This is a genomic window from Novosphingobium sp. BL-A-28-Hi1-0D, from assembly GCF_055521755.1.
Genome location: NZ_CM145502.1, coordinates 392,486 through 615,025, shown reverse-complemented (window position 1 = coordinate 615,025; position 222,540 = coordinate 392,486). Strand labels below are relative to the sequence as shown.

At 64.1% G+C, this 222,540-nt stretch carries 223 protein-coding genes and 2 tRNA genes (2 of these 225 only partly in view); 136 read left to right on the top strand and 89 right to left on the bottom strand.

The window, feature by feature from the left end; translation table 11 throughout:
* A protein-coding gene (locus tag ACZ1JW_RS03080) for a TonB-dependent receptor (RefSeq protein WP_465141906.1) crosses the window boundary here: on the top strand, nt 1–1,723 show its 3' portion. Its footprint begins 953 nt before the window's first position; only the last 1,723 of its 2,676 coding nucleotides appear in the window; its start codon lies off the left edge, out of view; the stop codon is at nt 1,721–1,723.
* Between the two features lie 225 nt (nt 1,724–1,948).
* Here ACZ1JW_RS03080 and ACZ1JW_RS03075 read toward each other — a convergent pair whose 3' ends face one another.
* The 9 genes from ACZ1JW_RS03075 to peaA form a co-directional block, all read right to left on the bottom strand.
* Complete coding sequence (locus tag ACZ1JW_RS03075; protein ID WP_465141905.1) at nt 1,949–3,976, bottom strand: tetratricopeptide repeat-containing sulfotransferase family protein; 2,028 nt, start codon at nt 3,974–3,976, stop codon at nt 1,949–1,951.
* 10 nt (nt 3,977–3,986) lie between these two features.
* Nucleotides 3,987–4,463, bottom strand: a complete 477-nt coding sequence (locus tag ACZ1JW_RS03070; RefSeq protein WP_465141904.1) for a S8/S53 family peptidase — start codon at nt 4,461–4,463, stop codon at nt 3,987–3,989.
* 36 nt (nt 4,464–4,499) lie between these two features.
* Complete coding sequence (locus ACZ1JW_RS03065; RefSeq protein ID WP_465141903.1) at nt 4,500–4,670, bottom strand: hypothetical protein; 171 nt, start codon at nt 4,668–4,670, stop codon at nt 4,500–4,502.
* Nucleotides 4,663–6,360 (bottom strand): ABC transporter ATP-binding protein, encoded by a 1,698-nt coding sequence (locus ACZ1JW_RS03060; RefSeq protein WP_465141902.1) that lies wholly within the window; start codon nt 6,358–6,360, stop codon nt 4,663–4,665. Before ACZ1JW_RS03060 ends, ACZ1JW_RS03065 begins: the two co-directional genes overlap by 8 nt.
* Nucleotides 6,357–7,010 (bottom strand): hypothetical protein, encoded by a 654-nt coding sequence (locus ACZ1JW_RS03055; RefSeq protein WP_465141901.1) that lies wholly within the window; start codon nt 7,008–7,010, stop codon nt 6,357–6,359. The genes ACZ1JW_RS03060 and ACZ1JW_RS03055 overlap by 4 nt, the downstream gene beginning before the upstream one ends.
* A gap of 356 nt (nt 7,011–7,366) precedes the next feature.
* Complete coding sequence (locus ACZ1JW_RS03050) at nt 7,367–8,455, bottom strand: YncE family protein (RefSeq protein WP_465141900.1); 1,089 nt, start codon at nt 8,453–8,455, stop codon at nt 7,367–7,369.
* A 59-nt stretch (nt 8,456–8,514) separates the two neighbouring features.
* Nucleotides 8,515–8,841, bottom strand: a complete 327-nt coding sequence (qhpC, locus tag ACZ1JW_RS03045; protein ID WP_144902617.1) for a quinohemoprotein amine dehydrogenase subunit gamma — start codon at nt 8,839–8,841, stop codon at nt 8,515–8,517.
* The gene (gene peaB / locus ACZ1JW_RS03040) at nt 8,838–10,292 is read right to left on the bottom strand and encodes a quinohemoprotein amine dehydrogenase maturation protein (protein WP_465141899.1); all 1,455 of its coding nucleotides are present in this window, start codon (nt 10,290–10,292) and stop codon (nt 8,838–8,840) included. The genes qhpC and peaB overlap by 4 nt, the downstream gene beginning before the upstream one ends.
* A complete protein-coding gene (peaA, locus tag ACZ1JW_RS03035; protein WP_465141898.1) occupies nt 10,289–12,085 on the bottom strand; it encodes a quinohemoprotein amine dehydrogenase subunit alpha in 1,797 nt (598 codons plus the stop codon). The genes peaB and peaA overlap by 4 nt, the downstream gene beginning before the upstream one ends.
* Before the next feature lie 295 nt (nt 12,086–12,380).
* Here peaA and ACZ1JW_RS03030 point away from each other — a divergent pair.
* Nucleotides 12,381–12,454, top strand: a tRNA-Gly gene (locus tag ACZ1JW_RS03030).
* 218 nt (nt 12,455–12,672) lie between these two features.
* On the opposite strand, the gene ACZ1JW_RS03025 is transcribed toward ACZ1JW_RS03030, so the two are convergent.
* Entirely contained in the window at nt 12,673–13,710 is a 1,038-nt protein-coding gene (locus ACZ1JW_RS03025) for a LacI family DNA-binding transcriptional regulator (protein WP_465124932.1), read from the bottom strand.
* 327 nt (nt 13,711–14,037) lie between these two features.
* Between ACZ1JW_RS03025 and ACZ1JW_RS03020 the strand changes: the two genes are divergently transcribed.
* Both ACZ1JW_RS03020 and ACZ1JW_RS03015 read left to right on the top strand, forming a co-directional pair.
* On the top strand, nt 14,038–16,206 hold the full coding sequence (locus ACZ1JW_RS03020; RefSeq protein ID WP_465141897.1) for a beta-glucosidase: 2,169 nt from the start codon (nt 14,038–14,040) through the stop codon (nt 16,204–16,206).
* Between the two features lie 4 nt (nt 16,207–16,210).
* Nucleotides 16,211–17,734, top strand: a complete 1,524-nt coding sequence (locus ACZ1JW_RS03015) for a carboxylesterase/lipase family protein (protein ID WP_465141896.1) — start codon at nt 16,211–16,213, stop codon at nt 17,732–17,734.
* Between the two features lie 55 nt (nt 17,735–17,789).
* On the opposite strand, the gene ACZ1JW_RS03010 is transcribed toward ACZ1JW_RS03015, so the two are convergent.
* Nucleotides 17,790–18,758, bottom strand: coding sequence for a sugar phosphate isomerase/epimerase family protein (locus tag ACZ1JW_RS03010; protein WP_465141895.1), 969 nt, complete (start codon nt 18,756–18,758; stop codon nt 17,790–17,792).
* A complete protein-coding gene (locus ACZ1JW_RS03005; protein ID WP_465141894.1) occupies nt 18,755–19,939 on the bottom strand; it encodes an MFS transporter in 1,185 nt (394 codons plus the stop codon). The genes ACZ1JW_RS03010 and ACZ1JW_RS03005 overlap by 4 nt, the downstream gene beginning before the upstream one ends.
* Nucleotides 19,940–20,078: 139 nt before the next feature.
* Here ACZ1JW_RS03005 and ACZ1JW_RS03000 point away from each other — a divergent pair, with 139 nt between their 5' ends.
* Nucleotides 20,079–20,606 carry a gluconate 2-dehydrogenase subunit 3 family protein gene (locus ACZ1JW_RS03000; protein ID WP_465141893.1) on the top strand — a complete coding sequence of 176 codons (528 nt, stop codon included), beginning with the start codon at nt 20,079–20,081 and terminating at the stop codon, nt 20,604–20,606.
* 13 nt (nt 20,607–20,619) lie between these two features.
* Nucleotides 20,620–22,311: a GMC family oxidoreductase gene (locus ACZ1JW_RS02995; RefSeq protein ID WP_465141892.1), complete on the top strand. Its 1,692-nt coding sequence runs from the start codon at nt 20,620–20,622 to the stop codon at nt 22,309–22,311.
* A 51-nt stretch (nt 22,312–22,362) separates the two neighbouring features.
* On the opposite strand, the gene ACZ1JW_RS02990 is transcribed toward ACZ1JW_RS02995, so the two are convergent.
* Genes ACZ1JW_RS02990 through ACZ1JW_RS02975 form a run of 4 tightly spaced genes read right to left on the bottom strand, consistent with a single transcriptional unit; the run spans nt 22,363 to nt 25,567 of the window.
* Nucleotides 22,363–24,261, bottom strand: coding sequence for an outer membrane protein assembly factor BamB family protein (locus tag ACZ1JW_RS02990; protein WP_465141891.1), 1,899 nt, complete (start codon nt 24,259–24,261; stop codon nt 22,363–22,365).
* Nucleotides 24,262–24,278: 17 nt separating this feature from the next.
* The gene (locus tag ACZ1JW_RS02985) at nt 24,279–24,575 is read right to left on the bottom strand and encodes a putative quinol monooxygenase (protein WP_465124942.1); all 297 of its coding nucleotides are present in this window, start codon (nt 24,573–24,575) and stop codon (nt 24,279–24,281) included.
* A gap of 2 nt (nt 24,576–24,577) precedes the next feature.
* Entirely contained in the window at nt 24,578–24,880 is a 303-nt protein-coding gene (locus ACZ1JW_RS02980) for a putative quinol monooxygenase (protein ID WP_465124943.1), read from the bottom strand.
* Between the two features lie 33 nt (nt 24,881–24,913).
* A complete protein-coding gene (locus tag ACZ1JW_RS02975) occupies nt 24,914–25,567 on the bottom strand; it encodes a nuclear transport factor 2 family protein (RefSeq protein WP_465124944.1) in 654 nt (217 codons plus the stop codon).
* 200 nt (nt 25,568–25,767) lie between these two features.
* On the opposite strand from ACZ1JW_RS02975, the gene ACZ1JW_RS02970 reads away from it, so the two are divergent.
* Both ACZ1JW_RS02970 and ACZ1JW_RS02965 read left to right on the top strand, forming a co-directional pair.
* Entirely contained in the window at nt 25,768–28,278 is a 2,511-nt protein-coding gene (locus tag ACZ1JW_RS02970) for a TonB-dependent receptor (protein WP_465141890.1), read from the top strand.
* Nucleotides 28,279–28,354: 76 nt separating this feature from the next.
* Complete coding sequence (locus tag ACZ1JW_RS02965; protein ID WP_465142822.1) at nt 28,355–29,701, top strand: aromatic ring-hydroxylating oxygenase subunit alpha; 1,347 nt, start codon at nt 28,355–28,357, stop codon at nt 29,699–29,701.
* Between the two features lie 78 nt (nt 29,702–29,779).
* Here ACZ1JW_RS02965 and ACZ1JW_RS02960 read toward each other — a convergent pair whose 3' ends face one another.
* From ACZ1JW_RS02960 to ACZ1JW_RS02950, 3 genes are all read right to left on the bottom strand, one after another.
* Nucleotides 29,780–30,538 carry an SDR family oxidoreductase gene (locus tag ACZ1JW_RS02960; RefSeq protein ID WP_465141889.1) on the bottom strand — a complete coding sequence of 253 codons (759 nt, stop codon included), beginning with the start codon at nt 30,536–30,538 and terminating at the stop codon, nt 29,780–29,782.
* Between the two features lie 38 nt (nt 30,539–30,576).
* Entirely contained in the window at nt 30,577–31,497 is a 921-nt protein-coding gene (locus ACZ1JW_RS02955; RefSeq protein WP_465124947.1) for an SDR family oxidoreductase, read from the bottom strand.
* A 266-nt stretch (nt 31,498–31,763) separates the two neighbouring features.
* The gene (locus ACZ1JW_RS02950) at nt 31,764–32,423 is read right to left on the bottom strand and encodes a TetR/AcrR family transcriptional regulator (protein ID WP_465124948.1); all 660 of its coding nucleotides are present in this window, start codon (nt 32,421–32,423) and stop codon (nt 31,764–31,766) included.
* Between the two features lie 235 nt (nt 32,424–32,658).
* Between ACZ1JW_RS02950 and ACZ1JW_RS02945 the strand changes: the two genes are divergently transcribed.
* A complete protein-coding gene (locus ACZ1JW_RS02945; protein WP_465124949.1) occupies nt 32,659–34,296 on the top strand; it encodes a class I adenylate-forming enzyme family protein in 1,638 nt (545 codons plus the stop codon).
* A 21-nt stretch (nt 34,297–34,317) separates the two neighbouring features.
* On the opposite strand, the gene ACZ1JW_RS02940 is transcribed toward ACZ1JW_RS02945, so the two are convergent.
* Genes ACZ1JW_RS02940 through ACZ1JW_RS02920 form a run of 5 tightly spaced genes read right to left on the bottom strand, consistent with a single transcriptional unit; the run spans nt 34,318 to nt 37,843 of the window.
* Nucleotides 34,318–35,469, bottom strand: coding sequence for a thiolase (locus tag ACZ1JW_RS02940; RefSeq protein ID WP_465124950.1), 1,152 nt, complete (start codon nt 35,467–35,469; stop codon nt 34,318–34,320).
* Nucleotides 35,469–35,831 (bottom strand): Zn-ribbon domain-containing OB-fold protein, encoded by a 363-nt coding sequence (locus tag ACZ1JW_RS02935; RefSeq protein WP_465124951.1) that lies wholly within the window; start codon nt 35,829–35,831, stop codon nt 35,469–35,471. Before ACZ1JW_RS02935 ends, ACZ1JW_RS02940 begins: the two co-directional genes overlap by 1 nt.
* Entirely contained in the window at nt 35,828–37,042 is a 1,215-nt protein-coding gene (locus ACZ1JW_RS02930) for a CaiB/BaiF CoA transferase family protein (protein ID WP_465124952.1), read from the bottom strand. The genes ACZ1JW_RS02935 and ACZ1JW_RS02930 overlap by 4 nt, the downstream gene beginning before the upstream one ends.
* The gene (locus tag ACZ1JW_RS02925) at nt 37,039–37,716 is read right to left on the bottom strand and encodes a TetR/AcrR family transcriptional regulator (RefSeq protein ID WP_465124953.1); all 678 of its coding nucleotides are present in this window, start codon (nt 37,714–37,716) and stop codon (nt 37,039–37,041) included. The genes ACZ1JW_RS02930 and ACZ1JW_RS02925 overlap by 4 nt, the downstream gene beginning before the upstream one ends.
* On the bottom strand, nt 37,685–37,843 hold the full coding sequence (locus tag ACZ1JW_RS02920) for a hypothetical protein (RefSeq protein ID WP_465141888.1): 159 nt from the start codon (nt 37,841–37,843) through the stop codon (nt 37,685–37,687). The genes ACZ1JW_RS02925 and ACZ1JW_RS02920 overlap by 32 nt, the downstream gene beginning before the upstream one ends.
* 187 nt (nt 37,844–38,030) lie before the next feature.
* Here ACZ1JW_RS02920 and ACZ1JW_RS02915 point away from each other — a divergent pair, with 187 nt between their 5' ends.
* From ACZ1JW_RS02915 to ACZ1JW_RS02885, 7 genes are read left to right on the top strand one after another with little or no spacing between them, the layout of a single operon-like run.
* Entirely contained in the window at nt 38,031–38,792 is a 762-nt protein-coding gene (locus tag ACZ1JW_RS02915; protein WP_465124954.1) for an SDR family NAD(P)-dependent oxidoreductase, read from the top strand.
* Nucleotides 38,792–40,141 (top strand): aromatic ring-hydroxylating oxygenase subunit alpha, encoded by a 1,350-nt coding sequence (locus ACZ1JW_RS02910; protein ID WP_465141887.1) that lies wholly within the window; start codon nt 38,792–38,794, stop codon nt 40,139–40,141. Before ACZ1JW_RS02915 ends, ACZ1JW_RS02910 begins: the two co-directional genes overlap by 1 nt.
* 14 nt (nt 40,142–40,155) lie before the next feature.
* Nucleotides 40,156–41,130: a thiamine pyrophosphate-dependent dehydrogenase E1 component subunit alpha gene (locus ACZ1JW_RS02905; RefSeq protein ID WP_465142821.1), complete on the top strand. Its 975-nt coding sequence runs from the start codon at nt 40,156–40,158 to the stop codon at nt 41,128–41,130.
* A 12-nt stretch (nt 41,131–41,142) separates the two neighbouring features.
* Complete coding sequence (locus tag ACZ1JW_RS02900; RefSeq protein WP_465124956.1) at nt 41,143–42,153, top strand: alpha-ketoacid dehydrogenase subunit beta; 1,011 nt, start codon at nt 41,143–41,145, stop codon at nt 42,151–42,153.
* A 14-nt stretch (nt 42,154–42,167) separates the two neighbouring features.
* Nucleotides 42,168–43,562 carry a 2-oxo acid dehydrogenase subunit E2 gene (locus ACZ1JW_RS02895; RefSeq protein WP_465141886.1) on the top strand — a complete coding sequence of 465 codons (1,395 nt, stop codon included), beginning with the start codon at nt 42,168–42,170 and terminating at the stop codon, nt 43,560–43,562.
* Between the two features lie 13 nt (nt 43,563–43,575).
* Nucleotides 43,576–44,736, top strand: coding sequence for an acyl-CoA dehydrogenase family protein (locus tag ACZ1JW_RS02890; protein WP_465141885.1), 1,161 nt, complete (start codon nt 43,576–43,578; stop codon nt 44,734–44,736).
* Between the two features lie 13 nt (nt 44,737–44,749).
* Nucleotides 44,750–45,379 carry an FMN-dependent NADH-azoreductase gene (locus ACZ1JW_RS02885; RefSeq protein ID WP_465141884.1) on the top strand — a complete coding sequence of 210 codons (630 nt, stop codon included), beginning with the start codon at nt 44,750–44,752 and terminating at the stop codon, nt 45,377–45,379.
* Here the strand turns inward: ACZ1JW_RS02885 and ACZ1JW_RS02880 are convergent.
* From ACZ1JW_RS02880 to ACZ1JW_RS02870, 3 genes are read right to left on the bottom strand one after another with little or no spacing between them, the layout of a single operon-like run.
* Entirely contained in the window at nt 45,325–45,837 is a 513-nt protein-coding gene (locus ACZ1JW_RS02880) for a MaoC/PaaZ C-terminal domain-containing protein (RefSeq protein WP_465141883.1), read from the bottom strand. The two genes, ACZ1JW_RS02885 and ACZ1JW_RS02880, sit on opposite strands and share 55 nt — an antisense overlap.
* Nucleotides 45,834–46,634, bottom strand: coding sequence for an SDR family oxidoreductase (locus tag ACZ1JW_RS02875; RefSeq protein WP_465141882.1), 801 nt, complete (start codon nt 46,632–46,634; stop codon nt 45,834–45,836). The genes ACZ1JW_RS02880 and ACZ1JW_RS02875 overlap by 4 nt, the downstream gene beginning before the upstream one ends.
* Before the next feature lie 2 nt (nt 46,635–46,636).
* Nucleotides 46,637–47,863, bottom strand: a complete 1,227-nt coding sequence (locus ACZ1JW_RS02870; RefSeq protein WP_465141881.1) for an aromatic ring-hydroxylating oxygenase subunit alpha — start codon at nt 47,861–47,863, stop codon at nt 46,637–46,639.
* Nucleotides 47,864–48,083: 220 nt separating this feature from the next.
* Between ACZ1JW_RS02870 and ACZ1JW_RS02865 the strand changes: the two genes are divergently transcribed.
* On the top strand, nt 48,084–48,542 hold the full coding sequence (locus ACZ1JW_RS02865; RefSeq protein WP_465141880.1) for a VOC family protein: 459 nt from the start codon (nt 48,084–48,086) through the stop codon (nt 48,540–48,542).
* Between the two features lie 6 nt (nt 48,543–48,548).
* On the opposite strand, the gene ACZ1JW_RS02860 is transcribed toward ACZ1JW_RS02865, so the two are convergent.
* Nucleotides 48,549–49,268 (bottom strand): SDR family NAD(P)-dependent oxidoreductase, encoded by a 720-nt coding sequence (locus ACZ1JW_RS02860; protein WP_465142820.1) that lies wholly within the window; start codon nt 49,266–49,268, stop codon nt 48,549–48,551.
* Between the two features lie 154 nt (nt 49,269–49,422).
* Here ACZ1JW_RS02860 and ACZ1JW_RS02855 point away from each other — a divergent pair, with 154 nt between their 5' ends.
* The 3 genes from ACZ1JW_RS02855 to ACZ1JW_RS02845 are packed head-to-tail and all read left to right on the top strand — an operon-like array spanning nt 49,423 to nt 51,692.
* Entirely contained in the window at nt 49,423–50,634 is a 1,212-nt protein-coding gene (locus ACZ1JW_RS02855) for a toxic anion resistance protein (RefSeq protein ID WP_465124965.1), read from the top strand.
* A gap of 7 nt (nt 50,635–50,641) precedes the next feature.
* Nucleotides 50,642–51,397 carry a hypothetical protein gene (locus ACZ1JW_RS02850; RefSeq protein WP_465124966.1) on the top strand — a complete coding sequence of 252 codons (756 nt, stop codon included), beginning with the start codon at nt 50,642–50,644 and terminating at the stop codon, nt 51,395–51,397.
* A gap of 1 nt (nt 51,398) precedes the next feature.
* The gene (locus tag ACZ1JW_RS02845) at nt 51,399–51,692 is read left to right on the top strand and encodes a polyhydroxyalkanoic acid system family protein (protein WP_465141879.1); all 294 of its coding nucleotides are present in this window, start codon (nt 51,399–51,401) and stop codon (nt 51,690–51,692) included.
* Between the two features lie 6 nt (nt 51,693–51,698).
* Here ACZ1JW_RS02845 and ACZ1JW_RS02840 read toward each other — a convergent pair whose 3' ends face one another.
* Nucleotides 51,699–52,160 carry a DUF2721 domain-containing protein gene (locus ACZ1JW_RS02840; protein WP_465141878.1) on the bottom strand — a complete coding sequence of 154 codons (462 nt, stop codon included), beginning with the start codon at nt 52,158–52,160 and terminating at the stop codon, nt 51,699–51,701.
* Nucleotides 52,161–52,369: 209 nt separating this feature from the next.
* Here ACZ1JW_RS02840 and ACZ1JW_RS02835 point away from each other — a divergent pair, with 209 nt between their 5' ends.
* From ACZ1JW_RS02835 to ACZ1JW_RS02765, 15 genes are all read left to right on the top strand, one after another.
* The gene (locus tag ACZ1JW_RS02835; protein ID WP_465141877.1) at nt 52,370–53,122 is read left to right on the top strand and encodes a DUF4198 domain-containing protein; all 753 of its coding nucleotides are present in this window, start codon (nt 52,370–52,372) and stop codon (nt 53,120–53,122) included.
* 24 nt (nt 53,123–53,146) lie between these two features.
* Nucleotides 53,147–53,521, top strand: a complete 375-nt coding sequence (locus ACZ1JW_RS02830; protein WP_465141876.1) for a hypothetical protein — start codon at nt 53,147–53,149, stop codon at nt 53,519–53,521.
* Nucleotides 53,522–53,545: 24 nt separating this feature from the next.
* Nucleotides 53,546–54,757 carry an acetyltransferase domain-containing protein gene (locus tag ACZ1JW_RS02825; RefSeq protein ID WP_465141875.1) on the top strand — a complete coding sequence of 404 codons (1,212 nt, stop codon included), beginning with the start codon at nt 53,546–53,548 and terminating at the stop codon, nt 54,755–54,757.
* A 306-nt stretch (nt 54,758–55,063) separates the two neighbouring features.
* The gene (locus tag ACZ1JW_RS02820) at nt 55,064–57,211 is read left to right on the top strand and encodes a TonB-dependent siderophore receptor (protein WP_465141874.1); all 2,148 of its coding nucleotides are present in this window, start codon (nt 55,064–55,066) and stop codon (nt 57,209–57,211) included.
* Between the two features lie 63 nt (nt 57,212–57,274).
* Entirely contained in the window at nt 57,275–58,285 is a 1,011-nt protein-coding gene (locus ACZ1JW_RS02815; protein WP_465141873.1) for a PepSY-associated TM helix domain-containing protein, read from the top strand.
* Entirely contained in the window at nt 58,258–59,211 is a 954-nt protein-coding gene (locus ACZ1JW_RS02810) for a 2-hydroxyacid dehydrogenase (RefSeq protein ID WP_465141872.1), read from the top strand. Before ACZ1JW_RS02815 ends, ACZ1JW_RS02810 begins: the two co-directional genes overlap by 28 nt.
* Before the next feature lie 163 nt (nt 59,212–59,374).
* Entirely contained in the window at nt 59,375–60,049 is a 675-nt protein-coding gene (locus ACZ1JW_RS02805) for a haloacid dehalogenase type II (RefSeq protein ID WP_465124975.1), read from the top strand.
* A gap of 3 nt (nt 60,050–60,052) precedes the next feature.
* The gene (locus ACZ1JW_RS02800; RefSeq protein WP_465141871.1) at nt 60,053–61,336 is read left to right on the top strand and encodes an NAD(P)/FAD-dependent oxidoreductase; all 1,284 of its coding nucleotides are present in this window, start codon (nt 60,053–60,055) and stop codon (nt 61,334–61,336) included.
* Nucleotides 61,306–62,865 (top strand): ABC transporter substrate-binding protein, encoded by a 1,560-nt coding sequence (locus ACZ1JW_RS02795; RefSeq protein WP_465141870.1) that lies wholly within the window; start codon nt 61,306–61,308, stop codon nt 62,863–62,865. The genes ACZ1JW_RS02800 and ACZ1JW_RS02795 overlap by 31 nt, the downstream gene beginning before the upstream one ends.
* Complete coding sequence (locus tag ACZ1JW_RS02790; RefSeq protein ID WP_465141869.1) at nt 62,865–63,845, top strand: ABC transporter permease; 981 nt, start codon at nt 62,865–62,867, stop codon at nt 63,843–63,845. Before ACZ1JW_RS02795 ends, ACZ1JW_RS02790 begins: the two co-directional genes overlap by 1 nt.
* Nucleotides 63,842–64,666, top strand: coding sequence for an ABC transporter permease (locus ACZ1JW_RS02785; protein ID WP_465141868.1), 825 nt, complete (start codon nt 63,842–63,844; stop codon nt 64,664–64,666). The genes ACZ1JW_RS02790 and ACZ1JW_RS02785 overlap by 4 nt, the downstream gene beginning before the upstream one ends.
* Entirely contained in the window at nt 64,663–66,411 is a 1,749-nt protein-coding gene (locus ACZ1JW_RS02780; protein ID WP_465141867.1) for an ABC transporter ATP-binding protein, read from the top strand. The genes ACZ1JW_RS02785 and ACZ1JW_RS02780 overlap by 4 nt, the downstream gene beginning before the upstream one ends.
* On the top strand, nt 66,408–66,716 hold the full coding sequence (locus ACZ1JW_RS02775) for a (2Fe-2S)-binding protein (RefSeq protein ID WP_465124981.1): 309 nt from the start codon (nt 66,408–66,410) through the stop codon (nt 66,714–66,716). The genes ACZ1JW_RS02780 and ACZ1JW_RS02775 overlap by 4 nt, the downstream gene beginning before the upstream one ends.
* Nucleotides 66,713–68,086 (top strand): FAD/NAD(P)-dependent oxidoreductase, encoded by a 1,374-nt coding sequence (locus tag ACZ1JW_RS02770; RefSeq protein WP_465141866.1) that lies wholly within the window; start codon nt 66,713–66,715, stop codon nt 68,084–68,086. The genes ACZ1JW_RS02775 and ACZ1JW_RS02770 overlap by 4 nt, the downstream gene beginning before the upstream one ends.
* The gene (locus tag ACZ1JW_RS02765; RefSeq protein ID WP_465141865.1) at nt 68,083–69,219 is read left to right on the top strand and encodes an NAD(P)/FAD-dependent oxidoreductase; all 1,137 of its coding nucleotides are present in this window, start codon (nt 68,083–68,085) and stop codon (nt 69,217–69,219) included. The genes ACZ1JW_RS02770 and ACZ1JW_RS02765 overlap by 4 nt, the downstream gene beginning before the upstream one ends.
* A gap of 21 nt (nt 69,220–69,240) precedes the next feature.
* Here the strand turns inward: ACZ1JW_RS02765 and ACZ1JW_RS02760 are convergent, their stop codons facing one another.
* Complete coding sequence (locus tag ACZ1JW_RS02760; protein WP_465124984.1) at nt 69,241–70,713, bottom strand: aldehyde dehydrogenase family protein; 1,473 nt, start codon at nt 70,711–70,713, stop codon at nt 69,241–69,243.
* Nucleotides 70,714–70,915: 202 nt separating this feature from the next.
* Here ACZ1JW_RS02760 and ACZ1JW_RS02755 point away from each other — a divergent pair, with 202 nt between their 5' ends.
* The 6 genes from ACZ1JW_RS02755 (at nt 70,916) to ACZ1JW_RS02730 (ending at nt 77,546) form a co-directional block, all read left to right on the top strand.
* Nucleotides 70,916–71,773: a GNAT family N-acetyltransferase gene (locus tag ACZ1JW_RS02755; RefSeq protein ID WP_465124985.1), complete on the top strand. Its 858-nt coding sequence runs from the start codon at nt 70,916–70,918 to the stop codon at nt 71,771–71,773.
* A 2-nt stretch (nt 71,774–71,775) separates the two neighbouring features.
* Nucleotides 71,776–73,230 (top strand): NAD-dependent succinate-semialdehyde dehydrogenase, encoded by a 1,455-nt coding sequence (locus ACZ1JW_RS02750; protein ID WP_465141864.1) that lies wholly within the window; start codon nt 71,776–71,778, stop codon nt 73,228–73,230.
* Nucleotides 73,231–73,245: 15 nt separating this feature from the next.
* On the top strand, nt 73,246–74,325 hold the full coding sequence (locus ACZ1JW_RS02745; protein ID WP_465124987.1) for a tartrate dehydrogenase: 1,080 nt from the start codon (nt 73,246–73,248) through the stop codon (nt 74,323–74,325).
* A 125-nt stretch (nt 74,326–74,450) separates the two neighbouring features.
* A complete protein-coding gene (locus ACZ1JW_RS02740) occupies nt 74,451–75,878 on the top strand; it encodes an aminotransferase class III-fold pyridoxal phosphate-dependent enzyme (RefSeq protein WP_465141863.1) in 1,428 nt (475 codons plus the stop codon).
* Nucleotides 75,879–75,892: 14 nt separating this feature from the next.
* Nucleotides 75,893–76,390, top strand: a complete 498-nt coding sequence (locus ACZ1JW_RS02735) for an Lrp/AsnC family transcriptional regulator (protein WP_011446572.1) — start codon at nt 75,893–75,895, stop codon at nt 76,388–76,390.
* A complete protein-coding gene (locus ACZ1JW_RS02730) occupies nt 76,383–77,546 on the top strand; it encodes a M20 aminoacylase family protein (protein ID WP_465141862.1) in 1,164 nt (387 codons plus the stop codon). Before ACZ1JW_RS02735 ends, ACZ1JW_RS02730 begins: the two co-directional genes overlap by 8 nt.
* Here the strand turns inward: ACZ1JW_RS02730 and ACZ1JW_RS02725 are convergent.
* From ACZ1JW_RS02725 to ACZ1JW_RS02700, 6 genes are all read right to left on the bottom strand, one after another.
* A complete protein-coding gene (locus ACZ1JW_RS02725; RefSeq protein ID WP_465141861.1) occupies nt 77,543–78,208 on the bottom strand; it encodes a copper resistance protein B in 666 nt (221 codons plus the stop codon). The two genes, ACZ1JW_RS02730 and ACZ1JW_RS02725, sit on opposite strands and share 4 nt — an antisense overlap.
* 132 nt (nt 78,209–78,340) lie before the next feature.
* On the bottom strand, nt 78,341–79,348 hold the full coding sequence (locus ACZ1JW_RS02720; protein WP_465141860.1) for a copper resistance protein B: 1,008 nt from the start codon (nt 79,346–79,348) through the stop codon (nt 78,341–78,343).
* A complete protein-coding gene (locus ACZ1JW_RS02715) occupies nt 79,345–81,114 on the bottom strand; it encodes a copper resistance system multicopper oxidase (RefSeq protein ID WP_465141859.1) in 1,770 nt (589 codons plus the stop codon). The genes ACZ1JW_RS02720 and ACZ1JW_RS02715 overlap by 4 nt, the downstream gene beginning before the upstream one ends.
* A gap of 27 nt (nt 81,115–81,141) precedes the next feature.
* Nucleotides 81,142–81,708: an RNA polymerase sigma factor gene (locus tag ACZ1JW_RS02710; RefSeq protein ID WP_465141858.1), complete on the bottom strand. Its 567-nt coding sequence runs from the start codon at nt 81,706–81,708 to the stop codon at nt 81,142–81,144.
* Between the two features lie 4 nt (nt 81,709–81,712).
* A complete protein-coding gene (locus ACZ1JW_RS02705) occupies nt 81,713–82,150 on the bottom strand; it encodes a Spy/CpxP family protein refolding chaperone (RefSeq protein WP_465141857.1) in 438 nt (145 codons plus the stop codon).
* The gene (locus ACZ1JW_RS02700) at nt 82,150–82,407 is read right to left on the bottom strand and encodes a hypothetical protein (protein ID WP_465141856.1); all 258 of its coding nucleotides are present in this window, start codon (nt 82,405–82,407) and stop codon (nt 82,150–82,152) included. Before ACZ1JW_RS02700 ends, ACZ1JW_RS02705 begins: the two co-directional genes overlap by 1 nt.
* A gap of 143 nt (nt 82,408–82,550) precedes the next feature.
* On the opposite strand from ACZ1JW_RS02700, the gene copC reads away from it, so the two are divergent.
* From copC to fghA, 4 genes are all read left to right on the top strand, one after another.
* Nucleotides 82,551–82,928 (top strand): copper homeostasis periplasmic binding protein CopC, encoded by a 378-nt coding sequence (copC, locus tag ACZ1JW_RS02695; RefSeq protein WP_465141855.1) that lies wholly within the window; start codon nt 82,551–82,553, stop codon nt 82,926–82,928.
* A gap of 16 nt (nt 82,929–82,944) precedes the next feature.
* The gene (gene copD, locus ACZ1JW_RS02690) at nt 82,945–83,790 is read left to right on the top strand and encodes a copper homeostasis membrane protein CopD (protein WP_465141854.1); all 846 of its coding nucleotides are present in this window, start codon (nt 82,945–82,947) and stop codon (nt 83,788–83,790) included.
* A gap of 98 nt (nt 83,791–83,888) precedes the next feature.
* Complete coding sequence (locus ACZ1JW_RS02685; RefSeq protein WP_465124997.1) at nt 83,889–84,260, top strand: VOC family protein; 372 nt, start codon at nt 83,889–83,891, stop codon at nt 84,258–84,260.
* Nucleotides 84,260–85,105 carry an S-formylglutathione hydrolase gene (gene fghA, locus ACZ1JW_RS02680; protein ID WP_465141853.1) on the top strand — a complete coding sequence of 282 codons (846 nt, stop codon included), beginning with the start codon at nt 84,260–84,262 and terminating at the stop codon, nt 85,103–85,105. The genes ACZ1JW_RS02685 and fghA overlap by 1 nt, the downstream gene beginning before the upstream one ends.
* Nucleotides 85,106–85,258: 153 nt before the next feature.
* On the opposite strand, the gene nusB is transcribed toward fghA, so the two are convergent.
* The 3 genes from nusB to hisG are packed head-to-tail and all read right to left on the bottom strand — an operon-like array spanning nt 85,259 to nt 87,662.
* Complete coding sequence (gene nusB, locus ACZ1JW_RS02675; RefSeq protein ID WP_465141852.1) at nt 85,259–85,705, bottom strand: transcription antitermination factor NusB; 447 nt, start codon at nt 85,703–85,705, stop codon at nt 85,259–85,261.
* A complete protein-coding gene (gene hisD, locus ACZ1JW_RS02670; protein WP_465141851.1) occupies nt 85,702–86,991 on the bottom strand; it encodes a histidinol dehydrogenase in 1,290 nt (429 codons plus the stop codon). Before hisD ends, nusB begins: the two co-directional genes overlap by 4 nt.
* Entirely contained in the window at nt 86,991–87,662 is a 672-nt protein-coding gene (gene hisG / locus ACZ1JW_RS02665) for an ATP phosphoribosyltransferase (protein WP_465125001.1), read from the bottom strand. Before hisG ends, hisD begins: the two co-directional genes overlap by 1 nt.
* A gap of 42 nt (nt 87,663–87,704) precedes the next feature.
* On the opposite strand from hisG, the gene ACZ1JW_RS02660 reads away from it, so the two are divergent.
* A complete protein-coding gene (locus tag ACZ1JW_RS02660) occupies nt 87,705–88,763 on the top strand; it encodes a DUF2332 domain-containing protein (RefSeq protein WP_465141850.1) in 1,059 nt (352 codons plus the stop codon).
* On the opposite strand, the gene ACZ1JW_RS02655 is transcribed toward ACZ1JW_RS02660, so the two are convergent.
* From ACZ1JW_RS02655 to ACZ1JW_RS02635, 5 genes are all read right to left on the bottom strand, one after another.
* Nucleotides 88,760–89,647: an alpha/beta fold hydrolase gene (locus tag ACZ1JW_RS02655; protein ID WP_465141849.1), complete on the bottom strand. Its 888-nt coding sequence runs from the start codon at nt 89,645–89,647 to the stop codon at nt 88,760–88,762. The genes ACZ1JW_RS02660 and ACZ1JW_RS02655 overlap by 4 nt on opposite strands.
* Nucleotides 89,644–90,462, bottom strand: coding sequence for an SDR family NAD(P)-dependent oxidoreductase (locus ACZ1JW_RS02650; protein WP_465141848.1), 819 nt, complete (start codon nt 90,460–90,462; stop codon nt 89,644–89,646). The genes ACZ1JW_RS02655 and ACZ1JW_RS02650 overlap by 4 nt, the downstream gene beginning before the upstream one ends.
* Before the next feature lie 164 nt (nt 90,463–90,626).
* Nucleotides 90,627–91,517, bottom strand: coding sequence for a pirin family protein (locus tag ACZ1JW_RS02645; protein WP_465141847.1), 891 nt, complete (start codon nt 91,515–91,517; stop codon nt 90,627–90,629).
* Nucleotides 91,514–91,963 carry an NUDIX hydrolase gene (locus tag ACZ1JW_RS02640; RefSeq protein WP_465141846.1) on the bottom strand — a complete coding sequence of 150 codons (450 nt, stop codon included), beginning with the start codon at nt 91,961–91,963 and terminating at the stop codon, nt 91,514–91,516. Before ACZ1JW_RS02640 ends, ACZ1JW_RS02645 begins: the two co-directional genes overlap by 4 nt.
* Nucleotides 91,956–92,228 carry a BolA family protein gene (locus tag ACZ1JW_RS02635; protein WP_465125007.1) on the bottom strand — a complete coding sequence of 91 codons (273 nt, stop codon included), beginning with the start codon at nt 92,226–92,228 and terminating at the stop codon, nt 91,956–91,958. The genes ACZ1JW_RS02640 and ACZ1JW_RS02635 overlap by 8 nt, the downstream gene beginning before the upstream one ends.
* A 40-nt stretch (nt 92,229–92,268) precedes the next feature.
* Between ACZ1JW_RS02635 and ACZ1JW_RS02630 the strand changes: the two genes are divergently transcribed.
* On the top strand, nt 92,269–92,859 hold the full coding sequence (locus ACZ1JW_RS02630; protein WP_465125008.1) for a J domain-containing protein: 591 nt from the start codon (nt 92,269–92,271) through the stop codon (nt 92,857–92,859).
* 91 nt (nt 92,860–92,950) lie between these two features.
* The gene (locus tag ACZ1JW_RS02625; protein WP_465125009.1) at nt 92,951–93,793 is read left to right on the top strand and encodes an N-acetylmuramoyl-L-alanine amidase; all 843 of its coding nucleotides are present in this window, start codon (nt 92,951–92,953) and stop codon (nt 93,791–93,793) included.
* Nucleotides 93,794–93,863: 70 nt separating this feature from the next.
* Here the strand turns inward: ACZ1JW_RS02625 and ACZ1JW_RS02620 are convergent, their stop codons facing one another.
* Nucleotides 93,864–95,468: a phosphoenolpyruvate carboxykinase gene (locus ACZ1JW_RS02620; protein ID WP_465125010.1), complete on the bottom strand. Its 1,605-nt coding sequence runs from the start codon at nt 95,466–95,468 to the stop codon at nt 93,864–93,866.
* 243 nt (nt 95,469–95,711) lie between these two features.
* On the opposite strand from ACZ1JW_RS02620, the gene ACZ1JW_RS02615 reads away from it, so the two are divergent.
* The 8 genes from ACZ1JW_RS02615 to ACZ1JW_RS02580 all read left to right on the top strand — a co-directional run bounded on the left by ACZ1JW_RS02615 (nt 95,712) and on the right by ACZ1JW_RS02580 (nt 101,633).
* Complete coding sequence (locus ACZ1JW_RS02615; protein WP_465126328.1) at nt 95,712–96,467, top strand: response regulator transcription factor; 756 nt, start codon at nt 95,712–95,714, stop codon at nt 96,465–96,467.
* Nucleotides 96,454–98,058 (top strand): sensor histidine kinase, encoded by a 1,605-nt coding sequence (locus tag ACZ1JW_RS02610; RefSeq protein ID WP_465142819.1) that lies wholly within the window; start codon nt 96,454–96,456, stop codon nt 98,056–98,058. The genes ACZ1JW_RS02615 and ACZ1JW_RS02610 overlap by 14 nt, the downstream gene beginning before the upstream one ends.
* On the top strand, nt 98,055–98,480 hold the full coding sequence (locus tag ACZ1JW_RS02605) for an HPr kinase/phosphorylase (RefSeq protein WP_465125011.1): 426 nt from the start codon (nt 98,055–98,057) through the stop codon (nt 98,478–98,480). The genes ACZ1JW_RS02610 and ACZ1JW_RS02605 overlap by 4 nt, the downstream gene beginning before the upstream one ends.
* A gap of 63 nt (nt 98,481–98,543) precedes the next feature.
* A complete protein-coding gene (gene rapZ / locus ACZ1JW_RS02600) occupies nt 98,544–99,476 on the top strand; it encodes an RNase adapter RapZ (protein ID WP_465125012.1) in 933 nt (310 codons plus the stop codon).
* A 151-nt stretch (nt 99,477–99,627) separates the two neighbouring features.
* Entirely contained in the window at nt 99,628–100,032 is a 405-nt protein-coding gene (locus ACZ1JW_RS02595; protein ID WP_465125013.1) for a PTS sugar transporter subunit IIA, read from the top strand.
* A gap of 1 nt (nt 100,033) precedes the next feature.
* Nucleotides 100,034–100,330: an HPr family phosphocarrier protein gene (locus ACZ1JW_RS02590; RefSeq protein ID WP_144902396.1), complete on the top strand. Its 297-nt coding sequence runs from the start codon at nt 100,034–100,036 to the stop codon at nt 100,328–100,330.
* Nucleotides 100,331–100,370: 40 nt separating this feature from the next.
* Entirely contained in the window at nt 100,371–101,177 is an 807-nt protein-coding gene (locus tag ACZ1JW_RS02585; protein WP_465125014.1) for a TrmH family RNA methyltransferase, read from the top strand.
* A 51-nt stretch (nt 101,178–101,228) separates the two neighbouring features.
* Nucleotides 101,229–101,633 (top strand): META domain-containing protein, encoded by a 405-nt coding sequence (locus ACZ1JW_RS02580; RefSeq protein ID WP_465141845.1) that lies wholly within the window; start codon nt 101,229–101,231, stop codon nt 101,631–101,633.
* On the opposite strand, the gene ACZ1JW_RS02575 is transcribed toward ACZ1JW_RS02580, so the two are convergent.
* From ACZ1JW_RS02575 to recR, 4 genes are all read right to left on the bottom strand, one after another.
* Nucleotides 101,634–102,401, bottom strand: a complete 768-nt coding sequence (locus ACZ1JW_RS02575; protein WP_465141844.1) for a hypothetical protein — start codon at nt 102,399–102,401, stop codon at nt 101,634–101,636.
* The gene (locus ACZ1JW_RS02570; RefSeq protein WP_465141843.1) at nt 102,398–103,909 is read right to left on the bottom strand and encodes a DNA recombination protein RmuC; all 1,512 of its coding nucleotides are present in this window, start codon (nt 103,907–103,909) and stop codon (nt 102,398–102,400) included. Before ACZ1JW_RS02570 ends, ACZ1JW_RS02575 begins: the two co-directional genes overlap by 4 nt.
* Nucleotides 103,910–104,361: 452 nt before the next feature.
* Entirely contained in the window at nt 104,362–104,928 is a 567-nt protein-coding gene (gene def, locus ACZ1JW_RS02565) for a peptide deformylase (protein ID WP_465141842.1), read from the bottom strand.
* Nucleotides 104,929–105,048: 120 nt separating this feature from the next.
* The gene (gene recR, locus ACZ1JW_RS02560; protein ID WP_465125019.1) at nt 105,049–105,645 is read right to left on the bottom strand and encodes a recombination mediator RecR; all 597 of its coding nucleotides are present in this window, start codon (nt 105,643–105,645) and stop codon (nt 105,049–105,051) included.
* A 52-nt stretch (nt 105,646–105,697) separates the two neighbouring features.
* Here recR and fmt point away from each other — a divergent pair, with 52 nt between their 5' ends.
* Genes fmt through ACZ1JW_RS02545 form a run of 3 tightly spaced genes read left to right on the top strand, consistent with a single transcriptional unit; the run spans nt 105,698 to nt 108,471 of the window.
* Nucleotides 105,698–106,603 (top strand): methionyl-tRNA formyltransferase, encoded by a 906-nt coding sequence (gene fmt, locus ACZ1JW_RS02555; RefSeq protein ID WP_465141841.1) that lies wholly within the window; start codon nt 105,698–105,700, stop codon nt 106,601–106,603.
* A complete protein-coding gene (truA, locus tag ACZ1JW_RS02550) occupies nt 106,600–107,352 on the top strand; it encodes a tRNA pseudouridine(38-40) synthase TruA (RefSeq protein ID WP_465126330.1) in 753 nt (250 codons plus the stop codon). The genes fmt and truA overlap by 4 nt, the downstream gene beginning before the upstream one ends.
* Nucleotides 107,353–107,355: 3 nt before the next feature.
* Entirely contained in the window at nt 107,356–108,471 is a 1,116-nt protein-coding gene (locus tag ACZ1JW_RS02545; RefSeq protein ID WP_465141840.1) for a zinc-binding dehydrogenase, read from the top strand.
* A 59-nt stretch (nt 108,472–108,530) separates the two neighbouring features.
* On the opposite strand, the gene cobS is transcribed toward ACZ1JW_RS02545, so the two are convergent.
* A complete protein-coding gene (gene cobS / locus ACZ1JW_RS02540) occupies nt 108,531–109,511 on the bottom strand; it encodes a cobaltochelatase subunit CobS (RefSeq protein ID WP_465125022.1) in 981 nt (326 codons plus the stop codon).
* Nucleotides 109,512–109,590: 79 nt separating this feature from the next.
* Between cobS and ACZ1JW_RS02535 the strand changes: the two genes are divergently transcribed.
* The 8 genes from ACZ1JW_RS02535 to ACZ1JW_RS02500 all read left to right on the top strand — a co-directional run bounded on the left by ACZ1JW_RS02535 (nt 109,591) and on the right by ACZ1JW_RS02500 (nt 114,538).
* Entirely contained in the window at nt 109,591–110,238 is a 648-nt protein-coding gene (locus ACZ1JW_RS02535; protein ID WP_465141839.1) for a glutathione S-transferase family protein, read from the top strand.
* A 166-nt stretch (nt 110,239–110,404) separates the two neighbouring features.
* Nucleotides 110,405–110,893, top strand: coding sequence for a VOC family protein (locus tag ACZ1JW_RS02530; RefSeq protein WP_465141838.1), 489 nt, complete (start codon nt 110,405–110,407; stop codon nt 110,891–110,893).
* The gene (locus ACZ1JW_RS02525) at nt 110,893–111,549 is read left to right on the top strand and encodes a glutathione S-transferase family protein (RefSeq protein ID WP_465141837.1); all 657 of its coding nucleotides are present in this window, start codon (nt 110,893–110,895) and stop codon (nt 111,547–111,549) included. Before ACZ1JW_RS02530 ends, ACZ1JW_RS02525 begins: the two co-directional genes overlap by 1 nt.
* 18 nt (nt 111,550–111,567) lie before the next feature.
* The gene (locus ACZ1JW_RS02520; RefSeq protein ID WP_465141836.1) at nt 111,568–112,008 is read left to right on the top strand and encodes an SRPBCC family protein; all 441 of its coding nucleotides are present in this window, start codon (nt 111,568–111,570) and stop codon (nt 112,006–112,008) included.
* Nucleotides 112,009–112,039: 31 nt separating this feature from the next.
* Nucleotides 112,040–113,002 carry a Crp/Fnr family transcriptional regulator gene (locus tag ACZ1JW_RS02515; RefSeq protein WP_465141835.1) on the top strand — a complete coding sequence of 321 codons (963 nt, stop codon included), beginning with the start codon at nt 112,040–112,042 and terminating at the stop codon, nt 113,000–113,002.
* A complete protein-coding gene (locus ACZ1JW_RS02510; RefSeq protein ID WP_465141834.1) occupies nt 113,002–113,916 on the top strand; it encodes a class II glutamine amidotransferase in 915 nt (304 codons plus the stop codon). Before ACZ1JW_RS02515 ends, ACZ1JW_RS02510 begins: the two co-directional genes overlap by 1 nt.
* A 43-nt stretch (nt 113,917–113,959) precedes the next feature.
* On the top strand, nt 113,960–114,319 hold the full coding sequence (locus ACZ1JW_RS02505) for a hypothetical protein (protein ID WP_465141833.1): 360 nt from the start codon (nt 113,960–113,962) through the stop codon (nt 114,317–114,319).
* A gap of 9 nt (nt 114,320–114,328) precedes the next feature.
* Nucleotides 114,329–114,538: a hypothetical protein gene (locus ACZ1JW_RS02500; protein ID WP_465141832.1), complete on the top strand. Its 210-nt coding sequence runs from the start codon at nt 114,329–114,331 to the stop codon at nt 114,536–114,538.
* On the opposite strand, the gene ACZ1JW_RS02495 is transcribed toward ACZ1JW_RS02500, so the two are convergent.
* The 3 genes from ACZ1JW_RS02495 to ACZ1JW_RS02485 form a co-directional block, all read right to left on the bottom strand.
* Nucleotides 114,539–115,279, bottom strand: coding sequence for an SDR family oxidoreductase (locus ACZ1JW_RS02495; protein WP_465141831.1), 741 nt, complete (start codon nt 115,277–115,279; stop codon nt 114,539–114,541).
* A gap of 121 nt (nt 115,280–115,400) precedes the next feature.
* Nucleotides 115,401–115,853: a nuclear transport factor 2 family protein gene (locus ACZ1JW_RS02490; protein ID WP_465141830.1), complete on the bottom strand. Its 453-nt coding sequence runs from the start codon at nt 115,851–115,853 to the stop codon at nt 115,401–115,403.
* A 13-nt stretch (nt 115,854–115,866) separates the two neighbouring features.
* Nucleotides 115,867–116,256 (bottom strand): nuclear transport factor 2 family protein, encoded by a 390-nt coding sequence (locus tag ACZ1JW_RS02485; RefSeq protein WP_465141829.1) that lies wholly within the window; start codon nt 116,254–116,256, stop codon nt 115,867–115,869.
* Between the two features lie 88 nt (nt 116,257–116,344).
* Between ACZ1JW_RS02485 and ACZ1JW_RS02480 the strand changes: the two genes are divergently transcribed.
* The 16 genes from ACZ1JW_RS02480 to ACZ1JW_RS02405 all read left to right on the top strand — a co-directional run bounded on the left by ACZ1JW_RS02480 (nt 116,345) and on the right by ACZ1JW_RS02405 (nt 133,178).
* The gene (locus ACZ1JW_RS02480; RefSeq protein ID WP_465141828.1) at nt 116,345–117,202 is read left to right on the top strand and encodes a DUF8021 domain-containing protein; all 858 of its coding nucleotides are present in this window, start codon (nt 116,345–116,347) and stop codon (nt 117,200–117,202) included.
* Between the two features lie 83 nt (nt 117,203–117,285).
* Nucleotides 117,286–119,469, top strand: a complete 2,184-nt coding sequence (locus ACZ1JW_RS02475) for a PQQ-dependent dehydrogenase, methanol/ethanol family (protein ID WP_465141827.1) — start codon at nt 117,286–117,288, stop codon at nt 119,467–119,469.
* Nucleotides 119,470–119,476: 7 nt separating this feature from the next.
* Nucleotides 119,477–119,974, top strand: coding sequence for a DUF3237 domain-containing protein (locus tag ACZ1JW_RS02470; RefSeq protein WP_465125036.1), 498 nt, complete (start codon nt 119,477–119,479; stop codon nt 119,972–119,974).
* A 125-nt stretch (nt 119,975–120,099) separates the two neighbouring features.
* Nucleotides 120,100–121,629 carry an FAD-binding oxidoreductase gene (locus ACZ1JW_RS02465; RefSeq protein ID WP_465141826.1) on the top strand — a complete coding sequence of 510 codons (1,530 nt, stop codon included), beginning with the start codon at nt 120,100–120,102 and terminating at the stop codon, nt 121,627–121,629.
* The gene (locus ACZ1JW_RS02460) at nt 121,626–122,036 is read left to right on the top strand and encodes a c-type cytochrome (protein WP_465125038.1); all 411 of its coding nucleotides are present in this window, start codon (nt 121,626–121,628) and stop codon (nt 122,034–122,036) included. Before ACZ1JW_RS02465 ends, ACZ1JW_RS02460 begins: the two co-directional genes overlap by 4 nt.
* Nucleotides 122,036–122,404 carry a twin-arginine translocation signal domain-containing protein gene (locus ACZ1JW_RS02455; RefSeq protein ID WP_465141825.1) on the top strand — a complete coding sequence of 123 codons (369 nt, stop codon included), beginning with the start codon at nt 122,036–122,038 and terminating at the stop codon, nt 122,402–122,404. The genes ACZ1JW_RS02460 and ACZ1JW_RS02455 overlap by 1 nt, the downstream gene beginning before the upstream one ends.
* Nucleotides 122,405–122,668: 264 nt before the next feature.
* A complete protein-coding gene (locus ACZ1JW_RS02450; RefSeq protein WP_465141824.1) occupies nt 122,669–123,439 on the top strand; it encodes a glutathione S-transferase family protein in 771 nt (256 codons plus the stop codon).
* The gene (locus ACZ1JW_RS02445) at nt 123,436–124,221 is read left to right on the top strand and encodes a glutathione S-transferase family protein (RefSeq protein ID WP_465141823.1); all 786 of its coding nucleotides are present in this window, start codon (nt 123,436–123,438) and stop codon (nt 124,219–124,221) included. Before ACZ1JW_RS02450 ends, ACZ1JW_RS02445 begins: the two co-directional genes overlap by 4 nt.
* Nucleotides 124,222–124,224: 3 nt before the next feature.
* The gene (locus ACZ1JW_RS02440; RefSeq protein ID WP_465125042.1) at nt 124,225–125,790 is read left to right on the top strand and encodes an AMP-binding protein; all 1,566 of its coding nucleotides are present in this window, start codon (nt 124,225–124,227) and stop codon (nt 125,788–125,790) included.
* A 57-nt stretch (nt 125,791–125,847) separates the two neighbouring features.
* Nucleotides 125,848–127,932: a PQQ-dependent dehydrogenase, methanol/ethanol family gene (locus ACZ1JW_RS02435; protein ID WP_465141822.1), complete on the top strand. Its 2,085-nt coding sequence runs from the start codon at nt 125,848–125,850 to the stop codon at nt 127,930–127,932.
* A gap of 46 nt (nt 127,933–127,978) precedes the next feature.
* Nucleotides 127,979–129,403 carry an aldehyde dehydrogenase family protein gene (locus ACZ1JW_RS02430; RefSeq protein WP_465141821.1) on the top strand — a complete coding sequence of 475 codons (1,425 nt, stop codon included), beginning with the start codon at nt 127,979–127,981 and terminating at the stop codon, nt 129,401–129,403.
* A gap of 141 nt (nt 129,404–129,544) precedes the next feature.
* Complete coding sequence (locus tag ACZ1JW_RS02425) at nt 129,545–130,417, top strand: amidohydrolase family protein (protein ID WP_465141820.1); 873 nt, start codon at nt 129,545–129,547, stop codon at nt 130,415–130,417.
* A 35-nt stretch (nt 130,418–130,452) separates the two neighbouring features.
* On the top strand, nt 130,453–130,914 hold the full coding sequence (locus tag ACZ1JW_RS02420; protein ID WP_465125046.1) for a protein tyrosine phosphatase family protein: 462 nt from the start codon (nt 130,453–130,455) through the stop codon (nt 130,912–130,914).
* Entirely contained in the window at nt 130,911–131,660 is a 750-nt protein-coding gene (locus tag ACZ1JW_RS02415; RefSeq protein ID WP_465141819.1) for an SDR family NAD(P)-dependent oxidoreductase, read from the top strand. The genes ACZ1JW_RS02420 and ACZ1JW_RS02415 overlap by 4 nt, the downstream gene beginning before the upstream one ends.
* Before the next feature lie 4 nt (nt 131,661–131,664).
* Nucleotides 131,665–132,441: a glutathione S-transferase family protein gene (locus ACZ1JW_RS02410; protein WP_465125048.1), complete on the top strand. Its 777-nt coding sequence runs from the start codon at nt 131,665–131,667 to the stop codon at nt 132,439–132,441.
* A complete protein-coding gene (locus ACZ1JW_RS02405) occupies nt 132,441–133,178 on the top strand; it encodes an alpha/beta fold hydrolase (RefSeq protein WP_465141818.1) in 738 nt (245 codons plus the stop codon). Before ACZ1JW_RS02410 ends, ACZ1JW_RS02405 begins: the two co-directional genes overlap by 1 nt.
* Here ACZ1JW_RS02405 and ACZ1JW_RS02400 read toward each other — a convergent pair.
* Together ACZ1JW_RS02400 and purU are read right to left on the bottom strand one after the other, a co-directional pair.
* Complete coding sequence (locus ACZ1JW_RS02400) at nt 133,175–133,576, bottom strand: VOC family protein (protein WP_465125050.1); 402 nt, start codon at nt 133,574–133,576, stop codon at nt 133,175–133,177. The two genes, ACZ1JW_RS02405 and ACZ1JW_RS02400, sit on opposite strands and share 4 nt — an antisense overlap.
* A 75-nt stretch (nt 133,577–133,651) precedes the next feature.
* Nucleotides 133,652–134,506, bottom strand: coding sequence for a formyltetrahydrofolate deformylase (gene purU / locus ACZ1JW_RS02395; RefSeq protein WP_465125051.1), 855 nt, complete (start codon nt 134,504–134,506; stop codon nt 133,652–133,654).
* A gap of 137 nt (nt 134,507–134,643) precedes the next feature.
* Between purU and ligM the strand changes: the two genes are divergently transcribed.
* From ligM to ACZ1JW_RS02380, 3 genes are all read left to right on the top strand, one after another.
* On the top strand, nt 134,644–136,041 hold the full coding sequence (gene ligM / locus ACZ1JW_RS02390; protein ID WP_465141817.1) for a vanillate/3-O-methylgallate O-demethylase: 1,398 nt from the start codon (nt 134,644–134,646) through the stop codon (nt 136,039–136,041).
* Between the two features lie 74 nt (nt 136,042–136,115).
* A complete protein-coding gene (locus ACZ1JW_RS02385; protein WP_465125053.1) occupies nt 136,116–137,000 on the top strand; it encodes a methylenetetrahydrofolate reductase in 885 nt (294 codons plus the stop codon).
* Complete coding sequence (locus ACZ1JW_RS02380; RefSeq protein ID WP_465125054.1) at nt 136,997–137,665, top strand: alpha/beta fold hydrolase; 669 nt, start codon at nt 136,997–136,999, stop codon at nt 137,663–137,665. Before ACZ1JW_RS02385 ends, ACZ1JW_RS02380 begins: the two co-directional genes overlap by 4 nt.
* A 129-nt stretch (nt 137,666–137,794) precedes the next feature.
* Here the strand turns inward: ACZ1JW_RS02380 and ACZ1JW_RS02375 are convergent, their stop codons facing one another.
* The 6 genes from ACZ1JW_RS02375 to ACZ1JW_RS02350 are packed head-to-tail and all read right to left on the bottom strand — an operon-like array spanning nt 137,795 to nt 141,745.
* A complete protein-coding gene (locus ACZ1JW_RS02375; protein WP_465141816.1) occupies nt 137,795–138,418 on the bottom strand; it encodes a riboflavin synthase in 624 nt (207 codons plus the stop codon).
* 12 nt (nt 138,419–138,430) lie between these two features.
* Nucleotides 138,431–139,402, bottom strand: coding sequence for a bifunctional diaminohydroxyphosphoribosylaminopyrimidine deaminase/5-amino-6-(5-phosphoribosylamino)uracil reductase RibD (gene ribD, locus ACZ1JW_RS02370; protein WP_465141815.1), 972 nt, complete (start codon nt 139,400–139,402; stop codon nt 138,431–138,433).
* A complete protein-coding gene (locus ACZ1JW_RS02365; protein ID WP_465125057.1) occupies nt 139,399–139,890 on the bottom strand; it encodes a hypothetical protein in 492 nt (163 codons plus the stop codon). Before ACZ1JW_RS02365 ends, ribD begins: the two co-directional genes overlap by 4 nt.
* 40 nt (nt 139,891–139,930) lie before the next feature.
* Complete coding sequence (locus ACZ1JW_RS02360) at nt 139,931–140,689, bottom strand: M48 family metallopeptidase (RefSeq protein WP_465142818.1); 759 nt, start codon at nt 140,687–140,689, stop codon at nt 139,931–139,933.
* A 4-nt stretch (nt 140,690–140,693) separates the two neighbouring features.
* Nucleotides 140,694–141,137, bottom strand: a complete 444-nt coding sequence (locus ACZ1JW_RS02355) for a YcgN family cysteine cluster protein (protein ID WP_465141814.1) — start codon at nt 141,135–141,137, stop codon at nt 140,694–140,696.
* Complete coding sequence (locus ACZ1JW_RS02350) at nt 141,134–141,745, bottom strand: SCO family protein (RefSeq protein WP_465125059.1); 612 nt, start codon at nt 141,743–141,745, stop codon at nt 141,134–141,136. Before ACZ1JW_RS02350 ends, ACZ1JW_RS02355 begins: the two co-directional genes overlap by 4 nt.
* Nucleotides 141,746–141,822: 77 nt before the next feature.
* Here ACZ1JW_RS02350 and ACZ1JW_RS02345 point away from each other — a divergent pair, with 77 nt between their 5' ends.
* From ACZ1JW_RS02345 to ssb, 5 genes are all read left to right on the top strand, one after another.
* On the top strand, nt 141,823–142,437 hold the full coding sequence (locus tag ACZ1JW_RS02345) for an ankyrin repeat domain-containing protein (protein WP_465125060.1): 615 nt from the start codon (nt 141,823–141,825) through the stop codon (nt 142,435–142,437).
* Nucleotides 142,438–142,453: 16 nt separating this feature from the next.
* Nucleotides 142,454–143,107, top strand: coding sequence for a COQ9 family protein (locus ACZ1JW_RS02340; protein ID WP_465141813.1), 654 nt, complete (start codon nt 142,454–142,456; stop codon nt 143,105–143,107).
* A 224-nt stretch (nt 143,108–143,331) separates the two neighbouring features.
* Entirely contained in the window at nt 143,332–143,586 is a 255-nt protein-coding gene (locus ACZ1JW_RS02335) for a FeoA family protein (protein ID WP_465125062.1), read from the top strand.
* Nucleotides 143,583–145,442, top strand: a complete 1,860-nt coding sequence (feoB, locus tag ACZ1JW_RS02330; RefSeq protein WP_465141812.1) for a ferrous iron transporter B — start codon at nt 143,583–143,585, stop codon at nt 145,440–145,442. The genes ACZ1JW_RS02335 and feoB overlap by 4 nt, the downstream gene beginning before the upstream one ends.
* 271 nt (nt 145,443–145,713) lie before the next feature.
* Entirely contained in the window at nt 145,714–146,277 is a 564-nt protein-coding gene (gene ssb, locus ACZ1JW_RS02325) for a single-stranded DNA-binding protein (RefSeq protein WP_465125064.1), read from the top strand.
* A gap of 123 nt (nt 146,278–146,400) precedes the next feature.
* Here ssb and ACZ1JW_RS02320 read toward each other — a convergent pair whose 3' ends face one another.
* Both ACZ1JW_RS02320 and ACZ1JW_RS02315 read right to left on the bottom strand, forming a co-directional pair.
* A complete protein-coding gene (locus ACZ1JW_RS02320) occupies nt 146,401–147,147 on the bottom strand; it encodes a 7-carboxy-7-deazaguanine synthase QueE (RefSeq protein WP_465141811.1) in 747 nt (248 codons plus the stop codon).
* Between the two features lie 180 nt (nt 147,148–147,327).
* On the bottom strand, nt 147,328–150,042 hold the full coding sequence (locus ACZ1JW_RS02315) for a valine--tRNA ligase (RefSeq protein WP_465141810.1): 2,715 nt from the start codon (nt 150,040–150,042) through the stop codon (nt 147,328–147,330).
* 128 nt (nt 150,043–150,170) lie between these two features.
* Between ACZ1JW_RS02315 and ACZ1JW_RS02310 the strand changes: the two genes are divergently transcribed.
* Genes ACZ1JW_RS02310 through ACZ1JW_RS02290 form a run of 5 tightly spaced genes read left to right on the top strand, consistent with a single transcriptional unit; the run spans nt 150,171 to nt 154,312 of the window.
* On the top strand, nt 150,171–151,289 hold the full coding sequence (locus ACZ1JW_RS02310; RefSeq protein ID WP_465141809.1) for an ABC transporter permease: 1,119 nt from the start codon (nt 150,171–150,173) through the stop codon (nt 151,287–151,289).
* Nucleotides 151,289–152,176, top strand: coding sequence for an ABC transporter ATP-binding protein (locus ACZ1JW_RS02305; protein ID WP_465125068.1), 888 nt, complete (start codon nt 151,289–151,291; stop codon nt 152,174–152,176). The genes ACZ1JW_RS02310 and ACZ1JW_RS02305 overlap by 1 nt, the downstream gene beginning before the upstream one ends.
* Nucleotides 152,177–152,185: 9 nt before the next feature.
* Entirely contained in the window at nt 152,186–153,145 is a 960-nt protein-coding gene (locus ACZ1JW_RS02300) for an MlaD family protein (RefSeq protein WP_465141808.1), read from the top strand.
* A gap of 13 nt (nt 153,146–153,158) precedes the next feature.
* The gene (locus ACZ1JW_RS02295) at nt 153,159–153,731 is read left to right on the top strand and encodes an ABC-type transport auxiliary lipoprotein family protein (RefSeq protein ID WP_465141807.1); all 573 of its coding nucleotides are present in this window, start codon (nt 153,159–153,161) and stop codon (nt 153,729–153,731) included.
* Nucleotides 153,728–154,312 (top strand): hypothetical protein, encoded by a 585-nt coding sequence (locus ACZ1JW_RS02290; protein WP_465141806.1) that lies wholly within the window; start codon nt 153,728–153,730, stop codon nt 154,310–154,312. Before ACZ1JW_RS02295 ends, ACZ1JW_RS02290 begins: the two co-directional genes overlap by 4 nt.
* Before the next feature lie 10 nt (nt 154,313–154,322).
* Here the strand turns inward: ACZ1JW_RS02290 and ACZ1JW_RS02285 are convergent, their stop codons facing one another.
* The 6 genes from ACZ1JW_RS02285 to crcB are packed head-to-tail and all read right to left on the bottom strand — an operon-like array spanning nt 154,323 to nt 158,278.
* A complete protein-coding gene (locus tag ACZ1JW_RS02285; protein WP_465141805.1) occupies nt 154,323–155,018 on the bottom strand; it encodes an ATP12 family chaperone protein in 696 nt (231 codons plus the stop codon).
* A 3-nt stretch (nt 155,019–155,021) separates the two neighbouring features.
* Nucleotides 155,022–155,240, bottom strand: coding sequence for a hypothetical protein (locus tag ACZ1JW_RS02280; protein ID WP_465125072.1), 219 nt, complete (start codon nt 155,238–155,240; stop codon nt 155,022–155,024).
* Nucleotides 155,237–155,893, bottom strand: a complete 657-nt coding sequence (locus ACZ1JW_RS02275; RefSeq protein ID WP_465141804.1) for an HAD-IA family hydrolase — start codon at nt 155,891–155,893, stop codon at nt 155,237–155,239. Before ACZ1JW_RS02275 ends, ACZ1JW_RS02280 begins: the two co-directional genes overlap by 4 nt.
* On the bottom strand, nt 155,890–156,492 hold the full coding sequence (locus ACZ1JW_RS02270) for an FMN-binding negative transcriptional regulator (protein WP_465141803.1): 603 nt from the start codon (nt 156,490–156,492) through the stop codon (nt 155,890–155,892). The genes ACZ1JW_RS02275 and ACZ1JW_RS02270 overlap by 4 nt, the downstream gene beginning before the upstream one ends.
* On the bottom strand, nt 156,492–157,883 hold the full coding sequence (locus tag ACZ1JW_RS02265) for an RluA family pseudouridine synthase (RefSeq protein ID WP_465141802.1): 1,392 nt from the start codon (nt 157,881–157,883) through the stop codon (nt 156,492–156,494). Before ACZ1JW_RS02265 ends, ACZ1JW_RS02270 begins: the two co-directional genes overlap by 1 nt.
* The gene (gene crcB / locus ACZ1JW_RS02260) at nt 157,880–158,278 is read right to left on the bottom strand and encodes a fluoride efflux transporter CrcB (RefSeq protein ID WP_465125076.1); all 399 of its coding nucleotides are present in this window, start codon (nt 158,276–158,278) and stop codon (nt 157,880–157,882) included. The genes ACZ1JW_RS02265 and crcB overlap by 4 nt, the downstream gene beginning before the upstream one ends.
* Before the next feature lie 185 nt (nt 158,279–158,463).
* Here crcB and rpsU point away from each other — a divergent pair, with 185 nt between their 5' ends.
* The 6 genes from rpsU to gatB all read left to right on the top strand — a co-directional run bounded on the left by rpsU (nt 158,464) and on the right by gatB (nt 164,502).
* Nucleotides 158,464–158,670, top strand: coding sequence for a 30S ribosomal protein S21 (gene rpsU / locus ACZ1JW_RS02255; RefSeq protein WP_144902223.1), 207 nt, complete (start codon nt 158,464–158,466; stop codon nt 158,668–158,670).
* 157 nt (nt 158,671–158,827) lie between these two features.
* Nucleotides 158,828–159,397: an FKBP-type peptidyl-prolyl cis-trans isomerase gene (locus ACZ1JW_RS02250; protein ID WP_465141801.1), complete on the top strand. Its 570-nt coding sequence runs from the start codon at nt 158,828–158,830 to the stop codon at nt 159,395–159,397.
* A gap of 106 nt (nt 159,398–159,503) precedes the next feature.
* The gene (gene gatC, locus ACZ1JW_RS02245; protein ID WP_465141800.1) at nt 159,504–159,806 is read left to right on the top strand and encodes an Asp-tRNA(Asn)/Glu-tRNA(Gln) amidotransferase subunit GatC; all 303 of its coding nucleotides are present in this window, start codon (nt 159,504–159,506) and stop codon (nt 159,804–159,806) included.
* Between the two features lie 115 nt (nt 159,807–159,921).
* The gene (gene gatA, locus ACZ1JW_RS02240; RefSeq protein WP_465141799.1) at nt 159,922–161,406 is read left to right on the top strand and encodes an Asp-tRNA(Asn)/Glu-tRNA(Gln) amidotransferase subunit GatA; all 1,485 of its coding nucleotides are present in this window, start codon (nt 159,922–159,924) and stop codon (nt 161,404–161,406) included.
* Between the two features lie 410 nt (nt 161,407–161,816).
* Nucleotides 161,817–162,968, top strand: a complete 1,152-nt coding sequence (locus ACZ1JW_RS02235) for an acyltransferase family protein (protein ID WP_465141798.1) — start codon at nt 161,817–161,819, stop codon at nt 162,966–162,968.
* 40 nt (nt 162,969–163,008) lie between these two features.
* The gene (gene gatB, locus ACZ1JW_RS02230; protein ID WP_465141797.1) at nt 163,009–164,502 is read left to right on the top strand and encodes an Asp-tRNA(Asn)/Glu-tRNA(Gln) amidotransferase subunit GatB; all 1,494 of its coding nucleotides are present in this window, start codon (nt 163,009–163,011) and stop codon (nt 164,500–164,502) included.
* A 45-nt stretch (nt 164,503–164,547) separates the two neighbouring features.
* On the opposite strand, the gene ACZ1JW_RS02225 is transcribed toward gatB, so the two are convergent.
* From ACZ1JW_RS02225 to ACZ1JW_RS02215, 3 genes are all read right to left on the bottom strand, one after another.
* The gene (locus ACZ1JW_RS02225; protein WP_465141796.1) at nt 164,548–165,336 is read right to left on the bottom strand and encodes a hypothetical protein; all 789 of its coding nucleotides are present in this window, start codon (nt 165,334–165,336) and stop codon (nt 164,548–164,550) included.
* Nucleotides 165,337–165,522: 186 nt separating this feature from the next.
* The gene (locus tag ACZ1JW_RS02220; protein WP_465141795.1) at nt 165,523–165,819 is read right to left on the bottom strand and encodes a hypothetical protein; all 297 of its coding nucleotides are present in this window, start codon (nt 165,817–165,819) and stop codon (nt 165,523–165,525) included.
* 152 nt (nt 165,820–165,971) lie between these two features.
* Nucleotides 165,972–168,830: a M16 family metallopeptidase gene (locus ACZ1JW_RS02215; protein WP_465141794.1), complete on the bottom strand. Its 2,859-nt coding sequence runs from the start codon at nt 168,828–168,830 to the stop codon at nt 165,972–165,974.
* A gap of 212 nt (nt 168,831–169,042) precedes the next feature.
* Here ACZ1JW_RS02215 and ACZ1JW_RS02210 point away from each other — a divergent pair, with 212 nt between their 5' ends.
* The 5 genes from ACZ1JW_RS02210 to ACZ1JW_RS02190 all read left to right on the top strand — a co-directional run bounded on the left by ACZ1JW_RS02210 (nt 169,043) and on the right by ACZ1JW_RS02190 (nt 177,568).
* Nucleotides 169,043–170,662 carry a M28 family metallopeptidase gene (locus tag ACZ1JW_RS02210; RefSeq protein ID WP_465141793.1) on the top strand — a complete coding sequence of 540 codons (1,620 nt, stop codon included), beginning with the start codon at nt 169,043–169,045 and terminating at the stop codon, nt 170,660–170,662.
* Between the two features lie 281 nt (nt 170,663–170,943).
* Nucleotides 170,944–173,577 (top strand): ATP-dependent chaperone ClpB, encoded by a 2,634-nt coding sequence (gene clpB / locus ACZ1JW_RS02205; protein WP_465141792.1) that lies wholly within the window; start codon nt 170,944–170,946, stop codon nt 173,575–173,577.
* A gap of 495 nt (nt 173,578–174,072) precedes the next feature.
* Nucleotides 174,073–175,155, top strand: a complete 1,083-nt coding sequence (locus tag ACZ1JW_RS02200) for a YjgN family protein (protein WP_465141791.1) — start codon at nt 174,073–174,075, stop codon at nt 175,153–175,155.
* A gap of 341 nt (nt 175,156–175,496) precedes the next feature.
* The gene (locus tag ACZ1JW_RS02195) at nt 175,497–176,255 is read left to right on the top strand and encodes a M48 family metallopeptidase (RefSeq protein WP_465141790.1); all 759 of its coding nucleotides are present in this window, start codon (nt 175,497–175,499) and stop codon (nt 176,253–176,255) included.
* A gap of 44 nt (nt 176,256–176,299) precedes the next feature.
* Nucleotides 176,300–177,568, top strand: a complete 1,269-nt coding sequence (locus tag ACZ1JW_RS02190; RefSeq protein WP_465141789.1) for a Xaa-Pro dipeptidase — start codon at nt 176,300–176,302, stop codon at nt 177,566–177,568.
* Between the two features lie 147 nt (nt 177,569–177,715).
* Here the strand turns inward: ACZ1JW_RS02190 and ACZ1JW_RS02185 are convergent, their stop codons facing one another.
* The 6 genes from ACZ1JW_RS02185 to ligK all read right to left on the bottom strand — a co-directional run bounded on the left by ACZ1JW_RS02185 (nt 177,716) and on the right by ligK (nt 183,528).
* Nucleotides 177,716–178,066 carry a TonB family protein gene (locus ACZ1JW_RS02185; RefSeq protein ID WP_465125088.1) on the bottom strand — a complete coding sequence of 117 codons (351 nt, stop codon included), beginning with the start codon at nt 178,064–178,066 and terminating at the stop codon, nt 177,716–177,718.
* A gap of 54 nt (nt 178,067–178,120) precedes the next feature.
* Nucleotides 178,121–180,019, bottom strand: a complete 1,899-nt coding sequence (locus tag ACZ1JW_RS02180; RefSeq protein ID WP_465141788.1) for a methyl-accepting chemotaxis protein — start codon at nt 180,017–180,019, stop codon at nt 178,121–178,123.
* Nucleotides 180,020–180,216: 197 nt separating this feature from the next.
* A complete protein-coding gene (locus ACZ1JW_RS02175; RefSeq protein WP_465141787.1) occupies nt 180,217–180,639 on the bottom strand; it encodes a secondary thiamine-phosphate synthase enzyme YjbQ in 423 nt (140 codons plus the stop codon).
* 20 nt (nt 180,640–180,659) lie between these two features.
* The gene (locus ACZ1JW_RS02170) at nt 180,660–181,556 is read right to left on the bottom strand and encodes an amidohydrolase family protein (RefSeq protein WP_465141786.1); all 897 of its coding nucleotides are present in this window, start codon (nt 181,554–181,556) and stop codon (nt 180,660–180,662) included.
* Nucleotides 181,557–181,668: 112 nt separating this feature from the next.
* Nucleotides 181,669–182,730 (bottom strand): 4-oxalomesaconate tautomerase, encoded by a 1,062-nt coding sequence (locus ACZ1JW_RS02165; protein WP_465141785.1) that lies wholly within the window; start codon nt 182,728–182,730, stop codon nt 181,669–181,671.
* A 123-nt stretch (nt 182,731–182,853) separates the two neighbouring features.
* The gene (gene ligK / locus ACZ1JW_RS02160; RefSeq protein ID WP_465141784.1) at nt 182,854–183,528 is read right to left on the bottom strand and encodes a 4-carboxy-4-hydroxy-2-oxoadipate aldolase/oxaloacetate decarboxylase; all 675 of its coding nucleotides are present in this window, start codon (nt 183,526–183,528) and stop codon (nt 182,854–182,856) included.
* 106 nt (nt 183,529–183,634) lie between these two features.
* Here ligK and ligR point away from each other — a divergent pair, with 106 nt between their 5' ends.
* From ligR to ACZ1JW_RS02115, 9 genes are all read left to right on the top strand, one after another.
* Nucleotides 183,635–184,786, top strand: a complete 1,152-nt coding sequence (ligR, locus tag ACZ1JW_RS02155) for an aromatic metabolism transcription factor LigR (RefSeq protein WP_465141783.1) — start codon at nt 183,635–183,637, stop codon at nt 184,784–184,786.
* Nucleotides 184,787–184,849: 63 nt separating this feature from the next.
* Nucleotides 184,850–185,671 (top strand): NAD(P)-dependent oxidoreductase, encoded by an 822-nt coding sequence (locus ACZ1JW_RS02150; RefSeq protein WP_465141782.1) that lies wholly within the window; start codon nt 184,850–184,852, stop codon nt 185,669–185,671.
* Nucleotides 185,668–186,693 (top strand): amidohydrolase family protein, encoded by a 1,026-nt coding sequence (locus ACZ1JW_RS02145; RefSeq protein WP_465141781.1) that lies wholly within the window; start codon nt 185,668–185,670, stop codon nt 186,691–186,693. The genes ACZ1JW_RS02150 and ACZ1JW_RS02145 overlap by 4 nt, the downstream gene beginning before the upstream one ends.
* Nucleotides 186,690–187,109, top strand: coding sequence for a protocatechuate 4,5-dioxygenase subunit alpha (gene ligA / locus ACZ1JW_RS02140; protein ID WP_465125097.1), 420 nt, complete (start codon nt 186,690–186,692; stop codon nt 187,107–187,109). The genes ACZ1JW_RS02145 and ligA overlap by 4 nt, the downstream gene beginning before the upstream one ends.
* Nucleotide 187,110: 1 nt before the next feature.
* Nucleotides 187,111–187,953, top strand: coding sequence for a class III extradiol dioxygenase subunit beta (locus tag ACZ1JW_RS02135; protein ID WP_465125098.1), 843 nt, complete (start codon nt 187,111–187,113; stop codon nt 187,951–187,953).
* 70 nt (nt 187,954–188,023) lie between these two features.
* On the top strand, nt 188,024–188,968 hold the full coding sequence (locus ACZ1JW_RS02130) for a Gfo/Idh/MocA family oxidoreductase (protein ID WP_465141780.1): 945 nt from the start codon (nt 188,024–188,026) through the stop codon (nt 188,966–188,968).
* A gap of 298 nt (nt 188,969–189,266) precedes the next feature.
* Complete coding sequence (locus ACZ1JW_RS02125) at nt 189,267–190,115, top strand: CmcJ/NvfI family oxidoreductase (protein WP_465141779.1); 849 nt, start codon at nt 189,267–189,269, stop codon at nt 190,113–190,115.
* 56 nt (nt 190,116–190,171) lie between these two features.
* Nucleotides 190,172–191,653: a carotenoid oxygenase family protein gene (locus tag ACZ1JW_RS02120; protein ID WP_465141778.1), complete on the top strand. Its 1,482-nt coding sequence runs from the start codon at nt 190,172–190,174 to the stop codon at nt 191,651–191,653.
* Nucleotides 191,650–192,582 (top strand): SDR family oxidoreductase, encoded by a 933-nt coding sequence (locus tag ACZ1JW_RS02115; RefSeq protein ID WP_465141777.1) that lies wholly within the window; start codon nt 191,650–191,652, stop codon nt 192,580–192,582. Before ACZ1JW_RS02120 ends, ACZ1JW_RS02115 begins: the two co-directional genes overlap by 4 nt.
* Nucleotides 192,583–192,770: 188 nt before the next feature.
* On the opposite strand, the gene ACZ1JW_RS02110 is transcribed toward ACZ1JW_RS02115, so the two are convergent.
* Both ACZ1JW_RS02110 and ACZ1JW_RS02105 read right to left on the bottom strand, forming a co-directional pair.
* Nucleotides 192,771–193,412, bottom strand: a complete 642-nt coding sequence (locus ACZ1JW_RS02110) for a hypothetical protein (RefSeq protein WP_465125103.1) — start codon at nt 193,410–193,412, stop codon at nt 192,771–192,773.
* Between the two features lie 72 nt (nt 193,413–193,484).
* Entirely contained in the window at nt 193,485–194,348 is an 864-nt protein-coding gene (locus ACZ1JW_RS02105; RefSeq protein ID WP_465141776.1) for a dienelactone hydrolase family protein, read from the bottom strand.
* 145 nt (nt 194,349–194,493) lie between these two features.
* Between ACZ1JW_RS02105 and ACZ1JW_RS02100 the strand changes: the two genes are divergently transcribed.
* Nucleotides 194,494–195,213, top strand: coding sequence for a nuclear transport factor 2 family protein (locus ACZ1JW_RS02100; RefSeq protein ID WP_465141775.1), 720 nt, complete (start codon nt 194,494–194,496; stop codon nt 195,211–195,213).
* Nucleotides 195,214–195,536: 323 nt separating this feature from the next.
* Here ACZ1JW_RS02100 and ACZ1JW_RS02095 read toward each other — a convergent pair whose 3' ends face one another.
* Nucleotides 195,537–196,025 (bottom strand): MarR family winged helix-turn-helix transcriptional regulator, encoded by a 489-nt coding sequence (locus ACZ1JW_RS02095; protein ID WP_465125106.1) that lies wholly within the window; start codon nt 196,023–196,025, stop codon nt 195,537–195,539.
* 174 nt (nt 196,026–196,199) lie between these two features.
* Here ACZ1JW_RS02095 and ACZ1JW_RS02090 point away from each other — a divergent pair, with 174 nt between their 5' ends.
* From ACZ1JW_RS02090 to ACZ1JW_RS02080, 3 genes are all read left to right on the top strand, one after another.
* Nucleotides 196,200–198,581 (top strand): TonB-dependent receptor, encoded by a 2,382-nt coding sequence (locus tag ACZ1JW_RS02090; protein WP_465125107.1) that lies wholly within the window; start codon nt 196,200–196,202, stop codon nt 198,579–198,581.
* 90 nt (nt 198,582–198,671) lie between these two features.
* Nucleotides 198,672–199,115 (top strand): nuclear transport factor 2-like protein, encoded by a 444-nt coding sequence (locus ACZ1JW_RS02085; RefSeq protein WP_465141774.1) that lies wholly within the window; start codon nt 198,672–198,674, stop codon nt 199,113–199,115.
* Between the two features lie 13 nt (nt 199,116–199,128).
* Nucleotides 199,129–200,598, top strand: a complete 1,470-nt coding sequence (locus ACZ1JW_RS02080; RefSeq protein WP_465141773.1) for an aldehyde dehydrogenase — start codon at nt 199,129–199,131, stop codon at nt 200,596–200,598.
* Between the two features lie 260 nt (nt 200,599–200,858).
* On the opposite strand, the gene ACZ1JW_RS02075 is transcribed toward ACZ1JW_RS02080, so the two are convergent.
* On the bottom strand, nt 200,859–201,515 hold the full coding sequence (locus tag ACZ1JW_RS02075) for an alpha/beta hydrolase (protein WP_144902140.1): 657 nt from the start codon (nt 201,513–201,515) through the stop codon (nt 200,859–200,861).
* 127 nt (nt 201,516–201,642) lie between these two features.
* Between ACZ1JW_RS02075 and ACZ1JW_RS02070 the strand changes: the two genes are divergently transcribed.
* The 5 genes from ACZ1JW_RS02070 to ACZ1JW_RS02050 all read left to right on the top strand — a co-directional run bounded on the left by ACZ1JW_RS02070 (nt 201,643) and on the right by ACZ1JW_RS02050 (nt 207,883).
* Nucleotides 201,643–202,698: a cysteine desulfurase family protein gene (locus ACZ1JW_RS02070; protein ID WP_465141772.1), complete on the top strand. Its 1,056-nt coding sequence runs from the start codon at nt 201,643–201,645 to the stop codon at nt 202,696–202,698.
* Nucleotides 202,695–203,777, top strand: coding sequence for a cysteine desulfurase family protein (locus ACZ1JW_RS02065; protein ID WP_465141771.1), 1,083 nt, complete (start codon nt 202,695–202,697; stop codon nt 203,775–203,777). Before ACZ1JW_RS02070 ends, ACZ1JW_RS02065 begins: the two co-directional genes overlap by 4 nt.
* A 2-nt stretch (nt 203,778–203,779) precedes the next feature.
* Nucleotides 203,780–204,112 (top strand): 2Fe-2S iron-sulfur cluster-binding protein, encoded by a 333-nt coding sequence (locus tag ACZ1JW_RS02060; RefSeq protein WP_465125112.1) that lies wholly within the window; start codon nt 203,780–203,782, stop codon nt 204,110–204,112.
* Nucleotides 204,113–204,459: 347 nt separating this feature from the next.
* A complete protein-coding gene (locus tag ACZ1JW_RS02055; RefSeq protein ID WP_465141770.1) occupies nt 204,460–205,617 on the top strand; it encodes an iron-containing alcohol dehydrogenase in 1,158 nt (385 codons plus the stop codon).
* A gap of 136 nt (nt 205,618–205,753) precedes the next feature.
* The gene (locus tag ACZ1JW_RS02050; protein ID WP_465141769.1) at nt 205,754–207,883 is read left to right on the top strand and encodes a malate synthase G; all 2,130 of its coding nucleotides are present in this window, start codon (nt 205,754–205,756) and stop codon (nt 207,881–207,883) included.
* A gap of 30 nt (nt 207,884–207,913) precedes the next feature.
* On the opposite strand, the gene rsmA is transcribed toward ACZ1JW_RS02050, so the two are convergent.
* Genes rsmA through ACZ1JW_RS02035 form a run of 3 tightly spaced genes read right to left on the bottom strand, consistent with a single transcriptional unit; the run spans nt 207,914 to nt 210,433 of the window.
* Nucleotides 207,914–208,735 (bottom strand): 16S rRNA (adenine(1518)-N(6)/adenine(1519)-N(6))-dimethyltransferase RsmA, encoded by an 822-nt coding sequence (gene rsmA / locus ACZ1JW_RS02045; RefSeq protein WP_465141768.1) that lies wholly within the window; start codon nt 208,733–208,735, stop codon nt 207,914–207,916.
* Nucleotides 208,732–209,733: a 4-hydroxythreonine-4-phosphate dehydrogenase PdxA gene (pdxA, locus tag ACZ1JW_RS02040; RefSeq protein ID WP_465141767.1), complete on the bottom strand. Its 1,002-nt coding sequence runs from the start codon at nt 209,731–209,733 to the stop codon at nt 208,732–208,734. The genes rsmA and pdxA overlap by 4 nt, the downstream gene beginning before the upstream one ends.
* 10 nt (nt 209,734–209,743) lie before the next feature.
* Nucleotides 209,744–210,433, bottom strand: coding sequence for an HAD-IA family hydrolase (locus tag ACZ1JW_RS02035; RefSeq protein ID WP_465141766.1), 690 nt, complete (start codon nt 210,431–210,433; stop codon nt 209,744–209,746).
* A 61-nt stretch (nt 210,434–210,494) separates the two neighbouring features.
* Here ACZ1JW_RS02035 and glmU point away from each other — a divergent pair, with 61 nt between their 5' ends.
* Together glmU and ACZ1JW_RS02025 are read left to right on the top strand one after the other, a co-directional pair.
* Nucleotides 210,495–211,856, top strand: coding sequence for a bifunctional UDP-N-acetylglucosamine diphosphorylase/glucosamine-1-phosphate N-acetyltransferase GlmU (gene glmU, locus ACZ1JW_RS02030; protein WP_465141765.1), 1,362 nt, complete (start codon nt 210,495–210,497; stop codon nt 211,854–211,856).
* 5 nt (nt 211,857–211,861) lie between these two features.
* Nucleotides 211,862–212,314: a DUF3291 domain-containing protein gene (locus ACZ1JW_RS02025; protein ID WP_465141764.1), complete on the top strand. Its 453-nt coding sequence runs from the start codon at nt 211,862–211,864 to the stop codon at nt 212,312–212,314.
* A gap of 66 nt (nt 212,315–212,380) precedes the next feature.
* On the opposite strand, the gene ACZ1JW_RS02020 is transcribed toward ACZ1JW_RS02025, so the two are convergent.
* Complete coding sequence (locus ACZ1JW_RS02020; RefSeq protein WP_465141763.1) at nt 212,381–213,109, bottom strand: glutathione S-transferase family protein; 729 nt, start codon at nt 213,107–213,109, stop codon at nt 212,381–212,383.
* Between the two features lie 128 nt (nt 213,110–213,237).
* Between ACZ1JW_RS02020 and ACZ1JW_RS02015 the strand changes: the two genes are divergently transcribed.
* The 5 genes from ACZ1JW_RS02015 (at nt 213,238) to ACZ1JW_RS01995 (ending at nt 218,631) form a co-directional block, all read left to right on the top strand.
* Entirely contained in the window at nt 213,238–213,495 is a 258-nt protein-coding gene (locus ACZ1JW_RS02015) for a CopG family transcriptional regulator (protein WP_465125119.1), read from the top strand.
* 3 nt (nt 213,496–213,498) lie between these two features.
* Entirely contained in the window at nt 213,499–213,864 is a 366-nt protein-coding gene (locus ACZ1JW_RS02010; RefSeq protein WP_196276403.1) for a type II toxin-antitoxin system VapC family toxin, read from the top strand.
* Between the two features lie 18 nt (nt 213,865–213,882).
* Nucleotides 213,883–215,706 (top strand): glutamine--fructose-6-phosphate transaminase (isomerizing), encoded by a 1,824-nt coding sequence (gene glmS, locus ACZ1JW_RS02005; protein WP_465141762.1) that lies wholly within the window; start codon nt 213,883–213,885, stop codon nt 215,704–215,706.
* Nucleotides 215,707–215,824: 118 nt separating this feature from the next.
* Nucleotides 215,825–217,339: an N-acyl-D-amino-acid deacylase family protein gene (locus tag ACZ1JW_RS02000; RefSeq protein ID WP_465141761.1), complete on the top strand. Its 1,515-nt coding sequence runs from the start codon at nt 215,825–215,827 to the stop codon at nt 217,337–217,339.
* Nucleotides 217,340–217,341: 2 nt separating this feature from the next.
* Nucleotides 217,342–218,631, top strand: a complete 1,290-nt coding sequence (locus tag ACZ1JW_RS01995; protein ID WP_465125122.1) for an alanine racemase — start codon at nt 217,342–217,344, stop codon at nt 218,629–218,631.
* A gap of 12 nt (nt 218,632–218,643) precedes the next feature.
* Here ACZ1JW_RS01995 and ACZ1JW_RS01990 read toward each other — a convergent pair.
* Nucleotides 218,644–218,720, bottom strand: a tRNA-Pro gene (locus ACZ1JW_RS01990).
* Nucleotides 218,721–218,835: 115 nt separating this feature from the next.
* Here ACZ1JW_RS01990 and ACZ1JW_RS01985 point away from each other — a divergent pair.
* Nucleotides 218,836–219,120, top strand: coding sequence for a hypothetical protein (locus tag ACZ1JW_RS01985; protein ID WP_465141760.1), 285 nt, complete (start codon nt 218,836–218,838; stop codon nt 219,118–219,120).
* Here the strand turns inward: ACZ1JW_RS01985 and ACZ1JW_RS01980 are convergent.
* Together ACZ1JW_RS01980 and ACZ1JW_RS01975 are read right to left on the bottom strand one after the other, a co-directional pair.
* Entirely contained in the window at nt 219,117–219,890 is a 774-nt protein-coding gene (locus ACZ1JW_RS01980) for a sulfite exporter TauE/SafE family protein (RefSeq protein WP_465141759.1), read from the bottom strand. The genes ACZ1JW_RS01985 and ACZ1JW_RS01980 overlap by 4 nt on opposite strands.
* A gap of 8 nt (nt 219,891–219,898) precedes the next feature.
* A complete protein-coding gene (locus ACZ1JW_RS01975; protein WP_465141758.1) occupies nt 219,899–220,822 on the bottom strand; it encodes an MBL fold metallo-hydrolase in 924 nt (307 codons plus the stop codon).
* A 112-nt stretch (nt 220,823–220,934) separates the two neighbouring features.
* On the opposite strand from ACZ1JW_RS01975, the gene ACZ1JW_RS01970 reads away from it, so the two are divergent.
* The 3 genes from ACZ1JW_RS01970 to ACZ1JW_RS01960 form a co-directional block, all read left to right on the top strand.
* On the top strand, nt 220,935–221,249 hold the full coding sequence (locus tag ACZ1JW_RS01970) for an ArsR/SmtB family transcription factor (protein WP_465125126.1): 315 nt from the start codon (nt 220,935–220,937) through the stop codon (nt 221,247–221,249).
* 133 nt (nt 221,250–221,382) lie between these two features.
* Nucleotides 221,383–222,009 (top strand): gluconate 2-dehydrogenase subunit 3 family protein, encoded by a 627-nt coding sequence (locus ACZ1JW_RS01965; protein ID WP_465141757.1) that lies wholly within the window; start codon nt 221,383–221,385, stop codon nt 222,007–222,009.
* Between the two features lie 19 nt (nt 222,010–222,028).
* On the top strand, nt 222,029–222,540 hold the 5' end (the start) of the coding sequence (locus ACZ1JW_RS01960) for a GMC oxidoreductase (RefSeq protein ID WP_465141756.1). The gene runs 1,168 nt beyond the window's last position; the window shows 512 of its 1,680 coding nt (coding positions 1–512); its start codon is at nt 222,029–222,031; its stop codon lies off the right edge, out of view.

The window sequence follows — 222,540 nt, the reverse complement described above, 5'->3', positions numbered from 1 at the left end:
CGAGGTTCACGACTACGACAAGACCAGCCAGAACGACAAGTTCTACCAGGCCGCGCTCAGCATCCATGGGCACATCGGCGATTTCGATCTGGTCTCGGCTACGGGCTACTACCAGCGCCAGATCCGGCTGCTCAACGACTACACCTATTATACCGTGACCTATGATGGTTTCGGACCGGGCTACGAAAACTACCTGCAGTTCTTCAGCAAGAACGGCTGCACCGGCTCGGGCGCATCGCTCAAGTGCAACAGCCTGATCAACCCGACGCAGTTCTACAGCGGCCTGCGCAACGAAAAGAAGTTCACGCAGGAAGTGCGTCTGACCACGCCGAAGTCCTGGCCCTTCGACGTCACGATAGGTGGCTTCCTCCACCATCAGACCAATGACATCAACAACGACTACGGCATCCACGGCCTTGCCGATATCGTCGGCTACACCAGGTCGGGCGGTGGCGACAGCAACCCGGCAGGCTTCGGCATTCCGGTAAGCCAGGGCGGCACCATGGTACTCGGCTCGCCCGCGGTGAAGCGCGATGCCTTCTACCTGACCGAACAGACCAACCACTGGAAGGACTACGCGGTCTTTGCCGAAGGGCATTACAACATCACGCCCGAGCTGAAGCTGACCGGCGGGATTCGCTACTTCTGGACCCGTTATGACGTGACCGGGTTCGCGGGCGTTGCGGCCTCGGCCCAGAATGCGCCCTCGATCTATCTGCCGACCGGCTCGGTAGGCTGCCCGTTGCCACTTCCGGCCGAACGCCTGCAGTGCCGCAACATCAACCGTCTCGATCCGCTCAGCATCGGTCGCTATCGCGAGCAGGGTGAGACGCACAAGGTTGCGCTGAACTGGCAGTTCCAGCCCGACAAGATGATCTACGCAAACTACTCGACTGGCTTCCGTCCGGGCGGGTACAACCGTCCCTTGCGCATCCGCGCAACCGCGACGCTTCCGGGCGTGGTGGTGGCCGCCCCGCCGTTCAAGTCGGAAGAGCTGACCAACTTCGAACTCGGCTTCAAGGGCACTTGGAACAACATGTTCCGCCTCAACGCCGCAATCTATCTCGAGAAGTGGAACAACATCCAGTACGGCGTGGTCGTCGCAGGCGCCCAGGGGGCAGGTTACACCGGCAATGCGGGCAAGGCCGAAGTCAGGGGCATCGAGTACGACGCGGACCTGAAGCTCGGCAAGGTCACGATCTCGACCTCGGGTGCGTTCAACGATGGCAAGCTGAAGGGCGACTTCTGCAACTTCGTCGCGGACCGTCAGGCGCTGACCATCACGCAGCTCGCCACTTGCGCTGTCGGCACGCCGGTTCCGGGCACCAATGGCCAGACCTCGTCGGTCGCCGCCATCGACGGTACCCGCCTGCCGCGCCAGCCGAAGTTCAAGGGCACCACGTCGGTGCGCTATGACGGTGACTGGGGCGACAAGGACTTCTACGTCCAAGGTGCGGCGCTCTATCAGACCGGCGCGACACAGGACCTCAACGTCGACCAGAACGCGCTCTACGGAAACACCCCCGGCTTCGTCAGCTTCGACTTTTCGGCCGGGATCAAGACCGACAGCTGGACGCTCGACGTGTTCCTCCAGAACGCCTTCGACAAGCGCGGCCAGCTTACCAAAAACACCTTCTGCTCGATCGACTTCTGCGCGGACTCTGCGCGCACATTCATGATCAAGCCGCAGTTCTTCGGCATCCGGTGGGGCCAGAAGTACTGAGTCTTTCAAGACGTTACCCTGCGTAAAGGCAACTCGAGACCCCACGGGAAACCGTGGGGTCTTTTTTGTGTGACGAGCGGTGGAGGCGGGGACTATCGATGGATCAAGCGTCATGGGCCCCGGCCTTCGCCGGGGCGACGGTTCCATGATTGGTGGCACTAAAAGCCATCGTCGCCCCGGCGAAGGCCGGGGCCATGACGTCGCTGCAAAAGCTAACCGACAGTTTCAGGCCAAAGGCGCGTCCGGATAGCTCTCCAGCACCGGCCCCAGCGCGGACTTCAACGGCCCCAGCCACGGCTCGTAAGGCTTCCAAGCCTCGAGCCCGTCCTTGAAGATCGGCTGGCGGACCTGTTCGGAACTGGCGGTGCGCACGGCGCGGTCGTTCTTGTAAAATTCGAGGCAGGCGGGATCGAAGGGCACGCCGATGTAATCGAGCAGACGCCGCACTTGGGTCTCGGTATCGGCCACCATGCGCTCATAGATCACGCGATGGACATGCCCCGGCATCTGCGCATCCCACGCCGCCATCAGTCCGACATAATCGCGGTAGTAGCGGCCGATGTCGGTGAGGTCGTAGGTGAAGGTCTGGCCGCGCGCGAAGTGCTGTTTCCAGCCGGAAAAGCAGCAGGACAGCGGATGCCGCCTGGCGTCGACGATCCTTGCATTGGGCAGGATCAGCTTGATCAGGCCGACGTGCTGCCAGTTGTTGGGCATCTTGTCGATGAACAGCGGGCGCTCGGTCTGGCGGTGGACGCGGGTGCGCTCGATGTATTCCTCGCCCAGCCGCAGCCGGTCTGCCGGGGTGAGCGAGGCGATCATCGTCGCGAAATCGGGAAACTCGCCCTCGTCGACCCGCGATTGCAGACGCGCGCCGATCATCATCATCTCGGGCAGTTCCATCGTGCCCTCGATCATGGTGTGGCTCGAGAGGATCTGCTCGACAAGTGTTGATCCCGAGCGGGGCAGGCCGACGACGAAGATCGGATCGGGGGCAGGGCATCCACCTTCACCCATCGAGGCGACAAAGGCTGCGGTGAAGGTCTGCTTCGCCGCTTCGACATCGGCTGAGAACGCGTCCGCATCATGCAGGATCATCGTCCGGCGCAGGGCATTGCCCTTGTCGTAATGCGCGAAGGAGCTTTCCGCGTTCTTCGCGTCTTCGAAGGCCTTGCCCAGCGAGAAGTGTAGATGAAACACGTCTTCCTTGCGCTCGTCCAACGCTTCGGACAGCGAGGAGAGGGCCTGCTCCATCGTGGCGATATCGTCTGCGCCCAGCTTCACCGTCTTTAGATTGGCCAGGCTCCACCACGCCTCGCCCATGGTCGGCTGGCGCGTGACGGCGGCGCGGTAAGCTTCGACGGCTTCAGGCTGTTGTCCAAGCGTTTTCAGCACATGGCCAAGGTTCTGCCACACCTGCGGCTGGTCCGGATCGCCAGCGAGCAGTTCGCGATAAAGGCCTGCTGCCCGCTCCTGATGTCCCAGCCGCACCAGTACCGAAGCGAGGATCAGCTTGTGCCCGGGCGAGGGGATAGGGGAGGACTGCAGCACCTCCGCCTGCTCCAGCGCTTCGGGCAGGCGGTTGGTCTGGAGCAGCAGGCGGATCAGGAAATCGCGCGCCAGGTCGAAGCCGGGGGCGAGGTCGACGGCCTTTTGCACGCGGGCGATCGCGGGCGTCATCTCGCCCTTGCGCCAGGCGACTTCGCCATGCAGCCTGAGTGCTGGCGGATCATCGCTCACGCTCGCAAGCCGCTCGGCGAGCATGGCATCGGCGCTGTCCAGTTCACCATCCTGCACAGCCACCGCCGCCTTGAGCAAGCCTGTGTCGCGCGACGATGCGTGCACGCCCGAGAGGTCTGCTCGCCAGGCTTCTTCTGCGCGGCCAGCCTTGCGCAACTGTCGCGCGAGGAGGAACCAGCCCCCGGCAACCGCAGGCTGCAACTGCGTCAGCGCCTGTAGAGCAGCGATAGCGCGCGGCGTGTCCTTGGCTTCCGCAGCAGCCTGTCCCAGTTCCCACAGCACTGCCGGCACGCGACCGTTGCCGCGGGCGAGAGCATCAAGCTTGGCCAGAGCCTGCTTTGTCCTGCCCATCTTGCGCAATGCGCGCGCGGCGAGGAACTCGGCGGGCGGAAATCCGGGCGCTTGCCGCAGCACGGCTTCGGCCGCCGTCAGCGCCTTGTGCGGCGCGCTAGCCAACAGCGCTTCTCCCTCGGCGAGGGCTTGCTGGGGCGAAGGCGCGCGCAATTGCTGGATCATGGGCGCAAGCCTAGTCGGCACCGGCCCTGTGCGGTGTACGCAATTCGGCGCAAGCGGCGATCGCCTCGATCCGGCTAGTCAGCCCGCGCGCCGCGATCCAGCCGGTCACCTGCGCCACGGCGAAGCTGACGCCGTAGAGGTTGCGGCGCGGTTCGACGCCGGGGATGGGGCGGGGGTAGCCCGAGGCCATGACCATGCGGCGGTCGGGGGAAAGGCGCGGGTCTCCGCGCGGGAGGTCCCAATCGAGGCCGACGCCGAGCACTTGCGGCAGGGAGCCGGGCCAGCAGGGCTGCCCCTCGGCCTCGAAGGCGGCGACGATCAGTGCGCCTTGGGCCAAGGCTTCTTCGGCCAGGAGGGCGAAGACTTCCGCGTGCTGCGGGTTGGCGGTGCCGAGGCTGAGATTGATCAGGTTGCAATCGGCCTCGAGCGCCAGCCGGATGCCTGTCGCCAATGCTCGGGCCGAAGCGCGCAGGCCATCGCGGAACACGCGGATCGGCAGGATGGCGGCCTCGGGTGCCAGCTCCTAAATCGCTGCGGTGACGGCAGTGCCGTGGCCCAGCTTGTCGAGCGCTTCGGCGGGATCGGTCAGCACCGTGCCATCGGCCAGCACCGAAAGTCCCGCCAACAGGCGCTCGGCGGTAATGTGGGGATGTGTCGGATGCACCCCGCTGTCGATCACCGCGACTTTAGCCATGCGCGGATACCTGCGGTTCCATGCGCGCCTTGCCGTTCTCCAGCCGGATCACGTGGTCGGCCATATCCGCCAGCGCAGGCTTGTGGGTGATCACGATCAGCGTGGCGTGGGGCAGGGCACGCCGGAGGCCGAGGGCGACGACGCGCTCGGTCTCTTCGTCCAGCGCAGCGGTGGGCTCGTCGAGGATCAGCACGTCGGGCTGGCGCAGCAGCGCGCGGGCTATGGCGATGCGGTGGCGTTCCCCCGCCGAGAGGGCAAGGCCGCGTTCGCCGGTGCGCGTGGCCAGACCCTCGGGCAGGCGCGTGACCAGGGCGTCGAGCCCGGCAGCGCTGGCGGCGGATGCGATCTCTTCGTCCGACGCATCCGGCCGGGCAAATGCTATGTTCTGGGCAATGCTGGCGTTGAACAGGAAAGGGGCCTGATCAACCAGCAGCACGCGTTTGCGCAGGTCTGCGATGGACAGTTCACGCAAGTCCGCGCCGTCGATGGTCACGTGGCCCGCGACGGGATCGAGGAATCGCACCAGCAGGTCTGCCAGCGTGGACTTGCCCGCGCCCGATGGCCCGATGATCGCGGTCAGCGAGCCTGCCGGGATCGCGAGGCTGACGTCCAGCAGCACCGGTTCGCGGCCATGGTGCATGGTCACGCCTTCGAGGCGGATTTCCTTTGCAACCACCGGCAGGGGCCAAGGCTTTTCCGCTTCAACCACTTCGGGCGCGGTATCGAACAGTTCGAATATCCGCGCCAGCGCCACGCGTGCCGTCGCAAGACTGGCGGTCAGGCCCATCAGCGCCTGAACCGGGGCGAGCAGGCGGCCGTGGTAGGTGATGAAGGCCACCAGCGCGCCGATGGTCATCGTCCCGTCGATGATCTGCTTGCCACCATAGAGGATCACCGCCGCGCTCGATGCGGTCACGATGGTGCCGGGAAGTGCGCCGGTCAGGAACGAGGTGGTTTGCATGCGCAGCATGGTGGCGACGAAGCCGCCGTTGGCCTTGGCAAAGCGGTCAGCTTCATGCGCCTCGGCCCCCAGCGCATTGACCGTGCGCATGCCGAGAATCGTGTCGGCGAGCAGGCTGCCGATGTCTGCCCCGCGTTCGCGCATCTGGCGGGTAAGGTCGGTCATGCGGCGCTGGAAGTGGAGGAAGCTCATGACCGCAAACGGCACCAGCACCGTTCCGACGAGGAACAGCTTCCAGTCGAGCCACAGCATCATGCCGACCGAACCGGTGAAGAACAGCACGTTGCTCAGCACCGAAAGCAGGGTATCGCCTGCCACACGTTGGACGTCCGAAACGTCGGAGTTGAGGCGCGACATCAGGTCGCCCAGCCGGAAGCTGCCGTAGAAGCGCGGAGAGAGGCGCTGGAGATGGCGCAGCAGGGCAACGCGCATATCGAACAGCATCTGTGCCGAGAGCGAGACATAGCGGTAGGAGACCAGCGCGTTGACCGCAAAGCCACCCACCGTCGCGCCCATCATCAGCGCGGCGATCTTCACCAGCATGTCCCAGTCGCGCTTCATCAGCGCCTCGTCGATCATCAGCTTGGAGATCCACGGCTGGGCGAGCGTGAGGCCGGTGGCAACGAGACTGCCGAGAAGGACGAGCACGAGGCGCGGAGCGTAAGGCTTTAGCCAAGGCCAGAGGCGCTTGTAGGTGCTCCAAGGCGCGATCTTCGGGGCCTCGCTCATGCCGCCTGCTCGTGGCGGACCAGATCGAAGCCATGGAGTGAAAAGCGCGGTTCGGGGAGCTTGGCGAGCAGCGCGGTGGTCTGTTCGTAGCCCGCCTTGGCGGCGGCGTACTGCTCGTGCCACCAGCGCCCCGCGCCGCCATTGGCGTAGAACGGCAGCGAAAGCTGGAGGTGGCGGCGCAGCGAGGCGAGCAGCAGCGAATGGTAGTGCGTGGCGAGCAGGGCAGGGGCCTCACCCCGCGCCAGCGCGCCGATCACGGCGGCGGCAAGGATGCCCTCGCGCGCGGCCTGCGCGGTGCCGTCGCCGCAGATCGGATCGAAGGCGATGGCGGCAGTGCCACAGGCCAGCCAGTCGTCTCCGGCAAGCTGCGCCAGCATTCGAGGGCTCGTGTCGAATTGCCCGCCCGTCGGCTCCAGGGTGTCAATCAGCGGTCCGATCAGCGGTGCGGTTTGGGCGAGAGCCTCGGGCGAACCGCCGACAGCCAGCAGCCACGCTCGGTCGAAGCCATCGGGGATCAGGAACAGCCAGCCTGCGTCCACCGCCTCGATCCAGCAGGTGCGGGCAGGGGCGTCGGCCTTCAGGGTGACCCGCGCGGTTGCCGAAAGCCGCTCACCAAAGCGCAGCGTTTCCCCGGAGGAGAATGGCGGCATCGCTTGCACCGCAAATTTAGCATTGAAATCATTGGATTGTTGGATGTTTCCCCGGGGAAACAAATCAAGAACAATGCCAATATCATCTTCTGAGACAACCACTGCCCCATGCGGCATGGCCACCGCCTTGGCACTCCCCCACTTCGCCACCCGCTGCTCGATCCGGGGCCTGTCCGCAAACAGCTTCGCATCACCGAACACGTCCCGCAGGAGGGCCAGCGCCGGGTCACTCAGCATAATCACCGGCACAGGACGGCGCAGGCCGGGCTCGCGGCAAAACGCGAACCCGGCCCGGTCCAGCAGGTGTGCGGCCGTAGCCACCGCGACACCCTGCCCCCTCAAGAGTGTCGCAATGGTCACTGCGTGATGATCATCCCCGCGCCGGTCGTGTCGTTGCCGAGGTCGATGGTCTTGACGTGCTGCAGAGTCTGCGCATCGTACATCTCGATGTCGTAGCTTGCACCGTAGATATAGAGCAGCTTGCCATCGCCCGAGAGGCCGAACTGGAAGCGCGTGCGGCAGGGGAATTCGGCCTTCTGCTTGACCAGGTTGGTGGTCAGGTCAAGGTGCCAGAATTCGCAGCGCTTGTTGCCGACCTTCTCCTGCGTGACGACGGTCCAGCCTTCCTTCATGTCCTTCGACACTTGCAGGCCAGCCATGCCACCGCCGACCGGGGCGGGGCCGATCGGGCGAAAGTCGAAGGTCTTTGTGGCAAGGTCAAAGCGGCCCACACCATAGACCTTGTTGCGGATGTAGGGGTCCTGCGCGGTGAACATCGAGACGTACTGATCGGGATTGCGCAGCGTCTCCACCCCGCCGCCGAAGCTCACGCCCTCGATCCCGGTCGCCTCGGGCTTGGAGAACTCCAGCCGGTCCTTGACCTTGAGCGTTGCGGTGTCGACGACGAGCACCTTGTCGCGGATCAGGAACAGCGTGGTGCCATCCTTGGACAGCATGTAGTTGCCGCGCCCCGCGCCGTTGCGCACGTCCTCGTCGGGCACGTCGGCGGTGCGCACCACGGCCTTCTTGGTGAGGTCGATCACCCCGAACATCTGCGGGCTGACGGTCCAGCGGTCTTGCAGCTTCTCGAACTTCTGGATCATCGTGTAGAAGAACTTGCCCGTGGGATCGGGCACGCCGCCGCCAAAGCGGTAGCGCACGGTCGGCGTGTTCAGGCTGAACGAATTGACCACCTTCTTCGTCGCCGTGTCGATCACCTCGATCCCGCTGGTGGTGATCGTGGAGACGTAGATCTTCTTCTGATCGTTCGAGAGGCGCATCGCGGTGGGCAGGCCTGAGGCCAGCGTGATGCGGTCCTTGATCTCGCCGGTCGCCTCGTCGACGATCAGCATCTTGTCGGGGTAGGACCCCATGAAAACGGTCGATGCGGCTGCCGGAGCGGCAGAAGCAAGCAACGACAGGACAGCGAGACCAAGTTTCTTCATGGGTCAGGTCTTCCGATGCAGTGTGGTCACAAGAGGACGGCCAGAACTGGCTGTCGGCCTCAGGGGAAGATGATGTCGAGGCTGCGCCAGTCCTTGGCCGCGGTCGCGCAATTGCTGGCCCAGTCGGGCGAGTAGTTGACGTGATCGGGGACCTGCACCGGCCAGAAGCAGGTGACGTAGCAGTCGTAGATGTCGCGCTCGGCCGGCTGGCACAGACCCGCCGTGCCGCCGCCTGCATCGACTTCCCAACCCGGCGAGAACGAGATCGAGCAGCCCATCGGCGTGTGCATCGGCTTCTGCTGGAGCGCGATGACGTCTTCTTCGGTCGAGGCGATTGTTTCCTCGATCCGCAGTGCTTTCTTGTTCAGGGGTTTCAGGTGCTTCATGACAAGCCCTTTCGTGCAGCAAAGCGTTCAAGAAATTCGGGATTGCGCTGGGCGACGGTGCCGTAGATCTTGAGGCAGGCCTCGGTCCATTCGCGGATCCAGTCGCAATAGTGCAGGTTGGCGTGGCCGGTATCGCCATAACGGACGAAGGCCTCGTGATGGCACCCGCCTGCGCAGAGCGGACGGGCCCAGCAGCTCGAGCATTCGTACTTCGCGCCAACGTGCCCGCGCGTCAGGAAGTCGGTGCGCTTTTCCTTGTCGAGCCCCGTGGTCACGTGGCCGAGCACATGCGTGTCGGCATCAGTGAAGCGGTGGCAGGGCGAAAGGTCGCCCGAGGGGCTGACGCCGACAAGGCCAAGGCCCGCGCCGCAAGGGTGCGACTTGTTGGTGCCCTGGATCAGTTCGCTGATCGTCTCCGACACGTTCGAGAAGCCGTGCATCTCGCCACGCAGGGCATAGGCCAGCCACTCGGCGGCGAGTTCGTGGAACGCGGCGACCACCGTGTCCATGCCATCGTCGTCAAGGGTGTAGGCCTGCTGGCCCGAGTCCGTGACCGGAGCGAAGCCGACTTCGTGGAAGCCGAGATCGTCCTTGAGGTGGCGGTAGATGCGGATGACGTCGGTCACGCCTTCGGTCAGCGTGACGCGGGCGGTGATCGCGCGGGTCTTGTGCCCGGCGATGAGCTTCCTGAGGCGCGGCTCCATCACCGCGTAGGACCCCTTGCCGTTCTTGTAGACGCGGCGCTTGTCCTGCAGGTCGGGCGGGCCGTCCATCGAGACGGTGACGCCGATGGCCTGATCCGAAAGGAACTGGATGATCTCGTCGGTCAGCAGCGTGGCGTTGGTCGTCAGGCTGTAGGTCATGCGCTTGCCGACCGCCGCCGCCGCTTCATTGGCGTAGAGCACCACGTCGCGCAGCAGCTTGAAGTTCATCAGCGTTTCGCCGCCGAAGAAGGTGATGTGCGGCACCTCGCGCTCACCCGAACTCTTAAGCAGGAAATCGACCGAGGTCTTGGCCGTTTCCAGCGTCATGTACTTGGGCTTGCCAGCAGGCGTGGCGATCTTGTCCGCGCCGAATTCGTAGCAGTAGGTGCAGGCCAGGTTGCACTGGTTGGTGACGTTGAGGACCAACGCCTGCAGCGGGTAGTCCTCGGGCGGAGCAGGCGGGGCCAGCGGTGCCTCGCGGATCTCGTCGGAAACGATGCCGCGTACGGCGCGCAGCTCGCGGATCAGGTCTTCGGCATCGGCGCGCGAATAGCCTTTCTCGACCAGCGCGGCGACCATCTCGCCATAGGCCATCTGCCGTTCGCCAAGCACGGCCATGACGCTGGCCGCGCCTTCGTCGAGCGCGAAGATCGCGCCTGCCGAGGCGAGATAGACGAAGCCTGCGCCGTCCGCCTCGAACAGGTGAATGTCCCCGCGGCGATACTTGGGGGCGAGGACTGTTGTCACTTGGCCACCTCCGGCTGATCCCAGCGCTTGTAGGCAGGTACCGAGACGATCATGAACGACTTGGCCTTGAGCGGCTTGCCCAGCGCATCGACCTCGGTCTTGGCGGTGGCGACGACCCAGACTTCGCCGTAGTTGTTGCGGCCCCACTTGCGCGCCGGGTTGGGTCCGTCGATAGCGGGCGTGAACAGCGCGGTCGGGCTGAGCTTGCCGACATAGTTGACGTCATCGTCGTAATAGACGGTCGGCATTTCCTCCATCGCCCAAGTCACGTCGATGGGGCCAAGCGCCACGTCGTCGGCTGTGTAGGGCTTGCCGTCGAGCCCGGCATCGAAGCCCACCGCGTCGAATTGCTGGTAGCCCGGGGCATGCTTCTCGCTGCCGCCAAGGCGGGCGAGCGCAGTGTCGGGCACGACCTTGAGGTAATCGACCTTCTTGTAGACCGGCAGGAGCGAGGCGACGACCGAGTCTCCGACCGCTACGTCATGCGCGCCAACCGTCGCATCTGCGGCGACATCGACGGTGAGCACTGCTTCGGTCGGGCTGACCGAGACGACCTTGCTGACGACCACGCCCTTGCCCAGATCAAGGTCAGAGGCCTTGAGATCTGCCGGGAAGGCATCGCCCAGCAGCTTGAGCGTCGCGCCCTTCGATCCGGCCTTGAGCGCATAGGGCCAGGTGGCGACGACGGTGGGTGAAGCCGAGGCTCGGGTCAGCTTCACGTTGAAGCCGAACTCCTTGTAGTCGCCCCAGAACCAGCGGCCTTCGGCCGACTTGCGATCGGGTGCGAACCACATCGCTTCGCGGGTTTCGTGATCCTCGGGCGCATCGGCGCGCTTGCCTTCGGGGCCGCTCGCCGAGGTTCCGCGCCAGGAGTAGCCGGTATAGACCAGACCTTTGCCCTTGCGGACGAGGGTGGAGCCATCGGCCATGGACTTGAGCGTGATCGCGGTGGTGTAGTCGTCCTCACCCGCAGCGGGCGTGACGATCATCTCGCCAACGTAGAGGCCCTTGCCGGGAAGCATGGCATTGACCAGCCACTTGCCGCCGAGCTTGGCAGACTGCTGGCGCGCCTGCCACTTGGTCCATTCGGGCGTGGCGAGCGGGGCGGTCTTGTTGATGTAGTCGAGCGCGACTTCAACCGGCAGGGGCTTGGGCGCGCCATTGGCGGGCGTGGGCTGCGTCGGGTCGTCAACTGCGCGGCGATACTGCGCGTCGGCCTGTGAATACATCGCGACGTGGAGGTTGCGCAGCAGGCTCCATTCGGCCTTCGAACGCCGCCACGACAGCGGCTGGGCAAAGGCGTGGCAGGAGGCGCAGGACTGGCGGATCGTCTCGTTGGGGATGTTCGTCTCGTTCACCATGCGGTGTTCGGGCAGATACATCACCGGCTTTGCCTCTTCGGGCGAAAGGCCGTGCGTGGCCGAGAGCGCGCGGATCACCGCCTTGGCCTCGACCGGCGTGATCGACAGGCCGTTGAGCGAGGACATGCGGTGGATCACCTGCGCCCAGCCTTCGGGCGTGGTGCGGACGTAAGAGATGCGCGAGAGGTTCCCCTTCGCATCTGCGGTATGACAGGTGCCGCACTTGGCGATGACCGTGGCGTCGGTGACGGGAATGCCTGCTTCGGTCTCGACCGGGTTTGAGGGATCGCGTGGCGGCTCCTTGGCGGCCTGTGCCAGAACAATCCCTGCAGGTAGCGCCGTGAGCGCAAGGAACTGGACGAGTCGGCTGCGCGACAGGCTACTGGCCCGGTTTGCGCTGGATCGGCGGGTAACGGTCTCGGCCACGCTCATGGTCGCAATTTCCCCCTGGAAGCTGGGCCGCACCGGCATGAGTCGATGTGGCTTCGAGAGAAGACTGGACAGATGTCAAAAGTTGGTCAACGCCTTTGTTCGCACTTGCGGGAAAAGGGTTTGACGTGCTGCTGGCGGTCCTGAGCCGACCAAGTGCGGAGACAGGATCAGGCTGCAACCGGCCGCAAGCAATACGCAGATCGCGCAAGCACGGGCCAAGACCCTGTTGACCCGCCCGCGCCCCTGTGGCAATCGCCCGCCACGCTCAAGGCCGCGCCCCATCGCGCCTGCATGGGCGGGTGTAGCTCAATGGTAGAGCAGCAGCTTCCCAAGCTGAATACGAGGGTTCGATTCCCTTCACCCGCTCCATTTTCTACTATCACCAGATCGCAAATTTCGGGTTTGCAGCTTGCCTTCGGGGAACCCTCGAGTTCTTTGTAGGTTCTCCGCGGCAAGCCGCTACGAGCGTGGTTCGATTCCCGTCACCGCTCCATTTTCCTGTCCGCGAATGCTTTGATGCGGTTCGGTAAAGCAGGGCGCGCGATGTTGGGCGCTTTAGGGCAGTGCCTTGCAGACATGGTCCGGCTTCAGCGTGGTGCCTCTGCCACGGAGTCACGCTCTACCAGCCTGAAGGGCAAGGTAATGAGCTTTTTCCTGTCACGCTCGCGGTCAAGGATCAGCTGCGCTGCGGCGTAGCCCATCTCCTCGATGGGCTGGTAGATTGTGGTCAGGTAAGGCCAGACCGAGCGTGCGACCCAGCTGTCGTCGAAGCCGCAGACAGAGACGTCGCGTGGCACAGCAAGGCCGCTTCGTGAACAGGCAACCATCAGCCCCGCTGCACAGTCGTCATTTGTGGCAAAGATTGCCGTCGGGCGCGGATTGGCCTTGAGCAGTTCCGTGCCGGCCTCGATCCCACCTTCGAATTCAAAGCGGCCGTTGGCTTCGACTACCGGATCCGTTGCGCCCAGTTCCTCAAGTGCCTGCAGGAAACCCTTGCGCCTGAAGTGCGAGGCACCGTGAGATTCCGGCCCGGTCACCAGTCCGAAACGGCGATGCCCGAGAGACCAGAAGTGTCTGGCCACAACGCCCGCGGCGGCGAAGTCGTCCATGACGACGCCAGGGGCTCGATTCGGGTCTATGTCGGGCGCGATGCGCACGTAATCGACACCTTCGCGATCAAAGAAATCGAGCACGATATGGTTGTCGGTCAACGGGGGGGTCAGTACGAAGCCGTCGCAGCGACTGTTGCGCAGGATCGCGGCGAGAGAGGCTTCCAGCCCGGCCTTGGGCTGTGTCGAATCGATCTGGTCGATCCGCAAGTGATACTGGCCTTCGCTGCAGGCGCGGTAGACGCCGGTCTGCACCTTCATCGTGTAGTTCGGGCTGGGATTGTCGATCAGCAGGCCAATGATGAACGTGCGCGACCCGGCGAGCGAGCGGGCCGCCATGTCAGGGACGTAATCAAGCGCCGCGATGGCGGCATCGACTTTTGTCCGCAGCTTCTGGGATACGTGAGGCTCGCGATTGATGACGCGCGATACGCTCTTGAGGGATACTCCGGCCAGGCGCGCCACGTCTTCCATTGTCGCGTGAGCGCCGCTGCGCCGTTTCGATGTGTTGTCCATATTCCTTATATGAACGTTTCCACGGCAGGTTGCCAACACCCTCTTCAAACATGAGGGCGCGATCTTGACAGCGTTATCAATCGGGCGCAGAAACTCGTTGGAAGCGCAAGGAAATCATGACGCACCAGTGGGCGACAAGAGGTTGACGGCTGAAACGCGCTTCGCGCCACCAAGCAATTTCAAGCACGTCCGCGATGCGTCCTTCCCATTGGACCAGCAAGTGGATGCGAACCTTGGCTTGCCTTCGAGAGACCCGTAGCAATCTGATTTCAGGATAGAAATGTAATGAAAGTTCGCAGCAGACTGGCCTTGGGCGTGGCTGGGTTGATGGCTTTGTCCTTCGGGAGCGCTCAAGCCGAGCAGGCACCTGCGATCGATCTTGCGAAGAGCGTTGCTCGCGCAGACGCTGTGGCAAAGCAGATGTCCGGGGATGAAAAGACCGTGCTCACACACGGCATCATGCCACTGCCGTTCTTGCCCGGCATTGTCCTGCCCGAAGGATCGGTCCCCGGCGCGGGGTTTATTCCGGGCATCCCCCGCCTTGGCATTCCCGCATTGACCGAGACAGATGCCTCGCTTGGGGTCAGTTGGGTCGGCGGCCTGCGCAAGGATGGCGCGACGGCGCTGCCGTCGGGCCTCGCGCAAGCTGCATCGTGGAGTCCTGACGTACTTTATCGTGGTGGCGCGATGATCGGATCCGAAGCGCGGGCCAAGGGCTTCAATGTGCTCCTGGCAGGCGGCGTCAATCTCATGCGCGATCCCCGCAATGGCCGCACTTTCGAATACCTTGCCGAAGATCCTCTCCTTTCTGGCGAACTTGTCGCGGCGGCCATCCGGGGTGTCCAGTCGAACGGCATCATTTCCACGATCAAGCATTTCGCGCTCAACGGCCAAGAGACTGGTCGCAAGTATGTCGACGTGAAGATTGCCGAAGGTGCCGCGCGAGAGAGCGATCTGCTCGCTTTCCAGATCGGCATCGAAAAGGGACAGCCCGGATCGGTGATGTGCGCCTATAACCGGGTGCACGGCGAACAGGCCTGCGCCAGCGACTGGCTGCTCAACAAGGTGCTCAAGCAGTCGTGGGGTTACAAAGGCTTCGTCATGTCCGACTGGGGCGCTGTCCCGGGTGTGGAAGCGGCACTTGGCGGGCTGGACCAGCAGTCCGGCGAGCAATTGGACAAGGCCGTGTTCTTCGGAGATGTGCTCAAGGCCAAGGCTGCGTCAGACCCCGCTTACGCCGCGCGCCTCCACGACATGAACCGGCGCGTGCTGACCGCGATCTATGCGGCGGGGCTGGACAGGAACCCCACCAAGCCCGGGGGCAAGATCGACTTTGCCGCCAACGCGCTCATTGCCGAGGAAACGGCCAAGCAGGGCATCGTGCTGTTGAAGAACAACGGCGTGCTGCCGCTTGCCAAGTCGGCCAAGTCGATTGCGGTGATTGGCGGTTACGCCGACAGCGGCGTGCTTGCAGGATCGGGCTCGAGCCTCGTGCACGACGAGAAGGGGCCTGCGGCGACGCGGTCGCTCGGCGGTGACAGTCCGTTCTCTGCGCTCATGCAGCAGAGCTATCACCGGTCGGCTCCGCTTGCGGCCATCAAGGCCGCAGCTCCCGGGGCTGCCGTGACTTTCCGCGACGGTCGCTACATCGCCGATGCGGTGGAGAAGGCCAAGCAAGCCGAAGTGGCGATTGTCTTTGCCACGGAATGGCGGAGCGAAGGTCTCGACCAGCCTGACCTGTCTCTACCGGACGGGCAGGATGCGCTGATTGCGGCCGTAGCTGCTGCAAACCCCAATACGATCGTCGTGCTCGAAACCGGTGGCCCCGTGGCGATGCCCTGGCTGGACAAGGTCGCAGGCGTCGTCGAGGCATGGTACCCCGGTGCGCGTGGGGGTCCCGCGATCGCATCCGTCCTGTTTGGCGATACCAATCCTGGCGGCCGTTTGCCGGTGACGTTTCCTGCCAGCCTTGGGCAGCTGCCTCGTCCGATGCTCGATGGCGCCGACTGGGTCGAGCCGAATTTCTCCGGGGATGCAGAGCCGGGCAAGGACCAGCTTCATTCGGACTATGACATCGAAGGTTCGGACGTCGGTTACCGCTGGTTCGCGCGGAAAGGGCAGAAGGTGCTGTTTCCGTTTGGATATGGCCTAAGCTACACGAGCTTTTCGGCAGGAGACCTCAAGGTTTCAGGGCTCAGCGCGAGCTTCACCATCACGAATACAGGCAAGATCAAGGGCGACGATGTGGGCCAGCTCTATCTCGTAAGCAGGGCGGGAGAAGGCAGGCAGCGGCTCGTCGGCTTCAAGCGGGTCACGCTCGAACCGGGCGCGTCGCAGAAGGTGACTGTGACCATCGATCCACGCCTTCTTGCGGACTGGAAAGATGGTGGCTGGACGATGCCGGCAGGCGAATATGGCTTTGCCCTTGGAAAGAATGCGGAGGATCTTGGTCCCGTGATCAAGGTGAAGATGCCGCACAAGACGTGGAAGGATTGACCTGATGAAAAAGCTGGCATGGCTGCTCGCAGCAAGCGCTGCGCTGTTGCCGACACTCTCGGAAGCCCAGACGGCACAGACCACTGCAGGTAACGTGAAGGGGAGCACGGCTGGCACGGTGTCCAGCTTCCTGGGCATTCCTTATGCTGCGCCGCCGGTGGGAGAGAACCGCTGGCGCGCACCACAGCCGGTGCCTGCTTGGAACGACCTGCGAGACGCGACGGCCTATGCGCCGGACTGTGCCCAGGCTCCTTTTCCTCCCGATGCTGCGCCGATCCGCACGACGCCTTCCGAAGATTGCCTCTATCTCAACGTCTGGAAACCGGCGACGGCAAAGGCAGGTGCTGCGCTACCGGTGATGGTCTTTGTTCATGGTGGCGGCTTCGTGAACGGTGGATCATCGCCCGCCATCTACTCCGGCGAGAATTTTGCCCGCGACGGCGTGGTCTTCGTCAGCATCAACTATCGCCTTGGACGCTTCGGCTTCTTTGCCCATCCGGGGCTGGCCGCCGAGGGCTTTGGTGGCAACTTCGGCTATCTTGACCAGATCGCGGCGCTGCAGTGGGTGAAGGCCAACATTGCCAAGTTCGGCGGCGATCCGGGCAATGTCACAGTCTTTGGCGAAAGCGCAGGAGGCATGTCGATGCACATGCTGCTGCAATCGCCCATGGCGCGAGGCCTGTTTCACAAGGTCATCATCGAAAGCGGCGGCGGTCGCGAACGCGCGCTGCCAATGCCGACGATCGCACAGTCGGCGGCTGCTGGTGTTGCCTTTGCGCCCGGCCTCGATGCTGCCGCCCTGCGTGCGCTTCCGGCAGAGAAGGTCACAGGTGACCTTTCGATGATGACCATGGACAAGCCGGGCTATGCCGGACCGATGTTCGATGGCAGGACGATCCTTGGCTCTGGCGTCGATGGTGCTGCTGCCGGGATCTACGCACAGGTTCCGGTCATGGTCGGTGCCAATTCGGCCGATGGCTTTCCCCGCTCGACGGACAAGGACGTCATATTCGGGGCTTTTGGCCCGAACGAAAAGGAGGCACGCGCCTTGCACGATCCTGACGGCAAGGCGGGGGGGCTCGCGGTGGGCGTATCGACGTCGGCCGATGCCATGTTCATTGAGCCGGCGCGCGCAGTGGCGAGGGCGCTTGCTCCGCGACAGCCGACCTATCTCTTCCGCTTCGGCTACGCCCGACCCGAGTTCGCGGCGATGGGGGGCGCGCCGCATGCCAGCGAGCTTCCCTATGTCTTCGATACGGTGGACGTTCGCGGAAATGCGGGCGGAATGATCAAGGACCCGCGCCCGCTGCCGGATGAGATCAAGGTGGCGAAGCTGACGCATCGGTACTGGGTGTCATTCGCCCGTACCGGCCGTCCGGACGGAGAGATCGGCGTGCCCGCGTGGCCTGCGGCTACGGCGGATGACAGCAAGGTCCAGCTGATCGATGGAAGCGGCGCGGCGCATGTGTCCGATCCGCTCACGGCGCGCCTGGACTTTGCGGAACGGCTGGCGACTGCAAAGCGCTGATAGTTGCAAGGTTGGCCCCTCGCGCCTCCAGATTGAGGGCGAGGGGCAAATCCGGTCAGGCGATAACTTTGCTCAGAAATCCGTGCGAGATCGTGACGGCTGCCAGCCGGTCGCGTTCAAAAGGTGGTTCCTGTTCAACGAAGTAGTGTGAAACGCCTGCAGCCTGTGCCGCTGGCAGGATACGCGACCATTGCAGACGGCCTGAGCCGACCTCGGTTGGCACCTGCTGCATGATGAAGTTGGTCTTGGTCGTTGCCTTCACGTCCTTGACATGGACCGCCGCCACGCGCCCCTTGAGCCGTCCCAGTTCGGTCACCGGATCGCGCCCTGCCGCCGAGACCCAGCCGAGATCCAATTCGAAATTGACCAGCCCCGGATCGACCTCGCGCACAAGGATATCCCAGCCCGTCTGGTCTCCGGCAAGCGGTTGGAATTCCATGTTGTGGTTGTGATAGCCGAGCCGGATGCCAAAAGGCCGCAGCGCTGCGGCACGTTCGTTCAGGATCTGCGCTGTGCGCTTCCAGTGGTCTGGGCCCGCCGAAAGCAACGCGTCACCAATGGCCTTCTGCACGTTGCCACCGGTCGGAACCGAAAAGCCCTCGGGCAACGGACAGAGCGGCAGAAAGGCCTGATAGATTCCGAGCGTGTTGAGCGCATCGGCGAGTTCCTGAGGCGCTGTCAGCAGATTGATCGAACCGCCGTTGAACGGTCCCGGCATGTTGAGGTGAATCGAGCTGAAGCGGACACCCGCCTTGTCCCCGGCGGCCCGAAGATCTTTTGGCGTCCGGTTGTAGAAGTTGGGCAGCTCGATCTCGGTAAATCCGATCCGCGCCACGCTGGCCAGCGTACCATCGAGATCCTTCACGGGCAGATCGCCAAGCGTATAAAGCTGCAGCCCAATCGGCTTGCCGATGCGCTTGAAGAAGGGCTTGCCCCGGCCCGCAAGAGCCGATGAAGGCAGCGCGGCGGATAGCCCTGCAGCACCAAGCGCGCCGAGGATCGAACGACGGTCAGCAAGCATCATGCAGTCTCCACTTTGTGGTCCGGGCCGTGGGTTGCTGGCCGGAAGGCCAGCAGCAGGATCAGTGCGCCAAGGGTCGCGAGGCCGGCCGGAACCAGAAACACCTTCGAATAGTCGGTCACGCCATTCGCGTCGGTCAGGCGGGCCACCAGAGCAGGGAAGACGAAGCTTGCCACGACGTTGCCTGCCCCGAGGATCAGCAGGTTGAAAAGGCCTTGCGCACTGGAGCGCACATCCGAGGGAAATGCCTCGTCGACGAAGATGTACACGGTCGCGAAGAAGAAGGCGTAGCAGATGCCGTGCAGCAGCTGCACCGCGATGATCGCAGGCACCGAATCCGCGAGAAACGCAAAGGCAAGGAAGCGGGCTGCGTGGCCCATGATTCCCACGATCATCGTCGTGCGCCAGCCCAGCTTGGCAAGAACGCGCCCCAGCACCAGCATGGTGAGGATCTCGGCCACCTGCCCGAGGCTGAGCACCAGCATAGACAGGTTGCCGGCAATACCCACGCGCTTGGTGAGGTAGGCGTCTGACAGGACGAAGTAGCCGTTGTGGACGATGGAATCGATGAACGTCACCGCAAACAGCACGGCGATCACCGGCGTTCTCAGTAGCCGGATGGCGCGCCGCCATGCGAGCTTGTCAACGCTATCGCTCGTACGGGGCGGGGTGTGCGGCAATGTGAGCGAGAATACCGCCATCGCAAAGGAAATCGCGGCCGCCACGAAGAAAATGGAGCGAACTTCGTGGGCATCGGCCTGTGCGCCGAGCAGGAAGACGAACGGCCAGCTGGCCATGATCCAGCCGACTGTTCCGCCCGAGCGAACAGCCCCGAAATCGCTGGGCCGTTCGAGATTGGCAAAGGCCATCGTGTTCGAAACCGAAAGCGTCGGCACATAGACGAGGCTGTAGATCATGTAGCAGATGAAGAATGGCACGAAGGTGGTGCTGAGCGCGACCCCGATCAGGGCCAGCCCACCTATCGCGTGGCTGCCTGCAAGGAACCGCTCGGCCGCAAACGTGCGATCGGCAAACTGGTTCGAGAAGAAGATGCCGACGATGGAGGCAATGCCCCAGCATGTGCCGACGAGGCCCTGCTGCGCGGCGTTGAACCCCAGCATCCCCATATAGGGGAAAAGCTTGGGCGCCCAGGCTCCCCAGATGGCGATCTGCAGTGCCATCATGACAAACAGACGCAGCTTCAATGATAGCGTTGACAACCGGCGATTCCCCATCCCATACCTGTTTTGACAACGTTGCCAAATTTTCAGAACAACACAACACCTGATCGCGTTTGGAGAGATATCGATGCAAGTTTCAGCGTTGAATCGCCGTGAAACCATACGCGGTTTGGCCGCACTTCTGGGCGTTTCCGCCCTGCCGGCCGACGTCTTGGCCAAAGCTGCGAAGGCCGCAGGGGCAGGGCTGCCTGCCTCGACCCAGTCATTGCTGACCGCCTATGCCGATACCCTGATGCCGCGCACGGATACGCCCGGTGCCGTGGATGCTGGCGTGCCCAAACTTTTCTCGGCGCTGCTTGCCGATTGGGCATCGCCCCAGACACGTGCGGACGTGCTCGAAGCCTTGCAGAAGGTCGACGTGTCCGCAGGTGAAGGAGGCTTTGCTGCAAAGCCCGCCGGTCGACGCAAGGCAATTCTGGCAGCGCATGATCAGGCAAACTTTGCCGATCCCGGCTATCGTCGTCTGCGAGAACTGGTGCTGGTCCTCTACTATTCGAGCGAACCGGGCGCGACCGTGGAATTGCGCTACGAACACGCGCCGGGCGCTTTCGAACCGTCGATTCCCATCACCGCACAGACCCGCGCCTGGGCTGGCGCTGGATACATTTGAGGGGGACGGGACGATGTTTGACGCCATTGTAGTCGGATCAGGGATGAGCGGCGGCATCGCTGCCAAGGAACTTTGCGAGCGCGGACTGAAGACGCTGGTGATCGAGCGCGGTCGCAAGCTCGAACATGGTGCGTCTTACACCGACTGGATGCAGCCGTGGGAAGTGCCCAATGGAGGCGGCATTCCCGAGGAGGAGCTCGCCCGCGATTATCCGATTCAGCGGCAATGCTATGCCGTGTCCACGGCCACGCAGCAGTATTGGGTGAAGGACAGCGAGCACCCCTACGAGACGCCGGAGGGCAAGCCATTCTCGTGGATCAGGGGCTACCACCTTGGTGGCCGCTCTATCATGTGGGGCCGCCAGACCTATCGCATGTCGGAAATGGATTTTCAGGCCAATGCCCTCGACGGCCACGGCTCGGATTGGCCGATCCGCTATGCCGATCTGGCGCCATGGTACGATCATGTCGAACGCTTCATCGGCGTTTCGGGCTCGCGAGAAGGGCTCGATCAGTTGCCCGATGGCGAATTCCTCCCGGCCATGCCGATGAATGACGCCGAGAAGATGTTCAAGGCGAAGGTCGAACAAGCCTTCCCAGACCGCAAGGTCATCATTGGCCGCTGTGCCCACCTGACCGAGACGCGCCCGCACCACGAAGAGCTGGGGCGCAATCCATGCCAGTACCGTTCGCTGTGCGAACGCGGCTGCTCCTATGGCGCCTATCATTCCAGCCTGTCGTCTTCGCTTCCAGCTGCCGAGCGCACCGGAAACCTTACCATCGTGACCGATGCGATAGTCCATTCCGTGGTTACCGATCCCAAGACCGGCAAAGCGACCGGCGTGCGGGTCATCGATCAGAACACCCGCGAAGGCCGCACGTATGAAGCGCGCATCGTGTTCCTGTGCGCGTCGACAATCGGAACAGCACAGATTCTGCTCAATTCGCGCTCCGACAAGAACCCCCGAGGTCTTGCCAATTCGTCGGACATGGTCGGTCGCAATCTGATGGACCACATCTATGGCGTGGGCGTAACGGGTAACGTGCAAGGACCGGATACCTACTACCGCGGGCGTCGGCCCAACGGACTCTATATCCCGCGTTTTCACAACCTCCCCGGCAAGCAGAGCGAAGTCGATTTCATTCGCGGCTTCGGGTTCCAGGGCGGCATGCAGCGCGTGAACTGGCGACAGATGGCGACGTCACAGCCCGGCGTCGGGGAAGATTTGAAGGCACGGGTGCGCAAGCCCGGGCCATGGATGGCGTTCTTCGGCGGTTTCGGGGAAATGCTCCCCAATCCGGACAATCGGGTCACGCTCCACGCCAGCAAGGTGGACAAGTGGGGCATCCCGCTGGTCAATATCGACTGCACCCACGGAGAGAACGAGAAGAAGATCGTCTCGCGCATTCTCGTCGAGGGTAAGGCAATGCTCGAGGCTGCGGGGGCCACCAACATCCAGGTGCGAGACAAGATCAACCCGCCGGGCCTTGGCATTCATGAAATGGGCACCGCCTGCATGGGCAAGGACCCGCGCAATTCGGTCCTTAATGCCTACAATCAGGCGCATGACGTGCCCAACTTGTTCATAACCGATGGGGCGGCCATGGCGTCGAGCGGATGCCAGAACCCGTCGCTCACCTACATGGCCATCTCTGCGCGTGCGGCATACCATGCCAGTGAATTCATGAAGACTGGCACTATCTGATTGCGTGGTCGACCCTCGCGCTGGACGAAAGCCAGAGCGAGGGTTTGAGGTTCACTTGTCGGTTGAAAAGACCAGCAGGGCGTTGCCCGCCATGTGGCTGTACATGCCGTAGCCCGAGTTCACGATGACCTTGCCCTTCCACACCGCAGCGCCGGGGCCGCTCATGCTGCCGCCGGTGGTGGTGCGGCCGTCGATCGTGGTGACGGGCCTGGTCGTGTCGTATTGCCAGAGGATCTTCCCGGTCTGGCTGTCGTAGGCGCGGAACATGCCGTCGAGATGGCCGGCGAAGACCACGCCGGGGATTGCGGTCGCGGCAGAGGATATGCCCGGATCGCAGAAGCGCTTGCCGTTGCAGGCGTCGGGCGCGCGGGTGAACCACTTGACCTTGCCGGTGGCGGCATCGACCGCGTGCAGGCCAGCCCCGCGCAGCTTGGGGTCGTAGAAGCGGGCGTCGTAGGTGTCGGCCATGTCGTTGAGCGGGACGAAGACAGTGCCGCCTTCCGCTGCCATGCCGAAGTGGACGCCGCCCTGCGTGCCACCGTGGCCGAGGCGGGTTTGCCAGGAGATTTTCCCGGTGGCGGGGTCTAGCCCGGTGGCGATGCCGGACTTCTGGCCGATCACCAGCATCTGCCCGCCATTGCCGGTGGGCAGAAGCAGGGGCGAGGCCGCGACGTCGTAATCCGGGCCGTTCTCGACCGGGCAGGATTCATTGCCGACCATGCAGCCGACGTTCCATGCGTCCTTGGGCGTGAGCTGGGTGCGCCAGAGCAGCTTTCCGGTTTTCGCATCGACTGCGAAGACGGCGTCCGAGTTCTCGTCGGCGGGGGTGGAGTAGTTCTCGCCCGAGCCGAAGAACAGGCGGCCCGAGGCGGCATCGTAGCTGGGGCTGCCCCAGACCGGTGCCCCCGAAGGCCCAAGGATTGGCGTGCCGATCGCGGTCTTGCCCTGCGGGCGCGGTTCGCCTGCGGTCCAAGCGCGCCAGACTTCCTTGCCGGTGGCTGGATCGACCGCGACGACCGAGCCGCGGAAGGTGCAGCAGGCGTACTTGGGATCGCCCGCCTGGACGACCTCGAGCGAGGAGACGGGAACATAGAGCAGTCCGCCGCCGAGCGTGGGCGAGCCAGTGATCGTGGCATCGGCATGGTCGCTCAGGCGTTCGGCCCAGAGTTCCTTGCCGGTCAACGCGTCGAGCGCGTGGACCTTGCCGAGAAGGTCGCCGAAATAGAGGCGATGGCTGGCAGCATCCGCGACGATGGCAGTGCGGACTTCGGCGCTGAGGCGGGTGGTCCAGCGGGTGCAACCGGTTTCCGGATCGAAGGCATAGACGGTGCCATCCTGGCTGCCGACGAACAACGTGCCCCAAGCCAGCGTCGGCTGCGAGCGGGCGCGGTTGGAGGCGGGGTAGGCGAAGGCCCACTTGAGCTTCAGTTTCGGAATGCTGGCCATGGGGAGGCCTGCGACGTCAGCGGGTACGAAGCGGCGGTTGTCATGGCCCCAGCCTACCGGGGCAGGGGCATCGGCCATGTCCATGCGCGCGGTATCGCCGGTGCACTGCGCGGGCGGGGCGGGGCGCTTGTAGGCGGCGTAGGGAGTCCGGGTCAGGTATTCGGCGACCTGGATGCGCTCCTGCGCGGTGAGTGCGGCGCCTTGGGTGCGCATGACCCCGTCGGTCAGTGCCGAGACGATGGAATCGGGCGGGACCATCTCGAGGAAGGCCGGCGATGGTGCCTTGGGCACGCCGCCGAGATGGCACATTGCGCAGTGCTGTTCGAAGATGGGCCGCCCCGGCGCGGTGGCGGGATCGATGCGCGGCGTATCGTAGGACTGGAGATCCTCGTGCGACTTTATCCGCTGAGGCGTGGCGGCGTGGATCAGCGAAGCGCCCGCAAGGCCGCAGGCGGCAAGCAGGGGCAGCGAAGGAGCGAACAGGCGGCGCAGGAGCGTGGTCATGGCAGGGGTTCCCGGCGTCAATCGAGCGAGCGGTAGAAGGCGATGGTCATGTCCTCGGCAAGGCATTCGAGGATCGGCGGCACCAAGCGGTCGTGGAAGTCGATGTGCATGTGCTTCTCGAAGGCGGCATCGTCACGGAAGGTGGCGACGCATTCGAAAACGTCGGGATCGTCATCGGACTGGAACAACTCGTAGACGAGCGCATCAGGTTCCTGTTCGAAGACCAGCTTCTTGAGCTCGGTCTGGAGCGCGATCAATTCGGCCCGCTTTTCGGGACGCGTGCGCAAGCGCGCAATGAAGCTCTTCTTGGCCATTCTCATTCTCCCGATGGCGGCTGCAGATCGTAGAGCATCTCGCGGACGTAGTGCCCGTCCATGCAGGCGATCATCTGTTCTATCAGTGGCTTGTTGTGCGGGTATTCCATGTGCGCACGGTCAGCGTCCTCATCGACGAAGCTTTCGTAGACGGCGAACATGCCGGGTTCTGCCAAACGGTAGAACTTGTAGTCGAGCGTGCCGGGCTCGCTGGCCGAAAGCGCCTCCATCTGTCCAGCTAGCGCAATGAAGAGCGCTTCCTTGTCCGGCGCGATGCGGAAGCGCGAGAGAAAGCTGAATGCCATCAGTTGTGCCTCTTGTCCTTGGTGCGGCCGGCTTCAGGCGCGGCCCTGCGAGTGCTCGTAGGCGACCCAGTCCGGCAGGCTTTCGGGAAAGTCGGCGGGCAGGGGGTCGGCGTAGGCGTGGTTGCGGTTGCGAGTGCCCAGGATCCCGGGGTAGCTCTCGACCGGCACGTAATAGAGGAACGAGATCACGCGCTCGGCGAACTTCCATCCGCGCGGGGTCTGGCGATAGCGATCGGCATAGCGCAGGGCGGCGACCATCATCCGTCCGCCGCGCCAAAGTTCGGCATGGCCCGAGACGCGGCCTCGCGCAGTGGTGTCGCTTTCGAAATCGATCTGGATGTCGTGCATCACGTGGTGGCCGGGGCCGAGTACGGCGAAGCGGCCGTCAAACTGGCGCATGATCGCATCGACGCCGCTTGCGTTCATCACTCCATCGGCAGAGCGCAGCACGGCATCGTCGGCAAACAGGCTGCGGACAGCTTCGACGCGGCGGTCGTCGATGTCGAAGCTGTAGCGCGCGACCAACTGGCGGATCTGCGATTCGGCCTCGAGGCGCGCGATTCTTGATTCCAGATTCGCGCCGGACCCGTTCGCATCGGTTAGGGGGCTTGCGCCCTGTGCGGCCATCTCGAGTTCTCTCCCGCAGCCTGCCTCTGTCGTGCGGTGCTGCTGCATGTTCGCGGGCATGATACGCGGGAGCAATTCAAAAACAATCATGAATGTATGGTCGGTCAGGGTTTTCCGCAGTGGGCCGCGCCCGTTGTCGAAGAGCATGTGCGCCTGCCCGAAAGGCTCGATAAAAAAACATACATGTCTGCTTGCAAAAAGTCCGTTTAGCGGTAATCTCGCCGCAACCCGCAAGGATGGCGGGAAATGAGGAGAGACGGATGCTGAGCAGTTATCTGCGGCGATCGACCGCTGCGTGTGCCCTCGTGGCGTCGGCCCTGGCTTCAACACTTGTGTCGGCACCTGCGCTGGCAAATGCCGCGCCCGAAAGTGCTGCAGACGAGCCGCAGGGCGCCGCGCAGGACACTGCCCAGGTCGACCAGAGTGACCGGCTGAACGAGATTGTCGTGACCGCTCTGCGTCGTGACTCGAATCTACAGTCGACCCCGGTTGCGATTTCCGCCGTGGACAGCACGCTGATCCGTCAGGCGAGCCCGCGCGACCTTGGCGATCTTGCCGCTTTCGTGCCGAACTTCTCGGCCAATACGATCACCAACTTCAACGCCGCCTCCTTCGCGATGCGCGGCGTCGGCCAGACTTCGATCATCGTCTATTTTGAGCCTCCGGTCGCGGTGCTGGTCGACGACTTCGTGGTCTCCTCGGTCCAGACCCAGCTGCTCGATGTGTTCGACGTGGCGCAGGTCGAAGTGTTGCGCGGTCCGCAGGGGACGTTGTTCGGAAAGAACACCACCGGCGGTGCGGTCACCGTCCGCACTAAGCGACCCGAACTGCAGAGCTTTGGCGTCGATGCTCGCGCCGAGTACGGCAGCTTCAACACCGTGCGCTTCCAGTCGGCGATGAACATGCCGATCGGCGACACCCTCGCGCTTCGCCTTGTCGGCGGTATCGAGAAGTCGGACGGGTTCTATCGCAATGGTGCCTGCTATGGCCCGGTAACCGGCTTTGCGCCCAACAAGTTCAACGGCCGCAGCGGATGCCTTGATGGCAAGCGTGCGGGCGGCAAGGATGTCTACAACCTGCGTGCCAAGCTGCTCTGGGAGCCGACCGATCGTATCTCGATCCTCGCCCAGTACGAGCGGCTGCGGGACCGTTCCGACACGGTGCCCTCCGTCAACGAGAACTATCTCTACACCGGCAACACGCCATTCCTGACCGACCTGCTCGGCACGATCCGCCAGAATCCGAACAGCAGCGATCCGCTCGACAATGCGGCGGTGACCTATCGCCAGGATGGGTTGATCAAGATGCGCGACGGGCAGCGCATCTCGGTTGACGGCTTCTACCTGAACGGTGACATCGACTTCGAATTCGGCAAGCTGACGTCGGTGACCGGCTGGCGCAAGCAGGCTTCGCGCATTCCGAACTCCTATGCCGGTGCAGCGCCGATTGCTGCTGACGGTCAACCGCTCTCGTTCTTCGATGCGACGCGTGATGACAACCGCAAGACCTTCCAGCAAGAACTGCGCTTCGCCACCGATCTAGGCGGGCCGTTCGATATGGTCATTGGTGGCTTCTATCAGCGCGAGACGGTCGATTTCTGCGTGGCACAGATCCTCGGCTTCCTCGACCTGGCCTCGGGCCCGCTGCCGTTCGGCAACTGGAACGACACGCCTTACATCCTGTGCAACGCGCAGAAGTCGCGGTCGAAGGCGGCATTTGCCGAAGGTACCTACAAGATCACTCCCGAAATCACCTTCACCGCAGGCGTGCGCCACACCTGGGAAGACAAGGACTGGTTCGGCCGTCAGCAGGTATTTGTACCGCAACTCGGCGGCGGCTTCGATCCATCGATCCAGATCGATGAAGCGCTCGATGCCAGCGTGTTCAAGTATCCGGCCGGCGTCGTCACGGTCAACGACCGTGCCCGCCGCGCAACCTGGCGCGCGAGCCTTGGCTGGCAGGCCACGCCTGACGTTTTTGCCTACGCCACGTATTCGCGCGGGTTCAAGGGCGGCGGCTTCAACGACCAGATCGGTGGTTTTGCAGCCTTCGGGACAGACCTCAACGCTTTCCGCACCGCTGCACGTGCAACCCGTCCGGAAACGGCCGACAGCTATGAAGCCGGTGTGAAGACCGAACTGTTAGACCGCCGCCTGCGTTTCAACCTCACCGGCTTCTACGTGAAGTACAAGGACCTGCAGAAGCAGCTCAACGTGCCGATCGTGGTCAACGGCAACCCGAACCAGGTGACGATCTTCGTCAACGCGGCGAGCGCGACGGTGAAGGGCCTCGAGGCCGAAGCGACGGCGCGTCTGTTCAAGGGCTTCCAGCTGCGCGGCGTGCTCGGCTATCAGGATGCGGCTTACGACAAGTACACCGCGCCCACCGCCGGGTACGATCTTGCGACTGCACCGCTTGACCGTGCGCCCAAGTGGCAATGGACGATCGACGGTACTTATGAGACACCGATTACCTCGAACTTCAAGTTCGTGGCCAACGCGTCGGCTGCCTATACCAGCCGCAACCTGAACACGCAGGCAATCGACGATCCGCTGGGGAACACGTTCCTCAATGCGCGTACCCTGGTCAACGCTTCACTCACCATCGCGCAGGCGGATGACAACTACTACTTCCGCGTGATCGGCCGGAACCTGACCGACGAGCGTTATCGCATCGCATCGCAGAACGTGGCTGGTCTCTGGCTCAACTCCAACTTTGGCGCGCCGCGCTACTACGGCATCGAGGTTGGCGTGAAGTTCCGCGGTATGTGATCCCGTTTCGGGAGGGACAAACCAATGCAGACGGTCGCGCTTCCGGGCGCGGCCGTTTCTGTCCGAGGAGCGCATGATGAAGACCGACTTCGACCTGTGGGACATCCACACCGGCGCACACCATCCGTTCAACGACCGCGCCCCGCGCATCGACAACGGCACCGGTCGCCCCGGCCCCGAGCGCTACACCGATCCCGGTTTCGCGCGCGAGGAGTGGGAAAAGGTCTTCGCCCGCAGCTGGCTTCTGGCGGGCCCTGCTTCAGACATCCCGGAAGCGGGGGATTTCTTCAAGTTCGACATCGGTCCGGAAAGCGTCATCGTCGTGCGCGGTGAGGATGGCACGATCCACGCGCACTACAACGTCTGCCCGCATCGAGGCAGCCAGCTGGTCATGGGCGACATGGGTTCGCTCGATCGGTTCACCTGTCCCTTCCACAGCTGGAAGTTCGGGCTTGACGGTCGCAACGAGGCGGTGACCGATGCCGAGACGTTCCGGCCCGAAGTGTTGTGTCATGGCACGGATCTCAGTTCGGTGCGGTGCGAAGTGGCGGCGGGGCTCGTGTTCATTTCGATGGACCCGAACATCAAGCCGCTACGCGAGTTTCTGGGGCCCATCCTGCCGCAGCTCGAACTCTACGAGATCGACCAGATGTATGTCGTTCAGCACCGGCGGTCGGACTGGGGGGCGAACTGGAAGGGCGGGGTGGATGCCTTTGCCGAGATCTACCACCTCCACGCGGTGCATCCGCAGACGCAGTGCCTGATGGACGACCGCACCCAGATCGACCTTTGGCCGGGCGGGCTCAGCCGTCAATTCGTGCCCTTTGCGCAACCGTCTCCGCGCTTCCCTGATCAGGAAGGCGTCAATCCCGGCATCCAGATGATGCTGCGCGATGCGGGGATCGATCCGGAGACCTACTCCGGAACCGCGCGCGAGACGCGCGCTGCGGTCCAGCAGGCCAAGCGCCGCCGTTCGGACGAGCTGGGACTGCGCTACGAGCGCTTCAGCGACAGCCAGCTTTCGGATTCAGTGGTCTATTCGATCTTTCCCAACGTGCAGATCGGCTGCCATCCTGAGGCCGTGTTCCTGCATCGCTTCATTCCGCATGCGACCGATCCGAACCAGTTCACTTACGACACCTGCATCCTCTATCGCCATGTCGACGCGCCGGGATACGGGGCGCCCGCGTGGATGGGTATGGGCGCGGACGTGGACATGTCGGGGCGCACGCGGCCCGAGATTGTCCACACCAAGCTTGGTGAGCCGCCGTGCCTTGGCGAGGTGCTCGATCAGGACAGCGACCTGCTGCCAGTCGTGCAGAGGGGCGCGCATTCTCGCGGGTTCAAAGGACCGCTGTGGAGCGAGCAGGAGGGGCGACTTCGTCACTTCCATGCCGAGCTTGACCGGATGATGCAGGGCTGACCCGGTCTGTCGACATAACGTGAAAAGGGGGCGGCGTCAGATGACACCGCCCCCTTTTCGTTGCGACCATCGAAGGGCTTAGAATGGGCGAATGGTCACGCCGTTGTCGATCACCAGTTCGGCACCGGTGATGAAGCGGGATTCGTCGGAGGCCAGGAACACCACCAGCGCGGCCACATCGTCCGGGTGGCCGGGGGTTCCAAAGGGAAGGACGCCGGCCGGGATTTCCTGCACCTGCCCCGGGCGCCCCTCAGCCTGTTGGACCATCGGAGTCTCGATTGCGCCGGGGTGCACCGAATTGCAACGGATCTTGTAGCCTTTGACCTGAGCCATGACGGCGACCGACTTGGTCATCGAGCGCACCGCGCCCTTGGCGGCGGAATAGGCGAAGTAGATCGGGTAGCCGAGCAGCGCGCCTACTGACGACATGTTGATGATCGAGCCGCCATCGCCCTTGTTCATCAGTGGAATGGCGTGCTTCATGCCGAGGAACACGCCGTCGGTCATGATCGAATTGACCCAGCGGAACTTCTCGAGGCTGGTGTCCTCGACATCGGCGTTGAGCACGACCCCGGCATTGTTCACCAGCACGTCGAGACGGCCGAAGCGGCTTTCGATCTCTGCCAGAACGGCGACCCACTGGCCCTCGCTTGAAACGTCGAGCGCCAGCGCGATGGCCCCGTTGCCAATCTCGTCGGCTACCTTCTGTGCGCTGGCGAGGTTTACGTCAGTGACCACCACGGTCGCGCCTTCGCGGGCGAGTGCGGCGCTGTCGGCAGCGCCGAGGCCCGATGCTCCGCCCGTGACGAGGGCGACCTTGCCTTGAACTCTGCCCATATCCTTCTCCATACTTGTTCTGATTGAACTGCTGGCGATCAGGCCGCGCCGTCCTCCGAGAAGTAGTCGGGCATGCCTGCTGGCCAGATCACGCCCCACTGCGCCTGTCCGCCATCGATGATCATCAGATCGCCGTTGACGAAGCGGGCGGCAGGCGAGGCGAGATAGGCGATGGCTTCGGCCACGTCCCAGGCGTTGCCGCGCATCTTCATCGGGTTGGCCTTGTGGAAGCGGGCGAGCGCTTCTTCGGGATACATGCGGAAACCCTCGGTCTCGATCACGCCGGGGCCGATGCAATTGACGCGCACGTTGTGGGGCGCCCATTCTGTGGCGACCGTCTTGGACAGGTAAATCACGCCTGCACGTGCGGCGCAGGTGTGCGCGGCCTGCGGCATGCCGCGTTCGACATTGGCGACGATATTGATAATGTGGCCGGGCTTGCCATCGGCGCGCCAGCGCTTGGCCGCTTCCTGCATCATCCACCATGTGCCGTTGAGGTTGGTGTCGATCACCGCGAGCCAGCCCTTGCGGGAGAAATCGATGGCATCCTGCGGGAACTGGCCGCCAGCGTTGTTGACCAGTGTATCGAGCCCGCCGAAATGATCGTGGACGCCTGCGATCAGTGCCTCGACGGCGTCCGGGTCACGGATGTTGGTCGACTGGCAGAAGATGTCCTTGCCGGTGTGCTTGCTGACCAGGCTGGCGGTGCCTTCGAGCTTTTCCATGTCGCGACCACAGATCGCGACGTTTGCACCGAGCTTGGCGGCGAGGAAAGCTGCGGCCTTGCCCATGCCACTGCCGGCCCCGGTAATCAGGATCGTATGACCTTCAAGCAGGTCTTCACGGAAGATGGTGGTCTGCTGCGCCAGCGATTCGTCGTCGAGCCCGCGCCGTGGGCGGCCCGGATCGCCCGGTTCGGGACGGAAGATGCGCGGTGCATTGATGTTCGGCGCGTTCAAAGGCTCTCCCCTTGCGGTTCGATCTGGTGGTGACCCCCGTCGAACCCCCCGTCGAAACCCATTGCCCCGGAGGTTAGCGAGTTGCAATAAAAAAGACAAACAGGTTTGATTGTGTTTTTGTCACATTCGAGCATTTTGCTCGGAAGAGTGGGGTGCCAGACAACCCGAGTGATACCACGCGGCATGGCCCGTTGTTGAGTGCAAAGCCGCCCGCAGGCAACCTTTGTTGCCGTGTGCAATGATCAGTCGAGTGATGCGCGATCGTTTCAGGCCGAAGCAGGCGGGGCAAGCGCCGCGATCTGGCCCTCAAGATGCCGTAGCATCGGCTCGACTTTCCCGGCATCCATCGCCCCGGTCTGCAGGCTGATGGCCATGCCTTCGAGGATCGTCTGCGAAAGCGTCATCGCAAGGGCGAAGTTTGCCGGGGACGACGCCCATTCAGGGAAGAGCTGTTCGGCCTGGGCATTGAACTTCTCGGCAAACTCATCCTGCAAAGGCTTGAGAATGCTGGCGAGTTCGCTGTCGGTTCGGGCTGCCACGGCCAGTTCATGGAACGCAATGAAGGCCGGTTTTTGCAGCTGGCGCCAGTAGGTCTCGACGAGGTCGGTCACTTCATGGACGGGCTTGTCTGCCGCGCGGCGAAAGGCGCGCAGCCGTTTGTCGTGCAGTTCGGCGATGGCAGCCTTGATCAGGGCCGTGCCGTTCTCAAAGTGATGCATCATCGCGCCGCGCGAGAGACCGGCCTCCTCGGCCACCTTGGGCGTGGTGGTGTTGGCATAGCCATATTTGACGAGGCAGCGCACGACTGCATCAATCAGCCTGGCGCGGGTCTGCGCGGCCTTGGCGGCCTGAAGCTGCGGTCCTTTTTCGCCTGCAGGTCGTGGCTGCCTGACGGGGCGAGCGATCCGGGTACGGGAAAGTGCCATGGTGGTTCGCCTGAATACAATTTGCATGGGGCAGCGCCCCGTTCAATCTCCCGCCATAGCGCGACGGTGCGTGATTGGGCAAGAATGACGGCGCAAGGCTGATGACAGGCGTCGGGATCATCAAAAAAAGACAGATATGATTGTCTTTTTCCTGATGCCGGTTATTCTGGCTGCGACAACGAAAGGCGCCTGCGATGGCCAAGGACGCCGAAGCTGCCTGCGGGCAGGGGGATGAATGGAAGACCGGCAATCAATCTACACCATCGGTGCGATGATCAGGCAGTCCGCGCGGGCGTTCGGGCCTGCCGAGGCGATCGTCTTTCCCGACCGGCGATTGACTTACAGCGACCTGGACGCCGCTGCACGGCGCTGGGCTTCTGCGCTCATTGCGCTGGGCGTGAAGAAGGGCGAGCATGTCGGGCTGCTGATGCCAACATGCACCGGATTCATCGAGGCGTTCTGCGGAATAGCAATGGCCGGAGCCGTGGCAGTTCCGATCAACGCCCGCTATCAGGCGCACGAGCTGGCCTACCTGACCGAGGATGCCGATCTCGTGCTGCTGGTGACGGCCGGACGGCTGACCGATTCGCTCGACTTCTGCGAACGGGTCGAGGCGGCTTTGCCCTCGCTCGCAGGCCAGTCTGCAAAAGCCGGGCTGAAGCTTCCCGAGGCGCCACTGCTTCGCACGATCATTGCGCTCGATGAACACTGCTCGCCTGCAATGATGCCGCTTTCCGCAGCGCTGGCGCTGGGAGAGAGGGTCGATGTTGCTGAAGTCGAAGCGCGCATCGATGCGGTGGACCCGCAAGATACGGCGATGATTCTCTATACTTCGGGGACGACATCGAGCCCCAAGGGTGCGCTGATCTCGCACCGGGGCCAGGTGGGCAACAGCCGCAATCTCGGGCGCCGGTACGAGTGCACTGGCGCGGACAAAGTCTGGTCCCCGCTGCCGATCTTCCACATCGCCGGTATCCTGCCGATGATCATGATTCTCGATCTTGGCGGCACCTACATGACCGTCCCGCACTTCGAGCCGGGTGTGGCACTGGAGATGCTTGGCCGCGAAGGCGCGACCATCGCCTATCCGAGTTTCGTGACGATCATGCAGGACCTCATCAATCACCCCTCTTTCCGTGAGACCGATCTTTCGCGGCTGCGGGTGATGAACTCGAACTTTGCGGTGCAGCCGGCGTGGATCAAGGAAGCGGTGAAAGCCGCCATGCCGCACACGATCCAGGTGGGCACCTATGGTCTGACCGAGGCTGCCGGAACTGTGTCCACGAGCTGCCTGTCAGACAGCTACGAGACGAGGACGGAGCGTTGCGGCTATCCGCTTGATGAGTGGGAAATGCGCATCGTCGATCCCGAAACCGGTGCGGCCTGCGGCACCGGTGAGCGGGGCGAGATCGTGTTGCGCGGGCCGAACATGCTCAAGGGCTATTACAACGCACCCGAGAAGACCGCCGAAGCGCTGCGCGATGGCTGGTTCTACACCGGGGACATCGGTTCGATCGACGAGAATGGCAACGTCATGTTCCATGGCCGGACCAAGGACATGCTCAAGGTTGGTGGCGAGAACGTGGCGGCGGCAGAGATCGAGGCGATGCTGCAGAGCCACCCGGCGGTGAAGTTGGCGCAAGTCGTCGGCCTGCCCGACGAACGCTATGTCGAGGTGCCCGCAGCCTTCGTCGAACTGGCGGATGGCGCGCAGGCAAGTGAGGCGGAACTGATCGCGCACTGCAAGGGCAAGCTCGCCAGCTTCAAGATCCCGCGTCACGTGCGCGTGGTGACCGAGTGGCCGATGTCGACGTCCAAGATCCAGAAGTTTCGACTGCGCGACAGCCTGATTGCGGAGCTTCAGGCGGTTTGATCTCGGGCTTCCGACACTGTCTCAGACGGTGTCGGGGCTGCCGAAGATCACCGTTGCCTGTGCCGAGAGCGTCCCGCCATTTCCATGCGCGAGCGCGATCTTGGCGTCAGCGATCTGGTTGGCCGCTTCCCCGCGCATCTGGCGCACGGCCTCTACCATGGCGAACATGCCGTACATGCCGGGGTGGCAGCAGGAGAGACCACCGCCGTTGGTATTGACCGCCAGCGATCCCCCCGGCGCGATCCTTCCGCCTGAAACGAATGCGCCGCCTTCGCCCTTGGCGCAGAAGCCAAGGTCTTCGAGGAACAGGATCGTGTTGATGGTGAACGCGTCGTAGAGTTGGACGACGTCGATATCCGACGGCTTGACCCCGGCCATTGCCATTGCGCGGGGGCCGGATTCAGCGGCGGCGGTGACGGTCACGTCCTCGGCCTGAGTAATCGAGTTGTACCATGTCGCTGCCGCTGCGCCGAGGATCGGCACGGGAGGGCGGCGGCCATCGCGCGCACGATCCATGCGGGTGAGGACCAGCGCCGCGCCGCCATCGGTGACAAGGCAGCAATCGCGAGCGGAGATTGGTGTGCTGATCAGGCGCGCGGCGAGGCAGTCCTCGATTGTGAGCGGACCCTTGGCGAAAGCTTCGGGGTTGGTATTGGCCCACAGGCGCGCAGCGACGGCGACTTCGGCGAGATGCTCGCGCGTGGTGCCGTACTGGTGCAAGTGGCGCGCGGCGGCCAGGGCATAGAACGAAAGCGGATACATCGGTGCGTAGGGCGCGTCCCAGCGGTCAGGCTTGGCAGGCGTGGAGAGCTTGCCGCCCGAGGAGCGCTGGTTCGCGCCATAAGCAATCACCGCGCAATCGAGGTAGCCCGCATCGAGCATCATGACGGCGGTGACGAGATGGCTCATGAACGAGGCGCCGCCCGCGCGATTGTTGTCAGTGAAGCGCGGGTGGAGGCCGAGGTATTGCGCCAGCGACAGGCCGCCGAACAGGTCATCGGGCAGGGCGATGAACAGGCCGTCGACTTCGGAGAGCGCGATGCCCGCATCATCAAGCGCGAGCCTGACGGCGTTGGCGGCGATCTCCATGGTCGAATAGCCCGGTGCCTCTCCGACGCCGAATGTGGCGGCTCCGGCGACGGCAGTGCGAGCGCGGGGGAAACGGTCGCCCATCAGTCTTGGCCTCCTTCGTCGATGTCGAAAACGACGAGCGTCCCTTCGGCAATGCGGGCGCGAACGGGCATACCGATGCGCAAGGTGTCTTCGGTCACGCCTTCGACACGGCCCATCATCCTTGCGCCTTCTTCAAGATCGACCAGCACGACGTTGTAGGAAGGTTCTGGCGGCTTCTTGCGGACCCAAGTCACGCTGTACACCGTGCCGCGCCCTGAGGCTTCGAACCATTCGAGCGGACCGCCAGTGCCGGGTGCCAATTCGCGCGGCGGGAATACCGGGCTCCCGCCGCCGACCGGGCGTTGGAGCATCAGGTGACCTTCGGCGAGGGCCTCGTCCCACGCTTGCGCCGCGCCGCTCATGCGATCACCGCGCCAGTTGCGAGAAGGGCATCGATTTCATCGGGCGTGAACCCGGCTTGCGCGAGAACGGCCATGCTGTCAGCTCCAAGAGCAGGGCCAGGATCGCCGATGGCGCCTGGCGTTTCGGAGAATGCGGTGGGAATTCCGGGAAAGCGCAGGGTTCCGGCGTCGGTATCGCGCTCTTCCCAGAAGCCAGTCTGGGTCAGGTGCGGATCGTGGAGCAGGTCCTGCAACGAGGCGATGGGCGTTGCCGGAATTTCGGCATGGCGGAACAGCGCCATCCATTCCTCGGTGGTCCGCGTTTCCAGTTCGCGCGCTACCTGTGCCAGCACGGTAGAAATGTTCTCGGTGCGGCTGCGCATCGATGCGAACATCGGATGCTGCGACCATTCGGGATTGCCGAGTTCGCGGAAGAAGGCCTGCCACTGCTTGTCGTTGTAGATCATCACGCCGACGTAGCCATCAGCGGTGCGATAGGGGCGGCGCGAGGGCGAGGTGGCCCGGGGGTATTCGGGAGGGCCGAGCGGTGGCTCGAACAGCGATCCGCACAAATGCTCGACCGCAGCGAAGGAGACCATCGTCTCGAACATCGGGACTTCTATCTCTTGTCCGAGACCGGTGCGTTCGCGGGCGAAGAGCGCGGCGATCACCGCATAGGCTCCGGTCAGCCCGCTGACTTTGTCGGCGATCACATTGGCGGCATATGTCGGCACACCGCCGGAGAGGCGCGCCTGCAGATCGACAATGCCTGAGGCGGCCTGCACGATGTCGTCATAGGCCGGGTAATCGCGGTAGGGGCCATTGCGGCCATAGCCATAGAGATTGGCGTAAATGATCTTCGGGTTGGCCGCTTTCAGCGCTTCGTAATCGAGGCCGAGGCGCGCGATTGCCTGCGCGCGCATCGAGTGGATGAAAACATCTGCTGAAACGGCAAGGCGCAGCACGGCGTCACGGGCTGCCGATTGCTTGAGGTCGAGCGCAAGGCTGCGCTTGCCGCGATTGACGTTCAGGAACATCGCGCCGCGCGTGGCATCCGGGCCGGGCGGGATGGCACGCGTGGTGTCTCCGGCCGGGCCTTCGATCTTGATCACGTCCGCGCCGAGATCGGCGAATATCTGCGTGGCATAGGGGCCCATGAGCACGCTCGTCAGGTCAAGCACCCGGACGCCGGCAAGCGGTCCCTTGCCTTTTCCGCCTGTTCTCTCGCTCATCTTGGCCTATCCATGGTCATGTCCGCATGCTCGCCGGGGCGCAGGGCCCTGACGCTGGATTCGAGGAAATCGAGCAATGGCTCGATCAGGCGGTCGCCCATTGCTCCTGTTAGGCTGGCTATCCGCATGCCTTCCATAAGCGTCTGCGACAGCGCCATGGCAAGGTCAAAGCGACCCGGCTCACCTGTCCATTCAGGATAGAGTTGCCCGGCCAGCGCCTGAAACTTCTGCGCGAACTCGTCCTGCAGGGGGAGAAGAATGGCGGCAAGGCCGGGGTCCGTGCGCGCGGCCATGGCCAGTTCCTGAAAGGCGATGAAGCCCGGCTTTTGCAACTGTTGCCAATACCCGCGCACCATCGCGCGCACGTCGCCCATGTGGGCCTGCGAGGCGCGGCGGAAGGCATTGAGGCGGCGCTCGTGCAGTTCCACTATGGTCGCGCGGATCAGCGCATCGCCATTGGCGAAGTGGTGCAGCATGGCCCCGCGCGAGAGGCCGGCCTCGGCAGCGACAAGGGGCGTGACCGTGCGGGCGTAGCCGTGCTTGACTAGGCACGAGATCGTCGCCTCGATCAACCGGGCGCGGGTCGCTGCGCTCTTGCGGACCTGACGGCCCGGCTCGGGCAGAGCTGGCTGCCCGTCCGCTTCAGAGGCAATTGTCGGGACATGTGCGGGCACGGCCCGCCTTGCCATAGGCGCCATGATCTACCTGCCCGCCAATGGCGGCCTCTCCCCTTTCGCGTGGCCAGTTGCGGGCCATCGCGGCGTTGTTCATGTCGCACCATGCGGCACGTGAAAAAAGCATGCAAGCATGTTTTTTTCTTGCACTCTCCAAGCCAAGTCATATTGTGACGGCAAGGGAGAAAGGATGACGCCTGATTGCGCGCCGGAGATGGCGGCAGGGGTGTTGATATCGGCGTCGGGGCATGGTTCCGTCCGCGCCGGACTGTCCGATCTTCCGTGGTAATTCGCCAGACTGGAAAGGGCAGGTCATGGATCTCGGGCTGCAGGGAAAGAAGGCCATCGTTGTCGGCGGCGCACGCGGCATCGGCTATGCCGTGGCCGAAGTGCTGGCCCGCGAGGGCTGCGACATTGCCCTGAGCGCGCGTGGCGAAGATTCGGTCAAGGACGCGGTGGCCTCACTCTCGCGCTATGGCACCAACGTGGTCGGCAAGCCGGTCAATGTGAAGAAGGCCGACGAGTACAAGGGCTGGATGGAATGGGCCATCAAAGCGCTTGATGGCGTCGACATTCTCGTTCCGCTCAGCTCTGCAGGGGGCGGCATTGGTAGCGAGAAGTATTGGTCCAACGCCTTCGAGACCGACGTCATGGGTCCGGTCCGCGCAGTCGAGGCGGTCATCCCGCACATGACCGCCAAGGGTTCTGGCTCGATCGTGTTGATCGCCACCACGTCCGCTCTCGAGGCGATGGGCGGCCCACAGGCCTACAACGCGATGAAGGCCTCCCTCATCACTTACGGCAAGCAGCTCGCGTTGGCCCACGGCAAGGACGGCATCCGCGTCAACGTGGTTTCGCCCGGCCCGGTCGAGTTCGAAGGCGGCAACTGGGACATGATCAAGGGCACGATGGAGAAGTTCTACCAGTCGCAGCTCCGCCAGCAGCCGATGGGTCGGCTTGGGCGTCCGGAAGAGATCGCCAAGGCCATCGTCTTCCTCGCAAGCGATGCGGCGAGCTGGTGCAGCGGCTCCCACCTCGTCGTCGACGGTGCCTTCACCAACCGGACGCACTTCTGATGTGGGACACCGCACGGATGGATGTGAAGCGCGTCGTCGACGTGATCCGCGTCGATCCGGCGGATTGCACCGGGCGCACGCCGGTTGAGAAGGCGCCCGATCCCGATCTTGGCACTGACATCATCCCGGCCGAGCGCTACTATTCCGAAGCGTTCATGAAGCTCGAATGGGAGCGGGTGTGGACCAAGGTCTGGCTGCTGGGCGGCCGGGCTGACGACATCCCCAATCCGGGCGACTACATCTGTACCGACATCGGCAAGGAGTCCGTGCTGATCGTGCGCCAGCACGACGGCTCGATCCGCTGCTTCCCGAATGTCTGCCTGCATCGCGGCAACCGGTTGCGGCCGGAAGGCATCGGCAACGCCGAGCAGTTCCGCTGCATGTACCACCACTGGACCTACGGGCTGGATGGCAAGATCGAACGCCTGCCAGACCTGTGCACGTTCCAGCAGGGCGGGCCTCCGGGCATGACCCTGCCGAGTCTGCCTTGCGTGGAATGGAACGCGTTCGTGTGGTTCTCGCTGAACCCCGAGGTCGAGCCGTTCGATGACTTCATTTCGCCCCTCAAGGAGCATCTCGAGCCTTATCACCCCGAGCGCATGGCGTGGAAGCGCGATGTGACGGTGGAGTGGGATTGCAACTGGAAGGCGTCGGTCGATGCCTTCAACGAGACCTACCACGTGCAGGGCATCCACCCCCAGCTGTTGTGGTATCTTGATGACGTGAACGTGCAGATCGACTGCTACGAACGCCACAACCGCTACCTCATTCCCTTCGCCACGATCTCGCCACGCGTGGCCATGCCGAGCCAGATTCCGCCCGCGATCGACGAGATCATGCGCAATGCCGGCATGGATCCGGCAGAATACGAAGGCCGCGTCAGCGACATCCGGCGCGACGTACAGCTGTTCAAACGCAAGCATGGGCCGGCGCAGGGCAAGGACTATTCTGCGCTGAACGATGACCAGTTGACCGACGACTATCACTACATGATCTTCCCCAACGTCGCGCTCAACGTCCACGCCGATGACATCCTGATGTTCCGCCAGCGCCCGCACGCGACCGACCCCAACAAGATGCTCTACGACGTCTGGGTGTTCGAGCTGGTGCCCGAAGGCGAGGAGTGGCCCGAGCGCGTGAAGCACCGGCGCTTCAAGCATGGTGACCGCAGCATCGGACAGGTACTCGATCAGGATGCCTACAACCTGCCGACGGTCCAGCTCGGCATGAAGAGCGACAGCTTTCCCGGTCTGTGGATCGGCGAGCAGGAACTGCGCATCCGGCACTTCCACAAGGTGCTGGACGACTACATCTATGGCCCCGGCGGCAAGGGCCCGGGCGACATCTGAGAGGAACAGGCATGTTGCAACTGGCCCATGACCAGCTGCTGGGCGCCTATCGGCGCATGAGCACGATCCGCGCGTTCGAGGAACGTCTGCATGACGAGATCAAGACGGGCGAGATTGCCGGGTTCACCCATCTCTATGCCGGGCAGGAAGCGGTCGCAGTGGGAATCTGCGATCAGCTGACGGTTGAGGACATGATCGTTTCCACCCATCGCGGCCATGGCCACTGTATCGCCAAGGGCTGCGACGTGAAGGGCATGATGCTCGAAATCTATGGCCGCGCCGATGGACTTTGCAAGGGTCGTGGCGGCTCGATGCACATTGCCGATCTGGACGTCGGCATGCTGGGCGCCAACGGCATCGTCGGCGGCGGTGCGCCGCAGGCGGTAGGGGCGGCTCTGGCGGCCAAGGTCGATGGCAAGGGCCGCGTCGGCATTGCCTTTTCGGGCGATGGCGCTTGCAACCAGGGCACGACCTTTGAGGCCATGAACCTTGCTGTTGTGACCAAGGCCCCGGCAATCTTCGTGTTCGAGAACAATCACTATTCCGAACACACCGGCTTCGAGTACGCCGTCGGCACGTCGAGGGACATCGCCAGCCGTGCCGAGGCGTTCGGGATGAAGGTCTGGCGCGCCAACGGCTGCGACTTCTTCGATACCTACGAGCAATTCCGGGACCTGCTGGAATACGTGCGGGCGGGACATGGCCCGGCAGCCATCGAGCTGGATACCGAGCGGTTCTACGGCCACTTCGAGGGCGATCCGCAGCGCTATCGCGGCCCCGGCGAACTCGACCGCATCCGGGACGAGCGCGATTGCCTCAAGGCTTTCCGCAAAGTGGTGACCGAAGCGGGCCTGCTGACCGCTGCGCAGCTCGACGAGATCGACGAGGAAGTGCGCATCCTGATCGACGAGGCCGTGGCCGATGCCCGCGCTGCCGCCGATCCCGACCCGTCGACCGTCGCTGACGACGTCTACGCCGAATACTACTGAGGGTTTGCGATCATGGCTGTGATGAACATTCGCGAGGCTATCCTGCGCACCCTCCACGACGAAATGGAGCGGGATGGCGACATCATGCTGCTGGGCGAGGATATCGTCGGCGGCAATGGAACTGCGGGTGGGCCTGAGGCCATCGGCGGCATCTGGGGCACGACGACCGGCCTGTGGGAGAAGTTTGGCCCGAACCGGGTGATCGACACGCCGATTTCCGAAAGCGCCATTGTCGGTGCAGCAGCAGGTGCCGCGCTTGCAGGCAAGCGGCCGGTGGCCGAACTGATGTTTGCTGACTTCGTGGGCGTCAGCCTTGACCAGCTCTGGAACCAGATGGCCAAGTTTCGCTACATGTTCGGCGGCAAAACCAAGTGCCCCGCAGTGGTGCGCATGGTCTATGGCGCAGGCATGCAGACGGCGGCGCAGCACAGCCAATCGGTCTATGCACTGCTGACCGCGATGCCCGGGCTCAAGGTCGTGCTGCCCACCACGCCCGCCGATGCCAAAGGGCTTTTGACTGAAGCCCTGCGCGGCGATGACCCGGTGATGTTCTTCGAGCACAAGGCGCTCTACGGCGTGAAGGGCGAAGTGCCCGACGGCGAATATCGCATTCCATTCGGACAGGCGCGCATGGTGCGCGAAGGTGGCGATGTTACTGTCGTCGCTTGCGGGCGCATGGTCGGATTTGCCGAGAAGGCTGCTGACAAGCTGGCAGCAGACGGCATTGGTGTCGACCTGATCGACCTGCGCACGACCAGCCCGATGGACGAGGACGCGATCCTCGATTCGGTGGAACAGACCGGACGCCTCGTGGTGGTCGACGAGAGCCCGCCGCGTTGCAGTCTTGCCGCCGACATATCCGCTCTGGTTGCGACCCGCGCCTTCACCAGCCTCAAGGCGCCGCCAGAGATGATCACCGGCCCCCATGCACCGATCCCGTTTTCGCGGGTGCTCGAGCGGGCATGGCTTCCGTCCCCGCAGACGATCGAGGGCGCGGTTCGTCGCACCCTCGCGTTTCGCTGAGCAGGAGCCGGGACATGGCCAAGCTCAAGGCGTTCACCATGCCCAAGTGGGGCATCGAGATGGCCGAAGGTACGATCGCGGAGTGGATGGTTGCGGAAAACGCGCCCTTCGCGCGCGGCACCGTGCTGACCCTGATCGAGACCGACAAGATCACAAACGAGGTCGAGGCCGAGGCGGATGGTCGCTTCGTGCGAATACTGGCCAAGGCTGGCGCGACCTACCCCGTGGGCGCATTGCTGGCCGTATTGTCTGATGGCGGCGAGGCCAGTGCGCAGGAAATCGACGCCTTGATCGCCAGCTTCCGGCCTTCGGACACGAGCTTCGATCCGGATGCAGGAAGCGCGGCGGCCGAGGAGATCGAGGTGCCGCAAGATCTGGCGATCAGTCCTGCGGCGCTCGAACAGGCCAAGGCGCTTGGCGTCGATCTCGCGTCGGTCAAAGGCTCGGGCCGCAACGGACGGATTTCTGCGCAGGACGTGCATGTGGCTGCGCGAGGCACTGCGGAGCCGGAACTGGTCGGCGTGCTGCCGTTCCTGCCCGAAGGCCCGGTCATGGCAACGCCCGTGGCGCGGCGTCTGGCAGTGCTGCACGAGCTTGATCTGGCGAAAGTGGCCGGAACCGGCCCACGCGGGCGGGTGCGCAAGGCTGATGTGCTTGCGGCGATTGCCAACATTGCACCGCCAGTTGTCGAAGCGCCGCCCCCACCGCCAGCTTCCGCAGTGGCGCCTCCGCTGGTGAGCGCCGCGCCCGAGATCGTGCCGATGTCCTCGATGCGCCGGACCATCGCGCGCAGGCTGACCCAGTCCAAGCAGGAAATTCCGCACTTCTATGTCCGCCGACGCGTCCGCGCGGATCGTTTGCTCGCCCATCGTGCGGCGAGCAGCGGCGAGAAACCCAGCGTCAACGACTACCTGATCCGCGCCTGTGCGCTGGCGCTGCTGGAAGTGCCTGCGGTGAACATTCAGGTCCACGGCACCGACATTCACAGCTTCGGGCAGGCCGATATCTCGGTGGCCGTAGCGACCGACCGGGGCCTTGTGACGCCCATCGTGTTCGGCGCCGACGAGCTTTCGCTGGGCCAGATTGCGGGGGCGATGAAGGCGCTTGCGCAAAAGGCCCGCACTGGAAAGCTCCGACCGGAAGAGATCAGCGGCGGCAGCTTCTCGCTGTCCAACCTTGGCAGCTTCGGGGTGGAACAGTTCGACGCGATCATTAATCCGCCGCAGGGCGCGATCCTCGCGGTCGGTACTGCACGGCCCGAGCCGATCGACGATGATGGGGCAATCCGCATCGTGCCCGTGCTCAACCTTTCATTGAGCTGCGATCACCGTGCCATTGACGGCGCGGATGCGGGCCACTTCATGGCGGCGCTTGCGCGGCTGATCGAGCAGCCCGGCCTGCTCGCCTGACCGGAGAAGACCGATGAACTTTGCCCTGACCGAAGAGCAGCGCCAGCTGCAGGAAGCCGCGCGCGCATTCGCCCGCGCCGAGCTTCCCGCCATTGCCGCAGAATGCGAGCGCGACAACAAGCCGCCCAGCCATGCACTGATCCGGCGTTATGCGGAAATGGGATTCCTCGGGATCAACGTCTCGTCCGTCCTTGGCGGGCTCGGGCTCGGCAATGTCGAAGCGCTGGTCGTGCTGGAGGAGTTTGCCAAGATTTCCTCGGCGGTCGCGTTCCCGATCTTCGAATCCTCGGTCGGCCCGGTGCGTGCGATTGAGCATTTCGGTTCGGATGAACTCAAGCGCCGCGTGGTGCCTCAGGTCTGCGCGGGCGAGATGGTTGTGGCTGTGTCGATGTCGGAGCCCGATGCTGGCAGCGCGCTCACCGATCTCAAGACGCGGGGCGAACTGCGCGGCGACCGGATCGTGCTCAATGGCACTAAGCGCTGGTGCTCAGGCGGTGGGCATGCTGATGCCTATGTGGTCTATTGCCGCCTGTCAGATGCGCCAGGTGCCAAGGGCATCGGAGCCGTTCTGGTCGAGAAGGACGCACCGGGCTTGACCTTTGGTCCCAACGAACAGCTGATGGGCTTTCGTGGCGTGCCTTCGTCCGATCTGAACTTTGACGACTGCGAGATCCCGGCGGACAACGTGATCGTGCCGGCAGGTGGCTTCAAGCAGTTGATGGAAGCCTTCGACCTCGAACGCTGCGGCAATGCGACGATGGCATTGGGCCAAGCCTCGGGCGCGCTCGAGGACGTCTGTGCCTATGTTCAGGAGCGCAAGCAGTTTGGCAAGCCGATCGTCGAATTCCAGGCGGTGCAGCTCAAGCTTGCCGAGATGCACATGAAGGTGGAGGCCGCGCGCCTGCTGATCTGGCGCGCAGCATCGCTGGCCCAGGATGGGCTGCCCTCGGTCCTGCACAGCTCCACGGGCAAGTGCTTTGCGAACACCATCGCCCGCGAGGTGACCGGGGACGCCATGCAACTGATGGGTGCCTACGGCTATTCCAAGGACTTCCCGATGGAGCGCCGCTTGCGTGACAGCTGGGGTTGGGGAATTGCGGGCGGGGCCATCGATATCCAGAAGACCAACATCGCCGGAGCCATGCTCGGCCGTCGGTTCGACCAACGGCGCTGAAGGGAGGCTTTCGATGAAGCTCTTGCACATCATGGGCAGTCCGCGCGGAGCTCGTTCGCGCTCGGACATGGTGGCGCGACACCTCATCGAAAAGCTTGCGCCTGACGAGATCGAGGCGCTCGATCTTGCCAGCGCGAGCCTGCCTCGGTTCGACGGGACGACGATCGAAGGGCGCTACGACCTGATCGAGGGGCGCGAAGTGCGCGCCGAAGTGGCGGAGGCGTGGGATGGCATCGGCCGCACGGTCGAACACTTCCTGTCGTTCGATACTTACGTGTTCAGCGTGCCGATGTGGAACTTTGGCGTGCCTTGGCGGCTCAAGCAGTACATCGACGTGCTGACCCAGCCGGGCCTTGCCTTTGCGGTCGGGCCGGAAGGCGTGGTGGGTCTGGCTGCAGGCCGCAAGGCAATTCTGGTCTGCTCTGGCGCGCTTGATATCCGACCGGGCCAGCCCGGCGCCGAGTTCGATTTCCAGACAGCGTTCATGAGGTCTTGGCTGGGCTTCATCGGCGTTACCGACATTCACGAAGTGCAGGTGCGTCCGACCTATGGTTCCCCCGAGCAGGTCGAGGCGGCGATGCAGCGCGGTTATGCGGACGCTGATGCCTTGGCCGAGGCCCTAACGCGGCCCTCTCGGGTATAGACGAGGTTGATGCTTTCAAACGTCACGCACTCGGTGCCGTCTTCCAGCAGAACGGCGTAGCGGGTCACAGCCGTGCCGCGCTCTTTGCCGCTGCGTGAGGGTTCAAGGGACAGGATTTCGCTGGTGACGTGGATCGTGTCGCCTGCGCGGACGGCGCGTTTCAGGCGCAGGTGTTCCCAACCGACGCCGCAGACGAAGTCGATGTCGCTGTTGATGGTGTGATCGAGCTGTCGCCACATCGCGAGCACGTGGATGCCGCTGGCGACGACCTGTCCGAACACCGATGCGCGCGCGGCTTCGGGATCGGTGTGGAACCACTGGGGGTCATAGGCGCGGGCGAAAGTGACGATCTCGTCTTCGGTCACGGTATGCGAATAGGACATGCGCTTCTCGCCGACGAACAGATCTTCGAAACAGCGCCATGGGGTGCCGAGGGGCGAGAGATCGTTCCCGCTCATGCCGAAGCTGCCTTGCGCGCAGCGCGCACAGAGGCCGCGATTTCGGCGTTGGTGGGATTGCGCCGCAAGGTAAGGCCACCGTTCACCTGCAAGACCTGGCCGGTCATGAAACAGGAGTCGCTGGCAAGCCATGCGACTGCTTCGGCGATGTCCTCGCTCGTGCCGACCCGGCCGAGCGGATACTCGCGCGCGAAGGCTTCTATCAGGCCGGGGGTGGTGCTGGCCTTGCCGGTCATCGGGGTGACTGTGAAGCCCGGCGCGACCGAGTTGGCCCTGATACCGCGGTGGCCGAACTCGTTGGCAATGCAGCGGATCACGTGATCGGTCCCGGCTTTGGTGCCCATGTAGGCGGCATGGTCCTCCAGCATGATCGAGGCCGTGGCCGACGAAATCTGGATCAGCGAACCGCCATCGCGCATGACCCGCAATACGGACTGATAGAACAGCATCGAGCCAGTCATCTGCAACGCCACCATGCGTTCGATTTCTTCGCGCGTGGTATCAAGGAACGGCTTGAGCAGGCCCCAGCCGGTGGCGTTGACGGCAATGTCCAGACCGCCGAAATGCTCGACCGCCTGATCGGCGAGGCGGGCGAGGTCGTCTTCGCTGGTGATGTCGCAACGGCTGACAGCGAGTCCGCCGATCTCCACTGCCAGCTCTTCAAGCGCTTCGGGCGCGCGTCCGGCTACGACCACTTTCGCGCCCTCGGACGCCAGCTTGCGCGCGATGATCTGGCCCATGTTGTCTCGGTTGGCAGCGCCAAGCACCACCGCAACCTTGTCGTCGAGCGCAGGCACCGTCAGTCGTGCTCGACGAAGGGCGCGAGAACCGGTTTGACCCGTGCCGCCTCCGGCACGCGGTCGATGCCGATGCGGCGGTCGAGCTCTTCGTGCCAGTGGTAGATGCGGCGCTCCTGATAGTTGAGCGACATGCCGGTGAAGCCGGGGCCTTCGACCGATTCCTGGATCTGCGGAGCGAACTGGAGGTCTTCGTAGAGAATGCGCTCCCAGTTCTTGATCCGAGTTTCCCACAAGGGGTGGGGGTTGGCAGGGTCGTGATCGGGCGCGACCCAGCTGGAGACAACGCGGGTGCGGCGCGTGCCCAAGGGCCAGAATTGCAGCAGTGGAATGCCGGTGGGGGCAGGCGGCATCACGAAGTTCGGGTAGATGTGATAGCTGATGTTGTTGGTGGCGGTGAACTCGGAAACCGTCGGGATTTCAGGCATGCCCTTGGTGCCCGGATCGACCCAGTCCGGACGGCGGTTGGGCGTCACCATGCGGCTGTGACCGTTGGGCCAGAGCGTAACGATCATCGCGCGGTGGTCGAGGAAGCGGTCCACCGTGTTCTCGTGGATCGACTTGAGGTGATAGACTTCGAGAAACGCGTCGAGCAGGACCTTGACGTTGCAATCGACCTCGTAGCTGCGGCTGTCGACGAGGCGCAGCGTTTCTAGCTGCAGTTCCTCAAGCTGTGCCGCCATCGGGCCGATATGCTCGATCAGCGGCTGGGCATCGGGATCGCAATTGAGGAAGATCAGCGAGCCGAGCAGTTCGCAGCGCACCGCACTAAGCGAATGGCAGGCCATGTCGAATTCGGGAAAGTCGCGCTTGTCGCGCACGGCGGTCAGCTTGCCGTCGAGCGTGTAGCTCCAGCCGTGATAGCCGCAAACAAAGCCGCGCGATGTGCCGGCGTCTTCCTTTACCAGCGGCGCGCCGCGATGCTTGCAGGTGTTGTAGAACGCCTTGATCTCGCCCGACATGGTGCGGCAGACGACGATGGGCGTGCCAGTGTTCCGGGTCAGGAACCATGATCCGGGTTCGGGCAGTTGATCGACATGTCCGGCATAGAGCCAGGCCTTGTTCCACATGCCGGTACGCTCAAGCTCGAGGAAATCCGGATCGACATAGCGCGCGGCTGGTACGGTCGGCAGCGCCGGGAAGCCTTCGGGTGGATCCTTGCGATCACGCTCCCAGTCCATGCGGGCAAGGTCATTGGCGTGTCCACGGCTGGCGGCCAGATCAAGCATTCTTCCCACTCCGCTGCAGCTTATCGCTCTGCACAACAAAAAACAGACATGTATGCTTGTAAATGACACAGATGGTATATGCAAGCTCTACAAAAATATCATAATAATCATATGCTTGAATAGATATCCGGGCGAGGATGTAGAGTCGCGGAACGGGCAATTCCCGGCCTTGTGCGTCGGCTGGGAGCAGGGCATTGTCAGGAGGAATCGGGAGAGAGCCATGGATATCCTGTCAGGCATATTTCACCACGGATTGATCGTCGACGATATCAATGTGTCGATGGCACAGATGACCGCTGCGACCGGGATCGAATGGACGCCCGTGCGGGCGTTTGATCCCCTGCCCGTCTGGACGCCTGAACATGGCCGGGGCGAGGCGCGGCTTCGCGTGGCTTATGCCAGACACGGTTCAGTGCGTCTGGAACTGGTCGAAGCGGAGGCCGGAACGCCCTATGATTTGCTGCGCGCCATCGACCGTTCGCACATCGGTGTCTGGGTGGACGATGTGGGCGATGGCGTGGAGCAACTCTGTACGCAGGGCTGGCGGGTGCTCGTGGCAGGAGCGTCACCGCGTCACCGCCATGGGGCGATGACTTATCTGGTGCGCGATGGCGGCCCGGTGATCGAACTGGTTGCGCGTTCGCTCATGCCGATGATGCAGGAGTGGTGGGACAGCTGATCGTTTTCAGAACGGGATGTCGTTGCCGTCCCACGCTATGAGATTGCCGGACCGTTCGGGCGTCAGGCCCTCGATGACGTCAAGCAGGTGTCTGGCGGAGCGCTCGGGCGTGAACAGCTTTTCGGTGGGGACGCCGCGCTGGAACGGGCGGGACAGTGGCGTATCGACGGTGCCGGGATGGAGCGTTACCGCGACGACCTGAGGATGGGTGCGCGACAGTTCTATCGCGAGGTTGCGGAACAGCATGTTCAGCGCGGCCTTGGAGGCCCGGTAGGAGTGCCAGCCGCCGAGGCGATTGTCCGAGATCGATCCTACGCGCGCGGAAATGGCGGCAAGCACGGCGCGGCGGTCTCTTGGCAGCAGCGGAAGGACATGGCGGGCAATCGATGCAGGGCCGATCGCGTTGATCGCGAACATTTCTGACATGCCTGCTGCATCGAGCGCGCGCCATGATTTCTCCGGACCCGTGCCGTCCTGTCTTACCAGACGTCCCGTCGCGATGATCACGAGATCGAGCATTCCGCCAATGTCTGTGCATGCGGTTGCGATGGAGGTTTCATCGAGCAGATCAAACTGGTGCGGAATGATCTTGCCGTTTGCGGGCACAGGCAACCGCGCCAGAGCGTGGACTTCGCCGACGTCGACGCGCTCGGCAAGAAGGGTGGTCAGGGCAGCGCCGATCCCGCCACTTGCGCCAAACACGGCGCAGCGTTTCATGCATGTCATCATGCCGTTGATGGACCTGTGGGAGCGCTCCGTCGATATGGCCCAAGGCGCTGCGCTGTGTTGCGGGTATAAGACAGCTTGCGCGTGATCGCGCGAGATACCATGTTGCCAGCACACCCTGTTGAACGCGTCCATTACCGAAAGTCCAATAACGATGGCTTCGACCCAGACTGAAACCGCCACGATGAGCCCGATTACCCTGACCCCGCCCGATCCGGTGCCGGTGGTCGCGCCCGCACAGGCGGCAGGGCTGGTGCCGGTTTCGGACGAGAATCGCTCCAAGCTGGAAGCAAAGGTCGATGCTTTCGTTGCCGACCTCGTGTCGGTCGATGCGCAGAGCCCAGAGTTCGGCAAGAAGGTTGACCAGCTGACCAACATGGGGCGCAAGGAGATTGCGCAGGCTGCGGGGATGTCGAACCGGTTCCTCGACCGGCCGATCCGCGCGATGGACAAGGATAGCGGCGTTGGTGCCGATCTGGCCGCGCTGCGCCGCACGATCGAGGATCTCGATCCGGGCCGTCAGGGCAACCTGTCGTCGGGCCGCAAATTCCTTGGCATCATCCCCTTCGGCAACAGCCTGAAGAAGTACTTCGACGGCTACACCTCGGCGCAGGGGCACATCAGGGCGATCCTCGAACGCCTTGCCTCGGGCAAGGACGAGCTGTTGATGGACAACGCAGCGATCGACGTTGAGCGGCAGAAGCTGTGGGAAGCGATGGGCAACCTCGAGCAGATGATCCACATCTCAAACACGCTCGACGCCAAGCTCGAGGAGGCCGCCGCCGATCTCGATCATACCGATCCGGCCAAGGCCAAGGCGATCCGCGAGAGCGCGCTGTTCTACACCCGCCAGCGCACGCAGGACCTGCTGACGCAGATGGCGGTGACGGTGCAGGGCTATCTCGCGCTCGATCTGGTCAAGAAGAACAACGTCGAGCTGGTCAAGGGCGTGGACCGCGCCAGCACGACGACGGTGGCGGCGTTGCGCACGGCAGTGACGGTTGCGCAGGCGATGACCAACCAGCGGCTGGTGCTGCAGCAGATCACGGCGCTCAACACCACGACCGCCAACATGATCGATTCCACCGGCAAGCTGCTGCGCGAGCAGACCGGCAAGATCCACGAAATGGCGGCGTCGAGCACGATTCCGCTGGAGACGCTGCAGCGCGCCTTCCAGAACATCTACGATACGATGGACACGATCGACACCTTCAAGCTCAAGGCTCTGGACGCGATGAAGCAGACGGTGACGACGCTTTCGGGCGAGGTCGAGAAGTCGAAGGGCTATATCGCGCGGGCGGAAGGCGCGGCTCAGGCGAAGCTCGCGGGGCCCGAGACCTCGCCACTGCTGACGCTGGAGGGCTGAGCGGCGAATGGCCAATTCCCCTGCACACGAAAGCGATCGTATTCTGGAACAGGCGCGCTCTTCGCTTGTCCGCCAGCAGGCGGGCGGGCGACGGAGCATTGGCAAGCGGTCTGCGGAACTGAAGCGCCAGCATTTCGGCAAGAAAGCCGCGCGCATGGCGATGTCGGTCGGCGTGCTGATCGTTGGCGCGATGGTGGCGGGGATTATTCTCAACGGTATCGGAATTACCGGCGTGATGGTGCTTGGCCTCGCCATCGTGGCGGCGCTGTGGTTCTTCGCCACATTTCCGAAGATGAAGGTGCCGGAGCTTTCGGCGCTGAACACCGGCGATGTGCGCACGATGGTCGGGCGGACCGAGCTGTGGCTAGAGGCGCAGCGGCCCGCGCTGCCTGCGCCTGCGGTGCAGCTGGTGGACCAGATCGGCGTGCAGCTTGACGGGCTTGGGCTGCAGCTTGAGGGTATCGATCCGGCAGAGCCTGCCGTTGCCGAAGTGCGCAAACTGGTGGGCGAGCATTTGCCCGGCATGGTCGAAAGCTATCGCAAAATCCCGCAAAACCTGCGACGCGAGGAGCGGGGCGGGCGCAATGCGGATCAGCAACTGGCCGATGGTCTGGGCAAGATCAGCAAGGAAATTGACGAGATTGCGCGTCAGTTGGCTGCTGGCGACCTCGATGCCCTGGCCGTGCGCGGACGGTATCTGGACTATCGCTACGGCGAGGGTCTAGAGGCTGCGCCCCAGCTTGAAGCTCCGAAGGGTCCTTGAGATGCGCATCGCCATTCCTCACTCGCTCGATCACGACGAAGCGCGCAGGCGTCTGCGCGAAAAGGCAGCGCAGGCTGCTGCCAAGGCCGAGGGCATGGCAAAGGTGACGACCAGCTTCAGCGACGACGACCACATGGTCATGACCGTCAGCGCGATGGGCTATACGCTCGACTGCGGGGTGGAGCTGGCCGAGAAGGAACTGGTAGTCGAAGTCGACATCCCCGCCAGCCTCGGCTTTGCCAAGCGCATGATCGAGGGCATGATCCGAGAAAAGAGCGAGAAGCTGCTGACTTGAGGTGGATCAGATATCCCGCTCAAGCTCCAGCAGCTCCTGTGGCAGGCGCAGTGAGTTTGCGGCTATGCGCGTTTCCATGAGCAGGTAAACCAGCGCCGTCATCAATAGCGCGATTGCCACCGAGAAGGTGAGGCCGGTGAACGCGCCGGTCTCCAGATTGGTCATCTCGCCTATGAACAGCGAGCCGACCGTGACGCCGATGGCGAGGCCAGAGATCACCAGCAGCAACAGCGCGCGGCCAATCAGGTGGATGCGCCGGTCGACGTAGCGGATCTCGATCACCACGACATCATGTTCGCGCCCGGTGGTGGTGGCATGCTGGGCCTGCAGGGTGCGTGAACGATCGACGATGCGACCAAGGCGCGTCGTGAGGATGTTCATGATGTTGCCGATGGCGACGAGCACAAAGACAGGGGCCAGCGCTAGCTGGATGGTCTGGGCGATCACGCCGGTGTGGGCGGCAGTCATGGTGTTTCTCGCTGGGGCACGGGGTCGTTTGCCACGAGGTGCCGGTGCGCGGCAAGCAGGATACGTCTGCGCCCGGATTATGCTTCGCGCCGCCACCTGCGCGACAGAATCGTGCTGGCGCGCCGGCATCTTCGATAGGATACGCCGCTCGCGAGTCATAAGCTGGTCATGCCGGGACGCTCCGGCCAGACAGTCCGGAGGTCGCCCCGATGCGCAGGATTTCCCGTTACATTTCAGCAGGCTTGGCGGCAGCAACGCTCGCTGCGGCGATTACCTCGACATCCGCGCAGGCGCACGCGATCTGGTTTGCGCAGCGGGCACGGCAACTGGCGCTGGTCTATGGCGTGGGTGCCGACGATCTCGATGCGGTCAAGCGCCTGCCGTTGGTCAAGTCGGTCAAGGGCTTCGACGCGGACGGCATGCCCGTGAACACGTCCCTGCGCGCCGCAGGTGCGATCCCCGTCGTCGACAGCGACGAGCCGGTGGCCATCGTGGCGGCGGAAATGGACTACGGCATCTGGAGCAAGGACGCTGCAGGCGAGTGGCACAACAAGGCGCGCGATGAAGTGCCGGGGGCGACGGTCAGCGAGCACAATTTCAAGTATGCCCTTCACCTGACTCAGCTTCCGACCAAGCCGGTTCCGCTTATCGATACGCTGAGGCTACAACTCGTACCGGCCAGCACCGCCATCCCCCAGAACATGGGCGAGGCGATCAAGGTGCGCGCGTTCTACGACGGCAAGCCCAAGGCCGGGGTCGAGGTGATGGAAGACTACGTCAATGATCCCGACCAGATGCCGGTGAAGACCGATGCCCAGGGTTTCGCGACGGTCAAGGTCCGCAATCAGGGTCTCAACGTGTTGATGGCGATCTATGTCGGGCCGAGCGACAACCCGGCGAAGTATGCAAGCATGGAGTATCGCTCCTCGCTGTCGTTCGTGCTGCCGCACAAGCCTGAGTGAGCTGATTTCAGGGAGTTTGATATCATGAAGACCATTTCTATCGCGCTGGTCTTTGCGCTTGCTGCAGTATCCACGACGGCGTTGGCACATGGGTCCACCAAGCCTCGCCATGGTGGGATCACGCAGGTCTCTGGCGAGATGGTGATCGAGCTCGTGCGCTCGGCCAGCGGCGTTGATGTGTATGTCGTCGAGGAAGAAGAACCGGTTGCAGCAGCAGGCCTTGATGGCAGGCTCACCGTGACGGCGGGCAATGCCAAGCAGGCGGTTGTGCTCGTCCCCGGCGATGGCAATCTGCTGCGTGCACCGGGTCTTGCCGTGCCAGGCGGGGCAAAGGTGGTCGTGGCGCTTACGGGCAAGGCCGACGGTGCCAAGGCCTTCGCCACGTTCGACGTGAAGTAAGCCGGAAACGGGAAGGGGGAGAGCATGACCACGATCACCGCCGAGAGCCAGTCTTTCGCACCAGCGGTTGCCGCACCGGCCAACCCGGCTGTGGCCCGCACCCGATTGCTGGCTATCGATGCCCTGCGTGGGCTGGTCATGCTGTTCATGCTGGTCGACCATGTGCGCGAGACGTTCTTCCTGCACTTGCAGGTGACCGATCCGGTCGATGCCAACACCACCGATCCAGGCCTGTTCTTCACGCGCCTGCTCTCGACATTCTGTGCACCGACGTTCGTTGCCCTGACGGGGCTTTCGGCCTGGCTCTACGGCCAGTCGCACACCAAGAAGGAGGTTAGCGAATTCCTGCTCAAGCGCGGGCTGTTCCTGATTTTCCTCGAGCTGACCGTGATCTGCCTTGCCTGGCCGACGCAGACTTTCGAGTTTCCGCCGGCACGCTTCTGGCTGCAGGTGATCTGGGCGATCGGGATTTCGATGGTCGCGCTTTCTGCATTGATCTACCTGCCGCGCAAGGGCCAGTTCGCGCTGGGCCTTGCGATCGTGGGCCTGCACAACCTGCTCGACGGGATCGTGCTGACGCCGCAAGACAGCGGCTATGCGATCTGGTCAGTATTGCACCAGCGCACCGTGATCGACCTCGGCATGGGGCTTACGGCCAAGACGACCTATCCGGTCCTGCCGTGGATTGGCGTGATTCTGCTCGGCTACGCCTGTGGGCCCTGGTTCGGCAAGGGCAGCGATCCTGCCCTGCGTTTGAAGCGGCTTATCAGGCTCGGCATCGGGATGATCGTTGCCTTCGTGGTGATCCGTTATGCCAACGTCTATGGCGACAAGCCGTGGTTCGTGGCCGAGAGCCAGCTGCGTACGGTGATGAGTTTCCTTGCGCTGACCAAATACCCGCCTTCGTTGCTCTTTCTGCTGCCGACGGTGGGGATGGGTGTGCTGCTGCTCGCGCTGTTCGAGAAGTATCAGGATAGTGCGATCCTGCCACATCTGGCCTATCTGGGTGGCGCGCCGATGTTCTTCTACATCCTTCACCTCTATACCTTGAAAGCGATCTATCATGTCGCGCTGGCGCTCTACGGGCCGGTCAAGGGCACAGTGTTTGGTGTCGACAACCTTTCGACCGTGTGGATCTGGGTCTTCGCACTGATTGTGCCGCTTTATCTGCCGACGCGCTGGTTTGCAGGGTTCAAGCAGCGCCGCAAGGACATCTGGTGGCTCAAGTATCTGTAACGGCACAGGAACGCCGTGAACAAGGAAGGCCGGGGCGAAAGCTCCGGCCTTTTCGTGGCGCAATGCGTCAAATCCGGGACGGCACAAAACGCCCCTGTCACGCCGTTTTCACAATTATAATCCGCTGAAACCGCTTCCTTCGACGCAACATTCGCATGAGGGGGCATAGCCTCGGGACATAACAGAACAAGACGCAGGACGGCTCAGACAATCGAATTCCCTTGAGTGTCATGATACAATGTTACATGGCGTGGCGGGGATCGTGAATGCACATCACAGATGAGGGGTGAAGTTGCGATGAAGACTATGTCCGCTGTAAAGGGCGCGCTGATTGCCGGCGTGGCCATGGGAACGATGCCGATGGCAGCTTGGGCGCAATCCGCCGCCGCTGCCGAAGAGGAAGCGGCTCCGGCCGAGGAAATGGTCGTCGTCGGCCAGCGCCAGCAGTATCGGGGTGACGTGCCGCTTTCGGCGATCCCGCAGTCGGTTCAGGTGCTTGACGCCAAGACCCTGCAGGACCTCAATATCACGCGGCTGGAAGGCGCGCTGGAACTTGCCAGCGGCATTGCCAAGCAGAACAACTTCGGCGGCCTTTGGGATGCCTTTGCCGTTCGCGGCTTTGCGGGCGACGAGAACTTCCCGTCGGGCTTCCTGGTCAACGGCTTTAACGGTGGCCGCGGCTACGGCGGGCCGCGTGATGCTTCGAACATCGAAAAGATCGAAATCCTGAAGGGCCCGAATGGTGCGGTGTTCGGGCGTGGCGAACCTGGCGGCACGGTCAACATCACCACCAAGAAGGCACGTACTGACGATACCTTCGGGTCCTTTGCCGCATCGGGCGGCAGCTGGAACACTTATCGTGGCGAAGCTGACATCAACGTCGCCATCAACGACAAGCTGGCCATTCGCGTCAACGGCGCCGCCGAAGACGGCGACAGCTTCCGCGATGTCGTGAACCACACCAAGTTCGTGGCCTCGCCCTCGATCCTCTACAAGCCGACCGACAGCACAAGCCTTTCGTACGAGATGGAGTTCGTCGACAACAAGGTGACGTTCGATCGCGGCATCGTCGCGATCAACGGCAAGCTCGGCGCGGTGCCGATCTCGCGCTTCCTCGGCGAGCCGGGCGACGGGCGCACCAACGTCAAGGTGCTTGGCCACCAGGTGCAACTGCAGCAGAAGATCTCGAAGGACTGGTTCTTCCTGGCAGGTTTCGGCTACCGCGACACCAGCTTCAAGGGCTTCTCGCAGGATCCCGAACTGGCGCTCAGCCGCCAGATCATCGACAACGACGGTCAGAACCTGTCGCGCCAGCGCCGCTTCCGCGATTTCAACACGACCAACACCACGGTGCGCGGCGAAATCTCGGGCAAGCTCTACACCGGTCCGCTCACGCACCACATTCTTGTCGGTGCGGACTATGACCGCTTCCACATCGATCTGCTGCAGATCCGCTATCGCCCGCCGAGCTACACCGCCGGTTCGCCGATCACGGCTGCCAACAACGCGATCAACGTTTTCAACCCGGTCTATGGCAATCTGCGCACACCTACGCAGACCAACATCAACTCGGATGAAGTCCAGAAGGGCTGGGGCATCTACTTCCAGGATCAGGTTGACGTAACCGACAAGTTCAAGATCCGCTTTGGCGGACGGTTCGATCACTTCAATCAGTACATCCTGAACCGCAACAACAATGGCGTTACTGACGCGACCAAGAAGCGGTTCAACCCGACTGCGGGCGTGCTATACAAGCTGACCGACACTGTCTCGATCTATGGCGGTTATGGTGAAGGCTTCCGTCCGAACAGTGGCTTGGACGCCGGTGGCAAACCGTTTGCCCCCGAACTGTCGAAGTCCGTCGAGGCAGGCCTTCGTTTTGCGGCACCCGGCGATGCCATCAGCGCTTCGATCGCCGCATTCGCGATGAAGAAGAATAACATCCTGACCTCGGACCCGGTAAACGCCGGCTTCTCGATCGCTGGTGGCGAGGCGAAGTCCAGGGGTATCGAGGCGGATATCTCGGCCAATCTGCCCGGCGATATCACCGTGCTGGCGACTTATGCCTACACGGACGCCTACTGGAGCAAGGCTTCGCTGGACTTCAACTTCGGCCTTGCGCTGCAGCCGGGGGATCGTTTGATCAACATTCCGAAGCACGCAGCCAACCTGCTGGTCAGCAAGGGCTTCATGATCGCCGGACGCCGCGCGAGCTTTGGCGGTGGCTTGAACTATGTCGGCAAGCGCCTTGGCGAAACGGCGACGACGTTCGAGCTGCCGGGCTACGTGATCACCCGCGTGATGGCGAGCTTCGAGCCGATGGACAACCTGCGGCTGACCGCGGATGTTTCCAACCTGTTCGACAAGACCTATTACGCAAGCTCCTATTCGCAATTGTGGGTAGCCCCCGGTGCACCGCGTGCGTTCACGGTCAAGGCGGCATACTCGTTCTGATGTGAAGACAAGACAGGTTGCCGGGGTCACCGCTCCGGCAACCTGCCTGATCAAGGATGCATGATGCAGCGCAGCGGCTTCCTTGTCTGGCATCGCAGAGTTGCCCTGGCCTTTGCGCCACTGCTGTTGTTGCAAGCCTTGACCGGAGCGGCTCTCCTGTTTCGCGAGCCACTGGCGCAATGGCTTGGACCGGCGGCTTCCGCCCGCCCAGCGTTGTCCGTTGGCGATCTGGCCAAGGCAGCAGGTTCCACTGGCGCCCGCCTCGACCGCCTGTTTCTCCCGCTTGAGGCTGGTGATCCGGCAATGGTCCAGATGACCGACGTGGATGGACAGGCCGTTTATGCCGCGATCGACCCGGGCTCCGGGACCATATTGCGCCAGGGGAGCATCCTTGCTTTTCCCCTCGAGGCGGCGCTGCAGTGGCATTATCGGCTCATCGCCGGAACAGCGGGGCTGGTCGTGGTCGCATTCAATGCGGTCGTGTTACTGGTACTTTCTGGCACCGGCTTGGGTTTCTGGTGGCCAAGTAAAGGACGCATTGCCAAGGCCTTGGCCATAAATCCGCGGATGCCGCCGCGCGTTCGTCTGCGCCATTGGCATCGCAGCGGCGGCGTGGTGACATCAATCGTGGTTCTGTTCAGCGCTGTGACGGGGTTGCTGCTTGTGGTGCCTGACCTTTTACCGGCAGGCTCTTCGTCGCAACCTGCGCCGTTTGCCGCATCCGGAGCGGAGATTGATGCTGCCATCGGCGCCGCGCAACGGGCGTTCCCGCAAGCGCGTCTGCGTGACGTGCGCTTTCCCAAGGCTGACCGGCTTGACATAAACTTCCTGGCTCCCGAACACGGACCGCGCTCGGTCCATGTCGTGTCGATGCGATTATCGCGGCCCGAACTGCTCAAGGTTCTGCCTGCAGAGCGAAATCCAGTGTTGTGGATGAAGGTCCTGCCCTTGCACACGGGCGACAGTTTCGGTCTGGCCGGACGCCTGTTGCTGCTGGCAGAAGCGCTGACCCTGGCTGCCCTGGCGATCACTGGGCCATTGATGTGGTGGCAGAAGAGGACTCGTACGAATTGACCTTGCTCTATCACGGTCTGGAACAGCGCGGGCTCGTATGGCGCGAGATCGTGTCTGCACGCGTGCCCCAGATGCCGTTCCTGCGTTGGGGACATGATGTCGTCGATCCGCTGTCTGTGCGCTACATCGCGGCGTGGAACGCGCCGCCCGAGTTCATCGCGCAGTTTCCCAATCTCGAGATCCTGTTCAGCGTAGGCGCCGGGATCGATCAGTTGCCGCTGGAGGCGCTGCCGCCACAGGTGCGCGTGGTGCGGATGGTCGAGCAGGGGATTATCACTGGCATGGCCGAATATGTCGCGATGGCCTGCCTTGCGCTGCATCGCGATCTTCCGTTCTTCATTTCCGAGCAGCGTGCGGGGCGGTGGTCATACCGGCATACGCGGCTCGCATCCGAAAGCCGCATCGGGATCATGGGGCTGGGCGAACTGGGGCGGGCATCGCTGGAGATGCTGAAGCCACTGGGCTTTCCGCTCTCGGGCTGGAGCCGTTCGGCACGCGCGATCGAGGGTGTGACATGCTTTTCCGGCAAGGCCGGTTTCGATGCATTTCTGGCGCAATCGGACATCCTCGTCTGCCTGCTGCCGCTGACCGAGGAAACGCGCGGTATTCTGTGCCGCGAGACCTTTGCGAAGGTGCCGGTCGGCAGCGCCGTGGTGAATGCAGGACGGGGCGGGCATCTGGTGGCAGATGACCTGATCGATGCGCTCGATTCAGAGCAGTTGCGTGCGGCGATGCTGGATGTGACCTGTCCTGAGCCGCTGCCGAAAACGCACGCATTTTATAATCATCCCGCGATTTTCCTGACGCCGCATGTGGCGGCGGAGACGCGGCATGAGACCGCAGGGAACGTGCTGGCCGACAATCTCGAACGTCTGCTGAAGGGGCAGGCGTTGCTGGGTGAAGTCGACCGGTCACGCGGCTATTGAGGCGCGGCATGTCGTGCTGTGAATTCTTTGCAAAAAGTGCTGCGGGCAGCCTCGGGCAGGTGCGAACAGGTGCAAGTTCCGCCCTGCCAATGGTGCTATAACTGCCAGACACAGCCGCCATTGGGGACTGACCCGAGGCATCAGACAGGGATCGAACAAGGCCATGGGCACCGCCGTCTTCACCCCAAAGTTCATCAGCTTCGATTGCTACGGCACGCTGACCCGATTCCGGATGACCGAGATGGCCACCGGCTTCTATGCCGACCGTCTTCCTGCTGAAGCTCTGCCGAAATTTTGCAAGGATTGGGGCGCCTACCGCCTCGACGAAGTCCTGGGCGCCTGGAAGCCCTACCGCGACGTCATCGCCAATTCGCTCGAACGCACGTCGAAGAAGTGGGGCGTGGAATTTCGCGAGGAAGAGGCCAACGCGGTCTATGAAGCGGTGCCGACCTGGGGGCCGCACGAGGACGTACCGGGCGGCCTTTCGAAGATCTGCGACAAGATCCCGCTGGTGATCCTGTCGAACGCGATGAACAGCCAGATCATGTCGAATGTCGGCATGCTCGGCGCGACCTTCCATAAGGTGTGCACCGCCGAAAGTGCACAGGCCTACAAGCCCAGGATGCAGGCGTTCGAATACATGTTCGACCAGCTCGGCATGGGGCCGGAAGTGGGCATGCACGTGTCCTCGAGCTTCCGTTATGACCAGAACACCGCCACCGACCTTGGCTTCGGTTGCCGCGTGTTCGTCGGGCGTGGCCACGAGCCTTCGAACGGCAACTACCGCGACGTCGAGATCCCGCACATCGGCGCGCTGCCGGCCGTTGTCGGCCTCTGATCGATGCAGCCGCAGTCGCTCTCATACTGGCAACTGAGCACGCCTCCCTTCACGGGTGGCGAGCAGGGCCGTGTCGAGGGCGATTGCGACGTTGCGGTGATCGGCGGCGGCTTTACCGGGCTGTCTGCCGCGCTGGAACTGGCGCGCGGCGGGGCTAGCGTCATGCTCCTCGAAGCCGGGCGCATTGCGGGCGCCGCATCCGGGCGCAACGGTGGCCAGTGCAATGCCGGTACGGCGCACGATTTCGGAGCCCTGGCATCGGCCCATGGCATTGATCTGGCGCGCAAGTGGTATCTTGCCCATGTCGAAGCGGTTGAGACGGTCGGCCGGATTGCGGCGCGTGAGGAGATCGATTGCGATTTCACGCGGTGCGGCCGTGCCAAGCTTGCGGCCAAGCCCGAACATTTCCCCAAGCTGGAAGCCGCGCACGCGCTCCTGTTGAAGGAAGTTGACCCGAACGTCCTGCTCGTTGGCCCCGGCGAACTTTCTTCGGAGATAAATGCGCAGGGATTTCACGGCGCGCTGGTGCAGACGACGAGCGCGCAACTGCATCCCGGCAAGCTGGGCGTGGGCCTTGGCGAAGCCGCCGTGCGGGCAGGTGCGCAGATTTGGGAGAATGCGCCGGTAGAGGCAATGGAGCGCAGCGGCGCTGGCTGGAGGCTGACGACACCGCGCGGATCCGTGCGGGCGAAGCAAGTCCTTGTGGCGACAGGCGGCAACAGCCCTTATCCGCCTTTCGGTTGGTTCCGCCGCCGCATCGTGACGGTGGGCAGCTTCGTGATCGCGACCGAGCCACTGCCGGACAATCTCGTCGGGCACCTGTTCCCCACGCGGCGCAATTACGTGACGAGCCGGATTATCGGCAACTACTTCCGGCTGACTGCCGACAACCGCCTGATCTTTGGCGGCCGGGCGCGGTTTGCGCTGTCGAACCCAACGTCCGATGCCAAATCCGGTCGCGTGCTCGAAGCCAAGCTGCGCAAAATGTTCCCCGAGCTTTCCGGTATCGGCATCGCAGCGTGCTGGGGCGGGGCGATCGACCTGACAGCGGACCGGCTGCCGCGCGCGGGGGAGCATGAGGGACTGTTCTACGCCATGGGCTACAGTGGCCACGGCGTGCAGATGGCCACGGCCACGGGCGAGCGCATGGCAAAGGTGATGGGTGGCGATGCCGCCGCCAATCCCTTCGCCGACCTTTCCTGGCCCGCCATTCCCGGACATCTTGGCAAGCCGTGGTTCCTGCCCATAGTAGGAGCATGGTATCGCCTTCAGGACTGGCTGCGCTGATGGCCTTCACGCGCCGCTCCCTGATCGGTTCGGGCCTCGCTGCTGCGGGTGCCTTCACCGTGCCGGGACTTGGTGGTCCGGCGCAGGCCCGTCCCCGGCAGGGCGGTTCGATCCGCGTGGCGATGCAATCGTCCTCCACCGCCGATACCCTTGACCCGGCCAAGGGTGCGATGGCGACGGACTATGTGCGTCACTTCTGCCTCTACAGTGGCCTCACGCGGATGGAGGCGGACCTGCGCCCGCGTCCGTTTCTTGCGCAGAGTATCGAGTCTGCCGACCGCGTGACTTGGCATATTACACTGCGGCGCGGGGTGCGCTTTGCCGACGGGAGGGAACTGACTAGCGCCGACGTTGTGCACTCATTGCAACGCCACCTTGATCCCAAGCTGGGTTCGAAGGTGGCCTCGATCGCCAAGCAGTTCGCCGAAGTGCGCGCCGATGGCCGTCATGGCGTGATCATCCGCCTGATCGGAGCCAATGCCGATCTTCCAGCGATCCTTTCGCAATCGCATTTCCTGATCGTGCCTGCAGGTGAGGACAAGCCGAGCGGCAATGGCAGCGGACCATTCCGTCTAGCCGACTTCCGTCCCGGCGTGCGCACTGTTGTGACTCGCAATCCGGAATACTGGCGCGATGGCGAGCCATATCTTGACCGGATCGAGATCATCGCCATTCCCGATGAGATCGGCCGCGTTAATGCGTTGCTGGCCGGTGACGTGCAGTTGATCATCGCGGTACAACCGCTGTCGACGCGGCGGATCGAGCGGTCGTCGCAGCACGGCATCCTGACCACGCCTTCGCCGCTCTATACCGATCTGGTGATGCGGCAAGATCAGTTGCCCACCGGTAATGCGGACTTCGTGGCGGCGGTGAAGCACCTGATTGATCGCCCGCTGATCAAACGTGCGTTGTTCCGGGGCTATGCCACCATCGGCAATGACCAGCCGATTCCGCCGTTCCATCCCTATTTCAATCCGGCGGTGCCGCAGACCGTGCTCGACCTGGATCGGGCGAAGTGGCACGTGGCGCGTTCGGGTCTGAAGGGCGTGCGTCTGCCGATCTACTGTTCGCCAGCGGCGGCAGGCTCGGTCGACATGGCTTCAGTGCTGCAGGAGTATGGCGCGCAAGCCGGGCTTGAGTTCGCGGTCAACCGCATGCCCGCCGATGGTTACTGGTCGACGCACTGGATGAAGCACCCGATGAGCTTCGGGAACACCAATCCGCGCCCGACGGCAGACCTCGTCTTCAGCCAGTTCTTCCGCTCGGACGCCGAATGGAACGAAAGTGGCTGGAAGAACCCACGATTCGACATGCTGCTGACCGAAGCGCGCGCCGATGCGGACGAGGCGCGCCGCAAGGAGCTCTACGGCGAGTTGCAGCAATTGGTGCACGACCACTGCGGCGTGGCGATTCCGGTATTCATCAACATGCTCGACGGGCATGACCGCCGGTTGAAGGGCATGACCGCGATCCCTCTGGGCGGGCTGATGGGCTATCGCTTTGCCGAATATGCCTGGTGGGACGCCTGATGTCGGGCCCGGCACCTCGCTCTGCACTTTTCGGCGTGCTGCCCCTGATCGGCAAGCGCTGTGCCTCCGCGCTGATCACGCTGCTGCTCGTCTCGGCAGTGGTGTTCACGATTTCGGGGCTGCTGCCGGGCGACGCTGCGCAGGAAACGCTGGGGCAGAGCGCGACGCCCGAACAGGTGGCTGCGCTGCGCCACGAAATGGGCCTCGATCGTCCCGCGCTGACGCGATACGTCGCCTGGCTTGGCGGGATCGTGCAGGGCGATCCGGGACAATCGCTGGTGGCGAACCTGCCGGTGCGTGAGGTCATTGCCGAGCGCCTGCCCAATTCGCTAATGCTGGCGGCGTTTACAGCGCTGGTTTCGGTGCCGCTGGCGCTAGCCATCGGGATAGCTTCGGCGATCAATCGCGGCGGACGGCTGGACCGGACTTTGAACGTGCTGACACTTTCTGCGGTGGCGGTTCCAGAGTTTCTTGTTGCTACGCTTGGCGTACTGGTGTTCTCGGTCAAGCTGCTATGGCTGCCCTCGATTGCGTTGGTGAGCGAGGAAGCGAGCCTGTGGGACACGATGCGGTCCTGCGCATTGCCGGTATTCTCACTGTCGGTCGTGGTTATTGCGCAGATGGCGCGGATGACGCGGGCTGCGGTGGCGGACCAGCTTGATCGGCCCTATGTCGAGATGGCGCGGCTGAAGGGCGTGCCGTTCCGCCGCGTGGTGCTGTTCCATGTCATGCCCAATGCGGTGGGGCCGATCGTCAACGCGGTAGCGCTGTCGCTGTCGTACCTCCTTGGTGGGGCGATCATCGTCGAGACCATCTTCAATTTCCCCGGCCTTGCCAGTCTCATGGTCAATGCCGTGACCAGCCGCGACATGCCGCTGCTGCAAGCCTGCGCGATGATTTTCTGCGCGATCTACCTGACATTGGTGCTTCTTGCCGACGTCGTGGCGATCCTCGCCAATCCGAGGCTGCGGGCGCAATGAGCCGGTTTCTTTCTTTCGCACGGAGTTTGCCTCTTTCCGGCCGGATCGGAATGGGTCTGGTGCTGTTCTGGCTGGCAGTGGCGCTGGTCGGGCCGGTTCTGGCACCGCATCCGGTAGGCGCATTCGTGGATCAGGACGTGTTTTCGCCCGTCACGACGGCGTTTCCGCTCGGTAGCGATTACCTTGGGCGCGACGTGCTGAGCCGCCTTCTCTGGGGTGCGCGCTATACCGTGTTGCTGGGTGTGGGCGCGGCAATGCTCGCCTGCTTGATCGGCACTTCGCTGGCGTTGACCGCCGCCGTGCGCGGTGGATGGGTGGACGAAGTGCTTTCGCGGGCGATGGACACGCTGATCTCGATCCCGTCGAAGATCTTTGCGCTGGTCATGGTCGCGGCGTTCGGCTCTTCGTTGGGCCTTCTGCTGACGATCACCGCGATCACTTACGTGCCCGGAAACTTCCGTATTGCCCGCGCGCTGGCAGTCAACGTCGTCTCGCTTGATTTCGTCACGGTGGCGCGGGCGCGGGGGGAGAGGGGGTTGCATATTGCGCTGCGCGAAGTGCTGCCGAACATGATCCACCCGCTGCTGGCAGACTTTGGCCTGCGCTTCGTGTTCATCGTGCTGCTGCTCTCGGGGCTGTCGTTCCTCGGACTGGGCGTGCAGCCACCGCATGCGGACCTTGGCTCGTTGGTGCGCGAGAATATGTCGGGGCTCGTTGATGGAGCGCCTGCCATCGTGGTTCCGGCGATTGCGATTGCCACGCTAACGGTCGGGGCGAACCTGCTGATCGACGCGCTCAAGCCCGTGGAGAAGCAGGGATGAGCGCGCATGTTTCGGTGCAGGACCTGCGCGTCGTTGCCGGGGGAAAGGCCATCGTCGATGGTGTTTCTTTCGCCATAGAACGCGGGCAAGTGCTGGCGCTGATCGGGGAGTCGGGATCGGGCAAGACGACGATCGCGCTGGCACTGATGGGCCATTCGCGTTTTGGTGCTGCGATCAGCGGCGAGGTGCGGATCGGCGATACGCGGGTCGATCAACTTGATGAGACGGCTCTTCAGGGTCTGCGTGGCAAGAGGGTCGCCTATGTCGCGCAAAGCGCGGCCTCGGCGTTCAATCCTTCGCGTACGATCATGGCACAGGTGATTGAGCCGCTGCTGGTCCATGGCCTTTCCGCGAAGGCAGAGGCCGAGGCGCGCGCGGTCGACCTGTTCCGAGCACTGGCGTTGCCATTCCCGGACACCATCGGCGCGCGCTATCCGCACCAGCTTTCCGGTGGGCAGTTGCAGCGGCTGATGGCGGCGATGGCGCTGATTACCCGGCCTGAACTGGTGATCCTTGACGAGCCGACCACGGCGCTGGACGTGACCACGCAGGTTGAGGTGCTCAAAGCGTTCAAGGCGGCGATTGCCTCGGTGGGGGCGACGGCGATCTATGTCAGCCATGACCTGGCGGTGGTGGCGCAGATGGCAGACCAGATCCTCGTGCTCAACCAAGGGCGCACGCGCGAGCAGGGCGCGGCGAAGCAGATCCTCCATGCGCCGGCCGACGACTATACCCGCACGCTGATGGCAGCAGCGCGACCTCATGCGCGTAACGCTCCGGCTGCAGTGGGCGAGGACGTGTTACTCAAGGTCGAGAGCGTCCATGCCGCCTATGGCAAGGTGCCGGTACTGCACGACATTTCGCTTGAGCTTGCCAAGGGCGCTACGCTTGGGGTGATCGGGGAGAGCGGTTCGGGCAAATCGACGCTCGCGCGTGTGATCGCCGGGCTCCTTCCGCGCAGCGCCGGGTCTGTGAGCCTGGGTGGCGAGGAGTTGCCCAAAGGTCTCGCCGGGCGCAGCCGCGATCAGTTCCGGCGGGTGCAGCTGGTGTTCCAGAATGCCGATACCGCGCTCAATCCGGTGCATACGGTCGGGCAGACGCTGGCGCGGCCTCTGGCGTTCTATCACGGGCTGAAAGGCGCTGAGGCGCAAGCAGAGGTTGCGCGCTTGCTCGACTTGATCCGCCTGCCAGCCGACCTTGCCACGCGCAACGTTAGCCAGCTTTCGGGTGGGCAGAAGCAGCGCGTCAACCTCGCCCGCGCGCTGGCCGCGCGCCCCGAGGTGCTGCTGTGCGACGAGGTCACCTCCGCGCTTGATACCGTAGTCGGCGCGGCGATACTTGAGCTGATCGATGAACTGCGGCGAGAGCTTGGCATCGCCACGGTGTTTATCAGCCACGACATTTCCACCGTTCGCGCATTCTGTGATCAGGTGCTGGTGCTCTATGGCGGCACGGCGGTCGAACAGGCCGACGCGGCGGCTTTCGCACGCGGGGTGCATCACCCCTACACCGACCTGCTGATGGATTCGGTACCCGAGATGCGTGCTGGATGGCTGGAGCAGACGGTGACGCGCAAGGCCGTGCTGGCAGACCAAGGCGGCGGCGATCTATGCCGCTTCCTGCCGCGCTGCCCGGTAGCGCTGGAAGGCCGGTGCGATGCCGAAGCGCCACGTCTCCGCGCACGCGACGGTCTTGCCCTGCTGTGCCACCACGACATCCACGAATTGAGGGAACTGACTGCATGACCGGCCGCTTCCGCCGCCTTGACGAGACCGACCGCGCGCCCGTGCGTCTGACTGTCGACGGCAGCGAAATCACTGCGCTTGTAGGCGATACGCTGATGGTGGCGATGCTCGGAAGCGGGATTGCCCTGCGGAGCGCCGAGTTCGGGCCTGAACGCCGCGCGGGCTTCTGCCTGATGGGCGCGTGCCAGGATTGTTGGGTGCGCGATGTTGAGGGCAATTCTCTGCGCGCGTGTTCGACCGTCGTCGAGAATGGGATGGCAATCTCGACCCAACCGTTGACGGCTGAATGGTCGGTGGCACCATGAGCGAACGGGTGGTGATCGTTGGCGCCGGGCCTTCGGGTGTGCGCGCGGCAGAGACGCTGGTGCTGGCGGGCATACGTCCGATCGTGATCGACGAGGGAACGCGATCGGGCGGGCAAATCTATCGTCGCCAGCCAGAAGGGTTCAAGCGCACTTACAAAGTGCTCTACGGCCGCGAAGCGCACCGCGCGAAAGGCGTGCACGACACGTTTGATGCCCTGCGCCCGCATATCGATTATCGCCCCGAAACGCTGGTGTGGAACGTGGCCGAAGGGCGCGTCTGGGCAGCGCGTGCCGGGGAGACCGAGGCTATTGCCTATGACCGCCTGATCGTCTGTTCGGGAGCGACCGACCGGCTGGCTCCGGTGCCGGGTTGGCAACTGGCGGGGTGTTACTCGCTCGGCGGATCGCAAGTGGCGCTGAAGGCTCAGGCCTGCAGCATCGGCGGTGCGGTAGTGTTCATGGGCACCGGACCGCTGCTTTATTACGTCGCCTCGCAGTACGTGAAGGCGGGCGCGAACGTTGTGGCGGTGCTCGATACCTCGCCTTTTGCGGGGCGCGTGAAGTCGCTGCCCAAGCTGGCTGAACAGCCTGACCTGTTGTGGCAGGGTATCTCGCTGACGCTCGGGCTTAAGCGGGCTGGCGTGGCGGCGCTTTCAGGGATTACCCCGGTGGAGATCAGCGGTGATCCCTATACGGGTGTTTCGGGGGTGACCGTGCGCACCGCATCGGGCGCGCCGAGGCATTTCGAATGCGACGCCGTGGCGATGGGATGGCACTTGCGGCCCGAGACCCAGATCGCCGACCTTGCGCGAGCCAGCTTTGCATTCGATCCGCGCACGCGACAGTGGCTGCCCGAGATTGACGCGCAGGGCCGCGCTGGCGTTCCGGGGCTCTATCTTGCGGGCGACGGTGCGAAGATTCTCGGCGCGCGTTCTGCCGAAGTGACGGGCGAACTGGCGGCTCTGGCAGTCCTTGCCGACATGGGCCGCGCGGTCGACAAAGACCGCCGCCGCCATTTGCTGGCGACGCGCACCCGCTATGTCCGCTTTGCCGAAGGTTTGGCCGAAGCCTTCCCATGGCCGCACCAGTTCGTGGCCGATACGGCCGACAGCACCGTGGTCTGCCGCTGCGAGGGCGTGACCGCGGGCACCTTGCGCGCAAGCGTGAGCGAGGCTTTCGCTACCGAAACCAATCGCGCCAAGGCGTTCAGCCGCGTTGGCATGGGGCGGTGCCAGGGGCGCTATTGCGGCAATGCCTCGGCAGAAATCGTTTCGGCCCAGCGCAGCGAACCGGTTGAGCAAGCAGGCCGACTTCGCGGCCAGGCTCCGGTCAAGCCAATCCCCGTTGCGACCGCGAGGACCGACGCATGAGCGCTCCCGAACGTAGCGCAGACGTTGCGATCATCGGCGGCGGACTGATGGGCTGCTCTGCCGCATTCTTCCTCGCGCAGCGTGGGCTATCGGTGATCCTGCTCGAGACCGATAAGGTAGGGCGGCAGGCGAGCGGCACCAACTTCGGCAATGTGCGTCGTCAGGGCCGCCCGATCTCGCAGCTACCGCTGGCCAACCGCGCCAGCCGCATCTGGCGGCAGGCGAACGAGCTGCTCGGATCTGACGTGGAATACCTGCAAAACGGTCACATCCGCGTCTGCTTCCGTGATCGGCCCGAGAACGTGGGCAAGATGGAGGAGTACGCCGCGCAGGCACGCGAAGAGGGCCTCGATCTCGAACTGCTTTCGGGCAACATGCTGCGCGAGCGGTTTCCGTGGTTGGGGACTGACGTTCTTGCAGGCTCGCATTCGGCGCTCGATGGCCACGCCAACCCGCGCCTTGCCGCCCCTGCCTTCGCTCGCGCGGCGATGAAACTTGGTGCGCAGGTGGTGGAGGATACGAAGATCGTCCACGCAGCCAAGATCGGCGAGGACTTCGTGCTCGAAGCCGCTGATGGCCGTCGCTTCCACGCGCCGACGCTGCTCGTCACCGCAGGCGCTTGGGCCGGAAAGATCGTCAGCCAGTTTGGCGAGCCGGTTAAGCTCACTCCCCGCGCGCCGACGATGAGCGTGACCGAGCCGGTGCCTTACTCGATCCTCCCCGCCGTGGGGGTGATGACGCCCGACGAGGTCGAGACGGTCTATTTCCGGCAGGTCGCGCGCGGCAACATCGTGCTTGGTGGCTCCACCCGAGCACCGTCCTATCCGGATGAATACCGCGCCTATGTGATGCCCGAAAACACTATGACCCAGTTCCAGCACTTGCGCCGCCTCGCGCCTGCGCTGGCGAAACTGCAGGTGATCCGGGTGTGGTCGGGCATAGAGGGCTATACCGACGACAGCTTGCCGGTGATGGGGCCAAGCGTCACGGTGCCGGGGCTGTTCTATGCGTTCGGCTTTTCCGGTTCGGGCTTCCAGATCGGCCCCGGCGTGGGCGAGACTATGGCTGAATTGATCGCAAGTGGCGCGACCGATATTCCGATTGATGAGTACTCGATCAAACGCTTTGCCTGACGCAGGAAAGCCTCGGGCCGATCAAATCTGGATCAGTGCCGTCTTGACCTTGCAGGACGCCAGATAGGCTTCCCGGCCGAGGTCCTTGCCAACGCCCGACTGGCGGAAACCGCCGGTGGGCAGGATGAAATCGTCAGAGCGGCCATAGCGGTTGACCCACACAGTCCCGGCATCAAGCGTACGGATCGCCCGCATTGCGCGCGAAAGGTCATTGGTGTGGACGCCAGCAGCAAGGCCGTATCGCGTGCCGTTGGCAAGCGCGAAGGCTTCGTCCTCGTCAGCGAAGGACTGCACGGTCAGGACCGGACCGAAGATCTCGCTTTGAACGGCTTCGCTGTCAGGCGCCACGTTGGCCAGCAAGGTCGGCTGATAATAGCTGCCCGATTGCGGTGCGGTGGCGCGTGCGCCGCCGGTCACGGTTTCAGCCCCGGCGCTGCGGGCGCGCTGGACAATTCCATCGATCTGGGTGAGCTGACCTTCGGAAATGATTGGCCCCATGGTCGTGCCTTCTTCCCAGGTAGCACCGATGCGGTGGGCCTCGAACGCGGCGGTCAGGCGCTCGACCACTTCGTCGCGAACTGCGTCCTGCACCAGCAGACGCGATCCGGCTACGCAGACCTGGCCTGCATTGAGCGTGATTGCGCGGGCTACAAGGGCTGACGCCTTTGTCAGGTCCGCGTCGGCAAAGACCAGTTGCGGGCTCTTGCCGCCCAGTTCCAGCGTCGAGGGCTTCGGTCCGGTCTCCGCACAGGCGGCCATGATCGCACGGCCCGTGCGGGTGGAGCCTGTGAAGCTGACCTTGTCCACGGCGTCATGGCGCACCAGCGCATCGCCGATGTCCGCGCCGCCGCCTTGCACCACGTTGAATATGCCCGCTGGAATGCCAGCGACGACTGCCAGTTCGGCCAGGCGCACGACCGAGAAGGGTGTAAGCTCCGAGGGCTTGAGCACAACTGCATTGCCTGCCGCCAGAGCAGGTCCCAGTTTCCATGCCGCCATGACCAAGGGCAGGTTCCAGGGCGCGATGGCTCCCACCACGCCATAGGGCTGGGTCAGGGTGAATCCGAGCTTGTCGGGCGTGGTCGCGCCGATCTCGCCGCCGAGCTTGTCGGCGAATTCGGCGAAGAAGCGGATGCACTCGGCGGTGTAGGGCAAGTCCCAAGCGAGGACTTCGGGCAGCGTGCGGCTCGACCCTGCAGCCTCCAGCAAAGCGAGCGTGGCCGCATCGGCCTCGATCAGATCGGCCCAGCGGCGCAGCAGGCGCATGCGGCTGCGCGGCTCCATCGTGCCCCACCCGCTGACCTTATGTGCATGCGCGGCATTTTCCACCGCTTCGGCAAGTTGCGACCCGTCGGCGGCCCGCAGTTCGCCCAGCAGCCCGCCATCGGACGGACGGGCAACCCTGAAGCTCTGCCCGAGTCCCACAACCGCCTTTCCGCCGATGAAGTTGGCAGCAATGGCAGGGCGGACGGTATCGGGATCGAACAGGGGCATCGCGGCTTTCCGGACGTGGCGGGGATGCGGCAGTCTATGCCGCCGCTTGCGCAATCGGCGCGGCGAAGGGGCGTGAGAACGCGCGATAATGTTCCGAATAAAATGGAAAACCGGCACCTCATGTTGATCGGCGCTGGTTAGACCGAAAGCATCACAGCGGTGCCTTGCGCGCCCTCTCTCAAGCTTGTTCCGGGAGCATCCGATGGCAGTTCAGGACGCAACGCAGATCGTCTTGCGCGCAATGACCGGCGAGGACGTCCATGCTGCTGCCGAACTGTGCATCGAGCAGCAATGGCCGCACCGCGAGGAAGATCTGGCGCTGTTCCTGTCGATCGGAGAGGGCATTGTGGCCGAAACCGAGGGCAAGGTTGTCGGAACGATCATGGGCTGGAAATTCGGCGAAGCCTTCGCGACGCTCGGACTGGTGATTGTCACCAATGCCATGCAGGGACAGGGTCTTGGCCGCAAGCTGATGGACGCCATGCTGGAGCGTCTGAAGGGGCGAACAGTCATTCTCAATGCCACGGGCGAGGGCCTGCCGCTCTATCGCAAGCTCGGCTTCGAAGAACTGGGCGTGGTGTGCCAGCATCAGGCGGTTGCGCCAGCCCAGCCGCTCGTCCAGCTTCGGCGCGGCGAACGCGTGCGACCCATGGGGGCAGCTGACGGCGAGGCGCTCGAAGCGCTTTATTCCCGAGCCAGCGGCATGGAGCGCAAGGCAGTCCTCGATGCCTTTCAGGCTGAGGGTAGTACCGTGGTGCTGTGTCGCGAGCATGAGCAGACCGGCTTTGCGGTGTTGCGCCGGTTCGGGCGCGGCTGGGCCATCGCGCCGGTTGTCGCGCCCGACCAGACCGGAGCCAAGGCGCTGATTGCGCACTGGCTGGGTACGCAATCGGGCAGCTTCTGCCGGCTCGACATTCCCGAAAACAGCGGGCTGGGGCCGTGGCTGGAGGAGCTCGGCCTGCCGGAAGTGGGGCGCGTGACGGTCATGGCGCTGGGGCCTGCGCCGGTCGGCGACCCGGCCGCCAAGACATTCGCAATTGCTGCACAGGCGCTTGGTTGAACATGTTGAACCTCTATGATCCCACCCTGCTGCGTCAGGCCGCGCTGGTCGATGGCCAGTGGATTTCTGCTGGCCTCCCCGCGCTTGAAGTCACCAATCCCGCAACCGGCGAGGTGATCGGCACGGTGCCCGATTGTGGCGCGGCGGAGACTGAGGCGGCCATTGCCGCGGCTCAGGCCTCTTGGTCGGACTGGCGCCGCCGTACTGCGGGCGAGCGCGCCGCGCTGCTCGAAACCTGGCATTCGCTGGTGCTCACCAATGTCGATGACCTCGCCCGGATCATGACCGCTGAGCAGGGCAAGACACTGGCGGAGGCGCAGGGCGAAATTCGTTACGCCGCAACGTTCATCAAGTGGTTTGCCGAAGAAGGCCGCCGCGTTGGCGGGCGCAACGTTGCCTCGCCCGAGCGCGACCGCCGGATCATCGTGCTGACCGAGCCGGTCGGCGTTTCCGCCGCGATCACGCCGTGGAATTTCCCAGCTGCCATGATCACGCGCAAGTGCGCGCCCGCGCTTGCTGCCGGGTGTCCGGTGGTGATCAAGCCTTCGGAAATGACGCCTTTCACCGCGCTCGCGCTGGTCGAGCTGGCGATCCGGGCAGGTTTTCCCAAGGGTACGATCAATCTGCTCACCGGCATGCCGCAGGCTATCGGTGCGGCGATTACGGCCAGCCCGGTCGTGCGCAAGCTCTCCTTCACCGGCTCGACCCGTGTTGGCTCGCTGCTGATGCGGCAGAGCGCGGACACCATCAAGCGGCTGAGCCTGGAGCTGGGCGGCAATGCGCCGCTGATCGTGTTCGACGATGCCGATCTCGATCTGGCGGTGAAGGCCACCATGGCGAGCAAGTTCCGCAATGCCGGCCAGACCTGCGTCTGCGCAAACCGCATTCTGGTGCACGCACCGATCTACGACGAATTCGCAGCGCGCCTCGGTGCTGCAGTCGAAGCGCTCAATGTCGGTAACGGGATGGACGCCGACACCACCACCGGCCCGCTGATCAACCGCGCAGCTGTCGACAAGGTCTCGGCCCATCTCGAGGATGCGCTGGCCAAGGGGGGCAAGGTCCTGTTTTCCGGCAGGGGCGCGCAGGATGGCAACTTTGCCCGGCCGGTGTTGATCGGCGAGGCCAGCACCGACATGCGGCTCGCATCGGAGGAAACCTTCGGCCCGGTTGCACCGCTGTTCCGCTTCGAGACCGAGGACGATGCCATTGCTCTTGCCAACGATACCCAATACGGCCTTGCCAGCTATTTCTACACCTCGGGCCTTGATCGCGCCTTCCGCGTGGCCGAGGCGCTGGAGGCGGGGATGATCGCGCTGAATACAGGCTCGATCGCCATGGAAATGGCCCCGTTCGGCGGCGTCAAGCAATCTGGTCTAGGGCGCGAAGGCGGAACACTCGGCATCGAGGAATACCTGGAAACCAAGGCTTTCCATATCGGCGGCCTGAAGATCTGAACCGGAGACGGAGCAATGACCAGCAACACGCGAAAGCACACCATCGCGGTCATCCCCGGTGACGGCATCGGCAAGGAAGTCATGCCCGAAGGCATGCGCGTGCTCGAGAAGGCCGCCTCGCTGTTCGGTTTCGAGATCGAGCAGAAGTGGCACGATTTCGCCTGCTGCGACTACTACGCCCGCCATGGCAAGATGATGCCCGATAACTGGAAGGAAGAGATCGGTCGCCCCGACGCGATCTTCTTCGGTGCGGTCGGCTGGCCCGATACCGTGCCCGATCACGTCTCACTGTGGGGCTCGCTGCTGCAATTCCGCCGCGAATACGATCAGTACGTCAACCTGCGCCCCGTGCGCCTGATGCCCGGCGTGCCGTGCCCGCTGGCGGGGCGTGAGCCGGGTGACATCGATTTCTGGGTGGTACGCGAGAATACCGAAGGCGAATACTCCTCGGTCGGCGGGATCATGTTCCCTGGCACGGAGCGCGAGGTCGTCATCCAGGAAACGGTCATGACCCGCATCGGCGTGGACCGTGTGCTGCGCTATGCCTTTGATCTTGCGCAGAAGCGCCCCGCCAAGCACCTGACCAGCGCCACCAAGTCCAACGGCATAGCCATCACCATGCCCTACTGGGACCAGCGCGTTGAAGTGATCGGCATGGAGTATCCGGACGTAACGCACGACAAGTATCACATCGATATCCTGACCGCGCAGTTCGTGCTCAACCCCGATCGCTTCGATGTGGTCGTCGGCTCCAACCTGTTCGGCGATATCCTGTCCGATCTCGGCCCGGCCTGCACCGGCACCATCGGCGTTGCTCCATCGGGCAACATCAACCCTGAGGGCATCCATCCCTCGCTGTTCGAACCGGTCCATGGCTCTGCGCCGGACATTGCCGGGCAAGGCATCGCCAATCCGGTCGGCCAGATCTGGTCAGCCGCGATGATGTTGGAGCACCTTGGCGAAGCAGAAGCTGCCGCGGCGATCATGCGCGCGGTCGAACAGGTTCTCGCCACGCCCTCGGCCCGCACCCGCGACCTCAAGGGTGCGGCTGGCACTGAAGCATGTGGCAAGGCCATCGTCGAAGCTCTCGGCTGACGGGACAAGAGCGCGGCATAAAATGCTGCCTCCCGCCACGCGAAAGCCCCTGAAGCACCCCCCAGCCCCCGCTTTCGGCCAAACCCGCTCTTGCTAGCGGCATAGGCTCGCTCCATTGTTCCCCAATGGACGAGCCTGTGATGAACGCCCCCGCTTCTGCCCTCTCGAACCGTTCCCTCGTCGATATCGACCGCGATCACCTGATCCATTCGGTCACGTCGTTCCGGGGGCATGAACAGCACGGCGCGATCGTGCTGGAATCGGGCCAGGGCATGTGGCTCACGGATGCAGAGGGCAACCAGTTGCTTGATGCCTTCGCGGGCCTTTGGTGCGTCAACGTCGGCTACGGACAGGATTCCATCGTCGAAGCTGCAGCCGCGCAGATGCGCAAGCTGCCCTATGCCACCGGCTATTTCCATTTCGCCAGCGAACCGGTGATCCGGCTTGCGGGAGAGCTCACCGCCGCCGCGCCCGAAGGCCTCGACCACGTGTTCTTCACGCAGGGCGGGTCTGACGCGGTCGACAGCGCGATCCGCTACATCGTCCACTACTGGAACGCTGCGGGGAAGCCTTCAAAGAAGCACTTCATAGCGCTGGAATGGGGCTACCATGGATCGAGCAGTCTCGGTGCAGGCCTCACCGCGCTCGGCAATTTCCACCGCAACTTCGATCTGCCGCGCCCCTGGCAGCATCACATTGCCTCGCCCTACCAGTACCGCCACCCGCAGGGTGACGATGATGCGGCGGTGATCGCCTCCACCGTCGCCGCGCTTGAAGCCAAGGTGGCCGAACTCGGCGCGGACAACGTGGCGGCCTTCTGTTGCGAACCGATCCAGGGTTCGGGCGGCGTGATCGTTCCCCCGCGCGGCTGGCTGAAGGCGCTGCGCGAGGCCTGCACGCGGCTCGGCATCCTGATGCTGGTGGATGAGGTCATCACCGGCTTCGGCCGTACCGGACCGCTGTTCGCCTGCCTCGACGAGAGCGTCTCGCCCGATTTCATGACCACGGCCAAGGGCTTGACTGCCGGCTATATCCCGATGGGCGCGATGTTCATGGCCGACCACGTCTATCAGACCATCGCCGATGGCGCGCCTGCCGCCCTGCCGATTGGCCACGGCCAGACCTATTCCGGCCACCCGGTTGCGGCTGCCGTAGGCCTCGAAGTATTGCGCCTCTATCGCGAAGGCGGTCTGCTGGAGAACGGCGTGAAGGTCGGCGCGCGCTTTGCCGAGCACATGGAGCGCATTCGCAGCCACCCGTTGGTCGGAGACGTGCGCTATCGCGGGCTGCTCGGCGCGATCGAACTCACGCCGAACAAGGCGACGAAGGCGATCTTCGATGCCTCGCTCGACATCGGTGGAAGGCTCTCGAAGCTGACTTACGGCAATGGGGTGATCGTGCGCTGCTTTGCCAATGCCGTCCTCGGCTTTGCGCCAGCCTTGTGCTGCACGCTGGAGGAAATGGACATGATCTTCGAGCGCGTCGAACGTTCGCTCGATCAGCTGCTCGATCAGCCCGAGATCCGCGCGGCCGTCGCGCTGCAAAACGCCTGAGGGGGACCACCGCCATGCTGCCCGGACCCAAGCTCGACAGGATTGATCTCAAGATCCTCGCCAAGCTCCAGCAGGAGGGGCGAATCACCAACGTCGAACTGGCCGACGCGGTCGGCCTTTCGCCCAGCCCCTGCCTCACGCGCGTGAAGCGGCTGGAAAAGGCCGGGTACATAACCGGCTACGGCGCACACGTGAACCTCAACAAGCTTGGCGAGTTCCTGACGGTCTTCACCGAAGTCACTCTCAGCGAACACCGGCGAGGCGATTTCAGCCGGTTTGAAAGCCGCATCGTCAAGATCGACGAGATCGTGGAGTGCCACCTCGTTTCGGGCGGATACGACTATCTCCTGAAGTTCGTGGCGCGAGGCGTCTCGCACTACCAGTCGATCATCGAGGGCATGCTGGAAAGCGATTACGGCATCGAGAAGTACTTCTCCTATGTCGTGATCAAATCGCCGTTCATCAAGCATCACTTCCCGATCCAGAACCTCTTTGGCCAAACCCATGGCTGACTCTGTTGTGGTTGATCTGGCCGAAATCATGCCGGACCTCGTCGCCCTGCGCCGCGATATCCACGCCCACCCTGAATTGGGTTTCTGCGAACACCGCACCGCTGCGCGCATTGCCGATGAACTGCGCGGGCTTGGCATCGAGGTGCACGAAGGCATCGGCACAACCGGGCTTGTTGGTGTCCTCAAGGGCAAGCACCCCGGCATCCGCACCTTGGGCCTGCGCGCTGATATGGACGCGCTGCCAATTCACGAGCAGACCAACCTGCCCTGGGCCAGCACCACGCCCGGCACCTTCCACGGTTGCGGCCATGATGGCCACGTCGCCATGCTGCTGGGCGCTGCACGGGTGCTTGCCGCCAATCCCGACTTTGCCGGTACGCTCAACTTCATCTTCCAGCCTGCCGAAGAAGGGCAGGGCGGCGCGCGCGTGATGATCGAGGAAGGCCTGTTCGACCGCTTTCCTTGCGACCGCGTCTATGCCCTGCACAACTGGCCCGGCCTGCCTGCAGGAACGATCAGTACGCGTCCCGGCCCGATCATGGGGGCAGCGGACAAGTTCCGCATCACCCTCACCGGCAAGGGCGGCCACGCTGCGATCCCGCAGGACAGCCCCGACGCGATCCTCGCCGCGGCAAGCTTGGTGCAGCAGCTCAACACCATCGTCAGCCGCGCCGTGCCACCTTACGCGTCGGCGGTCCTGTCGATCACCGAGATCCATGGCGGCCATGCGCACAACGTGATTCCGGCTGAAGTCATGGTCGGCGGCACTGTCCGCACTTTCGACCCCGTAGTCCAGGACCGGATCGAGGCGCGGATGCGGGGGATGCTCAAGGGCATCGAAGCTTCATTCGAAGTCCACTGCGCGCTCGACTACGACCGCTACTACCCGGCGACGATCAACGATCCGCTTGCCGCTTGCGATGCGCTGGAAGTCGCAGCAACGGTTGCGAAGGCCGAACTGGCACCCGAGCCTGCGCCGACATCCGAAGACTTCTCATTCATGCTCCAGCAGCGCCCCGGCGCCTACATCTGGCTGGGACAAGGCACGGACGATCACGCCGCGCCACTGCACAACCCGCATTACGATTTCAACGATAACGTGCTTGAGACCGGCATCCGCCTGCACGTCGCGCTGGCGAGGCACTGGCTGGTCTAGAACCGCAGCGCCATGCCGACGATGCCGCGCGTTATCCGGCCGCGCGTGCCGCCTGCGCGGGCAATGTCGAGCGTCTTGCCGACCAGCCGCTCGTGTATTGCGCCACCATATATCTCGAGAAGTGGTGTCAAGGTCTTCCGCACGCGCAGAGCGGCCTGAATATCGGTCACGCCATGACCGCTGCTTTCCTGCTCGATGTCCTGCGCGGCCCAGTTCACGTTGAGGCGCGGTTCGGCGGTGAGAGTTGCAGACAGCGGCAGGGTGAAGTTCAACTGCCCGCTGCCGATCAGATCGCCGCGCTCCGACATATAGAAGAAGTGTTCGATCTCGAGCCAGTCGACGGGTGTCACCACGAAGGCGAAAGAACCATGCGTCAGGTCCTCGCCCCCGCGGACATCCTGCCGGATGCCGGCCAGCAGTGTGAGCTTGTCGCTAACGTTGCGAACGTAGAGCGCTTCGAGTTGGACGTTGTCGATCAAGGGGCCGACATCGCTGCCGCCCGATGCCCGCACTTCGAAACGATCGTTGTCGGAACCTACCGACAGCGCGCTGTCGAATGTGAAATGCTCGTCACCATCGCCCACGTGGAGTTCAAGCAGGTCCACTTCTGCCTCGACCGGATCGGCGAGCGCAGGAGGGGCAAAAAGGATCGAAGCCAGCAAGGGCAATGCGCATCGCATGGTGCCACATGACCCGAAAGCGCGCAGAACTGTAGCCCGAAAGAGCGCTTATCGACGGAAGAGGATTGCGAAAGCCTGGCCCGGATGGCGTCTCGATGCTGCGTCAATCGAAGCTCAGAACCACATCCTCACGCCCACGACGGCGCTCACCTGCGAAGGACTTTCGCCATCCAGTCGGGCAAACCGCGCCGTTTCGCCCAACTTGCGCTCCCAGTGTACCCCTACGTAAGGCGCAAATTCGCGGGCAAGTTCATATCGCATCCGCGCGCCCATCTCGATCTTCTCGAACCCCGCACCGATGCCGAGTTCGGGAACGTCCTGCGCCGATGCATCGATTTCGACAGAAGGCTGCAGGATCAGGCGCTGGGTCAGGCGCATGTCGTGTTCGGCTTCAACGCGAAAATGCACGTCGCCCTTGTTCGAGATGAAGGCATGCGCGCCAACTTCGAACCAGTAGGGCGCAAGCCCCTCGATACCGATCACGCCATAGGTGCGATCCGGCCCAGCGCCAAAATCCTGCCGCACGCCGAGTTCGAAATTCCACCACGGATCGAGCGCGTGTCGCCACGCCGCGCGGACTTCCCCGGTCTCGAGCGATTCGCCGAACGCGCCTTCGCCCTCGGTCTCGACCGCGAGCCGGTCGATGTCGCCGCCGATCCAGCCCATGGCCTGCCACGCAAATCCATCCTTGCCGCTGCGCGGGCGATACTCGAAGCGATCGAGTATCAGGGCGTTGCCATAGAAGCGCCCTTCCTTGGCGAGGTCGGCCCAGGCTTGGGCCATGCGCTGCTTGTCCCAATAGGCATCAGCGGGATGGTCGGTGGGCACAGGCGGCGGAGGGGCATTGCCCACTTCGCTGTCGCTGGCCGTTGGCATCGCGTGGCCTGCGTGGGCGGAATGGTCCGTCGGCGCGGCCTGGTCCGCCGTGGCAGGCTCGGACTGCTGGTGCATGGAGTGATCCATGCCTTCCATCTGCTGCCCCTCCATCGCCCTAATGACGTGCCCGGAGTGATCCATCCCCTCCATCTGGCTCATGTCATGGCCCGCATGCGGGTCCTGCGCGTCCTGCGCGAAGGAGGGGGCGGAGATCAGTGCTGCCCCTGCCAGCACAAGGCGCTTCATGCTGCGTCTCCCGCGCTGCGCACCGTGACCACGCGCATCATCCCTGCATGCATGTGCAGCAGCATGTGGCAGTGAAATGCCCAGTCGCCCTCCGCATCGGCAGTCAGGTCGAAGCTCGCCTTGCCGCCGGGCAGGACGTTCACCGTATGCTTTCGCGGACGGTTGCCCGGCTCGCCTGTGACAAGTTCGAAGAAGTGGCCGTGAAGGTGGATCGGGTGTGGCATCATCGTGTGGTTGATCAGGTTTACCCGCACCCGCTCACCCTTGCGGAAAGGGATGGGCTTTGCGCCATCGGAGATCGTCTCACCATCGATGGACCACATGTAGCGCTCCATGTTGGCGGTGAGGTTCACGTCGATCTGGCGTGAGGGTGCACGCGAATCGGGATTGGCACTGCGCGAGCGCAAGTCGGCATAGGTCAGCACTCGGTGATCGACATCCTCCAAACCGGTCGGCTTGTCAGCCAGCCGGTCAGCCGGCATCGGCGAGATCGTGGCGACACCCGGACCCGGCTTGACCCCCGGCGCAAGGCTGAGATCGCGCATCTTCATCGAATGGCCCGCCATGCTCTCGTTGGCAGGCTTGGACAGGTCGATCTCGCCGCCGTCGCCCATGTCCATCCCGCTCATGTCCATGCCCATATCGCGCATGGTCAGCACGGGGCGAGCGCGGCGGGCGGGGATTGGCCCTGCCATGCCGATCTGCGGCGCAAGGGTGGCGCGAACGAGGCCTGATCGATCAATCGCCTCGGCAATGATGCCGAACGCCGCCGCCTCGGTCGGCTGCACGATCACGTCATAAGTCTCGGCAATCGCAATCTGGAACTCGTCGGTCTCCACCGGGGCGACGTTACAGCCGTCTGCCGCCACTACTGTCATAGGCAGGCCGGGAATGCGGAAGTTGAAGTTGGTCATCGCCGAGGCATTGATGATCCGCAGCTTCACCCGCTCGCCGGGTCTGAACAGCGCGGTCCAGTTCGCGCCTGTATCGTGCCCGTTGATCACGAACGAATAGGTCGCGCCGGTCACGTCCGAGATGTCAGTCGCGTCCATGCGCATCTTGGCCCACTCGAGCCGGTCCTTCAGGCTCTGGTCCTTGCCCTTGAGTAACCCGCCTACGGTCTGCCGCTGCCAGTTGAAGTAGCCTCCCATGGCCTTCAGCTTGCGCAGCTGCTCGTGCGGATTGATCGGGCTCCAGTCCGCCAGCATCAGCACGTATTCGCGGTCAAACGGGGCGGAGGCATCAGTCTCTGCCGGGTCGATCACGATGGGGCCATATAGACCGACCGCTTCCTGCATCCCTGAGTGCGAGTGGTACCAGAAGGTGCCCGAATGGAGGATCGGGAACTCGTAAGTAAACGTCTCGCCCGGATCGATGCCGGGGAACGACAGGCCGGGCACGCCATCCATCTGGAACGGCACCAGTAGCCCGTGCCAGTGGATTGATGACTGTTCGCCCAAGGTGTTAGTGACGGCGATGCGCACCTTTTGCCCTTCGCGCAAACGGATCAGCGGGGCAGGGATCGAGCCGTTGACGGCAACCGCCGGAGCGGACCGGTCCCCAACCGCGAACTTCGCCGCGCCGATCGAAAGCGCAATGCTCTCGCCCGAAAGCGTGCCGCCGCTGTTGCGCCCGGCCATCGCGCCAGATGGCATCTTATGCCCGCCATGCCCAGATTGCGCCCAGGCGGGAACCAGCGGCGTTGCGGCAAGGGCACCGGCTCCCAAGAGCAGGTTGCGGCGATTGAGGTGGAGCGTCTTGGTCATTACCCTGCAGTTACGCAGGAAAAGCCGCTACCCCTCAAGCATTTCCGACAATTTCTGCCGCGCCCGGTAAATCCGGGTCTCCACCGCCTTTTCCGTCAGTCCGAGCACCTCGGCGGCCTCGCTCATGCTCATGCCTTCGAGGCGGCAGAGGATCAGCGGATCCTTCAGATTCGCTGGTAGCGCCGCAACTGCCGCCGAAACCCGCGCTAGCTCCCGCCGCGAGATCGCTTCGGCTTCCGGGTCGAGCCCCTGATCGGCCACGTCGAATGCGTCTTCGATCGGGCGTGCCATGCGGAATAGTCGCCGCACCGCGCGACGGCGCGCCCAGTCGCGACATTTGTTCACCGCGATGCGCATGATCCAGGCGCGGAACGGACGGGCAGCGTCGAACTTTGCGAGTGATGCAAATGCGGCGATGAAGGCCTCCTGCGTCACGTCGAGCGCTTCGCCTTCGTCCCCGGTGTGATGGCGGGCCAGCCGGAACACCGCCTCGCGGTGCCGAGCCATCAGGACGGCATAGGCGGTCTGACGTCCGGCCAGCGCGCTTGCGACCAGTTGCGGGTCACTCTCCCCTGACGCGTCGTTCCCCGTCACCGGTTCAGCGGTGGTCGGGTGCGGTAAGGGCGCGGGCGATCTCGCGGTCGAAGATGGTCTGCTGGGCAGGGGTCAGCACGCCACGCATGGCAAACACGTGCGCCAGCGTCGCCTTCTGCAGCTCACCCATCGCCATGTGGGAGGCATCGACCGCGCCGGTCACCTTGGGGCCGATCTGGTGCTCGCTTTCGATTGCCCGGGCGAGATCGGCGTTCGAGGCCCGCAGACGTTCGTCAAGGGCGCGGCGCTTGCCAGCAAAATCGGCTTCCAGCTTGTCGATCTGCTGCTTCTGCTGCGCCGACAGGTCAAGCCGGTCGTGCATCAACTGGTGCAGTTCGCTGCCGTGATGGATCGGCATGAACCCGCGGGCTAAATGGCTGGCAGCAAGCGCAACGGCAGCAGAGACCACTGCCACCAGCACATAGCGCAAGGCCCCTCCCATCAGTCTGCCAGCAAGTGCGACGGCGCGCCCGAAGGCACCCCGAACAGCGGCTCGGCCTGCGCCGGGGCGGAGGGGGCCACCGACCCTGCGATGCCGACGAAGGCCGCGATGCCCACCGCCATGATCATCCCGCGCCGCGCAGCAGCGTTCTCGCGCCGCTCGGCAAGGCCTCGCATCACGCAATCATCGATGGCGCCAAGCGAAGCGGGCATTGCCTTGTTTGCCAAGGCGCCGAGAAGTTCATCGATATCGGCCATCGCTGGCTGTGTTCCTTTTTCCACGCGATTCCCATTACGCAAGGTTCGAGCGAATCCCTCAAGACAAATTTTGCGCTATGGCTTGAGGGATGACCGCAGGCCTTGCGTATCACCTTGCAGATCCCAACCCGAAAGGACTTGCCATGCGCCGTCTCGCGCTTCTTGCCGCTCCCGCCCTTGCCATGCTGGCTCTACCCGGTGCCGCCTTCGCGCACCCCAAGCTGCTCTCGGCCAATCCCGCGGCAAACACGGCAGTGGCCAAGCCGACCAAGCTGACCCTGACTTTCTCCGAAGAACTCGTCGGCCCGCTCTCGGGAATCGAACTTGTCATGACCGGAATGCCCGGCATGGCGAACCACGCGCCGATGCCCATCAAGGGTTTCAAGACGGCCGCTTCGGGCAAGGTCCTGACCGTTACCCTGCCGCGCGCTCTTCCTGCCGGAACCTACAACCTCAAGTGGCATGCAGTAGCTGCGGACCAGCATCGCATCGAGGGTCAGTACGCCTTCACCGTACGCTGACCGGGCCTGAGGGGGCGTGGAAACGACTGGCCTGATCGCCTCGCGGGCGGTGGCGTATCTCGCGCTGCTGCTTGTGGCAGGCTTGCCTCTGCACGGCCTCGCGGCGGGTCAGGCGCTGACGCTCCGTGCCCGTATCTCCCTTGCCCTGCTGGCATTGGCGGCGGCGCTGGCTTCGGCATGGTGGGCGCTGGAAAGCGTGGCAGCCATGGCAGGTATCGGGCTAGATCAGCTCGATCAGGCCACGGCCGAGGTCGTGCTCGCTCAGACACCGCTCGGCGAGGTCATGGAATGGCGGCTGACGGCTCTGGCAGGCGTAATAGCCGCCAGCTTCCTCCCCTTGCGCCGGTTGAGATTGCCGCTGCTTGCCTTGTGCGGCGCGGTGGCATTGTGTTCTATGGCATGGACCGGCCATGCCGGAGCGAGTGAAGTTCCGATTCACCGCATCGCCGACGTCTTCCACCTGCTTGCCGCTGCCAGCTGGCTGGCGGCGCTTGCAACCTTTCTCGTCTCGGCATTCTCACGGATCGGTCCCGACATCGCGGCGCTGACGCGGTTTGCCCGCACGGGCAGCATGCTCGTCGCGGTTCTGGTCCTGAGCGGTCTACTCAATACGCTCGCCATCGCCGGGTGGCCGAAGATGCTGGAAGCGCGCTGGTTCAGCGTGCTGGCGGTAAAGCTGTCTCTGTTCGTGCTCATGCTGGGGCTGGCTGCTGGTAATCGCTGGCGGATCGTTCCAGCGCTCGATCGCAATGAGCCCGGCGCGGTCGTCCGCCTGCGCATCTCGCTCGCGCTCGAATTCGCCGCAGGGTTGGGCGTGGTGGGCGCGGTCGCGCTGCTCGGTCTGCTTGATCCTGCAGCCTGAGGCCAAATGGCAACAAAGAATTCCCGTCCGGACGCTTGACCGCGCGGGCCATTGGCTTAGCTCTCTGTGCGCTACAACCTGACTACGGGAGAGAGCTTATGTTCAGCCACGTGATGGTGGGCGCTGATGATATCGCCGCCGCCAAGAAGTTCTACGACGCCACGTTCGCCGCCTTCGGTGGCCCGGAAGCCATCACCGACCCCAAGGGGCGACTGATCTATCAGCACAACGGCGGGCTGTTCATCGTCACCCAGCCGATCAATGGCGAACCGGCTTGCGGCGCGAATGGCGGCACCATCGGTTTCCGCATGAACCCGGAACAGGCCAACGCCTGGCACGCTGCGGGCGTCGCCAACGGTGGCACGGCTTGCGAAGATCCGCCGGGACCGCGTGAAGGTTCGCCCTACTACCTCGCCTACCTGCGCGATCCAGCTGGCAACAAGCTCTGTGCGCTGGACATAATCGCCTGATGACACTCGAAACGGTCTCTACGTCAAAGGCGCATGGCGGAACGCTGGGCGTCTACAAGCATGAGTCCGCTGCTACGGGGACGGGAATGACCTTTTCGGTCTTCCTGCCCCCACAGGCTGAGGCGGGCGCAAGATTGCCGGTGCTGGTGTACCTCTCAGGCCTCACCTGCACCCACGCGAACGTCACCGACAAGGGCGAATACCGCAAGGCCTGTGCCGAACTCGGCATCGTCTTCGTCGCGCCCGACACCTCGCCGCGCGGCGAGGGTGTGGCCGATGATCCGGATGCTGCCTATGACTTCGGCCTTGGCGCAGGGTTCTATGTGAACGCCACGCAGGAGCCCTTCGCGCAGCACTATCGCATGTGGGACTATATCGCCGAGGAGTTGCCCGCACTGTTGGGCGCAAACTTCCCGGTCGATCTGGAACGCATGGGTATCACCGGCCACTCGATGGGCGGCCATGGGGCGCTGACGCTGGGCCTTACTTATCCCGAGAAGTTCAAGTCGCTATCCGCCTTCGCGCCAATCGTTGCGCCGGGGCAGGTCCCATGGGGCCACAAGGCGCTCGGCGGGTATCTTGGTGATGATCGTGCGGCATGGCGCAGGCACGATGCCGTGGCGCTGATCGAAGACGGCAAGCGGCCTGCGGGCCCAGTGCTGGTCGATCAGGGCGCTGCCGACGGCTTCCTGGCCGAACAGCTCCGCCCCGAACTGCTCGATGCCGCCTGCAAGGCTGCAGGCATAGACCTGACGCTGCGCCTGCAGCCGGGCTACGACCACAGCTACAACTTCATCTCGACCTTCATGGACGACCACATCCGCTGGCACGCGGAGCGGTTGTAAGGTCCAAGATCCTCCCTGATTTTCCGTAAGGACAATCGGGGAGGGGGACCGCCAGCGAAGCTGGGGGTGGAGAGGCTGCCACCCCTCCGTCATTCGCTGCCGCGAATGCCACCTCCCCGTTTGCGCTCCGCGAAAACAGGGAGGATTCTCAACCTACCGCACATCCTTCGCCACGGCATCGAGCACGCCGTTGACGAACTTCGCCTCGCGCTCCTCGAAGAAGGCGTGGGCCACGTCGACATACTCGGTGATCACTGTTGCCACGGCCACATCCTTGCGCGCCATCAATTCGTAGGACCCGGCGCGCAGGATCTGCAGCATGGTCTTGTCGAGGCGGGCGAGCGACCAGCCCTTGGCAAGCTTGGCCGAGAGCATCAGGTCGATCTCGTTGCGACGCGCGTCGACGCCCTTCACGACGTCGTCGAAGAAGACGACATCGGCCTTGAGGTATTCCACCTCTTCGATCTCAGCGCCCAGCCGGTGCTGGTGGAATTCGTCGAGCAGGACGGTCAGCGGCGTCTGCTCCATGTCGACCTGGTAGAGCGCCTGCACGGCGGCAAGCCGCGAGGCGGCGCGGGCCTTGCCCGATATCTGCGTCATAGCCCGAGCCTCACTTCGATGGACCGGGCGTGGGCCGCAAGCCCCTCGGCCTCGGCAAGGGCAATGGCGGCGGGGCCGACGGCGGCAAGCGCGGCGTCAGTCGCCTCGATAAAGCTGGTGCGTTTCATGAAATCCAGAACGGAAAGGCCCGAGGAAAAGCGCGCGCGGCGCCCGGTGGGCAGGACGTGGTTCGGTCCGGCAACGTAGTCACCGACCGCTTCGGGGGTCATGCGGCCGAGGAAAACGGAGCCTGCATGGCGGATCTTGTCGAACAGCGCCTGCGGACTGTCGGTCGCGATCTCGACGTGTTCTGCGGCCAGCGCATTGGCAAGCGCGGGGGCTTCGTCGAGCGAATCCACGACGATGATCACGCCGTAATCGTCCCAGCTGGCCTTGGCGACCTTGGCCGTCGGCAACATCGCGATCTCGACGCCGACCATGTCCGCCACCTGATCGGCAAAGGCCGCATCGTCGGTGATGAGGATCGACTGGGCCACCGGATCATGCTCGGCCTGGCTGAGCAGGTCGGCGGCGATCCACTGCGGGTCGTTCTTTGCATCCGCAATCACGAGGATTTCGGAAGGCCCTGCCACCATGTCGATGCCGACAATGCCGAAGAGCTGGCGCTTGGCTTCGGCCACCCAGGCATTGCCGGGGCCGGTGATCACGTCGACCGGCTTTATCCGCTTGGTTCCATAGGCAAGCGCCGCCACGGCCTGCGCCCCGCCCACGCGCCAGACTTCGTCGGCTCCGGCAAGGTGCGCGGCGGCCAGAACCAGCGGATTGGCCTCACCCTTGGGCGTCGGGGTGACGACGACGAGCCGTTCCACGCCCGCAACCTTGGCCGGAATGGCGTTCATCAGCAGCGACGAGGGATAGGCCGCACGTCCGCCCGGAACATAAAGCCCCGCGCCATCCACCGCACTCCACCGCGCACCAAGGCGCATCCCAGCTTCGTCGGTATAGTCCCGGTTTTCAGGCAGTTGCGCCTGGTGGTAATCGCGGATGCGCTGGGCGGCGAGTTCGAGCGCGGCGCGCAGATCGGGCTTGAGCGCGTCGAACGCCTCGCGGCAAGCCTCTGGCGAAATTCGCCAATCTTCGTCGGCGGGCGAGTGGCCGTCAAACTTGGCGGTATATTCGGCCAAGGCCTCATCTCCGCGCAGGCGCACGTCCTCAATGATCGTCTGCACATCACGCGCGACGTTCTCGTCGCTCTCGCGGCGGTCCTTGACGAGGCGGGCGAAGGCCTTGGCGAAGCCGGGTTCGCTGGATTTCAGGCGCAGCATCAGGCGGCCTTCCTTGCAGCGACCATCTCGCGGAAGGCATCGACCAGCGCGCCGAGGCGGGCGCTGTCGGTCTTCAGGGCGGCGCGGTTGACGATCAGGCGGGCCGAGACGGGGAGGATCTGGCTGGTTTCGACCAGACCATTCTCCTTGAGCGTCCGCCCCGTCGATACGAGGTCAACAATGCGGCTGGCAAGGCCCAGAGAGGGGGCCAACTCCATGGCACCATTGAGTTTTACGACCTCTGCCTGCACGCCAAGCTTCTCGAAGTGGCGGCGTGTCAGGTTCGGGTACTTGGTGGCAACTCTGGCATGACTCTCGCGGGCAGAGGCACAACTCTCCACCAACTCTACCGGTTCGGCGACCGACAGACGGCAGTGTCCGATGTCGAGATCGACCGGCGCATAGAGGTCTGCGTAATCGAATTCGTCGATCACGTCCGACCCTACGATGCCCGCATGCGCCGCCCCATGCGCCACGAAGGTCGCCACGTCGAAAGCGCGGACGCGGATGATCTTCACGTCTGGCCGGTTGGTGGCGAAGGAGAGGGCGCGCGAGGCCTTGTTAAAGAAATCGGCCTCGGGCACGATCCCGGCCTTCTCGAGCAGAGGCAGGGCCTCGTCGAGGATGCGGCCCTTGGGCAGGGCGAAAACGAGCGGTGCGGCGGTGGACATAACCCGCCGCCCTTATGGCAGCACGGCGCAAAGGGCAACCGAATGAACCCGATCATAGAGATCGAAGAGGTCGCAAAGGCCATAGAATGGCAGGCGGATCATGCCACGAACAATGGTGCGCCCTGCACAGGCCGGGTGGTGCGGGCGCAATTGCGGCTGCTGGATGGCGCGACCGAGGTCGGCAAGCGAATCGCAGCGTGGCCGGGAAGGCCGCTTGAGGACGCGTTGCCGCTGCGGCTTTCGGGCGGACATCACAACCTTGTGCTGACCGGAAAGGACCGCCGGCTGGAGCCGGTCTATCGCGGCGAGGTGACCGATCAGGCCGAAGTGGACGCGCTGGTCTTGGCTGTGACGCAAGACCATGACGCGGACCTCCTGCCATGGCTCGATGGTCCGCCGCAGACCAACGAGGCGGGGCGCTCGGCCTCGATCATGGCGGCGTTGCTGTGGCTCTCGGGCAAAGTGGGACCGCGCTTCGAACTCAACGAGCTTGGCGCGAGTGCTGGCGTCAACACGATGATGGAGCGGTTCTTCTTCGACCTTGGCGGGACGACGGCGGGGCCTGTGGATTCGCCGATGCGGATCGTGCCGGAGTGGCGCGGGCCTCCGCCTCCGCAAGCGCCGGTTGAGATCACCGCCATTCGCGGGTGTGACCGCGCGCCGATGAACCTTGCCGATCCGGAACAGGCGCTGCGTCTGAAGTCCTATGTCTGGGCCGAAGTGACCGAGCGGATCGGGCGGATCGATGCGGCGATTGCGCTGGCGGGGCAGAAGGCACCCGATCTGGTGCAGATGGATGCGGCAGATTTCGTTGCCGAGCGCATCGCCGCGGCGCAGGAGGAAAACACCACCCGCGTGTTCTTCCATTCGATCGTCTGGCAATACCTTCCGCCCGAAACCCGTGCGCGGATCGAAGCCGAACTGGCCCAGGCGGGCGCCAGGGCCGATGCCTCGAGGCGGCTGGCTTGGGTCATGCTGGAAACCAATCGCCAGACTTTCCGCCACGAACTGACGGTGCGCTACTGGCCGGACGGCGCGGAGCCGGTGCTGCTCGGCACCGCACACGCCCATGGTGCCTGGGTGGAGTGGTTCGGGAGCTAGCCCAGAAAACGGTCGAGCGCTGCGTTGACCGCATCTGGCGCTTCCCAAGGCACGAAGTGGCCGCAATCGTGGACTTTTTCGAGGGTAAGATTGGTCACCAGCTTGTCCATGCCATCGAGGTTGCACGGCGGCAGGGCCATGTCGTCCATCGCCCAGATCACCAGCGTCGGGATCTGCAGCGGTGGCACCGGAGCATCCTGATAACCTTCGGGCAGTGCGAAAGGCGCGTCCATCGGCGGGACCGCCATGGGGCTGGCGCGATACCAGTTGAGCATGGCGATGGCGGCATCGGGATTCGACCAGTCCTTGAACAGGGCGGCCCGCTCTTCCTCCTCCATGGTGGGCGCACGCTCCCATCTGAGCGCCTGGGCCAGGAGTGCGCCGAGGCCGTGTTCGCGCACCATGGCGTCGTTGGCGGTGTCGCGGAAGGCGCGCATGTATTGGCTCGCCTCGCGCTGCTGGCGGTCGGTCCAGAGCAGGCGTGGGAAGATCACCGGGTGAGGGGCATTGGCGATGACGGCGCGGGTGACGCGCGTGCCCTGGCCAAGCAGGGCGACGCCCCAGGCGATTGCGCCACCCCAGTCATGACCGAGAATGGTGAACTGCTGGACGCCCAGTGCATCGGCGAGCTGGAAAATATCGCCGATCAGCTTGTCGGGCGTATAGTTTTCGACTCCCTCCGGCTTGGACGAGCCGCGATAGCCGCGCTGGTCGGGCGCGATGCAACGGAAGCGGGAGGAAAGGTGCGCGATCTGGTGGCGCCAGGTGCGATGGCTTTCGGGGAAGCCGTGAAGGAAGATCAGGGTGGGAGCCTCTTTCGGCCCGATGTCCAGCACATCGAGTTCGATGCCGCTTGCGAGCGTAACGCGTTGCAGTTCAGTCATTCAGGGGCTCCCTCGTTCATCCTCTGAGCATAGCCTGCCGCGACGACCTCGGCCATGCGATCGTGCAGGGCATCGGGTGTGCGGCGCAGTTCGCCGATTTCCCGTTCCATGCCCTCGCCCATAATGATTTCGCGTTCGCCCGCAGCGATGGCGTCGAGCATCTGGCGCGCGGCCACGTCGGGATCGAGGCCCTTCTCGATCACCGCATCGCTGATCCCGCGCCGCGATCCGTCAGCGGTGATGGCGTTGCGCGAAACGTCGGTGCGGATCGAGCCGGGAGCTATCACGTGGACCTGGATGCCGAGGCCTGCGACTTCCGCGCGCAAGGCATCGGAATAGCCGAACAGCCCGAACTTGGCTGCGCTGTAGCCCGTCCGCATCGGAGAGCCGACCTTGCCGGCGATGCTCGAGACCATGACGATCCGCCCGGACTTGCGCGCAGCCATACGTGGCAGCAGAGCCTGCGTCAGAGCGATGGGGGCCAGCAGATCGACCGCGACAATTCGTTCGTAGACGGGGAAGGCAGTGTCCACCGCAAGCGAGCGCTGCGAGATGCCGGCGTTGTTGACCAGCATGTCGACATGGCCCTTCCAGCCCCACGCCTGATTGGCAGCACGGGCGGCGGCTTCATAATCGGTCGCCTCGAAGGGCAGGACGAGCGCCTCACCGCATTGCGCCGCGACTTCGCGGAGTGCAGCTTCATTGCGTCCTGACAGGATCAGCTGCGCCCCTTGTGCCGAAAGCGCCCGTGCCAGTGCCGCGCCGATGCCCGACGACGCTCCGGTGATCCACACGACTTGCCCAGAAAACGCCATTCGCCTGCTCTCCCCAAAGGATCAGGTCTTAACCGACCCATTAAGGGCATGGTGTCAGGGTTTGGCGGGATAGGGAAGGGGTGATGATCTGTCTTGGCGTCGTGCTTGCAAGCGAAGTGAAGCAATGACGAAACGATAAGTGGGGGAACCACGCGGTTTGAATCTCAAGGATAGCTTACTGTCGTGGCCACCTTGGGCAGCGGGATGAACTCTGCCTCGTCCCCCGGCACTTTCGGAAAGCGGCCTTCCTGCCAGTCTGCCTTGGCCTGGTTGATGCGGTCGCGGCTGGAGCTGACGAAGTTCCACCAGACGTGGCGTTTGGTGGTGAAGGATTCGCCGCCCATGAGCATCACGCGGCCGCCGGTTTCGGATTGGAGTTTCAGGACGGCGCCGGGGGCGAGGACGACGAGGTCGTAGAGGGCGAGGGTATGTCCGTCGATGCTGGCTTCGCCGCCGACGAGCATGACGGCACGTTCGTCCGCCTCTGCGTCGATGGGCAGGGAGCCGCCCGGCGCGAGGAGTATCTCGGCGTAGATCGTGGCGGCGTGCTGGGTGGTCGGCGCGGTCTGGCCCCAGAGGGTGCCCATGATCACGCGGGCGCTGACGCAGACGTCCTCGACCAGCGGCAGGGCGGTGACCTGTTCAAAGGCGGGGGCGATTTCCTCCTTGCCATCGGGCAGGGCGAGCCAGGTCTGCATGCCGTAGAGGTGCGGGCCGCCGGGACGCTCGGTTTCGGGCGAACGCTCCGAATGGACGATGCCGCTGCCTGCGGTCATCAGGTTGACCTGGCCGGGGCGGATCGTGGCGAAGGAGCCGAGGCTGTCGCGGTGGTCGATCGCGCCTTCAAACAGCCACGTCACGGTGGCGAGGTTGATGTGCGGGTGGGGGCGCACGTCCATCGCTGAACCTGCGGGCAAGTGCGCGGGGCCGAACTGGTCGACAAAGATGAACGGGCCGATCATCGTGCGCTGGCGCGAGGGGATGGCGCGGCGGACCTCGAAAGCGCCGAGATCGTGGGCGACGGGGGTGATGGTCTGGATGATCGGATCGGTCATGCCTCAGCCTCGAGATCGAGCAGTTCAAGCAGGTTCACCGGGAACACCGGTTCATGCCAGTCTGCCAGTTCTGCGCGGGTAAACCAGCGAAATTCCTTGATAAGTTCGCGCTCGATCTGGGTGTGGCCGGAAGTGTCGGGCGTAAAGCTGGTCGTGCGGACGCGGAAGAAGCGTTCGTCCGAAGTGATCGGTTCGCCTTCGAGCGTCAGGTAATCGTCTGCTCGGCGGGCCAGTTCGGGGCCGCAGCTGTCCACCACGAGACCGGTCTCTTCGAACAGTTCGCGTACCGCAGCGACGTGGAACTCTTCGCCCGGATCGCATTCACCGCCGACGCCGCACCAGAACGGGCGACGGTCCGCCGGGGCGAAGCGGATGAGGAGGAGGCGGTCTTGCTCGTCGAGCAGGAGGATGCGGGCCGCGCGGCGGATGCGGCGCGGATTACTCACCTGGGGCTTTGGCCTTGATCGCGAGGGCGTGGACGCGCTGGCCGGGGAGGTCGCCTAGCGCCTTGTTGACCATGCGCTGACGGTTGAGGCGCGATTGTCCGGTGAAGGCCGCGCTTTCGATCTCGACAGTGAAGTGCGATTCGCCGGTGCCATCGTCGCCCATGTGGCCCGAGTGGCTGGCGCTGTCGTTGATCACGGCGAGGTGGGTGGGGGTGAGGGCTTCGGTCAGAAGCCGTTCGATTTCCTGTGCGATTGGTCCGGTCATGGCTTTTCTTCTAGCGACTTCATCGCCATGTGGACAGCACATGCGAAATGACAAGTTCCACGGTCGCGTCCAGGGTACGGGGCGTATCTGCAATGCCCCCGGCTGCGACGAGCCGGGCGAATTCCGCGCGCCGGGCGTGCGCTCGTCCGGATTCGACGGGCCGGGCGACTATCGCTGGTTCTGCCTCGATCATGTGCGCCAGTTCAATTCGGGCTACGATTTCTTTGCCGGGATGACGCCTGAGGAAATCCTCAAGGCGCAATCGCCGCTGGCAGGCTGGGAGCGCGAGACGCGGGCGTTCCGTGCCGATGCGGGGATCGATCAGGCGCCGCGCTGGGCGGACTTCGACGATCCGCTGGAAGCCATTGCCCGGCGAGCGAGCGCGCGGCGGGCCGATCACCAGAAGGCTGCCGAGGCGGCGCGGCGCGGGATCAGTCCGGACGAGCGCAAGGCCTATGACGCGTTGCACCTTGCCTATGATGCCGACAGGCGGCAGCTGCGGCGGAGTTACTCCGAACTGGTGCGCAAGTACCATCCCGACCGCAACGGCGGCGATCGCACGCATGAGGGGCGACTGCAGGAAGTGGTCGAGGCCTACAACCTGCTCAAGGACAGCGCACTCTTCGCCTGAGCTTTTCGCGCCGGTCTGGTGATGTCTCACACAGATTCCTGCGTGGATTTACGTAGGATGCTCCCGTCAGACGGCGATGGAGGCGTGGGGTATGGCTTACTCGATCAAGAACGGGATTCTTGCCGACAGCAACAATCCGGTGCGGCAGATCCGCTCTAAAAACACCGGCGGGGCATTCCCTGCGCCTCCGAAGATTGTGGTGATCCATTTCACCGCGGGCGGATCGGCGGCGTCATCGGCCAACTGGTTTGCGAGCAAGGACAACACCAATTCGTCTGCCCATGTGGTGATCGACCGGGACGGCACGATCATCCAGTGCGTGAACTTCGGCGAAGTGGCGTGGCATGCGGGCAAGTCGACCTGGCGCGACATCGTCGGGCTCAACAAGCACTCCATCGGCATCGAGATCGCCAACTGGGGCGCCCTGCGCGGCGGGGCCAATGGCTGGTGCAATGCAGCAGGGCAAAGGGTCGACAATGTGGTCATGGCCGTGCACCGCAATGGCAACCCCGATGGCTCGCGCACGCCGATTGGCTGGGAGGCCTATCCCGATGCGCAGTTCGAAGCGACCGTGGCGCTGGTGCGGGCTTTGCGCGCTGTCTATCCGATTGCCGAGATCGTCGGGCATGACGATATCGCCCCGGTGCGCAAGTCCGATCCGGGTCCGGCCTTCGACATGGTGCGGTTCCGCCAGCGCGTGCTTGGCGGACGGGATGACGACGGCCCGAACACGGGCGTGATCCGCTCGCCCGGCGGGCTCAATCTGCGCAGTGGCCCGGGCACGAACAACGCCGTGGTGCAGTTGCTGGCCGACGGCACCAAGGTTCTGCCAATCGGTGCCAACGGTTCATGGCTGGAGGTGACCGTGCTCGATGCGGCGGGCAAGCCGAGCAAGACCGGGTGGGTCCACGGGCACTACGTTGATCTTGACTGATCGGCAGGCCTGAAACGAAACGGGGCTCCCGAAGGAGCCCCGCAGCGTTTCAGCAATGGTCAGGCGGCAATCAGGCCGCGACCGGAGCCGCATCGCGGACCGACTGGTCGACGTGCTCGGCAAACTGCTGGAAGTTGTCGACGAACTTGCGCACGAGTTCCTGCGCAGTCTTGTCGTATTCCTCGCCATCGGCCCAGGCGCCGCGCGGATCGAGGAGCTTGGTGTCGACGCCCGGAACTTCAACCGGAACTTCGAAGCCGAAGTTCGCGTCCTTCTTGAAGGTCGCGCTGTTGAGGCTGCCATCGAGCGCGGCATTGAGCAGAGCGCGGGTGGCCTTGATCGGCATGCGCTTGATGCCTTCCTGCGTGGCCTTGCCGCCCGACCAGCCAGTGTTGACCAGCCAGCACTTTACGCCGCCCTTGGCGATGCGCTCCTTGAGGAGGTTGCCATAGACCGACGGGTGGCGCGGCATGAACGGCGCGCCGAAGCAGGTCGAGAAGGTGGCTTCCGGCTCGGTCACGCCGATTTCGGTACCGGCGACGCGGGCGGTGTAACCCGAGAGGAAGTGATACATTGCCTGATCGGGCGTGAGGCGCGCGATCGGAGGCAGCACGCCATAGGCGTCGGCGGTGAGGAAGATCAGGTTGGCCGGGACCGGGCCGAGGTTCTTCTCCGAGCAGTTCGGGATGAAGTCGATCGGGTAGGAACCGCGGCTGTTTTCAGCGAGGCTGTTGTCGTCGAGGTCGATCGTGCGGGTGACGGGGTCGATCACGACGTTTTCGAGCACGGTGCCGAAACGCTTGGTCGTGGCGAAGATTTCGGGTTCGGCCTCGGCCGAGAGGCGGATCATCTTGGCGTAGCAGCCGCCTTCGAAGTTGAACACGGCGGTGTCGGACCAGCCATGCTCGTCGTCACCGATCAGCGTGCGCGAAGCGTCAGCCGAAAGCGTGGTCTTGCCGGTGCCCGAGAGACCGAAGAACACGGCGGTCTTGCCATCGGGGCCGACGTTGGCCGAGCAGTGCATCGGCATGACGCCCTTGACCGGCAGCAGGTAGTTGAGGATGCCGAAGACCGACTTCTTCATCTCGCCGGCGTAGGCGGTGCCGCCGATCAGGATCAGCTTCTCAGTGAAGTTGACCGCGACCACGGTTTCGCTGCGGCTGCCATGGCGTTCCGGATCGGCGCGGAAGCTCGGCAGGTCGATGATGGTGTATTCGGGCACGAACGAAGCGAGCTCTTCGGTGGTCGGACGAACCAGCAGCGTGCGGATGAACAGGTTGTGCCAGGCGAATTCGTTGATCACGCGCACATTGACGCGATGTTCGGGCTGCGAGCCGCCGAACAGGTCAGCCACGTAGAGGCGGTCCTTGCCGCCCAGTGCGGCGATGAAATCGGCCTTGAGGTTGGCGAAGTGCTCAGGCGTCATCGCGACGTTGGTCTTGCCCCACCACACGGTGTTCTCGGTCTCGGCATCGCGGACGATGAACTTGTCCTTGGCCGAGCGGCCCGTGTGCTTGCCGGTTTCGACCACGAGCGGACCGTCGACGCAAAGCAGGCCTTCGCCATTGCGGACCGCATGCTCGACCAGTGGCGCAGTGCCGAGGTTGGCGAACAGTTCCGCCGGTTCAGGGAAGCCCTGGCTGGCAAGGGACACGTTCAGGCTGGTATCGGACACGTCGGGCCTCCCGTTGGCGGCGCTCCGGACAGGAATTTGTCCCTTCGCGCACGGATTGCGAATACGAATGCGCTGATTCTCGATCTGCGCATAGTCACCCCGCTTTGCTGCGTCAAATGACACGCTGCAACGAAGTTTTTTTGCGCACTCAGTTGCATCCTGTGCAACTGGAAAATGCTGCGGCGCAGCGCATTCTGTCCCGGAAGTTGCAAGGTCTGTGCAGGGTCGGTATCGCTCGAAACCATGGTCAGCCCGCAATCGCCACGCACCGACGCCATCGCTGCCCCGCGCACGATCGCGCTGGTCGACGACGATCGCAACATACTAACAACTGTTTCGATTGCCCTGCAGACTGAGGGTTTTGCGACGCGGCTCTACAATGATGGCGACACGGCGCTGAAGGCGCTGCTCGACAATCCGCCCGATCTTGCGGTGTGCGATATCAAGATGCCCCGCATGGACGGGCTCGAACTGCTCCGTCGCCTGCGCGAGAAAAGCGATCTCCCGGTCATCTTCCTGACCAGCAAGGACGACGAGGCCGATGAGGCGTTGGGCCTGTCGATGGGCGCGGACGACTACATCGCCAAGCCCTTCAGCCAGCGCCTGCTGGTTGCGCGCATCAAGGCCATACTGCGCCGCAGCGATATCGTCCGGCGAGAGGCCGAGGAGCAGGAGCCGGACGGCGAGCCTTTGCCCGAGCCGATCCGGCGCGGCCGCCTCGTCATGGACCCGGCACGCCATGCCGTGACGTGGGATGGCGAGGCGGTTTCATTGACGGTTACCGAGTTCATGATTCTCGAAGCGCTCGCGATACGGCCGGGTGTGGTCAAGACGCGCAACCAGCTGATGGACGCGGCCTATCATGACGATGTCTTCGTCGATGACCGTACCATCGACAGCCACATCAAGCGTCTGCGCCGCAAATTCCGTGCGGTGGACCCTCGCTTCGGTGCGATCGAAACGCTCTACGGTGCAGGCTACAGTTTTGCCGACGAGTGACTCTGCAACCCCGGTAGCGAGGAGCACCGGCGGCTCCGGGCGGCGGCGGCTGAGGCAGCTGTGGCGCATTCGCGGCGTCTCCCTCACCACCCGCATTCTCTTCGTGAACGTTATTGCGCTGGCATTGCTTGCGGGCGGCTTCTTCTATCTCGACAGCTACCGCGCCCAACTGATCGAGGAACGCTTCAAGCTGGCGCGGGCCGAAGCGGAGATCGCCGCCGATGCACTCGATGGGGCAAGCATGGCGCAGCGCAAGGAGCTGATTGCGCGGATCGGCACCGACCAGGTCCTGCGCCTGCGCCTCTATGACGCCGAAAGTCGGTTGCAGGCAGACAGCTTTGCGCTGGCGCCGCCCTCGTTCGCGCTGATCGATCCCGAGAGCGAGCCCTGGTACCAGAAGGCTGCCCGATTGCTCGACCGCGGGGTAGACTTCATCGTCAACGCGCCGACGGTGGAGCGCTACAGCGATACGTCCGAACTGCCCGCGGGTAGCTGGCCGGAGATCAAGGCTGCGCGGACATCGCGCCGCACCGAAGTGTTCCTGCGCTATGCGCCTGACCGCACGCCCGTGATAACGGCGGCCACGCCGGTTGGCGACAAGGGCGAGGTGCTGCTGACCCTGCGCAACGCACTCGACGTGACGCAATCGGTGCGTGATGCACGCCAGACGCTGGTGATCATCATCGGCATCGCGCTGCTGCTGTCGGTGCAGCTCTCGCTGTTCCTTGCGCGGACCATCGTCCAGCCGCTGCGGGCACTGGTGCGTGCCGCCGTGCGCGTGCGGCTTGGGCGTGAGCGCGAGGTGGTCGTGCCGCGCCTGCCGGATCGTGGTGACGAGATCGGCCTGCTTGCCCGCGCGGTCTCGGACATGACCACGGCGCTGCGTCAGCGCATAGACGCGGTTGAGACCTTTGCCGCCGATGTTGCGCACGAGCTCAAGAATCCGCTGGCGTCATTGTCGAGCGCGCTTGAAACGATGGAGCGGGTCGACGATCCGGCGTTGCGGCGGCAGCTATCCGACATCGCAGCGCATGACGTGCAGCGGATCGACCGCCTGATCACCGAGATCGCCGATGCCAGCCGCATCGACGCCGAACTCAGCCGTGCAACGTTTGAGCCGGTCGATCTTGCCGGACTCGCCTCCCAGGTCGTTGGCGCGCGCGACGTGCGGGCAAACCCTGCCGCGCCGATCAGGCTCCGGCGCAATGGCGGCCTTACGATCGTACCCGGCGACGCTGCGCGGTTGGAACGCGTCCTCGAAAACCTTCTCGACAACGCCGTATCGTTTTCGCCGCCGGGCGGGGTGGTGGACCTCACAGTCTGGGGGGACGCGGACAGCGCGCATATCGCCGTGGCCGACGAGGGCCCCGGCGTTCCGGTGGTCGAGCGCGAGAAAGTGTTCGAGCGGTTTCATTCGGTCCGCCCGGCAGAGGAGGCGTTCGGCGCGCACAGTGGTCTGGGCCTGGCAATTGCCCGCACCATTGCCGAGGCGCACGACGGCACGCTGACCATCCATGACCGGCCTGATGGCAGGGCGGGTGCCTATGTCCTGCTCAGCCTGCCACTGGCGATAGAGGAGGACGAGGAATGAGCCGTCCTCTGCAGGCAAGTTGCGTCGCGATTGGCGGGCGAGGCGTGCTGATTTGCGGACCCTCGGGCATCGGCAAGTCGAGCCTCGCGCTGGCCTTGATCGACCGCGGCGCCATGCTTGTGGGCGACGACGGAGTCATGATCGAGGTGCGGGCAGGACAAGTGTTCGCCGCGCCCCATCCGAACATCACGGGCAAGCTGGAAGTGCGCAATCTCGGTCTGCTCGAATTCCCAGTGTCTGCCCCTGTTCCGGTAGCGCTCGCGGTTCTGCTTGATCGCGAAGCCCCGCGCTTCATCGAGGCCGCCGATGTGCTCGAGATCGATGGCGTTGTCCTGCCGCAGGTTCGGCTTTGGCCCGATAGCCCAGTGCTTGCGCTTCGAACTGAACTGGCGCTTGACCGTTATGGGTTGACGACTTCCTGATTGGGGACACGGCCTTTCTGCGGACTTTCCAACCGCGCTGCAAAGGCGCAAAGCAAACGGGCAATGGCGCAAGACTCAAGCCTCTCGGATTCTGGCCCGCAGCGCATCCTTCTCGTCACCGGCTTGCTCGGGGCGGGCAAGACGACTGCGCTGCGCACGCTCGAGGACCTTGGCTGGGAAGCGGTCGACAACTTCCCGATCCGTCTGCTTGACCGCCTGCTCGAGACCGAACCGGGCTCGGCGCGGATGGAAGCCGGCACGCCCATGGCGATCGGCTTCGATACGCGCACCCGAGGCTTCGATCCGGCGCGGACGATCCAGCTCGTCAAGAAGCTGTCGCAGCGCAAGGATCTGCAGGTCACGACCTTGTTTCTGGACTGCGGTGGGGCGGAACTGGAGCGGCGTTACAACGAGACCCGTCGCCGCCACCCGATGAGCGAGGACAAGCCGGCGGCCACTGGCATTGCCGCCGAGCGCGAACTGCTCGAGCCGCTGCGGCGCTGGGCGGACCTGGTCATCTCCACCACCAGCTTCACCGCGAACGATCTGCAGCAGGCGATTCGCGCGCAGTTCGGCGAGGAAACCCCTGCGCCGACGACGCTGACGATCAGCAGTTTCGGCTTTTCGCGCGGCACCCCGCCCCTTGCCGACCTCGTGTTCGACATGCGGTTTCTGGCAAATCCGCACTGGGTGGACGACCTGCGTCCGCAGACCGGACAGGACGCACCTGTGGGGGATTATATCCGGCAGGATCCGGCATTTTCCGAGGCTTTTGACCGGATTCACGACCTCCTGTTGCTCCTGCTTCCGCGCTACCAGGCGCAGGGAAAGGCCTATGTCCACGTCGCCTTCGGCTGCACCGGCGGGCGGCACCGTTCGGTGTTCATGGCCGAGCAGATCGCTTCCGCCTTGCGCGAGGCGGGATTTTCACCCACATTGCTGCATCGCAACCTCGCATCACGTGCGGCTGACCTGCTTGAGGGCCAGAAGCATTGATCAAGCGGGGAAGAACACCATTGGGCGGGGCAGCACTGGAAGCCATGCATTTCGATTCCCAGTCGTCTTGCGTGCCCCGCACTTGCGCAAATCTCGCGTTCATCGCGGATAGCGCACAGTGTCCGGCCGCACTTCGGAGCCTGCCCCTTACATGATCGGTCTCATTCTGGTTACCCACGGCGCTCTTGCCGACGAGTTCATCCATGCGATGGAGCATGTCGTCGGTCGACAAAGCGACGTGATCGGCGTCTGCATCGGCCCCAACGACGACATGGAGAAGCGCCGGAAGGAAATCGCCGACGCCATCAAGCGCGTCGACAGCGGCGAGGGCGTGATCATCCTGACCGACCTGTTCGGTGGGACGCCCTCCAACCTCGCGATCTCGCTGATGCAGGCGGGACGCATCGAAGTGATTGCCGGGATCAACCTGCCCATGCTGATCCGTCTGGCCAAGGCTCGCAATTGCATGGGCGTCAAGGAAGCGACAGCCGCTGCGCGCGATGCGGGGCGGAACTACATAACGATCGCTTCCGAGTTTCTGGGACAGGACGCGTGAGATGGCAGAACAGGGTTACGTCACCCGCGAAACGGTGACGATCGTCAACCAGCGCGGCCTCCATGCGCGGGCCAGCGCAAAGTTCGTGAATGCAGTCGCCAAGCTGCCCGATGGCTTTGATGTGACGGTGGCAAAGGACGGGACGGACGCTGCCGGGGGTTCCATCCTCGGCCTGATGATGCTCGGCGCGGCCAAGGGCGATACGGTGGACGTCGTCGTTGCGGGGCCTGAAGGCGAGGCCGATGCGATCCTGATGAAGCTGACCGGGCTGATCAAGGACGGCTTCGGCGAGGATTGATCCCCTTGCCGCGCACACCGCTCTGCCCCATGGGAGCGGCATGACGCGCAAGATCATCACCGGTTACTCCAACCCGACGGTAAAGTTCGTCCGCAGCCTGCGCGAGAAGAAGCACCGGCGGCGCGAGCACAAGTTCCTGGCGGAAGGCCTGCGCCTGCTGACGGATGCGCGTGAGGGCGGTCGGTTGCCCGAGATACTGCTGATGGCGCAAGGGCGCGAGGGGCATCCGCTGCTCGACGAGCTTGAGGCAGACGTGGTGCGCAGCGGTGGTGAGGTGATCGAACTGCCGCTCGACATTCTCTCTAAAGTGACCGGCAAGGAAAACCCTCAGGCTGTGGCGGGGGTGTTTGCCGAGTGGGACACCTCGATACGACTTATCGACCGCAATGCCGCGCCGGTCTGGCTGGTCGCCCACGCAATGCGCGATCCGGGCAATCTCGGTACGATGCTTCGGACTGCCGATGCAGTTGGGGCTGGAGGGCTGATCCTGATCGACGATTGCGTCGATCCGTTCTCGGTCGAGGCTGTTCGGGCGAGCATGGGCGCGATCTTCACCGAGCGGTTGGCACAGGCGCGGTGGGACGAATTCATCGGCTGGCTGCGCGAGGGCGAGGGGCAACTGGTGGCGGCGTCCCTGCGCGAGGCTGTGCCCTATCGCGGTGCCCCTTACGCGGCTCCGTGCTTCATCATGGTCGGCAACGAATCGCGCGGGCTGCCTGAGGACTACGAGATGGCTTGCGACTTGCGCGTGACGATGCCGATGAAGGGCCGGGCAGACAGTCTGAATGCTGCCGTGGCAGGCGCAGTGCTGGCTTACGAAGTGCTTGCCACGCTTGATGAACGATAACGGATCTGCCGGTTAATCCCACGCTCAGTCGCACAGGCGCATCGTCCCTTCATGCGCAACGTTCTGGCCCTGATCGCGATGTCCACGGCACTTCTTGCCGGATGCGCCACCGCGCCATCGGGCAGCGCAGGGCTGGCCGGAACGAACTGGATCATCACCCGTGTGGACGGAGCAGCGCCAGTCGCGCCCGGCCGCGCAAGCCTGAAGTTCGAGGATGAACGGCTGAGCGCCAATGTGGGCTGCAATGGCATTGGCGGAGACTACCGCGTCGAAGGCAACCGGCTGATTGCCGGGCCTCTCATGGCCACGAGGATGTTTTGCGAAGGTCCGGTCTGGCAGCAGGAAGAGGCGGTCAACGCGCTGCTTTCCGCCGCGCCGGAAATGCGCCGCAGCGGCTCCACCCTGCGCCTGGTTTCGGGCGGACACGCGCTCGATCTGGAGCTTTCCGAGGGCTGATCAATCGCCTGCGATGAAGGCGGTGATCTGCCATTGGCCGTCCTTTGGCTCCGCAATCAGGCGATAGTCGAGCAGGCTGCGCAACTTGCGCGTTTCGATCCATCCCTTGTGCCCGTCATGCGCGGTCACGCGCGTGGCCTTGGCATCGGTGTCGAAGTCCATCGGATCTATGCCCACAATGGTCCAACCTGCCATGACAATCGGCTTTCCGCCCGCCTTGTCCAGCAGCGGCGTATCATCGCCGAGCACAAGCATGGCGCTATAGCTGTCGATGTCTTCAGGCACGTTCCAGAACACCCATGGCATGGCCGCGAGCCCGCCCTGCACCGCACATCCGAGCGGCAGGATGGCGTCAAGCTCCTGCCAGAGTTTCGCTTCGGGATCGTTCAGACGCTTGATCAGTTCGGCAGGGCCATTGCCGCCGCCGTAGTCGAGCGCGATGTCAGGCGTGGCAAGCTTGGCCAGCGCTTGTGCATCGCGACTCTTGATGGCGCTCGCCAATGCATTGCGGAATGCGGGCCATCCCGGTTCCTTGGCACAATCATCGCGAGGGGCGTAACTGACGGCGTCCGAGGTCGCTGATGCGACGGGGGCAGGATCGCTTGGTGCAGGAACCGGTTCGCTGGTTGGCAGAGGCGTTTCGACTGGTTTTGCTGCCGCCTTGTCGTGCGCAGGCGAACTGGCCGAGGCCTGGGGCTCGCTCCCGCAACCCGCCAGCACCGTCACTGCGGCGAAGGCAAGCAGATGCGGGACGAAGCTGACCGTCATTCCGCCGTAACGTCTCCTTCGTCATTGGCAGTCTGTGCCAATGCTGCCGGTTCCGCCTCAGCATAACGTGGGGCTGCTTCGACGAGCGGCACCTCCTCCAACTCGCGCTTGCCGATTTCGATGTGCTTGTCCTTCAGGCGACGGCCTGCGGAAAGCACGTTACGTTCGAAGCTGCCGACGAACTTGTTGTAATTGGAAACCGCACTGTCGAGCCCGTTGCCGACGCGCTTGAGGTGTTCCGCGGCGACAGCAAGCCGATCATAAAGCTCGCCGCCCATCTTGCCGATTTCGCGCGCCTCGCGCGCCAGGCCGTCCTGCCGCCAGACTTGCGCCACCGTGCGGGCAATGGCGACGAGGTTCGTCGGGCTAGCCAAGAGCACGCGGCGTTCGAAGGCGAAGTCCCACAACGTCGGGTCACGTTCCAGGGCGGCGGCGATGAAGTGTTCACCGGGGACGAACATCAGCACGTAGTCCGGTGCTTCCTCGAACTGCGACTGGTAGGACTTGGCGCCGAGCGTCTGGATATGGTTTCGCATCGACTGGACATGGGCGTTGAGCGCGATCTTGCGGGTATCGTCGTCCTCGGCCTCGAAGGCATCCTGATAGGCGTTCAAGGATACCTTGGCGTCGATCACCAGCAGCTTGTTGCCAGGCACGCGGACAATGGCATCGGGGCGCAACCGTCCTTCGTCGGTCTCTACCGAATGCTCGGTCACGAAATCGGTATGTTCGGCAAGGCCGCACTGTTCGAGCACGTTGCGCAGCTGCAGTTCGCCCCAGCGGCCGCGCGTCTTGGGGCCGTTGCGCAAGCTGTTGCCAAGCTGGGCAGCGGCGGCGCGGACGGCTTCCTGCCCGTCGCGCATCGACTGGATCAGGCCGGTCAGCTGGCCGAATGAATCAACGCGCTGCTTTTCGAGGCTCTGGACCTGTTCTTCATAGCTCTTCAACCGCTGGTCGACCGGGGCGAGCAGGGACTTGAGCCGCTCGGCACTGGTCTTCTCGCTTTCCTCGAAGCGCGACTGCGCGCGGGCGAGGAAGGTTTCCTGCGCCTTTTCCAGAACCTTGTTGCCCGCGTTCTCGAATTCCTTGCGCAGCGCTTCCTGCGCCTCAATCAGCAGGCGCTTCTGTTCGGCAAAGTTTTCGGCATCGGCCTTGAGCCGTTCGAGCTCGGCGCGCAAAGCCTCGCGATCATCGCGCACGCGGGCGAGTTCGGCGCGGACGACCTCGGCATCGGCGGCACTCTGGCGGGCGGCGGCTAGTGCCGGGGCCAGCTCGTCGCGCTGGCGGCGGACGTCCTGCAGTTCGGCAAGGCTCGCTTCCAGTCCTTTGGTGCGCTCTGCCGTGGCGGCAAGGTCCACCGTCATCGCCTTGACCGTGCCTTCGTGGGCCTTCGCTTCGGCATCGCGCTGATCATGCCGCGCGCGCCATTCAGCCACGGGGCGCGAGCCGAAGAACCAGCCGACGGCGAATCCGACAACAAGTGTGATTACAGCAAGAGCAGCTTCCATCGTTTGGAATCTCGGATGCTTCCACAGGTGTCGGCGGAGTTAAACCCCGCCGACCGCTGTGTCTGGTTGGCCTTCAAATATATCTTTGAAGGTCGAGAAGTGCTGCATCTTCACTTTCAAATCCATGGATTGAGAAAGCGAGAATGCCTCCATGTGCTGACAAAATCAGCCAATGGACACCGTCGAATTGCCAGCACAGCGAAAATAGCCGATTTCTCACGGCGTCTCTCCGACTGTGGTGGTGGGCCAAACCAGTCGTCGCGGTAAATGACTGCCATTTATCAGGCTTGCGCGCGTGCTCCGTTAGGAGGGCAACGATTTGCCGGAAGAGGATTTGTTGCAATCAGAAACTAGCGATTCCTAATTCGACATCAGCCGCCCATTTTGTGGCCGATGTCGGGCTAGAATAAATGAACAGAGCGGGAACGCAAGGGTTTTGTCCGCAACAATCCTCACGCCACCTTGCGCAGCTTCTCGAGCTTCTTCAGCGCCATGCTGCGCTTCAGGCGCGAGAGGTGGTCGATGAAGAGGATGCCTTCGAGGTGGTCCATCTCGTGCTGGAGGCAGGTGGCCATCAGGCCGTCCATGTCCTCTTCGTGCGTGTTGCCCTCGAGGTCCTGCCAGCGGGCGCGGATGCGGGCGGGGCGTTCGACCTCGGCGTAGATCTCGGGGACAGAGAGGCAGCCTTCCTGATAGAGGCTGTGCTCTTCGGACGGATCGAGAATCTCGGGGTTGATGAAGACCCGCGGTTCCTTCTTGGTCGGCTGGTGATGATGGTGGTGGCCATCGTGATCGCAGGCGACGGGTTCGACCTCGGGGTCATCGGGCTGCAGATCGATTACCAGCACGCGCAGCGGCACGCCCACCTGAATCGCGGCGAGGCCGATGCCGGGAGCATCGTACATTGTCTCGAACATGTCCTCGACAAGCGTTTTGAGCTCGTCGTCGAACTTCTCGACGGGGACGGAGACCTGCTTCAGGCGCGGGTCGGGGACTTCGATGATTTCGCGGATGGCCATGGAGGGCAGATAAGGAATGTGTGGGGGAGCCGCAAGTGTGGTGCTTTGGTGCTGGCGCTGGATGCCCACCCCCAGCCCCTCCCGCCTGCGGGAGGGGGGATGAAAGCGTTTTTCTGCCGGTTAGGCTACCGGCCTTCTCGCGCGTAGCGCTTGCGCCAACGTGCCCTCATCAAGATAATCAAGTTCGCCGCCGACCGGCAGGCCGTGTGCGAGCTGCGTGACGCGGACAGGTGCGTCCTCCAGCCGTTCGGCAATGTAATGCGCGGTGGTCTGGCCTTCGAGCGTGGCGTTCATTGCAAGCACCACTTCGTCGATCCCGCCCTGGCTCACCCGGTCGAGCAACTGACCGATGGTCAGGTCTTCAGGGCGTACGCCTTCAAGCGCTGAAAGCCTGCCGCCCAGAACGTGGTACTTGCCGGTGAACAGACGGGCACGGTCAAGCGCCCACAGGTCGGCCACTTCCTCGACCACGCAGATCGACCGCTGGTCGCGGCGCGGGTCGGTGCAGATGCCGCAGGGGTTGGTGGTGTCGACATTGCCGCAAGTCTGGCATTCCACCAGCAGGTCCTGGACTTGGGTCAAGGCGGCCAGAAGTTGCGGCAGTGCTGTCTCGCGCCGCTTGATCAGCCACAGCACGGCGCGGCGGGCCGAGCGGGGGCCGAGCCCGGGAAGGCGCGCCAGTGCGCCGGAAAGTGCCTCGATCTCTTGCGATGCCATGGCAGCACAGATAGGGCCGGGGGCGACAAACGGAAGGCCTTGCAGACAGCTTATGCGCATCATCTTCATGGGGACGCCCGATTTCGCGGTGCCGACACTGGAAGCGCTGGTCGCTGCTGGGCACGAGGTCGTCGCGACCTACAGCCAGCCGCCGCGTCCTGCGGGGCGTGGCAAGAAGCTGCAGCCCTCGCCGGTGCATCTGGCGGCCGAGGCGCATGGCATCGAAGTGCGTACGCCGGTTTCACTGAAAGGGGCGGATGAACAGGCTGCGCTCGCCGCGCTTGGGGCCGACGTGGCGGCGGTGGCCGCTTATGGGTTGATCCTGCCGCAGGCGGTGCTGGATGCACCGAAGTTGGGATGCCTCAACGTCCACGGCTCGATCCTGCCGCGTTGGCGTGGCGCGGCGCCGGTGCAGCGGGCGATCCTTGCAGGTGACGAGATGACCGGCGTTACCATCATGCAGATGGAGCGTGGCCTCGACACCGGGCCCATGCTGGCCAAGGTGGAAACGCCGGTCGATGGCAAGACGGCGGGCGAACTGACTGTGGAACTGGCCGCCAAGGGCGCAGCGCTGATGGTGCAGGTGCTGGCGGACCTTGCAAACTATCCGCCCGAGGTGCAGCCGGAAGAGGGCGTTACTTATGCCCACAAGATCGACAAGGCGGAGAGCCGTCTGGACTTCACCCGCGACGCCGTGGACGTCGAGCGTCAGGTGCGGGCCTTTGCGCCGTCGCCGGGGGCGTTCTTCGAGCTTGAGGGGGAGCGTTATCGCGTGCTGGCAGCGGATATTGTCGAGGCGAGCGGCGTGGCGGGTGTGACGCTGGACGACGCGCTCACCATCGCCTGTGGCAGCGGGGCAATCCGTCCGACAATCGTTCAGCGTGCAGGGCGCCCGGCGATGGATGCGGCATCGCTTCTGCGCGGGCGCGCAATTGCGGCGGGGACACGGCTGGACTGATGCGTTTTGCGCTTACTCTCGAATGGGACGGCAGTCCTTACATGGGCTTCCAGCGCCAATCGCATGGGCCCAGCGTACAGCAGGCGATTGAGGAGGCGGTCGAGTCCGTCATTGGCGAAGCGGTTGTCGTCCATGCGGCGGGGCGGACGGATACCGGCGTCCATGCGCTGGGGATGAGGGCGCATTTCGATCTTTCGCGAGAATTCGATCCTTTTCGCATGATGGAGGCGGTCAATGCGCGGCTGCGGATCGCGGGGCATCCGATTGCGGTGCTGGATTGCGTCGAAGTGGCAGAGGACTGGCACGCCCGGTTTTCCTGCACAGGCCGCGCCTATGAGTACCGCATCATCAACCGGCGCTCGCCGCTGACGCTTGATCTTGGCAAGGCGTGGCGGATCGCAAAGCCGCTCGATCACGAAGCCATGCACGAAGCCGCGCAGGCGCTGGTAGGCCTCCACGATTTCACAACGTTCCGCTCCGTGCATTGCCAGTCGGCCAGCCCGGTCAAGACGCTCGACCGTCTGGAAGTGCGGCGCGAGGGTGACCGGGTGATCATCGAAGCGGCCGCGCGCAGCTTCCTGCACCATCAGGTGCGCTCGATGGTCGGGTGCCTCGCGCTGGTCGGGCAGGGGATGTGGAGCGTGGCGCAGGTGGGCCATGCCCTCGCGGCAAAAGACCGTAGCAAATTAGGACTTAACGCGCCGTCGGAAGGTCTATACTTCGTCCGGGCAACATATCCCGGAGAGTAAAAAATGACCGAACTTCAAGGCCAGCGCATCGTCTCGCAGCTCGATCCCGACGGTACCCTGACCGTCGCCCTTGAAGACTATACCCTGCCCGCGCCCGAAGGCCGGCAGGTGGTGATCCGGGTGGAAGCAACACCGATCAACCCATCCGACCTCGGACTGTTGTTCGGCCCGGCCGACGTTACCAACGCAGCGTTCTCGCCGGGCAAGATCGTGGCGCGGATGCCAGAGCCTGCCGTGCGCGCCATGGCCGCCCGCCACGGTGCGGCGATGCCGGTCGGCAACGAAGGCGCAGGGACGGTGGTGGCGGCAGGGGATGCGCCTGAAGCGCAGGCCCTGCTCGGCAAGCGCGTCACCTGCTTCCCCGGCGGCATGTATTCGACGCTGGCCGTGGCCGATGCGGGCATGTGCCTAGAACTGCCCGAGGGTGTGACGGCAGAACAGGGCGCTTCGGCTTTCGTCAATCCGCTGACGGCGCTGAGCTTTACCGAGACCATGCGCCATCTCGGCCACAGTGCGCTGGTGCATACGGCGGCGGCGTCGAACCTCGGGCAGATGCTGGTCAAGATCTGTCAGGCCGATGGCATTCCGCTGGTCAACATCGTGCGCGACGATGCGCAAGTGGTGATCCTCAAGGGGATCGGCGCGGAACACGTCGTCGACAGTTCCAAGGACTCCTTCCTGGATGACCTTGCTGCCGCGATGGGCGCGACCAAGGCGACCATGGCGTTCGACGCCATCGGTGGTGGCAAGCTCGTCAGCCAGATCCTGACGGTGATGGAGCAGGTCGCCAATTCAGGCGCGGCTTACAGCCGTTATGGCTCGAACAGCCCCAAGCACGCCTTCATCTACGGCGCGCTCGATCTTTCGCCGACGATTCTGACGCGCAACTTCGGCTTCAACTGGGACGTCTCGGGCTGGCTGCTGACGCCTTGGATGGGCAGGCTCGGCGCCGAAGTCGTCGACAAGATGCGCCGCCGGGTGATGGCAGAACTGACCACCACCTTCGCCAGCAACTACAAGGCGCGAGTCACCCTTGAGCAGGCGCTGACCCGCGAGGCGGCGGTGGACTACAATGCGCGGCGGACGGGAGAGAAATACCTGATCACGCCCAACGGGTGATCCAACGAAAAAGGCCCCCGCGAACACGGGGGCCTTTTTGATCTCGGCGGCAAAGCTGCTCAGCCGCGGTGCGCAACGCTCTCAGGCAGGTCCTTGCCGAACACCCGCTGGTAGTATTCTGCCACCAGCACGCGTTCGGTCTCGTCGCACTTGTTGAGGAACGAGAGGCGGAACGAGAAGCCGACATCGTTGAAGATCTGGCTGTTCTGCGCCCAGCTGATCACCGTGCGCGGGCTCATCACGGTCGAAATGTCGCCATTGATGAAGCCCTGTCGGGTCAGGTTGGCGACGCGGACCATGTCGGTGACGATCTTGGGATCAAGCGTCGGCACCTTCTTGGTGACGATCTCGACCTCGGTCGCTTCGCCCAGATAGTTCAGCGCGACCACGAGGTTCCAGCGGTCCATCTGGCCCTGATTGATCGCCTGCGTGCCATGATAGAGGCCCGAGGTATCGCCCAGACCGACGGTGTTGGCCGTGGCAAAGAGGCGGAAGTAGGGGTTCGGGCGGATCACGCGGTTCTGGTCGAGCAGCGTGAGCTTGCCCTCGGTTTCCAGCACGCGCTGGATAACGAACATCACGTCCGGGCGGCCAGCATCGTATTCGTCAAAGACGAGCGCGGTTGGCGTCTGGAGCGCCCACGGCAGCAGGCCTTCGCGGAACTCGGTCACCTGCAGCCCGTCGCGCAGCACGATGGCATCGCGACCGACGAGATCGATGCGGCTGATGTGCGCATCGAGGTTGATGCGGATGCAAGGCCAGTTGAGGCGCGCGGCGACCTGTTCGATGTGGGTCGACTTGCCGGTGCCGTGATAGCCCTGCACCATAACGCGACGGTTGTAGGCAAAGCCTGCAAGGATTGCCAGCGTGGTGTCCGGATCGAACACGTAGGTGTCGTCACGATCAGGCACGCGCTCGTCTGCGCGGCTGAACGCGGGAACCTTCATGTCGATGTCGATGCCGAAGGTCTCGCGGACATCGATTTCGGTGTCGGGCGCGGCGAGCAGCGTCGTCGCGTGGCTGTTCGGAAGTTCGCTCATCGCTGCCCCGCCTATACGGGCGCGCGCGGCGCTGCAATAAGGTTTCAAGGGACCTGTCCGATAGAATGGGAGAATTTCGATGAAGCTCTATGGCGCGATGCTTTCGCCGTTTGTCCGCAAGGTGGCGGTTATCCTTACGGAAAAGGGCATTTCCTTCGATCTGGGACGCGGTGGACCGGGCAGCACCGATCCTGAATTCCTCTCCTGCAGCCCTTTGGGCAAGATCCCGGCGATTGACGACGATGGCTTCCAGCTTGCCGATTCGACCGCCATCACGGTCTATCTCGACGCGCAGTATCCTGAGCCTCGTCTGATCCCGGATGATCCGAGGTTGCGAGGCAAGGCAGTGTTCTGGGACGAGTTCGCCGATACGGTGCTCGGCGCTGCAGGCCTCAAGATCCTGTTCAACCGGCTGGTCGGGCCAAAGTTGCTTAAGGTCGGCGGCGACGAGGCAGTGGCGCTTCAGGGCGAGGCCGAACTGCCGCGCTGGGTGGACTGGCTCGAATCGGTCGCGCCCGAACAGGACTGGCTGCTCGGTGAAACCTTCAGCATCGCCGACATCTCGATCGCCTCGATCTTCCGCACGCTCGCCTATGTCGGCCATGGCGTGGATCCGGTCGCGCGTCCAAAGACGGCGGCGTGGTACGCCCGCGTGACGGCGCGCCCGGCATGGGCTGCCGTGGCGGCGCAAGAGGAGCCTATTGCGCAGCGCATCATGGCGATGTGAGCCCGCTTTCGGGGTGAAGGACAGCTTTCCCCCGACACACGCTTTGCCGCATGAGCCTTGCCTCCGGGCGGCTCCTGGCAGACGGTGCGGGCACCGATGAGAGGAGTCGCCTTATGGGCAGATTGGCGTTTGTTGACAGGGTCTTGCCTTGCAAACGGTCGGGCTCGTGACTGTCCCTAAGCTCACGCTGTGCCTGTGGTACAACGGCGATGCCGAAGACGCGGCGACCTTCTATGCGAAGGCCTTCCCCGACAGTCACGTGAACGCGGTGCATCGCGCGCCGACCGACTTTCCCGGCGGTTCGGTAGGGACCGTGCTGACGGTCGACTTCACCGTGCTCGGCATTCCCTGCATCGGCCTCAACGGCGGTCCGCAGTTTCCGCATAGCGAGGCGTTCTCGTTTCAGGTGGCGACCGAAACGCAGGAGGAAACCGACCGCTACTGGAATGCCATCGTCGGCAATGGCGGCGCGGAAAGCGCCTGCGGCTGGTGCAAGGACAGGTGGGGACTGAGCTGGCAGATCACGCCCCGCGTTCTTACCGAAGGCATGACCGATCCCGATCCGGACGTGCGCGCCCGGGTGTTCACCGCGATGATGACCATGCACAAGATCGACCATGCGGCTATCGAGGCTGCCGCAAGAGGAGATGCCTGATGCTTGCGCTCTACGGGCATCCGTTCTCGTCCTACACGTGGAAGGCGCTGATCGCGCTCTACGCCAATGGCACGCCGTTTGTGTTTCACAGTCTCGATGGCGAGAACCCGGATCACGCAGCTGCCTATGCCCGTGTCCAGCAGGCGAGCCCGATGGGCAAGTTCCCGCTGCTCGTCGACGATTCGCGCGAGGTGTTCGAATCTACCTCGATCATCGAGTATCTTGCGCTTCATCATCCGGGGCCAACCTCGCTGATCCCTGCAGATCCTGACGAAGCGATCCGCATGCGCATGATCGATCGGGTGTTCGACAATTACGTGATGAACACGATGCAGGAATGCGTCGATGAGGCGATCCGCGACGGACGGGTCTCGGACATGGTGCAGGCGCGCGTCGACGAGCGGGTGACCCGAGCCTATCGCTGGATCGATAGCTGGCTCGAGGGTTATGCGATGCCCGACACAGTCAGCCTGATCGAATGCGCGGCGGCGCCCGCCCTGTTTTATGCCGATTGGGTCACGCGGATTCCCGAGGATTGTGCCCGGCTTCGACAATGGCGCGCGCACCTCCTCGCGCTGCCACCCGTGTCGCGCTGCGTCGAGGACGCGCGGCGGTTCCGGCACTATTTTCCACTCGGCGCGCCCGACCGCGACTGAGTGCCGGGGAGCAAGGACATGCACGAACTCTCGATCAGCCGTTATATCGCCGCAAGCCCCGAGAAAGTCTGGGAGGTCCTTGCCAACCGGCAGGAGGAATGGTGGTGCCCCAAGCCCTGGTACATCACCACGATCGCGCAGGAGCGTCGCGCCGGTGGCCGTTCTGCCATGGTCATGCACGGCCCCGATGGCGAGGAGGTACCGCAGGAGGGCATATTCCTCAGCTGGGAGGAAGGCCGTCGCTTCGTGGCTACTGATGCCGTGACGGTGGATTTTCGGCCGGCAGGCCCGTTCATGATCGGGATCTGGGAAATCGAGCCCGAGGGTGAGGGCACTCGATATACCGCACGCGCTCGGCACTGGACCGAAGAGGCCATGAAGAACCACGCCGAGATGGGCTTCGAGGCCGGTTGGGGTGCCTGTGCGGACCAGTTGCAGGCCCTTGCCGAAGCCGATTGACCAAATTCCGGAGCAGGCGCAATCTGGCGTCATGGGAGAGCAGGCGCAGGTACCGGCGCAACTGGCCGGCTTCGAACGCGAGGAATGGAAGGCCCTGCTCGGCAATGCCGCGCCTTTCGCCGTCGCTGCGGGAGACGTGCTGTTCCGTCAGGGCGATCATGCCGATGCCCTGTACCTTGTCGAAGGTGGCCTGCTCGAGATTGCTGCGCGCATTCCCGGTGACGACAATGCGGTGATTTCAGCGATCCGTCCGGGCGAGGTTGTGGGCGAGTTTGCCTTGCTCGATGATGGGCCACGGTCTGCAAGGGTGCGCGCGATCGAGGACACGCACGGCCTTGCCATTTCCGGCCGCCGCTTCCGCGCGCTGCTGCACGATGGCTCTGGATGGGCGGTGAGGCTGGGCGTCGCCTTGCGCCGTCTTGTCGCCTCGCGCACCCGTGCCACGCTGCAGCGGATCGTTGCGGAGGGACACTTCGATCCTCACGCCCTGCGCCAGCTGCATGCTGGACCTGCGCCCGTCGCGGCGAAAGCTGGAGCTTCCGACCTGGCTCACGGCCTTTCCCGATTGCGCGGGTTCGAGGCGATTGCCACCCATGGCAGCCTGCTCGATGCGCCACGCGGCAGTACGCTGGTCGGGCCGGGAGAAGGACAGGAGGGACTCCATCTCGTCCTGCGCGGGGCGGTCCGGGCGGCGGTCCCTCGCGGGGCCATGGCCGAGCAGGTCTTCGTTTTCGGTCCGGGCTGCTTCGTCGGGCTGACCGGACACAGCGATGGCGGTCCGCAACCCTTGCTGGTGACGGCGGTGGAAGATGCCAAGCTGATCCATCTCCCGGCTGAAACCCTGACGGCGCTCGAAGACGAGATGCCGTCGTGGTTGCCTGCTCTCCACGCAGCGTTCGGAAGGCAGCTCGTGCAGGACCAGCGGAAGGCCAACCGTCATCTCGGGCGCTCACTGTCGCTCGCCCGGTTCAACCATGCCGGGGAGCTTGGCTGATGTGCCGCATCCTCAGCTACCTCGGTACGCCGGTCCTGCTCGACGATCTGCTCTATGCGCCCGATTCCTCGCTGCTCAACCAGACCATCGGCGCCCAGATGCTGCAGATGCTGAACCTTGCAGGCTTCGGCATGGCGGCATGGGACGAGGCGAGCCATGTGCCCAACGTGCCGTTCCGCTACCGTACCACGCAAGTCGCGCTGTTTGACCGCAACCTGAAGGCGCTGGCGGGCAAGCTGCGTTCGTCCGCTCTGCTCGCGCACATTCGCGGCGTGCCCTACAATTCAACGGTGCAGATCAACGAGCAGAACTGCCATCCCTTCCGCTTTGAAGGCGTGCCGCTGTCGATGGCACACAATGGCGATCTGGCGGGTTTTCGCGACATGCGCTTCGATCTCGCGCCACATATCCGGCCCGAGTTCGCAAAGCAGATCCAGGGATCGACAGACAGCGAATGGATCTATGCACTGGTGGTGTCTGCCCTGCCCGATCCTGGCGGGATCAACGAACCTGACGCGATCCTTGCCGCGATCCGCCACGCCTTGGCCGTATTGCGCGAGGCGCGGGCACGGCATGGCATTACCCGCTCGAGTTCGACCAACCTGATGTTCTGCGACGGCACCAACCTTGCCGCCGTGCGCTTCACTTTCGATTTCGGGCACTTCGATGCGGGTGCGTTGCAGGGCAGCTCCGAGTACCTCTCGATGTGGTACACCTGCGGGCGAGACTATGGCTTGCACGATGGCGAATGGAAGCTGACCGGCGGTGCGATCGACGCCGACAGTGTGATCGTTGCCTCCGAGCCGCTTACGCGCGATTTTGCCACATGGATCGAGGTGCCGGAGTACTCGGCGCTGCTGGTGCGGCGCGACGGAGAGCGGCGGCGGGCGGAGATCCACGCGCTGGAAGTCTGATCCGGACCTGTTACGCTTTGCTCGGCAGAGAAGGGGAAACGTGATGAGCTTGTTCGATTCGATTCTTGGCCAGGTGGCCGGCAATGTCGACGTGAAGAACCTTGCAGCAAAGGTCGGCATCGATACTGACATGGCGGAGAACGCCATCGCCGCACTTGCCGCAGGGCACCAGTCGAAGGGCGACACGATCGAGACGGCCGCTGCCAACTCGGGCCTCGATGCGTCCAAGTTGCAGGAAATCGTCGGTTATCTGGGCGGTGAAGGCGCGCTTGCCAGCTTTGCCTCGGCTCTGGGCCAGAACCCCGATGCGCTGAGCAAGGTCTCGGCCTTCCTCGACAAGGATGGCGACGGCAATCCGCTTGATGATCTCGCCGGTATGGCCAAAGGCCTGTTCAGCCGCTAACGGGCGCGCATGCTTGATGCCGCGCTCTCTTTGATGATGCTCGCTGCCATCGCCCTCGTCGGCGGTGCGGTGTTCCTGCTCCGCCGGGGCGAGCGCAAGCGGCCGGTGCTGATGCTGACGCTTGCCGGGATCCTGGTGATGAACCTGATCATCTGGACCCTGCCCGACCGCAGCGGCACTACCCTTGCCGGTGCGGCGCAGGCAGGTCCAGCGCAGTAATCAGCCCAGTTCGATGCACCCGCCATCGACGCACAAGTCGACACCATTGATGAAACTGGCTTCCGCGCTGGCAAGGAACAGCACCGCGCGGGCCACTTCCTCCGACGTCCCCATGCGTCCGATCGGGACCACCGACGAAAGCATGTCGCGCATCCCCTGAATCTCCTCAGGCGTAGTATCGCGCTTGAAGATTTCCGTATCGGTCGGGCCGGGGCTGACCATGTTGACGCGGATGCGGCGCGGGAGAAGCTCCTTGCCGATGATCCGTGCCATGGCACGCAGGCCGGCCTTGGCTGCGGCATATGCGACGTTGCCGGGCACAGCGGCAGTCGATCCGATCGAGCCGGTGATCACGATCGAACCGCCGTCGCGCATCAGCGGCAGCGCTTTCTGGATCGCGAAGAACGCGCCGCGCAGATTGACGCTGTGGATCTGGTCCCAGAACGCGGGCGTGACATCCGGCACCATCGCGAAGCCACCGACGCCCGCGTTGACAAACAGCACATCGATTCCGCCAAGCGCATCCTCGATTTCGCCGAGCGCGGCTTCGGTCTGGGCAAGATCGCCGATGTCGGAGCGTATGCACAGCGCATCGAGTTCTTCGGCCACTTCGCGCAGGGTTTCGGCGTTCCGCCCGGTGACGGCCAGCTTCGCACCCTCGGTTGCGAACATCCGCGCGGCAGCAAGGCCTATCCCAGCATTACCGCCGAGGATCACTACGCACTTGTTGTCGAACCGCATAGATTTTCTCATCGCCTACTTTAACGTCGCCCCGGCGCAGGCCGGGGCCCATGACCTCACCGATCCCCTTGCCCTCACCGTATTGGGTCCTGGCCTGCGCCGGGATGACGGGCAGACGGGCTCAGAACATCGTGTTGGTGTTGGCCGCATTCTCCGGCACGGGCGAAAGCACGTCCCAATGTTCCATTACGCGGCAGCCTTCGACGCGGAAGATGTCGACCACGGCGAACCCGCGCTTGGCCGCTGCGTCACCGTTTTCCATCCAGCCGTGGCTGTGGACGGCGACGAGGTTGCCATCGGCGATGATGCGATGGATCGTCGTGCGTTGCCCAGGGTTCTGCTCGACGAACTTCTCCAGGAAGCCGATCGCTGCTTCGCGCCCTGTGGCGGCATAGGGGTTGTGCTGGATATAGCCGGGATCGACCCAGCGCTCGAACGAGGAGCGGACCTTCTTCTGGATGTAGAACTCGTCCATGAAGTTGCTGACGATCTGCTTTGGCGTCAGCTTGCATTCCTCCGCCTGAGCGGCGGTCGAGGTCAGCGCTAGAGCAATCGCAGTGGCAAGAAGGCGCATCGTGTCTCTCCTGTCAAAACATGCTGTTGGGGTTTACCGGCTTTTCCGGCACGTCCTGTATCACGTCCCAGTGCTCGACGATCAGGCCATCTTCCACCCTGAAGATGTCGACCACGGCAAGACCCGGGTCGCCCGACCAGCGCACGACGTGGGTATGTGTGATCACGTGATCGCCGTCGACGAAGCTGCGATGGATCGTTTGCGTGGCATCGGGTGATTCGGCGAGGACGCGATCGAGAAAGCCCTTCAGGGCTTCGACCGTCGGTTCGGCGAGTGAAGAATGCTGCACGTATCCGGGCGCGATATAGCGGTCCACCGCGCTGCTATCCATCGCGATCAGGACCTCGTGGTACATCTCCAGCACTAGATCGTGGTTGGATTGTTCGGCCGCTGTCCGGGACATGCGTCTCTCCCCTTTATTTATAACATTTGGTAGAGTATGCCTTGGCAAGAGAAGGCCGTCAAAGCCTCAATTCGTCTTGGGAGAATCGATGACCCGCGCCGCGCTCTACGCCGTCCTTGACCGGTTCCTTGCCGCTTTGAATGCGCGCGATCCCCATTCGTTGGATTGGGCGCAGGGGGCGCATCACAGTGAGAACAACGTGATGCTGGAGATCGGCGACGGCGTGTGGGGCACGATCGACCGGCTGGGCGATTACCAGTTGCGCTTTGCCGACGTGAAGACGGGCCAGGTCGGCTATTTTGGCACAGTGATCGAGCCCATCGAGGAATCGGCTTTCACCCTGCGCCTGGCCGTCAACGAAGCCGGGCAGATCGCCGAATGCGAGATGCTGATCGTCCGCCAGTCCGACAGCGGCATCAAGTTCGAGAACTGCCGCTACTGGGACAAGCCGATCCTCCATTGCGAACCCGAAGCCCCGGTTGCACGCGAGGAAATGGTGCGCCTGTCGAACGGCTACTTTGACACACTCCAGCGCAACGACGGGACGATCCACACCAAGTTCCACCCCGATTGCAACCGCGTGGAAAACGGCGTCCAGACCACGCGCAATCCCGATTTCGCCAAGATCGTCCCTGTCTCGGCGCTCGGCTGCGAAGAGCAGTTCCGCATGGGCAACTACCGCTACGACGACGACCTGCGCGCGCGCCGCTTCCCGCTGGTTGACGAGGAGCGCGGACTGGTGCTGGCCTTCGGCTTCATCGACCACTCAGGTCGGTTGCGCGAATTCCAGCTAACCGATGGCCGTACAGTCAAAAGTCCGGTTCTGCGCCCGCACAGCTTCTACATTTCCGAACTGTTCAAGATCGACCATGGCATGATCGAGCAGATCGAGGCGAACTTCATAACGGTGCCCTATCGCATGCCATCTCCGTGGGATTCGCTGTGATGTGTTCCGCCCGAACCCCGCTCATGCTGAGCTTGTCGAAGCATGCAGGCGCTCTCGTGCGAACATCTTTTGACAAGCTCAGGATGAGCGGGAAGGGGATGTTGGGATTGGGGGCGCTGGCAGTAGCGGCTTGCACCCTCGCAGCCGCTCCACCGCAAGTTGGCGCAGGGTCGGAGTGGCCCAGCCCCGGCGGTGACGTGGGCAAGACGCACCATTCGCGCCTGACTGCGATCAATGCCGAGAACGTGAGCCAACTCGGCCTCGCCTGGGCTGCGGACCTCGATACCTTCCGCGGGCAGGAGGCAACCCCGGTCGTGGTCGACGGCGTGCTCTACACCTCCGGCACAGCCGGTCGTGCCTATGCCTTCGATGCGGCTACCGGCAAGGAACTCTGGCGGTTCGAGCCCGAAGTCGACATGCAGGTCAACCGCACGGTCTGCTGCGACATGGTCAATCGCGGCGTAGCCGTGGCACGGGGTAAAGTCTTCGTCGCCAGCCTCGATGGCTGGATGTACGCGCTCGATGCGCGGACTGGCGCGGTCGTGTGGAAGAGCGACTTCATCGAGAACCGCGCCAAGGGCGACAATTCTACCGGCGCCCCCGAAGTCGCGGGCGATGTGGTCGTCATCGGCATGGGCGGTGCAGAGTACGACGTGCGCGGCTATGTCACCGCACTTGATCTCGATACCGGAAAGCTTCGCTGGCGCTGGCATGTGGTACCCCACGATCCGAAGCTGGGGCCGCAGGAAACGCCTGAGCTTGAGGCGGCGCTCAAGACCTGGGACCCGAACAGCCGGTGGGACATCGGCGGCGGCGGAAGCCCGTGGGATGCGATCAACTACGATCCCGAGACCGGGCTGGTCCTCGTAGGCACCGGCAACGGCGGGCCTTACGCCACGTCGAAGCGCTCGCCTGCGGGCGGCGACAATCTTTATCTCGCCAGCCTCGTCGCTCTTGATCCGAAGACGGGGCGGATGAAGTGGCACTATCAGGAAACGCCCGGCGACAACTGGGACTTCACTGCCACGCAGCCGATGGTCTTCACGCGGATGGACATCGACGGCGAGAACCGCCCGGTCGTTCTCCATGCGCCCAAGAACGGCTATCTCTACATCCTCGACCGGCGCGACGGAAAGCTGCTGCGCGCAAATCCCATCGTCCGCACCAACTGGGCCAAGGGGATCGATCCGAAGACCGGTCGCCCGGTGCTCGATCCGGAAGCGGCGGACTACACCACCGGCCCCAAGATCGTGTTCCCCGCCACCACTGGGGCGCGCAACTGGCACCCGGCCAGTTACGACCCCGCCACCGGCCTCTACATCGGCGCCGTGCTCGACATGGGGAACCTGATCTTCATGACGCCGGGGGCCAAACCGCTGAAGGCGCGTGGGCTCAACAACGATGCCGCGCTGATCTTCACACCCGACGTCAAGGAGGCGCTCGCGGCCTTTCCGCCAGAGTTTGGTGATGCCGTGCGCAAGCTTCCGGCCTATCAGGAGGCGTTGAAGCAGCCCGCCACCGCGCAAATCCGCGCGATCGATCCGCTCACCGGCAAGACCATATGGTCTGCCGATACCGCAGGCTGGCAGGATCGCGGCGGCGTTCTCACAACGGCTTCCGGTCTCACCATCTACGGCGGCGTCAGCGGCAAGCTGTTCGTGCGTGAGACGAAGACCGGCAAGCTGCTCAAGGAGATCGACACCGGCACCCCGATCATGGCCGCGCCGATGACCTATGAGGTGGGCGGCGTGCAGTACATTGCGGTCATGGCCGGGTGGGGCGGGGGTGGTTATCCCTTTGTGCCGCGCTATTCAGCAGCCTACACGCGCGGCAACATGAACCGGCTGCTGGTGTTCAAGCTGGGCGGCGGCAAGGTGCCGATGACTGATCTGCTACCGCCGCTCGAAGTCGCACCGGAAGCACCGGCTCAGGCTCCGGGCGTGACGGCGGCGATGATCGCCAAGGGGCAGGGCCTATTCTTCGGCAACTGCGCGATCTGCCACGCCAACCAGCCACGCTCGATCACGCCCGACCTTCGGCGGATGCAACCCGGCACGCACGAGGCGTTCCGTCAGATCGTGCTCGAAGGACTGCTGACGCCCAATGGCATGCCGCGCTGGGACGATATCCTCTCCCCCGGCGATGCCGATGCGATCCACGCCTATCTAATCGACCTTCAGGGCAAGACCCGGGCCGACGAACTGGCGAAACAGAAGGCCGGCAAGCCGCTCGATGGGCCGAGCCTGACGATCCTGAGCAATTATTGAGGCACAAATGGACTTCTCCACGCTCGACAACCCGCGTCTCGAATTCGCCTTTGCCTGCCGCTTGCGGTTCACCCGCGTGCAGATGGTGCCGGACCTGCCTTCGGGGGGCATGCGCAGCGCGGTCTATGTCGATGAGGGCGAGTTCGAAGGTCCGCGCCTCAAGGGCAAGGCCGTGCCCAATTCGGGCGGCGACTATGCTTTCTTCCGCCCCGACGACACCGCAGTGTTCGATGCCCGTTATGTGCTGGAAGTCGATGACGGAACGCTGATCTACATGCAGAACCGGGGTTTCCTCTGGGGGCGCGAGCCAGGGACGATGGACCGCCTGCGCGCATGGGCTTTTGCCGGTGGGGAACCTGTCCCCCATGCCGAATACTACCTGCGCGCCCAGCCGACTTTCGAGACCAGCAAGGGCAAGCACGACTGGCTGACGCGCCACGTCTTCATCGGCGTCGGCGAGCGCAAGCCGGACGGGAATTACGTCAAGTACTACGCGCTGACGTGACGCTTGACGCTCAACTCGTAAGTGGTAAAAACGATAACAATTGTTAGAATAAACGTGACGGGAGAGTCCAAGCCTTGAAGCTACACCTGCCCCCCCGCGTCAGTCCCAGGCAGTTCCAGTCCGCGATGACCGCCTTTGCTGGCGTCGTCGGCAAGGAATGGGTCATGGACTCCGACGCCGACCGCGATGCCTATGCCGATACCTATGCTCCCGGCAGCACCGAGGAATGGCCCGCATCGGCCGCCGTTGCACCCGCCTCGGTCGATGAAGTGCGCGCCATCGTGCGCCTTGCCAACGAGCACAAGACCCCGCTCTGGCCGGTCGCGCGTGGCAAGAACCTTGGCTATGGCACCGCTGCGCCGCGCCTGCCCGGCACCGTCGTGCTTGATCTTGGCCGCATGAACAAGATTCTCGAACTGGATAGCAAGCTCGCCTACTGTGTGGTCGAGCCGGGCGTCGGCTTCTTCGACCTCTACGAGCATATCCAGCGCGAGAAGGCTCCGCTGTGGATGTCGGTTCCCGGCAATGCCTGGGGCTCAGTCCTTGGGAACGCGCTCGAACACGGCATCGGCTATACGTCTTATGGCCTTCATGCCCGCAACCTCTGCGGTATCGAGGCGGTACTGCCTGATGGCGATCTCGTGCGTACCGGTATGGGCGCGATGAAGGATAATCCCGCCTGGCACCTCTTCCCGATGAGCTACGGCCCGACCTTCGATCTTGCCTTCTCGCAGTCGAACCTCGGCGTGGTGACCAAGGCTGGCATCTGGCTCCAGCCCGCGCCCGAAAGCTCGCTCGAACTGGTGTGGGATATTCCCAAGGTCGAGGACATCGGCTGGGTGATCGATACGATTGCCCCGCTCAAGATTTCCGGCCTGATCGACCAAAACGTGTTCATCCCCTCGTGGCTGGGCAAGATGGTGCTCAAGGGCCAGCGTCGCGATTTCTGGGACAAGCCTTCGGCTATCCCCGAATGGCGCGTCGAGGAACTGCTCAAGGAGCATAAACTCGGCTACTGGCAGGTCGCGCTGCGCCTCTATGGTGAGGAAAGCGTGGTCAAGGCCAAGGCCGAAGTGGTCAAGGCGGCGATGAAGCGCAACCTCGCTGCAGAACCTGCCGAGCACTGGTGGCACCCGGGCGATTACATCCATGGTGTCGACACCACGATGGGCATTCCCTCTGCCGTTCCGCTGCAGATGTCGGACTGGATCGGTGGCCGCGGCGCACACATGGGCTTCTCGCCCGTCGTGCCTGCCACCGGGAGGCATGTGCTCGACCAGATGGCCCGCAGCCGCAAGATCATCGCCGATTTCGACGTCGACTTCTACGCGAGCTTCACCATCGGCGGGCGATTTGCCAACAACGTCAACATGCTGATGTACGACCGCGACAACGCCGAGGAAGTGCTCAAGATGCGCAAGCTCTTCGATGCGCTGATCGTCGAGACGGCCAAGGCGGGCTACGCGGAGTATCGCACGCACCTCGGCTGGATGGACCCGGTGATGGAAACGTTCGACTTCAATAACCATGCGCTGCGCCGCTTTGGCGAGAAGGTGAAGAACGCGCTCGATCCCAACGGCATCATCGCGCCGGGCAAGCAGGGCATCTGGCCCGCCGCCTATGCCGAGGCGCGCGGCAGGAGCAATAAGGCATGAACCGCGCATCGCTCGTTCTCGTTGCCTCCATCGGCTTTGCTGCAACCGCTGTCTTTGCCGCACCGCCGGGGCCACCCCCCGGCCCGCCGCCGCCCTACCAGATGCGCCCGGTCGCGCCTGCCGGTGACCGGCTCAAGCCCGGCGGCGATGGCAAGGTGCTGTTCGAGGTTCACTGCGGCTACTGCCACCTGACCGGCGGCATGGGCACCAACCTCCTGACCAAGCAGCAGGTCATGGCGGGCAACGCGCCCGACATGGGCCTGCTTGCCAACCGCACCGATCTGACGGCCGATTACGTCAAGACCGTGGTCCGCATGGGCAAGGGCGCGATGCCGCAGCAGACCAAGGTCGACCTGACCGACGCGGAACTCGATGCAGTGGCAAAGTACCTCGGAAAGGCCGGCTGATGCGCGTTTCCCGTCGCTCCATGCTAAAGGGCAGCGCAATTGCCGGAGCCGTGGCTGCAACGCCTGCCATCGCGGCCATGGCCAGGCCTGCGCCGGTCGTCGTGTTCGACAGTCGCATCCCCGAATCCGTCGCCTTTGCGGCTTCGCAACCGGCTCGCACGCAGTTCGATCTTGCCCATGGCACTGCGCAAGCCGCGCGTGCGATCAAAGACCTGCAGGCAGTGACCGGGCTCACACGCTGGAGTGACTGGACCGCGCTAAGAGGTGTCATGGAGGCGCAAGGCTTGCGCCTCTCGGAAGAGACTCGTGCCGCCGCCCCCCTCTCCGGTCGCACGCATCTTTTCCGCTGGACGATGACGGCGCGCTAAACAGTCCCGGTGCGGTGTCTCCGTCCTGGAAATAGGGGGCATGTTCCGATGGGACGTGCCCCTTTTTCCATGTCTGGCGGTTGCACCAGATGAAATGCTCCAACTGGAGCCGTGCCGCTTTCCCGAACAACCGGTTAGCCCCTTTTCACGAATTGTGAGGCATGCGGGCTTGACCCGCGCTCCCGCTGATTTAGTATGTGTTACTAACAAATTCCGGCACGACTCCCGTCGCTGACCGGAATCGGGAGAGAGGCAAGGCTACAGATGGACGAGGTAACCCTCTATCACTGGGAACCCAATGCCAACTCGGGCAAGCCGATGCTCGCGTTGATGGAGAAGGGCGTGCCCTTTTCCAGCCATTACATCGACATGCTCCAGTTCGATCAGCACAAGCCGGAATATCTCGCGATCAATCCGCAAGGCACGATCCCGGCGATGACGCATAATGGTCTGGTGCTCACCGAGAGCACCGCGATCATGGAATACGTGAACGACCGGTTTGACGGGCCAGACCTCATGCCTGCAGACGCGCAGGACCGCTGGCGCGTGCGCTGGTGGATGAAGTTCATGGACCAGTGGCTCGGTCCCAGCTTCTCGATGATCGGGTGGAGCGTCTTCGTGGGACCGATGGTCCGTCAGCGCGATCCCGCCGAACTCTCCGCCGCGATTGATCGCATCCCGCTGCCCGAACGCCGCGTTGCGTGGCGCAAGGCGATCAACGGCGATTTCTCCGAAAGTGAAATGGCCGAGAGCCGCCGCCGCGTCGGGCTCGGCATCGCCAAACTGGAGGAGGAACTCGGCAAGCGCCCCTATGTCGGCTCCGAGCAATACAGCCTTGCCGACATCAACATCTTCAACAGCACCTATTCGCTGCCGCTCTCGCAGCCCGATCTTGCTGGCAGGGACAAGACTCCGAACATCATGCGCTGGCTCAAGCGCGTCTATACTCGCGAGGCGGTGCGCAAGACCTGGGCCATGGGCAAGACTGACCTTGCCCACCGCTACGGCCTGATGATGGCGGAGATCGAGGCATGAGCGCGGTTCTTTACCATGGTGAACCCAACGGCGCTTCGCTCACCGTCCTTGCAGCGCTTGCGCAATCGGGTCTCGACATCGAATGCCGCCGCATCGACCTGCTCGCCGGTGAGCGCCACGCTTTGCCCGGCATTTCCGACCCGATCGCGCTCGACCTGTGCATCGAAGGCGAAGGCCCTGTCCTCGTCATAGACGGCGAAGCGATGACCGAGTCCGTATTCCTCGCCCAGTATCTCGACGAGGCTGCGGGCGGGGCAGGGCTTCAGCCGACCGACGCCTACGCGCGCTGGGAAATGATGATGTGGTGTCGCCAGATCACCGAGCGCCTGTCGCCCGCCGCCGCGCTGCTAGGCAATCTGGCAACCTCGCAGCAGGCGATTGCAGCTATTCCGGCATCGAAAGCGATCGGACTGGCGGCTTCCATCGTGTCGGATGATCTGCGCCAACGCTGGCTCGATCTGCGGGACGACGTCGTCAACGCCGCCCAGATCGCCGACAGCGAGACCAAGGTCGCGTCTGCTGTCGAACGCTGCGAGAAACAGTTGGCCGATGGCCGCGAATGGCTGATGGGCACGTTCTCCATTGCCGATCTCGTCACCTGCTCATGGCTTGCCGGGATGCAGCTGCTGCGCCCCGGTGCTTTTGCCCACGCGCCGCTCACCAATGCCTGGCTCGCCCGCACGCTGGCGCAGCCCTGCGTGGCGGCGGCGCTCGCCAGATCGACCGTTCAAGAACCGCTCCGTGCATGGGCACCGGGGCCTGAAATCAACCGTTGGGGATAACCAATGCGCGCCATCGACTACTTTGACCGCGGCCATGATCGCGATCCGCAGCGTCTCGCCATCGTCGACACCGAGACGGGCCTGAAGCTGACCTTCGCTGAAACCAAGGCGCTGTCCGAACGCATTGCCGCCGCGCTCCAGAAGGGCGGCTTTGCCAACCAGGATTGCCTTGGCCTCTATGGCCCGAATGATGGCATGCTGCTCGTCGTCCTGCTCGCGATGTGGCGCGCCAACGGCAAGTGGATCCCGGTCAACACCCGCAACGCGATCGACGCTAACGCGGCCTACATCAACTATGTGCGTCTCAAGTGGCTGGTCTATCACTCGTCCAAGGCCGACGAGGTTCAGCAGCTCAAGGACCTGTGCCCCACGCTCCAGCACTTCGTCTGCCTCGACAAGCGCATGGGCGATGACCCAAGCCTTGATGAATTCATGTCAGGCGTCAGCGAAGCCGATTTCATCGAGCCCGAGATCGATGCCTTTGCCAATCTGATGGACATGGTCGGCATCTTCCCCACCGGCGGTACCACTGGCCCGTCGAAGGGCGCGAACGTCACCAACCTCGGCTGGGGTACGATGATCGAGACCGCGGCCGATGGCATGGGCGGTCGCACCGATGATCCAGTCGCGCTAGTCTCCGCGCCGATCACCCACGCGGCAGGGCCGATCTCGCTCTCGACTTTGAGCCTTGGCGCGACGCAGGTGATCCTGCCTGGCTTCGATGCCGAGGCCGTGCTCAAGACCATCGAGGACTACAAGGTCACGCACATGTACCTGCCGCCCACGGCAATGTACCAGCTCATGGCCTCTCCCGAGATCGGCAATCACGATTACTCGTCGCTCAAGATATTCATTCTCGTCGGATCGCCCTGCAGCCCCGAAAAGCTCCGTCAGGCCGTGTCGATCTTCGGCCCCGCGATGTGCCAGGCCTATGGCCAGGTAGAATGCCCGATGATCGTCGCATGGTTCCCGCCGGAGGACGTGGCGAAGTTCGCTGCTTCGGCGCCGGAAAAGCTGGCCTCCTGCGGCAAGCCGACGCGATCAATCAAGGTCGCGCTGCTCGATGATGATGGCAATCAGGTGCCACTCGGCGAGGCAGGCGAGATCTGCGTGCGTGGCGCACTGGTGACCCATTCCTACTTCGAGAAGCCCGAGGAAACCGCGGAAATCCGCAAGTTCGGCTGGCACCATACCGGCGACGTCGGCAAGTTCGACAAGGATGGCTACCTCTACATCGTCGACCGCAAGAAGGACATGGTCGTCTCCGGCGGCTTCAACGTGTTCACTGCCGAGGTCGAGGCCGCCGTGACCGAACTGGCACAGGTCAAGGAAGCCTGCGTGTTCGGCATCCCGCACGAGAAGTGGGGGGAACAGGTCCACGCTGTCGTCGTTGCAGACGACATAACCGAGGCCGAAATCATCGCATATGCCAAGGAACGTCTCGGCGGAGTCAAAGCGCCGAAATCTGTCACGTTTATCGACTCGATTCCGCGCACGGCTGCGGGCAAGATGGACAAGAAGGCACTGCGGGTTCCCTATTGGGGCAATGCCGATCGTATGGTCAACTGATCCGCAATGCGGGCAGTGGGGAGAGAACTGGATATGCGATTGAAGGTCTTGGGTCTGATGGCTGCGTTGCTGCCGCTGGCGGCATGCAACATCAAGAGCGAGGGCGGCGCCGCTGGCGTCGCTACGGCAGGCGTCACCGATGCGATGATCGCGCAGGTGCCCGATGGCGAGTGGCTCAGCTACGGGCGTGACTATGGCGAGCAGCGCTTCTCCCCGCTCACCCAGATCAACGACAGCAACGTCGGCCAGCTTGGCCTTGCCTGGTTCCACGACCTCGAAACCGCACGCGGGCAGGAATCCACCCCGCTGATGCACGATGGCACGCTCTACATCTCGACCGCATGGTCGATGGTGAAGGCGTTCGATGCAAAGACTGGCGCGCTCAAGTGGTCCTACGATCCTGAAGTGCCGCGCGAAACGCTTGTTCGCGCGTGCTGCGATGCGGTCAACCGTGGCGTTGCGCTCTATGGCGACAAGGTCTTCGTCGGCACGCTCGACGGCCGCCTGGTCGCGCTTGACCAGAAGACCGGCAAGCCCGTCTGGTTCAAGGTCGTCGTCCCCAACCAGCAGGACTATACCATAACCGGCGCTCCTCGCGTGGTGAAGGGCAAGGTCCTGATCGGCAGCGGCGGTTCGGAGTACAAGGCTCGCGGCTACATCGCCGCATACGACGTCAACACCGGCAACGAAGTTTGGAAGTTCCACACCGTCCCGGGCAACCCCGCCGATGGCTTCGAGAACAAGGCCATGGAAAACGCCGCCAAGACCTGGGCCGGCGAATGGTGGAAGCTGGGCGGTGGCGGCACCGTGTGGGATTCGATCACCTACGATCCCACCACCAACCTCGTCCTGTTCGGTACCGGCAACGCCGAGCCGTGGAACCCTGCGGCTGCAGGCCGCGAGGGCGACAGCCTCTACACCTCGTCGATCGTAGCGGTGAATGCCGATACCGGCGAATACGTCTGGCACTTTCAGGAAACTCCGGAAGACCGCTGGGACTTCGACTCGGCGCAACAGATCACGCTGGCTGACCTCAGCATCGGAGGCCAGCAGCGCCATGTCGTGCTGCATGCGCCGAAGAACGGCCATGTCTATGTGCTCGATGCCAAGACCGGCCAGTTCATTTCGGCCACGCCGTTCGTGATGGTCAACTGGGCCACCGGCATCGATCCCAACACCGGCAAGGCCACGATCAACCCTGCTGCCCGTTACGAAAAGGGCGCGCCGTTCGTAAGCCTTCCGGGCGCGGTCGGAGCGCACTCATGGCAGCCGCAGAGCTTCAGCCCGAAGACCGGCCTGCTTTATCTGCCCGTCAACAATGCAGCATTCCCCTATGCCGCTGCCAAGGATTGGAAGGCGACCGACATCGGTTTCCAGACCGGCCTCGATGGCTACGTGACCTCGATGCCCGCTGACGCCAAGGTTCAGGCCGAAGCGATGAAGGCGACCACGGGCACGCTCGTCGCCTGGGACCCGGTGGCTCGCAAGGCCGCGTGGAAGGTTGAACTGCCGAGCCCGTCCAACGGCGGCATTCTTTCGACCGCGGGCAACCTCGTGTTCCAGGGCACCGCAGGCGGCGATTTCGTGGCCTACAGCGCCGACAAGGGCAAGCAGCTCTGGTCGTTCCCGGCGCAGAGCGGCATTCTTGCCGCGCCGATGACCTATTCCATCGACGGCGAACAGTACGTCGCGGTCATGGTCGGCTGGGGTGGCGTCTGGGACGTTGCCACCGGCGTGCTCGCCCACAAGGCCAAGAAGCAGCGCAACATCAGCCGCCTCGTCGTGTTCAAGCTCGGTGGCAAGGCCACCTTGCCGGCCGCGCCGCCGATGGCCAAGATGGTGCTCGATCCGCCACCGTTCACTGGTACGCCCGAACAGGCCAAGGCCGGCGGCGAACTCTACGGTCGCTATTGCAATGTCTGCCATGGTGACGCGGCGGTTGCAGGTGGCGTGAACCCTGACCTGCGCCATTCGGCGGCCCTCAATGCCCCCGAAGCAATCCGCTCGGTGGTGATCGAAGGCGCGTTGCAGCACAATGGCATGGTCTCGTTCAAGTCGGCCCTGAAGCCCGAGGACGCGGACAACATCCGCCATTACCTGATCAAGCGGGCGAACGAGGACAAGGCACTGGAAGCCCGCTAACTCGAATGCTATATCAGATAGCAATCATAACTGAGTGGAGAGATTCGTGACGCATCTTTACCCCAATCTCATCAACGGCGAGCTGGTAACCACCGAGTCTTCGCTGGATGTCGTAAACCCCGCCAACGAGCAGATCATCGGTTCCGTACCCGCCTGCGGCGCTGCCGAACTTGACCGTGCCGTTGCCGCCGCGCGCGCCGCGTTCAAGACCTGGTCGAAGACCCCGGTCGATGACCGCCGCGCCGTGATCCGCGCCATGGCCTCGGCCATCGAAGCGAACTTCGAGGAACTCTACCGCCTGCTCACCAGCGAACAGGGCAAGCCGCACCATCAGGCGCAGCATGAGATCGGCGCTTGTGCAGGCATGATGAACGCCCAGTCCACGCTGACGCTGGAAGAGACGATCAACGAAGACAGCGATGAGCGCCTGAGCCGTACGCGCCGCGTGCCGGTGGGCGTGGTTGCGGGTATCGTGCCGTGGAACTTCCCGTTGCTCATGGCAGTCCAGAAGATCGCCCCGGCCATCCTGTCGGGCTGCACGATCGTGCTCAAGCCCTCGCCGTTCACGCCGCTGACCACGCTCAAGTTCGCCGAACTGATCAAGGACATCGTGCCGGCAGGCGTCGTCAACATTATCACCGGCGAAGATGCGCTCGGCCCGATGATGACTTCGCATCCGGACATCGACAAGATCACCTTCACCGGCTCGACCGCCACCGGCAAGCGCATCATGGAAGGCGCTTCGAAGGACCTCAAGCGCATCACGCTGGAACTGGGCGGCAACGACGCCTCGATCGTCCTGCCCGATGCCGATGTTTCCAAGGTTGCCGAACAGCTGTTCTGGTCGAGCTTCACCAATGCCGGTCAGATCTGCGTCGCTGCCAAGCGCGTCTATATCCACGAGGATATCTATGACGAGATGAGCGCGGCCATCGCCGAGTACGCGAAGACCGTGAAGGTCGGCGATGGTTCGGAGCAGGGCACCGGCGTCGGTCCGATCCAGAACAAGAAGCAGTTCGAACGCGTCTGCGAACTGATCGAGGATGCCAAGGCCAACGGCTACAAGTTCCTCGTTGGCGGCGATGTCGATCCTTCGGGCACCGGCTACTATGTGCCGATCACGATCCTAGACAATCCGCCCGAAGACGCGCGCATTGTGGCCGAAGAGCAGTTCGGCCCGGTCATGCCGCTGATGAAGTTCTCGAGCGACGACGAAGTCATCGCGCGCGCCAACAACTCGGACTACGGCCTTGCCGGCGCGGTCTGGACCAAGGACACCGATCGCGGCGTGAAGATTGCGGAGCAGCTCGAAACCGGCACAGTCTGGATCAACGAGTTCCTTCACCTTTCGCCCTTCGCACCTTTCGGCGGCCACAAGCAGTCGGGCTTCGGTGCGGAATACGGCATCGAAGGCCTGAAGGAGTTCACCTACAGCCAGGTGATCACCGTCAAGAAGGACGCGCTGGTCTGACAACCGCTGGCCCTCTCCCTTGAGGGGGAGGGCCTCGGTCTGAATAAACCCGCTCCGTCATGCCAAACAAGTTCAGGGGGTGACGGTGCAACTTGGGTCGGCGCGCTGCGCAAGCCGCCCGCAATTTGAAGGAATGTTTCGGTGCCCATCGACCTGTCCAAGATCAAGGCGATCGACGTCCACGTCCATGCCGAGGTCTCGTGCCATGATCCGGAAGACCCGGTAATGGGCAAGTACTTCGATGCGGCATCGGCCTATTTCAAGGCCCCGCGCGAGCGGCCCAAGATGCCCGAGATCATCGAGATCTATCGCGAACAGCAGATCGCCTTCTGCATGTTCACCGTCGATTGCGAGAGCGGAATCGGTGCGAAGCGCGTCTCGAACTACGAGATTGCCGAAATCGCGAACAAGAACAATGACATCTGCATCCCCTTTGCCTCGATCGATCCGCACAAGGGCAAGATGGGCGCCCGCGAAGCGCACGATCTGATCGAAAACCATGGGGTCAAGGGCTTCAAGTTCCATCACATCATGCAGAACATCGAGCCGGCCAGCCAGGTCGGCTACCCGATCTATGAAGTGATCAACGAATACAAGCTGCCGGCGATCTTCCACACCGGCCACTCAGGCATGGGCACCGGGATGCGCGGCGGCGGTGGCGTTCGCCTCAAGTATGGCCAGCCGATGCTGGTCGACGATGTCGCGGTCGATTTTCCCGACATGAAGATCATTCTCGCGCACCCCTCGTGGCCGTGGGTTGATGAAAGCCTGTCGATGGCGCTGCACAAGGACAACGTGTTCATCGACCTCTCTGGCTGGTCGCCGAAGTACTTCCAGCCGCAGATCATCCAGTATGCCAACACGCAGTTGCGCAAGAAGATGCTGTTCGGCTCCGACTTCCCGCTGATCCACCCGCAGAAGTGGCTCGATGCCGCGCGGCAGGTCGGCTTCAAGGACGAGGTTCTGCCCGGCATCATGAAGGACAACGCGGCCCGCGTGCTCGGTCTGGCCTGAGCGCGGCCAACGGACCGGACCCGAAGGAACAGGCAATGCCCGATCCCGACGATATCCGCGCCTGGCAGAGGCTGGACGCGCAGACAACCACGTCGGGCCGGATCGAGGACAAGGACGTCATGCGCCTCGCCGATCTCGGCGTCTCGCATGTCGTCAACCTCGCGCTCGAAACCCATCCCGAGGCTCTGGCCGGGGAAGGGGAGAAGCTCGCCGCGCAAGGCATCGCCTATACCCACATCCCCGTGCCGTTCGATGCGCCTGGCGAAGATCATTTCGCCGCATTCGTGAAGGCGGTGGAGCAGGGTCCGAAGCCGGTCCACGTCCATTGCATCATGAACTGGCGCGTCTCGGCCTTCTTCTACCGCTACAACCGCGACCATCGCGGCCTCTCCGAACCGGAAGCGCGCGCGATCATGCAGCGCCAATGGTCGCCCGAAGGCCACGACAGCAAGGAGGCCCGGATCTGGGCCGAATTCATCGCACCGAGGCAAGCGTGACCGATCTGACCGACAAGCACGTTGTCATCACCGGTGCCTCTACCGGCATCGGCCGCGCTACCGCCACGGCCTGCGCGAAGGCCGGTGCCCGCGTCATGCTCATCGCTCGCCGCGCCGACCTGCTCGAACAGGCAGTCCGCGAACTCGGCGGCGCAACGGCGTTCGCCGCCGCCGACGTTGCCGACAAGGCCGCGCTCCACGCCGCGCTCGATCATGCGATCACAGCCAATGGCCCGATCGACGGCCTGTTCCTCAACGCCGGGATCGGCGGCATGTTCTCTCCCGTCGAGGACTATACCGACGAAGCTTTCGATGCGGTCATGGCGGTCAACCTGAAGTCGGTGTTCTGGGCGATCCAGCACGTGCTTCCGACGATGAAGCAGCGCGGGCGGGGCGCGATCCTCGTCACCGGCAGCCTTGCGAGCGAGCGCGGGTTGCCGATGAACGCGGGCTATGTCGCCAGCAAGCACGCGGTCCTTGGCCTGTCGCGCGCAGTGGCCAACGAGGCAGCCGAGTTCGGCGTGCGCTGCAACTGCATCCTGCCCGGACTGATCGAGACCCCGATGCTCGATGGCCTGCCGCCCGAAGCCGCCTCGCAGATGGCCAAGGCCGTGCCGCAGGGCCGCACTGGCTCCTCCGACGAAGTGGCGCAGGTAGCCGCCTTCCTTCTTTCCGACGCCGCCAGCCACGTCACAGCCCAGAGTTGGGCGGTGGACGGCGGCATGCTCGGCACTATGCGAGTCTGAAACGATGGCCCTGAAATACTACCACGCCGAACCGCTGGCGAACTCATTGAAGTCTATGGTCCCGCTCAAGGAAAAGGGCCTCGCCTACGAGAGCATCTACGTCGACCTGCACAAGTTCGAGCAACACCAGCCTTGGTTCACCGCAATCAATCCTGAGGGTCAGGTCCCCGTGCTTGACCATGACGGCACGATCATCACCCACACCACGGTGATCAACGAATACCTCGAGGATGCCTTCCCCGACGCCCAGCCTGCCGATGCCCCGTTGCGTCCACGCGATCCAGTCGGCGCGGCGCGGATGCGCTACTGGAACAAGTTCATCGACGAGCACGTGATGAACTACGTCTCGATGCACGGCTGGCATCGCATGGTCGGCGTGATCGCGCGCAACATCGAGAGCGGGGAGTTCGAGAAGCTGCTCGAAAGCATTCCGCTGCCGGACCAGCGCAAGAAGTGGGCCACGGCGCGCTCGGGCTTCTCCGAAGCAGACCTCGCCAACGCCACCGCCAAGATCGAATATGCCATCGACAAGGTCGAGAAGCAGCTCGGGTCAACGCAATGGCTGGCCGGCGACACCTACACGCTGGCCGACATCAACTTCTATTCGCACTGCGGCATGATGGTTGAACGCATGTTCCCGGAAATGGACGTGGCCAAGCGCGCACCTCGCCTCATCGAATGGCGTGATCGCGTCACCGCACGCCCCGCCGTCGCCGAAGCCCTTAAGAGCGAGGACCGCACCGCGCCGGGCCTGCGCACATGGTCGGGGCACGTGCGCTGATGGCAGGGTTCGTTCTGATCCATGGTTCCTGGCACGGCGGGTGGTGCTTTGATCCCGTCGCCGAAATCCTGCGCGGGCGCGGCCACACCGTTGTCGCGCCGACGCTGCCCGGGATGGGCGGCACGGCGGAGGAAATGGCGGCCGTCACGCTTGAGGGTTGGGGTGAATTTGCTGCGCAGCATTGTCGCGAGCTGAAGGCGCGAGGCGTTGGCCCGGTCGTCCTTGCCGGACACTCCCGCGGCGGTCTGGTCGTATCCACTGCGGCAGAGCGCGATCCCTCCGCGATCGATGCCATCGTCTATATTTGCGCGATGATGCTGCCTGCCGGTATGAGCCGGGCGGAGTTCAAGGAAACCGAAGGTCCGAACCCGGCCTTCGACGCGATCATCTCAAAGGTCCACGGAGGCATCGCCACCGTGATCGAAACTGCGAATGCTGCGCCGGTCTTTGCACAAGTCTCGCCGCCTGATCTGGTCGAAGCGGCCATGGCAAGGCTGATGGCCGAACCCCATGCACCGCGCTCCGAAAAGATCGTGGTGACGCCCTGGCGTTGGGGCAGCTTGCCGCGCACCTATGTCGAATGCACGCTCGACCGCACGATCCCGATCGAAAGCCAGCGGCGCATGATCGCGATGTCGCCGGGGGCAAATGTGATCACGCTTGAGGCTGATCACAGCCCCTACCTGTCCAAGCCTGTGGAGCTTGCTGACGCGCTGGAAGCGGCGATCCCGGCCTAATCCCCGAAGAAGTTCAGCTCCAGCAGCACGTTGTTCGGGTCTGCGGTAAAGATCTGACGCAGACCGATCGCTGCGACGAGGTTGGTCTGGCAGTCGAGCCCCATCGCGCCGATCCGCCGCAGCGTCTCGTCATAGCCTGAACAGTTCAGCGCCACGTGATGGATCGCTCCGGTCAGCGATCCCGGCTGCACCTCGCGGTCATAGGCGCGCGGGCAGTCGACCGCGTTTATGTGGATTATCGCCTTGCCGCCCGCATCGTACATCCATTGCGCGTTCTGCGGGGTCAGGGGTGGCGGGCCATCACGCCGCTCCAGCCCCAGCAGTGACCTGTAGAACTCCGCCGTCTCGTCGAGACGGTCGGTGATGATGTTGACATGGTCCAGCGCGTTGACGTGCATTGTCTCCCTCCCGCAGCAAAACGGCGGCGAAAGCATGGTGCTCCCGCCGCCGCCTGAATTCAACGCATCAAAGCGTCAGCTCTTGAACACGACGGTCTTGTTGCCGTTCACCAGCGCGCGGTCTTCCAGATGCAGGCGCACCGCTTCGGCAAGCACGCGGCGCTCCACGTCGCGGCCCTTGCGCACGAGATCTTCGGGGCTGTCGGCGTGGGTCACGGTTTCCACGTCCTGATGGATGATCGGACCTTCGTCGAGGTCGGCCGTCACATAGTGGCCGGTCGCACCGATCATCTTCACACCGCGCGCATGTGCCTGATGATAGGGCTTGGCGCCCTTGAAGCTCGGCAGGAACGAGTGGTGGATGTTGATGCAGCGGCCCGAAAGGAACGATGCCAGATCGTCCGAGAGGATCTGCATGTAGCGCGCCAGCACCACCAGTTCCGCGCCCGTCTCGGTGACGATGCGCTTCACTTCGGCTTCCTGCTGCGGCTTTGTGTCCTTGGTGATCGGCAGGTGGTAATAGGGCATGTCGCCGATCAGCGAGATGTTCAGCGCTTCCTTGGGATGGTTGCCGAGGATCGCCACGACGTCCATCGGCAGTTCCCCGATGCGCGTGCGGTAGAGCAGATCGCCAAGGCAATGGTCGAACTTGCTGACCATCAGGATCACCTTACGCTTCACTGCGGTGTCGCGAATGTTCCAGTTCATGCCGTAATGCTCGGCCACCGGGGCAAATGCTGCGCGGAAATGCTCGACCGAACCTTCGCCCGGATCGAACACCACACGCATGAAGAAATTGCCGCTCAGCGAATCATCGAATTGCTGCGCCTCGCTGATGTTGCCACCGGCCTCGTAAAGATTGCCCGTCACTCGGGCCACGATCCCCGGCTTGTCCTCGCATGACAGCGTCAAAATCAGCGATGCGCTCATCAAAATCTCTCCCGTCGTTGTCGCGTTAGGGGTGGCGCTCATCGGGCGCAACATTTCCCATTGCGAATCTCGAAGGAGATTGTATGTGTTGCATACAAGTTTTTCAACCCTGCCATTTCAAGTCGGGAGAGTTTCACATGGCAAAGAACCTCGAAGAGGTAATCCAGCAGAACGGCAACGTCGTCGAAATGCTGCGCAACTCGCAACTGGGCGCATACGTCTATCCGGTTGTCGCACCGGAATTCTCGAACTGGCGTTCGGAGCAGTGGGCATGGCAGCACAGCGCCGTCCTGTTCGACCAGTCGCACCACATGGTGAACCTCTATATCCGCGGTAAGGACGCAGCCAAGCTGCTGTCCGATACCATGATCAACAGCTCGAAGGGCTGGACGGTCAACAAGGCCAAGCAGTACGTGCCGACCACGCCTTATGGTCACGTTATCGGTGACGGCATCATCTTCTGGGAAGAAGAAGAATCCTTCACTTACGTCGGTCGCGCGCCCGCTTCGAACTGGCTGCGCTACCACGGCGCGACTGGCGGTTACGATGTCGAGATCGAGCTGGACGACCGTTCGCCGATGCGCCCGATGGGCAAGCCCGTCACCCGCAAGGAATGGCGCTTCCAGATCCAGGGTCCGCAGGCCTGGAACGTGATCGAGAAGCTGCACGGCGGCCCGCTCGAACAGCTCAAGTTCTTCAACATGAGCACCATGAACATCGCCGGCAAGACCGTTCGCACGCTGCGCCACGGCATGTCGGGCGCGCCGGGCCTCGAAATCTGGGGCCCCTATGCCGAGCAGGAAGAAATCCGCGCCGCCATTCTGGAAGCCGGCAAGGAATTCGGCCTGATCGCTTGCGGCAGCCGCGCTTATCCTTCGAACACGCTCGAATCCGGCTGGATCCCCTCGCCGCTGCCCGCGATCTACACCGGCGAAAAGCTTAAGGGCTTCCGCGAATGGCTGGCGGCTGACAGCTACGAAGCGACCGGTTCGATCGGCGGATCGTTCGTCTCCGACAACATCGAAGACTACTACCTCAACCCGTGGGAACTGGGTTACGGCAACTTCGTCAAGTTCGACCATGACTTCCATGGCCGCGAGGCGCTTGAAGCCCTGAACCCCGCCGAACAGCGCAAGAAGGTGACGCTCGCCTGGAACCCCGAGGACATGGCCAAGATCATGGCCTCGCTGTTCAACCCCGATGGTGACCAGTACAAGTTCTTCGACACCCCGCTCGCGAACTACGCCTCGTCCAACTACGACCGCGTCGTCGATGCAGGCGGCAAGACCGTCGGCTTCTCGATGTTCACCGGCTACTCCTACAACGAGAAGCAGGCGCTCAGCCTCGCCACGATTGATCCGGAAATCCCGGTCGGCACCGAACTGCGCGTGGTGTGGGGCGAAGAGAACGGCGGCACCCGCAAGACCACCGTCGAGCCGCACAAGCAGATCGAGGTCCGCGCGATCGTTTCGCCGGTCCCCTACAGCCGCGTCGCTCGCGAAAACTATGCCGAAGGCTGGCGCACCGCGCGCTGAGGCAAACCACCGTATCGCCCGGACCGCCAGAACGGCGGCCGGGCGTTCGGCATGAACTTCAGAGGATCCCGAACATGGCAAAGGCATCGATCATCCATCCCAACTGGGACAAGACGCCCGACGGGATCACGGATGGCTTCTCGCTGGAGATGACCGCCAAGGACGAAGCCTCGCTGCGCGATGCCGCCCCGCTCATCCCGGCCGAAACCCCCGTTGCCGTCACCTTCCTCCCCGGCGAGGACGTTGGCGCCCGCGTTGCCGCCACGATCGCGGTGCGCGAACTCGGCTTCGAGCCGATGCCACATTTCTCCGCCCGCCGCATCACCTCCGAGGACGATTTCGAAGGCTACCTTCGCGCCGTGGTCGAAAAGGCTGGCGTGACGCGCTGCTTCATCGTCGCAGGCGATCCGCCAGAGCCGGTCGGCCCCTATTTCGACACTTCCGCCCTGATCGCCACCGGCGCGTTCGAGCGCTCGGGCATCAAGGCCATCGGCATCGGCGGACACCCGGAAGGCCATCCGAACATGACGGAGGCCGAGTGCTGGGCGGTCCTTGAAAAGAAGGTGGCAGACATCACCGCGCGCGGCATGGCCCCGCTGATCGTCACCCAGTTCGGGTTCGATCCCGATGCTTTCCTCGCCTGGCTGCTCGAACTGCGCGCGCGCGGCATCGACGCGCCCGTCCGCATCGGCGTCCCCGGCCCCGCTGGAATCAAGCGCCTGCTCGCCTTTGCCGCCCGCTGCGGTGTCGGCGCGTCGACCTCGGTGCTCAAGAAGTACGGCATCTCGGTCACGAACCTGCTCGGCACCGCCGGGCCGGACAAACTGGTCGATGCCTTCGCGCGTGGCCTCGGGCCCCAGCACGGCAAGGTCCGCCTGCACTTCTATCCCTTCGGTGGCCTGACCAAGACGCTCGAATGGATTCACGGCTACAACAAGAAGCACGGTATCGGCGCATGACCGATTTCGTTCTTGTCCACGGCGCATGGGGCTGCAGCTTCGCGTGGGATCGCCTCAAGGCCGATCTCACCGCTGCCGGACACCGCGTCCTCGCCGCCGACCTCACCGGCTTGGGCCGTCGCAAGGCTGAATTCCATCCCGGCATTACGCTCACGACCCACATCGACGACGTCTGCGCCCAGATCGCCGAGGCCGGTTTTGAGCGCTTCGTCCTCGTCGGCCATTCGTGGGGAGGCATGGTCATCACCGGCGTCGCAACGCGCTTGGGTGCCCGGATTGACGCCATCGTCTATGTCGATGCTTTCCTGCCGCGCGACGGCCAGTCCTTGTGGGACCTGACCGGCGAGTGGGAGCACAACCACTACGTCGGCAGCCAGAAGCACAAGCCCGGCGCAGTCTCGCCGCTGCCCGGCCTCGAAAGCCCCGTGCTGTCCGATCACCCGCTGCTGACGCTGCTCGAAGCCGTGCGCTTCACCGGCGAAGAGGCGAAGATCCCTCGCCACGTCTATGTCTTCGCCAATAGCTGGAGCCCGTCACCCTTCCCGCAATTCCGCGACCGGGTGCAGGATGATCCGGCCTGGGAATACCACGAGGCCGAAGCCAGTCACAACGTGATGGGCGATCAGCCGGAGCAGTTATTCCAGATCGTGCTCGACTGCGCTTGAAAAGGCCCACCCCCGACCCCTCCCGCCTGCAGGAGGGGAGAAGCAGGCAGTGATCCTTGCCCTCCCGCAGGCGGGAGGGCCGCGAGACTTAATGAGCCGAAGGCGAGTTTAGTCGCAGCGGGGTGGGCATCACCCTTGCGCTGCAAGACTCTGCATCCGCTTCAGATAGCGCGCCAGCACGTCGATCTCGAGGTTGACCTTGCGCCCCGCCACCAGCGTGCCGAGTGTCGTGACTTCAGCGGTGTGCGGGATGATGTTGAGCATGAAGTGGCAGCTGCCATCGGCCTGATCGGCCACTTCGTTGACCGTAAGCGAAACGCCGTCCACCGTGATCGAGCCCTTGGGTGCGATGAATGGGGCAAGTTCCTTGGGCGCGGCGACGATGTACTGCCACGATGCGCCGACCTGCGTTACCTTCACCACTTCGCCCACTGCATCGACATGACCGGTCACGATATGGCCGCCCAGTTCGTCACCCAGCTTGAGCGCGGGTTCGAGGTTCAAGGGCGCGCCCACAATCCACTGCTCCGGCGCAGTGCGGCTCACCGTCTCGCCCGAAACGTCCACCGCGAACCAGCCTTCCCCCGCGACGCCGCCCTTGTCGACGACCGTCAGGCACACGCCCGAGCAGGCAATCGACGCGCCGATCGCGATCTTTGCCGGGTCCATCGCGCACGAAATCGTGATGTGGCGGTCGCCCTTGTCCTCGATGGCGAGGATGTTGCCGATTTCGGTGACGATCCCGGTGAACATATCAAATCTCCTTCAGCGCAAGCGCTCGTAGACGTCGAGCGCATCGCTGCCAAGCGTCCGACGGTCCACATGCCGCCATCGCCCATGCGCGTCGGCCAGCGAACCAAGACCGATGTCGCCGATGCACGGCAGCCCATCACCCACGATGATCGGCGCGCGATAGATCAGCAGCCGGTCAACCATGTCGGCGGCGACGAAGCTGGCAGCTGCCTGCGCACCGCCCTCGACGAACAGGTATTGCGCATCTCCAAAGGCTCCCGGCGCAGCGATATCCGCCACGCCCCTCCAGCCCTCAGGCACGTCCCCTCGCGTCAGCACCAGCCGCTGCGGACTGCGCTGTTCCAGTCCCGGCAGCCGCACGTCCAGCCGGGGGGCATCGGCACGCATGGTTCCGCTGCCCACCAGAATCGCATCGACCCGCGCGCGTTCGACGTGGCAATGCGCCCGTGCCTCAGGCCCGGTAATCCACTGGCTCGACCCATCCGCAAGGGCCATCTTCCCGTCGAGCGAAGTTGCCAGCTTCAGCGTCACATGGGGCCGCCCCAGTGTCGTCCGCGTCAGGTATCCCGCCAGCGAAGTCCGCGCCGCAGGGGAAGGCACAAGCTCCGCTGCGATCCCCGCTTCGTGCATCGCCGCAATGCCGCTCCCCGCCGTGCGCGGGTCCGGATCTTCCACGCCGATCACCACGCGGGCAAGGCCGCTCGCCAGTACCAGCGAGGTGCACGAAGGACCGCGCGTGCTCGCATGGGCACAGGGTTCCAGCGTCACGTAAAGCGTGCCCCCGCGCGCAGCGTCGCCTGCCTGCGCCAGTGCTCCGGCCTCGGCATGAGGCCGCCCTCCGGCCTGAGTCCACCCGCGTCCGACGACCACGCCGTCCTTGACGATCACCGCGCCCACCGCCGGATTGGGCCTGCTCAGCGGACGCCCGCGTGCAGCCAGCGCGCCTGCCGCATCAAGCCAGCGCAGGTCGTCCGCCCTGCTCATTGCGCGCCGTTCGGGGCTTTCTTCATCTCGGCATCGAACACGGGATTGTCGACCATGTGCTTGTCGAGCACTTCCTTGCGCGCGGCTTCCACCTTCTTGCGGTACGCCTCGCGTTCGGCCTTGCCTTCCTCGTATGCGCGCTTGGTCTCGACCCCGGTGGCATCGCCCACGGCCTTGTACATCTGACGGACGCGCTCCTGACGCGCTTCTTCCTCGACTGCCTCGGCACGGGCCTTGGCAGAGGCCGCCTTGTTCTCGGCGAGAATCTCGGCGTCGCTGCGGTTTTCGAGGAAGCTCGGGAAGTAGATGATCTCGGGCGGGCGGGGCAGGGCGGTGCCGCCCTCCATGGCCATTGCGGTGAACAGCGTGCCCGTCACCGCCGCCGCCAGCAGCAGCCCGACCCGGCGATAATCGCTCGGCGCGGTGAACACCTGCCAGAAATCGACGATGGCCCGGCGCGGGGATACGTTGCGGAAGAAAGCTCTCATGCTCGCCTAGATAGGGCCAGCCGCCCCGTTTCGCTACCCGTCAACCGAACGGCGCATAGAGACTGCGCCCGTGCCGCTTGAGCCAGCGATTGGCCGCACCGATCTCGCCCTCGAACAGAGTGCCGAGATGGGTGTGGAAGGCGGGGCTGTGATCGAAGTGGCGCATGTGCGCAACCTCGTGCGCCACGACCGAGCGGCGCACGAAATCGGGTGCCATGATCAGCCGCCAGTTCATCCGGATCGATCCGTCCGCCGCGCAGCTGCCCCAGCGGCGCTGTGCACGCGATAGCGAGATGCGTGGCATCGCTTCACTGGCCTTTGCGCAGTAGTGCGCCAGATCCTGCCCGCACAGGGCAAGCGCTTCGGCTTCCAGCCAGCGCTGCAACCGCGTGCTCAGTCCCTCGACCGGCCCGCCCACGATCAGCCGTCCGTCCTCGACCACCGGCTTGCGCCTTGCCTTTGCGGACCAGGCAATCTGCAGCACCTCGCCCCGGAAGGGCAGGGTAGCATCCGGTGCGATGGTGCGTGGTTCGGGCAGGCGGGCAAGCTGTCCCGCCAGCCAGTCCGCCCGGTCGCGCGCAAAAGCCTCGGCATCGCCCACGCGGCCCCACGCCGGGATCGAGACGCGCGCCTCGCTGCCATCTGGTGCCAGCCGCAGCGTCATCCGCCGCGCATGGCCGAGCTTGCGGATCACCAGCGGCAACTCGCGCCCTTCGACCATCAGCGTCCGGCGCGAAACCGCACGCGGGGCAGGGGTCTCCTTGGCCCGCGTATCGGCGCGCCGCAGCCAGTCGAGCATGCCCCTAGTCATCGAAGTGGTCCGAAGGAACGATGTGGTCTTCCAGAGGCCCCGCCAGCGTCTCGCTCACCGCCTTGCCGACCACCGACTGGCCCGCGCGATGCACAGAATCGCGGTCGCCCGAGATCAGGTAATGCCAGTCCGGCAGCGGCCTGTTCTCGGCGCGCAGGCGGTAGGCGCAGGTATCCGGCAGCCACGGCAATTCGCGCGCCAGCTTCGGCGTCAGCCTCAGGCAATCGGGCACATAGGCGCGGCGGTGCTTGTAGTCGCTGCAGCGCGCGGTGCGCAGGTCGAGCAGCTTGCATGCCACGTTGGTATGGATCACCTCGCCGGTGTCCTCGTCCTCCAGCTTGTGCAGGCAGCACTTGCCGCAACCGTCGCACAGCGCTTCCCACTGCTCGCGGCTGAGTGTCGCCACCGGCCGTTCCCAGAAGCGGTCTTGCGTCAATTCACCCACTTTGCCAGTTCGGCGGCGACGGCCTTGCCGTCCTGCTCGGCAGGCAGCAGTGCGATGGCTTCGCCGTCCGGCCCCATGAGATAGGCGGCGCGGCTGTGGTCCATCAGGTAGGCCTCAGGCTTTCCGTCATCGCGCTTGGCATAATAGACCGCCCACTTCTTCGTCACATCCGCGATCTGCGCAGGGGTGCCCGTCAACCCGACCACGTCCTTGCCGAAATTTGCGGCATACTTGCCGACGACTTGCGCGGTATCGCGCTCGGGATCAATCGTGATGAAGATCGGCACGATCGGCTTGGCATCGGCGTGCTCCTTGCGGAACAGCCGCAAACCTTGCGCGATGTTCTGCATGTCGAGCGGGCAGACGTCGGGGCAGAACGTATAGCCGAAATAGACCACGCGGTACTTGCCCGCAAAGTCGCTCCACTTCACCGCTTGGCCATCCTTGCCTGTGAGTGCAAAGTCGCCGCCGATGGATGCGCCTTCGAGCGGCGGCTTCTCGGCAGGCGCGAAGTTGCACCCACCAAGCGCGAAAGTGCAGGTTGCGGCGAGCGCGGCGAGGATCGATCTGAAAGTGAGGGCCATGGCGCGGCGGTTCATGCTCTGCTAACCGTCACCTTGCAAGAGGCGAGTCCTTGAGCCGCATAGGCTTATGGGGCACGCAACAGGAGGATAGAATGCTGTCGAACAAGCGCAGGCCGCTCATCGCAATGGCCATGCTGCTCGCCACGGCCATGGCCGTTCCGGCCCACGCCCAGTTTTCCGACAGCTACAAATTCCTAGAAGCCGTCCGCAAGAAGGAGGGTGACAAGGTCACCGAGGCCCTGAACGAGCCCGGCACCCAGATCGTCAACACCAAGGACTACACCACCGGACAGACCGGCCTGCACATCGTCGTCGCCCGCCGCGATCTCGTCTGGGTCCAGTTCCTGATCGCCAAGGGCGCCAACGTCAACGCGCGCGACAATCGCGGCGTTACCCCGCTGGTCCTCGCTTGCGAGATGGGTTTCCTCGAAGGCGTCGATGAACTGATCAAGTCCGGCGCCCGCATCGACGAGGCCAACAACACCGGTGAAACCCCGCTGATCAGCGCCGTCCACCGCAAGGATCTCGCGATGGTGCGGATGCTGATCAAGGCCGGGGCCAACCCTGATCGCCCGGACAATTCGGGCCGCTCCGCGCGCGATTATGCTGCGCTCGACAAGGGCAGCCCGGTGCTCGGCGAACTGGAAAAGGCCTCCAAGGAAGCCAAGGCTACAGGTGCCAAGAAGACCTACGGTCCCTCGTTCTGATAGTGGCGTGCAAGCAATGACCGATGACACCAGCCTCGAAGCCCTGCGCCTCCGCCTCGCCCCGGCTATTGCCGAGGCCGCCGCGTTTGACGGGTGGAAGCCTGCTGCGGTCACCGCCGCCGCGGCGATGGAAGGCGTGGACCCTGCGCTTGCCGCCTTCGCGTTCCAGGACGGACCGATGCAGATGATCTCGGCCTGGATTGCCCGCATCGATGCCGACATGGCAGAGGCGCTGCCGATGGAGCAGCTCGGCAACCTGCCGATCCGCGAACGCATCCGCCGCCTCGTCCAGTTCCGTCTCGATGCGCTCAACGGCAAGGAAGAGGCGCTGCGCCGCGCGCTCACCATCATGGCAATGCCGCAGAACCTGCGCGCCTCCACCCGCCTCGGCTGGTCGAGTGCCGACGCCATGTGGCGGCTCGCAGGCGATGTCGCGACCGATTACAACCACTACACCAAGCGCCTGACGCTCGGCTCGATCTACGCGGCTACCCTGGCCTACTTTGCGCAGGACACCAGTGACGGCCACCAAGACACCCGCACCTTCCTCGACCGCCGCATCGAGAACGTAATGCAGTTCGAAAAGGCCAAGGCCAAGCTGACCAAGCCGCGTGAGGAAACCTTTTCGCTGACAAGAATGCTCGGGCGGTTGCGCTATCCGGCAGCTTAAACTGGCAGACGAGACGTTACCCCTTTTCCACGTCGCCCCGGCGCAAGCCGGGGCCCACTACCCTTCGGCGGGGCGGGCCGTCGGCGTAATGGATCCCGGCCTTCGCCGGGATGACGGGGGGTGGGAGGTGTCCGCGACGGTCGACCATCAACCTGATTTTTGATCCAGCGCAATTCTATTGCGAATGACTTGCAAATGCCTCGCCGCTATGGCAGCGGGAACGGGTGACGCTCGATCAGCTCCCCATCGGAACACCTGCCCGAATCGCTTCGGTCGATTGGTCCGCGCTCGTCGCGGAAGAGGCGCAGCGCTTGCGCGCGCTCGGCCTTGATGAAGGCGCGCGGGTGACGCTCGCCTATCGCGGGGTGTTTGCCGGCCGCGATCCGCTGGCAGTGGAGATCGGCCGCATGACCGTCGCCATCCGCCGCGTCCACGCGCTCGCCATGACGGTCGAACCGGTTGCCGAAGCAGTAGCATGAGCAGGATGCCCACCGTCGCCGCGCTGGTCGGCAACCCCAACGCGGGCAAGAGCGCGCTGTTCAACGCGCTGACCGGCGCGCGCCAGAAGATCGCCAACTATCCCGGCGTCACCGTGGAGCGCAAGGCGGGCCGCCTGCTGCTCCCCTCGGGCGAGCCGGTCGAACTGGTTGACCTGCCCGGCTCCTACGGCCTCGATTCCACCAGTCCCGACGAGGAAGTGACCCGCAATGTCATCATGGGCGAGCAGGCGGGGCAGGCCAAGCCCGACGTCATCGTCCTCGTGCTCGACAGCTCGAACCTCGAACAGCACCTCGTCTTCGCGCAGGAAGTGCTCGAACTTGGGCGACCCACTGTCGTCGCGCTCAACATGGTCGATCTGGCCGAGCGTGATGGCCTCGTCCTCGATCCCGCCGCGTTGCAGACCGCGCTGGGCGTGCCGGTGATCCCGACCGTCGCCGTCCGCCGTCGCGGCCTCACCGAACTCGCTGCCGCCATTGCCGAAGCGCGAGACCGTTCGGAAGCCGCGCAGCCGTTGCCGCGTCCGCACGTCACCCTGCCCGAACGTCGCATGCTCGCTCACCAGATGGCGAGCGGGGCGATCCTTTCCGAAACCGCCAGGCACCGCATCCACGCGCGCATGGACAAGGTTCTGCTCCACCCCTGGGCCGGGCCGCCGATCCTGTTCGCGTTCCTGTTCATCGTCTTCCAGGCCGTGTTCAGCTGGGCCACCCCCTTTGCCGACGCGATCGACGGTGGCGTCTCGGCGCTCGGCGATCTGGCCAAGGCTGCCATTCCGCCGAGCCTCGCGCGTGACCTGCTCACCGATGGCGTGATCGCGGGCGTAGGCTCGGTACTCGTTTTCCTTCCGCAGATCATCATTCTGTTCTTCTTCATCCTGACGATGGAGGCGACCGGATACATGGCCCGCGCCGCCTTCCTGATGGACCGCATGATGGCGGGCGTCGGCCTTTCGGGTCGCAGCTTCATCCCGCTGCTGTCGAGCTTTGCCTGCGCGATTCCGGGCATCATGGCGACGCGCTCGATCACCGATCCCAAGGACCGGCTGACCACGATCCTGATTGCGCCCATGATGACCTGCTCGGCCCGCCTACCGGTTTATGCGGTGATCATCGCGGCGTTCATCCCGAATAACCGCGTCGGCCCCGGCATTGGCCTTCAAGGCCTCGTCCTGTTCTGCCTCTATGTCGCCGGAATCATCGGCGCGATGGTCGTGGCGCTGGTCCTGCGCCGCTCGGTAACCAAGGGTGCGGCTTCGGGCTTCATCATGGAACTGCCCAAGTACCAGCTACCGACGGTCAAGGATCTGGCCCTCGGCCTTTGGCAGCGCGCATGGATCTTCCTGCGCCGCGCCGGCACGATGATCTTCACTGTCACCATCGCGCTGTGGATACTGCTCAACTTCCCGCGTGCCGAGCCGGGGCAGGACCAGATCAACGCCTCGGTCGCGGGAACGCTCGCCAATGGCCTGTCGGTCGTACTCCAGCCCATCGGCTTCAACCGCGACATGAGCCTTGCGATCATCCCGGCCATGGCCGCGCGCGAAGTCGCCGTGAGCTCGCTCGCCACGACTTACGCGGTCAGCGCCAGCGACGACGAGGATCAGGCCGCCGTGGCTCTGGGCGACCAGCTCAAGTCACGCTGGACCCTGCCGATGGCGCTCGCCTTCCTCGCATGGTTCGTTTTCGCCCCGCAGTGCCTTTCGACCATCGCGGTCGCCCGGCGCGAGACCAATGGCTGGAAATGGCCGTCCTTCATGCTCGCCTACCTCTTCGCGCTGGCCTACGCGGCGGCAGGGGTGACCTATTGGGCCGCGATTGCGGCAGGGTTGGGGTAAAAGGTTTCACGCAGAGACGCGGAGAAGAAGAGGAGACGCAGAGATGTCGCGCTCGCGGCGCAGCCGCTCTCCAATTCCGCTCTTGCGTCAACCTCTTCGCTGCTCGAATGAAGGGGCCTTGCGGCCCAGCCCTACGCCTCTGCGTCTCCCTTTTCTTCTCCGCGTCTCTGCGTGAAACCCATCTTCCTTCTGGAAAACTAGCAAGCCCGGACTCGCCCCCCACCAAACCCATGCGCTAGGCAATTGCCCAGATCAGAAGGAATGTGATTCGATGGCAGGCAGCGTCAACAAGGTCATTCTCGTCGGCAATCTCGGCGCGGATCCGGAAGTGAAGAGCTTCCAGAACGGCGGCCGCATCGCCAACCTGCGCATCGCCACTTCGGAAAGCTGGAAGGACAAGGCCACCGGCGAGAAGAAGGAGCGCACCGAATGGCACTCCGTCGTGCTCAATTCCGACGGCCTCGTCGGCGTGGCCGAACGCTTCCTGCGCAAGGGTTCGAAGGTCTACATCGAAGGCCAGCTGCGCACCCGCAAGTGGCAGGACCAGTCGGGCAATGACCGCTACACCACCGAAATCTCGGTCGGCGGCATGGGCGGCGTGCTGACCATGCTCGATGGCCCCTCAGGTGGCGCAGGCGGTGGCGGCATGGGCGGCGGCGGTGGCCGTTCCTCCGGTGGTGGCTGGAACGAAGGCGGCTCCTCTGGTGGCGGCAGCTACGGCGGCGGTTCGCGCGGCGGGGCCTCCGGAGGTGGTTCGTCAGGCGGCGGCTGGAACCAGGGCGGCGGCAGCGCAGGCGGCTTCGGCGACGATCTCGACGACGACATCCCGTTTTGAACGGAACCGCACCACTTGCGTCCCCGCGCAGGCGGGGACCTCGGTGTCGTTACAGAACCCAGGTATAAAACGACTGAGGCCCCCGCCTGCGCGGGGGCGCAGTTGTATTTACGCGGCAACCCTTCAAGTGCCCCGCGTATCCCCGTACAGGTGGATATGCAGCCGATCGGTAAAGCGCCAGCCGCGTTCCAGCGCTTCCTCGGCAAGCCAGCGCGAACGGTCGCGCAGCATCGCGCTGCCGGTCCCTTCGGGCATCACGAACAGATGGTCGCTCGCGATACCGTATTGCGCCTGCAGCGCTGAAATCTCGGCAAGGTCCGAGGCCGTCGCCACCACGAACTTGAACCACGCGCGCGGATCGCACGCCCAGGCATCGAGCCGCTCGGGCACCAGCGCCAGCTCTGCCGCATTGCCCGAATGCGCCAGCTTGGGGCTGACGTTGAACTGGTCGATCAGCGGGTCCAGCTCCGGATGCACCGCCACCGTGCCGTTGGTCTCGACCTCGACATGCAGGGCAGGGCGCCCGGCCTTCACCAGCGCCACCACCCGCGCCAGCGCCGAGCCTTGCAGCAGCGGTTCGCCTCCGGTGATCACCAGTCGGTCCTCGGGGTGCGAGAGGATCAGCGCAGCGGCATCGGCCTCGCTCATCGTCACCTGATTTTCGCCGCGCTCGAACGCCACCTCGTCGCGGTGGGGCCGGTTGTCGCCGGTGAAGCGCCAGGTATAGGCCGTGTCGCACCAGCGGCAGGCAAGGTTGCAGCGGGAAAGCCTTACGAAAACAGAGGGGCGCCCCATCGACGGGCCTTCGCCCTGCAGCGAGGAAAAGACTTCCGGTTCCCCGGGGGATGTGGTGGCGAGTACGATAGACATTGCTCGCCCCTTACTCCTTCCCCCTTGATGGGGGAAGGATGCGAAGGCTTGGCGGCGTGCCGCCTAGCCGCAGCTGGATGGGGGTATATCGGGCGCGCGCTGCCAGCACCCCCGCCCAACTCCGACTAGGCAGCAAGCTGCCAAGTCTGCGTAACCCTCCCCCATCGAGGGGGAGGGGCTTCACCCCAGCCGCTGCAGTGCCGCCGCCAGCCGTTCGGCCTCGGCAGCGTGCATCGCGTGATCGGCGCGGGCCTTCTCGACCGCCTCGGGCTTGGCCTTCTCGACAAACGACGGGTTGCCCAAACGCCCTTCGAGCGACTTGGCTTCCTTCTGCGAAGCCGCCAGCGCCTTTTCCAGACGTGCCTTTTCCGCCGCAATGTCGATCACGCCTTCCAGCGGCACCACGATGTTGGCATCGCCCGCACCCACCTGCATCGCTGCGCCTGCAGGCGCGGCCTCGAAGCGGATGCCGTTCAGCCGCGCCAGACGCTCGATCGCCGCCGGATTGGCCTCGATGATCCCGCGAGTCAGCGCCGAGGGTTCGGGCAGATAGGCATCGAGCTTTGCCCCCGGCGCGATGCCGAGTTCGTTCTTGGCGGTGCGCAGGTTCGAGACCAGCGCGATCAGCCACTCGACCTCACGCTTGGCTGCTGCGTCCACCGTGGCTTCGGGCTTCGGCCAAGCCGCCACGATCAGTTCGCCATCACGCTGCCCCAGCGCATGCCACAGCTCTTCGGTCACGAAGGGCATGAACGGGTGGAGCATCACCAGAATCTGGTCGAGCACCCAGCCTGCAACCGCTTTGGTCTCGGCATCGAAGTTGCCCTTGATCAGCTCGATGTACCAGTCGCAGAACTGGTCCCAGACGAAGTGATAGACGGTGTTCGCCGCCGCATCGAAGCGCAGGTCGGCCATTGCCTGATCCAGCGCGGCGACGGTTTCGACGACTTCGCCGATGATCCACTTGTTCACCGCCGAGGTTGCCGCAGGCGCCGCCACTGAAGTGCTGCCGTTGATGCCATTGCTCTGGCAGAAACGCGCGGCGTTCCACAGCTTCGTGGCGAAGTTGCGATAACCCTCGACGCGCTTCTCATCCATCTTCACGTCGCGGCCCTGGCTCTCCATCGCGCACATGAAGAAGCGCAGCGCATCGGCCCCGTACTTGTCGATCAAGCCGAGCGGATCGACCACGTTGCCCTTCGACTTGCTCATCTTCGCGCCGTCAGCCGCGCGGACGAGGCCGTGCAGATAGAGCTTCTTCCACGGCACTTCTTTCATGAAGTGCAGGCCCTGCATCGCCATGCGCGCATCCCAGAAAAACAGAATGTCGAAGCCGGAGACGAGCAGGTCATTGGGGTAGTGCTTCTTCAGCAGCGGCGCGTCTTCATCCGGCCAGCCGAGCGTGGCGAAGGGCCACAGCGCCGAGGAGAACCACGTGTCGAGGACGTCGTTGTCGCGCTCCAGCGTCACGCCTGCACCGGCCTTGGCCTGCGCTTCCTCTTCGGTTTCGGCAACATAGCACTGGCCATCAGAGCCGTACCACGCCGGAATCCGGTGCCCCCACCAGAGCTGGCGGCTGACGCACCAGGGCTGGATGTTCTCCATCCAGTTGAAGAAGGTCTTTTCCCAGGTCTTGGGCACAATCTCGATAGCGCCCGAGCGCACCGCTTCCATCGGCGCCTTCGCCAGCGTTTCGGCATCGACGTACCACTGGTCGGTCAGCCAGGGTTCGATCACCACGCCGCCACGGTCGCCGAACGGCGTCTGGATCGTGCGCGGTTCGAAGTCGGCGGCAATCTCGTTGCCTTCCTTGTCCTTCGTCACGTGGGGGATGATGAAGCCAGCTTCCTTCATCCGCTCGACCACGAGCTTGCGCGCATCGAAGCGGTCGAGGCCTACGAACTCGGCCGGCACCAGCCCATCGGCGGTCTGCACCACCTTGGCCTCGGCATCGAACATGTTGAGCATGTCGCCCGCCTTGATCCCGGCGCGCTTGCCCACTTCGAAGTCGTTGAAGTCATGCCCCGGCGTGATCTTGACCGCGCCTGAACCCAGCTCAGGATCGGCATGCTCGTCGGCCACGATCTTGAAGCGCCGCCCCGTCAGCGGCTGCAGGATTTCCTTGCCGATGACCGACTTGTAGCGCTCGTCCTCGGGATGCACCGCCACGGCCATGTCGGCCAGCATCGTCTCGGGGCGCGTGGTCGCAACCTCGATGTAGTCGAGGCCATCGTCCCGCGTCACGCCATCGGCCAGCGGATACTTGAAGTGCCAGAACCCGCCCTGCGTCTCACGCGTCTCGACCTCGAGGTCGGAAATCGCGGTCTTGAGCTTCGGGTCCCAGTTCACCAGCCGCTTGTCGCGGTAGATCACGCCCTGATTGTAGAGGTCAACGAAGACCTTCACCACGGCGCGGGTGAAGTGCGGGTCCATCGTGAACTGCTCGCGCGACCAGTCCATCGAGCAGCCAAGGCGCCGCAGCTGGCCGGTAATCGTCCCGCCGCTTTCCGCCTTCCACTCCCACACCTTCTCCACGAACTGTTCGCGCGTGTAGTTGGTGCGCTTGTCCTGTCGCGCTTCCATCTGGCGTTCGACCACCATCTGCGTGGCGATGCCGGCGTGGTCCATGCCGACCACCCACAGCGCATCCTTGCCGCGCAGGCGCTCGTAGCGGATCGCCACGTCCTGCAACGTGTTGTCGAGCGCGTGGCCGATGTGGAGCGAGCCGGTCACGTTCGGCGGCGGATTGACGATGGTATAGGGCGCGGCATCGGGCCGCTCGGGCCGGAACAGGCCATTGCTTTCCCAGTGGGCATACCATTTGGCCTCGATCCCGGCGGGTTCGAAAGTCTTGGCCAGTTCTGCAGAATTGGTGTCGGGCGTTTGGTCGGTCATGGGCCAGCGCCTTGCCATCCCAACGCCCTGCCTGCAAGCGCTGCGGGGAACCGCAAGGGCAGTTCCAACGTTACGGCTCATGTGTTGCACTTGTCGCCCTGTCCGATTTCCCCCATGAAGCGGGCAAGATGCGGGAACTGACCGATTTCCAGCTAGTGCAAGCCGAAGGGGGTGGCACCACGACGCTCGCGTTTCGCGGGCCGATGACCGTGTCCTCGCTCGGTCTTACCGACGCGCGCCTGCGGAACTTGAGCGGATCCGTCTCGAAAATCGACCTGACTGGCGTGACCCGGATGGACACCGTCGGCGCATGGACCGTCTGGCGCCTCTCGCGTGACAACGACGCGAAGATCATCGGCTGCAGCGAAGAAGCGCAGAAGCTGGTCGACGCAATCAGCAAGGCCGATTCGAACGACCATTCGGTCCGCGCGAAGCGCCTTCCCCTGCTCGAACGCGTGCCCGCCCATGTCGGCGACGTGATGATCGGCCTTGGCCGGGGTGCGTTGCAGGTGCTCGGCTTCCTCGGGCAGGTGATCCTTTCCGCAGGCACGCTGCTGCGCCATCCCGGCCGTTTCCGGATGAAGGCGCTGGTCCACCAGATGGAACTGGTCGGTGTCAATGCGCTCGCCATCATCGGCTTGATGAGCTTCCTCGTCGGCATCGTCATCGCCCAACAGGGCGCGGTGCAGCTGCGCCAGTTCGGCGCGGAGATCTACACCGTCAATCTCGTCGGTCGCCTGACCTTGCGCGAACTCGGCGTGCTGATGACCGCGATCATGGTCGCGGGCCGCTCCGGTTCGGCCTTTGCCGCTCAGCTTGGCACGATGAAGCTGACCGAAGAGGTCGACGCCATGCGCACGATCGGCGTCTCGCCGATGGAAGCGCTGGTCGTGCCGCGCATTCTCGCCACGATGATCATGATGCCCCTGCTCGGGTTCTACTCGGCATTCCTCGGCATCATCGGCGGTGCGTTCCTGTCGAGCCTGACGCTCGGCATCCCGTTCTTCACCTTCCTCGCGCGCATCCAGGAAGTGGTGCCGCTGCATGACGTCTGGGTGGGGCTGACCAAGGCTCCGGTGTTCGGCCTGATCGTCGCGGTGGCGGGGTGCTATCAGGGCATCAACGTCAAGAACAACGCCGAGGAAGTCGGCACGCGCACCACCGCTGCCGTCGTCATGGCGATCTTCACGGTCATCGTGCTCGATGCCTTCTTCGCAGTGTTCTTCACCAACATCGGGTGGGGCTGATGGATCAGACACCAGCCCCCGAACGGCTGCCGGAACTGCCCGAACAGTTCGAAGGCAGGTATCCCATCCGCGTGCGTGGCGTGCGCAACGTGTTCGGAACCCACGTCATCCACGACGGACTCGACCTTGATGTGCGCAAGGGGGAGATCCTTGGCGTCGTCGGGGGATCGGGCACCGGCAAGTCGGTGCTGATGCGCACGATCATCGGTCTCCAGATTCCCGAATCGGGCGAAGTCGAAGTGCTCGGCAGTTCGATCACCGATGCGCGCGACGACGATGACATCGACATCCGCAGCCGCTGGGGCGTGCTGTTCCAGGGCGGCGCCTTGTTCTCCACCCTGACCGTGGCCGAGAACGTCGAAGTTCCTCTACGTGAATTCTATCCCGAGATCAGCGACGAGCTGCGCCACGAGATCGCGCGCTACAAGGTTCTGCTCTCGGGCCTCCCCGCAGAAGCCACGAGCAAGTATCCGTCCGAGCTTTCGGGCGGGATGAAGAAGCGTGCGGGCCTTGCTCGCGCGCTCTCGCTCGATCCCGAACTGCTGTTCCTCGATGAACCCACCGCCGGGCTCGACCCGATCGGTGCCGCCGCGTTCGACCAGCTGATCCTCAAGCTCCAGCAGACGCTCGATCTCACCGTTTTCCTGATCACGCACGATCTCGATACGCTTTACGAGATCTGCGACCGGGTGGCGGTGATCGCGGACAAGAAGGTCATCGCCGTGGGCACGATCCCGGAACTGCTCGCACTCGATCACCCGTGGATTCAGGAATACTTCAACGGCCCGCGCGGCCGCGCGGCGCAGGATGCGCAGGAGCGGCACGATGCGGTAAAGGCACGATTGACCGACGAAGCGCCATCGCGCGTTGATCAGGACGAGGCATAAGGACAGGGCATGGAAACGCGCGCAAACCACATCTGGGTCGGCCTCGTCACGCTGCTGCTCATGGCGGCGGTCGCCCTGCTGACCGTCTGGATCGCCCGGATTAATCAGGGTGACATCAACGAGTACGACATCTTCTTCAAGCAGTCGGTCGATGGTCTTGCCAAGGGCTCCGAAGTCTCGTTCTCGGGCGTGCCCTCGGGGCAGGTCAAGGACATCGAACTGTGGGAGCGCGATCCCGAATTCGTCCGCGTCCGCATCGCAGTGGACCGCAAGGTGCCGATCCTTCAGGGCACCACCGCCAGCCTGCTCGGCAGCTTCACCGGCGTCTCGACGATTCAGCTGACCGGCGCGGTCAAGGGTGCGCCTGCCATCGAATGCCCGAAGGAAAACAAGCGCGCGACCTGCCCTGAAGGCGTTCCGGTGATTCCGACCAAGCGCTCAGGCCTTGGCGAGATCCTGTCGAACGCGCCGCTCCTGCTCGAACGCCTCGCCACGCTGACCGAGCGGTTGACGATGGTCCTGTCCGACAAGAACCAGAAGTCGATCGAGAACATCCTGTCGAACACCGACAAGATGACCGCCAACCTCGCCGACGCCTCGCCCGATGTGAAGCGCACCATGGCCGAACTGCAGGCAACGCTGCGGCAGGCGAACTACACGCTGGCCAGCTTTGAGAAGTTGACGACCTCGGCTGATGCTGTGCTCAACGACGAAGGCAACGGCCTTGCCCAGCAATTGCGCAAGACTTTGAAGTCCGCACAGGGTGCAGCCGATGCCTTGCAGGGCACGCTCAGCGATGCCCGCCCTGCCGCAAAGCAACTCAACGAACGCACGCTGCCCGCCGCCGAGGCCGCGATCCGCGATCTTCAGGCGACGACCAAGTCTCTGCGCGAAGTGACCGACCGCCTGAACGATCAGGGCGTCGGCGGCTTCGTCGGCGGCCCCAAGCTGCCCGACTACAAGAACTGAGGAGGCGATGAAGATGATCCGCAAAGCCCTTGTCGTCCCTGCGCTCCTCGCAACACTGGCAGGCTGCGTCAGCCTCGGCCCTAAGGTGCCCGATACGCTGCTCGCACTCACTCCCACCGCAGCGCCTGCCGCAGGCAGCGGTACCAGCGGCACGCTCGCCAGCGCGCTGGTGGTGATGGAGCCCTCCGCCGAAGCGCGCCTCGCGGTGACCCGCGTGCCGGTGCAGATCGATGATGCCAACGTCGCCTATCTGCAGAAGACGATGTGGGTCGAACGGCCTGCGCGCCTGTTCCAGCGTCTCCTCGCCGAAACCATCCGCGCGCGCGGCACCCGCCTCGTGCTTGAAGGCGATCCGGGCGCAGGCGCTTTGCACCTCTCCGGCCGCCTCCTCGACATGGGCTACGATGCCCGCACCCGCTCCGCCGTGGTCCGCTACGACGCAGTGCGCGAGGCCGGCGGCAAGGTCGAGACAAAGCGCTTCGAAAGCGTGGTCCCGGTGACCGAGGCCGAGGCGAAGTACGTCGGCCCCGCGCTAAACGAAGCGGCGAATGCCGTGGCCAAGCAAGTCGCGGACTGGGTCAGTTGAAGGCTCACGTCACTATCTTCGCTTTGGCCATTGGGCTTGCCGTTGGTAGCTGCTCTGGCGGCGAAACTGCCTCTGACGCTCCGGAAGCGGTTGCAAGCCAATCGCAATCCACACCTTCAGCTGCGCCTGCCCCCTCCTTGTCGGCTTTGCCAGTCGAAGGTTTTGTACTCACAGGCGACGGAATCGCTGGCGCTGAAGTTGGAACACAGTGGTCGCAGATAGCGAGTTCCTTTGAAGCCACAGGTACCTATGGCGATGCGGCTCCGGAAGGCTGCGAGGTCTACAACCACCGCAGTGGCAAATTTGCAGCGATGGTCGTGGATGACAAGATCGCCAGATTAGAAGTATTTGATCCCGGCGTCCGAACTGCCGCAGGGATAGGGATCGGATCCACTCTCGGCGATCTCAGAAAAGCCTATGGGAAGCAGTTGGTGGCCGAAAAAAATCCCTACGAAGGTGAAGACAACCAGTTCGTCTGGTTGTCGAAGGATCGCGGTCTGGTCTTCTACCTCAACGAGGGGAAAGTGAGGTTCATGGCCGGTGGAGGTGAAGCAATCCGCTATGTCGAAGGTTGCTTGTAAACACTGATACTCAGCCGCGCGCCAGCCCCGCAAACCGCGCCGCCGCAGCAAACGCTCCCGCGCGCCGCTCGCGCCGTTCCATCGCTTCGGCGTCCTTGCCCCAGAGTTCGGCCTGCCAGTCCTCTTCGAGGTTGGCCGCATCCCACAGCGCGTCGAGGTCGGCTTGCGGCTCAAGCGCGGCAAGGCCGAGGATCAGCGAGGCGGCGAGGCTCGCGGTGTTGCGCAGGGCGGCAAGCGCGAAAGCATCGAGAGTTTCCAACTCTGCGCGCAACCGCGCCAGCGTTTCGGCCGGCTGCGGCTTGTGGATCACGCCCGATACCCGCACGAACTTCGCGCCCAGCCGCGTCTCGGCTACTGCCAGAAGCGGCTCCCACATCAGGCGCTGGCGTGCCGCAAAGGCCTCGTCCGGCTCGGCCCGGTAGCACAGCGTGTCGGTCTCGGCATAAGGCAGGATCTCGCCGATGACCGACGCCGGATCACCCGCCACCACGTCGATCGCGTAGTCGGCCATGTCGCGGTAGAGGAACAGCGCAGGGTCGATCTCAGGCCCTTGGCGCTCCCACTCCGCCGCCATTGCCTCGGCCAGCGCTCGGCTAGGCACCACCTGCGGTCTGCCGCCGACCGTCCTGATCGCCCGCCCGTCGAGCCTCACCCCGAAGCCGCCGTCTGCTGCCTCGACCGTCACATCCTTGTAAAAGCGCTTCATTCTCTAATCCGGAGTTCGCCACCGCCGCGCGACGATGCGCGGCAGGAAAAAGAAGTCCCACAGGCCCGCCAGAGCCATGACGATCCCGGCCAGCGGCGGCAGCGCCGAGAGCGGCCCCGGCCCCTTGCCCGCCTGCACCAGCACGCCGAGCAGCACCAGCAGCGCGCCGGAAAGCCGCACCACCTGCAACGCGAAGTAACGCCCGACAGCAGGATCGCTCATGCAATCCTCCCGAGCAGCGCGCGCAAGTCCTCGATGCTCGTCGCCACGGCCTCCGCGCCTGCTTCGAGCAGTTCGTCGGTCTCGTGATAGCCCCAGTCGACACCGAAGCACCGCACGCCCGCGTTCACGCCCATATGGATGTCATAGACCGTATCGCCGATCATCGCCGTGCGCGCACGATCCGCGCCCGCATCGGCGATGCACTGCTCGATCATCGAAGGGTCGGGCTTGGACGGGTGCCGGTCCGCCGTCTGCAGCGAGACGAAGTGGCCGGTCAGGCCGTGGGTGGCGAGGCAGTGGGCAAGCCCCTTGTCCGATTTGCCCGTGGCCACCGCAAGCTGCCAGCCCTCGCGCGCCAGATCCTCGACCAGCGCGGCAATGCCCTCGTAGAGCGGCTCTGCCACCGCGCCTGCCGCGCGCCGGGCGCGGAAGGCGTCCTTGTAGAGTTCGGTCAGGCTGGCATGCTCGTGATGCTCGCCCTCAGGGTGCAACTGGCGCATCGCCTCGTGCAGCGAAAGGCCGACGACGCGCCGCGTCAGCTGGCGCTCGGGCGGGATCAGCCCGGCAGCGCGGAACGCTGCGTCCATTGCCGCGCAGATATCAGCCTGGCTGTCGACCAGCGTGCCGTCGCAATCGAAGATCGCCAATCTCAAGGGACAAGTCTCCGCATCAGTTCGGCTATCGCTGGAGAGCCCTCTGCCTCAAGCCCCGCCGCCACGCGCGCTCGCTCGTCGGCGCTCTTGTTCTGCGATAGCTTGAAGGTGGGCCGCCACGCCAGCACTTCCATCTCGAAGCCGACGATACCGCCCATCATCCGGCGCAGCGTATCCTCGGGCATCTTGTCCATCGTCCAGGGCGTGCCTTCGGAAATGCGCCCTTCGTGGTGGCTGGAGGACGCTTCGAGCAATCCGAGCAGCCCTTCCTGATCCATCCGCCGCACCCGTCCTTCCAGCTCAAGCGAAACGTAGTTCCACGTCGGCACTTGCGCCGCATCGGCATACCAGCGGGGGGACACGTAGCCGTCCGGCCCGTTGAGGACAGCCAGCGCCATCATCCCGTCAAGGTGCTTGGTCAGGGCATTCCCGCGCGCCAGGTGGAACTGCACCGCGCCGTCTCCGGTGGAGAGCAGCGGCACATGCGCCACGCGCGGGCCATCGGGTATGGTCCCGAAGACCATCCCGAAGCCGATCTCGCCGATCAGCGCTTCCAGCAGCGCGCGGTCGTCATGACGGAACGCCGGGTTGGGATGCATCAGCGCGGCTTGCCCTTGGGAGCACCGGTGCCGGGCTTGCGGGCAGAGGCCCTGCCGCCAGTAGAGCGGGCCTCGGCATTGCGCGCCTCGGACCCGCGCGCGGCTCCGAAGCGAACCCCTGCAGGCTTGGCAGGCCGTGCCGCAGCCTTGGCATCAGGCTTGCCACCAGACTTCGGTCCCGGCTTGGCACCCGCTTTGGCAGGAGCCTTGGCAGGACCGGCACGCTTGCCTGTCGGCGTGCGACCAGCACTGCCTGCGCCCTTTTCGCCATCGGCGCGCTTGCGGCGTTCGCCTCGGCGCTCCTTGCGGTATTCCTTGGCGTGCGCCTTGGCGGCGCGCTTCTGCATCGTCTTCTCGGGGATCGGCTTGATCGGATCGATCGCCAGATCGCCGTCTTCCTCGTGGAAGCCCAGACTCGCCATGCTTGCCTCGAAGTGCGCGGGCAGGGGCGCTGTCACGTCGAGCAGGTCGCCCTCGGGATGCTCGATGCGCAGACGGCGGGCGTGGAGGTGCATCTTGCGGCTGATCGTCCCGGTCAGGAACGCGGCCTGCCCGCCATACTTGCCATCGCCCACGATTGGGTGGCCGATCGCCGCCATGTGCACGCGCAACTGGTGCGTGCGCCCGGTCAGCGGCTGCAGTTCGACCCATGCCGCGGCGTTGCCCGCGCGGCTGATCACGCGATAGCGGCTGCGGGCGGTCTGGCCCTGTCCGCTTTCGTCGACCATCATCTTCTCGCCGCCGGTGCCCGGCTGCTTGGCGATGGGCAGTTCGATCAGCCCGTCCTTCACGTCCGGCACGCCGACGACCAGCGCCCAGTAGATCTTGCGCGCGGTGCGCCCGGAGAAGCGCTTGGAGAAGAACGCGGCGCTGCCCGGCGTGCGCGCGATCAGCAACACGCCCGAGGTGTCCTTGTCCAACCGGTGGACGAGACGCGGACGTGGGCCGCCGCCCTGCGCATAGGCATCAAGCAATCCGTCGACATGCTCGTAGGTGCCGCTGCCGCCCTGCGTGGCAAGGCCCGGCGGCTTGTTGAGCACGATGGCGGCGCGGTCCTGCGAAAGGATCATCGATTCGGCGAGTTCGATCTGCTCGTCGGTCAGCGGCTCGCGCGGACGCTCGCCCTTGCCGGGTGTGCCGACCGGGGTGGCGTTGCCGGGGGGCACGCGCAAGGTCTGTCCGGCTTCGAGCCGTGTATCGACATCGGCGCGCTTGCCGTCGAGCCGGATCTGCCCGGTGCGCGCCCAGCGCGAAACGGTGGCAAAACCCACTTGCGGGAGGTGGCGCTTGAACCAGCGGTCAAGCCGAGCGCCTTCATCGTCCTTGCCGATGGTGAACTGGCGGACCTGATCGTCGGGGAGGGCGCCCTGGCCCTTGCGAGGTATCTTCACGCTGCACCTCGCATCATGGAAAGGCCAAGGAACAGCCCGGCCACGCCTGCGACCAGCGAGCCCAGCGCATAGACCGAAGCGAGGCCATAGAGCCCGCGCTGCATCAGCATCGCCGTTTCAAGGCTGAAGGCCGAGAAGGTGGTGAAGCCACCCAGCACGCCGACGCCGAGCAGCAGGCGCAGCGATTCGGCTCCGTCCTGCCGCGCCAGCCATCCGGCGAGCAGGCCCATCAGCAGGCTGCCGCTGACATTGATCAGGAAAGTGCCCCAAGGGAACACGGTGTTGGGACCGGCAAAGGCGGTCACGGCACGCCCGGCATGGTAGCGCAGCATGGCGCCTATGCCGCCGCCGATCGCTACGATGGCGGTTGCCGTCAGGGTATTGGGAGAGTTCATCCGCCGCCCTTAACCCCATGGCCTGCAAAATGCACGACTTTGCTTGCCTTTGCCGCCCGATTTGGCTAGTGGCGCTCCCGTTCGGGCCGGTCCTGTACGGATTCGGCACGTTTGGTATTTCCAGAATCAGGGTAACTCCCGCACGATTGGCGGGCTCTTGCCGACAGTTTGAGGTGTAGCGGTTTATGCAGATTCTCGTTCGCGATAACAACGTTGACCAGGCTCTTCGTGCACTCAAGAAGAAGCTGCAGCGTGAAGGCGTGTATCGCGAAATGAAGCTGCGTCGCCACTTCGAGAAGCCCTCGGAAAAGCGCGCTCGCGAGAAGGCTGCAGCCGTGCGCCGCGCCCGCAAGCTCGAGCGCAAGCGCCAGGAGCGTGACGGCGGAAAGTAAGACCGGGCGGGGCGGCAACGCCCCATCTGGCTACTTGCCGTTTAAGCCCTGATGGGCCAAGAGGGCGCCGAACTCCGGCGCCCTTTTTCGTGGGTCCGGTTCAGGTCATTCGAATCATCCAGCGCGATTCGGGCGAATCGCGTTCGAGGGGGAAAGCATGTCGGAAATCACCCGCGTTCCGCTCCAGCCCGTTGCCAAGGGCTCCATCGGCAAGATCTGGCTCGGCGTCATCGCTGCGGTCGTGCTCGGTTCGGGCGTGGCCTATGCCACCCGCTACCAGGGCATCGAGATCGAGACGGTGAAGGCCGGAACTGGCGCCTCGCCGACCAAGGCTGACGTTGCGCTGATCAACTATGTCGGTCGCCTCGCCAGCGGCAAGGAATTCGATCGCGGCCAGCAGGCCGTTCTCCCGCTCGAAACCGTGATCCCCGGCTTCTCCGAAGGCCTGTCGAAGATGCAGAAGGGCGGCAAGTACGTCCTCGAGATCCCGGCAGAGAAGGCCTATGGCGCGGATGAAAAACGCAATCCGCAGACCGGCGAAGTGGTGATCCCCGCCAATTCGGACCTCGTCTTCGAAGTCGAACTGATCGACTTCAAGAGCGCGGCCGAACTGGAACAGCAGCGCATGATGCTTGAGCAGATGCGCAAGATGCAGGGCGGTGCCGGTGCGGCTCCCGGCGGCATGCCGATGCCCATGCCCATGCCTGAAGGCGCTCCGCAACCCTGATATCCGCCGGGCAGGGGCCTCTTGCGGTCCCGCCTCGGCTTGAAGCACGCCGCGCGCTCTGGTAGCGCGCGGCGTTCCTCATTTCTTTCCGACAAGAGTATCCGCCATGTCCGTAGATACCGCCACGGTGGCGAAGATCGCCTCGCTGGCCCGCATCAAGGTGACCGAGGCCGACCTTGACGCAATGGTCCCCGAACTGAACGGCATCCTCGCCTGGGTCGAACAGCTCGGCGAAGTCGATGTGACCGGGATCGAGCCGATGACTGCGGTCATCCCCAACAAGCAGCGCCTGCGCGATGACGTGGTGGGCGCCGACCCGCTGACCGGTGGCGACATCCGCGACGCCGTATTGGCCAACGCCCCCGCGCCCGAACACGGCTTCTTCGGCGTGCCCAAGGTGATCGAGTGATGACCCTCCCCCGCTGCGCCCCTGCGAAGGCGGGGGCCTCGTGCCGCATGGCTGACCGTCTCGTATCACTGCCTGAGGTCCCCGCCTTCGCGGGGACGCAGCTGGAAGTTCTGAAATGACCAACCTTACCGATCTCGGCATTGCCGCCCTCCGCGATGGCGTGGCCAAGGGCGAGTTTACCGCCACCGAAGTCGCCACTGCCTTCAACGCTGCGGTGGAAGCGGCTCAGCCCGCGCTCAACGCGTTCATCGTCACCACGCCCGAAAAGGCGCTCGAAGCCGCCGCGAAGGTCGATGCCGACCGCGCCGCCGGCAAGCCGCTTGGCACCATGGCGGGCGTGCCCATCGGCATGAAGGACCTGTTTGCCACAAAGGGCACGCAGACCACCGCCGCCTCGAAGATCCTCGAAGGCTTCATCCCGCAGTACGAATCGACCGTCAGCCAGAAGCTGTGGGACGCGGGCGCGGGCATGCTCGGCAAGCTCAACCTCGACCAGTTCGCGATGGGCTCCTCGAACGAAACCTCGGCCTTCGGCAATGTGATCTCGCCATGGCGCCGTCCGAACGACACCGCACCGCTCGCCCCCGGTGGCTCGTCGGGCGGTTCGTCCGCTGCCGTGGCTGCGCGCATTGCGCCTGCCGCCACCGGCACTGACACCGGCGGTTCTATCCGCCAGCCCGCCGCCTTCACCGGCATCTCAGGGATAAAGCCGACCTACGGCCGCTGCTCGCGCTGGGGCGTCGTAGCTTTCGCCTCCAGCCTCGATCAAGCCGGCGCGATGGCCCATGACGTGACCGACTGCGCGATCATGCTCGAGGCCATGGCCGGGTTCGACCCCAAGGATTCGACCAGCCTTAACCTGCCGGTCCCTGAATGGACTGCAGGGCTCAGCGCCGACATGCGCGGCAAGAAGGTCGGCATCCCGCGCGAATACCGTCTCGATGGCATGGACCCGGACGTGGCGAAGAGCTGGGACGATGGCATCGCATGGCTGAAGGACGCGGGCGCCGAGATCGTCGAAATCTCGCTGCCGCATACCAAGTACGCGCTGCCGACCTATTACATCATTGCCCCCGCCGAAGCCTCGTCTAACCTCGCCCGCTACGATGGCGTGCGTTATGGTCTGCGCGATCTGCCGGACGGTGCAGGCCTGCAGGACATGTACGCCGCCACCCGCGCCGCAGGGTTCGGGCCGGAAGTGAAGCGCCGCATCATGATCGGCACATATGTGCTCTCGGCGGGCTTCTACGACGCCTACTACACGCAGGCCCAGAAGGTCCGCACCCTGATCGCGCGTGACTTCACCAACGCGTTCATGGAGGTGGACGTCATCCTCGTCCCCACCGCACCATCCTCGGCCTTCGCGCTGGGCGAAAAGAGCGCCGACCCGCTGGAAATGTACCTGAACGACGTGTTCTCGGTGCCCGCCAGCCTTGCAGGACTCCCCGCCATGTCGGTCCCCGCCGGGCTTGACCGCAACGGGTTGCCGCTTGGCCTTCAGGTCATCGGCAAGGCGTTTGACGAGCAGGGCGTTTTGAACGCCAGCCTCGCCATCGAACAGCGTGCCAAGTTTTCTGCCCGTCCGGAGAAGTGGTGGTGAACAGCGGTGACGAAGGCGAAAGCCAGGCGGAATTCGACACCATAAATCTCGTCTTCGGATCTGCGCTAAGTGCTTATGTTGGCATTGTTCTTTCGCAGTCGAACTTGAGCAGTAGGAATCATTTTGACTTAATCGTGATTCTAATTGGAGTTATCTTGTTTATCCTATCAGCTAGGGCAATCTATCGTTCTCTAATTGGAGAGAGCTATGTTGGTCTCCGCTGGCCTTGGAACTTGCCAATGGCACTGATTTGGGGTTCGTTAATTCAGTGGTCGGCCCTCCAACTGCCAGTTATGGGCAGTCAATTTAGCAACATATTTCGTGGTTGGCTTGTCGCGTACATAATGGTTCTTGGTGCAAGCGTAGTTAGGGCTCGGCGTCGGCGTGACTAGCTTCAATTTTTCGAAGTGGTGGTAAGACCCGGCAGCGACGGGACCGGCGCGGTGAAAGCCTTGCGCTATCCCGTGCTCGATTCCCTGCGCGGCCTTGCGGCGGTGGGCGTGGTGTTTCACCACATCCCCGCCGTGGCTGGCCTTTCGGCGGTGGGGTTCGACGCGAACTTCGGCCGCATGGTCGATCTGTTCTTCGTCCTTTCCGGATTCGTGATCGCCGCCTCCTATGGCGCGAAGCTCAGCGGAGGCTATTCGGTCTCGCGCTTTCTGTGGCTGCGCTGGGGCCGGGTCTGGCCACTCCACGCCGCGATGCTCACGGTCTTCGTGCTGTCGATGCTCGCGCTCGGCGTGATGCAGCCGGACCTTCGCACCCACGGCCTGCTGGCCGGGCGCAACGATCCGGCGGACCTGCCGATTGCCTACCTGCTGCTGCAGGGCGTCGTCCCTTCGCTAGGCCTTACCTGGAACCACCCGAGCTGGTCGGTCTCCGTCGAGATGCTCCTCTATATCGTCGCTGCGACTGGCTGGCGGACCTTGGGTGCGCGGGCCTGGATGCCGTGGCTGGCGCTCGCCATCGCCGTTCTGGTCTTCATGGCGTTCGGCCCGGGTTTCGACAGCCTCGCCTCGAACATCGCGCGGGGCCTTGCAGGCTTCGGCCTTGGCCTGTTCCTGCATCGCGCGCTGGAGCGCAGCAGTCCTCCTGCACTGGGCACCGGCATCGCCACGGTGCTGGAGCTTGCCGCCTTCGCCGCGCTTGGTACCGTGCTGTGGAGCAGTGGCAGCATTCCTGCCTTCGATCTTGCCGCCACCGCCGTCGTCGCGCTGGCGGCACTCCAGCAGGGCCTTGTCTCGCGCGTGCTGACCGCCGCACCGTTCCAGTGGCTCGGCACGATGTCCTATGCGCTCTACATGGTTCATGTCTTCGTGATCGGCCGCGTGTTCGATCTGCTGGCGGTGATCCAGCCGCGCTTCGGACTGATGATTGCCGATACCACCATCGGCGGCGAGGACGCGCTGGTCGGGCCGGACTGGCAGGCCGACATGGTCAAGCTTGGCGTGATCGCGCTGTGCCTTGTCGTCGCCGTGCCCTTTGCAAGGCTGATCGAGCAGCCCGCGCGCCGTTGGTCACGCCGCGTGGCCGGGCAACAAGCACCGAATACAGCGAACTGACCCCTTTCCAACCCATCCCTCACACCTTATCGGGCGGATCATGAGCGAATATCGTATCCAGGGCGCAACCGGCGAATGGGAGGTCGTGATCGGCCTCGAAGTCCACGCGCAGGTCACTTCCAACGCCAAGCTGTTTTCGGGCGCGGCCACCGCGTTCGGCGCTGAGCCCAACACGCAGGTCAGCCTCGTCGATGCGGCGATGCCGGGGATGCTGCCGGTGCCGAACATGGAGTGCATCCGCCAGGCGGTGCGCACCGGCATGGCGGTGGGCGCGCAGATCAACAAGTGGTCGCGGTTCGATCGCAAGAACTATTTCTATGCCGATTTGCCGCAGGGCTACCAGATCAGCCAGCTCTATCACCCCATCGTGGGCGAGGGTTCGATCGAGATCCAGCTTGACGACAAGAACCCCGAAAGCCTCAAGACCATCGGGATCGAGCGCATCCACGTCGAGCAGGACGCCGGCAAGCTGATGCACGATCAGCACCCGACGATGTCCTATGTCGACCTGAACCGCTCGGGCGTGGCGCTGATGGAAATCGTCAGCCGCCCGGATATGCGCTCTCCGGCAGAAGCCGGGGCCTACCTGTCGAAGCTGCGGACGATCCTGCGCTATGTCGGCTCGTGCGATGGCAACATGGACCAGGGCTCGATGCGCGCCGACGTCAACGTTTCGGTCCGCCGCCCCGGTGAGCCGTTCGGTACTCGTACCGAGACCAAGAACGTCAACTCGGTCCGGTTCGTGATGGCCGTGGTCGAGCAGGAAGCCAAGCGCCAGGTCGCCCTGATCGAGGACGGCGGCACGGTGGTACAGGAAACGCGCCTTTACGATCCCGATCGCAACGAGACCCGCTCGATGCGCTCGAAGGAAGACGCGCACGATTACCGCTACTTCCCCGATCCCGACCTGCTGCCGCTCGAACTCGACGACGCTTTCCTCGATGAATGCCGTGCGAGCCTGCCCGAACTGCCCGACGCCAAGCGCCACCGCTACGAGACCGCGCTCGGCCTCTCGGCCTACAACGCAGGCGTGCTGACGGCGGACGTCGAAACCGCGCGCTGGTTCGAAGTGCTGCTGGCCGAAACCGCCGCCAAGGCGAAGAAGAGCGAGGCCGATGTCGCCAAGCAGGCGGCCAACTGGCTGATTTCCGAACTGTTCGGCGCGCTCAACAAGCTCGGCGCGAACCTTGAAACCTCGCCCGTCACCCCGGCAGCAGGCGCCGAACTCCTCGCCCTCATCGCCGACGGCACGATCTCCGGCTCCATCGCCAAGCAGGTGCTGGAAAAGATGCTCGAAACCGGCGACGGCGCCGCCGCAATCGTTGAGCGCGAAGGCCTGAAGCAGACCTCCGACACCGGCGCCATCGAAGCCGCCATCGACACCATCCTCGCCGCCAACGCCGACAAGGTCGAGCAGTACAAAGCCGGCAAGGAAGCCCTGTTCGGCTTCTTCGTCGGTCAGACGATGAAGGCCATGCAGGGCAAGGCCAACCCGGGTGTGGTCAACGAACTGCTGAAGAAGAAACTCGTCTGAACTGGGTCGGCAGCCCCGCTCAGGGGCTGCCGACCAATGTCCGGCTCAGTACCGAGCACGCATGTCGACCGGGATGATCGGACTTGCATCCTTTGGCGCGCTTTCGGGCCATTCGATCTCCATGGTTTTTGTCGCCGGGTCGGCCGACTTGATCTTGAAGCGAATTCCGTAGATCTGCTGTTCCCAACCGAGATCGCGGTCAATGCGATACTCGCTGGTCTTTTCTGCGAAGAACGGTCCGTCTCTGACAGCGTCGAAGAAGGTCTCCTTGCCATCCTGAAGTAGGGCAAGGCGGAGCCAGATGCGCTTCTTGGTAATGACCCCGCCGGTGAGTGTGACGTAATCATTGGCGCCAACCGGGGCCAAACTCTGACGGGCATAGGGAACCGGCGCGATATCGGCGCCATCCGTAAGGTCGCCCGGCCCTTCGCCTACCATGAAGGTATGGTCGAATTTGCCGTCCCCGTCCCGGTCTTCGAGGCATTTCTGGCTATCCTTGAAGCTGTTCTCGATCTTGCTCATCAGGATGCCGACAAGGTTGCCGCCCAGCAGACTTCCCTTGACCTTTTGCTTGACGCGGCTGGGTGTGCAATAAGCGACTCTCTCGGCGCGAGTACCCGCACCTTTAACCAGAAGAACTTCAGGCAGCGTTGTGCCGGATGGCAAACTCTCGACCTCCTTGCCGAAGGTCAGGGAGACCGGATCCGCGATGGTGGCGGAATTTACCCACAACATGGGCAGGCGCAGTATCTCACGATCAGGGCCTGAGTAAGAAACGATTCCGCGTGGACCGGAATTTGCCAAAAAGATCTTGGGGGACTGCTCCCACTTCACGTTTTGTGCGCAGGCTATTTGTGTAGAAAGCGCAAGGAAAGCGGCGAAGACAAGTATTCGCTTCATGAAAGACCCCCGGAGTTAGCTGCAACCAGCATAACCGAGGGTATTCTAATGTCTATCCGACTGTGTGCCGCAAGGGAGACAGGACAGGCACCTGCCTCCCTTTTCGCATTTGCCGAGATATCACCCCCGCTTCCCCTCCATCGGGAACGTGCCGAACATGCCTGCCGTCACCTTGCCGTCGAGCTTGTCGCCGTCGACGGTCGCCGTGCAATCGAGCGTCATCGGCATCGGCACGGTCATCTTCATCTGCCATGTCAGGGTATTGCCATCGACCTTGCCGTTCTCGACATCCATCGAGCCCATCTGGCCTGAGTTGGTTCCGGTGAAGCTGTCGCCGTCGACATTGACGGTGAAGGTGCTGGTCTGGTCGCCCATGGGGGTACGCGTCACGCAATTGTAGGTGCCGGCAACGGACATCGGTGCTCTCCCGTTCTGGTGTGCTGATTGGGAGTTTATCTACAAACGTGTCAATAGCAAGGCGGCCGCCGTTACGAAGCGTTGCACCGGCTCGCAGCACGAAAAAGGGGGCGCGCTTGTGGCACGCCCCCCTAGCCATTGCTGCTGCAGCCTTACTTCGGCGCGGCCATTTCCTCGATCGGCAGGCCGAACTTTTCGAGCTGCGGCTTCACCTTGGCCGCATCGCCGACGACGACCCAGACCATGCCGTCGCTGTTGATCTTCGAACGGAACGCCTTGTCCACATCCGCCGCAGTCATCTTGCCGTAACGGGCGGAGAGCGTTTCGTAGTAGTCGTCCGGGCGCTTGTAGTTGACGATCTTGGCGAGGCCATCGAGCACGGCGGCGCTGGTCTCGAAGGCGCCAGGCAGTTCGCGCGCGCTGCCCTTGGTCGACCAGTCGAGCTCTTCGGCGGTGACGCCCTTGGTCGTGACGTACTCGTCGATTTCGCGCTTGATCTCGACAAGCGAGTCCCCGGTACGGTCGGTCTGGACCGGCGCGATCACCTGGAAGCGGACCTTGTCGAGCGGTTCGCTGACGCCGTTGTAGGCACCATAGGTCCAGCCCTTGGCCTCGCGCAGGTTCATGTTGATGCGGCCGAGGAAGTTGCCACCGAGGATATCGTTAGCAACGCCAAGCGCCACGCTGTCATCGGTGCCCTTTGCGTCGATCACCTTGCCGGCCATGATGAATGACTGCGGCGAGCCGGGGCGGTCGACGAGGATCACGCGAGCCTTCTGGGCCGGGACCGCGACGGAGAAATCCTTCACCGGCCGCGCCATGCGGTTCGAGGGCCAGTTGCCGAAGCTGTCGTCGAGCATCTTCACGACCGCGTCGAGCGTGGTGTCACCCACCACGAAGATGCGCGCGGTGTCCGGGCGGAACCAGCGGGCGTGGAAGGCGAGCAGGTCCTCGCGCGTCAGCTTCTTCACCACTTCTGCATCGCCGAGGCCGCTCGACGGGAAGGCATAGGGGTGGCTGCCGTAGAGCGTGGGCACGAGCACGCGGGCGGCGAGCGCCTGCGGGTTCTTCATCTCGGCTGAGATCGCGGTCAGCTGCTGGGTGCGCACGCGCTCGATATCTGCGGGGTTGAGCGCGGGGCGGCGAACCACGTCTGCCAGCAGGCCGAGCGAAGCGCCGAGGTTGGGCGAGAGCGCATCGACCTGGAACGAGGTCAGGTCGCTTGTCGCCGAGAGCGAGATGTTGGCACCGAGGCGTTCGCGTTCGCGGGCAAAGTCCGAGCCGGAGAGCTTGTCGGTGCCTTCGTCCATCAGGCTGAGCAACAGCGACTCGGTTCCGAGCGCCGACTTGGGATCGGCGGCATAGCCCGCATCGAAGCTGACGCGGACCGAAACGGTCGGCACTTCCGAGCGCTTGGCGAAATAGACCGGAATGCCGTTCTTGAGCGTGGCGCGCTGAATTGATGGGAAGTCGAGCGGGGCCAGCTGGCCGACAGCGGGGAGCTTCGAGCGGTCAGCGCCCGAGACCTGCGAGACCGGCGCACCCTTGGCGGGCATGTCGGGATCGCGGAAGTAGGCCGGGCGCATGCCGGTGGCTTCGTCGGTGTAGAACCCGCCGCGCGCCTCGCCGCCTTCTGTGCGTTGGCCGGGTTCGACCGCAAGTGCGAAGGCGGGGCGGGTTAGCCACTTGCCCAGCGCGGCCTTGACCTCGGCCGGGGTCATCTTGGCGGTGCGGTCAAGCGCCTCGCGGTAGTGGTTCGGGGTGCCGCTGTAGAGCAGGCCCTCGGCCAGCGTTGGCGCCTTGCCCGAGAAGCCGCCGGTGCGCTCGAGCCCGCGGATCTGATTGGCTGTGGCAGAGGTTGCAGCGCGCAACAGTTCGTCCTGCGTCGGGCCTTCCTTGATGAACCTGGCGATCTCAGCGTCCAGCGCGGCGGCGACCTTTGCGGGGTCCTGCCCCGGCGTGACATCGGCCTTGATCACGAACTGCGCGGCCTGCGCGAAGATCTCGGCATCGGCGGAAACCGAGACTGCAACCTTCTGCTGGCGCACCAGCGCATCGTCGAGGCGCGAAGAGGACAGGCCTCCAAGCACGGAAGCGGCAAGATCGAGCGGCAGGTAATCGGGATTGTCGAGACCCGGCACCGCCCACATGCGGTAGATTCGCGTGGTCGCAACCTGGTCCTTGATCGTCTTCGAAACGGTGGCGGGCAAGGTCGGCACCGGCGCACTGACCGGCTTGACCTGCGGACCCGGCTTGATGTCGCCGAACCACTTGCCGACCTTTTCCTTCGCGGTCGCCGCGTCGATGTCACCCGACAGGACCAGTACCGCGTTGTTGGGGCCGTAGTGATCGGTGAACCAGCCCTTCACGTCATCAAGGCTGGCCGAATCGAGGTCGGCCATCGAGCCGATGGTCGAGTGGTGGTAGGGGTGGCCCGAGGGATAGAGGTTTTCGAGCTGCTCGTACTCGACGATGCCGAAGGGGTTGTTGTCGCCCTGGCGCTTCTCGTTCTGGACAACGGCGCGCTGGTTATCGAGTACCTTCTGGGTGACCGCGCCAAGCAGGTGGCCCATGCGGTCCGATTCCATCATCAGCACCATGTCGAGCGCGGCGGTGGGCACGGTCTCGAAGTAGTTGGTGCGATCGAACCAGGTGGTGCCGTTCACGTCGGTCGCGCCGACCTGCTGCAACGGGGTGAAGAAATCGCCCGGCACGTTCTCGGTGCCGTTGAACATCAGGTGTTCGAACAGGTGGGCAAAGCCGGTCTTGCCCTTGGGCTCATTCTTCGACCCCACGCCATACCAGACCGAGACTGCGACCACCGGAGCCTTGCGGTCGGTGTTGACCAGCACGGTCAGGCCGTTGTCGAGCTTGAAGCTCTCGTAGGGAATCTGGACCTTGGCGACGAGGTCGGACAGCGGAGCCGGTTTCATGTCCTGCGCGAAAGCGGGGGCGGCAAGGGCAGTGGAGGCCGCAAGAGCGAGCAGGCTGGCAGAAAGTTTGTGCTGCATGGGTGTCCTGTGAAAGTGGCAGCGGCCTTGGGCAAGCTGCTCTGAAGTTGCGACGTCGAAGATCAGGTCGTGCCTGAATGAAAGCTGGGCCGACCTGTCCAGAATTGGTTTGATCGGAAACTTTCTAGTGCCCATGATCGCGCGCGCAAGTGGGGCGTGTCCAATGGGCAGGTGCCACTCGATCCCTTTCGACGAACGACAAAGAGAGACCGATGAACGTCAAGCTGCTCCTTTCCGCCATGCTGCTCGCCTCGACTGCCGTCCCCGCGCTGGCCGAGGAGCCGGTTTTCGATTCCCTGGCGGTGCGGGCGCATGTCACGTTTCTTGCCGACGATCTGCTGGAAGGTCGCGATACCGGGTCGAAGGGCTATGACATCGCGGCGAACTATGTCGCTGCGCAGTTCATCGCGATGGGCCTCAAGCCTGCTGGGCCAGACGGTTCATTTTTCCAGAAACTGACCGTGCGCGAGGCGCGACTTGACGGCGCGCCCAAGCTCACGCTGACCTATGGCGGCAAGGAGACTGTCCTTTCGGACACTGCACAGGTGCTGGTACGGCCAAGCCTGACCGACGCCAAGGTGGCGTTCGAAGCCCCGCTGGTCTTCGCAGGCTTTGGCTTCGACCGGCCTGACCTCGGCTTCGACGATTACAAGGGCCTCGACATGAAGGGCAAGATCGTCGTCGTGCTGACCGGCTTTCCCAAGGGCACGCCGAGCGAGCTTGGCGCGCATCTCAATTCCGACAAGGCGATGATGGCGATGAAGCGCGGGGCGATCGGCGTGCTCAGCGTACCGACGATCGAGGACACCGCCCGCCGCCCCTGGGACAAGCGCGTGGCGATCTCTGACGGTCCGGCCAAGGGCTGGGTCGGCGGCGACGGCAAGGCCTTCACCCGCACGCCCGGGATCAAGGGTGGCGCGACGCTCAACCCGGATGCCGCAGCGCCCCTGTTCGCCGCTGCGGGCAAGCCGCTGGCCAAAATCCTTGCCGAAGCCAACAAGACTGGCGGCAAGCCAAAGGGCTTTGCCATGAAGGCCCGCGCCAGCCTGTCCTATGCGCAGACTTGGAAGGACGTGGTGAGCGAGAACGTGGTTGCCATGTTGCCGGGGAGCGACCCTGCGGTTGCAGGCGAGTTCATCGGCATGACCGCGCACGTCGATCACATAGGTGTACATGGGAAAGGCGAGGACACCCTGCACAACGGCGCGATGGACAATGCCTCGGGCGTGGCGACGATGCTGGAGGTCGCCAAGGCCGTTGCCAAGGAAAAGCCCCGCCGCTCGGTGATGTTCGCCGCGCTGACCGGCGAGGAAGGCGGGCTGATCGGCTCGGACTATCTGGCGCGCAATCCTGTCGTGAAAGGTGAGGTCGTCGGCCTCGTCAACTTCGACATGCCGGTGCTGACCTACATGTTTTCCGACGTCGTGGCGTTCGGGGCGGAGAACTCGACGATGGGCAAAGTCGTGGCAGATGCTGCGACCAAGGCCGGGATCAAGCTCTCGCCCGATCCGATGCCGGAAGAAGGGCTGTTCACGCGCTCCGACCACTACCGCTTCGTCCAGCAGGGCGTGCCCGCCGTGTTCATGATGACGGGCTTCGAAGGGCCGGGGGAGAAGGCGTTCCGCGGCTTCCTCAAGGACCACTACCACCAGCCGAGCGACGACCTGAAGCTCCCGTTCAACTGGGATGCGGGCGCGCTTTTCGCCAAGGTCAACTACTACACCGTGATGGGCCTCGCCAACGGGGCCGAGCGTCCCAAGTGGTACGCAAGCAGCTTCTTCGGCAAGGAATTCGCGCCCAAAGCTGCGAAGGCGGCTGATCCGGTGAAGTGACGTCGCGCGGGGTGCCCACCCCGCTGCGACTAGGTTCGCTACGTTCTCCAAGTCTCGCGGCCCTCCCGTTCATCCTGAGCCTGTCGAAGGGGGGAGGGCAGGACCAGTGCTCTCAACTCCCCTCCCGCAGGCGGGAGGGGGCGGGGGTGGGCATGGTTGCCGCACATTGTTCCCGATCAAGGACTGACCCCCATCGAGGGGTGTAGGTTTTTCGTCGGCGCAGCCCTTGTGTTGCGCAAAAGCCACACCATGTTCTGCGCAACAGGAGGATGTTCAACACCATGAACCTCGAAAAATTCACCGACCGCGCCAAGGGCTTCCTGCAAGCCGCGCAGACCGTTGCCATCCGTATGAACCATCAGCGGATCACGCCGGACCACATCTTGAAGGCCTTGCTGGAAGACAGCGAGGGCATGGCCAGCGGGCTGATCCAGCGCGCGGGCGGCAATGCCGCATTGGCGCAGACCGAAGTCGACAAGGCGCTGGCGAAGATTGCTGCCGTCTCGGGTTCGGGCGCGCAGGCAACGCCGGGGCTGGACAACGATGCCGTGCGCGTGCTCGATTCCGCCGAGCAAGGCCTCAGATTTAAGGACATTCTGAGGACGAAGGTTGTTGGTGACGAGCTTCACACCGTTAAGTCTTTGGAAGGTGACAGCTACGTCACGGTTGAGCGCATCTTGACCGCCCTTGCCGTTTCTCAAACTTCTGCAGGCGAAGCTCTGAGACTGGCTGGGGTGACTCCTCAGGCGCTGAACGCTGCCATAGAGCAGTTGCGCGGCGGCCGGACGGCCGACAGCGCCAGCGCCGAGAACGCCTATGACGCGATGCGCAAGTATGCCCGCGACCTGACCGAGGCTGCGCGCGAAGGCAAGCTCGACCCTGTCATCGGCCGTGACGAGGAAATCCGCCGCACCGTGCAGATCCTCGCCCGCCGCACCAAGAACAACCCGGCGCTGATCGGCGAGCCGGGCGTGGGCAAGACCGCGATTGCCGAGGGCCTGGCCCTGCGCATCGCCAATGGCGACGTGCCGGATTCCTTGAAGGACCGCCGGTTGATGGCGCTCGACATGGGCAGCCTGATCGCGGGCGCGAAGTATCGCGGCGAGTTCGAGGAGCGGCTCAAGGCTGTGCTCGACGAGGTCAAGGGCGCCGAGGGCGAGATCATCCTGTTCATCGACGAGATGCACACCCTGATCGGGGCGGGCAAGGGCGAGGGCGCAATGGACGCGTCCAACCTCCTCAAGCCCGCGCTCGCCCGCGGCGAACTGCACTGCATCGGCGCGACGACGCTCGACGAATACCAGAAGTACGTCGAGAAGGACCCCGCGCTGCAGCGGCGGTTCCAGCCGGTGTTCGTGGGCGAGCCTACGGTCGAGGACACCATCTCGATACTGCGCGGGATCAAGGACAAGTACGAGCTGCACCACGGCGTTCGCATTGCCGACAATGCGATCGTCGCGGCAGCAACGCTGTCCAACCGCTACATCTCCGACCGCTTCCTGCCCGACAAGGCCATCGACCTGATGGACGAGGCCGCGAGCCGCATCCGCATGGAAGTGGAAAGCAAGCCCGAGGAGATCGAGAAGCTCGACCGGCGCATCATCCAGATGAAGATCGAGGAGATGGCGCTTTCGAAGGAGACCGATCAGGCCTCCAAGGATCGCCTTGCAACTCTGCGCGAAGAGCTGGCGAACCACGAGCAGCAATCGGCCGAACTGACCACGCGCTGGCAGAACGAACGCGACAAGATCGCCGCCGAAGGCAAGATTAAGGAAGCGCTCGATGCTGCGCGCAGCGAACTCGATGTGGCGCAGCGCAACGGTGACCTGGCGAAGGCCGGGGAGCTTGCCTATGGCCGCATTCCCGAGCTTGAGAAGCAGCTGGCCGAGGCGCTGGGCGTTTCGCAGAACGCGATGCTGCGCGAGGAAGTGACCGCAGATGATATCGCCGCCGTCGTCAGCAAGTGGACCGGCGTGCCCGTCGACCGCATGATGGAAGGCGAGCGCGAGAAGCTGCTCAAGATGGAAGAGGTCATCGGCAAGCGCGTGATCGGGCAGAAGGACGCGGTGTTGGCAGTGTCCAAGGCCGTCCGCCGTGCGCGGGCCGGCTTGCAGGACCCGAACCGTCCGCTCGGCAGCTTCCTGTTCCTCGGCCCCACGGGCGTCGGCAAGACCGAGCTGACCAAGGCGCTCGCCGGATTCCTGTTCGATGACGACAGCGCGATGGTGCGCATCGACATGAGCGAGTTCATGGAGAAGCACTCCGTCAGCCGCCTGATCGGCGCGCCTCCGGGCTATGTCGGCTATGACGAAGGCGGTGTGCTGACCGAAGCGGTCCGCAGGCGGCCCTATCAGGTCGTGCTGTTCGACGAGGTCGAGAAGGCCCACGGCGACGTGTTCAACGTGCTGCTGCAGGTGCTGGATGATGGCCGCCTGACCGATGGGCAGGGCCGCGTGGTGGACTTCACCAACACGCTGATCATCCTGACCAGCAACCTCGGCAGCCAGTACCTCGCCAATCTGGAAGAGGGACAGGACGTCGCCTCGGTCGAGCCGCAGGTGATGGATATCGTGCGCGGCCACTTCCGGCCAGAGTTCCTCAACCGTCTGGACGAGATCATCCTGTTCCACCGGCTGGGCCAGGAGCATATGGCGCCGATCGTGGATATCCAGGTCGGCCGGGTGGCCAAGCTGCTCAAGGATCGCAAGATCGTGCTCGACCTGACCGACGCGGCGAAACGTTGGCTCGGGCGGGTGGGCTACGACCCGGTCTATGGCGCGCGTCCATTGAAGCGGGCGGTGCAGCGCTACCTCCAGGACCCGCTGGCCGAGAAGCTGCTCGGCGGCGAGGTGCCGGATGGCTCGACCGTGCGGATCGACGAAGGCGACGGGGCCCTGAGTTTCATCGTCGAATAACGCGCTTCGTCGTGGAGTGATCAAGGAAGGGGCTGCTCCGGCAGCCCCTTTTCTGTTGAGGTTTGCGTCGGGGTGACGCGATTGACTTCACTGCGTTCAGCAAGTCTCGCGGCCCTCCCTGAGCATGTCGAAGGGGGAGGGCTGGTTATAGCGCTGCCGTTTCATCCCCCCTCCCGCAGGCGGGAGGGGCTGGGGGTGGGCATCGCGGACACGCGATACGGATAGCCATCCGCTTGCGAACGCGGATCGTAACGCCGATCGGAAAGTCACATATCGCGCGACCGGTACGGTTCCGCATCCGCAGCGTCGCTCAAAGGTTTTGCGCCGTGCTTTGCGGCATCATGTGCGCCTTTTGCACATTGTTCTACTTTGAAGAAACACCAAAAAATCGATAAGCAGGACGAATCTATTGTGGCACTTGCCTCGATGCGACTTGGTATTTACTGATCTGCTTGGATGTTGTGTTGACAATATCCGTGGGGGCCAATCGGTACAATGCAGACTGACCGGGACGAGTACGTCGGCGATTTCGAGTTCGACGGCAATTGGCGCGAGTTTGCCGCGATCGCCTTGCCCAACCTGATCCTGACGATTGCCACACTTGGCATCTACAGGTTTTGGGCCACCACCAGGGTTCGCCGCTATCTCTGGTCACGAACGGTGTTCATGGGAGACCGGCTGGAATGGTCCGGGACCGGTCTGGAACTGTTCCGCAGTGCCATGGTGGCGCTCGTGCTGGTGCTGGTGCCGCTTGGACTGGCAAACCTGATCATCCGCCAGTTGCTTGTTCACGGATATACCGTTTTCGGACAAGTGTTGTCCGTACTGGTCCTGACCGGGTTTTACATCCTCACCGGCATCGCCGTGTTTCGCGGCTTGCGCTACCGTCTGTCGCGCACGAGCTGGAGGGGCATCCGTGGCGGCAGCCACGATCAGGGCATCGGGTTCGGCCTTGCTTATGCATGGAAGAATTTCGTCGGCATGCTTCCGCTTGGGGCACTGATGCCTTGGGCCATGGTCAGCCTGTGGAACCAGCGCTGGAACGCCATGAGCTTCGGTCCCTGGACCTTTGCTGCGCGTGGCCGGGTGCGCGGGCTCAAGCTCCCGTTTCTGTGGTGTTATGTGGCACCGATTGTCGCGATCGGTCTCATCGCGCTGATCATCTGGTCGGGCATGATTGTCACCTTCTTCGGGATCGAGCCCCGCACGCCGGTCGAGTGGGTGCTGATCCGGTTGCCGGCCGTTTTCGGCTTCATCTTCCTCTATTCGTTGATCATGCTGGCCTACTACGCCAGCTTCTTCAGGCAGATGGTCCGCAGTAACTCGCTGGGTGACATCAATTTCGGTTTCAACGCGGACGCCACCGACTGGATGGAGCTTTACATCGTCGACTTTCTGCTTGTCGTGTTCACCTTGGGGCTGGGTTCGGTGTTCCTCAGCTACCGGCACTGGAGATTCTATCTGCGCAATCTGCAGACCGATGGGCGGATAAACTTCGAGGCTGTCACGCAGTCCGACACGCCCGCGCCGGGACGAGGCGAAGGTCTTCTCGATGTGTTCGATATGGGGGCACTGTGATGAGCGATCTGCCTGTGATCGAAGACGCCGTCCAAGCAGACCTGAACGATGGCGTGACCGCGATGCGCCACCCGGTGCGGGTGACCTGGGGGACAGCTGGGCTGTCCGTTGCGGGAGACGAGATTGCCGAGACCATCGCCTGGAGTGGACTGACCTGGATCGATCTGCTGCCCGAGGCGATCCTGCTTGGGCGCACTGACGAGCCGGGTTGGCGGTTGCGGCTTGACCGCGATGCGCCCGCGGATCTGGTAGCGCGGTTGCCGCAGCGGCCACGGTTCGGCCGCTGGATTGACCGGTTCGGCTTTGGCAAATCGCTGGTCTGCTTTGCCGCTGTCAGCAGCATGGTGGCCTTTGTCGCTATCAACACGCCAAGCTGGCTCGGTCGCCGGGTCCCCATTTCGTGGGAAGCCGGGATGAGTGATGACAATCTGGAAGATCTCTCTGCAAACACCTGCCACACGCCTGCAAGCGATGCGGCTCTGGCCAAGCTCTCGGCCATGCTGGACTACCAGAACAAGGACGGCAGCCTGCCGCCTGTCCGGGTGGAGATCATCAAGCTCGATATGATCAATGCCGTCGCGCTGCCCGGGGGGCGGGTGCTGGTGTTCGACGGGCTGCTCAAGCATATCGATTCTCCCGACACGCTGGCGGGCGTGATCGGCCATGAAATCGGCCATGTGCGCGAACGCCATGTCATGCAGGCTATGCTTCGCGAGTTCGGCATCTCGATGGTGTTGAGCGGCTTCAAGTCTGGCGTGACCAACACGCTGGGACGGATGACGTCGCTGAGCTATTCGCGCGAAGCCGAATCCGAAGCCGATGTCTGGGCACGGGCGAGTTTGGCGCAAGCCAATGTCTCACCAGTGCCGACCGCAGGTTTCTTCACGGGGCCGGTCGATCAGCCTCCTGCCGCGCAATATGCCATGGCCGCTTATCTTAACAGCCATCCGGACCCGGCAAGCCGTGCAGAAGCGTTCGGGGCCGCCTTCCGCCGCGACAGGACCTATCGTCCGGCGCTTGGCAAAGCGCAGTTCGCCGCGATTCAAACGGCCTGCGAGGATGACAGCAAGGTGAAGCCGCTCTTGCCGGGGCAGTTTTAACGCGCTGTGTTTGCGCTTTGGCTGGCGCGCGGTAGTCTCCGCCCATGCTGCGCCATCTCCTCCCCCTCGTCGCCCTGATTCCGGCCACCGCTCAAGCCGAGACGCTCTACGTTCGCGCCGGTCGGCTGGTCGATCCTGAGGCGGGGCGGGTGCTGACGGGGCAACTGCTCAAGGTCGAGGATGGGCGGGTGGTTTCAGTGCAGGCCGATGGGTCTTTGCCAAGCGGGGCGAAAGTGGTCGACTGGTCCGGGTTTACCGTGCTGCCCGGCCTGATCGACTGCCACGTCCATCTCGCCGACGTCGAACAATCGAACAACGTCGCCGAGCCGCTGCTGCATTCGGCGATGGAGATCGGATTCATCGGCGCGCGCAACGCGAAGAAGACGCTGCTGGCGGGGTTTACGTCGGTGCATGATGTCGGCTCGTTCCGCGCCTATGCCGATGTGGAACTGCGCAACGCGATCAATCGCGGCGATGTCCCCGGGCCTCGGGTGAGCGCCGTGGGAGCTTACGTGACGATCCCCGGCGGCGGCGGCGAGGTGACCGGGTTCTCGCCCGACGTGACCGTTCCGGCGGACATGCGTGCGGGCGTGGTGACGGATGCTGCCGATACCACGCGCAAGGTCAACGCGCTGTTCCAGAACGGCGCGGATTCGATCAAGCTGATCGCGACCGGCGCGGTTCTGGCGCAGGGGACCGAGCCCGGTCAGATCGAGCTTTCGGCTGAGATGATGAAAGCTGCAGTGGACGTCGCCCGCCAGCGCGGATCATGGGTTACGGCCCATGCCCACGGCGCGGCTGGGATCAAGCTCGCGATCCAGTCGGGCGTGAAGGCGATCGAGCACGCCAGCCTGATCGATGACGAGGGGATTGATCTGGCCAAGGCCAAGGGTGTGTGGCTCGACATGGATATCTACAACGGGGACTTCATCGCTGAAGTCGGCAAGCGCGACGGCTGGCCCGCCGACATGCTGCGCAAGAATGACGAAACCACCGAGGCCCAGCGCATCGGCTTTCGCAAGGCCGTGAAGGCGGGGGTGAGGCTGAGCTACGGGACCGATGCCGGGGTGTTCCCCCACGGGCTGAACGCGCGGCAGTTCAAGTACTTGGTGCGCTACGGCATGACGCCAATGCAGGCGATCCAGTCTGCGACGACGGTGGCGGCGGACCTGCTCGGGTGGAGCAAGGATGTTGGCGCACTGTCTCCGGGGCACTACGCTGACATGATCGCGGTGGCGGGCGATCCGGTGGCTGACGTCTCCGTGCTGGAGAGCGTGGCGCATGTGATGAAGGGCGGCGAGATAGTAAAGTAGGCCTTCGCGACCGATTGAAAAAGGGGGCGGTCCTGGCTGGGACCGCCCCGACGTTTGCCGGCAGGGATGGACCGGCAAGGTTGTCTGCCGCCCTGAGGGGAGCGGAGCGGCAGGCGAGGGAATCAGGGCATCAGCGCAGCGCCGAGATCACAGGAGCTTCCAGGTGACGGGCACGATGATCGCGGCGGGGCCACCGGGCGGGGGCGGGACGCTGCCCGCGCGGGTCGGCATGGCAAGCGCTTCCTTGTCGAGCGTGGCCGAGCCGGAGGGGGCGACGAGCTCGGTGCGTTCGACCGCGCCGCTCGCCCCGATGTAGACCTTCACGCGGGCCGTGCCTTCCTCGCCGCGCATCTGGGCGGTGCGGGGGTAGGTCTGCTTCGAAGCGATGATGCGAGCGACCTGCTTCTGCCATTCGGCCGATTGGGCCACGGCGGGAATGGAAGCGCTGGCAGTAGCGAAGGCCGCGAGGCCGAGGGCAATCCTTTCGATCAGTTTCATGGGGCATGTCCTTTGTCTGGCGTTTTTCGGTGGGTCTTGAACTTGGAGGCGGGATCAGAACTCCGACCAGTCGTCGACTTCGGCCTTGAGCGCGGTGTTGCCGCGGACTGGGGCAGAGGAGGCGGCTGGGCGCGACGATGGCGAGCGTTCCTGGGTTGGAGCAGGTGCAGTCCGGGGCGTGATTGCGACCGGTATGCCGGCAGGCGCAGCACGCCAGGCGCCTGCAGAACTGAGGCTGAAACGGCCTAGCTGGTCGACGAGGCTGAGCGTTTCGGCGGCGAGGTTGCGCGTGCCGGCCGAGCTTTCCTCGACCATCGCCGCGTTCTGCTGGGTGAAGCTGTCCATCGAGCCGACCATGTTCGAGATGTCGGCAATGCCGGCGGCCTGCTGGCTGGCGGCCTCGGCAATCTCGTTGACCAGTTCGGACACGGCGCTGACTTCGGTGACGATCTGGCGCAGCGCCTCGCCGCTGGATTCGACGAGGGCGACGCCGCCGCTGACTTCCTCGGTGCTCTTGCCGATCAGGTCGCGGATCGACTTGGCGGCATCGGCCGAGCGCTGGGCCAGCGCGCGAACTTCGGTGGCGACCACGGCGAAACCCTTGCCGGCATCGCCCGCGCGGGCGGCCTCGACGCCTGCGTTCAGGGCGAGGAGGTTGGTCTGGAAGGCGATGCCGTCGATCACGCCGACGATCTCGGCCATCTCGCGCGAGCTGGTCTCGATGCTGCGCATGGCGGCGACGGCGCGGTTGGCGGTATCGCCGACGCTGTCTGCGGTGCTGCGTGCGACCGAGAGGCGGGCGCTGGTCTGCTTGGCATTCTCGGCAGTGGTCTTGACCGAGGTGGTGAACTCGCTGAGCGTGCGCGAGGTCTCGGCAAGCGAGGTGGCCTGCTGTTCGGTGCGCAGGGCAAGGTCGGTGGAGGCGCTGGCGATTTCGTCGGTGCCAAGCTTGATCGTGTTGCAGCCTTCGACGATCTTGCTCAGCACGCGTTCGAGCGAACCGACCGCCGCGTTGTAGTCGCTGTGCAGCTTGGCCAGCGCGCCCGACCCGTTCTCCTTGACACGGAATGTGAGGTTGCCTTCGGCGAGCGCGGTCAGGCCATCGCCGATGGCGTCGATGGTGACCTGAGTTTCGCGGGCGCGGGCCTGCTCGGTCTCGGTACGTGCAAGATCCGAGGCGAAGACGTCGCGGAACTTGTCCAGCGCACGGGCAAGCTGGCCGAGTTCGTCGCTGCGGGTGGTTCCGGGGACGTGGACGGCGTGGTCACCGTCGACGAGACGGGTCACCGCATCGGCCATGCTTACAACCGGCCTGGCGATCGTGCGCATCAGCCAGAACAGCAAGACCACGGCGGTCATCAGGGCAAGGCCCATTGCGGCGAAAGTGAAGTTGCGCGCAGCAGTCGCGATCTTCGCGCCCTCTTCGGCCACTGCAGCGGACGCTTTCTTGTTGGCGTCGATGGCAGTGAGGGTCGCGTCTTCTAGCGCGTAGAACAGGTCAAGGCCTTCGGCGTCATGGAGTGACTGTGCGCCTGCCCCGTCGCCTGCAAGGGCCATGGTCTGCAGCGTCTCGTCCTGCGCAAGCATGGCCGACCACGCTTGCTTGACTCCGGCGAGCGCGCTCTTCTGCTCGGGTGTGCGGGTGAGCTTCTCGAAGTCGGCAATGCTGCTGTCGATGGCGCTGCGGGCATTGCGCAGCATCTTCTGGCTGCGCGCCATGGCATCGGGCGTCGCGGCAGAGAACATCTCGTCCTGCTTGAGGCGGTATTGCGAGGTGAAGGCGTGGATATCGCCGAGCGTCTCGGAGCCGGGGATCCAGACGTCGCGCTGCTCGGCGGCTATCGCGTTGACTTCATCGATCTTGCTGATCGCGGAAAGCCCCATCGCCGCTGTCGCCGCGAGGAGCAGCGAGAAAGCGACAACGAACTTCGTCGTAATGTTGAACTTGAGCATCACAGTCCCTCAAAAGCCTGTCGGCATGGGACCGGTGTAGGGATTGATCCGGAATGTCAGGTAAGGCCGGTAGGCCGTAATGCTGCGCAGACGGCGATTAACGACTTGGGCATGAGGATTGCACTCGGCTTTGGCCTTAGGGGCTCAAGCGCACGGAAACCCGGCGCTTTCGTGGTAAACGCGCGGAAGTGCTGTGCTCAGTCGCCCAGCAGGTGGAGCGCGATGCGACGACGATGGGGAGCGCGGCGGTGCTCGCACAGGTAGATGCCCTGCCAGGTGCCGAGCGAAAGCTGCCCGCCGATCAGGGGAATCGATAGCGAGACGCCCGTAAGGATCGACTTGAGGTGCGCAGGCATGTCGTCCGGCCCTTCGTCGTCATGCGCATAGCCGTCGTTCTCGGGGGCAAGGCGGGCAAGCCAGCGGACAATGTCGCCGCGTACTTCGGGGGCAGCATTCTCCTGGATGGTGAGCGAGGCCGATGTGTGGCGGCAGAACGCGGTGAGCAGGCCGGTGGTCATGGCCTGCTCTGCTACCCAGCGGGCAATTTCGCGGGTGATCTCGTGCAGGCCCTGACCGGGCGTGGCGATGACAAGTTCGGTGGCGGACTGGCGCAGGGTCATGCGCCAGTCCATATCACGGATCAGTCGGCCCAGTAGAGCTTCATCGGGTTGTCGATGAGCAGCTTGCGCTGCAATTCCTCGGTTGGAGCAATGCGCGGGATCATGTCGACGAGGTGGCCGTCGTCAGGGATCTCGGTGTCCATGTTGGGGTGCGGCCAGTCGGTGCCCCACAGCACGCGGTCCTGATAGTCGGCAACAAGCGGCGCGACCGCATCGGCAAAGGCGTTCCACGGATCGCCCGCGCCGCCTTCCTTGATCGCATCGAGGCGGTCGGGGCAGGTGGCCTTGAACCAGATATCCTCGCGGCTGTTCAGGAAAGCGCGGAACGCCTTCATGTCGGCACCGTCAGGACCCTGGCGTACGTCCGGGCGGCCCATGTGGTCGATCACGAGGGGCACGGGGATGGCATCCATGAACGGGCGCAGTTCTTCAAGGATGTCGGCCTCAAAATAGATCACCACGTGCCAGCCCTTGGGCAGGCGCTGGGCGACTTCGAGGAACTTGTCCTTGGGCGCATCATCGACCAGGCGCTTGAGGAAGTTGAAGCGGATGCCGCGAATGCCGCCTTGATGCATGGCGTGGAGTTCTGCTTCCGAGATCGCGGGATCGACTACCGCGACGCCGCGTGCACGTCCGTTGGACTTCGCAATGGCGTCGAGCGTGGCGGCGTTGTCGGTGCCGTGGCAACTGGCCTGAACGATCACGTTCCTGTCGAAGCCGAGGTGATCGCGCAGGGCGAAGAGCATGTCGGGGCCAGCGTCCTGCGGCAGGTACTTGGCCTTCGCCGAGAACGGGAACTGCGCCATCGGCCCGAAGACGTGGCAATGCGCGTCCACCGCGCCGGGGGGCGGGGTGTAGCGGGGCTTGGACGGGTTGGCGTGCCAGCTGATGATGCGGCCTGTGTCTTGGGCGGTCATTGTTGTCCTTCCATCGCGCTGTGGTCCTTCGACAAGCTCAGGACGAGCGGATCTTGTCTAATCTTGCCCCAACCCCGCTCATGCTGAGCTTTTCGAAGCATGCTGCACGACGTCAGCCAAAAACCACCCCGTCCATAAGCTTGCGCGCAGTGCGCAGGAGGGCGGCGGTGCGGACTTCGCCCGCATCGTCGACTTCCAGAACGCAGCTCATCTCGCCAGTGGGGTGTTCTACCGAGAGCAGCTTGCGGCTGCCTTCGGGGATCGAGGCTACCTCGGCGGCGGGTGAGCCGGGGATGAGGCATGCCGTCGCCACGCTGACCGCGCCGAGTACGCCGATGGTGGCGTGGGCGCGGTGGGGGATGAAGCTGCGCACCGTCACGGCGCCGCCGTTCTTCGGCGGGGCGACGAGCATCATCTTGGGGACGGACTTTTCCTTCACGTCGCCCAGATTCATCATCGGGCCGACAATCAGGCGGATCGCCTCGATCTTCGCTTTCAGGTCAGTCGCGTTGTCCAGCCAGTCGCGGTCCTCGTACCCGGTGATGCCGAGATCCTCGGCCTTCATCACCACGCAGGGCATGCCGTTGTCGATCAGCGTGACGGCAGTGCCGTTGACCACGTCGACCGCGTTGCCCGTCGGCAGAAGCGCGCCGCACGATGATCCGGCGGTGTCGCGGAACTCCAATGGAACCGGGGCGTGGCTGCCGGGGACGCCGTCAATCTTAGCCTCGCCCTTGTAGGTCACCTTGCCACCAGGCGTGCTGACCGTAGCGACGGCCACTTGCCCGGTGTTCTCCATGTAGATCGCAACGCGAGTCTCATCGCCCGTTGCGGCCACCAGTCCGCGTTCAATGGCGAAGGGGCCGACGCCAGCAAGGATGTTCCCGCAATTCTGCGCATCGGTGACGATGGCCTGATCGACGAAGACCTGCAGGAACAGGTAATCCACATCGATTCCTACGCGGGTGGACTTGGAGACGACCGCGACCTTGCTGGTCAGCGGGTCCGCACCGCCCATGCCGTCGATCTGCACGGGATCGGGGCTGCCCATCATCGCGAGGAGGAACGCGTCGCGTTCGGCGGTCTCAGTCGGCAGGTCATCCTTGAGGAAGTAACCGCCCTTGGACGTGCCGCCGCGCATCCACATGCAAGGGATGGAGAGACCAGTGCTCATCGGCTCCCCTCCCGCAGGCGGGAGGGGCTGGGGGTGGGCAGGAGCAAGGCGCTGCGGGTGGACGGCCCACCCCCGACCCCTTCCGCCTGCGGGAGGGGGGAAGCCAGCGCCGTGCTGTTCCCCTCAGACATACTTCAGGCCTTCCTTCTCCAGCCGTTCGCGCATCTTGTACATGTCGAGGCCGAGGACGCCTGCGGCCAGCTTCTCGCGCTTTTCGCCTTCGTTGGCTTCGCGCGCCTGCGCAGCCTTGAGCACTTCGGCAGCCTTCTCGCGCGGAACAACACACACACCGTCATCATCGGCCACGATCACGTCACCGGGGTTCACCAGCGCATTGGCGCAGACGACGGGGACGTTGACCGAACCCAGCGTGTTCTTGACGGTCCCTTGCGCGTAGATCGCCTTGGACCAGACGGGGAAGTTCATTTCGGTAAGGTCGCGCACGTCGCGCACGCCCGCATCGATCACAAGACCCCGGCATCCCCGCGCCTGGGCGCTGGTGGCAAGGAGATCGCCGAAGTAGCCGTCGTCGCAAGGGGAGGTGGGGGCCAGCAGGAGAATGTCTCCGGCCCGAAGCTGTTCGATGGCAACGTGGACCATCCAGTTGTCGCCCGGAGGGGCGCTGATGGTGACAGCCGAGCCCGCAATGCGCGCGCCGCGATAGATCGGGCGCATGTAGGAGGCGAGCAGGCCGGTGCGGCCTTGCGCTTCGTGGACGGTGGCAACGCCACAGGCGGCAAGGCCGTCGATCACGGCTGGATCGGCACGTTCGATGTTCTGGACGACGATACCCGACATTTCCGGCTCCCAATGAAACTCTTCGCGCCGTTCCATGGAACTGTGGGCCGCGGGGAACCAATGCATTGTTTGGCAGGAGGCATAAGGAAATGCTAAGCGAGCGGGCATGGCACTCCACGCGATCAACATCCGCCACATCGCCGCTTTCGCCGCCACGGTCCGCCATGGCAGCGTGACACGGGCAGCGCGTGCGGTGAACCTGACGCAGCCCGCGCTGACGCAGGCCATCGCGCGGCTGGAGGCGGACCTTGGCTGCGCGCTGTTCGAGCGCGGGCCTGCGGGAATGACTCCGACCGATCCCGCGCTGCTGCTCGCCCCGCGCGCCGAAGCCGCGATTGCCCATGTCGGCTCCCCGCGCGTTACGGGGACGCAGGTGCGGGCCTTTCTGGCTCTGGCAAGGGCAGGCTCCTATGCAATGGCGGCCGAGGCGACGGGCCTGTCCTCAGCCTCGCTTCACCGCGCCGTGGCGGATCTTTCGGTCGCACTGGGGCAGCGGCTGGTGGACCGGCGCGGGCGCTCGGTCTCGCTGACCGCTGCCGGAGAGCGCCGCGCACGCGGGTTCGGCCTTGCCATGGCGGAACTGCGCTCAGGCCTTGCCGAAGTGGCCGCGTGGCAGGGCAAGGCGGCGGGGCGCGTGGTCGTCGGCGCCATGCCGCTCAGCCGCGCGCGCTGGCTACCCGAGACGATCCTGCGCTTTGCCGCCGCGCATCCAGGAGTGGACGTGGCCGTGGTCGAAGGGAGCCATGCTGAGCTTTCAGGCCCCTTGCGCGATGGCGAAGTGGACATGATGCTGGGGGCGTTGCGCGAGGCGTCGTCATTGGACGATCTGGCGCAGGAGCCTGTGTTCGAGGATCAGCCCGCGCTGGTCATGCGCGCCGGACATCCCCTGCTTGCAGGTGCGGTGGATGGTGTGGCGCTGGCCTCCTACCCATGGATCCTACCTGCGAGCGACACACCCTTGCGCCACTACTGGGAAGGCATGATGCGCGGCGCGGGTGTCGATCCGCCGCATGTCAGGATCGAGTGCGGCTCAGTCCTTACCGTGCGACAGTTGCTCCTCGGATCGGACGCGCTGACCCTGCTCTCTCCGGCGCAACTGGCAGTGGAGCTGGACGCAGGCGTACTCGCCACGCTGCCGCCGCCGGTGCCGGTCGCGCGGACCATCGGCATCACCACGCGCGAGGGCTGGCGGCCGACCGCGCCGCAAGCCGCCTTCGTCGCACTCCTGCGCGAAGTGGCGGCGGAAGGCTTTGCATAAATTTATGACCCCGGCGATGTTTGCATTTGTTCCTTTGCGCATGTCCGCGCAGGACCCACGCCCATGGAGAGCACTATTGCCCTGATCGGCTTCGGCGAGGCCGGGTCCACTTTTGCCAAGGCGGCAGGCTGGGAGTCTGCGGCGCTGGCTTTCGACATCAATCCCGCCCGACGCGCGGTGATGGAAGGGGCGGGCGTCGTGGTCTGTGCGACGGCCGAGGATGCCTTGAGTGATGCCGACGTGGTGCTTTCGCTGGTGACGGCGGATTCAGCGCTGCCTGCGGCTGAAGATTATGCCGCACTGTTGAAGCCGCGTGCGCTGTGGTGTGACATGAATTCCGTCGCACCCGATACCAAGCGCGCGGCGGCAATGGCCATCGAGGCGGCGGGCGGGCGCTATGTCGACGTGGCAGTGCTGGCGCCGGTGAACCCGGCGCGGATGAACGTGCCGCTGCTGATTTCGGGCGCTCATGCGGCCGAGGCCGAGGCGCGGCTGCGCGCCGCAGGCTTTGCCAAGACGCGCGTCGTCGGCGACGAGATCGGCCGCGCCAGTGCAATCAAGATGATCCGCTCGGTCATGGTCAAGGGCATTGAGGCTCTGACGGCGGAAATGATGCTGGCGGCGAGCGCGGCGGGCGTGGTGGACGAGGTGCTGTCCTCGCTCGATGCCAGCGAGAAGGCGCAAAGCTGGTTCGAGCGTGCCGAATACAATGTCGAGCGCATGACGACCCACGGGCTCCGGCGCGCTGCCGAGATGGAAGAAAGTGCCAAGACGCTGGAATCGCTGGGCATAGAGCCAGTGATGACCAACGGCACCGTGAAACGCCAGCGCGAGCAGGCCGGAAAGACAATCGCATTTACCCCAGAGAGGACGAAAGTCGCATGACCATGATCATCGACTGCCACGGCCACTACACCGTGCTGCCAAAGGCGCACGACGAGTGGCGCGAGAAGCAGAAGGCCGCGTTCAAGGCCGGGACCGAGTGCCCGCCCTATCCCGATATCTCGGACGACGAGATCCGCGAGACGATCGAATCGAACCAGCTGCGCCTGCTCAAGGAGCGCGGCGCGGACATGACGATCTTCTCGCCTCGCGCCTCGGCCATGGCCCCGCACGTGGGTGACCAGTCGGTCGCGGTGAAGTGGGCGCAGGTGTGCAACGACCTGATCGCGCGCGTCGTCGGGCTTTACCCCGAAACCTTCGCGGGCGTGTGCATGCTGCCGCAGTCGCCCGAAGCGGACATGACCAGCTCGATCGCCGAGCTGGAGCGCTGCGTCAACGAGCTGGGCTTCATCGGCTGCAACCTCAACCCCGATCCCGGCGGCGGCCACTTCAAGCACCCACCGCTCACGCACGAGTTCTGGTTCCCGTTCTACGAGAAGATGGTCGAGCTGGACGTTCCGGCGATGATCCACGTCTCGGGATCGTGCAATCCGGCGATGCACGCGACCGGCGGCTACTACATCGCGGCTGACACCATCGCCTTCATGCAGCTGCTGGAAGGCGACCTCTTCAGCAAGTTCCCCACCCTGCGCTTCATCATCCCGCACGGCGGCGGCGCGGTGCCCTATCACTGGGGACGCTATCGCGGCCTTGCCGACATGCTCAAGAAGCCCGGTCTCGACACGCACCTGATGAACAACGTGTTCTTCGATACCTGCGTCTATCACCAGCCGGGGATCAACCTGCTGGCCGACGTGATCGAGAACAAGAACATCCTGTTCGGTTCGGAAATGGTCGGCGCGGTACGCGGGATCGATCCCACCACCGGGTTCTATTTCGACGACACCAAGCGCTATGTCGATGCGCTCGACATCAGCGATGCCGAACGTCACGCGATCTTCGAGGGCAACGCGCGCCGCGTGTTCCCGCGTCTCGACGCCAAGCTGAAGGAGAGGGGCCTGTGACGCAGGAAACGCCCAAGCAGAACATCCACGAATACCTTGCCGAGCTGGAAGACATTCCAGGCACGCGGGTCTACACCGCTGCCCGCGCGCGCAAGGGTTACTGGATCAATCAGTTCGCGATGAGCCTGATGAAGGCCGAAAACCGCGAGCGCTTCAAGGCCGACGAGCGCGCCTACCTCGACGAGTGGAACATCTCGGAAGAGGCCAAGCAGGCGCTGCTCAAGCGCGACTACAACGCGCTGCTCGACCTTGGCGGCAACGTCTATTTCCTGTCGAAGCTGTTCTCCTCGGACGGACTGCCGTTCGCCGAAGCGGTCAGCACGATGACCGACATGACCTGGCCGGAATACCGCCAAATGATGCTCGATGGCGGCCGTTCGCCCATCGGCAACCGCTCGATCAAGGGAGGCTATTGAGATGGCCCGCATTACCGCTGGCGTCGGCTCCAGCCACGTTCCTCTGCTTGGTGTCGCCGTCGATCAGGGCAAGTGGCAGGACGACTACTTTGGCCCGATCTTCAAGGGCTACGAGTGGACCCGCGAATGGGAAAAGCGCGAGAAGCCCGATGTGGTGATTCTGGTCTATAACGACCACGCCTCGGCATTCGACGCGAACATTATCCCGACCTTCGCAATCGGCTGCGGCGAGCACTACAAGAGCGCCGACGAGGGCTGGGGCCCGCGTCCGGTGCCCGACGTGGAAGGCCATGCCGATCTTGCCTGGCATATCGCCCAGAGCCTGATCCTCGAAGACTTCGACATGACCATCATCAACGAGATGGACGTCGACCACGGCCTCACCGTGCCGCTCTCGATGATGTTCGGCCAGCCGGAAAAGTGGCCGTGCAAGGTCGTGCCGCTGGCGGTGAACGTGGTGACCTACCCCGTCCCGTCGGGCAACCGCTGCTGGGCGCTGGGCGAGGCGATTGCCCGCGCGGTGGAAAGCTTCCCCGAAGACCTCAACGTGCAGATCTGGGGCACGGGCGGCATGAGCCACCAGCTCCAGGGTCCGCGCGCCGGGCTGCTCAACCGCGAGTGGGACAACAAGTTCCTCGACATGCTGGAATCGGACAACGACGACGTCCGCCACATCCCGCACATCGAATACCTGCGCGAGACCGGCTCGGAGGGCATCGAGATGGTCATGTGGCTGATCATGCGCGGGGCGCTCGGCAAGAGCGTCAAGACGCTCAACCGCCATTACCACATTCCGTGCAGCAACACCGCGATCGGGCACATCGTGCTCGAACCGGCAGACTGACTTTCTCCCCATCCACCCTTGCCGGGCGGCTCCACAGCCGCCCGGTGCCTTTTCAAGAAAGGGAACAGACATGCGCATAGCCCTGGCAGGCGCCGGCGCGTTCGGCGAAAAGCACCTCGACGGCCTCAAGAACATCGATGGCGTCGAAATCACCTCGATCATCAGCCGCCGTGCCGAACAGGCCGCCGCCGTTGCCGAGAAGTACGGCGCGAAGCATTCCGGCACTGAACTGGAAGAAGCGCTCGCCCGTGATGACGTTGACGCAGTAATCCTGTGCACGCCCACGCAGATGCACGCGAGCCAAGCCATCGCCTGCATGAAGGCGGGCAAGCACGTGCAGGTGGAAATCCCGCTGGCCGACAGCTGGGCGGATTCGCAGGAAGTCCTGCGCGTGCAACAGGAGACGGGCAAGGTCTGCATGGTCGGCCACACCCGCCGCTTCAATCCTTCGCACCAGTACGTGCATAACAAGATCACTGCGGGTGAATTCAACATCCAGCAGATGGATGTGCAGACCTACTTTTTCCGCCGCAAGAACATGAACGCCAAGGGCGAGGCGCGCTCGTGGACCGACCACCTGCTGTGGCACCACGCCGCGCACACGGTGGACCTGTTTGCCTATCAGGCAGGCAAGATCGTCAAGGCCAATGCCATCGAAGGCCCGATTCACCCTGAACTGGGCATCGCCATGGACATGTCGATCCAGCTCAAGAGCGAGACCGGCGCGATCTGCACCCTGTCGCTCTCGTTCAACAACGACGGCCCGCTCGGCACCTTCTTCCGCTACATCGGCGACACCGCGACCTACATCGCGCGCTACGACGATCTGGTGAACGGCAAGGAAGAGCCGATCGACGTTTCGAAGGTCGACGTTTCGATGAACGGCATCGAACTGCAGGACCGCGAATTCATCGCCGCGATCCGCGAAGGCCGCGAGCCGAACAGCTCGGTCGCCAAGGTGCTCGATTGCTACCGCGTGCTGGGCGAGCTGGAACAGCAGCTGGCCGCCGGTTGATTTGCAAAAGGCCCGCCCGAAACGGCGGGCCTTTTTCGTTGGGGAGTTACACTACCTCCCGTCACCCCGGGCTTGACCCGGGGCCCATGACCTCGCTGTCGGGCGTGCCAGAGGCGTAATGGATCCCGGCCTTCGCCGGGATGACGAGGTTGGAGGCGAGAGTCTGGTTTGACTGGTCGGAAGACGGCTGAGGGGATTTAAGATTTGTTCCCCCACCACCGTCGCCCCGGCGCAGGCCGGGGCCCATGACCTCGCCGCAGCGCATGACGGTAGTGTTTTGAAGCTGGCCTTCGCCGGGATGACGACTGAAATTCAACGACGGACCTACACCACAAGCGGGCCGGCCAAGGAGAGCATGATGGAAGCGCTGATTGCCTATTCCGGGCGGCGGTTCGAACGCCCGCGCTATTACGCCAACGCGCACGAGCGCGACGAGGTCGAGATTGCCCTCGCGCCGATGGCGATGACCGATGCCCGCGGCCTTGGCACCAGCATTGATCGCGAGGGCTTCGAGATCGTGGCGCACAAGAGCGCCGTCGCCGACTTTGCCGACCGCGAGCAGGTCGCACGGCTGCACATGCGCGAAATCGAGGAACTGGTGCAGGCGCACACCGGCGCAGATTTCGTCCATGTCGGCGCGCCGGGTCTCCTGCGCTTCTCGGAGAAGAGCGGCAAGGCTGGCAGCCTCAACAACTCCATGCCCGCGCGCTTTGCCCATATCGACATTTCCGACCGCACCGCGCAGACGTTCGGCGAGCGCGGCGCCAACGGTCGGGCATTCCTGCGCTGCGCCCACTACAACGTCTGGCGCGCCATCTCGCCGCCGCCGCAGGACGTGCCGCTGGCGTTCTGCGATGCGCGAAGCCTTGCGCCCGAAGACCTGATCCTTGCCGATGCCGTGTTCGACGAGCCGGGCAAGCCGGAGTGGTCTTTCGAGGGGCTGGTCGTGGCGCACAACCCGGCGCACCGCTGGCACTGGTTTTCCGCCATGACCATCGACGAGGCGGTGCTGTTCAAGACCAACGACAGCGATCCCGCCCGCGCGCACCACGTGCCCCACGTTGCTTTCGACTTGCCCGACTGCCCCGCCGATGCGCCGCCCCGCGTCAGCATCGAAATGCGCGCGACCGCCTATTGGTGGGCTTGATTGCCTTACGCTTTGCGCTACACATACCGTAACAAATGATAGGGTGAGGTGTGGTCATGGGCGCGTATCCGCAGACGATCTATTTTACCGGGGCGAACGAGCCGGTAGGGCAGGAAGTGGACCTGCTTGGACTGAAGGTGGAAGGCGATCTGCCGCCCGAAGTGCGCGGCAGTTTCTATCGCGCCGTTCCCGATCCCGCCTTCCCGCCGATGTTCGACAATGATCACACGCTGTCGGGCGATGGCATGGTCAGCCGCCTGTCGTTCAACAGCGATGGCACGGCAGACTTCGCGCAGAAGTATGTCCATACCGCGCGCTACATGGCGGAAAAGGCTGCCGGAAAGGCGCTGTTCGGCAAGTATCGCAACCCCTTCACCGATGATCCTTCGGTGCAGGGCGTGGACCGCACCGTCGCCAACACCACGCCGGTCTGGCACGCCGGGCGTCTGCTGATGGCCAAGGAGGACGGGCGGCCCTATCGCGTCGATCCAAAGACCTTGGAAACGCTCGGCTCTTACGATTTCGGCGGCGCGCTCAAGAGCGAGACGATGACTGCGCACGTGCGGATCGACGGCGAGACAGGCGAGCTGTTCTTCTATGGCTACGAGGCGGACGGGCAGGCCTCGACCAAGGTCGCCTACTGCATCGTCGCACCTGATGGCACGCTGAAGTCCGAACAGTGGTTCGATGCGCCCTACTGCGCGATGATGCACGATTTCACGATCAGCGAGAACTACGCGCTGTTCCCGATCTACCCGACGACAGCGGACCTTGATCGGCTCAAGGCAGGCGGGGAGCACTGGCACCATCAGCCGGAGCTGGACTCATGGCTGGGCGTCATGCCGCGCTATGGCGATGTGTCTGAAATCAAGTGGTTCAAGGGGCCCAAGGGCTGCCACTCCTACCACATGATGAACGCGTGGGAGGATGCGGACGGCATGCTCCACTTCGATGCCTGCCTCAACAACACCAACGCCTTCGCCTTCATCCGCGAGCCTTCGGGCATCCACATCGGCCCGCAGGACGTGGTCGGCGCGCTCACCCGCTGGACCGTCGATCCGCGCAGCGAGGGCGGCGAGGTGACCGAAACAATCATCGGTCCTCCGGGCGATTTCCCGGTGATCCCGGCGAAGCTGCAGGGCTGCCCCTACAAGACCGGCTTCATGCTCTCGATGAACCCGCAACTGCAGGGACCGCCGCTGTTCGCCGGGCCGGTCGGCGTCAGCTTCAACATGCTGCTGCGGCTGGACGGGATGGACACAGCCACCCCGCAGGTGACCAATGCGCTCGCCCTGCCGCCGATGGCCGGGTTCAACGAGCCGGTGCACGTGCCTGCCACCGATCCCGCCAAGGACGGCTGGCTGGTGTTCATCATGGACCAGCAGGTCGCCGACAACCAGTTCATCCACGAAGCCTGGGTGGTCGATGCCGGAAACATCGCTGCAGGGCCGGTTGCCAAGGTCCACATCCCCACCCGCCTGCGCCCGCAAGTCCACGGCTGGTGGGTCCCGCAGGCGCAGCTGGACGCGCTGGCATGAGCAAGATCGTCATCACCGGAGCCTCGGGCAATTATGGTCGCGGCGTCACCGACCGGCTGATCGCGCAGGGCCGCGCCGCAGACCTCATCCTGATCACCCGCAAGCCCGAAAAGCTCAGCGACCGCGCCGCCCAGGGCTGCACCGTGCGCTATGGCGATTTCGACAAGCCCGAGACGCTTGAGCAGGCGGTGCAGGGCGCTGACAAGATGCTCCTGATCTCCGGCACCCGCGTCGGCGCGCGCGTAGTGCAGCACAGGGCGGCGATCGATGCGGCCGCAGCGGCAGGCGTGAAGCACGTGATCTACACCAGCTTCATTGGCATCGACGACCCCGCCAACCCCGCCGAAGTCCGCCACGACCATATCGAGACCGAACGCCTGATCCGCGCCTCGGGCTGCGGCTGGACGATGCTGCGCGATGCGCACTATGCCGATGCCATGGTCCTGATGATGGGGCCGAACGTGATCCAGACCGGCAAGTGGTTCTCCAACGCCGGAGAAGGCCGCGAAGCCATGGTCTGGCGCGACGACTGCATCGAAAGCGCCGTCGCCGTGCTGACCGGCGAGGGCCCAGATTCTGACAAGCACTTGGGCCGGATCTACAACATCACCGGCCCCGACCTGCAGACCTTCGCCGAAGTCGCCGCGATCATGGCCGAAGTTACCGGACGCCCCGTCGAACACGTCTCGCTCGACGACGAAGGCCAGTACGCGATGTTCGACGCCATGGGCATCCCCCGCCGCCCGGTCGACGATCTCGAAGTCGCCGGCATCCCCTGGAACAGCGACGACATGGTCAGCTTCGGCCGCGCCATCCGCGAAGGCTTCCTCGAACTGTGCACCGACGACGTGGAGCGCCTCACGGGCCGCAAAGCCCGCTCGGTCCGCCAGATGATCGAGGACAACGCGGAGATGCTGCGGGGGGCTTGAAGGGCACCACATTAGTGCAAGAGGTGGGCTTATGACCACCACACTCCCGTCATCCCGGGCTCGACCCGGGATCCCGCTTTTCTCCTTCGGCCAAGCTGAGGCCGACACCTCGCGCAAAGGCAGCGGGGCCCCGGGTCAAGCCCGGGCGACGGCGGGTTAGTGGTATTCTCAGTGGCTGAGCCGCACATTCAGCCCTTGCTGGGCTTGCGCGGTAGCTTCTTGTCCAGAAACTTCACCACGTTTCGGACGAAGGCGTCCCGGAAGTTCTCTCTGGCGACTGGCAGCGATGCTTCGTCTTTGGCTGGAAACCCCTTCAACTGATTCCAGACGATGCCGTTTGCCGTGAAATAACCGCCATTCCGAAAGTCTCTGATCGTGAGATTATTGAACAAATGGGATTTTATGAACCCGCCTTCGAATGTCTGGTCACTGAGGTAAAGTTCAGCGTAGCAAGATGCCTGCGATTGGGAGTTTCGGGTTTTCGCTGAACGCGCCTTGCCGATGAATGATTTGTCTATGATCTGGGGTTCGACGATTATGCTCACATCGCCAGACCCAAGGTAGCTCTGCCAATCAACTTTTTCGAGAAGCGGCTTGAGGCGTTCAGCTTTCAATTCGAAGTCCATTACTCCGACGACGCTGTCGGCAGGGTAACTGCTATCGTGCAGGCTTTGAAGCGCCGCCCCCAAGCCGCCATAGGCTAAATAGGGAGCAGGTGAGCTAGAAATATAATTCTCTGTTTGCCAGACGTGAAGTTCGCACGGACCCATGTTCGATGCGGGCGGACCGTTCGTCGCCGAGAACAGGGCGAGCAGCGGAATAATCAGCATCGTTTACCTTGCCATGTTCGATTTCAGGCTTGTCGCCCTTCTAGCTTTAAGTCTGACAGCCATGTGTCAGCCTCACAAACTCTTCTTGAACAACGCCAGCATCCGCCCCCAAGCCTTCTCCGCCTGCGCCCGGTCGTAGATCGGCGCGTCCAGGGTGCACCAGCCATGCTGCGCCGGGTAGACTTCGATCTCCGCAGGCCGCTTGGCTGCGTCAGCCGCCACGCGAAGCTGGGTTTTTTCCTTCGGCGCGCGTTCGTCGTCGTTCTTGGCGATGGCGAAGAGGTAGGCGGCGCGGGTCTTGGGGATCAGGTTGATCGGGCTGTCGGGCGCATTACCGACAAGGCCACCACCGTGGAACGATGCCGCCGCGCCGACGCGGGCCGGGTTGGCAAAGGCGGTGCGCACGGTAAACGGCCCGCCCATGCAATAGCCGCACGAGCCGATGCGCTTCTTCGAGTTCACTTCCTTCTGCGCATCGAGCCACGAGACGAAGGCGGCAGCGTCGGTCGTGGTGCCCGATGGCGTGATAGCGCCGATCATGGGCTTGAGCTTTTCCTGCCCCGCAGGCGTGCGCCATTCCATCAGCGAGGCGAGGATCGGCGCCGGGCTGGAGCGGTAGTACTGGTTGACGACCAGCACCGCATATCCTGCGGCTGCAAGGCGGGTGCCCATCGTCTTGTAGGCATCGCGCAGGCCCGCAATGTCGGGCCACATGATCACGGCGGGGTGCTTGCCCTTCTTCGGGTAGACGAAGAACGCGTCGGCCTTGCCATCCGGCGTGTCGATCGTGACCATGCGGCTCACGGTGGGCGCTTCGGCTGCCGTAGCGCAGCCGGGGATGGTGGCGAGTGCAGCAGCGCCTGCGCCGAGCGAGGCGAACTCGCGGCGATTGAGGAAAAATTCGGCGTTCTCGGCCTCGGTAAACTCATCGCACATCGCAGATTCTCCACGCTCCGTCCGGGGCAGAGACTAGCGCGGAGGCCTTGGCGCGCAAGGTGCCTCGGCGGGTGATTTTTGCTCTCGCTTTCGGCGACGCATTTGTTAGTGTTACATACAAATATTGACTTGGGAGAGTCGCCTGATGACCGACGTGAATGCCCGCCTCGCCGCGCTCGAAGCCCGCGTGACCGAGCTTGAGGATATTAATGCGATCCGCCGCCTGCAATGGGCCTATGGCTACTACATTGACTACAACCGGCCCGAGGAAGTGGCCGGCCTCTTCGCAAAGGATGGGGCGGTCGTGTTCCTCTCGGGTGAATACGTCGGCTACGAAGGGGTGATGCGGCTCTACGGAACGTGGTTCCAGAACCTGTTCACCGGCGGACGGCGCGGCCCGGTCCACGGGCTGCTGCTCGACCATTTCCAACTGCAGGACGTGATCACCATCGCGCCCGATGGCCTGACCGCCAAGGGCCGCTTCCGCGGCATTCTCGCAGGCGGGTGGCACGACGACATCCTCAAGGACAAGCCCGAAGGCATGCCGCAGCAGTTCTGGGAAAGCGGGATCTATGAGAACGACTACGTCAAGGAAGACGGCGTCTGGAAGATCAAGCGGCTCGACTACATGATGCAGTGGCAGGCCGATTACGAGACCGGCTGGTCCAAGACCGTGGCGCACCTGCAGCCCGCCGCCGTGTGCTTCCCCGAAAACCCGATCGGGCCGGACCGGCTCCTGCCCGAAACCGACGTCCGCCAGACCTGGCCCAACCGTCAGGAAGTGGCGATGAGCTTTGCTCACCCGGTGCTGGCCAAGGCCTTTGCCGTCGGCGATTTCACCAAGCTGCAGAAGAAGTGGCCTTGAGGGGGGCGTTGAGACGTGGGGATGAGGAAATGGATGATGTCACGCTAAGACGCGAAGACGCAAAGACGCAAAGATGTCGTGTTTATGGAGACGCCGTTTTCGATCTCTTGTGCGGTATTGGGACGCGATAAGGCCTGCGTAACCTGCAACCTCTTCGCGTCTTTGCGTCTTTGCGTGAGATAATCCTGCTCCCCCGCGAAGGCGGGGGCCTCAGTCGGTTTACGCCCAGGTTGGGAGAGAAAGCTCCCTGCCTGCCCGTTGGGCAGTTTATCCCGAGCGACCGGCCTGCCGGCCAGCCGAGGGGCGGGGATGCAAGACGAGCATCAAGCGCCCCAGCGGCCGATCCGGGCCAGCACCGAGGCGGCGACGCGGCGGAAAGCCTCGCGGTCGCGCTGCGAGACGCCCTTGAACAGGTCGGCGCCGACATGGGACATGGCCGGGATCGTGCGGGCGAACAGGCGCTGGCCGGCATCGGTCAGACGGACCGGCTTGCGGCGGCGATTGCGGCGGTTTGCGCCGGGTTCGACAAGGCCTCGGTCAGTAAGCGCGGCAATGGCGCGGCTGACGTTCATCGGAGGCACGCCCATGATCTCCGACAGGTCGTGCCCCGCCAGTTCCCCTTCGCCGCCCAGTGCGAGAACGATGCGCAGGTCGGTGGTGGTCAGGCCCAGCGGATCGGCCACGCCTTCACGCATTGGCGTGCCGATGAAGGTGCCGAGCTTGAGCAGGTCGATCAGCAGCGCGACTTCGCCCTCGATGGCGAGGTCGACCGGGGCGTCAGACTGGGATTCAGGGGCCGGGACCGGATTCATCGCCCGCTTCTATCGCCGGGTTCCCGTCCCGGAGCAAGGGGCGAAGTGTGCCCGATCTGCATCAGTTCCGGCTTCGCGCCACGCTCGCAAATGTTAGGCTTGCAAAGCGTGATTTAGTATGTCTTACTAACAAACATCAACCGGTTCCGAAGAGAACCATACAGGAGAGGGGATATGGCTCAAGCCCATCGTACCACGTCACACGTGCGCCTGCTTGCTGCAGGCAGCCTTGCCGCGCTCTCGCTCGGCATGGCGATGCCCGCCATGGCTCAGCAGGCGCAGGCACAAACCCAGGCTGACGAGAACACGTCGGAATCGGCACGCGAGATCGTGGTGACCGCGCAGTTCCGCGAACAGCGCCTGCAGGACACCCCGCTCTCGATCACCGCGGTCGACGCGCAGTTGCTCGCCTCGCGCAACCAGACCGATCTTGCCCAGATCGCGCAGCAGGCGCCGAACGTGCAGCTCAACGCGATGGGTGGCGCCTATGGTTCGTCGCTCGGCGCCTCGATCCGCGGCATCGGCCAGTTCGACTTCAACCCAGCCTACGAACCGGGCGTCGGCATGTACATCGACGACGTGTACTACGCGACGCTGACCGGCGGCATCTTCGATCTGCTGGACCTTGAGCGCGTCGAAGTTTTGCGTGGTCCGCAGGGCACGCTGACCGGCCGTAACGCCATCGGTGGTGCGATCAAGCTGTTCTCCAAGCGGCCGACCGACGAGACTTCGGGCATGGTCGAAGCCGTCTATGGCAGCCGCCAGCGTACCGATTTCCGTGCCAGCGCCAACTTCAAGCTTGCCGAAGGGCTTTATGGCCGCATTTCGGGCGTCTACAAGCACCAGGAAGGCTATGTCGACCAGCTCGATTACGGCTGCGTCTTCCCGAACAATGCACAGGGCATCGGCGCGCGTCCGAGCAGCGGTCAGGGCTGCCTGATCGACAAGCTGGGCGAGAAGAACTACGCCGGTATCCGCGGTTCGCTGCGCTACAACCCGAATGACTCGATCGATTACACGGTCATCGGCGACTACACGTACGAAAACCGCACGAATGCCGCTGAAGTGATCTCCTTGATCAATCCGGCCAAGATCAGCAGCACCTACCTGTGCGGCCGCTTCTGCACCTACGCAAACTTCTACGGGCAGGGCAACACGCCGCCCCCGGGCCTGTCGATCCCCGGACCGTGGGGTCAGGTGAAGGACGGCTACTACATGCCGAACCGCACCAAGTTCACTGGCTGGGGCGTTTCGGGCAACGGCACGTTCAAGCTCAACGACGATGTCAGCATCCAGTCGATCACCGCCTACCGCGAATATCGCCAGAAGTGGGGTACCGACGACGACTATACGCCGGACCTCAATGTCGTCGGCCAGGGCTACAACGACCTCAAGTTCTGGTTCTTCAGCCAGGAACTGCGTGTCAACGCCAAGCTCGGCGACACGGTCGACGTCACCGTGGGCGGCTTCTACTCCGACCAGCGTTCGACCTACTTCACCCGCCAGGACATCCGCTACATCGCGCCGGGCCTCAACTTCCAGTTCCTCGGCAACGACCCGGTGAACGCGGACAGCAAGGCCGTGTTCGGTACGGCGATCGTTCGACCGATGGATGGCCTGACCGTGACCGGCGGTCTGCGCTATACCAAGGAAAGCAAGGACTACACCTTCGTCCGCAAGAACTTCGACGGCACGGTGTCGTACTTCCTTGGCGCGCTTGATGGCGTGAAGGCGACGTACGCAGGCGACAAGGTCGACTGGCGCATTTCCGCCGACTACCGCTTCAGCCCCGAAGTGCTGGCCTACGTCACCGTGGGCACCGGCTTCAAGGGTGGTGGCGTGACCGCGCGTCCGTTCGACGCCGCGCAGGCCCTGAACGGCAGCTTCGATCCGGAAACGGTGACGGCATACGAAGCAGGCCTCAAGACCGACCTGTTCGACCGCCGCCTGCGCCTCAACATCGCTGGCTTCATCAACGACTACAACGACATCCAGCTTCCGCTGATTTCGTGTGCGTCGCTGGGTTCGAACGCGCCGTGCGGTGCGCGCCAGAATGCGGGTAATGGCCGGATCAAGGGCTTCGAAGTTGAAATGCAGGCCTCGCCGATCGAGGGCCTGGATATCGATGCCTCGCTCAGCCATCTGACTGGCAACTACAAGAACATCGACCCGCGGGTGGGCAACGCCATCCTGCTGACCGATCCGATCGTGACGCCGAACTGGAAGTACAGCTTCGGCATCCAGTATCGCGCCAACCTCGGCAGCGCTGGCTCGCTGACGCCGCGCTTCGACTATGCCCACACTGGTCGCACGAGCGCCGGTCGTCTGGCTGCCGGTCAGCCGATCGAGTACTTCAACTCGTACAACATCGGCAACGCCCGTCTGACCTGGCGGAACGAGGCCGAGGATCTGTCGATCGCGTTCGAAGTGCAGAACGTGTTCAACGAATACTACACGCCCTTCCGCTTCGCTGCAGTCTATGCCTTCACCGGCACGGCCTACAGCCAGGTCGGTCGTCCGCGCGAGTGGGCGGTCACGGTGCAGAAGCGCTTCTGATCCGTTTCAGGTTCATGGGGGAACGGGGGCGGTCAGCAATGGCCGCCCCTTTCTTTTGCGCTTGGCGCAAACCCTATCAAATGTTAGCGTTTGACCTACGAGCCGAATCCGGCCGCGAAGGGGAGAGATGCCGTGCTGACGCGCGAGGCCTATGACCGCTATGTCGCCGCGTTCAACGCGAAGGACTATGACGCGGTTGCCGATTTCTATGTCGATCCGCCGCTGATGACCTTCTTCGGCGTCGAAATCCGCTCGCGGCAGACGCTCAAGGACTTCTACGGCTTCCTCCACGATCACGTGAAGGAAAGCGTGACGGTGCTGAATTTCGCCTGCTCGGATACGCTGACCGCCATCGACGGTGTCATCCGCGTCGAAGGCGTGAAGGACCTCACCCGGGAGGCGCTCGATGCGCAGGGGCTGCACGGTTTTTTCCCGATCAGGGCGGGCGAAGTGCAGGAAATGCGACAGTTCATCTTCTATACGATCAACAACGGCCTGATCGAGCGCGTCGAGTGCGCGCTGGCGCAGGCTTGAGAGGACATAAGCCATGACACCCGAAGGCGTGAACGTCGCCCATCCCGACAAGCTGTACACCGGCGGCCAGTGGGTCCCTGCGCACTCAGGCCGGATGATCGACCTCATCTCACCCAACACCGAGCAGGTCGTGGGGCGCGTGGCTGAAGCCGACGAGGCCGACATGGATGCCGCCGTGGCCGCAGCGCGCGCGGCCTTCGACCATGGTCCCTGGCCAACCACGCCGCCTGCCGAGCGCATCGCTGTATTCCGCCGCATGGTCGCGCATCTCGAAACCCGCGTGCCCGAGCTCGCCAAGGCGTGGACCGCGCAGATGGGCGGGCTCGCCTCGTTTGCCGGCCCGATGCACGGCGGCAGCGTCATGGCGCTGGCACAGATCGCGGGCTTTGCCGAACAGTTCGAATTCGTCGAGCGCCGCCCGAGCATGGCCGCCGATACTGCGCTGATCGCGTATGAACCGGTCGGCGTCGTTGCCGCCATCGCGCCGTGGAACGGGCCGTTCGGGATTATGGCCAACAAGGTCGCCTATGCTCTGCTCACCGGCTGCACGGTGATCATGAAGCCATCGCCCGAAACGCCGCTCGAGGCCTATATCATCGCCGAGGCGGCCGAGGCGGCGGGCATTCCGGCGGGCGTCGTCAACCTCGTCACCGGGCATCGCGAGGCAAGCGATCACCTTGTCTGCAACGAAGGCGTGGACAAGGTCTCGTTCACCGGCAGCACTGTCGCGGGCAAGCGCATCGCCTCGGTCTGCGGCGCGCGCATGGCGCGATGCACGCTGGAACTGGGCGGCAAGTCCGCCGCGATCGTGCGCGACGATTTCCCGATAGATGCCGCCGCGAGGATGCTTGCGGGCACGATCACGATGATGAGCGGGCAGGTCTGCGCGATGCTGAGCCGCGTGATCGTCCCGCGCCACCGCCACGACGAACTCGCCGACGCCATCGCCGCCGAGATGAAGCAGGTCCGCATCGGCCATTCCGATGATCCGCAGGCGCAACTCGGCCCGGTGGCGATGAAGCGCCAGCTCGAGCGCATCGAGATGTATATCGAAGAGGGCAAGGCCACCGCCGATCTGGTGACCGGCGGGGGGCGTCCGGCACACATGAACCGCGGCTACTTCATCGAACCGACACTGTTCGCCAACGTCAGGAACGACAGCCGCATCGCGCAGGAGGAAATCTTCGGCCCCGTCCTCAGCCTGATCCCGGTGGAGGACGAGGAAGACGCGATCCGCACCGCCAATGCCAGCGCCTACGGCCTCAACGGCTCGGTCCTGACCACTGACGCCGATGCCGCCTACCGCATCGCGCGCCGCGTGCGCACAGGTGGCTTCGGGCAGAACGGCTTGCGCATGGACTTCGGCTTGCCCTTCGGCGGGTTCAAGCAATCGGGCATCGGCCGCGAAGGCGGGCCGGAGGGGCTGTTCCCCTATCTCGAACTCAAGACCATCCTGATCGACGGCATGCCGTCGGCGCTTTGATTCTCCGTTCGCTCATTCCCGTCCTCCCGACGCAGGCCGGGACCCATTAAGGTGCGGTGGTGCATGACGGTGAGGCCATGGACCCCGGCCTGCGCCGAGGCGACGCAAGTCTGGGAGGGCGATCGGCGCGCATTCCACCGCCCTCCACCACCCCGTCATCCCGGCGCAGGCCGGGATCCATTACGATGCGTTGACGCGCGACTGTAAGGCCACAGGCCCCGGCCTGCGTCTGGGCGACGGATCGTGAAGATGCGACGTGATCAGCGGATCGGGCAGTCCGGCGACAGGCGCATGTCGAGGTAGTTGTCCACGGCGCGCATCATGTCGTCCATTTCGTTCTCGAAGAAATGGTTGGCGCGCGGGATTTCGTCGTGGTGGATGGTGATGTGCTTCTGCGTGCGCAGCTTGTCGACCAGTTTCTGCACCGCGTTGGGCGTGACGACGGTGTCCGCCGTGCCCTGTACGATGATGCCAGAGGCGGGGCAGGGCGCGAGGAAGCTGAAATCGTACATGTTGGCAGGCGGGGCGACCGAGATGAAGCCACGGATCTCCGGACGGCGCATCAGCAACTGCATGCCGATCAGGGCGCCGAACGAATAGCCCGCGATCCACGTGGTGCTGGCTTCAGGATGGATCGACTGCACCCAATCGAGCGCGGCGGCCGCGTCGCTGAGTTCGCCAATGCCGTTGTCGAACGAGCCCTGGCTGCGCCCGACGCCCCGGAAGTTGAAGCGCAGCGTGGCAAAGCCGCGCGCGACGAAAGTCTTGTACATCGCCTGGGTGATGCGATCGTTCATCGTGCCGCCCGCCTGCGGGTGCGGATGGAGGATCATCGCGACCGGTGCGCGGGGGCGGGTGGCGGGCTGAAAACGACCTTCGAGACGGCCTTCGGGGCCGGGGAAAATGACTGCGGGCATTGCCTGTCCGGTAATCCTGTGGTCTGGCCCGGTCGGCACGGAATGCCGGGGCTGGGAATTGCGTTGACGGCTATATAGAAACCAACCCTTCGAAAGCAATCTTTCCGCGCATTTGCTGGGATTCACGTTGCCACAAAAACCGATCTACCTCGACCACGCCGCCACGACGCCGCTCCTGCCCGAGGCACTGGCGGCGATGCAGGAGGGTTTTCGCATCTGGGCAAACCCTTCGAGCCCGCATGCGGCGGGGCGCGCGGCGCGGGCGGCGCTGGAAGATGCGCGGGCCCGCGTGAAGGCAGCGCTGGGCTGGCAGGGCGAAGTGATCTTCACCAGCGGGGCGAGCGAGGCGCTTGCCATCGCCACAAAGAATGTTTCCCCGGGGAAACATATGGAGAACATAACCAGCGCGGTCGAGCATGAGGCGGTGCTTCGGCTGACGCCGGATGCCATTCGCTTGGGTGTCGATACGGCCGGGATGATCAGAATTTCCGAACTGGAGCAAGCGCTTAAGGCCGGAGGGCCGGCGCTCTTGGCAGTCCAGCAGGTCAATAGCGAAACCGGCGTGGTGCAGGACCTTGCGCCGATTGCCGCGTTGGCAAAGTCCTACACTTCGCTGTTGCTGGTCGATGCCGCACAGGGCGCGGGGAAACTTCCCTTGCCGCAGGCGGACATGATCGCGCTATCGGCACACAAGTTCGGCGGGCCGGTTGGCGTCGGAGCCTTGCTGGTGCGCGATTGGGCCATGCTGAGCCCGAGCGGCGGCCAGGAGCGCGGCTATCGCGCCGGGACCGAGGCGCTGCCGCTGGTGCTCGGCATGGTGGCTGCTCTCGAAGCCGGGAATCAATGGCTCAAGTGCGCTGCAGGTTTGCGAGATTCGCTGACGAATCAACTGCTTGAAAACGGGGCGGAAATTGTTGCGCCGGAGTCTGTGCGCAGCCCGACGATTTCCGCCTACCGCATGCCGGGCAAGTCGAGCGTAGCGCAACTGATCCGCTTCGACGGCGCGGGCATCGCCGTTTCCGCAGGAAGTGCCTGTTCCTCGGGCTCGCTGAAGGCCAGCCACGTGCTGACCGCAATGGGCCATCCGCATCCCGGCGAGGTCATCCGTGTCTCTATCGGCCGCGAGACGACCGAGGACGAGATCGCGCGGTTCGTCGAGATATGGAAGGAGATCATGGGATGATCTACCTCGACTATCAGGCCACCACGCCGCTCGCTCCCGAGGCGCGCGAAGCGATGATGCCGTGGCTGGCGGGGCCGGAAGCCATGGGTTTCGCCAACCCGCACAGTCCGCATCGCGCAGGGCGAGCGGCGGCGGCGGCGGTGGAGGTCGCTCGCGAGCAGGTGGCCGCGCTCCTCCCGCCGGGCGGGCGCGTGGTCTTCACCTCCGGCGCGACCGAGGCGATCAATCTGGCGCTGGCGGGATCGGGCCGAAAGCGCTTTGCAGTCAGCGCCATCGAACATGCCGCCGTGCTTGACACGGCGCGGGTGCTTGATCCCGAAGTCACGGTGCTGCCAGTCAATGGCGAGGGGCTTGTAGATCCCGCAGTGGCTGTTCCCGAAGGCACCAGCCTTGTCGCGGTGATGCAGGTCAACAACGAAATCGGCACCATCCAGCCGGTCGCGGAGCTCGCACGACGGGCGCACAACATCGGCGCGCTGTTCCTGTGCGATGCGGTGCAGGGGGCGGGCAAGATCGCCGCGCCCGATGGGGCAGACCTGATCGCCGTGTCGTCCCACAAACTCCACGGCCCCAAGGGCATCGGCGCGCTGTGGGTGCGGGCAGGGGTGGAACTTTCGCCGCTGATTCACGGCGGCGGTCAGGAGGGCAGCCTACGCTCGGGCACGCTGTCCCCTGCGCTTTGTGCCGGCTTTGGCGCGGCAGCGGCGCTGTGCAAAAGTCTGTCGGAAACCGACCGGCTTCATGTGGAAAAGCTGTGGACCAAGGCTTTGGCGCTGTTCGAAGGCTGGACTCTCAACGGCTCGGCCACCGAGCGCTGGCACGGCAATCTCAACCTGCGGCTGCCGGGGCTCGATGTGGCGCGACTGTTGTCGGAATGCCGCACCGTGGCATTTTCTGCAGGCTCGGCCTGTGCCAGCGGGTCGGGCAGGCCGAGCCATGTCTTGCGCGCGCTCGGACTTTCGGACAGGGATAGCAAAACCGCGATCCGCATCGGTTTCGGACGCTATACGGGGGATAAGGAGCTTGAAGAGGCGGCCGGGGCGATCAACGCCGCGGCACGCGCGCAGGGAGTCTTGTAACCATGGTCAGCGTCACTTTCGTCACGGCAAAGGGCGAAAAGATTGCCGCAGAGGGCGAAGCGGGCACGCGTTTGCTGGAACTCGGCCAGGCCAAGGGCATGCCACTGGAAGGCACCTGCGAAGGCCAGATGGCCTGCTCCACCTGCCACGTGGTGATCGACGCCGCATGGTTCGACAAGCTGCCGCCCGCGGTGGATGACGAAGAGGACATGCTCGACCTCGCCGCTGGCGTCACCCGCACCAGCCGCCTTTCGTGCCAGATCGAATTGACCGAAGCGCTCGAGGGCCTGGTCGTGCACATTCCTGCCGAAGCTCGCGACATGCAAGGCCGCTGACCCGGCCCACGAATCACCACTCCCTCCCCTTTCGCCCCGGCCCCGTCATCCCGGCGAAGGCCGGGATCCATCACGCTTCGGCAGCGCACGACAGCAAGATCATGGGCCCCGGCCTGCGCCGGGCGACGGATTGCTTAAGGCGCCAAGTCCGCGATCCCAACCCCGCCGTCATCCCGGCGAAGGCCGGGATCCATCACGCTCCGGCAGTGCACAAAGGCAAGGTCATAGACCCCGCCCGCGTCTAAGCGACGGCGTTCTTGATGAGAGGTAGGTCAGGCTCGCCTTTTGGTCTCTTGCCCACAAGCGCGTTTTGCGGTCGAATGGGCGCGAGAAGCTAGAGGACCCAAATGGCTGCGATCAATCTGCCGCGTGTGATCCGTATCGGCGGCGGGGCTCTGGCCGAGCTGCCTGCCGCAATGGCGCAGTGCGGGGTGTCACGGCCCTTTGTCGTGACCGACGGGTTTCTGGTCAGCTCGGGGATGGTCGAACGCATGACCGGGGTGCTCGACTCGGCGGGAATGACCGCCACGGTCTTTGCCGAAACCGTGCCTGATCCCACTGTCGCTGTCGTCGAGGCAGCGCTGGAAGCCCTGCGCGCCGCCGACTGCGATTGCGTGATCGGGTTCGGCGGAGGCAGCCCGATTGACACCGCCAAGGCAATTGCCGCGCTTGCCGTCGACCCGCGCCCGGTCCAGTCGATGAAGGCACCCGCCACAACCGACATCCCCGGCCTGCCGATCATCGCGGTGCCCACCACCGCCGGAACCGGATCGGAAGCCACCAAATTCACCATCGTCACCGACGAGGCCACCAGCGAGAAGATGCTCTGCGCCGGCCTCGCCTTTCTGCCGACCGTGGCGATCGTCGATTTCGAACTGACCATGGGCAAGCCCGCGCGGCTGACGGCAGATACAGGGATCGATTCGCTGACCCATGCGATCGAGGCCTATGTCTCGAAGAAGGCCAATCCCTTCAGCGATGCCATGGCGATCTCGGCGATGAAGCTGATTGCGCCCCATATCCGCACCGCATGTGCCGAACCCGGCAACCGCGCGGCGCGCGAGGCGATGATGGTCGGCGCGCATCACGCAGGCATCGCGTTCTCCAACGCCAGCGTCGCGCTGGTCCACGGCATGAGCCGCCCGGTCGGCGCGTTCTTCCACGTTCCGCATGGCCTTTCCAACGCAATGCTCCTGCCTGCGGCGACAGCCTTTTCCGCGCCCGCCGCGCTGTCCCGCTATGCCGATTGCGCGCGGGCGATGGGCGTGGCGCGCGCGGACGAAGGTGACCAGTCGGCAGTGGCTCGGCTGCTCGAGGAACTGGCAGCGCTCAATGCTGACCTGTCAGTCCCATCCCCTCGCGCCCATGGCATCAGCGAGGAACGCTGGTTCGAGGTCGTCCCCGAAATGGCACGGCAGGCGCTCGCTTCCGGATCGCCCGGCAACAACCCGCGCGTTCCGGAAGCGGCGGAAATCGAGCGGCTCTATGCCAAGGTCTTCGGCTGACGCCAGACTTTCGCATGATTGCAATGCCCTGCCGGATCATGCATAGGCTTGGGCCGTTCCTCCCCAGGTTCATCGGATTCGGCGCTGCGCACGGTTTGCGGGGCGTCGCTAATGTGAGCGTATGGACATGGGTGAAATGAACGGACGTATCGATCGCAGCGGCCTCAAGGTCGACGCCAATCTCGCCAGCTTTATCGACAGTGACGTGCTCGGGCCGCTCGGGCTCGATGTCGCGGCTTTCTGGCAGGGTTTTGCCGCGCTGGTCGGCCATTTCGCTCCGGTAAACCGCATGCTGCTCGCCAAGCGCGACGCGCTGCAGGCGCTGATCGATTCATGGCACCGAGAGCGCCGGGGCAAGCCCATCGACGCGGACGAGTACCGCGCATACCTGACCGAAATCGGGTACCTCGTGCCCGAGCCGGATGACTTCACCATCGGCACCCGGAACGTCGATCGCGAGATTGCCTGCATGGCAGGGCCACAGCTGGTCGTGCCCGTGCTCAACGACCGCTTCGTGCTCAACGCCGCCAATGCGCGCTGGGGCAGCCTATATGACGCCTGGTACGGCACCGACGCACTCGATGCGCCGCCCGCGCGGCGGGGTGGGTATGACAAGGATCGCGGTGCGGCCGTCGTCCGAGCAGGCCGCGCCTTCCTCGACCTGACCTTCCCGCTCGACGGGATGAGCTGGGCCGACTGGGATGGGACGGGCGCGTTGCCGCTGTGCGATTCCACGCAGTTTGCGGGGACCAAGCCCGGCGGCATCTTGCTCGCCAACAACGGCTTGCATGTCGAGATCGTGCTCGACCGCACCCATCCGGTCGGCGCTGACGACAAGGCGGGCATTGCCGACATCGTGATGGAAGCGGCGCTCACCGCCATCGTCGACCTTGAGGACTCCGTCGCGGCGGTCGATGCCGAGGACAAGCTGCTGGCCTATCGCAACTGGCTCGGCCTGATGCGCGGCGATCTGGAGGCGAGCTTCCAGAAGGGCGGCAAGACCATGACCCGCGCGCTTGAGGCTGACCGCGAATGGACTTCGGCTACGGGCGATGCAATCACGCTCCCCGGCCGCAGCCTGCTGTTCGTGCGCAATGTCGGCCACCTGATGACCAACCCGGCGATCCTGCTCGAAGACGGCAGCGAGATCCCCGAAGGCATCATGGACGCGGTGATCACCAGCGCCATTGCCGCCCACGACATCAAGGGCCTTGGCCGCCACCGCAACAGCCGCACCGGCAGCATCTATATCGTCAAGCCCAAGATGCACGGGCCGGAAGAGGTCGGCTTCACCAACGACCTGTTCAACGCGGTCGAAGACCTGCTGGGCCTTGATCGCCATACCGTGAAGGTCGGCGTCATGGACGAGGAGCGCCGCACGTCTGCCAACCTTGCCGCCTGCATCGCCGCGGTGCGCGACCGGATCGTGTTCATCAACACCGGCTTCCTCGATCGCACCGGAGACGAAATCCACACCTCGATGCAGGCAGGCGCGATGATTCGGAAAGGTGCCATCAAGGGCTCGGGCTGGATCGCCGCCTACGAAAAGCGCAACGTCTGCATCGGCTTGGCCCACGGCCTGTCCGGCAAGGCGCAGATCGGCAAGGGCATGTGGGCCGCGCCCGACATGATGCACGACATGATGCAACAGAAGATCGCGCACCCGAAGACCGGCGCCAACACCGCATGGGTCCCGTCGCCCACCGCGGCAACGTTGCATGCGATGCACTACCACCAGGTCAACGTCTTCGAAGTGCAGGAAAGCGTCGCGCAGGAAGCCACGCCCGGCCTCGACGCACTGCTGGCGATCCCGCTGGCAGACGGCGCGAACTGGTCCGAAGAGGAAGTGCGCGAGGAACTCGACAACAACGCGCAAGGGTTGCTGGGCTATGTCGTGCGCTGGATCGATCAGGGCGTCGGCTGCTCCAAGGTGCCCGACATCAACGACGTGGGCCTTATGGAAGACCGCGCCACGCTGCGCATCTCCAGCCAGCACATGGCCAACTGGCTGCTCCACGGCGTCGCGACCAACGCGCAGGTCATGGACAGCCTCAAGCGCATGGCAGCCAAGGTCGATGCACAGAACGCGGGCGATCCGCTCTACGAGCCGATGGCCGGAAACTGGGAAGAAAGCTTCGCCTTCCGCGCGGCCTGCGATCTGGTGTTCAACGGCGTGGAACAGCCCAACGGCTACACCGAGCCGCTGCTGCATGCGTGGCGTTTGAAGAAGAAGGCGGCGATGGCAAAGGTGGCCGAGCCAGCTTGAATTTGAAGGGGCGGGCCTGCGGGTCCGCCCTTACTTCGTCAGCACCCGCGCGATGGAGACGAACTCCTCCACGCTCAAGGTCTCGGCCCGCCGCTGTGCATCGATGCCGAGCACCTCCAGCGAGTCCAGCGCCCCCGGCAATCCCTTCAGCGACTGGCGCAGCATCTTGCGGCGCTGACCGAAGGCGGCTTCGGTGACGCGCTCCAGCATCCGCGCCGAGACGCCTTCGGGCATCGCGCCGGGTTCGACATGGATAATCGCCGACATCACTTTTGGCGGCGGAGTAAAGGCGCTGCGGTGGACCTTCATCGCGATGCGCGGAGACGCGCGCCACTGCGCCAGCACGGCAAGGCGGCCATAGGCATCGGTTCCGGGCGCGGCGACGATGCGCTCGGCCACCTCAAGCTGGAACATCAGCGTCAACGACTTCCACTGCGGCGGCCAGTCCTGCCCTGAAAGCCAGCCGGTGAACAGCTGCGTGCCAACATTGTAGGGCAGGTTCGCCGCCACGTGCCAAGGCCCGTCGAACAGCGTCGCCGGATCGATCTTGGTCGCATCCCCGCCGATCACCGTAAGCTGGCCGGGAAAGGCTTCCGACAATTCAGCGAGCGCAGGCAGGCAGCGCTTGTCCATCTCGATCGCAGTGACATTCGCGCCAGCGCGCAGCAGGGCACGGGTCAGGCCACCGGGGCCGGGGCCGACTTCAAGGACGTTCTCGCCCTTGAGCTTGCCAGGCACCCGGGCAATCCGGTCGAGCAATTGCTCGTCGAACAGGAAGTTCTGCCCCAGCGCCTTGGTGGCGAAGAGGCCGTGGCGATTGATGACGTCGCGAAGTGGGGGGAGGTCGGTCATGCCAAACCCCTCCGGCCTGCACATTCCCCCGCCATGCGCAGTGCCGCGATAGTCGGGCCGACGCGGGCCTTGCCGGTCCCGGCGATGCCGAACGCCGTGCCGTGGTCGGGCGAAGTGCGAATGATCGGCAGACCCAGCGTGACATTCACGCCTTCATCGAAATCGAGCGCCTTCATCGGTATAAGCGCCTGATCGTGGTACATGCAGATGGCCACGTCGTAGCCTTCGCGCGCCTCGGCGTGAAACATCGTGTCGGGCGGAAGCGGACCGAACGCATCGAACCCGGCCTCGCGCAACATGGCGACGGCAGGCGCGACGATCTCCGCGTCTTCGCTCCCCATACGCCCGTCCTCGCCGGCGTGAGGATTGAGGCCTGCCACCGCGAGGCGAGGGTTGGCGATGCCGAAGTCCCGCACCAGCGCCGCCGCAGTGATCGCCGCGCGATTGCGGATCAGCTCGGCGCTCAGCAAGTCCGGCACCAGCCTCAGCGCCACGTGGACGGTAATCGGCACGACCTTCAGGCTCGGCCCCGCCAGCATCATCACCGCGTTCTCTGCCGTCACCCCGCAGGCCTCGGCGACGAATTCGGTCTGCCCAGGATGATCGAAGCCCACTCGGGCAAGGAGGCTCTTGGCGATGGGGCCAGTGACCAGCGCCGATGCCGCGCCTGATCGGACGAGGCCGGTCGCGGTCGCCAGCGCGTTCAGGGCAAGGCCCGCGCCTGCGTCATCAGGCTCGCCCGGAGTGTAGGGCAGGTCGGCAAGGTCCAGCACCGGCAAGGCCCCGGCAAAGCACGCGGCCACTTCATCGGGCGCTTTCACCGTACACACCGGCACCGTGATGCCGCGCCGCCGCGCCGCTTCCTCGATTACGCGGGCCGAGCCGATCACGAAAAACGGCGGCAGGCCTTCCGCATCGCTCAGGGCCCATGCGGCAGCGGCAAGCTCCGGTCCGACGCCTGCAGGATCGCCGATGGTCAAGGCAAGGGGGGCGGTCATGGGTAGGAGCCTAGACGCTCTGTGCCACGCTGGCGAGACGCTCAAGCGTCGGCACCAGCTCGTCATAATGGTCAATCACCGCGTCCGCGCCAAGTTCATCGGCAGGCACATCGTTGAAGCCAAAGCGCACAGCAACTACGGGCATGGCCGCCGCCTTTGCCGCGCCTACATCGAATGTCGTATCGCCCACGAAGGCCGCGTTTCCACCGCCGCAGCGTTCGACCATTTCGTGGAGCATGTCGGGTTTCGGCTTGGCGCGGTGGCGGCCCAGCGTATCCCCGCCGATCACGCAGGCGAAGCGGTGCATCAGGCCCATTTCCTCGAACAGCTTCACCGCCAGCGCTTCGGCCTTGTTCGTCGCAATGGCGATCTTCACGCCGCGTTCGTCGAGCGCATCCATCATCGCCGCGCCACCGGGAAACAAGGTGGTGTGGTGCGCGATGTTCTGCCCGTAGAATTCGATCAGCCGCGCCTGCAGGCCGGGGAAGGCGTCCTCGTCCACCCCGCCCGATTCCGTCAACGCCGAACGCAGCATCTGCGCCGCGCCGCCGCCGATATGTCGCTTGGTCTCCTCCAGCGGCACTGGCGGCCGACCGGCCAGCGCCAGCGCATGGTTCAGCGCCACGCCCAAGTCGCGGCTGGTGTCGAGCAGGGTGCCGTCGAGATCGAATCCGACAATGTCATAAGGAAATTTCGCCATGGTGTGCGCAACTGGCCTCCCGTTCTGGAAAGCGCAAGAATTGTCTGGCAATGGTGCCCGCATGACCGACCAGACGCCTATCGCAACTATCGTCCTCGCCGCCGGAAAAGGCACCCGCATGAGGAGCGACCTGCACAAGGTGCTCCACCCGATCGCGGGCAGGCCAATGGTCAAACACCTGATGGCGAGCGCTGCGGCGCTGAACCCCGCACGGCAAGTCGTCGTCGCAGGCCATGGGCGCGAGCAGCTGGCAAAGGCACTCGGCGGCTCGGCAACGATTGCCGTGCAGGACCCGCAGCTGGGCACCGCCCACGCCGTCCAGCAGGCCGAAGAGGCGCTGGCCGGTTTCGAAGGCGACGTGCTGATCCTCTACGGCGACGTGCCCTTCGTCCGCACCGAAACGATGCAGGCGATGATTGCGCGGCTTCACGAGGATGACGCTCCCGCCGCCGTGGTCCTCGGCTTCGAACCTGCCGAAACGCTGCAATATGGGCGCGTGATTGCCGAGGGCGGGCGCATCGTGAAGATGGTAGAGCACAAGGACGCAACCGACGAGGAGCGCACCTGCCGCGTGTGCAATTCCGGCCTGATGGCGGTACGCAGCGCAGACCTGTTCGGCCTGCTGGCGCGCGTCGGCAACGACAATGCCCAAGGCGAATACTACCTGCCCGACGTGGTCAACATCGCGATTGCCGATGGCCGGACGTGTGCCGTGGTCGTGACGGACGACGCCGACGAAGTGGCTGGAATCAACTCCCGCGCCGAACTCGCGCAAGCCGAAGGCCGCTGGCAACAGCGCCGCCGGGCACAGGCCATGGCCGATGGCGCGACCCTGATCGCACCCGAGACGGTGTGGTTCGCCTGGGACACCGTGCTGGGCCGCGACGTGACGGTCGAGCCCAACGTGTTCTTCGGCCCCGGCGTGTCCGTGGCCGATGGCGTGACGATCCATGCCTTCTGCCACCTTGAAGGCGCAACGCTCGCCCCCGGCGTCCACATCGGCCCCTACGCCCGCCTGCGCCCCGGCGCGAAGCTGGAGGAGGACGTCAAGGTCGGCAACTTCGTCGAGGTGAAGAACACCGTGATGCACCGCGGTGCCAAGGCCAGCCACCTCACCTACCTCGGCGATGCGGAAGTGGGCGCAGAGGCCAACATCGGCGCAGGCACGATCACCTGCAACTACGACGGCTACTTCAAATACAAGACCACCATCGGCGAACGCGCCTTCATCGGCTCCAACTCGGCCCTGATCGCGCCGGTGAAGATCGGCGCAGATGCCATCGTCGCCGCAGGCAGCGCGGTCTCGCGCGATGTGGCCGACGGCGAACTGCGCATGGTCCGGGCCGAGCAACTGGTAAAGCCCGGCTGGGCCGACCGGTTTCATGATGCGATGAAGAAGAAGAAGGCGGAGAAGAAGGGCTGACACTCATGCCCATTGCCCAGATCAACGTCGCCCGTTTCCGCCTGCCCCGCGACCATCCGGCCAACGCCGATTTCATGGCCGCGCTCGACAACGTAAACGCCATGGCCGAAGCCTCGGACGGTTTCATCTGGCGTCTGGTGGGCGAAGGCAACAATGCGACCGATCTTGCGGCCATTCCCGACGATCCCGATTTCATCATCAACATGTCGGTCTGGCGCGACGTGGCGGCGCTCGAAGACTTCGCCTATCGGCAGGCGGATCACCGCACGGTGCTGGCACGACGGGGGGAGTGGTTCGACCGGATCGAGCCGTCCATGGCCCTCTGGTTCGTGGCCGAGGGGCACGTGCCGAGCATCGAGGATGGCATGGCCATGCTGCAGCGACTGGGCAGGGAAGGGCCGCAGGAGGCGGTGTTCACGTTCCAGTGGCACCGTGCGAACGTCGTCACTCGCGCCTGAAACCCGGGGCGGCCCAAGGCTTCATCACAGGCAAACGGAGCGGAGGCATTGCGTTCCGCGAAGGCGCTAATCGCGCCGGGCCTCCACGGCTGATGGGTAGAACATCGCCCTGAATCGCTCCAGAAACGCCGTCAGGTTGGCATGTCCTGCGATCATCGGCTTCATCGGGCTGGCGAAGTCCACAAAGGCGATATTGGCAAGCAGGCTGAAGACGACCGCGTCGGTCTCGGTTGGTTCTGCGCCGAAGAACCAGGGCCCGTCGCCAAGCAGGGCGGCTAGGGCATCGATGTCACGGCCGGCGATGGCTTGGATTTCCGCTTCGGCATGAAGACCAAGGCCATGGCCGTTGATCTGGGCTTTCACTCCCCGCCGCGCCATCGGGGCAAGCAGGTTGCGGATCGGCGACGGGATGCGGCCAAGGACCGTGCTCTTCAGGATCGGCCAGTTCTCCGGCCTTCGCCAGCGGTCATGAACCATGGCCCAGTAGAGATTTTCCTCGACCAGGCGTTGGATCGCCACCGCCGTGCCGCGTTGGGTTGAGGTGAGGGCGGCATCGGGGTCGACTCCGAACCGCTCATTCAGGTAGGCGATGATCAGCGTGGAATCTCCGATCGTCCGCCCCTCATGCTCGATCCACGGCGCCTTCCTCTTCGGCCCGCGAAATGGTGCGGCGGCCGTGATCGATTGATGCGCGATTCCCGTCATGCGCAGGAAACTGTCCAGCTTGAGGCAGAACGGGCTGACCGAGACCAGGCCCCAGGCGCCGGGCAGATGATAGACCTTGAGATCGGACATCGCTTCTCCCCCTGTTCACGATGCGACAACGAATCAGAGGTTATGCAGCGTCCATGATCGACGCAATCTCCCCTGGATAGCCGAGAGGGTGACTTGACGATAGCGCGATATCATATCATGATATCATAATGGCACGCATTCTCGCCGACCTTCCCGAAGTCGACATCGACTGGCTCGACGCCCGCGCGGCCGAAGAGGGCAAATCGCGTGCGGCGGTATTGCGCGATGCGGTCAGCGCATACAAGGCCAGTCTGCCGCTGCCCGGTCGGTCGGACTGGATCGTGCGCGGCGCAGGATACTGGAAGGACAGGCGCGACCTTGGCGATGGTCTGGATTGCCAGCGCGGGCTCCGTGCCAGCGGCCGTGGCGCACGCGCGGAAGGCTGACGCTTGTCCGATCCCTTCTTCGATACCTGCATCCTGGCCGACTGGCTGCGCGACGTGCCGCAGGCGCGCGCGGAGTTGTCGCGCTATCGCCGCCATCGTATAAGCCGCCTGGTCTGGGCCGAGATCCTCGCTTGCGAGCCTCTCGAGACGCGCGATCATGTCCGCGATTTAATCTTGCCGTTTGAAATCGTAGAGGTGGACGGGCGCATAGCGATTGCTGCCGCCGACCAGCACCACCGACACGGTATGCCCCTTCCCGACGCGATGGTGCTGGCGACGGCACAGATCAACGGCAGCATTCTTGTCACACGAAATACCAAGGATTTCCCGGCTAACCTGCCGGGCATCCGGGTACCCTATACTCTCTAAGCGAAAGCCCATCCCCCAATGTGCGGAATTATCGGAATCGTCGGCAAGGAACAGGTGGCAGACCGTCTGGTCGATGGCCTGCGGCGGATGGAGTATCGCGGCTATGACTCGGCCGGGATCTGCACGGTCGAGGACGGCCATCTGGTGCGCCGCCGCGCCGAGGGCAAGCTGGGCAACCTCGTGCTCGAACTCGCGCGCAATCCCGCCTCGGGCCTGATCGGCATCGCCCACACCCGCTGGGCCACCCACGGCGCCCCGACCACGAGCAACGCCCACCCCCACGCCACCGGCGAAGTGGCGCTAGTCCACAACGGCATCATCGAGAACTTCAAGGTGCTGCGCGACGCCCTGATCGCCCGCGGCCGCAAGTTCGAGAGCGAGACCGACACCGAAGTCGTCGCCCACCTTGTCTCCGAGCAGGTCGAGGCAGGGCTTTCGCCGCAGGACGCGGTCAAGGCCGTGCTGCCACAATTGCGCGGGGCCTTCGCCCTCGCCATCGCCTTCCGTACCCATGACGACATGCTGATCGGCGCGCGCCTCGGCTCGCCGCTGGTGGTAGGATACGGCGAGGGCGAGACCTATCTCGGCTCCGACGCCCTCGCACTCGCCCCGCTCACCCAGCGCATCACCTATCTCGAAGAGGGCGACTGGGTGGTCATCACCCGCGAGGGCGCGCAGATCTTCGACGCTGACAACAACCCCGTCGATCGCCCCATCGTCGCCTCGGGCGCCACCGCCGCCGCGATCGAGAAGGGCAACTACCGCCACTTCATGCAGAAGGAGATCTTCGAGCAGCCGGTGGTCGTGGCGCAAACCCTGCGCTCGTACTTGCGCCGGGTCGAGCAGACTGTCGCCCTGCCGCAGATCGACTTCGACCTCGCCAGCATCAACCGCGTCACCATCGTCGCCTGCGGCACGAGCTTCTACGCCGGCATGGTCGCCAAGTACTGGTTCGAACAGTTCGCCCGCCTGCCAGTGGACATCGATGTGGCTTCCGAATTCCGCTATCGCGATCCTGTGCTCGAGCCGGGCGGCCTCGCCCTGTTCATCTCGCAGAGCGGCGAGACGGCGGACACTCTGGCCGCGCTCAGGCACTGCAAGGCTGCAGGCCAGACAATCGCCGTCGTCGTCAACGTGCCGACCAGCTCGATGGCGCGCGAAGCGGACCTGCTGCTGCCGACCCACGCCGGCCCGGAAATCGGCGTCGCCTCGACCAAGGCTTTCACCTGCCAGCTTGCCGTGCTCGCCGCGCTCGCCGCGCACCTTGCGGTCAAGCGCGGACGCCTGACGCGTGCGGAAGAGGCCGAGATCGTCGAGCAACTGGTCGAAACCCCCGCCTGCCTCAACGCAGCGCTCGCCCATGACGAGGAAATTGCCGGGATGGCCCACCTCATCGCCCCTGCGCGCGATGTGCTCTACCTCGGGCGTGGCCCGGACTATCCGCTGGCCCTGGAGGGCGCGCTGAAGCTCAAGGAAATCAGCTACATCCACGCCGAAGGCTATGCCAGCGGAGAGATGAAGCACGGCCCCATCGCCCTGATCGACGAGGCGGTGCCGGTGATCGTGCTGGCGCCTTCAGGACCGCTGTTCGAAAAGACTGTCAGCAACATGCAGGAAGTGCGCGCGCGCGGCGGCAAAGTCGTGCTGATCTCCGACGCCGAAGGCATTGCCGAAGCGGGCGAGGGCTGCCTCGCCACGATCGAGATGCCACGTGTCCATCCCCTGATCGCGCCACTGGTCTATGCTGTGCCGGTGCAATTGCTCGCCTACCACGTCGCCGTTGCCAAGGGCACCGACGTCGACCAGCCGCGCAATCTCGCCAAGTCGGTGACGGTGGAATAAGCCCCTTCACAACAAAAATTGTCTCAAGGATCGCAAGGCCTTAGGCGTCGTTCGCCAAGGCCTTGCGCTTGCCAGCTGCCGTGCCCCTGCGTCACTCATCGCCGCAGGAGGGCAATCCATGCGCAAATTGATGTTTATGCTGGCGGTTGGTCTGTGCGCGAGCGCAACAGCGCAGGCCTCAACGCTTGTAACCGGCGCCACGGTGATCGACGGCACCGGCGCGCCGGGGCGTAAAGCAGCCGTGCGGATCGACGGGGAGCGCATCGTCGCAGTCGGCCCACTCAAGCCCCGCAAGGGCGAGACGGTGATCGACGGGAAGGGCCTTGTCCTCGCCCCCGGCTTCATCGATGCGCACAGCCACCATGACCGGGGCGACTATGCCGACCCTGCCATGCCGCCGGTGCTGGCCCAAGGCGTGACGACCATCGTCATCGGTCAGGATGGCGACAGCGACGCGCCCTTTGCCGATGTCGCCGCGAAGTTCCGGACACACCCCGCCGCGATCAACGTTGCCAGCTACACCGGCCACGGCCTGCTGCGCGAACGCGTGATGGGCGCGGACTACAAGCGCGTGGCAACGCCTGCCGAAGTGGCAGCGATGCAAAAGCTGCTCGCGGCAGACATGGCCGCAGGCTCACTCGGCCTGTCCACGGGCCTCGAATACGATCCCGGCATCTATTCCGCGCATGACGAGGTCGTCGCGCTCGCCAGCACTGCGGCGGCAGGCGGCGGCCGCTACATCAGCCACATGCGCAACGAGGACGTCACGTTCGACGCTGCGCTCGACGAATTGCTCGACATCGGCCGCAAGACCGGCATCCCGGTGCAGGTCTCGCACATCAAGCTTGGCGTGGTCGACAAGTGGGGCACCGCCAAGGCGGTCCTCGCCAAACTCGATGCCGCACGCGCAGCAGGCATCAAGGTGACTGCCGACGTCTATCCTTACGAATACTGGCAATCCACGCTCACCGTCCTGTTCCCCAAGCGCGACTATGCCGACATCGAAGCGGCCCGCTTTGCCCTGACTCACCTGACAACGCCGAAGGGCATGCTGCTCGGCTTCTACGCGCCCGATCCCTCGCTTGTCGGCAAGACCATTGCCGATGTTGCGGCGATGCGCGGCGAAGAACCGGCCAAGACCTACCTCTGGCTGATCCAGACCGCCGAGGCATGGCGCGCCGCACACCCCGATGGCGGTCGCGCCGAAGCGGTCATCGGCACGGCGATGGACCCGCGTGACGTCGCCGACTTCATCGCATGGGACCACAGCGTGATCTGTTCGGACGGAGCCATCGGCTCGCGCCATCCGCGCGGGGCAGGGGCCATGGCCAAGATCCTGCGGCTCTACGTGCGCGAACAGAAGCGGCTGACGCTTGCGCAGGCGGTCCACAAGATGACCGGCCAGACCGCCGAGCAGTTGGGCATCGCCGGGCGCGGCCTGCTTAAGCCCGGATACAAGGCTGACCTCGTCCTGTTCGATCCCGAGCGGGTGATGGACAAGGCAACAGTCGAGAACCCCGCCGCTTTGGCCGAGGGCGTGGCGCTGGTCATCGTCAACGGCGCGGTGGTCGCGCGCGATGGCAAGCCGACCGGCGCTAGTCCCGGGCAGTTCCTGCAGCGCGGGGCAAAGTGACGATGCAGCGCCGGGCCTTCCTCCAGGCTGGCGGTGGAGCGCTGGGGCTTATGGCCGCAGAGGCTGCCGCCACGCCGGTCCTCTCGCCCGGCAACTTCGGCCTGACCGCAGCATCCGCGTCCCGTCGCAACGGCTGGATCGAGGTCGACGCGCAAAGCTTCGAGGCGAACGTGCAGGCGGTGCGCGCCGTGGTCGGTCCCGCCCGCCTCTGCGCGGTGATGAAGGCAGATGCCTATGGCAACGGCATTGCCCTGCTCATGCCCTCGATCCGCAAGCTCGGCATCACCGACGTTGCCATCACCGCCAACGACGAGGCGCGCGTCGCGCGGGCGCTGGGCTATCGCGGACGCCTGCAGCGCATCCGCGCTGCCGCACCCGATGAGATGGAAGATGGCCTCGCCTTAGGGATCGTGGAGCTTGTCGCCAATCCCGAGGCCGCCAAGCGCCTCGCTGCGATGTGGCGCAAGCGCGGCGGGCGGAGCCCCCTGCCGGTGCAGCTCGCGCTCAACGCCGGCGGCATGTCGCGCAACGGGCTGGAACTGTCGAGCCCATGGGGCAAGGCCGATGCCCGCACCCTGCTTGGCACCGAAGGGCTGGCAGTGCGCGGGGCAATGACCCATTACCCGAGCGAAACGGCTGACGACATCCTTGCCCAGCTCGCCCGGTTCGAAGCAGATATCGGCTGGCTTCAGGCCGAAGGGCTGATCGGCAAGAACGTGGTCCGGCACACCGCCAATTCCTTCGCCACGCTTGAGCACCCGGCAACGCGGCTCGACATGGTGCGGGTGGGCGGCCTGCTCTACGGCGATCCCGGCAGCGTGAAGACCGACCGCTATGTGCAGACGATGACGATCAAGTCGCGCGTCGCGGCGGTGAACCACTTCCCCGCAGGACAGACGGTCAATTACGACCGCACCTACAGGCTCGAGCGCGAAAGCTGGCTGGCCAACATCCCGCTCGGCTATTCGGACGGCTACCGCCGCGCCTTCAGCCATGCCAACCGCCCGGAGTTTGCCAGCGAAACCACGAATCGCAGCGAAGTGCTGATCGGCGGACGGCGCTTCCCGCTGGTCGGGCGTGTGACGATGAACACCCTGATGGCCGACGTCACCGGCTTTCAGGACAGCATCGCGCTCGGGCAAGAGGTCGTCCTGTTCGGCGCGCAAGGGGCAGAGCGGATCACCCAGGCCGAAGTCGAACGCAACAGCGCATCCTACGGCCCCGAACTGCTCACCGTTCTTGGCGCAACGCTGCCCCGCGTGCTGGCATCGCCTGGCAAGGACAACGTCTGATCGAAAGGAAATTGGTCGGGGAGATAGGATTCGAACCTACGACCCTCTGGTCCCAAACCAGATGCGCTACCAGGCTGCGCTACTCCCCGACTGGCCACGGCCCCTAGTTTCTATGTTCTGTGCGCGCAAGCGGAAACGTCTGTCATTGCCGCAAGTTGCTTTCGTTGATTGCTCCGGCGCGCGCATTGCGCCACGAAGGCGGCGATGAGCAAGCGCCGCCGCCGATACCTCACCGCGACGATGCCCGATGGCTACGTCAAGACCATCGGGCCGACGACGGACAGCTTCACCCATTACTGGCGCATCGTCGCAGAGCTCGAGAACGGCAAGACCGAAGTGTTCTGGGGCCACACCCGCTCACTCGCCGAAGCCCGCAAGAAACGCGCCCCCGCGCAGGAGGCGGCAAAGACGCGCGGCTGGATAAGCTTCGCCTTCGAGATCGCCGAACTGGTGGAAACACCTGCGCCCGGCACGCCGCAGCCCGATTAGGCGATCAGCGCAGGCACGCTCCGCGCCAGCATGTACAGCGCGACCACCACGATCAGCCCCGCGAACAGCGTATTGAGCGTGCCCTTGCTGGCGGCGAGGCGGGTCGAGGCTTTGGTGCCGAGCACCGTGCCCACCAGACCGCCAGCAATAAACGCGATGGCAATCGGCCAGTCGAGCATGCCTGAGGCGGCATAGTTCAGCGACGTGGCAAGGCCGAAGGCGCTGACCGCGACCAGCGAGGTGCCGATGGCGCGGCCAATCGGCATCGACGTGCTGGCGATCAGCGCCGGCACGATCAGGAAGCCGCCGCCGATTCCGAAGAAGCCCGAGAGCAGCCCGGTGCCCGCGCCAAACGTCAACACGCGCGGCAGGTTGTCGCGGTTGCACACCACGCCCTCGATCCCCTCGGCGCCACGCCCGCGCCACATGAGGAACGCAACCACGAACATCAGCACCGCGAACAGTGCCAGCAGGCTCTGCCCGTCCACTGCCTTGCCGATGGTCGAACCGCCCAGCGCGCCGAGCACGCCTGCGGTGGCAAACATGCCGCCGCAGCGCCAGTTGACGTTGCGCGCGCGGGCGTGGCTGGCAAGGCCGGACAGCGCGTTTGCTGCCACCGCCAGCGCGCTCGTGCCGATGGCCAGATGCGGGCTGGCAACGCCCACGACGTAGACCATCAGCGGCACGGCAAGGATCGACCCGCCCCCGCCGACAAGGCCGAGGACAAAGCCGACGATCACCCCCGAAAGGCTCGCCAGCAGGTGCTGCATGTCCCAGATCACAGCAGGTCGACCGGCAGCTTGAGATAGCGCACGCCATTGCTGTCCGGCTCGGGCAGGTGGCCTGCGCGCATGTTGACCTGGATCGATGGCAGGATCAGCCGGGGCATGCCCAGCGTAGCATCGCGCGCCTCGCGCATGGTAACGAACGCGTCCTCACCCACGCCATCATGTACGTGGACGTTCCCCGTACGCTGCGTGCCAATAGTCGTCTCCCACACGAACTGCGTGCGCTCGGGGGCTTTGTAATCATGGCACAGGAAAACACGCGTCTCTTCCGGCAGAGCCATCAGACGGCGGATCGAGCGATAGAGCGTGCGTGCATCGCCGCCGGGGAAATCGGCGCGGGCAGTGCCATAGTCGGGCATGAACAGCGTATCGCCGACGAACACCGCATCGCCGATCACGAAGGCAAGACAGGCGGGCGTATGACCGGGCACGTGAAGCGCGATGGCATCGATCCCGCCGACGCTGAAGGCATGGCCGTCATCCATCAGCAGGTCGAACTGGCTGCCGTCACGGGCAAAGGCGGGGCCTTCGTTGAAAACCTGGCCGAACACCTCCTGCACGGTGGCGATCGCGGTGCCGATCACGATCCTGCCACCAAGCTTATCCTGCAGATAGGGCGCGGCAGAGAGGTGGTCGGCATGGGCATGGGTTTCGAGCAGCCAGTCAACCGTCAGTCCCTCGGCCTCGACGTGAGCAATCACGCGATCCGCCGAGGCATGGCTGGTGCGGCCCGAAGCCTGATCGAAATCCAGCACCGGATCGATGACCGCAGCACGGCGCGTGGCGGGATCGTGGATGACATGCGTGGCGGTAAACGTCGCCTCATCAAAGAAAGTGGTCACCACCGGCACGAGGCCAGTCGCGCGCGCGGCACGGACCTGAGCAATGGCAGTGGTGAGGGGCAAGTCGGACATGGCGGGTAACTCCTCTGTCCTTAATATAATTAAAATCTAATATAAGACAAGTCGAATTTAAATTGCTTTGCCGCTCTTGTGCGCGGCTCAATCGGCGTTATCTGATCGTGTCATGAAGCCCGCCAGCCTTGCCGATCTGAAGACCAATGCCGCCGCCATGGCCGGGCGGATGCGCACCATGAGCCATCCCGAGCGGCTGCTCATGCTCTGCCGCATGGACGAGGGCGAGGTCTCGGTCACCGAACTGGTAGAACTCACTGGCCTGTCGCAGTCCGCCGTCTCACAACACCTCGCCCGCCTGCGTGACGAAGGCGTGGTCGACAGCCGCGTCGCTGCGCAAGTGCGCTTCTACAGCCTCAAGGACGAGATCGTCCGCGCCATCATCCACGCGCTCTGCGAGATCTGCGAAGCCCGGGCAAAGGGCTGAAAGTCAGCGTTTTCTGTTGATCTGCCAGCTCCACGCGCAACCCTCTTGCGCACGGCATCCAAATTAGAGTATTCATTCTTATATTGACGCAGCGCTGTCACCGGCGTCCTGCGCAAGGGAGAATGATCGCCTCATGCCGCAAAGTGCAAAGCGTGGCTGGAACCGCCGTGAGTTCGTCAGCGCATCGGCGCTCGTCGCGCTGGCGCTCGGGGTTCCTGCCACCGCCGTCAGCCTGACCCGCCTCGAATCGGCCGATGCGCCGTCCGATCGCCAGCGGCTGCTGATGAAGGACATCAGCCAGCTGGTCATCCCGCGTTCGGCAACGCCCGGCGCAGGCGAGGTGGGGGCGGCTGACTTCGCCATCCTCGCACTGGCCCACGGCCTTGACGGTTCGCGCACCCCGCTCAAGGACCCGACCGCCTTCGCCCGCTTTGCCCGCAACGACGGGTCGATCCGCCACGTCGCATGGCTGGAAAAAGAACTCGACACCCGCGCAGGCGGCGATTTCCTCAAATCCCCTTCGGACAAGCGTTTCGCGGTGCTCAAGGCGCTCGATGCCGAGGCCTTCGCCAGCCGCGAGAGCGAAAGCCCGTGGAAGGCGATCAAGGGCCTGATCCTCACCGGCTATTACACCAGCGAAGTCGGCGGATCGCAGGAGTTGCGCTACGAGCCGGTGCCCGGTCGCTTCGACCCCGACCTGCCACTGACACCGGACTTCCGCGCCATCTCCAACGACTGGACCGCCGTCGATTTCGGCTGAAGATACAGGACTGACTGACATGCAATTCGACGCAATCGTGGTCGGCTCCGGGATCACCGGCGGCTGGGCGGCCAAGGAACTGACGCAGGCAGGCCTCAAGGTCCTGATGATCGAGCGCGGGCGCGAGATCGTCCACGGCGAATACGAGACCGAGATGAAGACGCCGTGGGAAATGCCGTTCCGGGGCCTTGGCGATGCAGCGCAGTACGTCCGCGAATACCAGGTCCAGATGAAGAACCGGCACTTCAACGAGTTCACGCAAGGCCACTTCGTCAACGACAAGGAAAACCCCTACGCGACCGCGCCGGAGACCGATTTCACCTGGTTCCGCTCCTACCAGCTAGGCGGCCGCTCGCTCACCTGGGGCCGCCAGTCCTATCGCTGGTCCGACTACGATTTCGGCGCAAACAAGCGCGACGGCCACGGCACCGACTGGCCGATCCGCTACGCCGACCTCGCGCCATGGTACGACAAGGTCGAGGAGTTTATCGGCGTATCGGGCGCGGCTGAGGGCCTGCCCCAGCTGCCCGA

Bases quoted from the DNA above. Each gene is read 5' to 3' on its own strand.
- ACZ1JW_RS03075 (WP_465141905.1), bottom strand. From the start codon at position 3,976: ATGATCCAGCAATTGCGCGCGCCTTCGCCCCAGCAAGCCCTCGCCGAG.
- ACZ1JW_RS03065 (WP_465141903.1), bottom strand. From the start codon at position 4,670: ATGGCTAAAGTCGCGGTGATCGACAGCGGGGTGCATCCGACACATCCC.
- ACZ1JW_RS03060 (WP_465141902.1), bottom strand. From the start codon at position 6,360: ATGAGCGAGGCCCCGAAGATCGCGCCTTGGAGCACCTACAAGCGCCTC.
- ACZ1JW_RS03055 (WP_465141901.1), bottom strand. From the start codon at position 7,010: ATGCCGCCATTCTCCTCCGGGGAAACGCTGCGCTTTGGTGAGCGGCTT.
- ACZ1JW_RS03050 (WP_465141900.1), bottom strand. From the start codon at position 8,455: ATGAAGAAACTTGGTCTCGCTGTCCTGTCGTTGCTTGCTTCTGCCGCT.
- qhpC (WP_144902617.1), bottom strand. From the start codon at position 8,841: ATGAAGCACCTGAAACCCCTGAACAAGAAAGCACTGCGGATCGAGGAA.
- peaA (WP_465141898.1), bottom strand. From the start codon at position 12,085: ATGAGCGTGGCCGAGACCGTTACCCGCCGATCCAGCGCAAACCGGGCC.
- ACZ1JW_RS03025 (WP_465124932.1), bottom strand. From the start codon at position 13,710: ATGGACAACACATCGAAACGGCGCAGCGGCGCTCACGCGACAATGGAA.
- ACZ1JW_RS03020 (WP_465141897.1), top strand. From the start codon at position 14,038: ATGGCTTTGTCCTTCGGGAGCGCTCAAGCCGAGCAGGCACCTGCGATC.
- ACZ1JW_RS03015 (WP_465141896.1), top strand. From the start codon at position 16,211: ATGAAAAAGCTGGCATGGCTGCTCGCAGCAAGCGCTGCGCTGTTGCCG.
- ACZ1JW_RS03010 (WP_465141895.1), bottom strand. From the start codon at position 18,758: ATGATGCTTGCTGACCGTCGTTCGATCCTCGGCGCGCTTGGTGCTGCA.
- ACZ1JW_RS03005 (WP_465141894.1), bottom strand. From the start codon at position 19,939: ATGATGGCACTGCAGATCGCCATCTGGGGAGCCTGGGCGCCCAAGCTT.
- ACZ1JW_RS02995 (WP_465141892.1), top strand. From the start codon at position 20,620: ATGTTTGACGCCATTGTAGTCGGATCAGGGATGAGCGGCGGCATCGCT.
- ACZ1JW_RS02990 (WP_465141891.1), bottom strand. From the start codon at position 24,261: ATGACCACGCTCCTGCGCCGCCTGTTCGCTCCTTCGCTGCCCCTGCTT.
- ACZ1JW_RS02985 (WP_465124942.1), bottom strand. From the start codon at position 24,575: ATGGCCAAGAAGAGCTTCATTGCGCGCTTGCGCACGCGTCCCGAAAAG.
- ACZ1JW_RS02980 (WP_465124943.1), bottom strand. From the start codon at position 24,880: ATGGCATTCAGCTTTCTCTCGCGCTTCCGCATCGCGCCGGACAAGGAA.
- ACZ1JW_RS02975 (WP_465124944.1), bottom strand. From the start codon at position 25,567: ATGCCCGCGAACATGCAGCAGCACCGCACGACAGAGGCAGGCTGCGGG.
- ACZ1JW_RS02970 (WP_465141890.1), top strand. From the start codon at position 25,768: ATGCTGAGCAGTTATCTGCGGCGATCGACCGCTGCGTGTGCCCTCGTG.
- ACZ1JW_RS02965 (WP_465142822.1), top strand. From the start codon at position 28,355: ATGAAGACCGACTTCGACCTGTGGGACATCCACACCGGCGCACACCAT.
- ACZ1JW_RS02960 (WP_465141889.1), bottom strand. From the start codon at position 30,538: ATGGGCAGAGTTCAAGGCAAGGTCGCCCTCGTCACGGGCGGAGCATCG.
- ACZ1JW_RS02950 (WP_465124948.1), bottom strand. From the start codon at position 32,423: ATGGCACTTTCCCGTACCCGGATCGCTCGCCCCGTCAGGCAGCCACGA.
- ACZ1JW_RS02945 (WP_465124949.1), top strand. From the start codon at position 32,659: ATGGAAGACCGGCAATCAATCTACACCATCGGTGCGATGATCAGGCAG.
- ACZ1JW_RS02940 (WP_465124950.1), bottom strand. From the start codon at position 35,469: ATGGGCGACCGTTTCCCCCGCGCTCGCACTGCCGTCGCCGGAGCCGCC.
- ACZ1JW_RS02935 (WP_465124951.1), bottom strand. From the start codon at position 35,831: ATGAGCGGCGCGGCGCAAGCGTGGGACGAGGCCCTCGCCGAAGGTCAC.
- ACZ1JW_RS02930 (WP_465124952.1), bottom strand. From the start codon at position 37,042: ATGAGCGAGAGAACAGGCGGAAAAGGCAAGGGACCGCTTGCCGGCGTC.
- ACZ1JW_RS02920 (WP_465141888.1), bottom strand. From the start codon at position 37,843: ATGCTTTTTTCACGTGCCGCATGGTGCGACATGAACAACGCCGCGATG.
- ACZ1JW_RS02915 (WP_465124954.1), top strand. From the start codon at position 38,031: ATGGATCTCGGGCTGCAGGGAAAGAAGGCCATCGTTGTCGGCGGCGCA.
- ACZ1JW_RS02910 (WP_465141887.1), top strand. From the start codon at position 38,792: ATGTGGGACACCGCACGGATGGATGTGAAGCGCGTCGTCGACGTGATC.
- ACZ1JW_RS02900 (WP_465124956.1), top strand. From the start codon at position 41,143: ATGGCTGTGATGAACATTCGCGAGGCTATCCTGCGCACCCTCCACGAC.
- ACZ1JW_RS02895 (WP_465141886.1), top strand. From the start codon at position 42,168: ATGGCCAAGCTCAAGGCGTTCACCATGCCCAAGTGGGGCATCGAGATG.
- ACZ1JW_RS02890 (WP_465141885.1), top strand. From the start codon at position 43,576: ATGAACTTTGCCCTGACCGAAGAGCAGCGCCAGCTGCAGGAAGCCGCG.
- ACZ1JW_RS02885 (WP_465141884.1), top strand. From the start codon at position 44,750: ATGAAGCTCTTGCACATCATGGGCAGTCCGCGCGGAGCTCGTTCGCGC.
- ACZ1JW_RS02880 (WP_465141883.1), bottom strand. From the start codon at position 45,837: ATGAGCGGGAACGATCTCTCGCCCCTCGGCACCCCATGGCGCTGTTTC.
- ACZ1JW_RS02870 (WP_465141881.1), bottom strand. From the start codon at position 47,863: ATGCTTGATCTGGCCGCCAGCCGTGGACACGCCAATGACCTTGCCCGC.
- ACZ1JW_RS02865 (WP_465141880.1), top strand. From the start codon at position 48,084: ATGGATATCCTGTCAGGCATATTTCACCACGGATTGATCGTCGACGAT.
- ACZ1JW_RS02860 (WP_465142820.1), bottom strand. From the start codon at position 49,268: ATGACATGCATGAAACGCTGCGCCGTGTTTGGCGCAAGTGGCGGGATC.
- ACZ1JW_RS02855 (WP_465124965.1), top strand. From the start codon at position 49,423: ATGGCTTCGACCCAGACTGAAACCGCCACGATGAGCCCGATTACCCTG.
- ACZ1JW_RS02850 (WP_465124966.1), top strand. From the start codon at position 50,642: ATGGCCAATTCCCCTGCACACGAAAGCGATCGTATTCTGGAACAGGCG.
- ACZ1JW_RS02845 (WP_465141879.1), top strand. From the start codon at position 51,399: ATGCGCATCGCCATTCCTCACTCGCTCGATCACGACGAAGCGCGCAGG.
- ACZ1JW_RS02840 (WP_465141878.1), bottom strand. From the start codon at position 52,160: ATGACTGCCGCCCACACCGGCGTGATCGCCCAGACCATCCAGCTAGCG.
- ACZ1JW_RS02835 (WP_465141877.1), top strand. From the start codon at position 52,370: ATGCGCAGGATTTCCCGTTACATTTCAGCAGGCTTGGCGGCAGCAACG.
- ACZ1JW_RS02830 (WP_465141876.1), top strand. From the start codon at position 53,147: ATGAAGACCATTTCTATCGCGCTGGTCTTTGCGCTTGCTGCAGTATCC.
- ACZ1JW_RS02825 (WP_465141875.1), top strand. From the start codon at position 53,546: ATGACCACGATCACCGCCGAGAGCCAGTCTTTCGCACCAGCGGTTGCC.
- ACZ1JW_RS02820 (WP_465141874.1), top strand. From the start codon at position 55,064: ATGTCCGCTGTAAAGGGCGCGCTGATTGCCGGCGTGGCCATGGGAACG.
- ACZ1JW_RS02815 (WP_465141873.1), top strand. From the start codon at position 57,275: ATGCAGCGCAGCGGCTTCCTTGTCTGGCATCGCAGAGTTGCCCTGGCC.
- ACZ1JW_RS02805 (WP_465124975.1), top strand. From the start codon at position 59,375: ATGGGCACCGCCGTCTTCACCCCAAAGTTCATCAGCTTCGATTGCTAC.
- ACZ1JW_RS02800 (WP_465141871.1), top strand. From the start codon at position 60,053: ATGCAGCCGCAGTCGCTCTCATACTGGCAACTGAGCACGCCTCCCTTC.
- ACZ1JW_RS02795 (WP_465141870.1), top strand. From the start codon at position 61,306: ATGGTATCGCCTTCAGGACTGGCTGCGCTGATGGCCTTCACGCGCCGC.
- ACZ1JW_RS02790 (WP_465141869.1), top strand. From the start codon at position 62,865: ATGTCGGGCCCGGCACCTCGCTCTGCACTTTTCGGCGTGCTGCCCCTG.
- ACZ1JW_RS02785 (WP_465141868.1), top strand. From the start codon at position 63,842: ATGAGCCGGTTTCTTTCTTTCGCACGGAGTTTGCCTCTTTCCGGCCGG.
- ACZ1JW_RS02780 (WP_465141867.1), top strand. From the start codon at position 64,663: ATGAGCGCGCATGTTTCGGTGCAGGACCTGCGCGTCGTTGCCGGGGGA.
- ACZ1JW_RS02775 (WP_465124981.1), top strand. From the start codon at position 66,408: ATGACCGGCCGCTTCCGCCGCCTTGACGAGACCGACCGCGCGCCCGTG.
- ACZ1JW_RS02770 (WP_465141866.1), top strand. From the start codon at position 66,713: ATGAGCGAACGGGTGGTGATCGTTGGCGCCGGGCCTTCGGGTGTGCGC.
- ACZ1JW_RS02765 (WP_465141865.1), top strand. From the start codon at position 68,083: ATGAGCGCTCCCGAACGTAGCGCAGACGTTGCGATCATCGGCGGCGGA.
- ACZ1JW_RS02760 (WP_465124984.1), bottom strand. From the start codon at position 70,713: ATGCCCCTGTTCGATCCCGATACCGTCCGCCCTGCCATTGCTGCCAAC.
- ACZ1JW_RS02755 (WP_465124985.1), top strand. From the start codon at position 70,916: ATGGCAGTTCAGGACGCAACGCAGATCGTCTTGCGCGCAATGACCGGC.
- ACZ1JW_RS02750 (WP_465141864.1), top strand. From the start codon at position 71,776: ATGTTGAACCTCTATGATCCCACCCTGCTGCGTCAGGCCGCGCTGGTC.
- ACZ1JW_RS02745 (WP_465124987.1), top strand. From the start codon at position 73,246: ATGACCAGCAACACGCGAAAGCACACCATCGCGGTCATCCCCGGTGAC.
- ACZ1JW_RS02740 (WP_465141863.1), top strand. From the start codon at position 74,451: ATGGACGAGCCTGTGATGAACGCCCCCGCTTCTGCCCTCTCGAACCGT.
- ACZ1JW_RS02735 (WP_011446572.1), top strand. From the start codon at position 75,893: ATGCTGCCCGGACCCAAGCTCGACAGGATTGATCTCAAGATCCTCGCC.
- ACZ1JW_RS02730 (WP_465141862.1), top strand. From the start codon at position 76,383: ATGGCTGACTCTGTTGTGGTTGATCTGGCCGAAATCATGCCGGACCTC.
- ACZ1JW_RS02720 (WP_465141860.1), bottom strand. From the start codon at position 79,348: ATGAAGCGCCTTGTGCTGGCAGGGGCAGCACTGATCTCCGCCCCCTCC.
- ACZ1JW_RS02715 (WP_465141859.1), bottom strand. From the start codon at position 81,114: ATGACCAAGACGCTCCACCTCAATCGCCGCAACCTGCTCTTGGGAGCC.
- ACZ1JW_RS02705 (WP_465141857.1), bottom strand. From the start codon at position 82,150: ATGGGAGGGGCCTTGCGCTATGTGCTGGTGGCAGTGGTCTCTGCTGCC.
- ACZ1JW_RS02700 (WP_465141856.1), bottom strand. From the start codon at position 82,407: ATGGCCGATATCGATGAACTTCTCGGCGCCTTGGCAAACAAGGCAATG.
- copC (WP_465141855.1), top strand. From the start codon at position 82,551: ATGCGCCGTCTCGCGCTTCTTGCCGCTCCCGCCCTTGCCATGCTGGCT.
- ACZ1JW_RS02685 (WP_465124997.1), top strand. From the start codon at position 83,889: ATGTTCAGCCACGTGATGGTGGGCGCTGATGATATCGCCGCCGCCAAG.
- fghA (WP_465141853.1), top strand. From the start codon at position 84,260: ATGACACTCGAAACGGTCTCTACGTCAAAGGCGCATGGCGGAACGCTG.
- nusB (WP_465141852.1), bottom strand. From the start codon at position 85,705: ATGACGCAGATATCGGGCAAGGCCCGCGCCGCCTCGCGGCTTGCCGCC.
- hisD (WP_465141851.1), bottom strand. From the start codon at position 86,991: ATGCTGCGCCTGAAATCCAGCGAACCCGGCTTCGCCAAGGCCTTCGCC.
- hisG (WP_465125001.1), bottom strand. From the start codon at position 87,662: ATGTCCACCGCCGCACCGCTCGTTTTCGCCCTGCCCAAGGGCCGCATC.
- ACZ1JW_RS02660 (WP_465141850.1), top strand. From the start codon at position 87,705: ATGAACCCGATCATAGAGATCGAAGAGGTCGCAAAGGCCATAGAATGG.
- ACZ1JW_RS02655 (WP_465141849.1), bottom strand. From the start codon at position 89,647: ATGACTGAACTGCAACGCGTTACGCTCGCAAGCGGCATCGAACTCGAT.
- ACZ1JW_RS02650 (WP_465141848.1), bottom strand. From the start codon at position 90,462: ATGGCGTTTTCTGGGCAAGTCGTGTGGATCACCGGAGCGTCGTCGGGC.
- ACZ1JW_RS02645 (WP_465141847.1), bottom strand. From the start codon at position 91,517: ATGACCGATCCGATCATCCAGACCATCACCCCCGTCGCCCACGATCTC.
- ACZ1JW_RS02635 (WP_465125007.1), bottom strand. From the start codon at position 92,228: ATGACCGGACCAATCGCACAGGAAATCGAACGGCTTCTGACCGAAGCC.
- ACZ1JW_RS02630 (WP_465125008.1), top strand. From the start codon at position 92,269: ATGCGAAATGACAAGTTCCACGGTCGCGTCCAGGGTACGGGGCGTATC.
- ACZ1JW_RS02625 (WP_465125009.1), top strand. From the start codon at position 92,951: ATGGCTTACTCGATCAAGAACGGGATTCTTGCCGACAGCAACAATCCG.
- ACZ1JW_RS02615 (WP_465126328.1), top strand. From the start codon at position 95,712: ATGGTCAGCCCGCAATCGCCACGCACCGACGCCATCGCTGCCCCGCGC.
- ACZ1JW_RS02605 (WP_465125011.1), top strand. From the start codon at position 98,055: ATGAGCCGTCCTCTGCAGGCAAGTTGCGTCGCGATTGGCGGGCGAGGC.
- rapZ (WP_465125012.1), top strand. From the start codon at position 98,544: ATGGCGCAAGACTCAAGCCTCTCGGATTCTGGCCCGCAGCGCATCCTT.
- ACZ1JW_RS02595 (WP_465125013.1), top strand. From the start codon at position 99,628: ATGATCGGTCTCATTCTGGTTACCCACGGCGCTCTTGCCGACGAGTTC.
- ACZ1JW_RS02590 (WP_144902396.1), top strand. From the start codon at position 100,034: ATGGCAGAACAGGGTTACGTCACCCGCGAAACGGTGACGATCGTCAAC.
- ACZ1JW_RS02585 (WP_465125014.1), top strand. From the start codon at position 100,371: ATGACGCGCAAGATCATCACCGGTTACTCCAACCCGACGGTAAAGTTC.
- ACZ1JW_RS02580 (WP_465141845.1), top strand. From the start codon at position 101,229: ATGCGCAACGTTCTGGCCCTGATCGCGATGTCCACGGCACTTCTTGCC.
- ACZ1JW_RS02575 (WP_465141844.1), bottom strand. From the start codon at position 102,401: ATGACGGTCAGCTTCGTCCCGCATCTGCTTGCCTTCGCCGCAGTGACG.
- ACZ1JW_RS02570 (WP_465141843.1), bottom strand. From the start codon at position 103,909: ATGGAAGCTGCTCTTGCTGTAATCACACTTGTTGTCGGATTCGCCGTC.
- def (WP_465141842.1), bottom strand. From the start codon at position 104,928: ATGGCCATCCGCGAAATCATCGAAGTCCCCGACCCGCGCCTGAAGCAG.
- recR (WP_465125019.1), bottom strand. From the start codon at position 105,645: ATGGCATCGCAAGAGATCGAGGCACTTTCCGGCGCACTGGCGCGCCTT.
- fmt (WP_465141841.1), top strand. From the start codon at position 105,698: ATGCGCATCATCTTCATGGGGACGCCCGATTTCGCGGTGCCGACACTG.
- ACZ1JW_RS02545 (WP_465141840.1), top strand. From the start codon at position 107,356: ATGACCGAACTTCAAGGCCAGCGCATCGTCTCGCAGCTCGATCCCGAC.
- cobS (WP_465125022.1), bottom strand. From the start codon at position 109,511: ATGAGCGAACTTCCGAACAGCCACGCGACGACGCTGCTCGCCGCGCCC.
- ACZ1JW_RS02535 (WP_465141839.1), top strand. From the start codon at position 109,591: ATGAAGCTCTATGGCGCGATGCTTTCGCCGTTTGTCCGCAAGGTGGCG.
- ACZ1JW_RS02525 (WP_465141837.1), top strand. From the start codon at position 110,893: ATGCTTGCGCTCTACGGGCATCCGTTCTCGTCCTACACGTGGAAGGCG.
- ACZ1JW_RS02520 (WP_465141836.1), top strand. From the start codon at position 111,568: ATGCACGAACTCTCGATCAGCCGTTATATCGCCGCAAGCCCCGAGAAA.
- ACZ1JW_RS02515 (WP_465141835.1), top strand. From the start codon at position 112,040: ATGGGAGAGCAGGCGCAGGTACCGGCGCAACTGGCCGGCTTCGAACGC.
- ACZ1JW_RS02510 (WP_465141834.1), top strand. From the start codon at position 113,002: ATGTGCCGCATCCTCAGCTACCTCGGTACGCCGGTCCTGCTCGACGAT.
- ACZ1JW_RS02505 (WP_465141833.1), top strand. From the start codon at position 113,960: ATGAGCTTGTTCGATTCGATTCTTGGCCAGGTGGCCGGCAATGTCGAC.
- ACZ1JW_RS02500 (WP_465141832.1), top strand. From the start codon at position 114,329: ATGCTTGATGCCGCGCTCTCTTTGATGATGCTCGCTGCCATCGCCCTC.
- ACZ1JW_RS02495 (WP_465141831.1), bottom strand. From the start codon at position 115,279: ATGCGGTTCGACAACAAGTGCGTAGTGATCCTCGGCGGTAATGCTGGG.
- ACZ1JW_RS02490 (WP_465141830.1), bottom strand. From the start codon at position 115,853: ATGCGCCTTCTTGCCACTGCGATTGCTCTAGCGCTGACCTCGACCGCC.
- ACZ1JW_RS02485 (WP_465141829.1), bottom strand. From the start codon at position 116,256: ATGTCCCGGACAGCGGCCGAACAATCCAACCACGATCTAGTGCTGGAG.
- ACZ1JW_RS02480 (WP_465141828.1), top strand. From the start codon at position 116,345: ATGACCCGCGCCGCGCTCTACGCCGTCCTTGACCGGTTCCTTGCCGCT.
- ACZ1JW_RS02475 (WP_465141827.1), top strand. From the start codon at position 117,286: ATGAGCGGGAAGGGGATGTTGGGATTGGGGGCGCTGGCAGTAGCGGCT.
- ACZ1JW_RS02470 (WP_465125036.1), top strand. From the start codon at position 119,477: ATGGACTTCTCCACGCTCGACAACCCGCGTCTCGAATTCGCCTTTGCC.
- ACZ1JW_RS02465 (WP_465141826.1), top strand. From the start codon at position 120,100: ATGACCGCCTTTGCTGGCGTCGTCGGCAAGGAATGGGTCATGGACTCC.
- ACZ1JW_RS02460 (WP_465125038.1), top strand. From the start codon at position 121,626: ATGAACCGCGCATCGCTCGTTCTCGTTGCCTCCATCGGCTTTGCTGCA.
- ACZ1JW_RS02455 (WP_465141825.1), top strand. From the start codon at position 122,036: ATGCGCGTTTCCCGTCGCTCCATGCTAAAGGGCAGCGCAATTGCCGGA.
- ACZ1JW_RS02450 (WP_465141824.1), top strand. From the start codon at position 122,669: ATGGACGAGGTAACCCTCTATCACTGGGAACCCAATGCCAACTCGGGC.
- ACZ1JW_RS02445 (WP_465141823.1), top strand. From the start codon at position 123,436: ATGAGCGCGGTTCTTTACCATGGTGAACCCAACGGCGCTTCGCTCACC.
- ACZ1JW_RS02440 (WP_465125042.1), top strand. From the start codon at position 124,225: ATGCGCGCCATCGACTACTTTGACCGCGGCCATGATCGCGATCCGCAG.
- ACZ1JW_RS02435 (WP_465141822.1), top strand. From the start codon at position 125,848: ATGGCTGCGTTGCTGCCGCTGGCGGCATGCAACATCAAGAGCGAGGGC.
- ACZ1JW_RS02420 (WP_465125046.1), top strand. From the start codon at position 130,453: ATGCCCGATCCCGACGATATCCGCGCCTGGCAGAGGCTGGACGCGCAG.
- ACZ1JW_RS02410 (WP_465125048.1), top strand. From the start codon at position 131,665: ATGGCCCTGAAATACTACCACGCCGAACCGCTGGCGAACTCATTGAAG.
- ACZ1JW_RS02405 (WP_465141818.1), top strand. From the start codon at position 132,441: ATGGCAGGGTTCGTTCTGATCCATGGTTCCTGGCACGGCGGGTGGTGC.
- ACZ1JW_RS02400 (WP_465125050.1), bottom strand. From the start codon at position 133,576: ATGCACGTCAACGCGCTGGACCATGTCAACATCATCACCGACCGTCTC.
- purU (WP_465125051.1), bottom strand. From the start codon at position 134,506: ATGAGCGCATCGCTGATTTTGACGCTGTCATGCGAGGACAAGCCGGGG.
- ligM (WP_465141817.1), top strand. From the start codon at position 134,644: ATGGCAAAGAACCTCGAAGAGGTAATCCAGCAGAACGGCAACGTCGTC.
- ACZ1JW_RS02385 (WP_465125053.1), top strand. From the start codon at position 136,116: ATGGCAAAGGCATCGATCATCCATCCCAACTGGGACAAGACGCCCGAC.
- ACZ1JW_RS02380 (WP_465125054.1), top strand. From the start codon at position 136,997: ATGACCGATTTCGTTCTTGTCCACGGCGCATGGGGCTGCAGCTTCGCG.
- ACZ1JW_RS02375 (WP_465141816.1), bottom strand. From the start codon at position 138,418: ATGTTCACCGGGATCGTCACCGAAATCGGCAACATCCTCGCCATCGAG.
- ribD (WP_465141815.1), bottom strand. From the start codon at position 139,402: ATGAGCAGGGCGGACGACCTGCGCTGGCTTGATGCGGCAGGCGCGCTG.
- ACZ1JW_RS02365 (WP_465125057.1), bottom strand. From the start codon at position 139,890: ATGAGAGCTTTCTTCCGCAACGTATCCCCGCGCCGGGCCATCGTCGAT.
- ACZ1JW_RS02360 (WP_465142818.1), bottom strand. From the start codon at position 140,689: ATGCTCGACTGGCTGCGGCGCGCCGATACGCGGGCCAAGGAGACCCCT.
- ACZ1JW_RS02350 (WP_465125059.1), bottom strand. From the start codon at position 141,745: ATGAACCGCCGCGCCATGGCCCTCACTTTCAGATCGATCCTCGCCGCG.
- ACZ1JW_RS02345 (WP_465125060.1), top strand. From the start codon at position 141,823: ATGCTGTCGAACAAGCGCAGGCCGCTCATCGCAATGGCCATGCTGCTC.
- ACZ1JW_RS02340 (WP_465141813.1), top strand. From the start codon at position 142,454: ATGACCGATGACACCAGCCTCGAAGCCCTGCGCCTCCGCCTCGCCCCG.
- feoB (WP_465141812.1), top strand. From the start codon at position 143,583: ATGAGCAGGATGCCCACCGTCGCCGCGCTGGTCGGCAACCCCAACGCG.
- ssb (WP_465125064.1), top strand. From the start codon at position 145,714: ATGGCAGGCAGCGTCAACAAGGTCATTCTCGTCGGCAATCTCGGCGCG.
- ACZ1JW_RS02320 (WP_465141811.1), bottom strand. From the start codon at position 147,147: ATGTCTATCGTACTCGCCACCACATCCCCCGGGGAACCGGAAGTCTTT.
- ACZ1JW_RS02315 (WP_465141810.1), bottom strand. From the start codon at position 150,042: ATGACCGACCAAACGCCCGACACCAATTCTGCAGAACTGGCCAAGACT.
- ACZ1JW_RS02310 (WP_465141809.1), top strand. From the start codon at position 150,171: ATGCGGGAACTGACCGATTTCCAGCTAGTGCAAGCCGAAGGGGGTGGC.
- ACZ1JW_RS02305 (WP_465125068.1), top strand. From the start codon at position 151,289: ATGGATCAGACACCAGCCCCCGAACGGCTGCCGGAACTGCCCGAACAG.
- ACZ1JW_RS02300 (WP_465141808.1), top strand. From the start codon at position 152,186: ATGGAAACGCGCGCAAACCACATCTGGGTCGGCCTCGTCACGCTGCTG.
- ACZ1JW_RS02295 (WP_465141807.1), top strand. From the start codon at position 153,159: ATGATCCGCAAAGCCCTTGTCGTCCCTGCGCTCCTCGCAACACTGGCA.
- ACZ1JW_RS02285 (WP_465141805.1), bottom strand. From the start codon at position 155,018: ATGAAGCGCTTTTACAAGGATGTGACGGTCGAGGCAGCAGACGGCGGC.
- ACZ1JW_RS02280 (WP_465125072.1), bottom strand. From the start codon at position 155,240: ATGAGCGATCCTGCTGTCGGGCGTTACTTCGCGTTGCAGGTGGTGCGG.
- ACZ1JW_RS02270 (WP_465141803.1), bottom strand. From the start codon at position 156,492: ATGCATCCCAACCCGGCGTTCCGTCATGACGACCGCGCGCTGCTGGAA.
- crcB (WP_465125076.1), bottom strand. From the start codon at position 158,278: ATGAACTCTCCCAATACCCTGACGGCAACCGCCATCGTAGCGATCGGC.
- rpsU (WP_144902223.1), top strand. From the start codon at position 158,464: ATGCAGATTCTCGTTCGCGATAACAACGTTGACCAGGCTCTTCGTGCA.
- ACZ1JW_RS02250 (WP_465141801.1), top strand. From the start codon at position 158,828: ATGTCGGAAATCACCCGCGTTCCGCTCCAGCCCGTTGCCAAGGGCTCC.
- gatC (WP_465141800.1), top strand. From the start codon at position 159,504: ATGTCCGTAGATACCGCCACGGTGGCGAAGATCGCCTCGCTGGCCCGC.
- gatA (WP_465141799.1), top strand. From the start codon at position 159,922: ATGACCAACCTTACCGATCTCGGCATTGCCGCCCTCCGCGATGGCGTG.
- gatB (WP_465141797.1), top strand. From the start codon at position 163,009: ATGAGCGAATATCGTATCCAGGGCGCAACCGGCGAATGGGAGGTCGTG.
- ACZ1JW_RS02220 (WP_465141795.1), bottom strand. From the start codon at position 165,819: ATGTCCGTTGCCGGCACCTACAATTGCGTGACGCGTACCCCCATGGGC.
- ACZ1JW_RS02215 (WP_465141794.1), bottom strand. From the start codon at position 168,830: ATGCAGCACAAACTTTCTGCCAGCCTGCTCGCTCTTGCGGCCTCCACT.
- ACZ1JW_RS02210 (WP_465141793.1), top strand. From the start codon at position 169,043: ATGAACGTCAAGCTGCTCCTTTCCGCCATGCTGCTCGCCTCGACTGCC.
- clpB (WP_465141792.1), top strand. From the start codon at position 170,944: ATGAACCTCGAAAAATTCACCGACCGCGCCAAGGGCTTCCTGCAAGCC.
- ACZ1JW_RS02200 (WP_465141791.1), top strand. From the start codon at position 174,073: ATGCAGACTGACCGGGACGAGTACGTCGGCGATTTCGAGTTCGACGGC.
- ACZ1JW_RS02195 (WP_465141790.1), top strand. From the start codon at position 175,497: ATGGTGGCCTTTGTCGCTATCAACACGCCAAGCTGGCTCGGTCGCCGG.
- ACZ1JW_RS02190 (WP_465141789.1), top strand. From the start codon at position 176,300: ATGCTGCGCCATCTCCTCCCCCTCGTCGCCCTGATTCCGGCCACCGCT.
- ACZ1JW_RS02185 (WP_465125088.1), bottom strand. From the start codon at position 178,066: ATGAAACTGATCGAAAGGATTGCCCTCGGCCTCGCGGCCTTCGCTACT.
- ACZ1JW_RS02180 (WP_465141788.1), bottom strand. From the start codon at position 180,019: ATGCTCAAGTTCAACATTACGACGAAGTTCGTTGTCGCTTTCTCGCTG.
- ACZ1JW_RS02175 (WP_465141787.1), bottom strand. From the start codon at position 180,639: ATGACCCTGCGCCAGTCCGCCACCGAACTTGTCATCGCCACGCCCGGT.
- ACZ1JW_RS02170 (WP_465141786.1), bottom strand. From the start codon at position 181,556: ATGACCGCCCAAGACACAGGCCGCATCATCAGCTGGCACGCCAACCCG.
- ACZ1JW_RS02165 (WP_465141785.1), bottom strand. From the start codon at position 182,730: ATGAGCACTGGTCTCTCCATCCCTTGCATGTGGATGCGCGGCGGCACG.
- ligK (WP_465141784.1), bottom strand. From the start codon at position 183,528: ATGTCGGGTATCGTCGTCCAGAACATCGAACGTGCCGATCCAGCCGTG.
- ligR (WP_465141783.1), top strand. From the start codon at position 183,635: ATGGCACTCCACGCGATCAACATCCGCCACATCGCCGCTTTCGCCGCC.
- ACZ1JW_RS02150 (WP_465141782.1), top strand. From the start codon at position 184,850: ATGGAGAGCACTATTGCCCTGATCGGCTTCGGCGAGGCCGGGTCCACT.
- ACZ1JW_RS02145 (WP_465141781.1), top strand. From the start codon at position 185,668: ATGACCATGATCATCGACTGCCACGGCCACTACACCGTGCTGCCAAAG.
- ACZ1JW_RS02135 (WP_465125098.1), top strand. From the start codon at position 187,111: ATGGCCCGCATTACCGCTGGCGTCGGCTCCAGCCACGTTCCTCTGCTT.
- ACZ1JW_RS02130 (WP_465141780.1), top strand. From the start codon at position 188,024: ATGCGCATAGCCCTGGCAGGCGCCGGCGCGTTCGGCGAAAAGCACCTC.
- ACZ1JW_RS02125 (WP_465141779.1), top strand. From the start codon at position 189,267: ATGACGACTGAAATTCAACGACGGACCTACACCACAAGCGGGCCGGCC.
- ACZ1JW_RS02120 (WP_465141778.1), top strand. From the start codon at position 190,172: ATGGGCGCGTATCCGCAGACGATCTATTTTACCGGGGCGAACGAGCCG.
- ACZ1JW_RS02115 (WP_465141777.1), top strand. From the start codon at position 191,650: ATGAGCAAGATCGTCATCACCGGAGCCTCGGGCAATTATGGTCGCGGC.
- ACZ1JW_RS02110 (WP_465125103.1), bottom strand. From the start codon at position 193,412: ATGCTGATTATTCCGCTGCTCGCCCTGTTCTCGGCGACGAACGGTCCG.
- ACZ1JW_RS02105 (WP_465141776.1), bottom strand. From the start codon at position 194,348: ATGTGCGATGAGTTTACCGAGGCCGAGAACGCCGAATTTTTCCTCAAT.
- ACZ1JW_RS02100 (WP_465141775.1), top strand. From the start codon at position 194,494: ATGACCGACGTGAATGCCCGCCTCGCCGCGCTCGAAGCCCGCGTGACC.
- ACZ1JW_RS02095 (WP_465125106.1), bottom strand. From the start codon at position 196,025: ATGAATCCGGTCCCGGCCCCTGAATCCCAGTCTGACGCCCCGGTCGAC.
- ACZ1JW_RS02090 (WP_465125107.1), top strand. From the start codon at position 196,200: ATGGCTCAAGCCCATCGTACCACGTCACACGTGCGCCTGCTTGCTGCA.
- ACZ1JW_RS02080 (WP_465141773.1), top strand. From the start codon at position 199,129: ATGACACCCGAAGGCGTGAACGTCGCCCATCCCGACAAGCTGTACACC.
- ACZ1JW_RS02075 (WP_144902140.1), bottom strand. From the start codon at position 201,515: ATGCCCGCAGTCATTTTCCCCGGCCCCGAAGGCCGTCTCGAAGGTCGT.
- ACZ1JW_RS02065 (WP_465141771.1), top strand. From the start codon at position 202,695: ATGATCTACCTCGACTATCAGGCCACCACGCCGCTCGCTCCCGAGGCG.
- ACZ1JW_RS02060 (WP_465125112.1), top strand. From the start codon at position 203,780: ATGGTCAGCGTCACTTTCGTCACGGCAAAGGGCGAAAAGATTGCCGCA.
- ACZ1JW_RS02055 (WP_465141770.1), top strand. From the start codon at position 204,460: ATGGCTGCGATCAATCTGCCGCGTGTGATCCGTATCGGCGGCGGGGCT.
- ACZ1JW_RS02050 (WP_465141769.1), top strand. From the start codon at position 205,754: ATGAACGGACGTATCGATCGCAGCGGCCTCAAGGTCGACGCCAATCTC.
- rsmA (WP_465141768.1), bottom strand. From the start codon at position 208,735: ATGACCGACCTCCCCCCACTTCGCGACGTCATCAATCGCCACGGCCTC.
- pdxA (WP_465141767.1), bottom strand. From the start codon at position 209,733: ATGACCGCCCCCCTTGCCTTGACCATCGGCGATCCTGCAGGCGTCGGA.
- ACZ1JW_RS02035 (WP_465141766.1), bottom strand. From the start codon at position 210,433: ATGGCGAAATTTCCTTATGACATTGTCGGATTCGATCTCGACGGCACC.
- glmU (WP_465141765.1), top strand. From the start codon at position 210,495: ATGACCGACCAGACGCCTATCGCAACTATCGTCCTCGCCGCCGGAAAA.
- ACZ1JW_RS02025 (WP_465141764.1), top strand. From the start codon at position 211,862: ATGCCCATTGCCCAGATCAACGTCGCCCGTTTCCGCCTGCCCCGCGAC.
- ACZ1JW_RS02020 (WP_465141763.1), bottom strand. From the start codon at position 213,109: ATGTCCGATCTCAAGGTCTATCATCTGCCCGGCGCCTGGGGCCTGGTC.
- ACZ1JW_RS02015 (WP_465125119.1), top strand. From the start codon at position 213,238: ATGGCACGCATTCTCGCCGACCTTCCCGAAGTCGACATCGACTGGCTC.
- glmS (WP_465141762.1), top strand. From the start codon at position 213,883: ATGTGCGGAATTATCGGAATCGTCGGCAAGGAACAGGTGGCAGACCGT.
- ACZ1JW_RS02000 (WP_465141761.1), top strand. From the start codon at position 215,825: ATGCGCAAATTGATGTTTATGCTGGCGGTTGGTCTGTGCGCGAGCGCA.
- ACZ1JW_RS01995 (WP_465125122.1), top strand. From the start codon at position 217,342: ATGCAGCGCCGGGCCTTCCTCCAGGCTGGCGGTGGAGCGCTGGGGCTT.
- ACZ1JW_RS01985 (WP_465141760.1), top strand. From the start codon at position 218,836: ATGAGCAAGCGCCGCCGCCGATACCTCACCGCGACGATGCCCGATGGC.
- ACZ1JW_RS01980 (WP_465141759.1), bottom strand. From the start codon at position 219,890: ATGCAGCACCTGCTGGCGAGCCTTTCGGGGGTGATCGTCGGCTTTGTC.
- ACZ1JW_RS01975 (WP_465141758.1), bottom strand. From the start codon at position 220,822: ATGTCCGACTTGCCCCTCACCACTGCCATTGCTCAGGTCCGTGCCGCG.
- ACZ1JW_RS01970 (WP_465125126.1), top strand. From the start codon at position 220,935: ATGAAGCCCGCCAGCCTTGCCGATCTGAAGACCAATGCCGCCGCCATG.
- ACZ1JW_RS01965 (WP_465141757.1), top strand. From the start codon at position 221,383: ATGCCGCAAAGTGCAAAGCGTGGCTGGAACCGCCGTGAGTTCGTCAGC.